This is a genomic window from Mesorhizobium monacense, assembly GCF_056781675.1.
Window position 1 is genome coordinate 6,306,639 of the sequence record NZ_CM165567.1, and the last position, 225,468, is coordinate 6,532,106.

At 62.1% G+C, this 225,468-nt stretch carries 207 protein-coding genes, 1 other RNA gene, 3 pseudogenes and 1 riboswitch (2 of these 212 running past the window's edge); of the genes and pseudogenes, 129 read left to right on the plus strand and 82 right to left on the minus strand.

The window, feature by feature from the left end; all coding sequences use genetic code 11:
• The 28 genes from AC1RUK_RS30230 to AC1RUK_RS30365 form a co-directional block, all read left to right on the plus strand.
• Positions 1-159, plus strand: partial view of a response regulator transcription factor gene (locus AC1RUK_RS30230; protein WP_481837698.1) — the final stretch only. 480 nt of this gene lie to the left of the window's left edge; the window shows 159 of its 639 coding nt (coding positions 481-639); the start codon falls outside the window, past its left edge; its stop codon occupies positions 157-159.
• 143 nt (positions 160-302) lie between these two features.
• Entirely contained in the window at positions 303-1,928 is a 1,626-nt protein-coding gene (locus tag AC1RUK_RS30235) for a glucoamylase family protein (RefSeq protein ID WP_481840157.1), read from the plus strand.
• A 688-nt stretch (positions 1,929-2,616) separates the two neighbouring features.
• A complete protein-coding gene (locus AC1RUK_RS30240) occupies positions 2,617-3,171 on the plus strand; it encodes a helix-turn-helix domain-containing protein (RefSeq protein WP_481837696.1) in 555 nt (184 codons plus the stop codon).
• Positions 3,172-3,339: 168 nt separating this feature from the next.
• On the plus strand, positions 3,340-5,052 hold the full coding sequence (locus tag AC1RUK_RS30245; RefSeq protein ID WP_481837695.1) for a thiamine pyrophosphate-dependent enzyme: 1,713 nt from the start codon (positions 3,340-3,342) through the stop codon (positions 5,050-5,052).
• A complete protein-coding gene (locus AC1RUK_RS30250; protein ID WP_481837694.1) occupies positions 5,022-6,437 on the plus strand; it encodes a threonine/serine exporter family protein in 1,416 nt (471 codons plus the stop codon). Before AC1RUK_RS30245 ends, AC1RUK_RS30250 begins: the two co-directional genes overlap by 31 nt.
• A gap of 229 nt (positions 6,438-6,666) precedes the next feature.
• Positions 6,667-7,707: a heme o synthase gene (locus AC1RUK_RS30255; protein WP_481837693.1), complete on the plus strand. Its 1,041-nt coding sequence runs from the start codon at positions 6,667-6,669 to the stop codon at positions 7,705-7,707.
• A complete protein-coding gene (gene cyoA / locus AC1RUK_RS30260; protein ID WP_481837692.1) occupies positions 7,658-8,587 on the plus strand; it encodes a ubiquinol oxidase subunit II in 930 nt (309 codons plus the stop codon). Before AC1RUK_RS30255 ends, cyoA begins: the two co-directional genes overlap by 50 nt.
• Before the next feature lie 2 nt (positions 8,588-8,589).
• A complete protein-coding gene (gene cyoB / locus AC1RUK_RS30265; RefSeq protein WP_481839354.1) occupies positions 8,590-10,569 on the plus strand; it encodes a cytochrome o ubiquinol oxidase subunit I in 1,980 nt (659 codons plus the stop codon).
• On the plus strand, positions 10,566-11,192 hold the full coding sequence (gene cyoC, locus AC1RUK_RS30270; protein ID WP_481837691.1) for a cytochrome o ubiquinol oxidase subunit III: 627 nt from the start codon (positions 10,566-10,568) through the stop codon (positions 11,190-11,192). Before cyoB ends, cyoC begins: the two co-directional genes overlap by 4 nt.
• Positions 11,189-11,581 carry a cytochrome o ubiquinol oxidase subunit IV gene (cyoD, locus tag AC1RUK_RS30275; protein ID WP_481837690.1) on the plus strand — a complete coding sequence of 131 codons (393 nt, stop codon included), beginning with the start codon at positions 11,189-11,191 and terminating at the stop codon, positions 11,579-11,581. Before cyoC ends, cyoD begins: the two co-directional genes overlap by 4 nt.
• A gap of 83 nt (positions 11,582-11,664) precedes the next feature.
• Positions 11,665-11,991 carry a succinate dehydrogenase assembly factor 2 gene (locus AC1RUK_RS30280; RefSeq protein WP_481837689.1) on the plus strand — a complete coding sequence of 109 codons (327 nt, stop codon included), beginning with the start codon at positions 11,665-11,667 and terminating at the stop codon, positions 11,989-11,991.
• A 17-nt stretch (positions 11,992-12,008) separates the two neighbouring features.
• A complete protein-coding gene (gene sdhC / locus AC1RUK_RS30285) occupies positions 12,009-12,389 on the plus strand; it encodes a succinate dehydrogenase, cytochrome b556 subunit (RefSeq protein ID WP_481837688.1) in 381 nt (126 codons plus the stop codon).
• 9 nt (positions 12,390-12,398) lie between these two features.
• A complete protein-coding gene (gene sdhD / locus AC1RUK_RS30290) occupies positions 12,399-12,815 on the plus strand; it encodes a succinate dehydrogenase, hydrophobic membrane anchor protein (RefSeq protein ID WP_481837687.1) in 417 nt (138 codons plus the stop codon).
• 9 nt (positions 12,816-12,824) lie between these two features.
• Positions 12,825-14,618, plus strand: a complete 1,794-nt coding sequence (sdhA, locus tag AC1RUK_RS30295) for a succinate dehydrogenase flavoprotein subunit (protein WP_481837686.1) — start codon at positions 12,825-12,827, stop codon at positions 14,616-14,618.
• A 111-nt stretch (positions 14,619-14,729) separates the two neighbouring features.
• Positions 14,730-15,509: a succinate dehydrogenase iron-sulfur subunit gene (locus AC1RUK_RS30300; RefSeq protein WP_376706238.1), complete on the plus strand. Its 780-nt coding sequence runs from the start codon at positions 14,730-14,732 to the stop codon at positions 15,507-15,509.
• 34 nt (positions 15,510-15,543) lie between these two features.
• Positions 15,544-16,980: a class II fumarate hydratase gene (gene fumC, locus AC1RUK_RS30305; protein ID WP_481837685.1), complete on the plus strand. Its 1,437-nt coding sequence runs from the start codon at positions 15,544-15,546 to the stop codon at positions 16,978-16,980.
• Between the two features lie 26 nt (positions 16,981-17,006).
• The gene (locus AC1RUK_RS30310; protein ID WP_481837684.1) at positions 17,007-18,659 is read left to right on the plus strand and encodes an NAD-dependent malic enzyme; all 1,653 of its coding nucleotides are present in this window, start codon (positions 17,007-17,009) and stop codon (positions 18,657-18,659) included.
• Between the two features lie 150 nt (positions 18,660-18,809).
• Positions 18,810-19,514, plus strand: coding sequence for a DUF1275 family protein (locus tag AC1RUK_RS30315; protein WP_481837683.1), 705 nt, complete (start codon positions 18,810-18,812; stop codon positions 19,512-19,514).
• Between the two features lie 240 nt (positions 19,515-19,754).
• The gene (locus tag AC1RUK_RS30320; protein ID WP_481837682.1) at positions 19,755-20,132 is read left to right on the plus strand and encodes a hypothetical protein; all 378 of its coding nucleotides are present in this window, start codon (positions 19,755-19,757) and stop codon (positions 20,130-20,132) included.
• Positions 20,133-20,167: 35 nt separating this feature from the next.
• Positions 20,168-20,737 carry a MotA/TolQ/ExbB proton channel family protein gene (locus tag AC1RUK_RS30325; RefSeq protein WP_481837681.1) on the plus strand — a complete coding sequence of 190 codons (570 nt, stop codon included), beginning with the start codon at positions 20,168-20,170 and terminating at the stop codon, positions 20,735-20,737.
• A complete protein-coding gene (locus tag AC1RUK_RS30330; RefSeq protein WP_481837680.1) occupies positions 20,730-21,320 on the plus strand; it encodes a DUF2135 domain-containing protein in 591 nt (196 codons plus the stop codon). The genes AC1RUK_RS30325 and AC1RUK_RS30330 overlap by 8 nt, the downstream gene beginning before the upstream one ends.
• Positions 21,317-21,832 (plus strand): hypothetical protein, encoded by a 516-nt coding sequence (locus AC1RUK_RS30335; protein ID WP_481837679.1) that lies wholly within the window; start codon positions 21,317-21,319, stop codon positions 21,830-21,832. The genes AC1RUK_RS30330 and AC1RUK_RS30335 overlap by 4 nt, the downstream gene beginning before the upstream one ends.
• A gap of 134 nt (positions 21,833-21,966) precedes the next feature.
• A complete protein-coding gene (locus AC1RUK_RS30340) occupies positions 21,967-22,980 on the plus strand; it encodes a nicotinate-nucleotide--dimethylbenzimidazole phosphoribosyltransferase (protein WP_481837678.1) in 1,014 nt (337 codons plus the stop codon).
• A 492-nt stretch (positions 22,981-23,472) separates the two neighbouring features.
• The gene (locus tag AC1RUK_RS30345) at positions 23,473-25,512 is read left to right on the plus strand and encodes a DNA cytosine methyltransferase (RefSeq protein ID WP_481837677.1); all 2,040 of its coding nucleotides are present in this window, start codon (positions 23,473-23,475) and stop codon (positions 25,510-25,512) included.
• 206 nt (positions 25,513-25,718) lie between these two features.
• A complete protein-coding gene (locus tag AC1RUK_RS30350; RefSeq protein ID WP_481837676.1) occupies positions 25,719-26,183 on the plus strand; it encodes a hypothetical protein in 465 nt (154 codons plus the stop codon).
• A gap of 591 nt (positions 26,184-26,774) precedes the next feature.
• Complete coding sequence (locus AC1RUK_RS30355) at positions 26,775-28,238, plus strand: site-specific integrase (protein WP_481837675.1); 1,464 nt, start codon at positions 26,775-26,777, stop codon at positions 28,236-28,238.
• A complete protein-coding gene (locus AC1RUK_RS30360; RefSeq protein ID WP_481837674.1) occupies positions 28,235-31,666 on the plus strand; it encodes a VPA1269 family protein in 3,432 nt (1,143 codons plus the stop codon). Before AC1RUK_RS30355 ends, AC1RUK_RS30360 begins: the two co-directional genes overlap by 4 nt.
• Positions 31,663-32,457 carry a hypothetical protein gene (locus AC1RUK_RS30365; protein ID WP_481837673.1) on the plus strand — a complete coding sequence of 265 codons (795 nt, stop codon included), beginning with the start codon at positions 31,663-31,665 and terminating at the stop codon, positions 32,455-32,457. Before AC1RUK_RS30360 ends, AC1RUK_RS30365 begins: the two co-directional genes overlap by 4 nt.
• 260 nt (positions 32,458-32,717) lie before the next feature.
• On the opposite strand, the gene AC1RUK_RS30370 is transcribed toward AC1RUK_RS30365, so the two are convergent.
• Both AC1RUK_RS30370 and AC1RUK_RS30375 read right to left on the minus strand, forming a co-directional pair.
• Positions 32,718-36,191 (minus strand): ATP-binding protein, encoded by a 3,474-nt coding sequence (locus tag AC1RUK_RS30370; protein WP_481837672.1) that lies wholly within the window; start codon positions 36,189-36,191, stop codon positions 32,718-32,720.
• A complete protein-coding gene (locus tag AC1RUK_RS30375) occupies positions 36,188-37,447 on the minus strand; it encodes a metallophosphoesterase family protein (protein ID WP_481837671.1) in 1,260 nt (419 codons plus the stop codon). The genes AC1RUK_RS30370 and AC1RUK_RS30375 overlap by 4 nt, the downstream gene beginning before the upstream one ends.
• Positions 37,448-37,796: 349 nt before the next feature.
• On the opposite strand from AC1RUK_RS30375, the gene proA reads away from it, so the two are divergent.
• The 5 genes from proA to AC1RUK_RS30400 all read left to right on the plus strand — a co-directional run bounded on the left by proA (position 37,797) and on the right by AC1RUK_RS30400 (position 48,809).
• Positions 37,797-43,775: an anti-phage protein ProA gene (gene proA, locus AC1RUK_RS30380; RefSeq protein ID WP_481837670.1), complete on the plus strand. Its 5,979-nt coding sequence runs from the start codon at positions 37,797-37,799 to the stop codon at positions 43,773-43,775.
• Positions 43,776-43,809: 34 nt separating this feature from the next.
• Complete coding sequence (locus tag AC1RUK_RS30385; protein ID WP_481837669.1) at positions 43,810-46,452, plus strand: AAA family ATPase; 2,643 nt, start codon at positions 43,810-43,812, stop codon at positions 46,450-46,452.
• Between the two features lie 437 nt (positions 46,453-46,889).
• Positions 46,890-47,171, plus strand: a complete 282-nt coding sequence (locus AC1RUK_RS30390; RefSeq protein WP_481837668.1) for a hypothetical protein — start codon at positions 46,890-46,892, stop codon at positions 47,169-47,171.
• 14 nt (positions 47,172-47,185) lie between these two features.
• Positions 47,186-47,782, plus strand: coding sequence for a DUF6088 family protein (locus AC1RUK_RS30395; RefSeq protein WP_481837667.1), 597 nt, complete (start codon positions 47,186-47,188; stop codon positions 47,780-47,782).
• Positions 47,772-48,809 (plus strand): nucleotidyl transferase AbiEii/AbiGii toxin family protein, encoded by a 1,038-nt coding sequence (locus AC1RUK_RS30400; RefSeq protein WP_481837666.1) that lies wholly within the window; start codon positions 47,772-47,774, stop codon positions 48,807-48,809. The genes AC1RUK_RS30395 and AC1RUK_RS30400 overlap by 11 nt, the downstream gene beginning before the upstream one ends.
• 3 nt (positions 48,810-48,812) lie before the next feature.
• Here the strand turns inward: AC1RUK_RS30400 and AC1RUK_RS30405 are convergent, their stop codons facing one another.
• Positions 48,813-49,304, minus strand: a complete 492-nt coding sequence (locus tag AC1RUK_RS30405; RefSeq protein ID WP_481839353.1) for an ABC transporter permease — start codon at positions 49,302-49,304, stop codon at positions 48,813-48,815.
• Positions 49,305-49,327: 23 nt separating this feature from the next.
• Positions 49,328-50,035, minus strand: coding sequence for a FadR/GntR family transcriptional regulator (locus AC1RUK_RS30410; RefSeq protein ID WP_481837665.1), 708 nt, complete (start codon positions 50,033-50,035; stop codon positions 49,328-49,330).
• A 249-nt stretch (positions 50,036-50,284) separates the two neighbouring features.
• Here AC1RUK_RS30410 and AC1RUK_RS30415 point away from each other — a divergent pair, with 249 nt between their 5' ends.
• The 8 genes from AC1RUK_RS30415 (at position 50,285) to AC1RUK_RS30450 (ending at position 58,764) form a co-directional block, all read left to right on the plus strand.
• The gene (locus AC1RUK_RS30415; RefSeq protein WP_481837664.1) at positions 50,285-51,157 is read left to right on the plus strand and encodes a substrate-binding domain-containing protein; all 873 of its coding nucleotides are present in this window, start codon (positions 50,285-50,287) and stop codon (positions 51,155-51,157) included.
• Positions 51,158-51,165: 8 nt separating this feature from the next.
• Positions 51,166-52,281, plus strand: coding sequence for a mandelate racemase/muconate lactonizing enzyme family protein (locus AC1RUK_RS30420; RefSeq protein WP_481837663.1), 1,116 nt, complete (start codon positions 51,166-51,168; stop codon positions 52,279-52,281).
• Positions 52,282-52,298: 17 nt separating this feature from the next.
• Positions 52,299-53,099 carry an SDR family NAD(P)-dependent oxidoreductase gene (locus tag AC1RUK_RS30425; protein ID WP_481837662.1) on the plus strand — a complete coding sequence of 267 codons (801 nt, stop codon included), beginning with the start codon at positions 52,299-52,301 and terminating at the stop codon, positions 53,097-53,099.
• Positions 53,100-53,122: 23 nt separating this feature from the next.
• The gene (locus AC1RUK_RS30430) at positions 53,123-53,956 is read left to right on the plus strand and encodes an amidohydrolase family protein (protein WP_481837661.1); all 834 of its coding nucleotides are present in this window, start codon (positions 53,123-53,125) and stop codon (positions 53,954-53,956) included.
• A gap of 184 nt (positions 53,957-54,140) precedes the next feature.
• The gene (locus AC1RUK_RS30435; protein ID WP_481840158.1) at positions 54,141-55,184 is read left to right on the plus strand and encodes a sugar ABC transporter substrate-binding protein; all 1,044 of its coding nucleotides are present in this window, start codon (positions 54,141-54,143) and stop codon (positions 55,182-55,184) included.
• Between the two features lie 87 nt (positions 55,185-55,271).
• Entirely contained in the window at positions 55,272-56,282 is a 1,011-nt protein-coding gene (locus AC1RUK_RS30440; RefSeq protein WP_481837659.1) for an ABC transporter permease, read from the plus strand.
• Complete coding sequence (locus tag AC1RUK_RS30445) at positions 56,279-57,235, plus strand: ABC transporter permease (protein ID WP_481837658.1); 957 nt, start codon at positions 56,279-56,281, stop codon at positions 57,233-57,235. The genes AC1RUK_RS30440 and AC1RUK_RS30445 overlap by 4 nt, the downstream gene beginning before the upstream one ends.
• Positions 57,232-58,764 (plus strand): sugar ABC transporter ATP-binding protein, encoded by a 1,533-nt coding sequence (locus tag AC1RUK_RS30450; RefSeq protein ID WP_481837657.1) that lies wholly within the window; start codon positions 57,232-57,234, stop codon positions 58,762-58,764. The genes AC1RUK_RS30445 and AC1RUK_RS30450 overlap by 4 nt, the downstream gene beginning before the upstream one ends.
• 305 nt (positions 58,765-59,069) lie before the next feature.
• On the opposite strand, the gene AC1RUK_RS30455 is transcribed toward AC1RUK_RS30450, so the two are convergent.
• The 6 genes from AC1RUK_RS30455 to iolD form a co-directional block, all read right to left on the minus strand.
• Positions 59,070-59,912, minus strand: coding sequence for an alpha/beta fold hydrolase (locus tag AC1RUK_RS30455; protein WP_481837656.1), 843 nt, complete (start codon positions 59,910-59,912; stop codon positions 59,070-59,072).
• 379 nt (positions 59,913-60,291) lie between these two features.
• Complete coding sequence (locus AC1RUK_RS30460; protein WP_481837655.1) at positions 60,292-60,567, minus strand: hypothetical protein; 276 nt, start codon at positions 60,565-60,567, stop codon at positions 60,292-60,294.
• A gap of 823 nt (positions 60,568-61,390) precedes the next feature.
• Entirely contained in the window at positions 61,391-62,524 is a 1,134-nt protein-coding gene (locus tag AC1RUK_RS30465) for a Gfo/Idh/MocA family protein (protein WP_481839352.1), read from the minus strand.
• A 43-nt stretch (positions 62,525-62,567) separates the two neighbouring features.
• Positions 62,568-63,629, minus strand: coding sequence for a sugar phosphate isomerase/epimerase family protein (locus tag AC1RUK_RS30470; protein ID WP_481839351.1), 1,062 nt, complete (start codon positions 63,627-63,629; stop codon positions 62,568-62,570).
• A 10-nt stretch (positions 63,630-63,639) separates the two neighbouring features.
• Complete coding sequence (locus AC1RUK_RS30475) at positions 63,640-64,458, minus strand: SDR family oxidoreductase (protein WP_481840159.1); 819 nt, start codon at positions 64,456-64,458, stop codon at positions 63,640-63,642.
• 1 nt (position 64,459) lies between these two features.
• The gene (gene iolD, locus AC1RUK_RS30480; RefSeq protein ID WP_481837653.1) at positions 64,460-66,310 is read right to left on the minus strand and encodes a 3D-(3,5/4)-trihydroxycyclohexane-1,2-dione acylhydrolase (decyclizing); all 1,851 of its coding nucleotides are present in this window, start codon (positions 66,308-66,310) and stop codon (positions 64,460-64,462) included.
• A gap of 148 nt (positions 66,311-66,458) precedes the next feature.
• On the opposite strand from iolD, the gene iolG reads away from it, so the two are divergent.
• The 8 genes from iolG to AC1RUK_RS30520 all read left to right on the plus strand — a co-directional run bounded on the left by iolG (position 66,459) and on the right by AC1RUK_RS30520 (position 75,066).
• Positions 66,459-67,427 (plus strand): inositol 2-dehydrogenase, encoded by a 969-nt coding sequence (iolG, locus tag AC1RUK_RS30485; protein ID WP_481839350.1) that lies wholly within the window; start codon positions 66,459-66,461, stop codon positions 67,425-67,427.
• Between the two features lie 3 nt (positions 67,428-67,430).
• Positions 67,431-68,861: an NAD-dependent succinate-semialdehyde dehydrogenase gene (locus tag AC1RUK_RS30490; RefSeq protein WP_481837652.1), complete on the plus strand. Its 1,431-nt coding sequence runs from the start codon at positions 67,431-67,433 to the stop codon at positions 68,859-68,861.
• A gap of 9 nt (positions 68,862-68,870) precedes the next feature.
• The gene (locus AC1RUK_RS30495) at positions 68,871-69,680 is read left to right on the plus strand and encodes an HpcH/HpaI aldolase family protein (RefSeq protein WP_481837651.1); all 810 of its coding nucleotides are present in this window, start codon (positions 68,871-68,873) and stop codon (positions 69,678-69,680) included.
• Entirely contained in the window at positions 69,680-70,648 is a 969-nt protein-coding gene (locus AC1RUK_RS30500; protein WP_481837650.1) for a hydroxyacid dehydrogenase, read from the plus strand. Before AC1RUK_RS30495 ends, AC1RUK_RS30500 begins: the two co-directional genes overlap by 1 nt.
• A gap of 225 nt (positions 70,649-70,873) precedes the next feature.
• The gene (locus tag AC1RUK_RS30505; RefSeq protein ID WP_481837649.1) at positions 70,874-71,950 is read left to right on the plus strand and encodes an ABC transporter substrate-binding protein; all 1,077 of its coding nucleotides are present in this window, start codon (positions 70,874-70,876) and stop codon (positions 71,948-71,950) included.
• A gap of 58 nt (positions 71,951-72,008) precedes the next feature.
• A complete protein-coding gene (locus tag AC1RUK_RS30510) occupies positions 72,009-72,824 on the plus strand; it encodes an ATP-binding cassette domain-containing protein (RefSeq protein WP_481837648.1) in 816 nt (271 codons plus the stop codon).
• Positions 72,825-72,859: 35 nt separating this feature from the next.
• A complete protein-coding gene (locus AC1RUK_RS30515) occupies positions 72,860-74,059 on the plus strand; it encodes a sugar ABC transporter permease (protein ID WP_481840160.1) in 1,200 nt (399 codons plus the stop codon).
• 107 nt (positions 74,060-74,166) lie between these two features.
• Positions 74,167-75,066, plus strand: coding sequence for a MurR/RpiR family transcriptional regulator (locus AC1RUK_RS30520; RefSeq protein ID WP_481837646.1), 900 nt, complete (start codon positions 74,167-74,169; stop codon positions 75,064-75,066).
• Positions 75,067-75,222: 156 nt separating this feature from the next.
• Here AC1RUK_RS30520 and AC1RUK_RS30525 read toward each other — a convergent pair whose 3' ends face one another.
• Positions 75,223-76,767 carry a winged helix-turn-helix domain-containing protein gene (locus AC1RUK_RS30525; RefSeq protein ID WP_481837645.1) on the minus strand — a complete coding sequence of 515 codons (1,545 nt, stop codon included), beginning with the start codon at positions 76,765-76,767 and terminating at the stop codon, positions 75,223-75,225.
• A gap of 186 nt (positions 76,768-76,953) precedes the next feature.
• On the opposite strand from AC1RUK_RS30525, the gene AC1RUK_RS30530 reads away from it, so the two are divergent.
• Positions 76,954-77,655, plus strand: a complete 702-nt coding sequence (locus AC1RUK_RS30530) for an alpha/beta hydrolase (protein WP_481837644.1) — start codon at positions 76,954-76,956, stop codon at positions 77,653-77,655.
• A 6-nt stretch (positions 77,656-77,661) separates the two neighbouring features.
• Here AC1RUK_RS30530 and AC1RUK_RS30535 read toward each other — a convergent pair whose 3' ends face one another.
• Both AC1RUK_RS30535 and AC1RUK_RS30540 read right to left on the minus strand, forming a co-directional pair.
• Positions 77,662-78,489, minus strand: coding sequence for a type IV toxin-antitoxin system AbiEi family antitoxin domain-containing protein (locus tag AC1RUK_RS30535; RefSeq protein WP_481837643.1), 828 nt, complete (start codon positions 78,487-78,489; stop codon positions 77,662-77,664).
• A gap of 1,457 nt (positions 78,490-79,946) precedes the next feature.
• Entirely contained in the window at positions 79,947-80,666 is a 720-nt protein-coding gene (locus AC1RUK_RS30540; protein ID WP_481837642.1) for a hypothetical protein, read from the minus strand.
• A gap of 107 nt (positions 80,667-80,773) precedes the next feature.
• Between AC1RUK_RS30540 and AC1RUK_RS30545 the strand changes: the two genes are divergently transcribed.
• Positions 80,774-81,400, plus strand: a complete 627-nt coding sequence (locus tag AC1RUK_RS30545) for a hypothetical protein (protein ID WP_481839349.1) — start codon at positions 80,774-80,776, stop codon at positions 81,398-81,400.
• Between the two features lie 345 nt (positions 81,401-81,745).
• Here the strand turns inward: AC1RUK_RS30545 and AC1RUK_RS30550 are convergent, their stop codons facing one another.
• Positions 81,746-83,077, minus strand: a complete 1,332-nt coding sequence (locus tag AC1RUK_RS30550) for an IS1182 family transposase (protein WP_481837641.1) — start codon at positions 83,075-83,077, stop codon at positions 81,746-81,748.
• Between the two features lie 97 nt (positions 83,078-83,174).
• Here AC1RUK_RS30550 and AC1RUK_RS30555 point away from each other — a divergent pair, with 97 nt between their 5' ends.
• Positions 83,175-83,897, plus strand: coding sequence for a DUF899 family protein (locus AC1RUK_RS30555; RefSeq protein ID WP_481837640.1), 723 nt, complete (start codon positions 83,175-83,177; stop codon positions 83,895-83,897).
• A gap of 145 nt (positions 83,898-84,042) precedes the next feature.
• On the opposite strand, the gene AC1RUK_RS30560 is transcribed toward AC1RUK_RS30555, so the two are convergent.
• Both AC1RUK_RS30560 and AC1RUK_RS30565 read right to left on the minus strand, forming a co-directional pair.
• Positions 84,043-84,567 (minus strand): hypothetical protein, encoded by a 525-nt coding sequence (locus AC1RUK_RS30560; protein WP_481837639.1) that lies wholly within the window; start codon positions 84,565-84,567, stop codon positions 84,043-84,045.
• A gap of 96 nt (positions 84,568-84,663) precedes the next feature.
• Positions 84,664-85,464, minus strand: coding sequence for a TIGR02391 family protein (locus AC1RUK_RS30565; protein WP_481837638.1), 801 nt, complete (start codon positions 85,462-85,464; stop codon positions 84,664-84,666).
• 199 nt (positions 85,465-85,663) lie between these two features.
• On the opposite strand from AC1RUK_RS30565, the gene AC1RUK_RS30570 reads away from it, so the two are divergent.
• The 4 genes from AC1RUK_RS30570 to AC1RUK_RS30585 all read left to right on the plus strand — a co-directional run bounded on the left by AC1RUK_RS30570 (position 85,664) and on the right by AC1RUK_RS30585 (position 89,314).
• Entirely contained in the window at positions 85,664-86,608 is a 945-nt protein-coding gene (locus AC1RUK_RS30570; protein WP_481837637.1) for an ABC-three component system protein, read from the plus strand.
• Positions 86,605-86,856: an ABC-three component system middle component 6 gene (locus tag AC1RUK_RS30575; RefSeq protein ID WP_481837636.1), complete on the plus strand. Its 252-nt coding sequence runs from the start codon at positions 86,605-86,607 to the stop codon at positions 86,854-86,856. Before AC1RUK_RS30570 ends, AC1RUK_RS30575 begins: the two co-directional genes overlap by 4 nt.
• The gene (locus AC1RUK_RS30580; protein ID WP_481837635.1) at positions 86,853-88,616 is read left to right on the plus strand and encodes an ABC-three component system protein; all 1,764 of its coding nucleotides are present in this window, start codon (positions 86,853-86,855) and stop codon (positions 88,614-88,616) included. Before AC1RUK_RS30575 ends, AC1RUK_RS30580 begins: the two co-directional genes overlap by 4 nt.
• A gap of 344 nt (positions 88,617-88,960) precedes the next feature.
• Positions 88,961-89,314: a YncE family protein gene (locus tag AC1RUK_RS30585; RefSeq protein ID WP_481839628.1), complete on the plus strand. Its 354-nt coding sequence runs from the start codon at positions 88,961-88,963 to the stop codon at positions 89,312-89,314.
• Between the two features lie 303 nt (positions 89,315-89,617).
• On the opposite strand, the gene AC1RUK_RS30590 is transcribed toward AC1RUK_RS30585, so the two are convergent.
• From AC1RUK_RS30590 to AC1RUK_RS30605, 4 genes are all read right to left on the minus strand, one after another.
• On the minus strand, positions 89,618-90,661 hold the full coding sequence (locus AC1RUK_RS30590) for a hypothetical protein (RefSeq protein ID WP_481837634.1): 1,044 nt from the start codon (positions 90,659-90,661) through the stop codon (positions 89,618-89,620).
• A 475-nt stretch (positions 90,662-91,136) separates the two neighbouring features.
• A complete protein-coding gene (locus AC1RUK_RS30595; protein WP_481837633.1) occupies positions 91,137-92,246 on the minus strand; it encodes a nucleotidyltransferase family protein in 1,110 nt (369 codons plus the stop codon).
• A 496-nt stretch (positions 92,247-92,742) separates the two neighbouring features.
• Complete coding sequence (locus AC1RUK_RS30600; RefSeq protein ID WP_481837632.1) at positions 92,743-92,988, minus strand: antitoxin VbhA family protein; 246 nt, start codon at positions 92,986-92,988, stop codon at positions 92,743-92,745.
• 285 nt (positions 92,989-93,273) lie between these two features.
• On the minus strand, positions 93,274-93,543 hold the full coding sequence (locus AC1RUK_RS30605; RefSeq protein WP_481837631.1) for a hypothetical protein: 270 nt from the start codon (positions 93,541-93,543) through the stop codon (positions 93,274-93,276).
• 626 nt (positions 93,544-94,169) lie between these two features.
• Between AC1RUK_RS30605 and AC1RUK_RS30610 the strand changes: the two genes are divergently transcribed.
• From AC1RUK_RS30610 to AC1RUK_RS30640, 7 genes and pseudogenes are all read left to right on the plus strand, one after another.
• Positions 94,170-94,409, plus strand: a complete 240-nt coding sequence (locus AC1RUK_RS30610; RefSeq protein WP_481837630.1) for a multiubiquitin domain-containing protein — start codon at positions 94,170-94,172, stop codon at positions 94,407-94,409.
• Positions 94,410-94,411: 2 nt separating this feature from the next.
• A complete protein-coding gene (locus AC1RUK_RS30615; RefSeq protein WP_481837629.1) occupies positions 94,412-94,840 on the plus strand; it encodes an E2/UBC family protein in 429 nt (142 codons plus the stop codon).
• A complete protein-coding gene (locus AC1RUK_RS30620) occupies positions 94,837-96,291 on the plus strand; it encodes a HesA/MoeB/ThiF family protein (RefSeq protein WP_481837628.1) in 1,455 nt (484 codons plus the stop codon). Before AC1RUK_RS30615 ends, AC1RUK_RS30620 begins: the two co-directional genes overlap by 4 nt.
• A gap of 208 nt (positions 96,292-96,499) precedes the next feature.
• Positions 96,500-96,739, plus strand: a complete 240-nt coding sequence (locus AC1RUK_RS30625) for a ubiquitination-like system serine protease family protein (protein WP_481840323.1) — start codon at positions 96,500-96,502, stop codon at positions 96,737-96,739.
• Positions 96,740-97,169: 430 nt separating this feature from the next.
• Positions 97,170-97,286 (plus strand): annotated as a pseudogene (locus AC1RUK_RS30630) (DUF2312 domain-containing protein); the annotation flags it as partial.
• Positions 97,287-97,655: 369 nt separating this feature from the next.
• Positions 97,656-99,826: pseudogene (locus AC1RUK_RS30635) on the plus strand (TonB-dependent siderophore receptor).
• A 103-nt stretch (positions 99,827-99,929) separates the two neighbouring features.
• On the plus strand, positions 99,930-100,382 hold the full coding sequence (locus AC1RUK_RS30640) for a hypothetical protein (RefSeq protein ID WP_481837626.1): 453 nt from the start codon (positions 99,930-99,932) through the stop codon (positions 100,380-100,382).
• A 38-nt stretch (positions 100,383-100,420) separates the two neighbouring features.
• Here AC1RUK_RS30640 and AC1RUK_RS30645 read toward each other — a convergent pair whose 3' ends face one another.
• On the minus strand, positions 100,421-100,930 hold the full coding sequence (locus tag AC1RUK_RS30645) for an arsenate reductase ArsC (protein ID WP_481839348.1): 510 nt from the start codon (positions 100,928-100,930) through the stop codon (positions 100,421-100,423).
• Positions 100,931-101,139: 209 nt separating this feature from the next.
• Between AC1RUK_RS30645 and AC1RUK_RS30650 the strand changes: the two genes are divergently transcribed.
• Positions 101,140-101,484 carry a hypothetical protein gene (locus tag AC1RUK_RS30650; RefSeq protein WP_481839347.1) on the plus strand — a complete coding sequence of 115 codons (345 nt, stop codon included), beginning with the start codon at positions 101,140-101,142 and terminating at the stop codon, positions 101,482-101,484.
• Positions 101,485-101,617: 133 nt separating this feature from the next.
• Here AC1RUK_RS30650 and msrB read toward each other — a convergent pair whose 3' ends face one another.
• The 5 genes from msrB to AC1RUK_RS30675 form a co-directional block, all read right to left on the minus strand.
• Positions 101,618-102,022, minus strand: a complete 405-nt coding sequence (msrB, locus tag AC1RUK_RS30655; protein WP_120013583.1) for a peptide-methionine (R)-S-oxide reductase MsrB — start codon at positions 102,020-102,022, stop codon at positions 101,618-101,620.
• A 194-nt stretch (positions 102,023-102,216) separates the two neighbouring features.
• Entirely contained in the window at positions 102,217-103,014 is a 798-nt protein-coding gene (locus AC1RUK_RS30660; protein WP_481837625.1) for an MBL fold metallo-hydrolase, read from the minus strand.
• Positions 103,015-103,032: 18 nt separating this feature from the next.
• Positions 103,033-104,223 (minus strand): vWA domain-containing protein, encoded by a 1,191-nt coding sequence (locus AC1RUK_RS30665; protein WP_481837624.1) that lies wholly within the window; start codon positions 104,221-104,223, stop codon positions 103,033-103,035.
• Positions 104,224-104,231: 8 nt separating this feature from the next.
• Positions 104,232-104,678 (minus strand): GNAT family N-acetyltransferase, encoded by a 447-nt coding sequence (locus tag AC1RUK_RS30670; RefSeq protein ID WP_481837623.1) that lies wholly within the window; start codon positions 104,676-104,678, stop codon positions 104,232-104,234.
• 93 nt (positions 104,679-104,771) lie between these two features.
• Positions 104,772-105,611 (minus strand): AAA family ATPase, encoded by an 840-nt coding sequence (locus tag AC1RUK_RS30675; protein WP_481837622.1) that lies wholly within the window; start codon positions 105,609-105,611, stop codon positions 104,772-104,774.
• Between the two features lie 157 nt (positions 105,612-105,768).
• Here AC1RUK_RS30675 and ssrS point away from each other — a divergent pair.
• From ssrS to AC1RUK_RS30705, 6 genes and pseudogenes are all read left to right on the plus strand, one after another.
• A non-coding RNA gene (gene ssrS / locus AC1RUK_RS30680) (6S RNA) lies at positions 105,769-105,924 on the plus strand.
• A gap of 96 nt (positions 105,925-106,020) precedes the next feature.
• Positions 106,021-106,602, plus strand: a complete 582-nt coding sequence (locus AC1RUK_RS30685; protein ID WP_481837621.1) for a 5-formyltetrahydrofolate cyclo-ligase — start codon at positions 106,021-106,023, stop codon at positions 106,600-106,602.
• 287 nt (positions 106,603-106,889) lie between these two features.
• Complete coding sequence (locus AC1RUK_RS30690; RefSeq protein WP_481837620.1) at positions 106,890-107,078, plus strand: hypothetical protein; 189 nt, start codon at positions 106,890-106,892, stop codon at positions 107,076-107,078.
• 53 nt (positions 107,079-107,131) lie between these two features.
• Positions 107,132-107,218 (plus strand): annotated as a pseudogene (locus AC1RUK_RS30695) (5-formyltetrahydrofolate cyclo-ligase); the annotation flags it as partial.
• A 74-nt stretch (positions 107,219-107,292) separates the two neighbouring features.
• Positions 107,293-108,117, plus strand: coding sequence for a TIGR00282 family metallophosphoesterase (locus AC1RUK_RS30700; RefSeq protein WP_481837619.1), 825 nt, complete (start codon positions 107,293-107,295; stop codon positions 108,115-108,117).
• A gap of 79 nt (positions 108,118-108,196) precedes the next feature.
• Positions 108,197-108,964, plus strand: a complete 768-nt coding sequence (locus AC1RUK_RS30705; RefSeq protein WP_481837618.1) for a TerC family protein — start codon at positions 108,197-108,199, stop codon at positions 108,962-108,964.
• 76 nt (positions 108,965-109,040) lie between these two features.
• Here the strand turns inward: AC1RUK_RS30705 and AC1RUK_RS30710 are convergent, their stop codons facing one another.
• The 4 genes from AC1RUK_RS30710 to AC1RUK_RS30725 are packed head-to-tail and all read right to left on the minus strand — an operon-like array spanning position 109,041 to position 110,863.
• Positions 109,041-109,508 carry an SRPBCC family protein gene (locus AC1RUK_RS30710; RefSeq protein ID WP_481837617.1) on the minus strand — a complete coding sequence of 156 codons (468 nt, stop codon included), beginning with the start codon at positions 109,506-109,508 and terminating at the stop codon, positions 109,041-109,043.
• 28 nt (positions 109,509-109,536) lie between these two features.
• Complete coding sequence (locus AC1RUK_RS30715) at positions 109,537-109,899, minus strand: VOC family protein (protein ID WP_481837616.1); 363 nt, start codon at positions 109,897-109,899, stop codon at positions 109,537-109,539.
• A 60-nt stretch (positions 109,900-109,959) separates the two neighbouring features.
• The gene (locus AC1RUK_RS30720; protein ID WP_481837615.1) at positions 109,960-110,352 is read right to left on the minus strand and encodes a VOC family protein; all 393 of its coding nucleotides are present in this window, start codon (positions 110,350-110,352) and stop codon (positions 109,960-109,962) included.
• A 28-nt stretch (positions 110,353-110,380) separates the two neighbouring features.
• A complete protein-coding gene (locus AC1RUK_RS30725; RefSeq protein WP_481837614.1) occupies positions 110,381-110,863 on the minus strand; it encodes an SRPBCC domain-containing protein in 483 nt (160 codons plus the stop codon).
• Between the two features lie 49 nt (positions 110,864-110,912).
• On the opposite strand from AC1RUK_RS30725, the gene AC1RUK_RS30730 reads away from it, so the two are divergent.
• The 3 genes from AC1RUK_RS30730 to AC1RUK_RS30740 all read left to right on the plus strand — a co-directional run bounded on the left by AC1RUK_RS30730 (position 110,913) and on the right by AC1RUK_RS30740 (position 112,576).
• Positions 110,913-111,236: an ArsR/SmtB family transcription factor gene (locus tag AC1RUK_RS30730; RefSeq protein ID WP_481837613.1), complete on the plus strand. Its 324-nt coding sequence runs from the start codon at positions 110,913-110,915 to the stop codon at positions 111,234-111,236.
• Positions 111,237-111,459: 223 nt separating this feature from the next.
• The gene (locus AC1RUK_RS30735; protein WP_481837612.1) at positions 111,460-112,209 is read left to right on the plus strand and encodes a YebC/PmpR family DNA-binding transcriptional regulator; all 750 of its coding nucleotides are present in this window, start codon (positions 111,460-111,462) and stop codon (positions 112,207-112,209) included.
• Between the two features lie 55 nt (positions 112,210-112,264).
• Complete coding sequence (locus tag AC1RUK_RS30740) at positions 112,265-112,576, plus strand: Rdx family protein (protein WP_481837611.1); 312 nt, start codon at positions 112,265-112,267, stop codon at positions 112,574-112,576.
• Positions 112,577-112,610: 34 nt separating this feature from the next.
• Here the strand turns inward: AC1RUK_RS30740 and AC1RUK_RS30745 are convergent, their stop codons facing one another.
• Both AC1RUK_RS30745 and AC1RUK_RS30750 read right to left on the minus strand, forming a co-directional pair.
• Positions 112,611-113,087 carry an anthrone oxygenase family protein gene (locus AC1RUK_RS30745; protein ID WP_481837610.1) on the minus strand — a complete coding sequence of 159 codons (477 nt, stop codon included), beginning with the start codon at positions 113,085-113,087 and terminating at the stop codon, positions 112,611-112,613.
• 1 nt (position 113,088) lies between these two features.
• Positions 113,089-113,922, minus strand: coding sequence for an NAD(P)H-binding protein (locus AC1RUK_RS30750; RefSeq protein WP_481837609.1), 834 nt, complete (start codon positions 113,920-113,922; stop codon positions 113,089-113,091).
• 109 nt (positions 113,923-114,031) lie between these two features.
• Between AC1RUK_RS30750 and AC1RUK_RS30755 the strand changes: the two genes are divergently transcribed.
• Entirely contained in the window at positions 114,032-114,667 is a 636-nt protein-coding gene (locus AC1RUK_RS30755) for a TetR family transcriptional regulator (RefSeq protein WP_481837608.1), read from the plus strand.
• Positions 114,668-114,673: 6 nt separating this feature from the next.
• Here the strand turns inward: AC1RUK_RS30755 and AC1RUK_RS30760 are convergent, their stop codons facing one another.
• Positions 114,674-115,174 carry a hypothetical protein gene (locus tag AC1RUK_RS30760; protein ID WP_481837607.1) on the minus strand — a complete coding sequence of 167 codons (501 nt, stop codon included), beginning with the start codon at positions 115,172-115,174 and terminating at the stop codon, positions 114,674-114,676.
• Positions 115,175-115,276: 102 nt separating this feature from the next.
• Positions 115,277-115,498 (minus strand): 50S ribosomal protein L31, encoded by a 222-nt coding sequence (gene rpmE / locus AC1RUK_RS30765; RefSeq protein ID WP_006200144.1) that lies wholly within the window; start codon positions 115,496-115,498, stop codon positions 115,277-115,279.
• Positions 115,499-115,702: 204 nt separating this feature from the next.
• On the opposite strand from rpmE, the gene AC1RUK_RS30770 reads away from it, so the two are divergent.
• Positions 115,703-117,505: an ABC transporter transmembrane domain-containing protein gene (locus AC1RUK_RS30770; RefSeq protein ID WP_481837606.1), complete on the plus strand. Its 1,803-nt coding sequence runs from the start codon at positions 115,703-115,705 to the stop codon at positions 117,503-117,505.
• A gap of 698 nt (positions 117,506-118,203) precedes the next feature.
• Here the strand turns inward: AC1RUK_RS30770 and AC1RUK_RS30775 are convergent.
• Together AC1RUK_RS30775 and AC1RUK_RS30780 are read right to left on the minus strand one after the other, a co-directional pair.
• Entirely contained in the window at positions 118,204-119,637 is a 1,434-nt protein-coding gene (locus AC1RUK_RS30775; RefSeq protein WP_481837605.1) for a DUF3857 domain-containing protein, read from the minus strand.
• Positions 119,638-119,753: 116 nt separating this feature from the next.
• The gene (locus AC1RUK_RS30780) at positions 119,754-121,238 is read right to left on the minus strand and encodes a carboxypeptidase M32 (protein ID WP_481837604.1); all 1,485 of its coding nucleotides are present in this window, start codon (positions 121,236-121,238) and stop codon (positions 119,754-119,756) included.
• Positions 121,239-121,400: 162 nt separating this feature from the next.
• Here AC1RUK_RS30780 and AC1RUK_RS30785 point away from each other — a divergent pair, with 162 nt between their 5' ends.
• Positions 121,401-121,754, plus strand: coding sequence for a DUF1304 domain-containing protein (locus AC1RUK_RS30785; RefSeq protein WP_481837603.1), 354 nt, complete (start codon positions 121,401-121,403; stop codon positions 121,752-121,754).
• Positions 121,755-121,818: 64 nt separating this feature from the next.
• On the opposite strand, the gene AC1RUK_RS30790 is transcribed toward AC1RUK_RS30785, so the two are convergent.
• The 9 genes from AC1RUK_RS30790 to AC1RUK_RS30830 form a co-directional block, all read right to left on the minus strand.
• Positions 121,819-122,253 carry a hypothetical protein gene (locus tag AC1RUK_RS30790; protein WP_481837602.1) on the minus strand — a complete coding sequence of 145 codons (435 nt, stop codon included), beginning with the start codon at positions 122,251-122,253 and terminating at the stop codon, positions 121,819-121,821.
• 242 nt (positions 122,254-122,495) lie between these two features.
• Positions 122,496-123,527, minus strand: coding sequence for a peptidoglycan -binding protein (locus AC1RUK_RS30795; RefSeq protein WP_436169616.1), 1,032 nt, complete (start codon positions 123,525-123,527; stop codon positions 122,496-122,498).
• Between the two features lies 1 nt (position 123,528).
• A complete protein-coding gene (locus AC1RUK_RS30800) occupies positions 123,529-124,554 on the minus strand; it encodes a MotA/TolQ/ExbB proton channel family protein (RefSeq protein WP_120013626.1) in 1,026 nt (341 codons plus the stop codon).
• Between the two features lie 104 nt (positions 124,555-124,658).
• Entirely contained in the window at positions 124,659-125,351 is a 693-nt protein-coding gene (gene trhA / locus AC1RUK_RS30805) for a PAQR family membrane homeostasis protein TrhA (RefSeq protein ID WP_481837601.1), read from the minus strand.
• A gap of 81 nt (positions 125,352-125,432) precedes the next feature.
• Positions 125,433-126,233, minus strand: a complete 801-nt coding sequence (locus AC1RUK_RS30810) for an inositol monophosphatase family protein (protein ID WP_006200134.1) — start codon at positions 126,231-126,233, stop codon at positions 125,433-125,435.
• A 25-nt stretch (positions 126,234-126,258) separates the two neighbouring features.
• Positions 126,259-126,825, minus strand: coding sequence for an elongation factor P (gene efp, locus AC1RUK_RS30815; RefSeq protein ID WP_006200133.1), 567 nt, complete (start codon positions 126,823-126,825; stop codon positions 126,259-126,261).
• Positions 126,826-127,024: 199 nt separating this feature from the next.
• On the minus strand, positions 127,025-128,059 hold the full coding sequence (locus AC1RUK_RS30820) for a tetratricopeptide repeat protein (protein WP_481840161.1): 1,035 nt from the start codon (positions 128,057-128,059) through the stop codon (positions 127,025-127,027).
• A 1-nt stretch (position 128,060) separates the two neighbouring features.
• Entirely contained in the window at positions 128,061-128,708 is a 648-nt protein-coding gene (locus AC1RUK_RS30825; RefSeq protein ID WP_481837600.1) for a thiamine phosphate synthase, read from the minus strand.
• A gap of 143 nt (positions 128,709-128,851) precedes the next feature.
• A complete protein-coding gene (locus AC1RUK_RS30830; RefSeq protein ID WP_481837599.1) occupies positions 128,852-129,757 on the minus strand; it encodes a DMT family transporter in 906 nt (301 codons plus the stop codon).
• A gap of 133 nt (positions 129,758-129,890) precedes the next feature.
• Between AC1RUK_RS30830 and AC1RUK_RS30835 the strand changes: the two genes are divergently transcribed.
• A complete protein-coding gene (locus AC1RUK_RS30835) occupies positions 129,891-130,346 on the plus strand; it encodes an Lrp/AsnC family transcriptional regulator (RefSeq protein ID WP_481839346.1) in 456 nt (151 codons plus the stop codon).
• Positions 130,347-130,449: 103 nt separating this feature from the next.
• On the opposite strand, the gene AC1RUK_RS30840 is transcribed toward AC1RUK_RS30835, so the two are convergent.
• Positions 130,450-130,908, minus strand: coding sequence for a GNAT family N-acetyltransferase (locus tag AC1RUK_RS30840; RefSeq protein WP_481837598.1), 459 nt, complete (start codon positions 130,906-130,908; stop codon positions 130,450-130,452).
• 186 nt (positions 130,909-131,094) lie between these two features.
• Between AC1RUK_RS30840 and AC1RUK_RS30845 the strand changes: the two genes are divergently transcribed.
• Entirely contained in the window at positions 131,095-131,865 is a 771-nt protein-coding gene (locus tag AC1RUK_RS30845) for a sulfite exporter TauE/SafE family protein (RefSeq protein ID WP_481837597.1), read from the plus strand.
• A 72-nt stretch (positions 131,866-131,937) separates the two neighbouring features.
• On the opposite strand, the gene AC1RUK_RS30850 is transcribed toward AC1RUK_RS30845, so the two are convergent.
• Entirely contained in the window at positions 131,938-132,489 is a 552-nt protein-coding gene (locus AC1RUK_RS30850; RefSeq protein WP_481837596.1) for a DUF2269 family protein, read from the minus strand.
• A gap of 511 nt (positions 132,490-133,000) precedes the next feature.
• On the opposite strand from AC1RUK_RS30850, the gene rcdA reads away from it, so the two are divergent.
• From rcdA to AC1RUK_RS30875, 5 genes are all read left to right on the plus strand, one after another.
• Positions 133,001-133,531, plus strand: a complete 531-nt coding sequence (rcdA, locus tag AC1RUK_RS30855) for a protease adaptor protein RcdA (protein WP_481837595.1) — start codon at positions 133,001-133,003, stop codon at positions 133,529-133,531.
• Positions 133,532-133,654: 123 nt separating this feature from the next.
• A complete protein-coding gene (gene ruvC, locus AC1RUK_RS30860) occupies positions 133,655-134,164 on the plus strand; it encodes a crossover junction endodeoxyribonuclease RuvC (protein ID WP_481837594.1) in 510 nt (169 codons plus the stop codon).
• A 10-nt stretch (positions 134,165-134,174) separates the two neighbouring features.
• Entirely contained in the window at positions 134,175-134,795 is a 621-nt protein-coding gene (gene ruvA / locus AC1RUK_RS30865; RefSeq protein WP_404282964.1) for a Holliday junction branch migration protein RuvA, read from the plus strand.
• A gap of 43 nt (positions 134,796-134,838) precedes the next feature.
• Positions 134,839-135,876 carry a Holliday junction branch migration DNA helicase RuvB gene (ruvB, locus tag AC1RUK_RS30870; RefSeq protein ID WP_006200120.1) on the plus strand — a complete coding sequence of 346 codons (1,038 nt, stop codon included), beginning with the start codon at positions 134,839-134,841 and terminating at the stop codon, positions 135,874-135,876.
• Positions 135,877-136,001: 125 nt separating this feature from the next.
• Positions 136,002-136,910 carry a metallophosphoesterase gene (locus tag AC1RUK_RS30875; protein WP_481837593.1) on the plus strand — a complete coding sequence of 303 codons (909 nt, stop codon included), beginning with the start codon at positions 136,002-136,004 and terminating at the stop codon, positions 136,908-136,910.
• Between the two features lie 21 nt (positions 136,911-136,931).
• Here AC1RUK_RS30875 and AC1RUK_RS30880 read toward each other — a convergent pair whose 3' ends face one another.
• Positions 136,932-138,182: a glycoside hydrolase family 5 protein gene (locus AC1RUK_RS30880; RefSeq protein WP_481837592.1), complete on the minus strand. Its 1,251-nt coding sequence runs from the start codon at positions 138,180-138,182 to the stop codon at positions 136,932-136,934.
• 53 nt (positions 138,183-138,235) lie between these two features.
• On the opposite strand from AC1RUK_RS30880, the gene ybgC reads away from it, so the two are divergent.
• The 9 genes from ybgC to ftsH all read left to right on the plus strand — a co-directional run bounded on the left by ybgC (position 138,236) and on the right by ftsH (position 148,302).
• Complete coding sequence (gene ybgC, locus AC1RUK_RS30885) at positions 138,236-138,709, plus strand: tol-pal system-associated acyl-CoA thioesterase (protein WP_481837591.1); 474 nt, start codon at positions 138,236-138,238, stop codon at positions 138,707-138,709.
• Between the two features lie 418 nt (positions 138,710-139,127).
• A complete protein-coding gene (gene tolQ, locus AC1RUK_RS30890) occupies positions 139,128-139,838 on the plus strand; it encodes a protein TolQ (RefSeq protein WP_481837590.1) in 711 nt (236 codons plus the stop codon).
• 9 nt (positions 139,839-139,847) lie between these two features.
• The gene (gene tolR, locus AC1RUK_RS30895; protein WP_436169600.1) at positions 139,848-140,300 is read left to right on the plus strand and encodes a protein TolR; all 453 of its coding nucleotides are present in this window, start codon (positions 139,848-139,850) and stop codon (positions 140,298-140,300) included.
• A gap of 8 nt (positions 140,301-140,308) precedes the next feature.
• Positions 140,309-141,466, plus strand: a complete 1,158-nt coding sequence (locus AC1RUK_RS30900) for an energy transducer TonB family protein (protein WP_481837589.1) — start codon at positions 140,309-140,311, stop codon at positions 141,464-141,466.
• Positions 141,467-141,545: 79 nt separating this feature from the next.
• Positions 141,546-142,817, plus strand: a complete 1,272-nt coding sequence (gene tolB, locus AC1RUK_RS30905) for a Tol-Pal system beta propeller repeat protein TolB (RefSeq protein ID WP_244425862.1) — start codon at positions 141,546-141,548, stop codon at positions 142,815-142,817.
• Positions 142,818-143,087: 270 nt separating this feature from the next.
• Positions 143,088-143,594, plus strand: a complete 507-nt coding sequence (gene pal / locus AC1RUK_RS30910) for a peptidoglycan-associated lipoprotein Pal (protein ID WP_436169598.1) — start codon at positions 143,088-143,090, stop codon at positions 143,592-143,594.
• Between the two features lie 187 nt (positions 143,595-143,781).
• Positions 143,782-144,858 carry a tol-pal system protein YbgF gene (gene ybgF, locus AC1RUK_RS30915; protein ID WP_481837588.1) on the plus strand — a complete coding sequence of 359 codons (1,077 nt, stop codon included), beginning with the start codon at positions 143,782-143,784 and terminating at the stop codon, positions 144,856-144,858.
• Entirely contained in the window at positions 144,852-146,246 is a 1,395-nt protein-coding gene (gene tilS / locus AC1RUK_RS30920) for a tRNA lysidine(34) synthetase TilS (RefSeq protein ID WP_481837587.1), read from the plus strand. The genes ybgF and tilS overlap by 7 nt, the downstream gene beginning before the upstream one ends.
• A gap of 121 nt (positions 146,247-146,367) precedes the next feature.
• Positions 146,368-148,302 carry an ATP-dependent zinc metalloprotease FtsH gene (gene ftsH / locus AC1RUK_RS30925; RefSeq protein ID WP_006200109.1) on the plus strand — a complete coding sequence of 645 codons (1,935 nt, stop codon included), beginning with the start codon at positions 146,368-146,370 and terminating at the stop codon, positions 148,300-148,302.
• Between the two features lie 483 nt (positions 148,303-148,785).
• On the opposite strand, the gene AC1RUK_RS30930 is transcribed toward ftsH, so the two are convergent.
• Positions 148,786-149,442, minus strand: coding sequence for a hypothetical protein (locus tag AC1RUK_RS30930; protein ID WP_481839345.1), 657 nt, complete (start codon positions 149,440-149,442; stop codon positions 148,786-148,788).
• A gap of 882 nt (positions 149,443-150,324) precedes the next feature.
• Here AC1RUK_RS30930 and glmM point away from each other — a divergent pair.
• The 7 genes from glmM (at position 150,325) to AC1RUK_RS30965 (ending at position 160,263) form a co-directional block, all read left to right on the plus strand.
• Entirely contained in the window at positions 150,325-151,677 is a 1,353-nt protein-coding gene (gene glmM, locus AC1RUK_RS30935) for a phosphoglucosamine mutase (protein WP_436169594.1), read from the plus strand.
• 260 nt (positions 151,678-151,937) lie between these two features.
• Positions 151,938-152,750 carry an outer membrane protein gene (locus AC1RUK_RS30940; protein WP_481837586.1) on the plus strand — a complete coding sequence of 271 codons (813 nt, stop codon included), beginning with the start codon at positions 151,938-151,940 and terminating at the stop codon, positions 152,748-152,750.
• Between the two features lie 291 nt (positions 152,751-153,041).
• Positions 153,042-153,914, plus strand: coding sequence for an outer membrane protein (locus AC1RUK_RS30945; RefSeq protein WP_481837585.1), 873 nt, complete (start codon positions 153,042-153,044; stop codon positions 153,912-153,914).
• 196 nt (positions 153,915-154,110) lie between these two features.
• Positions 154,111-155,286 (plus strand): phosphoserine transaminase, encoded by a 1,176-nt coding sequence (locus AC1RUK_RS30950; RefSeq protein ID WP_481837584.1) that lies wholly within the window; start codon positions 154,111-154,113, stop codon positions 155,284-155,286.
• Between the two features lie 70 nt (positions 155,287-155,356).
• Positions 155,357-156,958, plus strand: a complete 1,602-nt coding sequence (gene serA / locus AC1RUK_RS30955) for a phosphoglycerate dehydrogenase (protein WP_481837583.1) — start codon at positions 155,357-155,359, stop codon at positions 156,956-156,958.
• 210 nt (positions 156,959-157,168) lie between these two features.
• Positions 157,169-158,467 carry an adenylosuccinate synthase gene (locus AC1RUK_RS30960; protein ID WP_436169589.1) on the plus strand — a complete coding sequence of 433 codons (1,299 nt, stop codon included), beginning with the start codon at positions 157,169-157,171 and terminating at the stop codon, positions 158,465-158,467.
• A 74-nt stretch (positions 158,468-158,541) separates the two neighbouring features.
• Positions 158,542-160,263, plus strand: coding sequence for a hypothetical protein (locus AC1RUK_RS30965; RefSeq protein WP_481837582.1), 1,722 nt, complete (start codon positions 158,542-158,544; stop codon positions 160,261-160,263).
• 20 nt (positions 160,264-160,283) lie between these two features.
• Here the strand turns inward: AC1RUK_RS30965 and AC1RUK_RS30970 are convergent, their stop codons facing one another.
• Together AC1RUK_RS30970 and AC1RUK_RS30975 are read right to left on the minus strand one after the other, a co-directional pair.
• Positions 160,284-160,583, minus strand: a complete 300-nt coding sequence (locus AC1RUK_RS30970; protein WP_481837581.1) for a CcdB family protein — start codon at positions 160,581-160,583, stop codon at positions 160,284-160,286.
• Positions 160,583-160,825 carry a type II toxin-antitoxin system CcdA family antitoxin gene (locus AC1RUK_RS30975; protein ID WP_436169586.1) on the minus strand — a complete coding sequence of 81 codons (243 nt, stop codon included), beginning with the start codon at positions 160,823-160,825 and terminating at the stop codon, positions 160,583-160,585. The genes AC1RUK_RS30970 and AC1RUK_RS30975 overlap by 1 nt, the downstream gene beginning before the upstream one ends.
• Before the next feature lie 166 nt (positions 160,826-160,991).
• On the opposite strand from AC1RUK_RS30975, the gene AC1RUK_RS30980 reads away from it, so the two are divergent.
• Positions 160,992-161,930, plus strand: a complete 939-nt coding sequence (locus AC1RUK_RS30980; protein ID WP_481837580.1) for a homocysteine S-methyltransferase family protein — start codon at positions 160,992-160,994, stop codon at positions 161,928-161,930.
• Positions 161,931-161,937: 7 nt separating this feature from the next.
• On the opposite strand, the gene AC1RUK_RS30985 is transcribed toward AC1RUK_RS30980, so the two are convergent.
• Positions 161,938-163,758, minus strand: coding sequence for an ABC-F family ATP-binding cassette domain-containing protein (locus tag AC1RUK_RS30985; protein WP_481837579.1), 1,821 nt, complete (start codon positions 163,756-163,758; stop codon positions 161,938-161,940).
• Between the two features lie 2 nt (positions 163,759-163,760).
• Entirely contained in the window at positions 163,761-164,405 is a 645-nt protein-coding gene (locus tag AC1RUK_RS30990; protein WP_481837578.1) for a thiamine diphosphokinase, read from the minus strand.
• Positions 164,406-164,539: 134 nt separating this feature from the next.
• A riboswitch (TPP riboswitch) is annotated at positions 164,540-164,654 on the plus strand.
• 42 nt (positions 164,655-164,696) lie between these two features.
• Between AC1RUK_RS30990 and thiB the strand changes: the two genes are divergently transcribed.
• The 4 genes from thiB to AC1RUK_RS31010 all read left to right on the plus strand — a co-directional run bounded on the left by thiB (position 164,697) and on the right by AC1RUK_RS31010 (position 169,735).
• On the plus strand, positions 164,697-165,710 hold the full coding sequence (gene thiB / locus AC1RUK_RS30995) for a thiamine ABC transporter substrate binding subunit (protein WP_481837577.1): 1,014 nt from the start codon (positions 164,697-164,699) through the stop codon (positions 165,708-165,710).
• A gap of 8 nt (positions 165,711-165,718) precedes the next feature.
• On the plus strand, positions 165,719-167,329 hold the full coding sequence (gene thiP / locus AC1RUK_RS31000; RefSeq protein WP_481837576.1) for a thiamine/thiamine pyrophosphate ABC transporter permease: 1,611 nt from the start codon (positions 165,719-165,721) through the stop codon (positions 167,327-167,329).
• On the plus strand, positions 167,326-168,111 hold the full coding sequence (gene thiQ / locus AC1RUK_RS31005; RefSeq protein ID WP_481837575.1) for a thiamine ABC transporter ATP-binding protein: 786 nt from the start codon (positions 167,326-167,328) through the stop codon (positions 168,109-168,111). Before thiP ends, thiQ begins: the two co-directional genes overlap by 4 nt.
• A 154-nt stretch (positions 168,112-168,265) precedes the next feature.
• Positions 168,266-169,735, plus strand: a complete 1,470-nt coding sequence (locus tag AC1RUK_RS31010) for a M48 family metalloprotease (RefSeq protein WP_481839344.1) — start codon at positions 168,266-168,268, stop codon at positions 169,733-169,735.
• Between the two features lie 18 nt (positions 169,736-169,753).
• Here the strand turns inward: AC1RUK_RS31010 and AC1RUK_RS31015 are convergent, their stop codons facing one another.
• Positions 169,754-170,617, minus strand: coding sequence for an RNA polymerase factor sigma-32 (locus AC1RUK_RS31015; RefSeq protein WP_006202434.1), 864 nt, complete (start codon positions 170,615-170,617; stop codon positions 169,754-169,756).
• A 327-nt stretch (positions 170,618-170,944) separates the two neighbouring features.
• Here AC1RUK_RS31015 and AC1RUK_RS31020 point away from each other — a divergent pair, with 327 nt between their 5' ends.
• From AC1RUK_RS31020 to AC1RUK_RS31030, 3 genes are all read left to right on the plus strand, one after another.
• Positions 170,945-171,718 carry an amino acid ABC transporter substrate-binding protein gene (locus AC1RUK_RS31020; protein WP_481837574.1) on the plus strand — a complete coding sequence of 258 codons (774 nt, stop codon included), beginning with the start codon at positions 170,945-170,947 and terminating at the stop codon, positions 171,716-171,718.
• 160 nt (positions 171,719-171,878) lie between these two features.
• Positions 171,879-172,559: an amino acid ABC transporter permease gene (locus AC1RUK_RS31025; protein ID WP_436169578.1), complete on the plus strand. Its 681-nt coding sequence runs from the start codon at positions 171,879-171,881 to the stop codon at positions 172,557-172,559.
• Positions 172,556-173,317 (plus strand): amino acid ABC transporter ATP-binding protein, encoded by a 762-nt coding sequence (locus tag AC1RUK_RS31030; protein WP_481837573.1) that lies wholly within the window; start codon positions 172,556-172,558, stop codon positions 173,315-173,317. Before AC1RUK_RS31025 ends, AC1RUK_RS31030 begins: the two co-directional genes overlap by 4 nt.
• A 50-nt stretch (positions 173,318-173,367) precedes the next feature.
• Here AC1RUK_RS31030 and AC1RUK_RS31035 read toward each other — a convergent pair whose 3' ends face one another.
• The 5 genes from AC1RUK_RS31035 to AC1RUK_RS31055 form a co-directional block, all read right to left on the minus strand.
• Positions 173,368-173,949: a CarD family transcriptional regulator gene (locus AC1RUK_RS31035; protein WP_296745540.1), complete on the minus strand. Its 582-nt coding sequence runs from the start codon at positions 173,947-173,949 to the stop codon at positions 173,368-173,370.
• Positions 173,950-174,322: 373 nt separating this feature from the next.
• Positions 174,323-174,661: a ferredoxin FdxA gene (fdxA, locus tag AC1RUK_RS31040; protein WP_006202440.1), complete on the minus strand. Its 339-nt coding sequence runs from the start codon at positions 174,659-174,661 to the stop codon at positions 174,323-174,325.
• A 150-nt stretch (positions 174,662-174,811) separates the two neighbouring features.
• A complete protein-coding gene (locus AC1RUK_RS31045) occupies positions 174,812-175,198 on the minus strand; it encodes an RNA-binding S4 domain-containing protein (RefSeq protein ID WP_481837572.1) in 387 nt (128 codons plus the stop codon).
• 12 nt (positions 175,199-175,210) lie between these two features.
• Positions 175,211-178,618 carry a helicase-related protein gene (locus AC1RUK_RS31050; protein ID WP_481837571.1) on the minus strand — a complete coding sequence of 1,136 codons (3,408 nt, stop codon included), beginning with the start codon at positions 178,616-178,618 and terminating at the stop codon, positions 175,211-175,213.
• 693 nt (positions 178,619-179,311) lie between these two features.
• Positions 179,312-179,896, minus strand: a complete 585-nt coding sequence (locus tag AC1RUK_RS31055; RefSeq protein ID WP_481837570.1) for a TetR/AcrR family transcriptional regulator — start codon at positions 179,894-179,896, stop codon at positions 179,312-179,314.
• Between the two features lie 83 nt (positions 179,897-179,979).
• Here AC1RUK_RS31055 and AC1RUK_RS31060 point away from each other — a divergent pair, with 83 nt between their 5' ends.
• Positions 179,980-181,215: an FAD-dependent oxidoreductase gene (locus AC1RUK_RS31060; RefSeq protein WP_481837569.1), complete on the plus strand. Its 1,236-nt coding sequence runs from the start codon at positions 179,980-179,982 to the stop codon at positions 181,213-181,215.
• Between the two features lie 99 nt (positions 181,216-181,314).
• On the opposite strand, the gene phbB is transcribed toward AC1RUK_RS31060, so the two are convergent.
• Both phbB and AC1RUK_RS31070 read right to left on the minus strand, forming a co-directional pair.
• Positions 181,315-182,040: an acetoacetyl-CoA reductase gene (gene phbB, locus AC1RUK_RS31065; RefSeq protein ID WP_120013521.1), complete on the minus strand. Its 726-nt coding sequence runs from the start codon at positions 182,038-182,040 to the stop codon at positions 181,315-181,317.
• Positions 182,041-182,125: 85 nt separating this feature from the next.
• Positions 182,126-183,304 (minus strand): acetyl-CoA C-acetyltransferase, encoded by a 1,179-nt coding sequence (locus tag AC1RUK_RS31070; RefSeq protein WP_481837568.1) that lies wholly within the window; start codon positions 183,302-183,304, stop codon positions 182,126-182,128.
• 302 nt (positions 183,305-183,606) lie between these two features.
• Here AC1RUK_RS31070 and phaR point away from each other — a divergent pair, with 302 nt between their 5' ends.
• Positions 183,607-184,218, plus strand: a complete 612-nt coding sequence (phaR, locus tag AC1RUK_RS31075) for a polyhydroxyalkanoate synthesis repressor PhaR (protein WP_481837567.1) — start codon at positions 183,607-183,609, stop codon at positions 184,216-184,218.
• A gap of 84 nt (positions 184,219-184,302) precedes the next feature.
• On the opposite strand, the gene AC1RUK_RS31080 is transcribed toward phaR, so the two are convergent.
• Positions 184,303-185,445, minus strand: coding sequence for a citrate synthase (locus AC1RUK_RS31080; RefSeq protein WP_481837566.1), 1,143 nt, complete (start codon positions 185,443-185,445; stop codon positions 184,303-184,305).
• 94 nt (positions 185,446-185,539) lie between these two features.
• Between AC1RUK_RS31080 and AC1RUK_RS31085 the strand changes: the two genes are divergently transcribed.
• The 6 genes from AC1RUK_RS31085 (at position 185,540) to AC1RUK_RS31110 (ending at position 194,556) form a co-directional block, all read left to right on the plus strand.
• Positions 185,540-186,628, plus strand: a complete 1,089-nt coding sequence (locus tag AC1RUK_RS31085; protein WP_481837565.1) for a citrate synthase/methylcitrate synthase — start codon at positions 185,540-185,542, stop codon at positions 186,626-186,628.
• A 214-nt stretch (positions 186,629-186,842) separates the two neighbouring features.
• Positions 186,843-187,973 (plus strand): patatin-like phospholipase family protein, encoded by a 1,131-nt coding sequence (locus AC1RUK_RS31090; protein ID WP_481837564.1) that lies wholly within the window; start codon positions 186,843-186,845, stop codon positions 187,971-187,973.
• 162 nt (positions 187,974-188,135) lie between these two features.
• A complete protein-coding gene (locus tag AC1RUK_RS31095; RefSeq protein ID WP_481837563.1) occupies positions 188,136-189,557 on the plus strand; it encodes a coniferyl aldehyde dehydrogenase in 1,422 nt (473 codons plus the stop codon).
• A gap of 310 nt (positions 189,558-189,867) precedes the next feature.
• Positions 189,868-191,049 (plus strand): efflux RND transporter periplasmic adaptor subunit, encoded by a 1,182-nt coding sequence (locus tag AC1RUK_RS31100; RefSeq protein ID WP_481837562.1) that lies wholly within the window; start codon positions 189,868-189,870, stop codon positions 191,047-191,049.
• Between the two features lie 74 nt (positions 191,050-191,123).
• A complete protein-coding gene (locus AC1RUK_RS31105; RefSeq protein ID WP_481837561.1) occupies positions 191,124-194,300 on the plus strand; it encodes an efflux RND transporter permease subunit in 3,177 nt (1,058 codons plus the stop codon).
• A gap of 97 nt (positions 194,301-194,397) precedes the next feature.
• Complete coding sequence (locus AC1RUK_RS31110) at positions 194,398-194,556, plus strand: DUF3309 family protein (protein ID WP_006203743.1); 159 nt, start codon at positions 194,398-194,400, stop codon at positions 194,554-194,556.
• A gap of 67 nt (positions 194,557-194,623) precedes the next feature.
• Here the strand turns inward: AC1RUK_RS31110 and AC1RUK_RS31115 are convergent, their stop codons facing one another.
• Entirely contained in the window at positions 194,624-195,589 is a 966-nt protein-coding gene (locus tag AC1RUK_RS31115; protein WP_481837560.1) for an SDR family oxidoreductase, read from the minus strand.
• Positions 195,590-195,684: 95 nt separating this feature from the next.
• Between AC1RUK_RS31115 and AC1RUK_RS31120 the strand changes: the two genes are divergently transcribed.
• The gene (locus AC1RUK_RS31120; RefSeq protein WP_481837559.1) at positions 195,685-196,599 is read left to right on the plus strand and encodes a LysR family transcriptional regulator; all 915 of its coding nucleotides are present in this window, start codon (positions 195,685-195,687) and stop codon (positions 196,597-196,599) included.
• Here the strand turns inward: AC1RUK_RS31120 and AC1RUK_RS31125 are convergent.
• A complete protein-coding gene (locus AC1RUK_RS31125; RefSeq protein ID WP_481837558.1) occupies positions 196,557-197,738 on the minus strand; it encodes an MFS transporter in 1,182 nt (393 codons plus the stop codon). The two genes, AC1RUK_RS31120 and AC1RUK_RS31125, sit on opposite strands and share 43 nt — an antisense overlap.
• A 276-nt stretch (positions 197,739-198,014) precedes the next feature.
• Between AC1RUK_RS31125 and AC1RUK_RS31130 the strand changes: the two genes are divergently transcribed.
• A complete protein-coding gene (locus AC1RUK_RS31130; protein WP_481837557.1) occupies positions 198,015-198,608 on the plus strand; it encodes a hypothetical protein in 594 nt (197 codons plus the stop codon).
• Between the two features lie 58 nt (positions 198,609-198,666).
• Here AC1RUK_RS31130 and AC1RUK_RS31135 read toward each other — a convergent pair.
• The 3 genes from AC1RUK_RS31135 to AC1RUK_RS31145 form a co-directional block, all read right to left on the minus strand.
• Positions 198,667-199,615, minus strand: a protein-coding gene (locus AC1RUK_RS31135; RefSeq protein WP_436173611.1) for an IS630 family transposase whose coding sequence is annotated in 2 segments (ribosomal slippage) — positions 198,667-199,278 and positions 199,280-199,615 — 948 coding nt in all. Because the reading frame shifts where the segments join, the coding sequence is not laid out codon by codon here.
• An 87-nt stretch (positions 199,616-199,702) separates the two neighbouring features.
• The gene (locus tag AC1RUK_RS31140; protein ID WP_481837556.1) at positions 199,703-200,011 is read right to left on the minus strand and encodes a DUF1244 domain-containing protein; all 309 of its coding nucleotides are present in this window, start codon (positions 200,009-200,011) and stop codon (positions 199,703-199,705) included.
• A 13-nt stretch (positions 200,012-200,024) separates the two neighbouring features.
• Entirely contained in the window at positions 200,025-200,822 is a 798-nt protein-coding gene (locus AC1RUK_RS31145; RefSeq protein WP_481837555.1) for an N-formylglutamate amidohydrolase, read from the minus strand.
• 323 nt (positions 200,823-201,145) lie between these two features.
• Between AC1RUK_RS31145 and AC1RUK_RS31150 the strand changes: the two genes are divergently transcribed.
• Together AC1RUK_RS31150 and pyk are read left to right on the plus strand one after the other, a co-directional pair.
• The gene (locus AC1RUK_RS31150; protein WP_436171803.1) at positions 201,146-201,562 is read left to right on the plus strand and encodes a DUF1036 domain-containing protein; all 417 of its coding nucleotides are present in this window, start codon (positions 201,146-201,148) and stop codon (positions 201,560-201,562) included.
• Positions 201,559-202,995, plus strand: a complete 1,437-nt coding sequence (gene pyk / locus AC1RUK_RS31155; protein WP_481837554.1) for a pyruvate kinase — start codon at positions 201,559-201,561, stop codon at positions 202,993-202,995. Before AC1RUK_RS31150 ends, pyk begins: the two co-directional genes overlap by 4 nt.
• A gap of 80 nt (positions 202,996-203,075) precedes the next feature.
• On the opposite strand, the gene AC1RUK_RS31160 is transcribed toward pyk, so the two are convergent.
• The 3 genes from AC1RUK_RS31160 to ykgO all read right to left on the minus strand — a co-directional run bounded on the left by AC1RUK_RS31160 (position 203,076) and on the right by ykgO (position 205,040).
• Complete coding sequence (locus AC1RUK_RS31160) at positions 203,076-204,134, minus strand: alpha/beta fold hydrolase (RefSeq protein ID WP_481837553.1); 1,059 nt, start codon at positions 204,132-204,134, stop codon at positions 203,076-203,078.
• Positions 204,135-204,204: 70 nt separating this feature from the next.
• Positions 204,205-204,801, minus strand: a complete 597-nt coding sequence (locus AC1RUK_RS31165; protein ID WP_481837552.1) for a tetratricopeptide repeat protein — start codon at positions 204,799-204,801, stop codon at positions 204,205-204,207.
• 113 nt (positions 204,802-204,914) lie between these two features.
• Complete coding sequence (gene ykgO / locus AC1RUK_RS31170) at positions 204,915-205,040, minus strand: type B 50S ribosomal protein L36 (RefSeq protein WP_006203764.1); 126 nt, start codon at positions 205,038-205,040, stop codon at positions 204,915-204,917.
• A 345-nt stretch (positions 205,041-205,385) separates the two neighbouring features.
• Here ykgO and AC1RUK_RS31175 point away from each other — a divergent pair, with 345 nt between their 5' ends.
• A complete protein-coding gene (locus AC1RUK_RS31175) occupies positions 205,386-205,811 on the plus strand; it encodes a lysozyme inhibitor LprI family protein (RefSeq protein ID WP_481837551.1) in 426 nt (141 codons plus the stop codon).
• A gap of 58 nt (positions 205,812-205,869) precedes the next feature.
• Here AC1RUK_RS31175 and AC1RUK_RS31180 read toward each other — a convergent pair whose 3' ends face one another.
• The 8 genes from AC1RUK_RS31180 to AC1RUK_RS31215 form a co-directional block, all read right to left on the minus strand.
• Positions 205,870-206,946: a 5-(carboxyamino)imidazole ribonucleotide synthase gene (locus AC1RUK_RS31180; protein ID WP_481837550.1), complete on the minus strand. Its 1,077-nt coding sequence runs from the start codon at positions 206,944-206,946 to the stop codon at positions 205,870-205,872.
• Positions 206,943-207,440, minus strand: a complete 498-nt coding sequence (gene purE, locus AC1RUK_RS31185; RefSeq protein WP_436169553.1) for a 5-(carboxyamino)imidazole ribonucleotide mutase — start codon at positions 207,438-207,440, stop codon at positions 206,943-206,945. The genes AC1RUK_RS31180 and purE overlap by 4 nt, the downstream gene beginning before the upstream one ends.
• Positions 207,441-207,515: 75 nt before the next feature.
• A complete protein-coding gene (locus tag AC1RUK_RS31190; RefSeq protein WP_481837549.1) occupies positions 207,516-208,721 on the minus strand; it encodes an aminotransferase class V-fold PLP-dependent enzyme in 1,206 nt (401 codons plus the stop codon).
• Positions 208,722-208,745: 24 nt separating this feature from the next.
• Positions 208,746-209,207 carry a RidA family protein gene (locus AC1RUK_RS31195; RefSeq protein ID WP_120013501.1) on the minus strand — a complete coding sequence of 154 codons (462 nt, stop codon included), beginning with the start codon at positions 209,205-209,207 and terminating at the stop codon, positions 208,746-208,748.
• Positions 209,208-209,242: 35 nt separating this feature from the next.
• Positions 209,243-210,031 (minus strand): amino acid ABC transporter ATP-binding protein, encoded by a 789-nt coding sequence (locus AC1RUK_RS31200; protein ID WP_436169551.1) that lies wholly within the window; start codon positions 210,029-210,031, stop codon positions 209,243-209,245.
• A gap of 5 nt (positions 210,032-210,036) precedes the next feature.
• Positions 210,037-210,687, minus strand: coding sequence for an amino acid ABC transporter permease (locus AC1RUK_RS31205; RefSeq protein WP_481837548.1), 651 nt, complete (start codon positions 210,685-210,687; stop codon positions 210,037-210,039).
• A gap of 1 nt (position 210,688) precedes the next feature.
• Positions 210,689-211,354 (minus strand): amino acid ABC transporter permease, encoded by a 666-nt coding sequence (locus AC1RUK_RS31210; protein WP_006203774.1) that lies wholly within the window; start codon positions 211,352-211,354, stop codon positions 210,689-210,691.
• A gap of 89 nt (positions 211,355-211,443) precedes the next feature.
• Entirely contained in the window at positions 211,444-212,325 is an 882-nt protein-coding gene (locus AC1RUK_RS31215; protein WP_481837547.1) for a transporter substrate-binding protein, read from the minus strand.
• A gap of 118 nt (positions 212,326-212,443) precedes the next feature.
• Between AC1RUK_RS31215 and AC1RUK_RS31220 the strand changes: the two genes are divergently transcribed.
• The gene (locus AC1RUK_RS31220) at positions 212,444-213,247 is read left to right on the plus strand and encodes an IclR family transcriptional regulator (RefSeq protein WP_436169548.1); all 804 of its coding nucleotides are present in this window, start codon (positions 212,444-212,446) and stop codon (positions 213,245-213,247) included.
• Between the two features lie 30 nt (positions 213,248-213,277).
• On the opposite strand, the gene AC1RUK_RS31225 is transcribed toward AC1RUK_RS31220, so the two are convergent.
• A complete protein-coding gene (locus tag AC1RUK_RS31225) occupies positions 213,278-213,481 on the minus strand; it encodes a YdcH family protein (protein ID WP_006203777.1) in 204 nt (67 codons plus the stop codon).
• A 241-nt stretch (positions 213,482-213,722) separates the two neighbouring features.
• Here AC1RUK_RS31225 and AC1RUK_RS31230 point away from each other — a divergent pair, with 241 nt between their 5' ends.
• The 5 genes from AC1RUK_RS31230 (at position 213,723) to AC1RUK_RS31250 (ending at position 217,824) form a co-directional block, all read left to right on the plus strand.
• Positions 213,723-213,902, plus strand: a complete 180-nt coding sequence (locus tag AC1RUK_RS31230; RefSeq protein ID WP_006203778.1) for a YdcH family protein — start codon at positions 213,723-213,725, stop codon at positions 213,900-213,902.
• Positions 213,903-214,164: 262 nt separating this feature from the next.
• On the plus strand, positions 214,165-215,418 hold the full coding sequence (gene ispG / locus AC1RUK_RS31235) for a flavodoxin-dependent (E)-4-hydroxy-3-methylbut-2-enyl-diphosphate synthase (protein ID WP_481837546.1): 1,254 nt from the start codon (positions 214,165-214,167) through the stop codon (positions 215,416-215,418).
• Positions 215,419-215,602: 184 nt separating this feature from the next.
• Positions 215,603-216,427, plus strand: a complete 825-nt coding sequence (locus AC1RUK_RS31240) for a lytic transglycosylase domain-containing protein (RefSeq protein WP_481837545.1) — start codon at positions 215,603-215,605, stop codon at positions 216,425-216,427.
• Between the two features lie 37 nt (positions 216,428-216,464).
• A complete protein-coding gene (locus AC1RUK_RS31245) occupies positions 216,465-217,016 on the plus strand; it encodes a chloramphenicol phosphotransferase CPT family protein (protein ID WP_481837544.1) in 552 nt (183 codons plus the stop codon).
• Positions 217,017-217,071: 55 nt separating this feature from the next.
• On the plus strand, positions 217,072-217,824 hold the full coding sequence (locus AC1RUK_RS31250) for a Stf0 family sulfotransferase (protein WP_481837543.1): 753 nt from the start codon (positions 217,072-217,074) through the stop codon (positions 217,822-217,824).
• Positions 217,825-217,842: 18 nt separating this feature from the next.
• Here AC1RUK_RS31250 and AC1RUK_RS31255 read toward each other — a convergent pair whose 3' ends face one another.
• The 3 genes from AC1RUK_RS31255 to AC1RUK_RS31265 all read right to left on the minus strand — a co-directional run bounded on the left by AC1RUK_RS31255 (position 217,843) and on the right by AC1RUK_RS31265 (position 223,727).
• Positions 217,843-220,185, minus strand: a complete 2,343-nt coding sequence (locus tag AC1RUK_RS31255) for a response regulator (protein ID WP_481837542.1) — start codon at positions 220,183-220,185, stop codon at positions 217,843-217,845.
• A 51-nt stretch (positions 220,186-220,236) separates the two neighbouring features.
• Entirely contained in the window at positions 220,237-222,273 is a 2,037-nt protein-coding gene (locus AC1RUK_RS31260; protein WP_481840162.1) for a phospholipase D-like domain-containing protein, read from the minus strand.
• 536 nt (positions 222,274-222,809) lie between these two features.
• Positions 222,810-223,727, minus strand: coding sequence for a polyprenyl synthetase family protein (locus tag AC1RUK_RS31265; protein ID WP_481837539.1), 918 nt, complete (start codon positions 223,725-223,727; stop codon positions 222,810-222,812).
• Between the two features lie 129 nt (positions 223,728-223,856).
• On the opposite strand from AC1RUK_RS31265, the gene AC1RUK_RS31270 reads away from it, so the two are divergent.
• From AC1RUK_RS31270 to AC1RUK_RS31280, 3 genes are all read left to right on the plus strand, one after another.
• Positions 223,857-224,564 (plus strand): transglycosylase domain-containing protein, encoded by a 708-nt coding sequence (locus AC1RUK_RS31270; protein WP_481839343.1) that lies wholly within the window; start codon positions 223,857-223,859, stop codon positions 224,562-224,564.
• A gap of 151 nt (positions 224,565-224,715) precedes the next feature.
• Positions 224,716-224,898 (plus strand): 50S ribosomal protein L32, encoded by a 183-nt coding sequence (gene rpmF / locus AC1RUK_RS31275; RefSeq protein ID WP_006203806.1) that lies wholly within the window; start codon positions 224,716-224,718, stop codon positions 224,896-224,898.
• Positions 224,899-225,049: 151 nt separating this feature from the next.
• On the plus strand, positions 225,050-225,468 hold the 5' portion of the coding sequence (locus AC1RUK_RS31280) for a phosphoribosylaminoimidazolesuccinocarboxamide synthase (RefSeq protein ID WP_481837538.1). It continues 523 nt past the right edge of the window; only the first 419 of its 942 coding nucleotides appear in the window; the start codon lies at positions 225,050-225,052; the stop codon falls past the right edge of the window.

A 225,468-nucleotide genomic window follows, 5' to 3' on the forward strand; every position in this document is an offset into this window, starting at 1 on the left:
AGCAAACAGATTGCCGGCGATATTGGCATCGCCGAAGCAACGGTGAAGGTGCACCGCAGCCGTCTGATGCGAAAGATGAAGGCCAATTCGCTTCTCGCGCTCAGCCGAATGGCCGAAAAACTGCAAGTTGTACCCGACGAAGAGCCGCGACACGGCTGAGCCGAGGCCGCACCAGCAACTGCGATCCTGCCGACATTCGATCTCCCGTCCATCATTTGTAAGCCAAAGTTCAGCGCGGCGAAACCATTACGCTACTCCGCGCCACCCCCGTGCAATAGATCGCGGCATGCCAAATCATCACAATGCAAGTCGCTGCGGCCGAGACCACGTTTCGTCTCTCCCTGAGAGCCAGCGCACGAAACTCGCCCCGGCTAGTGCGGAATGTTTGTCGAGGATTCGATATGGACAGGCTGTACAGCGAGGCTGCAGACGTTTCATCTCCGATCGGTCTCGAGAGCACGACGTCCCACGCGCTCAGAGTGGAGAGCGACTGGCAGTCTCCCGGCCACGCAGCGAAGTCGCATGGCCTTGGCGGCGCGCTCTTCGCCGCAGCCGCGCTCGAAGCGCCGCCCAGAATCTCCATCGGCCGCAAGCACGGTGCCCCTCGCTCTGACGCGTCTTTGGAAGAGATCCTCGACATCGTACAGCGACAGACGCTCCGATATTTCTGGGATTTTGGCCATCCGACGAGCGGTCTTGCGCGAGAGCGGAGCAACGCGACACCGCATGTCGTCGCGACCGGCGGTTCAGGCTTCGGCGTCATGGCCATCCTTGCTGGCGTGGAGCGTGGATGGATCGGCCGGCAAGCGGCTCTCGATCGCCTCATTACAATGGTGTGCTTTCTCGGCGAGGCGGAGCGCCACCACGGTGCCTTTCCTCACTGGATGGATGGCGACAGCGGCCGCACCATTCCCTTCAGTGACCGCGACGACGGCGGCGACATCGTCGAGACGGCATATTTGATGGTAGGGCTCCTTTCGGTGCGGCAGTATTTCCGAGGCACGGAAGCCAAGGAGCGCGTCTTGCGCAGCCTTATCGACACGCTGTGGCGGGACGTCGAATGGGACTGGTTCACCCGCGGCTCCGACTCGCTCTTTTGGCATTGGAGTCCGGTGCACGAGTGGGCGATGGACCACGCGATCCACGGCTGGAACGAGTGCCTGATCGCATTCGTCCTAGCCGCGTCGGCGCCATGGCATCCGATCGAGCCGAGCGTCTATCACCGCGGCTGGACGGCGGGCCATGCCTTCGCCAATGGCCGAAGCTTTGACGGCGTACTGCTCCCTCTCGGGCCCGATCATGGCGGCCCCCTTTTCTTCGCGCACTATTCCTTCCTGGGCCTCGACCCGAGGCTGCTCCGGGACCGCTACGCCGACTATTGGCAGCAGAACGTCGCCTATACGCGCATCAACCGGGCGCACTGCGTCCGCAACCCCGGGAAATTCGAAGGCTATAGCGCGGAGTGTTGGGGGCTAACTGCGAGTGACAGCATCGATGGCTACGTGGCACACGCTCCCGATCGGGACCACGGCGTGATTGCTCCCACCGGTGCGCTCGGCTCCTTCCCCTATGCCCCGGCGGAGTGCAAGCAGGCGCTGCGCCACTTCGCTTCGCGAGGGGACCGGCTCTGGGGCGAGTACGGATTCAGGGACGCGTTCAGCCCGGCGATGGATTGGTACGCGGACTCCTATCTCGCCATCGATCAGGGGCCGATCGTGCTCATGATCGAGAACTACCGGAGCGGGCTCCTGTGGCGGCTGTTCATGAGCTGTCCGGAGATCCAGCTCGGTCTCGCGAAGCTCGGTTTTCTCCACAGGCGGAAGCTGTCGCAGCGATGTCACGAAAAAAATGAGGAGCGAGTTGGGACAATGCATTCCTCGCCGAAGATCTGGCGAGCATCTACGCGCTCCAGCGCTTGTTCAGGCTGATCGCCGCGAGATGGCCTGGAGAAGCGGTATGCGCGTCGTCGATGGGAACGGGCCGTCGGACCTTTCAGCCGATCGGGCATTACGCGCTGCCTCTTTGAGGCTGCCAAAAGCGAGCTTGAGCATGATTAGGAGGCGGCAAAGACGTCGCTGGCTGCCGCGTCATCCATGCTCCAGTCGGAGATCAAGCGCAGTTCGGGCGCTAAAGGCTCCAGAATGGGTGGCGGGTTGGCAGATAGCGCGTGTTCCATCCTTCATCGCCGGACCTATACCGGACATTCACGCAGAGTGGCCTCAGTGCCGTCGCACGGCGAAGCAGGGCGCACTTCCCACGCTTGTTCAAACAAACGTTCGGAGAACAGCGCATGTTTATTTTGTGAGGCGACGGCTTGAGGAAGCCTGTCGTAGCGGAAAGCTGCAACTGGTGGTCGAAGCGTCGCAACACTGCTGAGCTGAAGCCGAACCGGCAATGGTGGCCCTACCGGCATTCGAGCGCCCTTTTATTCCCGTGTAAGCCAAAGTTCAGCGCACCGAAACCATGACGCTACTCCGCGCCACCCGCGTGCAATAGATCGCGGCATTCCAAACCATCACACTGCAAGTCGCGCGGCGAGACCGTGTTTGTCTCTCTTTGAGAGCCAGCACACGAAATTCGTCCCGGCTGGTGCGGAATGTTTGTCGAGGGTTCGATATGGACAGGCTGTACAACGCGACTGCAGACGTTTCGTCTCCGATCGATCTCGAGTTTGGTTGCCTGGCAAACAGTCTCGTGCTGCTTCTTGAAGCAGCCAAAAGCGAGATCGAGCACAACCATGAGGCGGCAAAGACATCGCTGTCCGCTGCGGCATCCATGCTCCAGTCGGAGATCGAGCGCCGTTCAGGTGCAAAAAGTTCCGGCACGGGTGGATTGGCGGGTTGGCAGATAGCGCGTGTCCGATCCTTTATCGAGCGGAACCTGCACCGAACCATTCACGCGAGTGATCTCAGCGCCGTTGCGCGGCGGAGCACGGCGCACTTTTCCCGCTCATTCAAACAGGCGTTCGGAGAGCCGCCGCACGCCTACATTGTCAGGCGACGGCTCGAGGAAGCCTGTCACCTGATGCTGACCAGCCCAGCTTCGCTGAGCGAAATCGCTCTGACCGTAGGCTTCTCCGACCAAGCACATTTGTCCAAGCTTTTCCGGCATGCGTTTGGCCAAAGCCCGGCCAACTGGCGGCGCGAGCGCGAGACCCTTTGGCGCCGCTGACCTGCATGCGCGCGCAAATAATCGCGTCTCATAGCCGTGCGCGGAGTTAGGCGTCTTCGCCGAACTATCGTAGCAATCCGAGACAAGTCCTCGCAGCCCGAACCAAGATCGGGCGGGAGGGACGCCACATGTTGAGACCTTGAAACGATCTCACAGGTGTTAGGCGGCATGAGCAAACAGGTAGCAGACATCATTGTTGAAACGCTGCAGAGCGCCGGCGTTGAACATTGTTACGGCGTCGTGGGCGACACGCTCAATTTGATCGCGCGTTCACTCGAGCGAAGCAAGATCGAGTGGGTGTCGGTGAGGCACGAGGAGGCCGGTGCCTTCGCGGCGCAGGCCGAAGCACAGCTGACGGGTCACTTGACGGCTGTCGCCGGAAGTTGCGGCCCCGGCAGCCTGCATTTCATCAACGGGATTTTTGAAGCCAACCGAAACCGTGCGCCCGTCATTCTCATTGCAAGCCAGATCATTCGCGACGAGCTGGGCTTCGATTTCATCCAGGAAGTCGATTTCAAGCAGATCTACCAAAGCTGCAGCGTCTTCTGCGACATGATCTATACGGCGGAGCAGGCGCGGCGCAAAACCGTCATTGCCTGTCAGACCGCCTTGTCGAAGCGGGGCGTTGCCGTTCTCATCGTGCCGGCGGACGTTTCTGCGTCAACGGTGGCCGATGATATCCCGTACGCAGTTCATGTTTCCGACCCCGTTGTTCGTCCGAGCGATGGTGATCTCGACGAAATCGCGGGGATACTCAACAAAAGCGGGAACCTTGCCATCTATGGCGGTTCCGGCTGCCAGGGAGCGCGCCAGGAAATTTTGGCCGTTGCCGAGAAGCTGAAAGCCCCGATCGCTCATACTTCGCGCGGGAAAGACTTCCTCGAGTTCGACAATCCCTTCAACATCGGCATGACCGGAATGCTCGGCAACGAGGCCGGCTATCACGCCTTGCTCGACTGCGACACGCTGCTGCTCCTGGGGGCGGATTTTGCCTGGCGGCAGTTCTATCCCGACAAGGCGAAGATTGTTCAAATAGATATCGACCCGACACATCTCGGGCGACGGCATCCGATCACAAAGGGTGTTGTTGGCGACGTGAGAGCAACCCTGGAAGCGTTGCTGCCGAAGTTGGTCGAGCGCTCTGACCCCTCCTTCCGCGACCAGTACGTGCGGCGCTACGCCAAAGCCAGGCAATCGGAAAAGACGAAGGCTGTCGCGGGTCACGGCGGCTGTATCCCCGGAACCTATCTTACCGAGGCGATCAACCGCCATGCGGCGAAGGACGCAGTATTTTCTGCCGACGATGGCACGCCCGCCGCCTGGCTTGTACGCTACATCGAAACCAATGGTCAGCGCCGCACGTTTGCCAGTCTGCTACATGGAACCATGGCGGGCGGCTTGCCGTCGGCCCTTGGATTACAAAAGTCCCAGCCAGGCCGCCAGGTAATCTGTCTGGCCGGCGATGGCGGGCTCTCAATGCTTTTCGGTGACCTGATGACCGTGATCCAGGAACAATTGCCGATCAAGATTGCGGTCTATGATAACGGCAAGCTCGGCTTCGTGGAGATCGAGCAGAAGGCCGAGGGAATGCTGGATACGTTCACACGGCTGAAAAACCCGAACTTTGGCGAAGTCGCGCGAGCTCTGGGCTTCTGGGGCCAGACGGTTTCCAAGGCGGACGAACTTGAAGCGAGCGTCAAAGACTGGCTTGCGCAACCGGGGCCCGCACTGCTGCACGTGCACGTCAGTCCCTTGCAGCTCGTGATCCCACCATTCATGGCTGCGGCACCAACTGTTGGCATGGCGCTCTATTCGGCTCGCGCCGTTTTGCACGGTCGGGGAGGGGATGTTTGGGAAATGGTGAAGGAAAACTTCCTCTGACCGGCAGTGACCTGTCGGACGTCCGCCGCACAGGCGGACTGCCTCTGGGCACCAAATCCAGTACATCGCGGCAAACCGACGTGACAAGCCCTATCGCACCACTGCCACCGGATGGCGCGTCTACAACCCGCGAAGTTGCACTTGACACAATTGCGCTGGCGGCGGCGCTTCTGTTCGAGCACGGGCAGACGTCCGAACAGACGGTTGTTGCCGCTGAACGGCTCGGGCACGCCCTGTATGTGGAGGTCAGGGTGTTGCCGGAGTGGGGCGAGATTGCCGTCGAGATCGCCGGCGCGCCGCTGTCGCAGATTGCCCCGGCCACGCCTCTCGGCGTCGACCTCGGCAAGGTGCTTGCCGTCATGACGCTAGTGGACCAGGTCTGCGATCGCCGCTTGCCTCTCGAGGCGGTGCGTGCCGCCCTCTCGGCGGTGAGAACTTTGCCTTCGGTTTCGACGTTGCGCTTCGTTCTCTTCGCGGCCATCGGCGCTGCGTCGATGGGTGTCATCTTCGGCGCGCTGGACGTTGTGAGCCTGCTGCTGATTGCGGCGAGCGCGGGAGCAGGTGCGCTCGCCCGCCGCAAACTGGCAGCGCTTTCACGCAATCCCTTCATCCAACCGCTTTGCGCAGCTGCTATTGCCGGCATCGTGGCGGCCGCCGCTGACCGCTTGCAGCTGTCCGACGCGCAATCCCTCGTCGCGCTCTGCCCGTGCATGATACTGGTTCCCGGCCCACACCTCCTCAATGGCGCGATCGACTTGGCACGGACGCGCATCGCGCTGGGCAGCGCCCGCTTGGTCTACGCGGGAGTCGTCGTCCTCACAATCTGCACTGGCCTGTTTGCCGGTCTGGCCGCCGGCGGCGCAACTCTTCAGGGCTCCGGATCATCCCTGCCAGTGCCCCTCGCTGCCGATGTAATCTCCGCGGGTTGCGCGGTCGCCGCATTCGCCACGTTCTTTTCCATGCCATGGCGCCTGCTGCCATTCCCGATGGTCGTCGGCATGCTCGCGCATGGCGCGCGCTGGGCGATGATCTCGCTCGCAGGATTTCATGTCGCAACCGCAGCGCTGGTTGCGTCTTTCCTCGCCGGACTTATGGTCACACCGGTCGCGAACCGTCTACGCCTGCCCTTTGCGGCCCTTGGCTTTTCGGCGGTTGTCTCAATGATGCCAGGCTTCTACCTGTTTCATGCAGCGGAAGACTTGGTCCAGCTGGTCTCGAGTGGGTCGCAGGCCTCGGCAACTCTGCTCACGAGCTGCGTCGTGAATGGAGCAACGGCCTTCCTGATCATTCTGGCGATGACCGTCGGGCTCATCGTACCGCGCATGCTGCTCGGGCACTTCCTGCTGCCCACAACATCGGGAACCAGCGGACAATATCCGCGATAATATAGTCCCTCGACGCCTGAATATAACGCCCGCCGTCAATGTCGGCGAGACGCTCTACTTCGAGCGCCGAATAACGCGTCCCCTTGCGAATTCTTTGAGCACGATCACCCTAGCTCCAGCAGCACCATACAAGCGCGGCGCGCCCCGAAAAGGCAACTTAGCAAGACGACGGCATCAAGAAGATTGCGATGCCAAAACGACAGATCTTTCGCGCAGAGGACTATCGGAAATGGCGATCACAGCCGCTCTCCGCTCCCGCCTAACCTTGTCTTCGAAGGTCGGTCCCATAGCATCGTCACATCGCGCCTCCTCTCTGATCGAGCGCTGGCGCTTGCCCGATTTCCTCAGGCTCATGAAGCCGCGCGTGATGGTGCTCGCTGTCTTCACTGCGGTGGTTGGGATGATCATCGCGCCGGGCGACCTGGATCCGCTCCGCGCCTTTGCAGGGGTTATCGCGATCGCTACGGGCGCTGGTGCGGCCGGCATGCTCAACATGTGGTACGACGCCGATATCGACGCCGTCATGGCGCGCACGGCAATGCGGCCGATTCCCCGCGGCAAGATCTCGCGGCGCGTGGCGCTCGTAGTCGGGGTTGTGCTCGCCGGCGGCTCCGTCGGGCTGCTTGGCTGGGTGGCCAATGTCATGGCGGCGGCGCTGCTCGCCGGTGCAATCCTCTTCTACATCGTTGTGTACACAGCATGGCTGAAGCGGCTCACTTCCCAGAACATCGTCATCGGCGGCGCCGCTGGGGCACTTCCGCCGGTCATCGGATGGGCTGCAGCGACGGGCCAAATCGGGCTCGAGCCGCTGGTCCTGTTCCTCATCATCTTCCTCTGGACGCCGCCGCATTTCTGGGCCCTGGCCCTCAATCGCTCTGATGAATATGCGCGTGCTGGCGTACCGATGCTGCCGGTCGTCGCAGGGCGGGCCGCGACGACGCGGCAGATACTGATCTACTGCGCGCTCTTGGTTGCGGCTTCCGTGCTGCCGTGGGCGCTTGGGTTCGCAGGCCCGATCTATGGTGTGGCGGCCATGGCATGCGGAGCAATTCTTGTCGTGCTCGCAATCCAGTTGCGCAGAAGCGACGCGGCCGACCGCCGCACTCCTCGCCGCCTGTTCGTGTTCTCCATCTTCTACTTGTTCGTGTTGTTTGCGGCACTCCTGGCCGATCACGCCAATCAAGCACTGCACTCTACGCCGGCGTCCAGTTCCCGGACTGATGCCGGAACTGCAGGCACTTCCATCACCACCGGCACAGATGAGGTTTGATATGAGGCTCTGGTTGCTCGCTGCTGGCTTGATCGGCGCCGTGACACTCGGGGGCTGTTCGGAAGGCGTGCTCAATCCACAAGGACCTATTGCCTCTGCCGAGCGGCAGATCCTGTTCAACTCGCTCGGCATCATGCTGGCGATCGTGATCCCGACGATCCTCGCCACGCTCGGAGTCGCCTTCTGGTTTCGTTCGTCGAACTGGCGCGCTCACTACACGCCCGATTTCGAGTATTCGGGCCGTCTCGAGTTGCTCGTCTGGTCTATCCCCATCATGACGGTGATCTTGGTCGGTGGCGTCGCCTGGATCGGCTCATACGACCTCGATCCGCGAAAGCCGATTGCCTCTGACGTGAGGCCAGTCAGGGTTCAGGTGGTCTCACTCGACTGGAAATGGCTGTTCATCTATCCCGACCAGGGCCTCGCAAGCGTCAATCAATTGACCATCCCGGTTGGCGCGCCGGTCAGCTTCGAGCTCACCTCCTCGGGCGTGATGAACAGCTTCTTCGTGCCGCAGCTCGGTGGCCAGATCTACACCATGGCGGGGATGGTGACGCGCCTTCACCTACAGGCCGACCACGCTGGAACGTACCGGGGGCTGTCGGCCAATTTCAGTGGCGACGGCTTTGCGGACATGCGGTTTTCCGTCGATGCGGTGTCCCCCACAGCCTTTTCGCAGTGGGTGAAAGCAACTCGCGACGCCGGTCCAATGCTCGACGCGCAAGCCTATGCCGACTTGGCCAGGCCAAGTGAAGCGGTTGCGCCTTTCACGTACCGCGACGTCGCTCCCGATCTGTTCAACCACATCCAGAGCTTCGCTGCGCAGCCGAATGATCCCTCGCGGCTCGCAGACCAGACATCACAGAGGACAGTCAAATGAACCTGCTTGGCAAGCTCGACTGGAGCGCCATTCCCTTCGACCAGCCGATCATCATGGGCACAGGGGCTGTCGTGGTCCTGGCCATAGTCGCCATCCTGGCGTGGATCACGCTGAAAGGATATGTCCCGTATCTCTGGCGCGAATGGATCACGTCCGTGGACCACAAGCGCATCGGCGTCATGTACTTCCTGCTGGCGCTGGTCATGCTGCTGCGCGGATTCGCCGATGGGATCATGATGCGGGGGCAACAGGCGGTCGCCGCCGGCGGCGCCCCGGGGTACCTGCCTCCGGAGCATTTCGATCAGATATTCTCGGCACACGGCACGATCATGATCTTTTTCGTGGCGATGCCGTTTGTGATCGGGCTGATGAACTTCATTGTGCCGCTGCAGCTTGGCGTCCGCGATGTCGCCTTCCCGACGCTGAACTCGGTGAGCTTCTGGCTGACGGCGTCTGGCGTCCTGCTGATCAACGTCTCCCTCGTTGTCGGCGAGTTCGCCAAGACGGGGTGGGTCGCCTATCCGCCGCTCAGCGAGCTGCAATTCTCGCCTGGCGTCGGCGTCGACTACTATCTTTGGTCACTGCAGATCTCCGGCGTCGGCACTCTGCTGACGGGAATCAATTTCGTCACCACGATCCTGAAATTGCGGGCACCCGGAATGGGCTACATGCGCATGCCCGTCTTCTGCTGGACCGCGCTCGCCAGCAACCTGCTGATTGTCGCGGCTTTTCCTGCGTTGACCGCGACTTTGGCGATGCTGCTGCTCGACCGCTACCTCGGCTTTCACTTTTTCACAGTCGACGCCGGCGGCAACGCGATGATGTACGTGAACCTGTTCTGGGTGTGGGGTCATCCCGAGGTCTATATCCTGATCCTGCCGGCGTTCGGCATCTTTTCGGAGGTGAGCGCGACCTTCTCCGGCAAGCCGCTGTTCGGCTACCGCTCGATGGTCGCTGCGACGATGGTGATCACCATTCTGGCCTACACTGTCTGGCTGCACCACTTTTTCACCATGGGCGCCAGCGCCAACGTCAACGCCTTCTTTGGCGTCATGAGTATGGTCATCGGGGTGCCGACGGGCGTGAAGATCTTCAACTGGCTGTTCACCATGTACGGCGGGCGCGTGCGATTCACGGTACCAGTCCTATGGACCATCGGCTTCATGGTGTCGTTTGTCCTCGGCGGCTTGACCGGCGTGCTGCTGGCCGTGCCCCCAGTTGATTTCCAAATGCACAACAGCTTGTTCCTGGTCGCTCATTTCCATCACGTCATCATTCCCGGCGTCCTGTTCGGCGTGATGGCCGGCTACAATTACTGGTTCCCCAAGGCCTTCGGCTTCAAGCTCGAGGAACGCTGGGGTAGGCGCTCGTTCTGGTGCTGGTTCATCGGCTTTCATCTCGCCTTCATGCCGCTCTATGTGGTGGGTCTGATGGGAATGACCCGCCGCATGCAGCACTACGACAACGTGGCCTGGCAGCCATGGCTGGTCGTGGCGGCCATTGGCGCCGTCATTATCCTGGCCGGGATTGTTTGCCAGATCATTCAGCTTGTTGTCTCGATCCGCAATCGCGACATGCTTCGTGTGACCGGGGATCCCTGGAATGGCCGCACGCTGGAATGGTCCACAACGTCGCCGCCGCCGGCCTGGAACTTTGCGGTCCTGCCACATGTGGCCGAGCGCGACACCTACTGGGTCGCGAAGCAACGCGCAAACGCACAGCAAGCTCAACCAGCGCCACCGCGCCAGTACGAGCCGATCGAAGTGCCAAAGAACAGCGCTGTCGGGTTCGTCAACGCCTTCTTTGCCGTCGTCATAGGTTTCGCATTGATTTGGCACATCTGGTGGATGGCAGGGCTGGGCCTGATCGGCACGTTCCTGACGATCCTGATCTTCGCCTTCCGCGATGAGGACGAGACCGAGGTGTCGGCAGCGCAGGTTGCGCAATTCGATCGGGTTCACCAGGCGGAGGTCGCGATATGAATGTCACCGTTGCCGTTGAGGCTGGCGAAGCGCTGCCGAGCGCAAGCGAAGCCGGTCCGGCCCCCAAGCGCGTTGTCGTTGCTTACGGCTTCTGGATCTTCCTGCTGAGCGACATCGTGATGTTCTCGGTGCTCTTTGCCGGCTACGCCGTCTTGCGGCATGCCACCGCGGGCGGACCGACCGGCGCCGAACTGTTCAATCAGGGCAGGGTCGCCATCGAAACTGCTTGCCTTCTGGCGTCGAGCTATACGTGCGGATTGATGGCATTGGCGGTCGGTTCGCGAAACCGCTTTGGCACGTATGTCGGCGCTTTGCTGACATTCGCGCTCGGCGCCGCGTTCCTCGCTCTCGAGTTCCACGAATTCGCCGACATGATCGCACATGGCGCGGGCCCGCAACGCAGCGCATTTCTCTCGTCGTTCTTCGCTCTCGTCGGCTGTCACGGAGTGCACGTCGCCGCTGGACTGATCTGGCTGGCGGTGATGATGGCGCAGGTCGCGTTGAAAGGGTTTCGCCCCCCCGTACTGCGTCGGCTTCAGTGCTTTTCGCTCTTCTGGCACGCGCTCGACATCGTTTGGGTCGGGCTGTTCACGGTCGTCTATCTGATGGGAGCTACCCCATGACAACAAGTTTCAATCGCGCGCCTGGCGACCAGTCGATAGCGACCGACCAGGAAGAGCCAGTCTCCTCGGGCGTGCTCGTCTACACGATCGGGCTGCTTCTCGCGGTGATCCTGACAGCCCTGTCGTTCTGGGTGGCCAACACATCACTGCTCTGGGCTGCCGGAATTCCCCTCGGCCTGGCTGTGCTCGCGATCGCCCAGATGGGTATTCACCTGGTGTTCTTCCTGCACATCACGACCGGCCCGGACAACACCAACAACGTGCTGGCGCTCGCGTTTGGCGTGCTCATCGTCCTGCTGGTGATGGCGGGTTCGTTGGTGATCATGGCCGATCTCAATGACGGGATGATGCCGTCAGCCGACCTGATGGATCTGCATATGCAGCACTGAGCAGCGTGGCATGCAGCCTCGGTCTCGGCGGCTATAGGCGGGCCTGTAAGACTAGTCCTCAATTCAGCAAAGGGCGTTCAGATATGAATAGTCACGTCTCATATGCATCACAGCGTGGAGATCTGGACGTCCGAAGCAAGCGAGTGTTGTTCCGCTGCTGGCACCGGGGAACGCAAGAAAGCGATCTCATCCTCGGTTCGTTTGCAGAGCAGTCCATCGATAAATTAGACGAAGCTCAACTCTGTCGGCTCGAAGCACTGCTCGATTGCACCGACGCTGATCTGTTCGACTGGATCTTGGGCAACACACCGGCGCCGGCCGAACATGATCATGACGTGATGCGCATGCTGCGCGGCTTCTGCGGAGCACGCCATCAAAGGCCCCTGCAGAACCGACAGCATCCAATCTGACAATCAAGGAGTACATCATGGAACGGCCGCTATCGCCCTTTATGTTCCCGACCTGGTACCGTTTCCAGATCACTTCGGCGCTGTCGATCCTGCACAGGCTTACGGGGATCGCTCTGGCAGTGGGATCAATCCTGCTCGCCTGGTGGCTGGTCAGCGTGGCGGCCGGGGGCGAATCCTTCGCCCGGACCCATGCCTTCATCGCCTCTCCAATCGGATTGTTGTTGTTGTTTGGCTGGTCGATCGCCTTCTTCTACCATTTGTGCAACGGCGTTCGTCACCTAGCCTGGGATGCCGGCTACGGCTTTGAACTCCGCAGCGCTTACCGCAGCGGCTACGGGGTCTTGGCAGCGACGGTTGTGCTGACCCTGATCACCTGGCTCTACGTGGTTCTGGCCTAGGAGGACTCGATGACAAAGTCTTCGTCTTCAGCCGATTCAACCGCACTGCGCGATGCGACAGTGCTCCGGCGCGTGAACCAGCTTGGCAGCGCGCGTGACGGGCTGCAGGAATGGCGCATGCAGCGTTTGACGGCGCTAGCGCTAATTCCACTCGGTCTGTACTTCGCCGCGTCAGTTCTTTGGCTCGCCACGTCCGACCGAACGACTGCAGCCGCCTGGCTTGCGTCACCCGTGCCGGCATTGCTCGTCATCCTTTTCGTATTTGCCGGAATCACCCACGCGCTGATCGGTATCCGTTCGGTGCTTCTTGACTATGTGCACACGCGGGCCCGCCGGCTTGCAGCAGAGCTGCTCATCCGGGCGGCAGCGGTAATTCTCGCAGCTGCGAGTGTTCTCGCCGTCCTCAAGCTTTTTCTCGGTCACTAGGAGCTCAGTATGCCCAATGCTTACGACATCATAGATCACTCCTTCGACGTGATCGTTCTTGGCGCCGGCGGGGCCGGACTGCGAGCGACATTGGGGATGGTCGCGGCCGGATTGAACACTGCCTGCATTACCAAGGTCTTTCCTACGCGTAGCCACACGGTGGCGGCGCAAGGCGGGATCAGCGCTGCTCTCGGGAATATCGAGAACGACGATTGGCGTTGGCATATGTTCGACACCGTTCGAGGCTCTGATTGGCTCGGTGACCAGGACGCGATCGCATATATGTGCCGAGAGGCGATCGACGCGGTTGTCGAGCTCGAGCATTTAGGCGTGCCGTTCAGCCGGACCGACGCGGGCAAGATCTATCAACGGCGGTTCGGCGGACATACAACCGAGTACACAAAGGGCGACATGGCCTATCGGGCCTGCGCCGCAGCGGATCGGACCGGCCACGCCATCCTGCACACTCTCTACCAGCAGTGTCTGAAGCACAAAGCGCGGTTCTTCATCGAATACTTCGCCCTCGACCTGATCATGGACGAGGATGGTGTATGTCGTGGCCTGCTTGCCTGGTGCCTGGAGGATGGCTCGATCCACCGCTTCCGCGCCAACATGACGGTCATCGCCACGGGCGGATGTGGACGGGTGTATCAGTCCTGCACCTCGGCGCACACCTGCACGGGCGACGGCAGCGCCATGGCGCTGCGAGCCGGGCTGCCGTTGCAGGACATGGAGTTCATCCAGTTCCATCCAACCGGTGTCTATGGCGCGGGCGTTCTGATCACGGAGGGCGCGCGCGGCGAAGGCGGGTATCTGACCAACAGCGACGGCGAGCGATTCATGCCCAAATATGCGCCGCGCGAGAAGGATCTGTCTTCGCGAGATGTGGTCAGCCGGGCAGAAGCCGTCGAGATCCGCGAGGGCCGCGGCGTCGGCGAGAAGAAGGATCACATCCACCTGCATCTCGAGCACCTGCCCGCGGACGTTCTCGATCAGCGCCTGCCGGGAATCGTCCAGTCGGCGCGCACCTTCGCCGGAGTCGACGCGCACAAGGAACCGATCCCGGTTATTCCAACCGTGCATTATGTCATGGGCGGCATTCCCACGAACATCAGAGCCGAGGTCGTTAGTCCGACCAAGGACAATTCCGAGGAAGTCGTCCCGGGTTTGATGGCGATTGGCGAGGCCGCTTGCGTCTCGGTGCATGGCGGCAACCGCCTTGGCACCAACAGCCTGCTCGATTTGATCGTCTTTGGTCGGGCCGCGGCGCAGCGCGCTGCGGAGTTGATCAAGCCCGGATCGCGTGTGCGCGAAGCAGACGGCCCTTCGCAGGAAGCGGCATTGGCGCGCTTCGACCGAACGCGAAATAGCAGGGGCGGGAACAAGCCGGGTGAGGTCCGACCGCTCATGCAGGAGGTGATGCAAACGGGTTTCGGCGTATTCAGACGCGGCGACACTTTGAAGGAAGGGCTTACCAAGCTGATCGCCCTGCGCGATCCGCTAGACCGCGTGACCGTCGACGATCCTTCCCTGACGTGGAACGTCGGCTTGGTTTCGGCACTGGAATTGGCCAACCTGGCAGATCAAGCCGTGGTGATCGCTCACTCCGCGAACGCGCGCACCGAATCTCGAGGTGCTCATGCGCGCGAGGACTATCAAAAACGAGACGACGTAAACTGGCTTAAGCATACCGTGGCCTGGAAGAACGAGGACTGGAACGTCAACTTCGCCTACCGGCCGGTGCGGCTGGATACGCTCTCCAGCGAAGTGGAAAGTTTTCCGCCGGCAGAGCGCACCCACTAGGCGTCGGTCACCAAATTTTCTCCAGGGCTGCGGGTCCCCCAATCGGGATGGGGTCCCGGTCCCCGGTCCGCGTCGGTAGCATCGCGCGCTCAAACAAGGAGCATTCTGAAAATGTCCGAATTTACGCTTCCCGCGAATTCAAAAGTCGGCAAAGGAAAACACTGGCCGTCGCCGACAAAGAGCGCCCAGGTCAAGAGCTTTCATATCTATCGTTGGGCTCAGGAAAATAACGCCAATCCGACCATAGATACGTACGACATTGACCTCGAACATTGCGGACCGATGGTTCTCGACGCGCTCTTCAAGATCAATGATCAGATCGATCCGTCATTGTCCTTTCGGCGTTCTTGCCGCGAAGGCGTGTGCGGCTCCTGTGCTATGAACATCGACGGACACAACACGCTGGCCTGTCTCACCTCGATCGATAGCCTGAAGAAGGGGACGAGCCGGATCACGCCACTGCCGCATCTGCCGGTCTTGAAGGATCTCGTTGCAGACTTGACCGGACTCTATGCGCAGTACGAGTTGATCGAGCCGTGGCTGCAATCCGACCAACCGGCGCCGGATCGCGAACGACCGCAATCCCCGGAAGATCGTGCCAAGCTCGATGGACTGTGGGAGTGCATCCTCTGCTTCTGCTGCTCCACTTCCTGCCCGAGCTACTGGTGGAACCAGGACAAGTATCTCGGCCCCTCGATCCTGTTGCAGTCCTATCGCTGGCTTGCCGACAGTCGTGATCAGCACACCGGAGAGCGACTTGATCGGCTTGAAGATCCCTTCCGTCTCTATCGCTGCCACACGATCATGAATTGCACCAGGACGTGCCCGAAGGGGCTGAACCCGGCGCGGGCGATCGGCAACACCAAGCGGATGATGACCGAGCGCGCGTAAGCATCCTCGAGGCTCAGCAATAGGCGAGACCAACATGACACGAGTTCGTACGGAAGCCGACAGCTTCGGCCACATCGACGTGCCGGCTGACAAGCTCTGGGGCGCTCAGACCCAGCGCTCATTGATGCACTTCAGCATCGGGCAGGACCTGATCCCGCGAGAGATGATTTCCGCCTACGCAATCATCAAGCGGGCTGCGGCCGTTACAAACCACGCTGGCCAACGGTTGAGCGATCAGGTTTGCGAGTTGATCACCCGCGTCTGCGACGAAATCCTTGCGGGCGAACACGACGAGATGTTTCCGCTGCATGTGTGGATGACCGGTAGCGGCACTCAGTTCAATATGAACGTCAACGAAGTCGTCTCGAACCGCTGCTGCCAGCTGGCCGGCACGGAGCTCGGAAGCAAGCAACCGGTTCATCCCAACGACCACGTCAACATGTCGCAATCGTCGAACGACACGTTTCCCTCGGCCATGCACATAGCCGCCGCCGTCAATGTCAAGGAGCGGCTGGTTCCCGCCATCGCCGCGCTACGCGACGCAATTGCCGCCAAAGCAGCTGAATGGGACGACATCGTGAAGATCGGGCGCACCCACATGCAGGATGCGACGCCGCTCACCCTGGGCCAGGAATGGTCGGGTTATGCCGCGATGCTGGCGGATGACCTAGAGCGGATCGAGGCAGCGCTGCCAGGCATTTACAGGCTCGCTCTCGGCGGTACGGCGGTTGGCACCGGCATCAACGCCGCACCCGGCTTCGCCGAAGCGGCGGCTACGGAGATCGCCAGGCTGACGAAGCTGCCCTTCGTAACCGCACCGAACAAGTTCGCGGTTCAAGGCGCACATGACGCGCTGGTCCAACTGTCGGGAACACTGCGAACCCTGGCGGTGTCGCTCTACAAGATCGGCAACGACATCCGGCTGCTTTCGTGCGGCCCACGGGCTGGCTTCGCCGAGTTGCTGATCCCGCAGAACGAGCCCGGTTCATCGATCATGCCGGGCAAAGTCAATCCGACGCAGGCCGAGGCTCTGACAATGATCGCCGTGCAGGTCATGGCAAACGACGTAGCGGTCGGTTTCGGCGGCGCTGGCGGCTATCTCGAGATGAATGTCTACAAGCCGTTGATAATAGCCGACATCGCTCAGTCGATTACGTTGCTCAGTGACGGGTGCACGAACTTCCGAAAGTTCCTCGTCGAGGGCACGCAGCCCAACCGCAAGCAGATTGCCGAATATGTACGCCGCTCGCTGATGTTGGTGACCGCGCTCGCGCCGGTGATCGGCTACGACAAGGCATCGGCGATCGCGCACTACGCATTGGAGCACGATCTGACGCTGAAGGAGGCTGCGCTGCAGCTCGGCCATGTCGACGAGGCGACGTTTGAGCGCGTGATCGATCCGGCAAAGATGGTCAGGCCTTACGTGGCCAACGAAGCCGATCGGAGCATTTCGACAATCAACAGCATCTGACAACCGCTAGTACATGGAGCAAAACGATGAATGCACCATCCAGGACGACTGCGTCAGCGCCGGAGCACCCCACAGGTTACGATCTGCTGCGCAATCCGCGTCTGAACAAAGGCACCTCGTTCACGGAGACAGAACGCCGCGCCTTGGGCCTCGAAGGTCTGCTGCCGCCCGCCGTGCTATCGACTGAGTTGCAGGTGGCGCGCCGCCACGACGAGATCTCCAGCCTCGATGACGATCTGCAGAAATATCTTGTGCTCTCGGACCTGCAGGCGCGTAACGAGACGCTCTATTACGCCGTCCTGATGTCGGATCCGGCGGCCTATATGCCGATCGTGTATACTCCCACGGTCGGCGAGGCGTGCCAGAAATTCGGCCATATTTTTCGCCAGCCGCGCGGCATCTATCTGCCGATCAGCGCGCGCGGCCGCGTGAAGGAGCTGCTTTCCAACTGGCCCGACAAGGACGTGCGCTTCCTTGTCGTGACCGACGGCGAGCGCATCCTCGGGCTCGGGGATCTCGGCGCCGGCGGCATGGGCATTCCAATTGGGAAACTCTCTCTGTGCACGGCCTGCGCCGGCGTGCCGCCGCAAAACTGCCTGCCCGTCGTCCTCGACGTCGGCACGAACAACCAGGCTCTACTCGACGACCCACTCTACTTGGGACTGCGGCAGGGCCGCGTTCGCGGTGACGAATACATGGCGTTCGTCGAGGAATTTGTCGCAGCAGTACAGCAGCTCTACCCGAAATGCTGCATTCAGTGGGAAGACTTTGGGAACATCAATGCCGTGCCCATCCTCGAGCGTTACCGGAACGAGATCTGCACGTTCAATGACGACATTCAGGGCACTGCGGGGGTCGCGCTCGCTGGAATCCTGGCCTCCTTGCGCATCACAAAACAGAAGATCACCGATCAGCGGTTCCTGTTTCTCGGTGCAGGCTCCGCGGCGACCGGGATTGCGGAGCTGATCAGTCAGGCCATGGCTGGAGCCGGGATGGACATAGACGAAGCAAGGCGTCGCAACGCTCTTTTTGATCTCAATGGTTTGCTCGTCACCTCGCGCAACGATGTTGCTGACTTTCAGCGCCCATTCGTGCAGGACCGGTCGCCGATCTCGACATTCCTCGAGGCGGTCAGAACCCTGAAGCCCACGGGCATCATCGGGGTCAGCGGGGTGCCAAAGCTGTTCACCCGAGAGGTGATCGAAAGCATGGCGGAGTTCAATCCACGGCCGATCATCTTTCCCTACTCCAATCCGACCTCGCGCTCCGAAGCCACGGCGGAAGAAGTCTATCGCTGGTCCGACGGTCGCGCCATCTTTGCCAGCGGCAGCCCGTTTCCCCCAGTCGAGCTCGACGGCCGGAAACTCGTCCCGAACCAGGGCAACAACGTCTACATTTTCCCTGCGATGGCTATGGCGATCTTCGCCACCGAGGCCAAGCGCGTCACCGAGGACATGTTCCTCACCGCCGCGCAGGCCATCGCCGAGCAGGTCAGCGAGGAGAACCTCGCGGCAGGGCTGATCTACCCTCCGCGCGAGCGGATTTTCAGCTCCTCGCTGCATGTGGCCGAGCGGGTTGCAGCTCGCATCTTCGAACAGGGGCTGGCGCGGGTACCGCAGCCGGACGATGTCGGCGCGCTGATCCGCTCGAGCGTCTACCGCCCGGTCTACCCCGCGTGAGGCGAAGGTCTGTCCATTGGCGTAGCAAGCATCGGACCGAAAGTGCGAAGCGGTTCTCGAATGAGTCAGATGCCCAAACAAAAGCTAGAGCGGCGAAGCCGATTCCGTTTGAGCGCTCGCCGCTCTAGGCTCTAGCTCCCAAGGCGGGGAATGACCTTAGGCAACCATCAGTCGGAGCGCGGTCGAACCCTGGCTTTGCTGCTGCTGAGCGCCACTGCGGGCTCGACGGATGCGATAGGCTTTCTTGGCCTCAACGGCTTGTTCACGGCGCACATCACCGGCAACATGGTCATCCTGGCCGGCCATCTGGTGGCGCACGGCAGGGCGGCCCTCGCTGAGATAATCTCTGTACCCGTATTCATTGTGGTGCTCGGCCTGGCACGGCTGCTTTGCCTCGTGCTCGACCGATACGGAAAGGGGGCGGCCGACCGTGCGCTCCTGATACTCCAGTTCGCTCTTCTTCTCGGCTTCTTCCTTCTCTGTCTCCCGCTTGGCCACTGCTTTGACATCGATGCGCCGTGGGTCACATTGGCTGGCATGTGCGGCGTAGCGGCCATGGCGGTCCAGAACGTCCTGGTCCAGATTTCGATACCCGGTGCTCCCTCGACAGCGGTCCTGACTACCAACATCACGCGATTCACGGCGGCGGCCGTGGAGAGTGTCGCAGGTCCGGCGACGACCCGCAGGGCTGCGCACGAAAAAGTCGCAGCAACCTTCCCGCCGATCGTCGGCTTTCTCATCGGTTGCGCGGCGGGCTGTCTTCTCGAATGGCAAATCGGCCTGCCTGCTCTGCTCCTCCCGGCCTTGCTCAGCCTCGCCGCGCTACTGGTCAACGTCGCGCAACCGACTCTTTGAGCATGATCGGCCCCGGCTTAGCAGCACCGTACAAGCATAATTCCCTTGGAGTATTGTAACTTTGGGAAATGGACGCCGACCCTGACGACCATACTATATTGGCCTCTATTAGCAGCAAGATGGCGTCAGGACCATTGCTGGAACAGCTTAGCCAAGCTCAGGAAACGGTCGGCGTATTGCACTGAATTCAACCGCAGCGACGGCTGAGAGCTCAGCCTTCGCCAGAATTCGGAGATCCCGATGTCCAACGAAGCTCTCTTACTGATCAAGACGCCTTTTGCGTTGACGCGTATCAAAGCGATGGGCGCAGCACTCTCGCTGGTCGCCATCTCCACCATGCCCGTGGCGGCGGCATCGCCAGCGGCCACGGCGAGCAGGTTGCCCCCGTGTGGCTCGCGGCCGGAAATCCTGAAGCAACTTTCCAGCCGATTCAAGGAAGCGCCCGTGGCCCTCGGCCTGGCCAAGGACGGCTCGGTTATTGAAGTGCTGACCAGCGACGATGGCGAGACCTGGACGATCCTGGTCAGCCAGCCAAACGGCTCGAGCTGCCTCGTCGCCATCGGCGAAGGCTGGGAAGAATTGAAGCGTGTCGGCGCCAAGGGCGAGCGCGGCGCCTGATCGATCGAATGGATCGCAAAAGAAGGAGCGGCAAGATGGTTGATATCTATTCCCGCGAAAGCGCACCGCAGCAAAAGCCGTGGCCCAATCCGATTGCTCAGAAGCTATGGCCTGGACAGGCAGCTGACCTGGGATCGCACGCTGTTGCCCGTCGCCTGTCGGAAACTTACTCCGACCATGGCGCTCCAAAGGCGTTCCTGTCGCGGTTCATCGTTCTTCAGGCGATCGGTGCCGCCGGAATCGTCGGGCTGTGGGCCGTCGGCGTTGCCGGCAAACCTTTCGCCGGCAACAACGCGTATCTGTGTTGGCTGATCGCAGCCATCGGCGCCTTGGGCATTCTGTGCGTTTTCTTCCAGCGTTGGCGCGATGTCGATTGGTTGGCGACGCATGTGGTGCGCATCGGGCTGCTCGGAACCGTGGTTGGGCTCATCGTCGCCTTCTCCGCAGCGCACGCCGGCGGCTCAGCCGACCCCAACGCAATCCGGCCGATGATCGCGTCGGTCATCGACGGCATGTATGTCGCGCTCTATGCGACGCTGCTCGGCATAGCCACGAATCTGTGGCTCAAGATCAATCTTCGCCTGCTGGGTGACTTCGATGGATGAGGAAACTCTCACCGTCTGGCTCGACACCGCTCTCTTGATGCTCGGTGGCTTCGTCCTCATGACCATGCTCATGATGACGGTGATGAACCCGCCTGCCAAAGCGAGCGAAACCGAAGGCGTCGCAGCGCCCGGCAACGTCACCGTCGAGACGCAGTGGCCCGACAAGCTCGACGCCGATGTCGATCTGTGGGTCCAGGCGCCTGGCGATGTGCCGGTCGGCTATTCCAACAAGAGCGGCAAGGTGTTCGATCTGCTGCGCGACGACCTGGGCATGGCACAGGACATGACCGACTCCAACCATGAGGTCGCCTATTCGCGGGGAGCTCCCGCGGGCGAATACGTGGTCAATGTTCACATGTATCGCGGCGTGAATGTCACATATCCCGTCCCGGCGAAGATAAGCGTCAATGTGAAGGCCGATTCCACGAAGTCGTCAGCGCCAGTGGCCACCACGACGGTCCAGCTGCGCAGGCCCAACCAGGAGCTTACCGCCTTGAGATTCCGGCTCGATTCGACTGGCCAAGTGGTGTCAGGCAGCATCAACAGCATCTTCAAACCCCTGCGCGTGGCGGCAACCCAATGATGATCGCTCCTGTAATCTTCGCCCTGCTGCTGGGTGCGTTTATCTTCGTCATCCTGCCGCATGCGGGCTTTGCCCGCCGCACCCTCTCGGTCGGTATCTTCCTGGCGCTGATCACCGTCGTCTATGTCGGCGCCAGCGAGCTTCTTGGCCGTCCCAAGCCGTTGACGCTCGAGTGGCGCGAGACAGCAAAAGCCCAGGTGGTGGGCGCGGTGCCGGTTGAGAACGAAGCCATCTACGTATGGCTCACCACCCCCGCCTCGACTGAGCCGCGCTTTTATGTGCTGCCATGGAGCCAGCAGGCGGCGCAACAACTGCAAGATGCGATGGGCAAGGCGGAAGCCGACGGCACTGGGGTAGAGATGAAGATGCAGACCACCGACGCCGGTCTCGATACCCGCGAGCCGATGTTCTATGCACGGCCGCAGCCGGCCCTGCCGGTAAAGGACTATCAGGCCGGCGAGCGCCCGCTCGTGTATACGCAGCCCAGCCCCACGGCTGATGGGACACTGTAGCTGAGCATGCCCACGCCAACACATCCGCCTCGCAACGCTCGCCCCTCTCAGCGTGTGAACACCGTTGCTGCAACGTTGCGAAACGCGATGACGAAAGGCGAGCGCTAACTGCATTTCTCACCGAGAACCCGGACATGGCAACTCTTTCGTCAATTGATTCCGGCCTGCCCTTCGACGATTATCGTGCGCTCATAGAGCGGCTGCCGCCTCTGGATGAGCACGCGTTTGCACGCGTTCGCCACGATTTTGCCCGCATGGACAAGCCCGAAAATTCGCTTGGCCGCATCGAAAAGGTTGCCGCTTGGCTCGCCGCTTCGACGGGTCGGCTGCCGACTGTTCAGCGCCCGGTCGTGGCGATCTTCGCCGGTAATCACGGGATCTCGCGACATGGCGTCTCACCGCGTCCGATGGGCGCCACGCGGCGTTTCGTCGAGCTTGCGGCGGCCGGCGGCGCGGGAGTTAACCAGGTCTGTGCATCCCACGACCTCGGGCTGAAGCTATACGACCTCGCGCTCGACCTGCCGACCGCCGATTTCACCACAGACGCCGCGCTGGACGAGGGAAGCTGCGCTGCGACCATGGCATATGGCATAGAGGCCGTCAGCGACGGCGCTGATCTCATGGCACTGGCAAGTGTCGGCGTCGGCGGCTCCACTGCCGCTGCGGCGGTATCGGCCGCGCTCTTCGGGGGCAGTGGAGCCGACTGGGTTGGCGCCGGCTCAGGGGCCGATGCTGCAATGATCGGCCGGAAGGCGGAGATCGTCGATCTTGGGCTCGCCTTGCACTCAGGCTATCTCGGGGATCCGCTCGAAGTTCTGCGCCGCTTGGGCGGACGCGAATTCGCGGCAATTGCCGGCACAATCATCGCGGCGCGGACACAGGTGGCCATTGTCCTCGAGGGCTTTGCAGCGACAGCGGCCGCAGCTGTGCTCCATCGCGCCAATCCCGCGGCACTCGACCACTGCCTGTTGGCCTATGTCTCCACGAGCGAGCCCGGCCATCATCAACTCGCGGAGAAAATCGGCCTGACACCACTCTTCGATCTCGAGATGGGCGGGGGGGAGGGCACCGGCGCCGCACTCGCCGCCGGCATGGTCAAGGCGGCTGGGCTCATCCATTCAGGCATGCTCGCAGCGCTGCCAGCATGACGCCGCCAGGGGCGACCGCTGACAGTGGATTTCCCGCAGAGAACCGGACATGGCAACTCCTTCGTCAATTGATTCTGGACTGCCCTTCGATGATTTTGCGCGCTCATAGAGCGGTTGCCGCCGCGGGATGAGCACGCGGCTGTTCGCATTCGCGACGATTTTGGCCACATGGGCAAGCCCGAAAAGGCGGGCCTATGGAAACAACGGACGCTGTGGGTAAGGCCGCGTTTGAAGCTGCTGCTGAGATTCGGATCCCGCGATCGATTGAGAGAACATCGGTTCCGTTCTCATACGGGACGCCAAAGGAGGTCGCTATCACGGCAAGACAGTAAACGGGTTCAATGTGGCCAGTGAAGAACCCAGCCAAGAACGATGTCCGATAATTTTACTGCTGTCCTTAAAATCGATAGGTGCTTCAAATTTTATCGACGTTTTTGATACCGCCGAAGGGGGTTGGCATCCACAAGTCCGCTCGCAACCGGGGAGAGCAAAGTGGACTTCAACGAAACTCAGTCATACGAAAACGTGGCCGACCGGCCGGAAGGCGCCAAGGTGGTGCCAGCTGATACCCAGAGCGACAGGCTGCACGGAATCAAAGAGCGTGTACGCGCCCGCCAGAAGGCGATGACTAAAGCGTTTCTCGATATCGCGTCGGAGCTCGACGCCGCTCGCAACGAACTGCCGGAATCCAAGCTAAAGGCGTTTCTCGTTTCCGAGTGCGGCCTGAATAGAAGCGATCTCCGAACCTATCTGAAATTCTCCGAAGTTCTTGGAACTCACCGAGAGACGATCATGAAAGCGGCCATTTCCTTCGCGACCGTCAAAGCCCTTGTCGCGGCTCCGACAGCCGTCACGGAGGAAGCCGTCGAGAGGATTTCGCTAGGAAGTTTCGTGCATTCAAGCGACGTCGCGGCAATCAAGCGCCGCCATGCTAACGACGCAAAGGATCCTCATGTCGAGCAGGAACGCCGACGCCTGAAGGCGTTGCGTTCAGCGGCAGAGTTGAAAGCGCTGTCGAAAGTGGAATCCTTCGGCGAGCAGTTTCTGCCGTTCGCGCAGTCGCTCGTCAATTTCTACAACGACGGTTTCGACGATGCCTGCACACGCGAATCTTTGGTCGCCAAGCGCTCTTCCTTAATGCAGGAAGCTGGCGATTGCCTTGCGCGCTTCGAGGAGCTTTTCGATATCACAGCGCTGCCGACTCCGTGGGAATACAATTACCAGGGCAATTCCGACGAGGCCGTTTGGCTTGCACGGGCGCACGACAGCCTGAAGAGCTTGGCCCTCGGAGAATTCCAGTCGGTCGATCCCGACAGCGGCAATCCGTACGACACCACACATGATTTCCTCGACCGGGCAGCGGTGGAAAGCGTGATCTGGCTTTTCAACGACAGCGGTATTTCGAAAGAGCAACTGAAGCATAGGAAATTGCCTGCCGCAGCCGCAAAAACGGTGATCGACCCTCCCTATCGGCTCAACTCGATTGAGATCTGCGCCGGTGCGGGAGGCCAAGCGCTCGGCCTCCACGCCGCGGGTTTCGATGCCGTCTGCATCTACGAGCAAAACAAGAACGCGGTTGCGACCCTGAAAGCCAACCGAGCGCTCGGTCCGGTCCGTCAAGCCGACATTGCGAATGTGGATTTTACTGCATATCGCGGAAAAATCGATCTCGTCGCAGGCGGGGTCCCTTGCCAGCCTCACTCGAGCATGGGCTTGCAGAAGGGCCACGCGGATGACCGCGATCTCTTTATGGAAGCTGTGCGGATTGTCGGCGAGGTCGCTCCAAAAGCCTTTTTCTTCGAAAACGTCGAGGGGTTCGGCTTCAGGGCAAACTCAGCTTATCGTGCGGAACTTCATCGGAAGTTCAAGGAGCTTGGCTACGACACGCAGGTATTCAGCTTCTTTGGCAGCGACTACGGATTGGCTCAAAATCGGCCACGGGTAGCGTTCGTGGGATTTCGGGATGTTCCCATCGGCCGCTTCCGTATGCCGCCGAGATTCCCCGAATGGAGAACGACCGTCGGCGAAACTCTATTCGATCTCGTAGCCGCAAACGGATGGGAAGGCGCGGAGGAGTGGGCCAGGAGCACGGCGAACAAGATCGGCCCGACAATCCTCGGTGGGTCCGAGCAATCCGGAAGGCTGGCGTTCAGTGCCAAACTGGGCCTGGAGAAATGGCTGGCTCTCGGGATCGATCCGTTGGGGATCGCAAAGAGCGCCCCGTCCGCAGATCATTCGAAGGAAAAGCCGTTCAAATTCACGATGAAAATGGGCGCCCGGCTTCAGGGCTTTCCTGACGACTGGGAATTCTGCGGCACGCAACACCCGCAAAAGCGTCAAATCGGCAACGCCCTGCCGCCAGTAATGGCGCGGGCGGTCGGCCTCGCCATCTACAGTGCGCTTACCGGAGTGGATTTTGACTACGCGCAGGCTCTGCAGTCGCCGCTACCTGCCCAGCATCACGGCAGGCTGAAGCTCAACATGCTTGCGCGTGTAAGCGATCAACTCGATACCGTTCCAGATTATTGCTGAGGACGTCACTCGTACTCGGGACTTGAAGCTGAAGCATTGGGATGGCAGCCCTTTATGGCCATCCCAATGTCGACATGGCCGGCGAACGATTGTTCCAGCCTTCCTGGCTCGCGCGTGGTCCGGGCCGCACTGGCTCGAATAGTTTTGCGACGCAAAGTCGATAACCTACGCGTCTCGATCTGGCCTTTGATAGAAGGGGTGATTAAATGCAGTCAATTCCTACGGTACTCAGTTTGACAGGTGTTCTAGTCGTCGATAGCGGTATGGCTTTGGCTATCTTTCGCTTCCTGTTCCGCAATCACGAGGAGGCGATACTAGCTATCCCGAAGGAACGCATCGCTGGCATGATCAAAATCTTGAATAGACATACAGATACAGCTCCTGGGACGACTCTGAAGGGGGCCGCACTTGATGAACGAATGAATGAATTTGTGTCGGTTCAAACTCGAATGCGAGGGCCAGGCGTATCTGACGTCGAGGAGAACATGGCCCTCAACATCGAAATGCGGTCTGCGGACAGTGGCATGCTGATCCGTTATGAAACTCTTTTAGGCCGTGAGGAAAGTTTATGGCTTGATCAGATTGCGGTTCAGGGGCTTGCCGCCGGTCTGGAGGATCTTGATCTCGCCCTCCTCGCCCATTCTTCTGATGTGAGCACAATAAGTCATTAGCCCCCGGCGGCCGAGTTCGGCAGCTCGCCGAATTCTTTTACTGTCGGCTTCGCTTAGATATATGACGGTTGGCTCGCGTCTCAATGATTTCCGTATTGATTTCCAGTCTTGTCGCATTTGTTGCCCTCCGCTCTGCATCGAAATCCCGCAGACCTCGATCCCCACTAAAGATAATCGATCAGCGATTGGGAGAGAGCCCCAAAAAATTATTGAATCTTCGCGCTTGGTCTTAACCGTCGTTTCCAGTTTCGATCGGAGCTAGACGCACAATATCCAATTCCAGACGCTTGGCGTGAGCGTCTTGATGGGGGCTGGGAGTATCGTACGCATTCTGCCCGAACTCGAAGAGGACCCCACGATGCTGGGTGCCGACGACGGCGTTTAGGCTCTCGTAGATAAGAAGTTTGCGACGATTTGGCCTCAATCACTTGTGCAAGCTCGGAGCGCGTTACCGCCCTGATCGAATCGTCGGCAGACACAGCCTCGTAGGATTCACCGCGACATCAAGGGCTCGTTTACGATGTGTGCCGGTGCTTCCTTAAGTCCTGCTGTCCTAACACGCTGTCGCAAGCAATCGGAAGCGCAGGGACTATGGACGGCTTTGACCTCAGCGACGGAAATCCGGGGTTCTTCGTGTTTGATGTCCCTGTATCGATCTACAGGGGTGTCTACCAGGACAGGGCACGCAAGAAACCCGACAGGGCGCTTCAACCCGTCCTCGCGATCCGGCCTGGGGAAGGCGATGTCGTCATACCGGACGAGAGCCTCAGCTGGTCCAGGACAATGATCGAGCAACTGGTGCCGGTTGCGGACATCAGGCGGAAGCTCAATACGGTCGGAAGGCTCTTTGAGTACGGCAGCGTCGTGGTCGGCGACGGGATCTCGGAGCCCGGTGTCATCGATCAGGTCGTCTGGGAATATCTTACGGCTCGGGCCGAAAACCCGTTCGACCCGTCCAGGCGTCGGTTCCCGCACTGGCAGCCAATCCGTTACGAGCGTATCCACATCGAGTTTCGCGATCTCGTCGACTTTGCGCGGTTCTGCGCCGACTACACAGGCGCGGCCTCGGTCATCGGCGGAGCCTTCAAGAAGCAGTCGAAAATCTGGACATCGGTAAAACGCAACTCGTCGCCCGAGGATTTCCTTATGCATCTCGAGGCGCAGCGCGACCGCTGGAACATCCTCCAGGGCGACGATGAAGTGGTCGCTCCGCCATCCATTTTGAAGCGCATCGCGGTTCAGGCATCGGTCGAGAAGAACGGCAACACAACATCGCTGTCCACCGAGCAGATCGACGCGCTAATCGATCTCGAAAACAACTTCATGTTCAAGGCGCTCTGGATCCTCCTGGCTTACGCGGGCCCCCGGATCTCGGAGGCTCTGAACATGTTCATCTGCGATGTTATCGATCCAACTTTCGCGAGGGAGCTCTTCCTAGCCGATTTCGACGGTCCGGTCACAGTCTTCGCCGACCCGAGAAAGTCCAAGTTCCTCGGTTCGTCCGACCCGAGGAGAGCCATCCAGACGCGTTCCGAGTATCTCGATGCCACGTACGGCCTAAAGCCGCGGCCCGATTACGGCGGAAAGAGCATGCGGGCAGGCTGGAAAGGCATGACCACTTTCAATGCCCGCTACCTCATCACACATGGGACCTGGACCTGTCAGAAGCGCGCGAAGCAGTTCGCGGATCTGCTCGACGAGATCCGCGCCTTGCACGCCGACATCGGCACGGATCGCACTCATCCATATCTGTTCGTCAACGCCATGAACGAGGAATACCGCGGCGAGCCGCTGAAGATGTCGAACGTCAAGAAGGCGTACGTTCGCGCATGCCTGCGAGCGGGGATCATACCTCATTCCCTTGGCGCGTCGTTGCACGGGTTTCGACACTACTACGCCTGGCACGCCAAGCACGTCCTGGGCCTGGACGAGGAAACCATCCAGCGGATGCTGCGCCAGAAGAGTCCGGTAAGCCAACGCACTTACGGAAAACGCGCGTCGGATACCCACGACGCAATGAAAAAATTCACCGAAGACAGGGCGCCTGAAGCATGAAGCTGCAAATCCGGAATGACGACAACCTCATGACATCCGACAAGGAGGGTGGGAGTTACTTCAACGCCACTGACCGGATGGTGCTGCTTCGCGTTCCTGACTTGGACGAACTGAGGCAGCTATGGACCGAATTCGATCGCGAGCTGCGCGCTGAACTCAAGGATCTTCTGGTGCAGCCATATGGCGACATCGTTGAAAAGCTGGGGTACCTAGGCTTCACGAGGAGCAGTGCCGAAGAGCGCAAGACTGAACTCTTCGGCATGCTCACCCAGAGCGAGGTGAAGTCCTCGCATTTTTCAAAGCCAGCTCTTTTTCGAGCGGCCATCGCGCTTGATCTGGTTCCGGACAAAAAACCCAATGGGCAGGCTAGAAAGCGTATGGCCCAGGGCGAAGGGTCTATCCTCGACCAGCTAATGGCAATGCCTCGCGCCAGCCAGAAGGCGATCATCGAAACTATCGTCGACGATCATGAGAATTTGGACGAGTGGATGCTGGTGTCGCAGGGCAGTGCGGTCGGCTGGGCGGCGCTCCGCAACGTGATCAAGGCGACGACCGACGTGGTCGCGTTCTTGGATCACCTTGCAGACGAGACCGAACTACTCATGGGCGACGACGAGCAGCGAACCGTCAGGCACGCGAACCCGGACGTGAAAATTGAATTCGCATCCACGTGGTTTGCGCAGTTTCTTGCAAAGCGGAAGGTGTGGGTCTGGCCTGCGAAATACGCCGCCCGGATGGTCTTCATGTATCCAGCGCGATTTATACCGCTGGTCACGAGAATGTCCGTTCCGGCGGATCGCCGGGAATTTGCTGACTTGGTTTTTCGCTACCATCAAGACCAGAGGCACACCGGGGCAGCAGTGAGCTTGCAGGCCTTCGCGACGGCGGCGCTCTGCGGGAATGCCTGGGACACGGATCGAGGTTCGTTCCGCTGGTATCCGTTGGCTGCGTTCAAGGAACGCGCGGCGAGCTTGGCAAGTGCCAACCACATCTTGGGTTCGATAAATGCATGTTACAGGTTGGCGGTCGAATACAGCGGAGGCACCACCAAACGGCGACCGGAGGCCCCTCTCTTTGTCAACGCTGCCCGTCTGGCCAAGATCGGGGTCGATGCTTTCAACTGGACGCTTAACCCCACTCCTTTCAACACTCAGGTTGCATCCAGATTGCTCGGGCAGCCCGTCAAGGTTGTCCCTGTCCATGTGAAATCCTGGGCCGCGCAGTTGCGGGATCTTCTGCGGTTGTTCGGGGTTAAGCACGTCAAGACGGTCGAGAACGCCGCTAACCTCTGGTTGATCTATCTCATGACGCTGGATCCCAACGGCGCTCCGAAGGATTTCCAGACTATCGACCGTAATGCGCATGTCCACGACCTCGGCGGATACCATACTGGCGCGTTCTGGAATTTCCTGGATATGCACTGCGCGAAAGATGCGCCCGACCTGGGCAATCGGGCGATCTCCACGATGCGCAAGGCGTTCCATCTCGCGGCCATGCGGGACAAGTTCAAGGGGGCGAACCCTTTCGACACCAAGCTCGACAAGGTAGGTGCCGGATACTCGAAGCGCGCCGATGTTACGCATCGCAGCCCCCTCGCCTTGGAAGCATGGGAGCTCATAGTCAGGAAAAACCGAGAAAACGACTACGGCTTCGCGCGCAGCCTCGGGCCGAAGCGATGTCACTATACGCTCAGAAACCCTGACACCGGAGAATACGAGAACGTATTTTGGCCCGCAGAAGCCATAGCGGTGGACATAATACTGAACAGTGGCATGCGCCACATAAGTTCGCGATGGGTGGATAGCGGCGAGGGCGACGCGAAGCGTCTCGATCGCGAAAAGATGGAAATGGTAACCAACGACCACCCTGCGGCGACCGTGCGCAGGCAGGACTGTTTCCTACAGCTGGTGAACTTGCCCGGCCGGGAGGGGCGGAAAATCATCGGCCAGAAGGTCGGCATCAATAAGACGGGCGAACCATTCATCATCCCCTGGGTAGACCCCGCGGTGGTGGACGGGTTCTATCGAATGTTGGCTTTGCAGACGAAATACAACCCGATCGATGCTAGCGTGAAGCCTATCCAAGCGCGCACGCGCGAGATGACCCGAGCCAACCCCGAGCTTTTTCCGGACATCTTCCCTCTGTTCCGCGACCCCGGCTCGACGGCAGACAAGGCTATCAGCGACGCAAAGGTGCTCGCTTTTTGGAAAGATCTGCTTCGCCACTGCCAAGACGATGTCAACACGCTCTTCGGGTACGAATACCCGCTCATCACTGACGACGGCCTTGTATTCGACCTTCACGCGTTGCGCGTGACGATGGTGACGAACCTTCTTGAAGCCGGGGTCAGCATCGACATCGTCCGGGATCTGGTCGGTCACGCCACGTGGATGATGACATGGCACTACAACGCCATGCGCAGCGCGAAGCTGAACGCCGGCGTCCAGGAGGCGATGAACAGGCGTACCGAGGCGCATGACAGGCTCGCAGCTCGAGATAAAGACGCGATCGAACAATACGCCGCCGAGTCGGTGGTGCCTGACTTCGTCGAGCACCATGTAGGCGTGGGTATGCTCCGAAACTATGCCCAACGCAGGGACTTGCCGCCCTTCGAAATCTTCCTGCACGGCATATGCCCAGGCGGATCGTGCGCGACGGGCGGGGAAAAGGGCGGCGGCGAGCGGTTTCAACCCGTGTGGCGCGAGCGGGCTTGTTCCGGATGTCGCTATCGAGTCACGGGCCCCCGTTTCAAGCATGGCATCCAGAACAAGATCAACAACCTGATCGCGGAACTCAGGCTCGCGGAGCAACGCTCTCGGGAACTCGGCCTTAAAATCGAGGAGGTGGAGCTCCAGTCGGGCAGGGAAGACTACGCCCTGCGCGGTATCCGACGCGCCGAAAATCGGTTCAAGGACCGATTGTCCGACGAACTCGGAAAGGAACTCAAGATTCAGAAGATGGTCCACGAGGTCGAGGCGACCGCAATGGAGCAGGGTACGTCGGCCGACAATCTGCTCCTTCCGGCTGTCCCTGGTTTCGACCCCGCAGCCCTGGGCTATGGTTTCACCGAAGTGCATGAATTCGAGCTTTTCCATACCCTGGTCAAGGAAACCCGCATCCTTCCGGCTTCCATCATGGAGATCCCCCACGGCGTAGAAGCGAAGATGAAGCAGCTGCTGAAAGCGGTGCTGCGCGTGAACAATGTGGCTGAGCTAATGGCCCCGCTTACCGACCGGCAGGAGACCGACGCATGCCTGCAGATAGGCGACAAGCTCCTTGAACGGTACCCGGAAGCTTCTCAGTTCCAGCGGCTCGTGGACGGGGCTATCAAGCTCGACCACGACGCTCTCGAGGAAGTTCGAGCGGACCTGCGTGCGGCTATTGCCAACACTCCTACGCCGAAGCCGCTGATCGGGTACGCCGCATGACACAGATGGATGAATCTGAAACGGTGACGGCCGACTCGCTGATGAGTCGGCTACAGGCCGAAGCGAAGAGGGCATCCGATCTCCGACGCGTCGGGACCTTGGCCCGGCTCGTCGAAGCCTGCGATGAAATTCTTTCGGGAGACGCTTACAAGCGCGCCAAGTCGGCCAGGCAAGATCCCGAGTTCTTCAATCCCAACTTCGTCAAGTTGAACTCTCGCGTCATCGAAGCGTACGTCCGCTTCCGCGCCCGTCTCGAAAAGGGCGAGACGGAATGGACGGGGCCAGTGGCCTCGACCATCCGCAGCGAGAAGGACTTAATGACGTATCTCAAGCTTCGCGATGCCGAGTCGAAGCGTCCCGGAAAGCCAAAGAGGCCAACACCGCAATCACGACGAGCTGACGAAATCATCGACCGCATCGATAGCATCCACGACCAAGCCCTTCTGCGGGAGATCCTCGCCAAAGCGCGCGAAGCGAAGAGACAGCTCGATATCATGGTCGATGCGCTGCGGAAGCATCCTGAGATCAATGTCGATGCACTCCGAGAGGGGAGGTACTCGCCGCGGAACGTCGATGGTCCACAGGCGCAATCCGCCATTGGTGCAGATGACACCAAACTCATACGCAAGATCGTAACTCGGCTTCAGGATAGCGATCAGCTTGAAGAGTTCGACCTAATCTACCGCAGCGGCCGAGTGAAAATGAGCCTTGGGGCAGGCCTCGACCTGATCTTCCCGGAAGAGATGAGGCTCTTGGAGCGGCTCGCCGGCTTGGATGGGTCGGGGCCGTGAAATTGAAGGGATAAGGGGAGCGATCAGCGTAGCTGCGATGTACGAGATTGTGCTCGTAAGCGCGATGAAACCCTCGACCCCACGAGCATTAAGAATACACGGCGTGACTGACTTCCTTCGCTTCCAGAGGTGGCCATTCGAGGGGGTCACGAGCCTGACGACGGTAGGACTCGTCATCATTGTTTATTAGGACAGGGCATGTGGCCGAAATCCTTGACTGACCCAAGGCGATCATTTGCATCAAAGGAAAGCGTGCACAATTAATTACCCAAGTCGTGGATCGCCACGCCGGGAATAACGGCCTTGGCGATGTCGCACAGGTGCTGGTGATGGGTGAGATAGATCACCTGACCCGCACATGCCATCTCACCAAACAGCTTGAAAACCTCCTCGGATCGGACATGGTCGAACGTCTCCATGATATCGTCGGCGATAAAGGGCACGGCCGGTCTGAGCCGTGCAAATTCGTAGTAACCCGCGAGCCGCAGGGCCAAGTACAGCTGAAACCGGGCGCCTTTCGACAGCGCATCGGCGACCTTGGATTGACCATCGCGTTGTAAGGCGATGAGGACTTCGCCGCCTTTCGCCGGTTGGGTTGCCAACCCTGTGTATTGACCGCGTGTGATAAGGGCGAAGGCATCCGAAGCCCGCACCATCATTCCGGAGCGATGTTGCTCGCGATAGACTCTCAGAGCGTTTGCGGCGGACATGGCTCCCAGTTTCAGCTCGATATACCGAACCGCCCTCTCCTCGATTTCTAGAAGCACGGTGCGACGCTCTGCGTCTATTCGGGCAACCGCGCTGTCGCCGCCGATCGCGTCCAGCTTGTCGGCCGCACGGGTCCGCCGGATGAGCTGTCGCTGAATCAGTTCGTCGAGATCGCCAAGCCGCCGCTCGCTTTCGGCCTTCTCGATGGCAAGTCCATGCAGATCAAGGCCATCCAGGATCAAATGGGCTTGTTTGGCCCCATCCGCAGTGAGCTCAGCCGACAGCTGTTCCTCAAGGTCGGTCAAGGCGGAACGCAAGCGATCCCTTTCCTTGAGCAGTTCGTCGCGCTCAACGACTGCGGACAAAGTGGCCACGCCAAAGGCCGCCAACACATCCTGCTTGCGTCGCTCGTGCACCGCGACTTCCAAATCGAGCGCGTCACGAACATCCTGCAGGCGCTGCTGGTCAACGAGCAGGGTCGCCTTCGCCTCGCGGGCGCGCTCGGCGCGCTCCAGCCGCTCGGCGAGCCTGATGGCCAACTGTTCCGGATCATCCTTGTCAACCGGCTCACCGATTTGGGTCGCGGCAGCGGCAACCTCCTCGATGAGCGTGCCTCTGTCCGCCTCCATTTTGGCAATACGCAGCCGCATCGCGTCGCGATCCTGGATGGCCTTTGACAGCTCCGCCAACTGATCGAGCACGCTGCCGACGCCAGGCGCGGAAATCCCCCTTTCCAACCAGGTGCCCTTGAGGGCTTCGGTGACGTCGGCCGCCCAATCCTCCTCACGGGTTTCCGCCACCTCAAGGGCACGGCGTCTGGTTACCAAATCTTCCTCCTTCGCGCCCACCGTTTTGACCGCCTCGGCGCGTTCGGCGTCGACCTTGGCTTGTCTGTCGAGGAACTGTTCAGCAACGGCCATCATGGTTTCCAGGCTCTCGTTCGCTTCCGGTTTTATCCCCACGCTTTCCAGGGCCGTGCTCACCTCAAGGCGTATCAGGCCGCCGTCGTCAGTTGCCCGCTCAAGCTTCTTGCGCGCGACCAGGATCTCGTCCCAAGCCGCGAGCGCATCGGCGCGGGCGGAGCTACGCTCCTCGATCAGCCCAATCAAAAGCTCAGGCGAGGTTTCCTGGCATGCCGCAAGCAAGTCTGTCGCCGCGGCGTTGATTTCCGAGCGTGCGGCCTCCACGATCGAGGCGAGTTGCGCCAGCTGATCAGCCGTACGTGCGATGATTGCGACGCCCTCGGCAAGGCTTCGTTGCGTTGTTCTGATTTCAGCGAGTTCGCGCGCATGGACCAGACGGGCTGCTGCAACATCGTCGTCACGAGCCAGCGCTACCTCGAAGATGTCCGCCGTCTCGGCGAGCAGCCTGACGCGGTGCCCTTTCCAGGCCTCGTCCCGCTTGCGTCGTATGGCTGTTGCGGTTTCGTCATCCGCCACATCGACCGAGGAGCGGATGGTCTCCAAATGCGCCAGCTGCGAAGCGTGCGTTTGCTCCTGCTCCGCCAGACGTTGGGAAAGGACGGCTTTGTTCTTCTGGTTCTCTGCCGAAATTGTCTTCCAGGCCGCGATCTGGCTGGCGCTCGGCACTGACATCGTGGAGAGCGCCTGAGCGTCTCCCTTCCACGGCTGCAGGCGCCGCATTGCCGCCTGCCAACGGATTTGACTTGCGTCTTCCACCTCACGAGCCGCCTTCATCTCGCTCAGATGCCCGCTTCCTCTCGCCTTGGACAACGCCGCCGTCAGCCTTGCCCTGGCAGGCTCAGGCACAGCCCGTTCTTCGCCAACCCGTTGCCTTGCCGTTTGAAGCGCATCCAAGGCTGCCGCGGCTTCATCGCGGGCAACGCGCACGCTGGTGGTTATTCCGGATCGCTGTTCGACCATAGTGCGAACGGTCCCGACAATGGCGGCGGGCAGGAGAAGCGAAGCTGGCTCCGGTTCTGTGGATTTTCCCAGGGCGGCAAGGCAATTCGCGACGGCATTGTCGAGGATTTGAAGCTCCGTCCTGCGCGTGGGCAGATCCAGGCCCGCAGAAACATATCGTGCCTTGCGATCGGCCAATCCGCGAACCTGTTCAGAGATTGCTAGGATCGCCTCGTCCACGGCGATCGCCGCGATCTTCGCCCTTAGCCTATCCATTTCGTCGCCGTTTGCCAGTTGGCGCGTTCGCAGGCTGGCGTCCTGATCGATCATTTCGGCGACACTCCCCGTCCAGGTCCGGGGCGGCGAAGCGAGGTCAGGCAATTCGGCAAGCCGAGCGGCCTTCCGCTGGATATCGGCCGCAAGGGGAGCCGCGCGCAGATACTTCGCGATTGTCTCCAGGCGAGCCGACAGCACCGATCGTTCGGTCATACTGCGGTCGTACTTTTCCGCGGCCTCAACACGTTCCGCCTCCAATGTCTCGAAGGTGGAGGCCAGCGTGTCGATTTCATCCTTGCGCGACTTCAGTTCGGTAAACCGCTTTTTGAGCAGCGCAAGTTCGGTTCCGTGTGCCTGTTTGCGGTAGAGAGAATCTGCCTCCGCCTCAAGCGCGCTCAGGATGTCACTGGCTTGCCCTAGACCTGCACTGGCCGCGAAAAGCAGCTTGCCGAGGTCTCCGCGTGATTCCAGGATCGATTTTCCGCCTGCTTCCAGCGTCTCGTCGTCCAGTGAGAACATGGTGCTGTAGGCTTCGCGCGACAGGCCTGCCAGATGTGCCGATATCGCGACTTCACTAGCCGGTTGGCCGGATGCATCGTGGAGCGAGTTGCTACGTTGTTTCGTGCGCGAAAAGGCCTGTTCCTCGCCGGCGAGTTCGAGCACTCCGCCGATGCGCATGGCGCTATACTCATGCAGGAAGTTGTAGCGGCTGCGTTCTTCAATGCCGAACAGCAGGTCCAGATAGCCGGAAAGCGCGGTTGATTTTCCGGCCTCGTTCAAGCCGAATACGATGTGCAGATCCGGTCCGGACTCCGGCTTTGGCCCGAAGTCGATCGCTTTGTCGGTAAACTTCCCGTAGCGAATGAGGTCGAGGCGCCGCAGTCTCATTGCTGCCCGCCTGCCTTGAGGCGGGCAGTGACCAGGTCGGCACCGCGAGCGAGCGCTCCGTCGAGGAACACGTCCAGTGCGGCTTCGTCCTTTCCGGCAAAGTCGCGCGCGTCCGGCGGAAGATCCGCGATGGTTTTCAAAACCAGGGCTTTGGCTTCCCCTCGGAAAGCTTCCGACCTGGCAATGGTGTGCATGGATTGCGCGAGTTCCAGGACCGGATCGGCAACGCCGTCGGATGTCGCGCTGTTGGGCGGCGACAGGTCCAGCTCGAGCTTTTCGATCCACGCATCACCCACGTGTTCGGCTGCCTGTTCAGCCTCTCCGAGCAGCAGATCCCTGTCGCGGATTATTTTCCAGGACAGGGGCGACGTACCGGTCAGGCCGAGGCGGACCACAGCATGGCGGGATCGAACGGAGGCCCGGATTTGCTCGAGTGCGGACCGGATCCGTCTGACGGCCTCGGGCCACTCCTGCGTCCCGGTCAGATCAACATTCATCCGCTCGAACTGCGCGACGCTGGTCAGCCTCTCCTCGATCGCGACGGTCCGGTCATCGCTTATCGTTACCAGGGTGACGGATTTCTCTCCGGCCTCATTGATGTCCCTGCCTTGTGGCATTCCCGGCATCACCACCGTGCTCGCGCCGGGATGGACTTTCCGAACATGAATGTGCCCCAGCGCCCAATAGTCGAAACCGTGGCCGTGCAAGTCGGCAACGCTGCAGGGGGCATAGACGTCATGTCCGGGCGATCCCGCCAGACTGGTGTGCAAGATGCCGACATTGACCGCCCCTTCGCGGGGAGCCGCGTATTTGGGCAGCAGGCTCTCCGGCGCCTTTGGGCTTGCAAAACTCAAGCCATGGACCATGACATCCAGGCCTCCGGCTGACTGCAGCACTGGTTGGGCACGGCCACCGAAGATCGTCACAGTATCCGGAAACACGAGCTGCTTCGTAATCCGCGACATCGCGTCGTGGTTTCCGCGGATCATGAAGACCGTGACACCGGCCTGGTGGAGACGGGTGATCTGCAACGCTAGGAAGCGCGCCGTTTTCATCGACGTCTGATCGCCGTCATAAAGATCGCCGGCAATGACGAGGGCATCGACACGCTCCGCAAGGCAAAGGTCGACGATGGAAACAAATGCCTGACGACTGGCGTCTCCCACCAGTTCGGCAAGATCGGGGTTTCGCATCGCCAGCGAGCGCAGCGGCGAGTCGAGATGAATGTCGGCCGTATGGATAAAGCGAAATGCCATTGGGCTATCTCCGGCCCCGAACGAAGGGACGTGGTTCGACGCGAATTCTAGGCACTCGGTCCTAGCTCAGGGGACCTTTCACTCAGGCGCTTGCTAGGTCGGCTCTGCCGCCTCTCGCACCCGGTTAGCAAAGCGCAACCGCCTTCGGCAACTCTCTTTCGTGGGTTTGGAATGTGGCGACAGGGGCCTCGATGGGTTTCGCCGGGAAATGCTGCGACCCGCTCTCCCAGAAAATCATCTGTACATCCAAACTATCAAGCTGACAAAAGAGCTTCTTGTTCTGATCTGACATCCAAAACACGACAAGAGGGAAAAAAGCCGGTAGTCTCTAAAGGGGGGTACTTCATCAATGGAATCAGCCGATTCTCAGTACGCAACAATTGACAGTTCCGCACCCGATATCTCTGCCGCGCCATGCATCGTTGCCGATGTCGCTTTCAGCTTCACTTATGCATCCTATCAGAATGCGATACCGGTCATTCGTTCGATACGAATTGAGAACAACTCGGCCTCTCATTTTGAAAACTGCGTTCTTGAGTTGACGTCTTCACCGTCGTTCCTGCGGCCGAAGACGTGGACAGTCGATCGACTCATCCCAGGAGACAAGCTTGCGCTGAGCGACCGCAAAGTCGAGCTCGATGCTGGCTATCTCGCCGGCCTGAACGAGGCCGAACGCGGCGAGATCACGCTCCGCCTCACTTCAGCGGGCAACGTTCTCGACGAAAGACGCCTGACAGTCAGATTGCTTGCGCGCGACGAATGGGGTGGCGTTGCGGACATGGCTCAATTGCTGCCAGCATTCGCCATGCCGAATGATCCGGGGGTGGCGCAGATCCTGCGGGCCGCGGCGGAACGACTTGTAGCGCATGGTCACCCGAGTGGCCTGGACGGATATCAATCCCAGAGTCCCCAACGGGCATACATGCTGACTGCGGCCATCTATTCCGCGATTGCCGGGATGGGATTGCACTATGCGGAGCCGCCGGCCAGCTTCGAGAGCCGAGGCCAGAAGATCAGGCGCCCAACGACGATCGCGCAGGAGCGTCTTGCGACCTGCCTCGACACAACGCTTCTGTTTGCCGCGGCCTTGGAGGCTGCCGGCTTGCATCCGGGCATCTTGATGTTCGATGGGCATGCGGCGGCCGGCGTCTGGCTGACCAAGAGAACCTTTGCCAATGCCATTGAGACGGATCAGATGGAGGTCCGCAAGGCATTGGCGTCCCGCGAATTCATTGCTTTCGAGACAACTGGCGTCACCCATCGACCTGCGCTCACACTTGACGGCGCGCAAAGTGCGTTGAGCAACCGTCTGGCGGAAGACCAGGCGCACGCCTTCGTCGCGGCTATAGACGTACGCCGCTCTCGCAGCGGCGGCATAACGCCGCTCGCCTCACACGAGCCGATCCGCGGCAACGCCGTCGAGGATGATGAGGATGTAGTCGCCGCTCTGCCACTTCCGCCAGCGCCAGCGATTGGCGAATTGCCGGCCGAGGCTATCGAGGTAAAGCCGACCAATGCCGCCGGCCGTATCGACCGCTGGCAGAAGAAGCTCCTCGACCTGACGCTTCGCAACCGGCTCCTCAATCTCCCGGATTCGAAGAAGACGATCCCGTTTCTGTGCACCGACGTGGCCTATCTGGAAGATCGGCTCGCAAATAGCGTCGCTATCCGTCTCATATCGCTCCCCGACCAGAACCCTTTGGGTGAGCGCGACGAGGTGCTTTATCGCGACGTCCACGGGCGCGACCTTCAGCGCGGGTTTGCGGCGGAGGCTCTGCTCAGGGACGAGCTTCCATCGACGTTGGACGTCCGTCAGCTGGACGCCAGGCTGATCGATCTGCATCGACAGGTCCGCAACGATTTTGCCGAGGGAGGGGCCAATACCCTGTTCCTCGCGGTGGGCTTTCTGCGCTGGAAAAAGAAGCCGGACGACGACCGCAGCTATCGGGCACCACTTCTTCTCGTTCCGGTACGGCTCGAGCGCCGCAGTGCGACGTCGCGCTTCACGATCCGCTTCCATGAAGACGAACCCCGGTTCAACGCAACGCTTCTTCAGTTCCTGGAGCGGGACTTTGATCTGCGCCTTCCGCAGTTTGGCGGCGATCTGCCGCTGGACGACAATGGCATTGATGTGCCGCGGGTCCTCACCATGATGCGGCAGGCAGTGCGTGACGTTCCCGGGATGGAGGTCGTCGACGAAACCGCGCTATCAACCTTTTCCTTCGCGAAGTTTCTGATGTGGAAGGATCTGGTCGAGCGGACCGAGGCGCTCCGCCAAAACAGGGTCGTGCGCCACCTCATCGACACACCGGAGCAGGCCTTTCAGGCCGCAGATGGACAGTCGCCGTTTCGCGAGGAGCGTGACCTGGACCGCGCCTATGCGCCCTCGAGCATCATAAGCCTTCTGCCGTTGGATTCATCGCAGACGGCCGCCAGTCTCGCGGCTGCCGCGGGCCATGACTTCGTCATTGTGGGTCCCCCGGGTACGGGCAAGAGCCAGACCATCGCCAACATGATCGCCAACTGCCTGGGTGTGGGGAAGACGGTCCTTTTCGTGGCGGAGAAGACGGCGGCTCTCGACGTCGTCTATCGCCGGCTGCGGGAACACGGCCTGGGAAATCACTGTATCGAGCTGCATTCGAACAAGGCCGACCGCAAGCATTTTCTCGGGCAGTTGAAATCGTCCTGGGAACATGGCGGCCGCACCGACGCGTCCGAATGGATCGCCATCAACGAGCGGCTTCGCCTGAGGCGCGATGAATTGAATGCCTACGTCGAGGCGCTTCACAAACGCTACTCAAATGGCTGGACGCCCTATCTGGCATTGGGGATCGCACTTAGATCGGCAGATGAGCCTGCGCCTGTGCTCACATGGCAGGCGCGCGATACGCACGACGCGCAAACACTCTTCGATCTAGAAGAGCTTGCCGCAGAAGTGGGCCTTGTTTTTGCATCCGTTGACCGTGAGCCGGCACTCGACCTGATCGATGTTGGAGAGTGGAGCATCGGTTGGCAAGAAAACCTGCTTTCCGCAGCGAAATCGCTTCAGACAGCAATCGAACTATTGACGAGCTCGATCGGGGACTACCTCACCAGTCTGGGCCTCGGCGCCAAAGAGCCGATGCCGCGCGCGGTACCTGAGAGCCTTGCAAGCCTGGCGGAGGTCCTGAGCCAAAGCCGAGGTCGCGACATCTCGATTGCGTTCGACCGGGACTTCGCACAGTGCAGGATCGCGCTCGTTGATTTGGGACGTTCGATCGAAACCTATCGCGAAGCTGAGCGAGGCCTTGCCGCCACCTATGGCGTTGCCCAGATCCGCGACCTGGATCCCGACGGTCTGGACCGTCAATGGCGCGAAGCGAAGGCTTCGTTCTGGCCGAACTCCATGCTTGGCAGGCGCAAGGTCCAGAAGCTTCTGCAGGGCTATGCTGAACTCGGCACAGCCGACCCCGGCCGGGACCTGCCGCTGCTGCAGCGAATGAAGCAAGCTCTCTCCGCCATAGACCAGAGCCTGCTGGCTAGGAAGCCGCTGCGGGTCGATGGCCTTGCCACGGATGTCAAGGCGGTGACGGATATCCTCGATCTCGCCCAACGACTTCGCGGTGCCCTGCGCATTCCAGGGTGCACTCAAGAGGAAATACGATCCGTCCTACGTTCGGTCGCGCCGAGCCTCCGGGGCACGCTGGAAAATGACAGGATACGCCAGGCGGGAGATCGGCTTCTCGCGGCTACAAAAAGCCTTGAAGTCGCGCGTCGGGTGTTCGGTGAGATTGCCGGGCGGGACGTTCCCGACAGCGCCGATGGCACAGGTTTCGCCGCGCTCAACATGAAGCTCGGTGCTCTGATAGGCGCGCGAAATCTGCTGCGCGACTGGTCGGCCTGGTGTCGGGCCAGGAGCAGGGCAATCAGCAGCAACTTGGCCCCTCTGGTCGAGCAGATCGAGACGGGAGCCGTCCGGCCCGAACACGCACGTTCAACGTTTCGCGTTGGCTATGCCCGATGGTGGCTCCCGAAGGTCCTTGATGAGGATATTGTCTTGCGAAACTTCCGCAGGTTTCAGCATGAGAACGCCATCAAGGAGTTCCGCGAGATCGATGATCTGGCGCGGTCGCATGCCGCGCAGCGCGTCATCAGTTCGATCGCGCATGGCCTGCCGGCGGTTCAAGGTGTTCCGCGTAACTCGGAACTAGGCCTGCTGCGCCACCAGATGGAGCTTCAGCGGCCGAACCAGTCGATCCGAGACATGATCGGCAAGATGCCGGAATGCTTTTCCAAGCTTGCGCCCTGCATGTTGATGTCGCCGCTCTCCATTGCCCAGTATCTTCCCCCCAACCAGGCTCTGTTCGACGTGGTAATCTTCGACGAGGCTTCGCAGATCACCACCTGGGACGCGGTCGGCGCCATTGCCAGGGCGCGCCAGACCATCATCGTGGGTGATCCCAAGCAGCTGCCGCCGACCAACTTCTTCGGACGCAGCGAGGATGAGGAAGAGGTCGCCGACTACGAGAAGGACCTTGAAAGCATTCTGGACGAGGCAAGGGCGTCTGGCATTCCGGTGCGCGATCTGAGGTGGCATTACCGCAGCCGAAGCGAATCCCTGATCGCCTTCTCGAACCATCACTACTATCAGAACCGACTGGTGACATTTCCTTCGCCTGCGGTCGAGGACCGCGCGGTGCGCCTGCATAAGGTGCCAAATGGCATCTATGACCGTGGCAAGAGCCGCACCAACCGGATCGAGGCGGATGCTGTCGCAGCTGAGGCCGTAGCGCGGATGAATAGCTGGCTAAAACTCCCCGAGATTGGCCGGCCGACGCTTGGCGTGATCACCTTCAATGCCCAGCAACAGTCCCTGATCCTGGACCTGCTCGACGCCGCGCGCCGCGATTATCCTGAACTCGAATGGTTCTTCGCGGAAGATCGCATCGAGCCAACGATCGTCAAGAATCTCGAGAACGTCCAGGGCGACGAAAGGGATGTCATCCTGTTCTCGATCACATTCTGGAAGGATGCCTCAGGAAAACCGCCGCCGATGGATTTCGGGGCACTGAATCGCGACGGAGGCGAGCGGCGTCTCAACGTCGCCGTGACGCGCGCTCGTCAGGAACTCATCGTCTTTTCCGGGTTCACGGCGGACCAGATCGACCCGGCGAGAAGCAAGGCGCTCGGCGTTCAGCATCTGAAGACATTCCTCGACTATGCCGAAAGAGGCGCTATCGCGCTGCCGGCTCAGGACATCGGATCTGTCGGTGGTTTTGATTCTCCCTTCGAGGAAGCCGTGGCCGCTCAATTGGAGCGGCGGGGATGGATTGTCGTCCCGCAAGTCGGGATCTCCGGCTTCCGGATCGATCTCGCGATCCGTCACCCGGATTTGGCTGGCGCCTACCTCGCGGGGGTGGAATGCGATGGTGCGACCTATCACCGGTCGTCGACGGCGAGAGATCGCGACAAGGTTCGCGAACAAGTACTGACGGGACTGGGTTGGAACATCCTGCGCGTGTGGTCAACGGATTGGTGGTTCGACGCCAACGGATGTGCCGAACGGTTGCACACCAGCCTGGAAACCCTACTGGAGGAGGGCCGGGCGAAACGCGCGACCGAAGAACCGGAGACCGAGTCTCACTGGGACATGGGGCGCCAGGTCAACCCGATCGACGAGAGTGCACAAGACCACGCGGGGCCGATCGAAGAGCCTCCATTGCCGTCGACGGTGGCCGAGACTGAACTCGTATCGGTGAACACTCCCGAGGCATCCAGCCACTCTGAGGCAACCCCACCATCAACGATGACGGGCCAGCACACCATCGGCGCCGCGGAAGGGCGGTATCGAGTGGCCGATCTCAGCGACTTCCGGGCAGACCCCGATCAGTTCTTCGAATTTGGCTATCGCACGACGTTGCTTGGCATGATTGAAACCGTCATCGAAACCGAAAGTCCATTGCGAACAGATGTCCTCGCCCAGCGGATTGCTCGGGTCCATGGTTGGCTCCGCACCGGTGGGCGCATCCGCGAGAGGATCGACCTTCATTTGCGGGATTTGGACAGGACGCAGGAGTCGAGCGGCGAGTTCATCTGGAAAACGGGCAAGGTCTCGGATCTCCTGCCGTATCGTCAACCGGTCAATGAGGAAGCGCGACGTTCGATTGCTGATATACCGCTGGCTGAACTTGCCTCGATGGTGATCGGCAACCCTGATCTTCTGGACATGCATGATCCCGCACGCGATCTAGCTCGGCTCCTTGGGGTAGAGCGCCTTGCAGCGATCTCACGTGCACGCTTGGACGAGGCAATCGCCAGGGCGAAGCTGCAGATCGGCCAGAGCGAATAGGAATGAGCAACCGGTGTTCTCGGGGGGAAGTATAATGGCGGGGGCGCCGATTGATGACGTTGTGGAATGGTCAGAGACGCTCTCATCCTGGAAGCGGGACGCCCTTCGGCGTCTGGCGATCAGCAATGAGCTTACAGAGGCTGACATCGACGCCCTGCTGGCTATGGTCAAGTCCTCAGCCGGCTTGAAACTTGCTGCTGGGCCGCCATCTGCCATACCGTTCACGAAAGCTCATTTTGGAAACGGCGAGTATCAGCCGGTCGTCTTGACGCGCATCGCCAATGTCGAAAACGTGAATCGGCTGGTGCCCAAGGCATCTCTCACCTTTTGCCCCAAGGCCCTGACGATCGTCTATGGTCGCAACGGAAGCGGCAAGAGCGGTTTCGTAAGGATTCTACGCACAGCTTGTCGTACGCGCGTTGAGAATCCGCTCAAGCTCAAGGTCCTTGCGGACGTCTATGGCAGCACGCCCGGTCCGCCGACAGCCGACATCGTGGTCAATGCCGGCGATGGTGAGGTGGCAATTCCTTGGTCGCCCGGTAAAGCGGCATCGCCGCTGCTCATGCAAGTTGCGGTCTTCGATACGGCGTCCGCACAACTTTACGTCGATGGCGGAAATCAAATCCGCTTTCTTCCCTTCGGACTAGCTCTCCCGCATCGGCTGAACGCCATCTGCATCATCTTGAAGGAGAAACTGGACGCAGAACGGGCGGTAGCAATCGGCAACAAGGTAGGCCTGACTTCGATCGTTTTCGCCGCTCAGCGCAATAGTAAGGCTCAGCTCTTTGACAAGCAGCTGAACAGGTCGACAACTGACGCCCAGATTGAGTCAGCGACGTCATTCAGCAATGCCGATGAGCAGCGTATCGAAGAACTGACTGCCGCGCTTTCCGCAGGTGCCGCCGCCGCCGCTGACGTCAATGCGCTTTCGAAATGGACAGACGCCCTCCTGCTTGAGTCCGAGGCCGTAGGATCGGCATTCACGGATGGCGCGCTGGAAAAATTTCGAGAGCTCCGGGCAACAGCGGCCGCGGCACGCCAGGCGGTCACGGTGGCCGCCGGGGCGTTGTTCACCGACGAGCCGCTGTCAGGTGTCGGCGGCGCTGCCTGGCGGTCGCTTTGGGCTGCGGCGCGCGACTACTCGGTGTCGGATGCCTACAAAGAGAAGGCGTTCCCGGTTTTGATGGCGGATGGTGGGGCCGCGGCATGCGTGTTGTGCCAGCAGCCGCTTCTGCCAGATGGTGCTGCTCGCATGCAGCGATTTCAGAAGTACATGGATGACACCCTTGATGCAGCGGCCAGGAAGGCGGAGCAAGCGGTCCAAGACGCGCTGAGAGGTGTTCACGAGCTGATTTGTCTTCGCGCCTCTGACTTTGCTGACCGCCTCGAGCAGGTCCGAAAGCGTGATGAGGCGCTGGCCGATGTGCTCGCGAACCTCCAGACATCAGCGGTCGTAAGGCGGGAAGAGGCGCTCACGAGACTGAGAGGCGAAGAAGGCGGGATGGTTTCTCCCCTCGTCGTGCCGACCGACGAGTTGAAAGCTTTTGCGCTCAGACTGAAAGGCGAGACGGGTGGGCTGATGCGGGCTGGCAACAGCGAGGAGCGGGCCACGCTAGTGGTCGAGAAAGTGGAGCTCGAGGATCGGAAGCTCTTGATGGCCAACAAGTTGAAGCTCACCACCCGGCGGGACTTGCTCGTCGTTGATGATTGCTACACGAAGGCTCTCGCCGACGTTCAGACCCGGGGGATTACTCAGCGCGCGAATGAGCTTGTAGACGCTCATCTGACCACTGCCGTTGTCACACGTTTTGATGCCGAACGGGCACGCTTCGATATCATGCATCTCAACGTCGGCTTGGCACGCAAGAGCGGACAGACCAAGGCGGAATTCGAAGTTGATCCCAAGACCAAGCTGACCAAGGTGACGTCGGAGATCCTGAGCGAGGGCGAGCAGCGTGCATTGGCCCTTGCTGGGTTCCTCACCGAAGTCGCCTTGACCGACGGTTCGGGACCGATTGTGATTGACGATCCCGTGTCGTCCCTCGATCGCGATAGAAGCGCCAAGGTGGCCGAGCGGATCGCGGAGGAGGCATCTAGTCGACAAGTAGTGGTGTTTACCCACGATATTGTCTTCTTTAACGAGCTGTCCCGCGCCGCTGACGAAGTGGGCATCGAGCCTGTGACGGTGGCACTGTTCAGCGACAAGTCTGCCGCTGGCAAAGTGGACACGGCAGGGATGCCGTGGAAGGGGCAAAACGTCGCCAAACGCATCAGCCGATTGAAAAATGACGCGGCGCCTCTGCCCAAGCTACGTGCTGCGAGTCCAGCGGACTACGAATATCAGGTGAAGAATCTCTATGGCCGACTGCGCGACACTTATGAGCGCGTGGTGGAGGAAGTGATCTTCCGGGATATCGTCCGACGTGGAACGGATGTCATTCAGACCCAGTTGTTGCGCTACGTTCGCTTTCCTGACGCACTGGCAATCCGATTCCATGAGGGCATGACCCGCGCAAACACTCACAGCCATGACAATCCGGCCGCCGACACGGTAGCCGTTCCGCTTCCCGACGAATTCACCGAGCATATTTCTGAGCTCGAAGCCCTGATTGCCGATCTCAACGCTGAGAGCGAGGCTGCAGAAGCAGCTCGTCCGCAGATGAAACGGAAGATGTAGTGCGAGCGCTGACGTGTTCGAACTTGGAATGCAGAGGCGTTCAGTCAAATTTTGAACCTTCGACTCTGACGAGCGGTTTCGCTGATTGAACGCAAACCGACCTTTACCTTCTGCGACCGCGACCCCCAGTAGGGGACTCACGATGCCTGCTTTCGGGCAACCGAAAAATTGAATCCTACGACCGAGATAGACGTAGAGCTGCCGTTCGAGTGACCGATTTTCGCTGGCTGCGGGGATTCGAGCACCGGACGTCGCAACGTCATTCACAGACGGGGTTGCGCCCGATCTGGATGCTATGTGCCGTCGGCCAGGCATTCTTGAAGAGTCGGACGAGGCCGAAAGCCGATGATCAGAGGGGCTCCCGACGTAGTAGCCGTCGTGCAGGAACTCCAAATGCTGCTCCTATTGCCGGATGGCCTTGTCGAAGCGGGATCGTCGTGCGGCTTGAAGTTCCGGGCGAAGGCGGCAATGACTCGGCCATCTTCCGCAGTCGCCTAGCCCGGGATGCCTCATTCGTCCATGCAGAAAGGCTCGAAGACCCGCGGCAGCTTGATCCCATTCCAAAGCTCAACGCCAGACTTCCGGTGCAGACAGGCAGGCCCGGTCATAATTTGGATAGGATACAGCATCTAAATTTGGCTGCGGTCGATCTTGAACTGTTTCTTTCCAATCAATATGATAAGGGACAATTCAGTCAGAAACTCGAATCTTCTCTCTGACAGGAGCTAATGCCATGGAAGAGGTTACGCGAGCGGTCCAAATGCGTACGAAAAGAGCCAAGGAGGGTGCTTTGCTCACTTCGAAGGAATTCGTCGGCTCTGGAAACCGTGCGGCAGCCGATCAAGCTCTGAGCAGACTTGCGAAAAAGGGCGAACTGGCGCGCGTCTACAGAGGAATCTACACGCCCTCCAGGAAGACGCCTTATGGATATGTGCTGCCGGAAGCGGAAGCCATCGTGAGGTCGTATGCTTCGTTGTCGGGTGAAAAGGTCGTCAATTCCGGTGCCACGGCGGCAAATCGGCTCGGCCTGACGACACAAGTTCCGGTTCAAGAAGTCTTTCTCACGAACGGAAAGTCGAAGAACCTGAAGCTTGGCCGCCGCACAATACGCCTCAAGCACGCGCCGGCCTGGATCACGAGCCTGCCAAAGAATAGGTCTGGCGAAGCCATCCGGGCAATCGCGCATCTTGGTCGAACTAACGGTGTTCACTACGCGAAATTGCTCAAGAACAGACTGACCCCTGAGGAATGGACTCGCGTAGTTGCTCTCAAGGCGAAAGTGCCCGCTTGGGTCCACGCGGCGATCTCGAAAGCAGAAAATGGGTGGTGAATCCTTCTTCGATTTGAAACGTGGCCAGCAAAGAGATGCTCTTCTGGCCGCTTCGGGAACATTGGGACGCGAGCCGCATATCCTTGAAAAGGATGTCATGGTCGTCGCGACGTTTGACGCTATCTACACCTCCGAATTCAAGGACATCCTATATTTCAAAGGGGGAACTTCGCTTTCCAAAGTCTATGGGCTGATCAATAGATTTTCTGAAGACTTGGATCTGACCTACGACATGACAAAATTCCTTGATGGCGGGAACTTTGATGAGGACGGCATTCCTCCGAGCGGATCACAGGCAAGCAAACTAACTGAGATGGTCAGAAAGCGCCTGCCGGAGTGGATCAAAGGCGAATTCGCTCCGATGATGGAGAAATCCATGGCTGACAAGGGGATCAAGGTGGTCCTGGCCTATAATTCCTCGGAAACGCTCAATGTCGACTTTGAGAGTCGTTTCGACGGTCACTCTTACGTTCGCTCATCCGTTCTCTTGGAGTTCGGCGCTCGGTCCACAGGTCGGCCCGCCGAAGAACACGCGATAGCGTGCGACGCGGCTCAGGCGAACACGGGGCTAGTATTTCCGACCGCGTCGGTCCACGCGATGGCGGTGGAGCGCACCTTCTGGGAGAAGGCGACAGCGGCTCACGTTTACTGCCTTCAGCAGAACCTCAAGAAGGACCGCTTCTCGAGGCACTGGCATGATCTCCACTATATCTACAATTCGAAACATTGGGCGTCCGCGCTCGAAGACGCGGATCTCGCGAGGAAAGTCGCGCGCCACAAGTCATTTTTCTTCAAGGAGAAGGACAAGGACGGTCAGATCGTGGACTACGATAAGGCGGTCTCCGGCGAAATAGTTATGGTGCCTTCTGGCACCGCCTTGAAAGAACTGGAGAAGGACTACCGCATCATGCAGGAAAGCGGCGTCACAGCCGCAGACGCGCCGGATTTCGGGGCGATCCTGCAGAGCTGCAAGGAGATGGAAGTCGCCATCAACAGCGCCTTGAGTCTGGCGAGGAAGAAGGCATGAGCGTTAGCGGTGTAGGGCTGCCTGCTGCCCTTTTTGTATGACCGCGTCAAGAACCAGCGCCAGTGCCCTGTAGATGCCGAGTGTCGCCAGCGTGATGACGACGATCGGGACTTTGATGATCTCGGCGACGATGCCATTGATGAGGCCGCAGACAATGCCAACCGCCAAGACCGCGGCAATAGCGGCAACCACCGGATACTCTGCCTTCAACAGCAGCGCGGTGACGATCGAAGAAAGCCCGAACACCGAGCCAATCGAGATGTCGATCTCGCCCGCCATTGGCGTCAGCCCTATTCCGATGCTGAGAAAGCCAAGGAAATTGACGTTCTGCAGAATGCCGGTCAAATTGCCGAGCGTGAGAAAATAAGGACTGCTGAAAGCACCAACGACGAAGAACAACAACACTGCAAGCGCGATGCCGAGTTCATCGAAGGCGAGGTTAGCGATGCCGCGCCGCTTGAGGCCGTGAGTAACAAGATCCTGCCAACGTGCCATCGTCAAACTCGATTTCCTTACGGCTACTTCGCAGTCGAACCCTTGATGAAGGCGCTCAGCACGCCGTCGAGATGCCGCTTCATCGTCTTTCCTGCGGCCGTTGCATCGCCGGCGGCGATAGCCTCGAAGATATTCTGATGCTCGGCGGCTGTTCGCCCCGGACGCTCGGGTCCCAGAAGCATTTGTTCGAAGCGTTCGAAGAGTGGCTTTGTCCGGTATTCCCATAATTTGGAGACGACCACCTCGTATGCCGGGTTTCCACTCGCTCGGGCGATCTCGACGTGAAACAGGCGATCCCCCTCTCTGTAATTTTCCGGGGTAGCAGACGTTGCCGACGCTTGCAGGTCCATCGCAGCGCGCATGCCGTCCAGGTTCTCTTGCCTGTGATGGGCGGCTGCCAGTTCCGCGACCCGAGGCTCGATCACGCGTCTCGCCTCCATGATCTGTATGGGGCCGATATCCGTCTCAGACGCATTCTGTGCCGCCGGACGTTGAGCGCCCAACAGGACCTGGACCCCTTGGCCCGGCAGGATCGCGACGCGACCGGTGACCTCAAGGGCAATAAGAGCCTCGCGTACCGACGTCCGGCTTACCGCCAGCTGTTCGGCAAGTTCCCGCTCCGACGGCAAGAAGGTGCCGGCGGGGAACAGCCCCTGATCGATACGCGTCTCCAGGAGTTCGGCGATCCGCCGATAGAGACGGGTCGACTCCAATTGTGGCAGGCGTGCCATGGCCCTCTCCTCGGAAGAGGGTGCCGGATCGGCAAAGTCATTGCTGCGCAAATTGATCCCTCTCTCGTCGGTCTGGAAGGTCAGCGGCTTACCCACCGATAGTCTAGCGCATCGCCCAGTCACCCGACCCCGGCTTTATGGAAGTTTCTCGTTGACGGCGTAAGCGAAGTCGGACTATTGGTCAAGTGGTTGGACCACTGGACGACTGGACAAGGTCGACGCGTGAACCGGGAACCAGGGAGGGTTCGCATGATCGATAACAGACTGCGGTTCCGCCTGGTGACGATCGCAAGCGACGAGGAACTGTTCCATGTCGTCGAGCGCGGAATGCGCGACGCGGCTGCGGCGTTGGACGTGGACGCCGATCTGGTCGGCACCCCCGGCTTCGACATCGAAGACGTTATCCGTCTTGTTCGATCCGCCATCCATGACGGCGTTGACGGCATCGGGCTGAATGTTTTTCACCCAACCGCCCTGGCAGGCGTTATCGCCGAAGCAGGTGCCGCCGGCGTGCCGGTAGTCGCCTTCAACATCGACGCGGCGAAAACCGGCAGCGGCAATCTCAGCTACATCATGCAGGATTTCGTTGCCGCCGGCACGGTGCTGGGGCATCGCGCCGCGGCTTCTGTTGGCGATGGCGACCGCATCATCGTCGCCATGCATGACGACGGGGTAGGGGCATTGGAAGAGCGGGCGGCAGGGATCGTGGCGGGCCTCGCATCGCGAAAAGTCGTCGTTACGCATGTCATCACCGGGCGCGAGCCTGTAAGGGGCGCCAGGATTCTCGACGAGGCACTGGTCCGTTTGGGCGCCCGCGCAATCATCGGCACCGGACAGCCCGACACCGAGGCGGCTGGGCTGGTGGCCAAGGCGGATCAGAGGCGTGGGCTCTATGCGGCCGGCTTCGATCTGTCGCCTGGGATCGTCGACCTCATCGCCGAGGGACACCTCGACTGCGTCATAGATCAACAGCCCTACGCCCAGGGTTTCTATCCAATCGTGCAACTGACGCTCTACCGGCGGTTCGGCCTCATCCCGTCATCTCTGGACGCCGGTGCAGCAATCGTCGATCGCCAAAATGTCGAACTGGTCCGCCAACTCAGCAAGCAATCCATCCGCTAGGTCACCACATGAAAATCACGTCCGTCGAGCCCTTCATCCTGCACGCCCCGATAAACGTCCCATCGATCTCTGACTCAACGCATACGATCACCCACTGGGGGATAGTCGGGGTCAAGATCGGCACCGACGACGGTCTCTTCGGCTACGGTTATACCGGCACCCACGCTCACCTCGAGTCTGATCGGCTCGTGACCTCCTGCATCGCCAAATCTTACGGGCCCATGCTGATCGGCGAGGACGCACTCGATGGAGACCGGCTGTGGCTGAAGCTGGCGCGCTTCCCTGCAGTCCAATGGGTAGGCAGGGCGGGCGTCACCCATATCGCGTTGGCGGCGATCGACATTGCCTTGTGGGATCTCCGCAGCAAGGCGGCCGGATTGCCGCTGTGGAAGCTTCTGGGCGGTGCCACGACCGAGCGGCTCGAAGCCTACAACACCGACATCGGCTGGCTCTCCATTCCCAAGGACAGACTGGTTGATGGCTGCAAGCGAGCGATCGAGCACGATGGCTTTCGCCGTCTGAAGATCAAAGTCGGCCACGCCGATCCCATGATCGACATCGACCGCTTCGCGGCTGTGCGCGAGGCCGTCGGTGCCAACGTCACGATTGCAATCGACGCAAACGGCAAATGGGATCTGCCTACCTGTCAGCGGTTCTGCGCCCAGGCCGAACCACTCGACGTGTTCTGGTTCGAGGAACCCATGTGGTACGATGATGTGGGGTCCCACGCAGCACTTGCGCGATCGACATCGATCCCCGTGGCGCTTGGCGAGCAGCTTTATACCGCCGACGCGTTCAACACCTTCATCGACGCCGGCGCGGTGCAATATGTGCAGCCTGACGTCACCCGTGTCGCCGGCATCACCGAATACATCCAGGTCGCGCACAACGCGCACTCGCACCGCCTGCCGGTCGTCGCTCACGTCGGCGACATGGGGCAGGTGCATGTCCACCTTTCATACTGGCATCCGGCGACCTCGATGCTGGAATACATCCCCTGGATCAAGGACTGCTTTGTCGAGCCCATCAAGGTCGAGGACGGACACTATGTCCGGCCGCAGATGCCTGGGGCAGGGTGCACGCTGACCGACCAGGCGGTGGCGGCATTCAGTCAGTCCTGTTAGTGGCGGAGGGGAGGATCATGCAGCTTCTGCCAGTGGAGCGCGAGTTCAAGGGTCGGACGGCCTTTGTACTCGGGGGAAGTTCCGGCATTGGCTTGGCCACCGCCCGGTTGCTTGCCGAACGAGGGGCCAACGTCGCCATAGTCGGCCATGCCGACGATGCACTCGTCGTCGCCAAGCAATTCGCCGACGACGGGCTCAAAGCTGTCGGCCTTTTCGGCGATGCCAGCCAATCTGCCTTTGTCAGGCAGGCGATCGATCGGACCGTCGAATCCTTCGGAGGTCTTGATATACTCGTTTGCTCGGCCGCCATTCATCCGGTTGGCGATGTACTCGAGACCGATGAGGCCACCTGGGACCGGACCTTCGCGGTCAACGTGAAGTCGATGTATCTCACCTGCCATTATGGTGTGCCGCATTTGATCGCCAGCAAGGGTGGGTCGATCATCACCGTGGCTTCCGTGCAGGCCACATCGAACACGCCCGGCGTCTGTGCCTACGCGACGACAAAAGGCGCCATCGTGACCTTCACTCACACTCTGGCCGTGGACCTAGCCAAGCACAACATCCGCGCAAACACGATCTGCCCGGGATCGGTCATCACGCCGATGCAGGAACACTTCGCCAGAGCCAATGGAAATGGCCGCAGCGTCGAGGAGATGTACCGCGAGTTCGCAAAGCCGGTGCCGCTTGGACGCCTCGGCCACGCCTGGGAGATCGCAGAACTGGCAGCCTTTCTCGCAAGCGCCAGGTCCGGGTTCTGCACGGGCGCCCAATTCACAGCGGATGGCGGCCTGCTGGCGGGCCTCAGGATTTTCTAGGGCGGTAAGGACGGAGGATCGGCATGCGTCGCATCGATACCCACATGCATTTCTGGACCCTGGCGATGGAGCGATCCTACGCGCTCTGGATGACGCCCGAACTGAAGGTTCTTTACAGAGACTACGGTCCCCGCGATGCCAGACCGCTGATGGAGGCGAACGGCGTCGAAGGCTGCGTGCTGGTCTCGGCCGCGTCCACCATCGAGGAAATGGGCTACCTCCTGGGTCTTGCCGACGGGCACGACTTCATCCGCGGCGTCGTCGGGTGGGTGGATATGTTGGCTCCCGATGCGGTCAGAGACCTCGAGCAATGGGCTCGCTCGCCGGTGCTGAAGGGTATCAGGCCCTACCTGCAGGACTTGCCCGAAGATGATTGGATCCTGCGTCCCGAACTCGATGCGGTGATAAGGAAGCTTCCCGGGTTCGGCCTGCGTTTCGACGCGCTGATCAAGCCGCGGCACATACTCAACACGGTTCGTTTCGTGGAGCGATATCCTGACCTCCCGGTCATCGTCGATCATATGGCGAAGCCCACGATCAACCAGGGTGAACTCAAGTCCTGGGCCCGTGACATGGAGCAGTTCCGTCAACTCGATCACGTCCATTGCAAGCTCTCCGGTATCCTGACCGAAGACGGCCCAGAATGGACGCCGGAGCGGGTGCAGCCCTACCTGGAAACGGTCATCGATATCTTCGGGCCAGACCGCCTTGTCTTCGGAAGCGACTGGCCCGTGGTCAATCTGGTCGCCGACTACGGCAGGTGGGTCGATGTCGTCGATGCTGCCCTCAAGCACATGACACGCGCCGACCAACAGAAGGTTTGGGCCTCGAACGCCGAAAGGTTTTACGGCCTATAGGCCGAAAGTGAGCGACTTCGCGGTCCGATCGCGGGGTGGCCTAGCAGGTTACCGATCCTCCGATTGGGCCACTGGGAAACCAGTCCAGCGATGGTCGGGGCATGGGCGCAAAGCTGGGCGCCAAGAAAACCGGCGAGCAACTTAGGAGGATAAATTGAGGATTGGACAAATGGAGACGAGATACGTGACCGCCGGTGTGAAGCGCGTCAGTCGGGGCGTGCTTGCTGCGTGCCTCGCCGGCCCGCTCGCGCTGGCCCCACTCACAGCGAACGCTTCCGATCACCGGATTGCGCTCGTGCCGGGTGGTCCCCACCCGTACTTTGCCGGCTGGGAACCCGGGCTGGCAGACGCCGCAAAGGATTTCGGCATTGCAAAGGTCGAATATCAGGTGCCCGCCGAATGGAAGCTGGAAGCTCAGACACAGTTGCTTGAAAGCCTCGCGGCGCAGGGCACGAACGCGTTCGGTTTCTTCCCGGGCGACGCTGTTGGCATCAACTCTACCTTGGGAGAACTGAAGGCAGGTGGAATTCCTTCGATCGCGATTGCCGGCTGCGCCAAGGATCCGACCGACGCGGCGTTCTGCTTCTCCACGGACGTGTTTCAGGCCGCCTATGTCGGCACCAAGGCGCTGATCACGGCGATGGGTGGCAAGGGTGCGATCGTCCATGTGGCCGGCCTGCTGGTCGACCCCAACACTACGCTGCGCGTGCAGGCAGTACAGAAGGCAGTCGACGAGACCAAGGGGGCGGTCACGCTTTTGCAGACCGTCGGCGACACCGACAACCAGGAGCAGGGCGACCAGAAGATCAATGCCCTGCTCGCCGCTCAGAAGGACAAGATCGGCGGCATCATCGCCACCGCGTACATCTCCTCCGTCGTCACCGCCACCGCGCTCCGCAATCTGGGCGACAAGCGGATCAAGATGGTCGGCATCGACGACGACAAGATCGTGCTCAACGGCATTCGTGACGGCTTTGTCGCTGGTACGATTGCCCAGAACCCGTATGGGCAAGCCTATATCGGCGCCTATGCGCTCGATCTGCTGGCGGGTGGTTGCACTGTAAAGGCAGACGCGCCGTGGATCACCACGCCGCAGACTGCTCATTTCGTTGATTCAGGCACGGTCGTGGTCTCGGCCGCCAACGTTGGCACCTATGCCGAAGACCTGAAGGCCCTGACCAAGAAGATGCAGGTGAGCTTCAAGGACACCTACCTCACCTGCAAATGATCGTGCGGGCGGCGCCGAGCCACGGTGCCGCCCTTTTTACCTGGCGCCAACCATCGTGCCGGATCGAACACAATCGCGAGAAGGTCAATGACAGCACAAGTTCCGGCAAGCTCGGGTGAATCCATTTCGATCACAGGTCTGCTGACACGGGGCTCCACCCAATTGGGCCTTTTGATCATCCTGTCTATCCTCTGGGCGGTGTTCGCGAGCCTGTCGCCAGGCTTTCTTTCAACCTTCAATCTCAATTCGCTTGGCCGCTCGGTTGCGATTGACGTCGTGGTGGGCTTCGCCCAAATGGTCGTCCTCGCCACGGGTGGCATGAACCTTTCGGTCGGCGCGATCGGCGTCTGTTCGGTCATGATCGCCGGCTATTTTCTTCAGGTGCTGGGGTTGCCCATACCGCTCGCGATCGTCGCCACGTTGGCCTTCGGCGGCCTGCTCGGGTGGCTCAACGGGATTGCCATCACCAGGACTGGCGTAAACAGCTTTGTGGTGACGCTGGCCACGGCCAGCCTGTTTTCGGGCGGCATGCTAATCCTCAGCCACGGTGTGCCGCTCAACGGCCTGCCGCCCGAAATCGGTGCCTTCGGCAAGACAATGGTCGGCCGCGTTCCAGCGCTTGCCATTGTGGCTCTGGCAATCGGCGGGCTGCTTTACATCCTGTTCGCGCATAGCGTTCTGGGGCGTCAGATTCTTGCGGTAGGTGCCAATGCCAGAGCCGCCGAGATGTCGGGCATACCGGTGTCCCGCGTGATCGTCTTCGTGCATGTGCTGTCGGGGATCCTGGCGGCAGCCGCGGCCTTGATGCTGATGGCGCGGCTCGGGGCGGCCATGCCAGCGGTGGCCGGTGACGACTGGCTTCTGCCGTCATTCTTGGCGCCTGTAATCGGCGGCACGTCACTCGCCGGCGGTGCCGTGTCGGTGATCGGCACGATCCTGGGTGCGCTGCTGGTTTCCACCATTCGAAGCGGACTTTTGATCCTGCAATTCGCAAGCTTCTGGCTGCAGTTCTTCCTGGGCGTCTTCCTCCTAGCAGCCATCCTGGTCGAACGATATCGATCGGTGCTGTCGGCGCGCGAACAGACGAGGCAAGCATGAAGCCGTTGACGTTCCTGCTTCGTCAGCAATGGTCGGGAATCCTCCTCGCCGTGGTGCTGGGTATCGCGGCGCTGAGCATCGCGACACCGACCTTCAACACGCAATTCAACTGGTTCGTGCTGCTGCGTAGCGTCTGCGTGGTCGCGTTGGCGGCTTTCAGCCAGATGATCATGCTGGGCGTCGGTCAGATGAACCTCTCCGTTGGCGCCTTGGGGGGATTGGTTGCCATCCTCGTCGGCGGCCTGATGGATGCGTGGGGGCTGCCGGCCATCCCGGCTGCGTGCATTGCGGTGTTGGTCGGTGGCGCAGCAGGCTTGCTGAACGGCTGGCTGACGGTCCGAACCGGTATCAACGGCTTCGTGGTTACGCTCGCCACGGCTTCGGCTTTCACGGGGATCAATCTCGGCCTCACCAAGGCTGTGCCGTTCTATGATTTGCCCACGGACTTTGTCGCATTCGGCAACGGTCGCATTGGAGCGTTTCCGCTCCTGATGATCGTTCCGATCATCGTTACCGCGTTCCTCGCGGTCTTCCTCAATCGCACCGTTAGGGGCCGTCACCTGCTCGCAGTCGGCGGCAACAGCAATGCAGCCGAGCTTTCCGGCATCTCGGTGTCGCGCACAGTCATGCTGGCGCATGGTCTCTCTGGTCTCATCGCCGCCATCGCCGGTGTGCTCGCGGTCGCACAACTCGGATCGGCTCAGCCCACGATCGGATCGGACTGGCTGATCATCTCCTTCGCCGCGCCGATCATCGGCGGTGCGAGCCTGTCCGGCGGATCCGTGTCGATAACAGGGACCGTGATCGCCGTGGTTCTCATCGGCCTGATCCAGAACGCGATGGTTCTGCTTGCAGTCGATCCCTATTGGGTAACCTTCCTGCTCGGCGCATTGATCCTTGCCGCCGTCTGGATCAACCGTATCCGCACCGTACGCATGGAGAGGGCACGATGAGTCTCGCCCTGCAGAACATAACGAAGTCGTTTCCGGGCGTTCGTGCTCTCAACGACGCTTCTCTCACGCTGCTGGGCGGCGAAATCCATGCGTTGATGGGCGAGAATGGCGCGGGCAAGTCCACGCTGATCAAAATCATCACCGGGGTCTACCGCGCCGATAGCGGCAGCCTCAAGCTTGACGATCGAGATCTCGTTTTCAACTCGCCCAGGGATGCGATCGCCGCGGGCATTGCCGTCGTTCACCAGGAACGCAACCTCATTCCGCACTTTTCGGTGGCCGAGAACATCCTCCTGGAGCGGCTGCCGACGCGCAATGGGATGGTAGACTTCGCCCGGGCGCATGTGGAGACGCGCCAGCACCTGGCAAAGGTGGGACTCGACATCGATCCAGCCACCGAGGTGCGTCGGTTAAGCGTCGCCCAGATGCAGATGGTCGAGATCGCAAAGGCCCTCAGCCACAAGGCGGATGTGCTGTTGCTCGACGAGCCAACCGCCTCACTTACCGAGGCAGAGGCGGAGACACTCTTCCGGCTTGTCCGCCAATTGCGGGACGCGGGGACTGCGATCCTCTTCGTCAGTCACAAGCTCGAGGAAGTGCTGTCGCTCTGTGACCGTGTCACCGTTCTGCGCGACGGCGAGACGACGTTGATGGCCGCGCCGGTGGCGGGGATGACGCGCGGGACCCTGATCCAAGCGATGATCGGCAGATCAGAACGGCCCGTTTTGCCTCGAAAGCAACGACCCCGACTCGATCAGCCACGGCTGCAGGTCCAGGCGCTGACCACTTCGTATGGGCACAATGCTATCGATTTTACCCTTCACAGAGGGGAAGTTCTTGGCCTGTACGGCTTGGTCGGAGCGGGTCGGACCGAACTTGCCCTTGCCCTTCTGGGGCAAGGCAAGGTTCGTTCCGGAAAGGTCCTTGTCGATGGCGCGGCGGTACACGTGCGCTCCGTGCGCGATGCCATTAAGCGGCTTCGTATCGGCTATGTGAGTGAGGATCGCAAGTATGAGGGGGTGATCCTCGATCATCCCATTCGCAGCAACATCGCGATCACCGTGTGGGACGCGATCGCCCGCACGTTCGGTCTGCTTGTTCGCAACGATGAGATTGCTCTGGCGGCGCCGTTGGCAGCACGGCTCGAGATACGCGCCCCGAACCTCGAACAACGCGTTGGCAATCTGTCGGGTGGCAACCAACAAAAAGTATCGCTGGCGAAGTGGCTGGCGGCGGACGTGGACATTCTCATCATCGACGAGCCAACCGTCGGTATCGACATCAAGGCCAAGTCCTACATTCACGAGCTTATTAACGAGCTCGCGGACCGAGGGATGGCAATCCTGCTCATCTCAAGCGATATGCCCGAAATGGTGGCGATGGCCGATCGCATCCTGGTGATGCACGACTTCGCGCTCATCGACGAATTCGTCAATGACCGACGCTACGAAACGGCCAGTACCAGGATTATGGACGCAATCCATGCCGTTACCACGGGAAGTGCCGGATATGCGCTGGGTGAGCACTAGGAACCCACCGGACCTGACGTCGCGTCGGCCGGGGGTAGAGATGTCAGTTTTCGGGCAACCGCAAAACTGAACTCTAAGATCAACATGAGGCGCATTGCGGTCCGGCAGCCTTTGGGGCCGGAAGCTGACCGACAGATTTTGGGCCGAATGCGGACTTGCGGCTTCGAGGCTCGGAAGGCCAGAGGCGGACCTTCAAGCACACTGCGTGCATCGACGTGAACTGACCCGAAGCTGACTTAAGCAGGGCGCGACGTGAACGACCGGTTCGCGCCTCATGTCCGGGCGTCCCCACGCAGGGTGTCGGCTTAGCTCTTTATAAAGGCAAGCAGATCCGGATTTATTACGTCGGCGTTGGTCGACAGCATGCCGTGCGGATAGCCCGGATAGATTTTGATAGTGCCATTTTTCAGGAGCTTGACCGATAGTTTGCCAGCATCGTCGATCGGCACGATCTGGTCGTCGTCGCCGTGCATCACGAGCGTCGGGACCTTGATCCTTTTAAGGTCCTCGGTCTGGTCCGTTTCCGAAAATGCCTTGATCCCTTCATAATGGGCCTTCGCACTGCCCATCATGCCCTGCCGCCACCAGTTCTGGATCAGCCCCTGCGACGTCTTCGCATTCGGACGGTTGAAGCCGTAGAATGGCCCGGTCGGCAGGTCGATGAAGAACTGGCTGCGGTTGTCTGCAAGGGCCTTGCGTAGGCCATCGAAGACTTCGATCGGCAGACCACCTGGATTGGCGTCTGTCTTCAGCATCAGCGGTGGGACAGCACTCACCAAGATGGCCTTGGCCACGCGGCCCTGTGGCTCGCCGAATTTTGCGACATAACGGGCCACTTCGCCTCCGCCTGTCGAATGTCCGACGTGGACGGCGTTCTTGAGGTTGAGATGCTCGAACACTGCAGCCGCGTCGGCTGCGTAGTGATCCATGTCGTGACCCTCGCTGACCTGCGAGGAGCGGCCGTGACCGCGGCGGTCGTGGGCGATGACGCGATAGCCGTTTGCCAAGAAGAACAGCATCTGGGTGTCCCAGTCGTCTGAAGACAGTGGCCAGCCATGATGAAACACGATTGGCTGCGCGTGTTTCGGACCCCAATCTTTGTAGAATATGTCGACGCCGTCTTTTGTCTTTACGTACTCTTCGGTCATGGGAACTGCTCCATTGGGCGTGTTTGGGTGCTTTTCGGTTGCGGCGAGGGACGGCGCGGCTATGACGAGAGATGCGGTCGCCCCAGCCACGAGGGCCTGACGCCGGGAGAGGGGGAGGGAAAATTCGCTTGTCACTGATGGCTCCATCTTGACAGTGTGCTGCGCTGTCCGGCACCGCATCTGATTAAGGGCGTCCTTCCCATCTTTATTGTAGGTTCTTGCGGCTTCTTGGATATTTGAGGCTTTCCAGCGCGCGAGGCAGCCAAGAAGGCAGAAGACCGGCTTCGCCGTAGCCAAGCCCATCTGGCCGAAGCACAGAGGCTGAGGGGCGATGGCGGGCCGATCGGCCGCGCCATTTTGTTCGGTTATGAACGCAGTCTTAGTTGTGGCCTCCGAGTGTATTCACGTTCGCGCAGAAGGCGGTGAACGGCTGCTCTACCTCGCCTGCGCATTCACCCTTCATCTGTGCCTGCTTTTCGGCCGGCATGCCAAAGAAGACGGCCTTAAATTCCTCGAGCGGCTTCATGGTTTTCATGCTGGGATCGGTATAGAACGGCTTCATGGTGTTCGGCTCCTTCAGTGCGCCGGCCAACGCCTGACCACCAAAAATGGAAAGGGCAAGTGTTGCGCCGAGACAGACAGCTTTGATGTGCATAGATGTGTTCCTTCTCAGATAAGCGGTTTCCCCAACGACAGCCAACGTTGGTCCCGATGAAATAGACATCATTCCGGCAGTCGTATTTCCTGCAGGCGCGCGTTTTGTCTGTTTCTGCCTGAAAGGCGGCTACAAGCGCGCCGTTTCGTTCTGGGGAAACTCCGCCGACCGCGCACGAGGCCGGGGGCGGAACTATGCAGGGTTAGTTGCCTGCTGCCATTTTTGAATTCACGCTTCACACAGCTCTCTGAATGAGGGCTGTCACTGCCTTTTGGCTGCGTTTCATAGATCGCGTGGCAACGCTTGACTTCAGCATCAAGTTGCGCCGGTCCGCCGTGACATCCGGCGCTGAACGGAAGGTGGGATCATCTTGTCCTCCGTCCCAACCCGATAGCAGCTCGGCTTGGTCCTCCGGGCCGGGTCACTGACTATATCGGATAAGCAGCCACGCCCACGGCAGCGGCTGCGCCCTAGACAGCGCCGGACATCGCGCCATTGGATCATCGCGGCGGACAATCTGAAGTCAGAAGGCGCGGATTCTGCTTGGCCTAGCGTTGGCACGAACGTCAGAACGGCATTCAAATTCAGAGAGTATTTGTGATGTGCTAAACGTCTCAAACCGGATTCGGAACCGGCCGATTGAGGACTGTGAACGTCCGAGATGTCAGGTACGAAGATGCTCGCGCCGGCCGTAGTGTCCGCTCCTGAATATCTGCAGCCGGAAGCTGCCGGTCCGCTAACGGCCCAAGATCGGCCGGTCAGCAATGCGCCTCATATCGGCCATTGAGATCAACTTTGTCGGTGCCCGATAGCAGACACAGTGTCAAACGGCGACGGGCGTCATCCAAGCGGGGTTAGTAGCGGTCGCGCTGTCAACGACGGCGTCGACGAAGGCGACGCCCTTCAGGCCATCGTAGGCAGTTGGGATATCGCGACCTATGGCAATGGGCTCGCGCTTTTCGCGCTTGGCGTGGATCGCCTCTGCAAACCCGGCGTAGAGGTTGGAGAAGGCTTCCAAGTATCCCTCAGGATGGCCCGGCGGTGTTCGGGTTCGCGCCTTCGCTGCTGCGCTGAGATCGTCGGCGCCACGCTTGATGATTTCAGTTCGCCCGCCAAGAGATGCATGGATCAGCTCATTCGGCTGTTCTTGAAACCAGGCGAGCGAGGCCTTCTCCCCGAACACGCGCAGCCGGACCCCATTTGACGATCCCAGCGCCACCTGGGAAGACCACAGAAGACCACGGGCGCCACCCTGATAGCGAAGCATCACGTGCGCGTTGTCATCGAGCGCGCGCCCTTGCACGAACGTGGCGAGATCCGCAGTCAGAGACTCGAGCTTAAGGCCAGAGACAAAACCAGCAAGGTGATAAGCATGGGTGCCGATGTCGCCGATCGAACCGCCTCGGCCGTTCTTCTTGGGATCGGTACGCCAGGCCGCCTGGGCGTTACCTTCTGTTTCGATGGCAGTCGCCATCCACTCCAGCGGATATTCAACCTGGACGGTGCGGATCTTTCCGAGCTGGCCGCTAGCGACCATCTGCCGTGCTTCGTGCACCATCGGATAGCCCGAGTATGTGTAGGTCACGCCCATGAACCTGCCGCTGTCACGCACCAGCTTCTCCAGCGAAATGGCGTCTTCCAGGGTGGCCGTCAGCGGCTTCTCGCAAATGACGTCAAAGCCGGCTTCCAGGAACGCCTTGCTGATGGGGAAGTGGGTGAAGTTCGGCGTACAGATGGCGACCGCGTCGATTCGGTCATCCCGTGACAACTCTGCGCTGATCATCGTCTTGTAGTCGTCATAGGAACGGGCGGAATCGAGGCCTTCGCGAGCCGCAAAGGCGTGGCCACGGGCCGCGTCGACATCGAACGCGCCGGCGACGAGTTGCCACGCGCCGTCCTGCCTCGCGGCGATGCGGTGAATGTTGCCGATATAGGCTCCCTGGCCACCGCCCACCATACCAAGTCGCAGGGGCTTCTTCGTCATCGTATCGGACATTCGTCTATGCCTCAGTCAAGCCAAGCATCGCGCGGTTGGCGGCTTTGTTGGCGCCAGATTTCACAAAATCGTCAAATGCCCGGTCGGCGACGCGGATGATGTGTTCGCGAATGAATTTGGCGCCTTCCGCCGCACCGTCTTCAGGGTTTTTGATGAAACATTCCCACTCGAGAGTGGCCCAGCCGTCGAAGCCGTAGGTGGCGAGCTTCGTAAAGATCGTCCCGAAATCCACCTGGCCATCGCCGAGCGACCGGAACCGTCCGGCCCGCTTGGACCATGGCTGGAAACCACCGTATGCCCCGGTCTTGCCGTCGGGCCGGAACTCCGCGTCCTTGACGTGGAACATCTTGATACGCTCGTGGTAGTGATCGATGAAGGCGAGGTAATCCAGGGCCTGCAGCACAAAGTGGCTGGGATCGTAGAGGATGTTGCAGCGCGGATGGTTTCCGACCCGCTCTAGGAACATCTCGAAGGTCAGCCCGTCATGAACATCCTCACAGGGATGGATTTCGAAGCAGAGATCCACACCCTGCTCGTCGAAGTCGTTGAGGATCGGCAGCCAGCGACGGGCAAGTTCGTCGAAGGCGTCGTCCACCAGACCCTCTGGCCATTGCGGATAGGGATACAGATAAGGCCACAGAAGCGTGCCCGTGAAACTCACATGGCGGTCGATGCCGAGGTTGCGCGAAGCCCGTGCGGCGAACGCCATCTGTTCCTCCGCCCAGGCGCGCCGGGCTGCCGGGTTGTTGTGGACGGCCGCCGGAGCAAAACTATCCATGATGCGGTCATGCGCGGGATGCACCGCCACCAGCTGACCGGTGATGTGTGATCCGAGCTCGGGCAGTTCGAGGCCCTTTTCGGCGACAACGCCCTTCAGCTCATCGCAATACGTCTTGCTTTCGGCCGCGAGCTTCATATCGATAAGGCGAGTGTCCCAGGTCGGTATCTGGACGCCGGCAAAGCCCTTGTCCGCGACCCAGCCGGCGAGGCTGGGAAGCGTGTTGAACGGCGCCTCGTCGGTTGCGAACTGCGCCAGATAAATGCCGGGTCCTTTTATGGTTTTCATCATCGCGTCCTCATGCGGATAAGGCCAGTGCGGGTGCCGGGGGCCCACCATCGTAGGCGCCCCAGACCGATTGATCGAAATGCACAACCGCGCCCGTCATCATGCCGGCATCGTCCGATGCCAGGAAGAGAACCGCGCGGGCAACCTCCTCGGGCGCGAGCAGCCGGCCAAAGGGTTGAGCGGCCGCCGCTTTGGCCAGCCAGTCGGCTTCTGCGTGATGGTATTCTCGCTGCACGCGGTCCTCGCCGTCAGACGCCATCCAACCGATATCGAGCTGGTTCACCCGGATCTGGTTGCGCATGAGCGCGTAGCCGGAATTTCGGGTCAGCGTGGCTAGCGCCCCTTTCGATGCCGAATAGGAGGCCAGGAAGGGTTGCCCGGCCCTCTCCGACGTCGAGCCGATGTTGACGATGCTTCCCTTCACCCCTTGGCCGATCATCAACCTGGCGGCTTCCTGCATCAGGAAGAACGGCGCCCTGACATTGATCGCGAACATGCGGTCGAACAATTCAGGGCTCGTGTTGAGCAGGTTTCCGCGATCGGTGAGGCCGGCCGCATTCACGAGGATGTCGACGCGCCCGTATGTGGCTTCGGCCTGCGCCAAGACGGCTCGGCAATGATCGACGTTCTGAAGATCGGCGGCAACGAAAGTGACCGGGACATCAGTATCCGAGGTTATCGCTTTGGCGACAGCCTCGCCTTTATTTCGGTCACGACCACAGGTGATGATGCCTGCCGCGCCCGCCTGGGCGAAAAGCCTGGCAATGGCCGCGCCGAGGCCCTGCGTGCCGCCGGTGACGACTGCTATTTTCCCATCAATCCGGTTCACGTCAAACTCCGACGCGCTGCTTGCTGCGGATTTCAAGTTGCTGGACGCGCGCCTTCTGCACGGACTCACGCTCGGAGACCTCTGGCACGCCAACGTCCCAGTCGGCGTCTCCGGGCACCCATGCAAAGGCATCGGTGACGATGGTGAGCACGGTGGTGCGGTCAGTCTCTTGCGCCCATTCCATGGCGGCCTTGAGATCGGCGAGGCTTTCGCAACGGCGGGCCAATGCTCCCATGGATTCCGCATGTTTCACGAAGTCGACGGCAAACGGCTCCTTGACGCGGCAATCCTTGAGGAGATTGTTGAAGCCGGGGACACCCTTGAATTGCTGCAGCCGGTTGATGACCGCGAAACCGCCATTGTCGCAAACCACCACGATCATCTTGTGGCCGGCGAGCACGGTCGAGTAGATATCGGAATTCATCATCATGTAGGTGCCGTCGCCGATCATCACGATTGGCGTGCCGTCACCGTTCTTGGCCATGGCGTGACCCCAGCCGGCGGCGATCTCATAGCCCATGCAACTGAACCCGAATTCGCAATCGAAGGTGTTGCTCTGCTTCACCCGCCAGCCCTTGGTGACTTCGCCTGGCGTGCCGCCGGCGGCGGCAATCAGCGTGTCATTCGGTTTGGCGGCTTCATTCACCACCGCGACGACTTGGGCATAGGTGGGAACAGGCCCGTTGGTAGGTGCCTGATATTCGTCGAGGAGCTTGTTCCACTCCGCGAACAGCGCTTTCGCGCGCTTCATGTGGTCGGGACTGATCTTCCAGTCGCCGAGCGCCGCGTCCAGTTCGGTAACCGTTTCGAGCGCATCGCCGACGACCGCGACCGCACGATGCTTGTGCGCGTCATAGCGTGCAGCGTTGATCGATATGAATCTGGCGTCTCGCCGGAATGCAGTCCAGGATCCAGTCGTGAAATCCTGCAGCCGTGTTCCGATCGCCAGGATGACATCTGCGTCCTGCGCCAGCGCATTCGCGGAGGTCGAACCGATGATGCCAATAGGTCCGGCGTGCGCGGGATGGTCATGTGTAAGAGCGCTTTTGCCGGCTATGGTCTCCACGATCGGGATGCCGCGCCGAACCGCGAAATCAGCGACCAGCTCCTCGGCCATCGAGTATCGGACGCCACCGCCCGAGATAATGAGCGGCTTCTTTGCCTTCTTCAGCAGCTCCACGGCCTCTGACAGTTTGTTGCGGTCCGGCCTTGGACGCGGCACAGCCCAGGTCGTCGGTTCAAAGAAGGCAAGCGGATAGTCATATGCCACCTCTTGCGCGTCCTGTGCGAGGCCGAGGAAGGCAGGCCCGCAATCGGCCGGGTCGAGCATCGCGGCGACGGCCTGGGGCAGCGACGAAATGATCTGCTCGGGCAGCAGGATGCGATCCCAATACCGCGTGACTGCCTTGAAGGCGTCATTGACGGATATGGTCGGATCGTTGAAATGCTCGACCTGCTGCATGACCGGATCCGGCACGCGATTTGCAAAGATATCGCCCGCAAGAAGAAGCACCGGCAGGCGATTGGCGTGTGCCGTTCCGGCAGCGGTTATCATGTTCGTCGCACCCGGCCCGATCGATGTCGCGGCGACCATGAGCCGGCGACGTCGATATGCCTTTGCAAAGGCAACCGCGGCGAGTGCCATCGACTGCTCATTCTGACCGCGCCAGGTCGGCAATTTGTCCTGTACCGCTTCAAGCGCTTCGGAAAGGCAGGTGACATTGCCATGGCCGAAGATACCGAATACGCCGGCGAACAGAGACACCTTCTGTCCGTCTATCTCAGTGAATTGATTGCACAAATAGCGCACTAACGCCTGCGCCATCGTCAGGCGCACGGTCTCGCGGGACATCGCATCTCCTCCCATGCATCAGGTTTCGAGATACCTACGAAATATTTATTGACAATGCAAGAGTTTCGCAACAAGCATTGCAAAAATCTGGCGTAGGGAGGAGCCCTTGTTGAAAATCGCTGTGCTTGGCTGCGGCAGAATCGGCCGCATGCATGCGGCCAACATCGCCGCGCATCCCCGTGCATCGCTGGCCGGCGTGCTCGATGTGCATCGTCCCGCCGCTGAAGAAGTGGGCGCCAAACTGAGTGTGCCGGTTTTCGATTCTGTCGATGCCGTGATCGAGAACGAGCACGTCGACGCGGTGCTGATCGCCACATCCACGCCAACTCACGCTAGTTTGCTCGAGAAGGCGGTCGCCGCCGGCAAGCCGGTTCTTTGCGAGAAGCCGATCGATCTCGATCTGGGCTGCGTGCAGAGATGCGCAGAGGCCATCCGGCCCAATAGCAATATCCCCATCATGCTTGGCTTTGTCAGGCGCTTCGATCCTGGTCATCGGGCCCTGCGCGACGCGGTCCGCGCGGGGGACATCGGCGATCTGCATCAGGTGGTCATCACATCACGCGATCCTGGAATGCCGCCAGTGGCCTATGCCGAGGCTTCCGGCGGTATTTTCCGCGACATGACCATTCACGACTTCGATATGGCGCGGTTTGTTCTGGGCGAAGAGGTCACCGAAGTGTTCGCTGCAGGAAGCCGGCTGGTCGACAAGGCGTTGATGGATCGCCTGGATGATTACGACACCGTTTCGGTCGCTCTCAAAACAGCGTCGGGCAAGCAATGCATCATCAACAATTCGAGGCAGGCAACTTACGGCTATGACCAGCGTGTGGAGGCCTTGGGTTCCGGGGGCATGCTGGTGTCAGAAAATCGCCGGCCGCACATGACCAGCCTCCATCGGGCAGACTTCACAGGCAAGGCGGCGCCGTTGCTCAACTTTTTCATCGATCGATACGCCGAGGCTTTCATGGCCGAAATCGGCGCCTTCGTGGATGCCATAGAAACGGGAACAAGGCCGGAAGTCGGTTTCGAGGACGGCCATGCGGCCCTCGTGCTGGCCGAGGCGGCGATCAGGTCGGCCGCCGAGCGCCGCACCGTCAGCATCAGTGAGATTGGGTGATTCATGTACGAGAACTATGGTCTGTTCATCGATGGCCAATGGATGGCCGCATCGGACAAGACGCAAGCCGAAGTCATGAGCCCCGTCAGCGACCAAACAATGGGCGCTGTGCCTGTTGCGACCGTGGCCGATACCGAGGCCGCGCTCGCAGCGGCCGCCAGAGGGTTGCGGGAATGGCGGTCCACGGGCGGGTTCGCCCGTGCGGATGCCCTTCACAAGATCGCCGATGAGATGACCCGGCGTGCCGACGACGCCAAACGCATGATCGCGCTCGAGACGGGCAAGCCTGTCGCGCAAGCGGAGCGAGAGTGGACATTGGCGATTGACCAATTCAGGTGGTTCGCCGAGGAGGCGCGGCGGATTTACGGCAGGATCATCGAATCGCGTGTTCCCGGCGGCCGCTTCGAAGTATCCCGGGAACCGGTTGGCATTGTCGGTGCCTTCACCGCCTGGAACTTTCCCGCAGCGCTTGTCGCGCGCAAAGTCGCACCGGCGCTGGCCGCCGGCTGCTCCGTCGTCTTGCGTCCGTCAAGCCAAACTCCGGGCGTCGCCATGGTGATGGTCGACTGCATGCGTCTCCTTCCCAAGGGCACCGTCAACCTGGTGGTGGGGCCGACGACCACAACCTATGCCCCGATCATGGCCGACAAGGCCGTGCGAAAAGTGTCCTTGACCGGCTCGACCCGCGTCGGCCAGCAGATGATCCGGGACGCGGCCGACACCGTCAAGAAAGTGTCGATGGAACTTGGCGGCAACGCCCCCCTGATCGTCTACGACGATGCGGATCTCGAGCTCGCGCTCAACGTGTCGGTGCCTACGAAATTTGCAAATGCCGGCCAGGTGTGCGTGACGCCCGATCGGTTCTTCATCCATGACAGCCTTCATGACCAGTTCGTCGATGGGTTCGTCAAGAGGGCCAAGGCCCTCAAGCTGGGCGACGGGCTTGATCCGTCGACCCAGATGGGCCCACTGATAAACGCAGCGCGATTCAGAGAGATCGACGCCATCGTCGCCGATGCGGTGAAGGCAGGCGCGACATTGGTCGCGGGCGGCGGTCGCGCTCCGGATCTCAATTCGGGCCACTTCTTCGAGCCGACGGTCCTTATCGATGTCACCGACGACATGAAGGTCTTCGACCAGGAGAACTTCGGTCCCATCGCGGCAATCACGCGCTTCACTGAGGAAGAGGAGGCGCTCTCCCGGGCAAATGCCTCGGACATGGGCCTGTCCGCCTATGCATTCACCCGTTCGCCTGGGCGAGCGCGTCGTACCGTTTCCGCGCTGAAGGCCGGGATGGTCGGCATAAACAGCTTCGCGCTGGCGGCATCCGAGGCTCCGTTCGGCGGCACAAACCACTCCGGCATGGGACGTGAAGGCGGGACCGAAGGCATCAACGACTACCTCGATACCAAGCTCGCGCAAATCGTCTTCTAGGAGGCTCGGATGATAAAGAATAAGCTGAAGCAGATTTGGGCCGAGGGTCGACCGACAATCAACGGTTGGCTTTCGATCGGCAATGCCTTCACAGCCGAGATCATGGCGGCGCAAGGCTATGACTCTGTTTCGATCGATATCCAGCACGGCGCTTTGGACTATTCCACGGTGCTGCCGATGTTTCAGGCAATGCGGGCTTCCGGGGTCGTACCCATGGCTCGTGTTCCCTGGCTCGAACCCGGTATCATCATGAAAGCGCTGGATGCGGGCGCATATGGCATTATCTGCCCGATGGTAAACACTGGCTCGCAAGCTGCGGAGTTCGTCAGCTACTTGCGTTATCCGCCGTCAGGGCAGCGCAGCTTCGGGCCAACCAGGGTCAGCTTTGCAGCCGGCTCCAATTACGCCGGTGAAGCCAATGACGAAATCCTGGCTTTTGCAATGGTCGAAACCAAGCAGGCGATGGACAACCTCGACGAGATCGCCGCTACACCCGGTCTGGACGGGATCTATGTCGGGCCCGCGGATCTGACGCTCAGCCTGACGCAGGGTAGGCTGTCACCCGGCTTCGATCGCGAAGAGCCTGAGATGATCGACGCCCTGCACCAGATCGTGGCGGCCTGCAAAGCCAACGCCATCAAAGCAGCCCTGCACTGCGGCACAGCCGACTACGCAGCCCGCGCCATCGAATGGGGGTTCAACATGACCACCGTCGCGGGGGACTCTCGCCTCCTGGCCGCAGCCGCGGCGGCAAGCGTTGGTCGGTTTCGGGAATTGACGGGTCGGGTCGCAACCGCCGGAGAGAAGGGGGCCTACTGATGCCGCACATCCTCGTTGCCGGGAAACTGCATCCCTCCGGCGTAGCTCTCCTGAACAGCCTGCCCGATGTCACGTTCGACTATGTCGAAGAAGTGTCCGAGCAGTCATATGCACCTCTGATTGGCAAGGCCGACGCACTTGTCCTTCGGACTCAACCTCTGTCTGCCGAGACTGTTGCGAAAGCCGATCGCCTGAGGGTCGTCTCCCGGCATGGGGTTGGATATGACGCCGTGCATTTGCCGTCGTTGAACGAACGCGGCATCGCGCTCACGATTGTTGGAGATGTGAATTCAGTCTCTGTCGCTGAACACGCCATGATGCTGATCCTTGCCGCATCCAAACGTGCGCTTCGTGCCGATCGCTCGGTACGGCAACCCAATGAGTGGGGATGGCGCAACAATTTGGAGGCGGAGGAGATCTCGGGCAAGCATCTCCTCATTGTCGGGTTTGGCCGAATTGGGCGCCATCTGGCGCGCATGGCTTCCGGCTTTGGCATTGAGGTCAGGGCCTTCGACCCATACTTGCAAGAGCAAGGTTGGCCCGAAGGTCCGGTCCGCGCGGCAGACACGCTGCGTGATGGTTTGTCGTGGGCCGATGTCATTTCGATCAACATACCGAAGGCCGATCAACCTCTGATAGGCCGTGCAGAATTTGCTGTCATGAAGCGCGGTGCCATCCTCGTGAATACGGCCAGGGGTGGCATTGTCGAAGAGCAAGCTCTCGTTGATGCTTTGCGGTCTGGCCAGGTCGGCGCCGCAGGCCTTGACGTCTTCGACCGTGAGCCACCGGCCGAAGGCGACTCATTGGTCAATCTGGATCAGGTCATCCTCTCACCTCACATCGCCGGACTTACAAAAGAATGCGGGGAGCGCATGGCCGTGGCTTCCGTCCGAAACGTGATCGATTTCTTTTCGGGGAAGATCGATCCGGCTCTGGTCGTGAACCGCTCCGCAGGCAAGGCCGCTTGACGAGGTGGTTACGGTCCAACTTGGGCACCTCTATGCAATGCTTTTTGCGGTTTCATAGATCGGTCACGTATCGTTGCATTTTTCCTTTGACTCATCGTGTTTTGCAGAATACATAATTGTGCAATGAGCATTGCAAGCGTCATTGTTCAGGCCGGGGAGGAGAAGGCGAGGGGAGAGATCTCCAGCCCGCAGCTCCGGGTAACCATTGTTCCACGGGAGGTAAGAATGGAACGACTGATTTCTACCCTTTTCGCGTCAACCCTCATTTCCGCGGCCCTGATTGGCGGCGCCGCTGCTGCGGACAAGGCGAAAGTTTTCTTTCTCCTGCCCAACGAAACGACGATCCGCTTCGAGAGCCGTGATGCCCCGTTTTTCGTTGCGGCCATGAAGGAGAAAGCTCCGGACGTTGAAGTCGTCGTCGCGAACGCCCAGGGTGACCCGTCCAAGCAGCAGTCTCAGGTCGAGGACGCCATTGCCCAGGGGGCGAAGGTCATCCTCCTCACTTCCGCTGACGCCAATCTTGCCGCCGGCGAACTCGCGGCGGCGGCCAAGGCGAATGTGCCGGTCGTGCTCTACGATCACGATGCCGTCGGCGGGAAGGCCGAGGCTCACGTGGTGTTTGACTCGCTTGCCGTTGGCCGGGAGCAGGGCAAGCGCGCCGCCGAACTGATCAAGGCTATGTCGAAAACCCCGGTAAAAGTCGCCCGAGTGAAGGGCAACCAGGGGGAATATGGCACCAAGCAGTATGAAGCGGGCCAGGATGAATTCCTGAAGCCGCTGATCGATTCCGGCAAGGTACAGGTCGTCTGTGAGCAGTACACGCAGAACTGGGATCCGACGATCGCTCAAAGCTTCGCCGAAGACTGCCTCACCAAGAATGGCGGCGACGTCGATGTGTTCATCGGCATGAACGACGGCACGACCGGCGGCTCGGTTGCGGCCCTGATTTCCCAGGGCTTCAAGCCAGGCGACAAGCTGGTGACCGGCGGTCAGGATGCAACCGTCGAAGCACTGCGCTACGTCGCGCAGGGCTGGCAGGACAACTCAGTCCTCAAGGACCTCAAGGTTCAGGCGAACTATGCGGCTGATGTGGTGGCATCGATTGTGGCAGGCAAAGGCGTTCCGAAGGACCTGATCAACGGCAAGGTCAACAACACCTTCATGGACGTGCCCGCCGTATTCCTTCCGGTCTCCAACATCACCAAGGACAACCTCGGCGACGTGGTGAAGGCCGGCGTTTGGACCTGGGCGGAAATCTGCAAGGGCATTGAAACGACGGATACCTGCAAGAAGAACATGTAGAGCCACCAAGGGGGGCCACCGAGGATGGCCCCCCACCAAGCCTGGGGAGGAGAAAACAATGACCGCACCAGCAGATGCGCCTTCCATGCGTAACGCGACGGCCACGAACTCGTCCGTGCCGCTCATTTCCCTCCGCAACATCCAGAAGTCGTTTGGGTCAGTGCACGCGCTACGCGGCGCATCCGTGGACGTTCACGCCGGCGAGATTGTTGCCCTTGTCGGTGACAATGGAGCCGGCAAGTCGACGCTCGTCAAAGTCATGGCAGGCGTTCACGCCGCTGACTCCGGCGAATACGAGATCGAAGGCAGGCCGGCGCTCGTTCGCACCCCGTCGGATGCCACCAAGAATGGCATTGCCACCGTCTACCAGGATCTCGCTTTGTGCAACAATCTGGACGCGGTGCAGAACCTGTTTTTGGGACGGGAGCTTACCGGCTCGCGCCTGTTTGGTAGCCGCATAAGACGAGCGGAGTGCGAAGTGCGGGCACGCGAGGTTATGTCCCGGATGCGGCTCAGCAATCTCTCGCTAACCCGCCCCGTCGGAGCGATGTCGGGAGGACAGCGCCAGAACATCGCAATCGCCCGATCCGTCCTGTGGAAGCCCAAGGTGGTGATTTTGGACGAGCCCACGGCGGCTCTGAGCCACTCGGCCGCGCAGCAGGTCGCGGACCTTATACGCAGCCTGGCTGATGACGGGCTTGGTGTCGTCGTTGTCAGCCATGACATCCATCACTTCGTAGTCAACTCGACAGACAGAATCGAGGTTATGCGCCTTGGCGCGAACGCGGCCAGTTTCCGGTCCAAGGACGTGACCGGAGAGACGGTCGTGAATGCGATGGTGGGCGGCAACGAAGGTGTGAATCTGGCCGGCTGATCCGCCGCCGAAAATTCACCTCAGGGAGGAAAGTCATGGTCTCGATCCCGGCAAGCGCGGCTCCGAAACGCCGCACCTTTGGCGAGTTGCTTGGAAGCGACCTTCGGGCGTTGCCAGTGATAATTGGACTTGTGGCGCTTTGGGTCTTCTTCGCTTTTCAAAGCGACGTGTTTCTCACGCCTCGCAATCTTTCGAACTTGCTGCTGCAGTCGACCGTCGTCGGCATCATGGCGCTCGGTCTGATGTTTGTGCTTCTGGTTCGCGAGATCGACCTCTCGATTGCGGCTATCCATGGCGTCACGGCAGTGATGAGCGCCAAAATGATTGTCGACTACGGTATCTCCCCGTGGCTTGCCCTTCCGCTGTCGGTCTTGCTTGGTGCTGTAATCGGCTCGGGCTCAGCCCGCTGGGTGAACTGGATCGGTGTGCCTTCATTCGTGGTTACGCTAGGGCTCGGCCTCGCCTTGAACGGGATCCAGCTGCTTTTATTGCCTGCCACCGCACGGTTCGGGCTCATGGGTACGGGTGTCGAATTGATCGCACAGACGACGATCGAAGGAATTTACGCCTGGCTCGCCTGGGCGGTCGGCCTCGTGGTGCTGGCGCTTCTCATTCTTTCCAGCGTCCGGCGCAGGCGTAGAGTCGGCCTCGAAGTCTCCGTCTTCCATTCAGTCGCTATACCGTTGACTGTATCGGCACTCATTGGCGCGGCGGTGGTCGTCGTCCTCAATGCCAATCAGGGAATTCCGCTACCGGTGCTCATATTTGCCGTTCTGCTTGGGCTGGGAGGGTACATTCTCAACGAAACGCAGTTCGGCCTCTACCTCTACGCGATCGGCAACAATGCCGAGGCCGCTAGGCGCTCCGGCATCAAGGTCCCGCGCATCCGGGCCGCGGCGTTTGCCATCGCAGGCGGCGTCGCGGCTATTGCGGGCATCATTGCGTCCTCAAGAACCCTGGGTGTGGGTGTGTTTTCCGGCGGCGGAGTCGGCGGCGGCACGCTTCTACTGGAATCCATAGCTGCGGCGGTTATTGGCGGCGTCAGCCTGTTCGGCGGGCGCGGCGCCATCCATGCGGCCCTGCTTGGGGCATTGGTTATCGGAACCGTTCAAAACGGCCTCAATCTCATGGGCGTCAAGAACGAGGTCAGGCTCATCGTTACCGGGTTGCTCCTCGTCCTGGCTGTGTCGATCGACAAGATCATCGAGAAGCTGACCGGTCAGCAGGCCTATTGAACCATGGGAAATGGTCCGCACTGAAAGATGCGGATCATTTCGCCAACCCATTGGCAATTCCAACGAGTTCAGAGCACACTGCAACGAATTTTGCAGGAATCTTGATCATGAATGTTGCCGAACCGCCGAAGACCTACGAGGAACTCATTCGTCTCGTGCACGACCGTTACGAGGCCATGAGCAAGTCGTACCAGGCTATCTCGGTCTATCTCACGCAGAATCCGAACGATGTCGCGGTTCTCTCGGTCAGTGCGATAGCTGAACGCTGTGGAATCCACGCGTCGAGTTTTGTCCGGTTCGCGCAGTCACTCGGCTATGAGGGCTTCAAAGAGCTTCAGGGCTTGTTTCAAAAGCGCCTTTCCACTGCCGCGCCCGGCTTCGAGGCGAGAATGCGGGCTCTCGAAACGGAGCTGGGTACTCGTGAAGATCGAAGCGAACTTGGATTTCTGCGAGATCTGGTCGTGCGGGACATCGCATCGCTGCAGGATTTGCTGGCGGACGTTTCGGCTGACAAAATCGTCGAGGCCGTCGATCTGTTGCAGAAGAGTGAGACGGTCTACCTGATAGGACAGCTGCGCTCGGCCCCGGTTGTCGATCTGCTCCGCTACGTCCTGACGATGCTTGGCAAACGTTGCGTTTTGCTGGATCCCAGCGGCGGCCTCGCAACCTACATGGCGCGCACGATTACTCAGCGCGATCTGCTGTTTGCGGTATCCTTCCGGTTCTACGCAACGGAAGTCGTCAATGTGGTTGAACAGGTAGCTGCCGCGAAGGTGCCGATCATCGCCATCTCCGACAGCACCTTGTCGCCACTCGCGAAGTCAGCCTCGGTGCTTTTTGCCGTTCCGGAACACGAATACACCTTCTCACGCTCGCTGGCGGCGCCGATGTGCCTCGCACAAGCTCTCACGGTGGCATTGGCGAGCCGGCTCCAGCAGAGTCCGAACGGTCCCCGAATACCTACGGTCACCAGTCCCCAAGGGCGGCAGCAGCAGCCTGCCTCTTGAGTTTGGCTTCGACGCGAGACCGATCCCACCGCTGTTCGCATTTTGCGAACCGACATGTGCATAGCTTGCGCAAGGAGGTCGCGCCGCATTGGGGACATCCGTCCGCTCTCTAGCCCGGGCATCGAAAACGGATAGTCCGTTTACGGCCAATCGCGGCTATGCGGGCAGACCTGCCGTCTGCATGGCGTCGGTGACGTCATCAATGATATCGGGCGCAATGCCCACCGCGGCAGACCAGCGGCCGATGCTGAAATGCGGGTCGAGCGACAACAACCGCGCCGCAGCTGCCTTTGCTTCGTCGAACCGGCCGAGCCTGGCAAGCGGTGCCGCCAGCCATCCGTGTAGCATGCTGAAGCCCGGGTTCATCTCGACCGCCCTTCGGCCCGCTGTGACGGCCTGCTCGTGTCGGCCGGTGAGAAAATTGCCGAATCCGATGATGCCTTGCGGCACACAGCTCATGACGTCGAGGGGGTTCAGCCGTAACGCCTGCTCGCTCCAGTCGATCGCCCGGGCAGCATCGCCGCCATAGGCCACCGGCACGCAACCGAAGGCATAGACGAAGGCACAGGAGGCGCTGAGCGTCAAAGCTTGTGCAAACGCCTCGTCGGCGAGCCTGCGGTCATGCTCAACGATGCCGATAGTGAACCCGGCCAGAGCGAGCGCCATCGCATCGCCCGCGCCGTGCTCGATCGCCGCATGGGCGTGGCGGATCGATCTTTCCTGATTCTCCGGCTGCATGCCGCCACGCACGAACAGCGACTGATGCGCCCAGGCGGCAAAGCCATGGGCAAGGGCATAGGTCGGCTCGATGGCCAAAGCCTGGTCGAGCAGCGGCAACCCCTTGGCAGCACCTTGCGGCATGAAGGTGTAGACATCGGGCAGTGCACGAAGCAGGAGATCGTAGGCGTCGAGACTGTCAGGGCGCTGGCGCTTGACGCGTTCGATCTCGGCCCGGCGCAGATTGGGCTCTATTGCCGCGACCACGCTGATGGTGATCTCGTCCTGTAGCGCAAACACGTCGGTCAGCTCGCGGTCGTAGCGCTCGGCCCACAGATGGCTGCCGTCCTCCGCGTCGATGAGCTGCCCGGTGATGCGCACGCGGCTTCCCACTTTGCGCACGCTGCCTTCCAGCACATAGCGCACGCCGAGTTCGTGCCCGACCTGCTTCACGTCCACCGCGCGGCCCTTGTAGGTGAACGAGGAATTTCGCGCGATGACGAACAGCCACCTTATGCGCGACAGGCCGGTGATGATGTCCTCGACCATGCCGTCAGCGAAATAATCCTGCTCGGGATCGCCGCTCAGGTTCAAGAAGGCCAGCACGGCGATGGAGGGACGGGCGGGAATACCCAGGCCAGACTTCGGTTTTTCCACCGGTGCCGTCGCCTCGGCCTCCTCGCGCACAGTGCCGACGAAGCGAAGGCCCCGGCGCAGGATGGTGCGGATGAGGCGCTGCTCCTCACCGCTGTCGTGGAGCGCATTGCGGGCGGCGTTGATGCGGCTGGCAAGCGTGGCATCGGAAACGATGCGGCCCTGCCAGACCGCGTCGACCAGATCGTCCTTGCTGACCACCCGTTCGCGATTGCGGATCAGATATTGCAAGAGGTCGAACACCTGCGGCTCGACGGAGATCAGGTCGTTACCGCGGCGCAGTTCGCGCCGATCGCCGTCCAGTGCAAAATCCTCAAAAAAATACGGCAAAATCATTCGCTCCAGACTCCGCGGCAATAGGCCGACACTGTAGCCGCGTCGTGGACCCAAAATCAAAGCGGTCTCAAGGCAAAATCAAGAGGTCCTGAAGGCCGCCTCAAAGCGCGCCTCTCAGGCCTGCCGCATAGTCCTCCTGCGACAAACGCTTCAATCAACGCTTTGAAAAGGAGAACTCAAATGTCGAACACTGCAGCAAAGTCCGTCGTCCTCGTGCATGGCGGCTTCGTCGATGGCTCCGGCTGGGATGGGGTCTACCAAATCCTCAAGAAGGACGGCTATGACGTCACCATCGTCCAGAACCCGACGGCCTCGCTCGCCGATGACGTCGCCGTCACCAAGCGCGCCATCGCCGCCGCTCCGAGCAATGTCATCCTGGTCGGCCACTCCTATGGCGGCGTCGTGGTCTCGGAAGCCGGCACCGATCCGAAGGTGGCAGCCGTTGTCTATATTGCGGCCTTCGCGCCGGACGCCGGAGAGTCGGTTTCGAGCCTGATCGCCAACCCGCCGCCCGGAGCGTCGGTGCCGCCGATCCTGCCGCCCGTCGACGGCTTCCTGATGCTCGACAAGGCGAAGTTCGCCGCCTCGTTCGCCGCCGATGTCCGTCCCTCGCTCGCCGCCTTCATGGCGGACTCGCAGGTGCCGTGGGGTGTGGCGGCGCTCGAAGGCAAGGTCACCGCTCCAGCCTGGAAGGCGAAGCCCAGCTGGTATCTTGTCGCCACCGATGACCGGATGATCCCACCACCAGCGCAGCGCATGATGGCCGGCCGCGCCCAAGCGACGGTCGTTGAAGTGCCCGGCAGCCACGCAGTTTACGTCTCCGATCCCAAGGCAGTTGCCAACCTGATTGAGCAGGCCGCCGCCGGCGTCGGTAACAACTGACCGGCGTTACCCTCGATGGACTGCCTGGGCACCTGGCGGCGCCCAGGCTACCGTGTGTGCCAGTCGCAGAGGCCCCGAAACCAGACGGTTCGCTTCGGCGAACAGATCAGTCTCATCAACATTCACAAATAACCCCCAATCTGAGACATATCCGATGTCATGTTCGCTCCGTTCGGGGCGGCCGAAGATCGACTTGGCCGAAAGAGGGATGAAGCCGCGCAGCCTGCCCCGAGCTTCAGGTGTCAGGTAGTCCGGTGCGATCAGGTCAACCAAGAAGCCAAGGCGCTGGGACGTCGAAACAGATCCGTTCTTGATAGCGGTCTCGACGGCCTCGAAGGGCGAAACGCTTTCAACTGCGCGGGTGACGATCTGGGCGAGCTCCGTTGGCCCGCCACACAAGTCCGGGCGATCGATGCAGTCGACGAGAGTTTTTTTCGGGGTTGAAATCCGAAAGGTGCGCCCGAAAGAGGGCATGTCTTCCCAGCCGAAGAATTTGCGAGGGGCAAGCTTGACGTACCGGACCGGGTTGTCCTGAATCAGCCGCGGCGGGACCTGGCGGTCGGTCGCCACATGAGTGACGTTGGGTACTTGGGTAGTGAATCCATGACGGCTCGCAGCGGCCCACCATCCAACATAACCCTTCTCGACCGAGGCAGAGGCAAGGACATAGATGTCGAAGTCCTCGATTTTCTCAGCCCCCCATTCCGCAGGAAGCACGACGTAGTGACCGTTTGAAGCCCGCTGAAGCCAGCCTTTCTGAAGGAGCCGGCGAACAGCATTTCTGGCCTTCTTTTCATCACCGAGCAGTTGGGCCGCTTGACGGGTTGTGACCACGGAAGCCCGCCGTGCCGCAAGCGCCAAAACAAGCCTCGCTTCCTCGGGACCCAAGGAGCGCAGGTTAGTTTGTATGGTTTTATCGACGTGAGACATCGAGAATGATATACGTTTTAACCCGCTTGCGGTCAAGGTCTTGGGTTAAAACGTATACGAGTTTAAGCGTTCTACGTCAAAAACTCATTACATTCTAACCTCACTCGACCCGAGCTATCTCCACGCATTCTTGGATTTTAGTCGTCCCTAACTTAACGGCGTCAGATCTGCCGCGTTCTTCGGTAGGGCCAGACTGTCGCCGACATGGAGAGGCGTGGTGATATCATGACGATCACCCCTGAGGGCAGCAAGCGTTGCCTCTGGCCGAGTTCTTCGTTCGACCATCGCAAGGTTCTCGATCTTCCATCGGAGGATGCTCTACCGCCATTCAGTCTCCTAACCGATCTTCCGGTTATCGGACGAGCCGAACTGCGATCATCTTCCTAACGCTCAGGAATATCGAACTCATCAAGAACCTTTTGGGGAAAATCGCAGGATTCGTGAGAGCGTTCCAATGGTCCTGCGCGGCGATCACTCTGAGTGCGATAATGTTCCCAAAGTCGTTTTGAGATCGCCTCAGATTTCCGCAAATCACCGCGCATGCCCTCACCTTTTAACCCGCTGTCCTCCTCCTCAAGCCATCAGGGCATGTCAGGTGTCGAAGCTGCCGACGGCAGTCAGACACTCGGCTTGCCTGGCAGGTACATCGGCACAGCGTCGGGTTCGAGCTATCCGAAGGCATCCCAGGTAAAGGTCATTGACACATGCAGGCGGAACACGCGCGATCAGGAGATGACCAAGGGGGCTGATCGTGGCTGGAAAAATCGAATGGCTAACTGTATTTGCAAGGCTTATGTGGAATCGTGAAACTTTGTGGAGATCAAGGATGGATCCTGATTTCTCGAGGGCGGTACTGCCCCCATGTCCGCCCGAGGTCGCGGAAATCCTCAAAGGCCGAACTGAAGGTGTGAGAAACGGCAGGCACCTGTCGATTTCGGAACACAGAGAGCTGCTGAACGCCTTGAGGGAGGAGAACCCAGAACTTTTCCCGAATTCCCGCGAGTCCCACTTAGACCATGACGAATCGCCTTCACGACGGTGTCGTCGATGATTTAGCTCGCATTTACCTACATAAGTGGCAGCGAGCGCTGCAAAACAAGACCTCGCGTGAACATGACGGCAGACGACAAACCTTCGTCGCTCTGCAGGCTCTTCGCGCGGTTGCTGCACCGTTGGCTTGATCTCGGCAAAGCCAGACCGTGTGGTGCACGCCCTCGGCCGACGCGGGGACCGGCCCTGTCGCGTCAGCAACTCAAACCGGGATAGACGACGATAGCGAACGTGGCGCGTTGCAGACACCGGGGGAGGTTGTCATGTCTTGCAAGAAACCTTCGAAAAGCGGCGCGGGTTCCTGGTCAAGGTCACAGGCTGTTTGCGGCCTGCCGCAACACCTGTCGGGGATTGTCGGCAATGACATCGCCATGGCTGACGACGATCCGTTTGAGATTGGAGTCGTCGGCCCAGTTTCGAAACGCCATAGCCAAAGCCGCCTTGTCCTTGACGAACATCCATCTGGCCACATGCGGAATTTGCGGCCTCGCAACGCCGAACCCCAGCAACCGCGCCATGATCCGGGCACCGATGCCGTGAGGATGATGCACGTTTGCAAGCAGGTCGTTCAGAACGAGCGTTGTGCCGCCTTCCCGACGAACGAACAGCGCGCCTTCCTTGCCGGCGATGCCAGGCACCGTGCGCAACCCCACTGACGGGTCGTCCCAGACGTCTGTGGTGGCATCGACCTTGACTGCTTTCTCGACAGCTTCCTTTGCGCCGGGCGGACAGATCACTTTCGCTGTGGGATAGCGGGCCTTCCAGGATTTGATGTCGAGCCGATGTCCCGGCCCGGGAACGATCAGGAAGCTCGGCACACCAAGCGCTTCGATCTCCCGCATTTGCGGCTCGGCCAGCGCAATGACGCTCCAGATGGCAGTTCGCTGGCCGGATAGGCCAACGACGGTCATGCGCCGCGGAAAGTTGCCGAGCGGCATCTGGATCTCGCCCTCGACCGTCAGCAGCGCTTGATCCAACTGTTGCAGCGGGCCATGTGGCCCCACTTTCCACTCGCTGTTGAATCTCGGCATGCGGTATCCTCAGCCGGTTGGAGTTGTTAATTAGCGGATGTGCATATTGTTCCAACTATGGGAGCCAGTGCATGGCACCCTTGGCGTTGAAGAACTATCTAACAGCTATGCCCGCGCACCCGAAAATAGATGAGACTGCGAAGCTAATAGGCGAGTGGCCGCTCTCCCCGGCGGCAACTCTTGGATCGTCGGTCAGGGCCAGGGGCATCTTTCTGGAAGTGCGAGCCCGTCTTCCGGTGACCTCCAAGAAGCTGCTCCATATCGAGTCTAGGGTACTGACCTTGCGCCTGCCGGAGGGTGTCGAAGCGGACGTGCGGAAGGCAGCTGCCATCGTATCGCAGGCAATGCACGATATCGAAAATCTGCCTGTTATCCCCCGTGAGGTCGAGGACATTCTGACGATCAAGTCATCCGAACGTCACCGCTGGCTGAAGGACGGCCGCTTGCAGAGCGCCGGGACAAGGACGGTGAAACTTCGCGGTCGTGCGCGGAAGATCACGTTTCACGTATTCAACCCGCGTCATATCGAGGATCTGCTAGACCGTGACCTAGTTACAGTCTGGCGTGAGGAAGACGCTGCGACGGCTGCCGCGAATAGGCGACGAGCGGCCGGGAAGGCGGCTATGAAGCGCGCTCAAAGGAGTGGTCAAGGCAACGAGCGCCCCGCCGCTGAGGTTTCAGGGCGGAAACCAGTTGGCTGGGACGAGTTTGAAAGCGAAGGGTTGCTGCGGTGATTGAAGAATAGCGAGTTGCTGCTTGCGGCAGCAGTTTGGAAGTCGCCTTCGGAGTCATCAGTGGCCGGATGCCTTCATTCAGGAAGGGCAGCTGCCTTGTCGAAATCACCGAAAAAACGAGCCATCTCCTTTCTGCCCCCGTCGAGCGCAGAGCGCACCGGACAAGATGAAAACTGCGCACCGCTATGTCATTGTCAACTCACTATAATTTTTGTGGCGGCAGTCGTCTTTGGTGGGAATGCGATTTCCGCCTATCGCGCGCTGCAGCGATCCAGGCGGAACCCGAAAGCTAGGAGCCCGTCCAGTTACCTGCGGCGGCGGGCTGTGTCATGAACGATAGCCTGCTCATGCAGCTCTTGCGAGCTTGAGAATGTTGTGGGCGGTGCAGATCATCGCCCATTCGGCGCTCACTTTGGCGATGCCACGCAACAGGAACTGCCTGAACCCTCTTGCCTGCTTGATCTGTCCGAACACCGGCTCCACGATTTGCTTCCTGAGCCTGTACCTGCTTCGCCATCCTGCCCGCTTCAGCTTGTCCCGCATTGCTTTTGTGAGCGGCCCTGCGGTCTGTCGTTTGATGTCGGCGGGGTGTTTGGCTCGCCCGGTTGCGAGGTAGGCCCTGATATCGCGAGCGGCCAAGGCCTCGAGGTTTGCCTCGCTGCAGTAACCGGCATCGGCTGAGGCCTCCTTCGGCTTGCAGCCGAGATTGTCTTCGATCCCATCCACCAGCGGCACCAGTTGATCCTGGTCGCTCATGCCGTGCGTCAGGCCATGGGCCACGATGACCTGCGCCGTGCCATCGACCGCCGCCTGTGCGTTGTAACCCTGGATGTAACCATCCTTGGTCTTCAAGATGCGACTTTGCGGATCGGTGAAGTTGCGTTGCATCTTGCCGTCGGGCTCCTCACGCGGCGGCGCCGGCGTCTTGCCGTTCTTCTTGCGACCTTCCGCCTTGCGCTCCTCTTCCGCCTTTTCCCGGCGCCGCATCTCCTCTTCGGCGGCGGCTTTCGCTTCCGCCTCCAGCTCGGCCTTGGCCGCGCGGATCTTCTGAAGCCGCTTCTGCTTGTCCGCCACCCAATCGGGCATCTCATCGCCACGCTTGCTGCCGTAGAGCTTGTCCTCCTCGGCATCGGCCGCCTCGGCGGCTTTGAGCCAGCGCTCGACCTCGGCCGCAAGCTCTGCTTCCCGCTTCTTCATGCGCGCGTAGCTCATCGCTTTGTGTTTGGACGCGTTCGCCTTGATCTTGGTGCCGTCGAGCGCAACGTGCCCGAGCTTCACCAGGCCGGCCTTCTCGGCCAGCTGCAACACCTGCACGAACAGAGCGGCCAGCGCTTGCAGGTGCCGCCTGCGGAACTCCGAGATCGTGCGGAAATCCGGCACGTCGCCCGCCACGATCATCATGAAATCCGCACGCTCCACCGCCGCCTTGGCGATCCGGCGCGACGAATAGAGGCCGCTCGCATAGCCATGCAGAAGCAGCGCCGTCATCATGCGTGGGTCGAACGGCGGCTGGCCGAGCCCGCTCGTGTAGCTGCCGGTGATCTCGCAAAGATCGAGGCTCTCCCTGACCAGCGCTACGATCAGCCGCGACACGTGGTCCTTGGCCACGTAGTCCTGCACGCTCGGCGGCAGAAGCTGTGGTTCATCGATCTTCCAGGGGCGAAAGTGCTTGCTCATGGCCAAAAACAGAATCAAACTCGCACCCAAAACGCCAGCCACTAATCAGACAGGCTCCTAGTGGCCAGTTGAAAGGGTTTGAACTGGGAGACAAGCAATGGCCGACAGCTCTACCCTGCGACCCGCCACTGAGATCGCTCACAAGAACCGCGCCCGCCAGCCGAACGAGAGCGCCGAGTACCGCAGCGCGCGCGAGGCCCTTCTGGTCGAGGAGATTGAGCTCAACCGCCAGATCGCGCGCGTCGCCGCCCAGCGCCGCGCCTTGCCGCCGGGTGGCGAGGTGAAGGGCGACTATCAGTTCATCGGAGAAGCCAGTAGCGTGACCGGCGCCAATCCAATCGGGTTCGAGGCACTCTTTGGCGATAAGGACACCCTGTTCGTCTACAACTGGATGTACGGTCCCAAGCGCCAGCGCCCTTGCCCCATGTGCACCGCGCTCCTGAGTTGCATGGACGGCAACGCCGATCATCTCCGCCAGCGGATCGCTCTCGCCGTCGTAGGCCTTTCGACCATCGAGCGGCAGATCGCCTTCAAGGTGGAGCGCGGCTGGAAGAACCTGCCGCTCTATGCCGATCTCAACGGGAATTTCAGCCGGGACTACCACGCCATCATGGACGATGGGACCGACACCGCCGCCGAGAACGTCTTCACCCGGCGCGACGGCACCATCCGGCACTTCTGGGGCGCGGAGCTGGGTTTCGAGTCAGCCGATCCGGGCAAGGACCCGACAACCGAGCCGGACCTGATGATGCTATGGAACGTCCTGGACTGGACGCCGGAAGGCCGGGGGACCAACTGGTACCCGAAGATTACTTACTAGCGGTCGTCACGCCCCGGAGACCAGCGCAGGAATGGCCAAAGCCTCTTTTCGTCGTTGAGGATAGAGAAGCTGTATCGGCCATATGCGGTTCGCGTCCCAATGTTCATCGGCTGTGCAGGTAGGGGTCGAGATGGATCCGCCACTATCAGGTCGGGTTCAGAGTATGCCGCAGGTTTCCTAATTCTGAGCGGAGTCGCTGCCCAGCGGCCTGGAGCGTTTTTACCAATCCTTCGGCTTCGTTCTCTTCAATAACAAGAACCGTGCGTTGCGGCTGCTTTGATCGAAACGCAAGTGTCCGCAACACGAGCAACCAACCCCCTTGTTGGTCGAGTACAATTTTGCCGACACCGTGACACAGCGACGCGCGAAGGCTCTCATGGGCACGGAAGGTCGACAATGCTGCTGCGGATGCCTTGCCTTCCAACGCGAAAGCTCCGGCTGGTCCGGTCAAGTTTGCCAACTCCTCGAATCGCTGGCCGACCAGATGGGGCAGTTTCACGACGATGCCCCGCTCCGATACGTTCGCCAGAACCAAAAGCGTATCGCTAACGGCTGCTTCGCTTCGAGCAAATATATCGAGACAGCGTCCACGCCATGCATTTGCTGCCGCCAGAGCACGGGGCCAGTCTGCGTTGTCGACAGCAGGGATAGGGGGCATTTTGATACTCATGTGCGGACGAATGATAGCGGCAGAAGCTTACCCGCACGTTGGCTGTGAACCTAGCGGAAGGCCTCTTTGCGTCAACCGCCGCAATTGCGTGAAGCCTCATGCTCGCGGGGGCATGCTGGCAGCGTCCAGACGACGGTGAATCAACGAAACAAGCGACAGCAAGTCTTCGGCATCCTCCTTCGACATCGTCCAGTTTATCCGCGCCTCGTGTGCCGTGGGATTGCGGAACATCCCGAACGTCCCTTTCAGCAGATTGCCGAAGCCCTTCTGCTCGTCCTGCTCGCTCTTGGTCGCGAGGGCGTTGATTGCCAGCATCGGAGGCATCCCCGAAAACGCCCTGTCGACAAGCACGGCGCCATCGTCATCAAGCCCGGTGCGGGACCGCACCTTGGCGGCGATGCTCTTCACCGCTTCGAGCACGGCGTGGAAATAGTTGTCCTGCAGCAGCTCTTGCCGACAGAACTTCATCACGTCCGGATGCACGCCTCGTGACGCGAGGTCTTCGCGCAGCTCCCGCGCCCGCCGCTCTGCCTGCCCGAGCGTCTCGACCTTTTCTGCCTTCGATAGTTCGCCAGAGGCGGCGACCGAAAGCCCCGTGAACGCGAGCGCCCGATTAAGGTTCGCACGCATTGGTTCGAAGCGCTCAGGCTCGTGGGCAAACCGCGCCGGCTTCATGGCCTTCCGGATGAACCCCATAATGCGAGTGCGATCGCGGCGTGTATTCTGTTCATGGGCGAAGGCGTTGTAGAGGCGGTGACGCTTCGTGATGCCCGGGTCGGTGTCCTTGATGTGGCAGCTCGCCAGAAGGTGACCAATCTCAGGGCCTCTCAATCCCTCCGAAGTATCCGCGAGCGCATCCGCTATGGCCTGCAGCTGTTCCTGGGAAAACGACGCCATGAATCCTCCTCTGATCAACCACACGACGCTAGAGCCGCCCTTCTCCGCGGGAGCGTCCGTTTCAAGTCGTCATACCGCACGCAAAAGGGCATGTAAGAAATCCTGCTTTTTAGGCAAAGCCTCCTATAGCCGTTCCGTTTCCATTTGCGAGTGCTAGACGATACCTGCATCATAACCGCAGGGGTTGGGGGAATCAGACGTGCTGCACTGGAGTTACTGGCTAGTCGCGCTCGAGGCGCGGCTTCGGAAAGCCAACGGAGACGCGTTCCAGACGTTCTTCTCCGCCCTGATGGGGCGTGTCCATGGTGACGCGTTCGTCCCAGTCAGGCCGCATGGAAATCTGGGCGACGGCGGCGTCGACGGCTACTTCTGTTCGGATGACACCGTCTATCAATGTTACGGCGCGCTAGGTGGGTTGGTGCACGACCTCAGCTACGTCCGCGAGAAAATGAAAACCGATTACCAGAAGGCCTTGAACTCAACGAAGGGGATGAAGAGGTGGAGGTTTACTCATAATTTGACTGAAGGCTTGCCGAAGCCCCTTCTCGACACGTTCGAGGAGATCAGGCAAGCCGGCAAAAGCGACGGCATCGAAGTGACGCTTTTCGGCTTTGAAAGCTTTCAGGAACTTCTCGCAAAACTGGACAACGACAACCGCGAAGCGCTCCTCGGGGTTAGGGCGATGCAAGAGGTCGATCGGGTCGCCCTGCCCCGTGAAATCAACAAGCTGATTGGCGATATCATGGGCCAATACGACGGGGACGCAAGCGCGGCCCTTGCCGCGGGTCCTGTTCCCCAGGACAAGCTCGACCTGAACGAAATCCCTCAACACTGGCGAGCGGTCCTGACAGGGTTCTTCGTCCACGCACCTATAGCGGAATACTGTCTGGCGACGTTCGGCGAACATCGGGCTTCGGAGACGGTCCCCGCATTCCTGCGAGCCAGCTACCTGAACCTGAGGAATCAGGGCCTCTCCCCTGCGAGCATACTTCAGGAGCTGAAGACCGAGCTCCTTGGAAGTCTGCCCGGCGGTCCAGATAGCAGCAGGGAAGCAGCAGTGCTGACGCTGCTGGCGAGCATGTTTGAATCCTGCGTGGTTTTCGAGGACAAGAAGTATATTCCTCTCGAGGAACCAGCCCAATGATATTGCCAGGCAAATTTCTCCCGGCCGAACGGTCGCTGATTGTTATTGGCGGCGAGATTCTTGCGCTCGTCCAAGATTCACCGAGGTCGGCCAGCGAAATCTGGGATCATGTCCGAGCGGGTCGTTCGCGCACGACCCCAGTGCTGACTTTCGATTGGTTCGCACTGGCGATTTCCCTGCTCTTCGCGATCGGATCGATCGAAACCAAGGACGGCGTAGTGGCGCTGCGCGCGGAGCGCCGGGCGTGATCAGGGAAATCGGCAGTACCCTTGCTACATTCAAAGGCCTCCGATTCCACCCTGGCCTGAACATCCTGCTTGCCGACCGTCATGAAATGTCTTCGGAGACGCAGACGCGAAACGGCTCCGGCAAGTCGAGCCTGGTCGAGATAGTCCACTTCCTGCTCGGCGGGTCCGTAGGTAGGGAATCTCTCTTCAGGGCGTCGCCCGTCGATGCTGAATCCTTCTGGGGCGTGTTTCAGTTCAATGGCATCGAGGTCCGCGTCGAGCGAAGCGCTTCCGACCCGAAACGAGTATTCGTTGAATTCGAGCACCCTTCGCGCAACGCGCTAGAATTCGAGCCAGATGCCGCCTCTGGACGCGAATACATTTCTCTCGACGACTGGCGCCGTTGGCTAGGACATGTCGTCTTCAAGCTCCCGCTCTTTCCCGTCCCGCCATTCGACAAGGCTTTCGCGCCATCGTTTCGTTCGCTGTTCGGCTATTTTGCGCGCCGGCGCCAAGACGGCGGGTTTTCGGCACCTGACAAATACGCGACAGCGTTGGGTACAGGCACTTCGCAGATCGCCCTCTCCTATCTGTTCAGCCTCGATTGGCAGCTCGCGCGCGACTTCGAGCTGGAGCGCGGGAAAAAGAAGGAACATCAGGCGCTGAGCAAGCGCGTGAAGGCGAAGCAGGAGGACGGGCTGGATACCGTCGCACGAATCCGTCACGAGGTGGCGGTCGCCAAGGACAAGGCACAGAAGCTCAAGAAAGACGTAGAGACTTTCCAAGTCGAAGAACACTACGACGAGCTCGCGCGGGAGGCTTCGGCCGCCGCGAACGCTCTTGAGAAGCTCAGTCGCGAGGCCGCCGCCGTGACAAGCACCATCGAACACCTGGAAGCCAGCGTTGCCGATGAGACAGGCACCGATGGCCGGGATCTCGCCAAACTGTATTCCGAAGCTGGCATCCAGTTGCCAAGCAGTGTTGTCCGGACCTTTGACGAAGTACGTGCTTTCCACGCTTCCGTAGTAGCAAACCGACGCTACCATCTCAGCGGCGAGATGGAGCGGAGCCGTTTGCGAGCTGCCAATGTAAAAGCTGAAATGGAAGCGCAGGCAGCTCGCCGTTCCGAAATTCTCGCGACGCTTTCCGGCAAGGGTGCGTTCAAGGACCTCGCGGCAATGCAGAAGCTGCTCGCACAACAGGAGGAAACCGTAGCCCGGCTCGAAAGCCAGTATAAGGAGGCTCAGTCAATCGAGAGCGCGAGCTCAGAGCGCAAAATCGAGAGAGAAAACCTGTTCGCTCGACTCCAAGCCGATTTCAGGGAGAGGGAGCCAATCCTCAACGAGGCACTGTTGGCGGTCGCTGAAGCGAAAGAAGCGCTTTATGCCGACCGATCAGGCGCATTCGAGATTGTCGCGTCGACCAACGGACCTGAGTTCAAGGTCAATATCGAAGGAGACAGGAGCGGTGGCATCTCCAACATGGAGGTATTCTGCTTTGACTACGCGCTCTATCGGCAGGTCACAGAGCGGCTCGGAGGCCCCGGATTCCTGATCCACGACAGCCATCTGTTCGACGGCGTGGACGAACGGCAGGTAACCACTGCGCTCGTCATCGGCTCCGAACAGGCCGACAAGCTCGGCGGCCAGTACATAGTCCTCATGAACTCGGATGAATTCGAGCATTTGTCGTTCCCAAAGGAGTTCGGACTCGAAGGCAAGATACTTCCAGTCCGGCTGCAGGACACGGACAGCGGGGGCCTGTTCGGGATAAGGTTCTGAGGAGTTACCGGAAGAGCGGCGGGTCATATTGCCAATCGGCAATACGTCGGTCGTTAGACCGCCCCACCAGCGTTCCCGCCAATCACAAACGGGACACGGCTGTCGCGCCTTCTCAGCAGCGCGATGGCAAGGAAAGCGATGACCCCGCTCGCGGCAGCGATGACCAAGACCCAGAGAGAATTGGCCACGGATGTCCGTGCCATCTCGCCCTCCCCAAGCTCTTACGGCCGAACGCGGATCACCGTCTTTCCCGCGCGTCGCTCGGTCGAGTTGAAGGTGGCAACGGCATCGTCGAGCCTCGAGGCCTTGCCGCCTGGAAGACACCTTTGGCGGCGAATTTTCCGATGGCGCTCGACAGCACCGATGGACAGCTTGCAATTGTGTTCCGCAGTCCGGCAAAGCTTGCCCCGCTGGATGCCGCGACTGGTGCGGTGACAGCGAGCCTCGATACCTGCGGCGATGCTGACGATGTTTTCTTCGACGGCAAGCGCGATCGAATTTACGTGAGCTGCGGAGACGGCGCGATCGACGTTGTGCTGCGCAGCCCAAAAGGGCTCGCACTGGCCCAACGTGTGGCAACCTCCAGCGGAGCGCGGACTTCGCTCTTCGTACCGGGACTCGATCGCCTCTTTGTTGCCGTGCGTGCTGGATGGCTTGGATCCGAGGCTGCTATCTTCGTATTTCGCCCTTCGCCATGATGGCGATCAGTCCGCGAGCGGTACTGACACGCATGGAAGTGGCTGTCGATCTGACCCACTGTGTTCGGTTGCATCTCGCCCGACCCGTGAGGTCAGATCACGTTCAGCGTCACGGCGGCGAGAAGAAGATAGCGATGGCGACCTGTTTCCTAGCCTCACCAACGAGGTCCCAGGCTCCAACGAAGGCCTCGAAGACGCTCGCGACATTGATGCCATGTGGCGCTCGGCTTGCGGCACCGTCCCGTCGGTTATTCGAGTAAATCCGAACCGGGATCGCGTCTCGGGAGAACAAGCGGCCAGGTACTATTGTCGAAGTCTTGTCTCGATTACCCCGACCTTTTTGATAGCCTCCTCGATGTCCGTCGTGGCAAGGCCAGCTGCCCTTGTTTGGATCTGGATGCCCTTCAGCTTCAATCGGTCATCGGCCGCAACGGCATCAATCGCCCTTTGAATTGCCTCGAACTGTGTCCGCCCATCGATGGTCGATCTCGATTTTTGATCCTCGAAATGCAATTCGGTGTCGTAAGTCAGCGATTGCACCAGGCCGAAGTTGTGACGCTCATGCCATTGAATTCCTGTTGTCATCGGTTTGACTGCCGATGTCCGCGCATTGATGGAAGCGGTATCGAGATGGATATCGATAAGATCCAGCATGTTCTCAATGCTTCTGAGTAACCCGGGTCGGTCAGAAACTTCACGGTGATGGAAGCAGGAGTTGCGAGAGTCTCTAATGCGCTTGAAAGCAGAGATGAAACTAGGTAGCGCAGTAAGCGAAGGGTTATGAACGCGTAGAGATGCCTTGAATGAAACCCAATGTTCCTTAATGAGTTCCTCCAGATCTGAGAGCTTGCTATAGCACAAAAGACTGTGACCATGGGCCTGCTTTACCACAGTTGCGCCCTTTAGGTCGTAGCCGTCGATCCCCTTGAGAAGCTTGTCGATCGCATTCGCCACTGCGGGCGTGAGTTCAACACCGCTGATGTTCGTGACTTGGGCGCATCCTCCGCCACCAATCAGCGTGGTATATACTGGGTCCCACCACTTCTTGACGCCGTAATGTTGCTCCATCCAGGTCGCGAGATGAACGCGATACGCCGCTTCGAATATGCTCAGTGCTGTAAATAGGCGCGCCTGTTCCTCGACTTTCCGGAAATATATGCGGGTCAATTTCGGAAGAAATGGAGGCGCATCCTTACCTGCGGCTTTCAGCCTCTTGGCTGACTTGGCAAAACCTTTCAGCTCTTTGAGGGAGTGGCGTATCAAATCGCTGTTGGCCTGGCGGCAGAATGCATAGTAAGCAGCGGCTTCGGGCGTTGAGATCTCGTGATCCAGATACTCCTTCAGCATGCCCTCTGCGTAGGATTTTATAACGTCTTGCATCGCCTGCTTTTGTGCCTTTTTCTAGTATGAGACCTATGATGGGTATTCGGGGAATGTGCTACTGAAAAGTTGTGCAATGTGGGTTGACGGTCTCGAGCCCCTTATCTATGCTCTTGGTACTCTGTTGCGGTGCCCTCATGAGAGCTGTACGTCGGTGACGACGCGAACGAGTCTAAACAAACCCAAAAGGGCCTCTTCGGAGGCCTTTTTACTTTTCTGGGCTTCGCGGCGATTTGAGGCTCACCGGCCTCGCCGGAGACTGCCTTCCCGTAGTCCACGATCTGGCCGTCCTTGTCCTTCTCCAAGCACTTGAACCCGAGCGTCTTGCCCGTTCATAAGCACGATAGCAGCCCGCACCAGGGAGGGCGGCGCCGAGGCGACGGAACGCATTCGTCGACGACGTGGTTTCCGGTCCCCGTCACATCGTCGACAGGCTGTCCATCTATGGCTTTGGCAGGCCGCCTGTCAGTCCGAAGTCCTCTGGAGATTCGCCAATCTCGATCAAGCCTTGCCGAAGTCCATCTTCCATAAGGCTGCGCTTGTTCTCCCCGACGTAAGAGAGGCCGGCGGTTATTGCTTCGCGCCAGGAAGGGCCGCGACTCCATGCTTCCGCGAAAACCATTCCGAGGTCTCCGTGGCGTCGGGTTTGAAACAAGGCTTCGAAGAGAGATACAGCCTGCGCCGTATCTTTATCTCGCTTGGTGTAGCCGGAAGCATCGTTCCGTCGCCGTGAACTAACGATCAGCTTGTGCACCGCATACCTCTCCGGTGCAGGGACCACAACGGGGACACCGCTTTTGTGGAGCATAACAGTGCGCACCGGATCCCGAATGAGGAAGTCGAGGAACCTGAGGGGCTGGGCTGCGGCCACGCCGAGCGCTGGCATTTTTGTGGCGCGACCTGAATATTCGTCGCTTCCTGTGTTTGGAGTCAAAAACTCGACCTTGAACTTTTTCGCATTTTCGAACTGGGTGCTGGACCTGCCATCCGATTGGTGCGGGATGTCGCGAAACGTCGGATCGATCTTCTTGAGCACTTCCAATATAGGGGGGAGGCTGTCTTCGACGGCGGCGGAAATAGAATGGAACTGGGCGAAATCGGCATCGCCGGTCTGCATGGCCGTCGAAGGGAGACGGACTCCGAGGAGGCCTGAATAGCACTGATAGGCGACGGTCTCGACTAAAACGGCCCTGAGCCTGAACAGCCCAACATTCGAAAGCGCTTCCACAACGTCGCCTGTAAACCGCTCCGGGGAAGGCAAGTAGGCGTTTCTGACCAAAGTCGAAACCAGCTTGCGCCGGCTCTTAAGGTCATTCTTTAGCTCGTTGAACTTCGCAACCCGGCTATTTATCTCTTCGTTGGAACACGGGCCAACGTATTTCCTGAAGGGCTTTCCGTTGACTTCAGTCTGGAAATACCAGAACTCCAGGTTTTTTGCCTTCTGCTTCACGAAAAGCCCGTCAGGCGAAACCTCGGAGGTAAAGGCAGCGTCGAAGGTCCGCTGATCGAGCTCGGCGAACATGGTTCTGTAAACGAGATCGATCTCCTTCATGCAAGAATCTCCGGTTGTACATTTTTCGCAATTTATGTACAACCGTACCGTTACAAGTCAGCAAGATTCAAAGCGGTTGTAAAGTTTTTGCAGAAAGTTTACAGCCGCGCTTCGTTAGGGTCTGAGCGGGAGGCAGGCCGATCTCGCCGGAGGGGGCCTGCTTCAAAACACGCTGACAGTCGCCCCAAACGGACTGGTCTAGATTCGGACGCGGCCGTCCCGCCTCGTCCGCCAATGCAGTGTAGATTGCGCTAGTAGGAAGGCAGCCGATGAGGAAGACCGTGCGATACTCGCCGGCCCAGTCATAGACATCCCGGAAGAGAACCTTGTGGACGGTTCGCCATCCGCGCATGGAAATTTGGATGTTTCGCTGCGAAGCGAATAGTTCCGCTGCCCCACTTCGGCATAATGGTACTCAGCTTCCCGAAGTTCCTCGATCGTCGTCAGGTTGAGCTTGTTTCGAAGGAGCCCTCCAGGGCCTGGAACGAGATATGGGTCAGCCATTCCGTTTCCAGCGGGAATCGATCTCCTTCCGGAACTCCTTGATCGAAATCTCGCCGGAAATGTAACGCTCGCGAAGCGCCTTGAGCGCCGGAGACGGGGTCAGCCCCTCAAACCCTGATATCGCCGCGATCTGCCTCATGTCTTCATGGCGACTATGCTCGCCGAAGCTCCCTGGGTTCAGAGATCCGGAGAGGCGACTATCGTCCATCGATCGATTTTTGATGGCAAGCTTTCCCACCGTTATTTCCTGTTTCGTGTCCAAGCCTCTAACATAAGCGATTGAACCGCAGGAAACAAATGGAGCTTCCTTCAAATCGGGCCTTGGGCAATGCTGTCGCAATAGCCCATCTGTTAAAGCAGTTGATGGTCAACGCATCTTCGCTGGGGCAGGCAAAGTCGCGCAACTTTAGCGTTTAGCACTAACTGTGAAGCCGACAGCCAAGCGTAAGCCGTTTCCGGTTTGGGCCATCAGGATTCTGCAACAGCCACCGGATAGCTCGCCGAGCGCGTATGTCACGCGAATTTAACGTTCCTGAATTCGTAGTTTGGCGATCTCGGTCATCTTCTGTAAAACTGCGGCCCTCTCGTCCTCGGAACCATACATCAGATCATCCAGCAACTCCGACACAGTTCTGCCGCTCTCAACTGCTGCCCTTTCCGTTGCCCGAAAGATATCCAATTTGAAGTGTGGAAAGGGGAGAAGCTTGTCGATCTGCTCTTGCCTAAAGCGCGCAATGACTTCTTCCTCAGATTCACAGAGTCCGAGTTCTTCGAAATCGATTTCATCAGTCACGCCAACGTCCCCGCTTCTAGCCGCATTGCTTCGTTCTGCGGTGTGGTACCTACCCCGTTGCGGCATCTTCAAGAAAGGCTGACACCGACCATCGACGCGCGCAATGCCGAACGCGGAGATCGCGCCGAAAGAATTCAGCCATGGTTGCTAGGAGGTGACTGCGGCTCGAACGCCGGATAACCGCAAAAGCGGTTAAGACATGGACGACTGTCGAGCGCCACCAGCAATTCCCCACACGTGACCGATTTCACCGACCACGAGCGTTCGAAACCGAAATCCTAACGTCATTCATCGAGTGGGTTGTGATCTATCTGGATTCAGTTGAGCATCGGTATCGAACATGCGTAAAGGCAGAGATCGGCTCCGACTTGAGGCGCGTTGCCGCCCGGTAGCATTTGGGGCCGGACTCCACCGGTCCGCTTTGCAGTTCGAGGAAAGTGGAAAGCGGCCGTCAGATCCGAGCCTTGGTGGGCAGTTGGTCCAACGATGGCCCCGCACTCGTTCACGATCTGTTCAAGTGCGCCATTTGAACCTATACTTGGCACTTGATTCGCCAGTGTGGGGGCAATCACGCGCTTCGTTGTAACTGCAACTAATGCTCTCTAGATGGGAGCAGGAGAATAATCATGGCTAAGCAATATCAATTCAAGATCGAAGACGAGACCTATCACTGGGAAGAGCAGTTCATCACTGGCGCACAGGTGAGGCAGGTCGGACCAGGCATCCCCGAGGGCATGGACCTGTACGTTAAAATCCGCAATCTCCCCGGCCGTCCAGTTGCTGACGACGAGAAGATCGACCTCGCAGAGCCGGGTATCGAGAAGTTCTATGCTCAGGATGCCAGCTCCGAGGCAGGCAACTCCTAGCCATGGCGCTCCTCTTCGATGAAGACTACCAGATACTCAAAGATACAGGTCTGACGTTCACCGAGAACGAGGCATCACGCTTTTTTATATTCCGCGATTTTCCACTGCCCGAACACGTCTACACCGCGAACGGGCAGGTGCGCGCGACCGTTGATGTGCTCTACGCCATTCCGCCCGACTACAACACGTCGGGCGGTGATATGTTCTGGGTTCACCCGCAGCTCGCGCGTGCCGACAGCAAGCCAATTCCAAACATCGGCACGGCAGGTCCGAACCAGGATTCGCGTACTTATGCCGGCGTCGAATACACACGTTGGTCACGTCACTGGCACCAGCCCGGTGTCAGATGGAAGCCAAAGGCCGACAATATTCGAACCATCATTGACCGCATCATGTGGGCGTTCACCTATCCGGATGCGAAGCGCCCATGAGCGGACATCGGATCACATTGCTTGGCACGCAGCACGAACGTCTGCGTACATGGTTCAACGGTCATCCAGAAGGCCATGAGCGCGGGGCGGTCATCCTGTTCCGCCGCTTCGAGCGCAATCATGCGGGCCTTCGGCCGTCAATCAGATTCGTCTGTGTCGACATCATTGAGATGCAAGGCGACTGGATACTCGACAGCTCGCCCGTGCACCTGCGCGTCAACCTTCGCAAGATGCAGGACATCTACTTTCGCTGCGAGCACGAAGGCCTCGAACTCGGGTTCGCGCACAATCACCCCGGCGGGTTCCTCGAGTTCTCGGAAAAGGATGAGGATAACGAGCAGCGCATCTTGAAGGGTTATGCCGGCTGCAACGGCAAGTCTGTTGCACTTGTTGCGCTACTTTGGGTTGAGGATCGATGGCGCGCTCGCATACGACGGGGCGACGCACCGCTGCAGACAGAAGCTGTGCGGCACGTGGCGGTGCTCGGCACCAACCTGGACATGCATATCAACGGCGAGGAGAGCACACCTTCCGAGGCCCTCAAGCGTCAAGCGGCGGCTTTCGGCGCACCGTTCAATCGCAAGCTCCAGTCGCTTCGTGTGGCCGTTGTTGGTGTAGGCGGCACCGGCTCCTCGGTTGCGACGCTATTGGCCCGCGCAGGCGTAGGCGAGCTCGTCTTGATTGACGGCGACGTGCTTGAGAGTACCAATCTCAACCGCGTCCGCGGCTATCGCACCCAGGATGTGAAGCGCAACAAGGCCGAGGTACTGACCGCCTACATTCGGTCCCTAGGGTTGCCTGGCGTTACCGTGGCGGCTATTGGTGAGTATCTGGAGAAGTCGCCGGATGCCATTGACGCGATTTCCGGTGCCGACGTGATCTTCGGATGCACGGACGACGTTGCAGGGCGCGATCTCCTCAATCAGAGCACCTACTACTATGCCCTGGCATTCATCGACGTCGGTCTCACCGGCAAGATCGACACCCGCGCCGACGGAGAACCGTATCTCCGGGACCATCGCGGGCGCATCAGCCGCATCCTCCCGGAAGACGGCAAATGTCTCCGCTGCCAGAAGGTAGTGACCCAACAGAAACTCGACTATGAGCGCGAACTGAGAGCGCGCCCCGAGCTTGCGGAACTCGACAAGGAAACGCTCAAACAGGAATACTATCTGGTCGGCGGCGGGGAGCAGGCGCCAGGGGTGGGACCGTTTACGAGCGCGTCAGCGGACACCGCAGTTGCTACACTGATGGACCTCATACGGCCGTTTCGTAAGATGCCAAGCGACCTATTGAGGGACAATGTCTGGTACGACTTCGTTCACATGGTCATCCATAGCAACGCGCACCCGGATGATCCCGACTGTTTCTGCTGCGGTCCTGAAGGAATCAAACTCAAGCGTGAGCGTGGCTACCGGCTCGATATGCCGGCGCTCGGGAAGATCACCTAACACCATGTTCAAGTGGCTCGCAGATAGATTTCGTGCGTTTCTAGATAGTCTGTCGCAGCAGGAAGGTTCCGTTGGGCCTAGGGCTGAACCACCGCCACCAGCTGTCTATTTCGAAAGCTGTGAGGTCGTTACCAAGACGCCTGCGAATGCATCCATCGGCCCCCGGCAACTCATCAATGTCGTCTATCATAACAAGCCCCTCTGGACCATGTTCCGTTGCCCGTGCGGTTGTGGCGATGTGATTTCTTTGCCCATGCAGCCGCCACACAACCCACGATGGCGCCTATCATTGAGTGCAGCTGGCCGTGCGACACTTTCACCCTCGGTGTGGCGCAACAGGGGTTGCATGAGCCACTTCTGGATCAGGGACGGCCGCGTGTACTGGACACGAGATACAGGAACGGAACCTTGGGTGGCTCAACCTGATAGGTACTCCAAGCGCGCTTAACTTGGACGGCCATTGCGGAATTTACATGCCATGCATATCCGTGGGTCCGGTATTAGCGCACCTAAGCGCTGCCGGCGCGCCCGTTATGATGGGGGCCGCTTTCAGAAACGCTGAAGGTGGTCTTCAACGACCGAATTAAGGCGCAAAGCTGACGTTCACTTGAACAATTTTCGCTGACCGCAGGCATTCCAGAACTTCGCGTCGATTCCAGATGTTTCGCGATCGCGGACCCAGTCGTCTACCGGAAGCTCTTAGGCGTTCTGCATGCGGGGGGCGGCTACAGCGTTGTTTGGTTACGCGCCGCCCCCCGCAGACTTGCGTCGGTGTCGCCTTGACGTGAAGAGTGCACAGACGGATTCGGCTGCGTTGCTCGGCTTTGGAGGGGCGGGATGCATGAGGATTAGGCGACAGATTCACGTAGGGGCGAAAAGGTTTCGACACCAAGGCGATGCGCTCGATCATCCGGCTGCGCAAGAAGGACCAGGCTGAGCGGCAGGAAGAGGAAAGCATCCTCGATCTGTACAAAGCCGCTCTCGGCATGGTGTAAGAACCGGCCCGGCCCTTTCCTTTTAACACAGGCGCGGCGCTGCCAGCCTCGCCTCGCGTCTTCCCGGGAATTGCCTTAAGCCCGGAAGACGCATCTGTCGCGACATGATGAGCAGCGGCGGGCACCGTCGCTGACATCGCCGCAGACATCGTCAAGGCGTGCCTCGCCGGCGCGAGGCCCTTTCGTTCCCAAGCTTCGTTAGCGCCTCCACCCTGCGGATGCGATTTGTCTTCACGCATGCCTGAAAACCGGTTGACTATAAAACATGAGTCTCATAGTCAATATTGAACTTGACACAAATAGTCAACAATTCGAACGCAGGCGCCTCTGGTGGCCCTGCGCCGGTCAGAGGCAGTGGGGCAAATTCAAATGGCGTTTCATCGTGACAGCGACGGTGCTTTCCATCGGAAGTGGCTGATTGCCTGCCTGTCGACGCTGCTTTGCGCAGGTCATGCGGCGGCACAGGAAAGCGGCGCTCCCGCATCGGGCGGCACGACGGTGCTGGAGCCGATCACGGTGAGCGACAAGGCCGCCCAAAGCGCGTCCGAGGAGGACCGCAAGACGGTCGTCGCCCAAGCGCAGCTCCGGCGCAACCAAGACCGACACGCCGCTGATCGAGACGCCGCGCTCCGTCTCGGTGGTGACGCGCAAGGAGATGGAACAGCGCGGCGCGCAGGACATCATCGAAGCGGTCCGCTACTCGGCGGGCGTGACGACCGGCGGCTATGGCTTCGATCCGCGTTTTGACCAGATCTACATCCGCGGCTACAGCACGACGACGATCGGCGACTACAAGGACGGCACTGCGCCAGCCATATATGAACTACGGCACCTTCCGCACCGACCCCTATTCGCTCGAGCGCGTCGAGGTCATCAAGGGGCCGGTATCGGTCCTCTACGGCGCCGGCACGCCGGCCGGCATTATCAACAAGGTGTCGAAACTTCCTACCGAAGAGAAGATCCGCGAGGTGGAACTGCTCTACGGGACACAGGACAGGGCGCAGGCGGCATTCGATTTCAGCGGCCCGGTTCAGGAGGGCAGCAACGATTTCCTGTACCGGGTCGTCGGCCTGGCGCGGAACGGCGAAACCAATTTCGATATCGCCGACGACCGTTATTTCCTACAGCCTTCGCTTACCTGGGCTCCGGATGCCGCGACGTCCTTCACGATCTATGGGCTCGTGCAGGCCGACGAGACCGACACCAACGTCGGCGCGGTGACCGACCCATCGGGAAAGATTCTCCAGCTGCGCTCCAGCGATCCGGACTATGACTATCAGAAGGTGCGGCAGCAGCAGATCGGCTACAAGTTCGAGCACGAGTTCGACGGCGGCATCACGTTACGCCAGAACCTCCGTTATTCGCATCTGGACCTGCAGTCGCGCTACCTCAGCATCTTCAGTTGGACCGGCACGGTCGCCCATCGCGGCGCAAGTTCGATCCGCGACGAGATGAACGTCTTCCAGGTCGACAATCAGCTCGAAGCCAAGTTCGACACCGGGCCGCTGGCGCACACAGTGCTCTTCGGCCTCGACTATACGGACCTGACGTCGTCCTTCGGCTACGGAGCGGATCCCGTCAATCCAGCCTTCGATTTCGACATCGCAAATCCGACCTATGGCGTTTCCGGCCCGACCCCGGATTACACTCTTGCGCAGTCCGACGCGGACCTGCGACAGACCGGCATCTATGCGCTGGACCAGATCGAAATGGACAGATGGCGTTTCACGCTTGGCGGCCGCCAGACCTGGGTCGAGCAGACGCGCGTTCAGCTTTTGGGCGGCGCCCCCGAGGATGTGAAGAAGGATGCCTTCAGTGTCCAGGCCGGCGCTCTCTATCTGTTCGACAATGGCATCGCCCCTTTCGCCAGCTACGCGACCTCGTTCGAGCCGATTACCAACCAGTCGGTTTCGGGCACCATTCTCGAGTCGTTGAAGGGCGAACAGTTCGAACTGGGGGTCAAATACCAGCCGCCAGGGACCGATATCCTGCTGTCGGCGGTCGCCTATCATCTTGTCGAGAAGAACAAGCCGGTTCTGGTCGATCCCGTCGCGCTGACCTATCGCTCGCTGGGTGAGGTGACCAGCAAGGGTCTGGAACTGGAGGTGCGTGCCGCCGTCACGGACAGGCTGGATGTGATTGCTGCCTATACCTTCAACCATGCCGAGATCACCGCCGCGCTCGATCCTACAGAGATCGGCAAGGTCCCTTCGGTAACGCCCGAACATGTGGCGACGCTTTGGGCAAACTATACATTCGATCAGAGCTCGGCCGTTTCGGGCCTGTCGGTGGGGGCGGGCCTGCGGTTCCTCAGTGAGACCTATACGGACACCGCCAACACCAGCAAGAATGATGCGGCCATCTATCTCGATGCCTCCGCGTCCTACGATTTCGGCGCCATCGACAAGAAGTATGACGGCGTCACCGCGGCCTTTGCCGTCCGCAACATCGCCGACGACCGCGCGACGGTGTGCAACGAAGGCTATTGCTATCTCGGCCAGGGCCGCAACATGACCGCGTCGCTGAAGTACCGCTGGTAGGTCCGTGCGCCCAGGCGATAGGCGTGATCGTTGCATGTCAGCATGATGGTGTGATGTAAGGCAGCCTCGGCTATCCAAGGCTGCAACGAGCATCGAACCAACCATGAGCGAATTCGATTTTGGCGCCCGCCGCGGCTCGGAATTCCGCCAACGCGGCTTCTGGGCCCTGTTCGCGGAACGGCATCCGGAAGAAAAGGTCCGGCTGGCGCGGCGCGGACCCTGGTTCTGGCAGCGCGGGCTACCAGACTTCGCACTGGTCCTTTCCATGTATGTCGCGCCGGCGCAGAACCATGTCGGCGTTTTCTTCGGTCGCAACGAGAAGTTCGGTGCCACCGAGGTCTGGTCGCGGTTGAGGCCGTTCCAGCCGGCGATCGAAGACAGGCTGAAGCTCAGGCCGGAACAGAGTTGCGAGGGCCTCGGCATCAATTCGCTGTGGCGCGTGAACTGCTTTGCCGAGGACAACTGGCCGGCGATGGCCGACTGGCTGGTGACGGAATGCTCGCGATTCGAGCGCGCCGTGATCGAAGTGCTCGGAGAGGGCGGCGACGGTCCGTGATCGCCTGCCGCCATCCCGATGGGATCGCAATGGCCCGGTCAGTTCGGCTTTGGCGTGTCGCGGCCGATCTCGTCCAGATGGTTTTGCAGCGTCAGATGGTCGAGCGCGTCCACAGGCAGGTTGATGAACAGCGAGATGCGGTTGTTCAGCATGCGATAGGCCTCGGCGAAGGCGAGGTGCATCTCGGCGTCGGTGCCGTCCGCCTTGGCCGGGTCTGGTATCGCCCAGAGCGCCGTCATAGGGTGGCCGGGCCAGATAGGACACGTCTCGTTGGCGGTGTTGTCGCAGACCGTGAAGACAAAGTTCATTTCCGGCGCGTCGGGCGCCGCAAACTCGTCCCAGCCTTTCGAGCGGGCAAAGCCCGTATCGTAGTTGAGGCTTTCCAGCAGTTGCAGCGCATAAGGATTGACCGTGCCTTTCGGCTGCGAACCGGCGGAAAAGGCCTTGAACTTGCCGGCGCCGATCCGGTTGAGGATGGCTTCGCCCATGATGGATCGCGCCGAATTGGCGTTGCAAAGAAACAGGACGTTGTAGAAATTGTCGCTCATCTCAAGACCTCCCTGGCAGGCGACTGGATGATTGGCCGGCAGTTCCGACAGATTGCCGAAGATGCCGACAGGGGCGACGTAGGAAGGTTTCACGACGGTTTGATGACAATCGTTCAAATAATAGGCTCGCGCATACTCGACTATAGCATCGCGTCGACAGGCTTGCGGCGTTCGGCATGTCGGCCGCCGTCAAAAAGAAGGCCGCGGCAATGAGTGCTCCGGAGCCCTTCGCGGGCGAAGACGGCAAGGCAAGCCGCACGGCGGGCTTCTTCCGCTCGCGCTGGCAAGGCCTGGTGCCGCTCGATCGGCTGTTCTGGCGCGACCTGGTGTTTGTCGGCACGGCGATCAACATCGCTTTGTCGGTGGTGGCGCTGGTCCTGCTCGGGATGAAGCTGCCGCTCGCCGTAGTCCTGGCGGTGCATTTCCTGCCTGTGCCCTACAATATCTTCCTGACCTTTGCCGTCTGGCGCAGCGCGGAGAAATCCGGCGGCGCCAAGGCCTCGCTGATGATGCTGGGCTCCGCGCTTTGGCTGATCCTGGTCGTCGTGGTCTGACAGGCTCGAGTGCCTGTTGACTGTAAAGAGAAAGGCGGCCGAAGCCGCCTTCCATTCTGGCGACTTGCGCTCCATCTCTTTGCTTGGACGCAATTCCGGACGGAAAACCGTTCACACTTTTCCTGGAATTGCTCTAGGCGGCCGGCTCGAATTTCAGCGCCACGCCGTTGATGCAGTAGCGCAGGCCGGTCGGCGGCGGGCCGTCCTCGAAGACATGGCCGAGATGGCTGCCGCAGCGGGCGCAATGGCATTCGGTGCGGACCATGCCATAGCTGCGGTCGATGGTGTTCTCGACCGAGCCCGGCACCGGGTCGTTGAAGCTCGGCCAGCCGGTGCCGCTCTCGAACTTCAGCTTGGATTCGAACAGCGGCTGGTCGCAACCGACGCAGGAAAAGGTACCGGCGCGCTTCTCGTAGAGCAGGGCGCAGCTTCCGGGACGTTCGGTGCCATGGTTGCGCATGACGGCATATTGCTCCGGCGTCAGCCGCGCGCGCCATTCGGCATCGGTGCGGGTAACGGGGTAGGCGTGGGTGTCCATTTGATCTCCTCAGCCTTGGCGGCTTGTTACTACAGCGCCGCGCGTCCGTCGGACGCGCAAAGGACGCTGTAGCACTTTGGTTTGCGCATGATCCTTTCCGAACCGGAGGTTCGGGGTCATGCGCGAGTTGCAACCCATGTTCGCTCCAACATAGGCATTTGTTACGGGTTTTGCCCGCATTTTCGATCTTGTTCTCAGGCAATGGCTGCGAGATAGCGTGTGACCGAAGCGGCGAATGCCGCTTTCGCACCGCCGATGATATTCTGCTGCCACCAGGCGCCGTAGATATGGTCGAACTCGTATGGCTCCAGCGCCACCGCGATGCGGCGCACCGCCGCCGCGTTGAGCGGAATCTGGTTCGGGTAGCTGTACATGAAACTGACGTGGCGGCGGGTCGGCGAGACTTGCAGGATGTCGCCGGACAGCAGGACGTTGCCGCCGTCGCGCTTCCAGTGCATCACCTGGCCACCAGCAAAGTGGCCGCCGCAGCGGATGAGTGTCAGCGAGGGGTTTATGGCTCGCGTTTCGCCGTCCCAGCTGACGATCGCTTCGTGCGGTCGCATGATCCACTGACGGTCGTCGGCATGGAGATAGATCGGCACGCCGCCAAACGCCTCGCTCCACTCGACCATCACCGCATAATAGTGACAGTGCGAGATGGCGATCGCCGCCAGGCCGCCACGGCGGTTGATCTCGGCCACCGCCTCGTCGCTCACCATCGAGACGCAGTCCCACAACACATTGCCGTACGGCGTTTGCACCAGCAGCGCCCGCTGGCCGATGGCGAAGCGCGGCTCGACGCCGAAGGCGAGCACGCCGCCGTCGTCCTTCACCGCGAGCCGATGCGTGGCGGCGAGCTCTTCCGGCGTGATCCAGGCCTGACCCTCCCAGCGCACGAATTGCCGCTCGTCCTCGCAGATCGGGCAGTGTCGCGGCGGTGCTTCGCTCGCTGCGAACTGGACACCGCATTGCAGGCAAAGGAAGCAGGTCATGGTGACTCCGGGAATTGCTCAGTGCTTGCGCGAAAGCTGCTTCGTCGCGGCCTCGAGCCCGGCCAGCGTCAGCGGGAACATGCGGCCGCCGAAGATGTCGCGGATCATGGCGATCGAATGGGTAAAGCCCCAGTTCTTCTGGTTTTCCGGGTTGAGCCAGACGGCATTCGGCCATTGCTGCAGCAGGCGAGCCAGCCAGGCGGCGCCTGCCTCCGGGTTCCAGTGCTCGACTGAGCCGCCGGGGTGCGCGATTTCGTAGGGGCTCATCGAGGCGTCGCCGACGACGATCACCTTGTAGTCCGGCCCGTATTTGTGGAGCAGGTCGAAGGTCGGGATCGTCTCGGCGAGACGGCGGCGATTGTCTTTCCAAACGCCTTCGTAGAGGCAGTTGTGGAAATAAAAGTATTCGAGCTGGCGGAATTCGGCGCGGGCGGCCGAAAACAGTTCCTCGACGCTCCTGATGTGGTCGTCCATCGAGCCACCGACATCGAAGAACATCAAGAGCTTCACCGCATTGCGCCGTTCGGGCCGCGTCTTGACGTCGAGATAGCCGTGCTCGGCGGTGGCGTGGATGGTGCCGGGCAGGTCGAACTCCTCCTCCGCACCTTCGCGCACCCAGCGCCGCAGCCGCTTCAGCGCGATCTTGATGTTGCGGGTGCCGAGCTCGACGGCGTCGTCGAAATTCCTGAACTCGCGCTTGTCCCACACCTTCACCGCGCGGCGGTGGCGGCTTTCGTGCTGACCAATGCGCACGCCCTCGGGATTGTAGCCATAGGCGCCGAAGGGCGAGGTGCCGCCGGTGCCGATCCATTTCGAGCCGCCCTGATGGCGGCCCTTCTGCTCCTCCAGCCGCTGCTTCAGCGTTTCCATGAGCTTGTCGAAACCGCCGAGCGACTCGACCAGTTTTTTCTCTTCGTCGGACAGATGCTTTTCGGCGAGCCGCCGCAGCCACTCCTCGGGGATGTCTCTGACGTCGACAGCGGCGTTTCCGTCTAGCGCCTCGACGCCCTTGAAGACATGCGCAAACACCTGGTCGAAACGATCGATGTGGCGCTCGTCCTTCACCAGGGCAGTGCGGGCGAGGTAGTAAAAACCCTCGACGTCATAGTCGACCAGCCCGGCCTCCAACCCCTCCAGCAGCGACAGATATTCCCGAAGCGAGACGGGAACGCGTGCTGCTTTCAGCTCAAGGAAGAAGGGGATGAACATGACGCTATCTACAGCAGATCATATTCGATGAAGCCGGTGCACCGCGCGACATGGTCGTAGAGCTTGCGTGCGGTGGCATTGGTTTCGTGGGTCATCCAGTAGACGTTCTTGACGCCGATCTTGCCGGCCTCCTGCTTGACCGCTTCGATGAGGGCCGCACCGACGCCCTTGCCACGCACCGCCGGGTCGGCGAACAGGTCCTGCAGATAGCAGTTGTTCATCTGCGACCAGCAGGAGCGATGGTAGAGATAGTGGGTGAGGCCGACAGCCTTGCCGTCGAGCGTGGCGATAAAACCCTTCGGCTCGAATTCGCCGACCGTGAACAGCCGCTTCCAGGTGACGGCATAGACCTCTTCCGGCAACTTGGTTTCGTAGAAGGTGAGATAGGCGGTCCACAGGCGCTGCCAGTCGGCACGGTCGGACTGCGCCAAGGGGCGGATGGTGATCTCGGTCATTTCGTTCTCCTCCGAAGCTTGTGGCTTGAAGCTGCCTCGGCGCCCGGTTGGCGGCAACGGTCCAGCGAGGGGATAGACGCTGTCCGGTCTTTCCTATCCCTGCCGTCTCGCCATGAAGGCCAGGCGCTCGAACAGGTGCACGTCCTGCTCGTTCTTCAGCAGCGCGCCATGCAGTTTGGGCAGCGCGTTCTTCGGGTCGGCGCGCAAATCCTCCGGCGCGATATCGTCGGCGACCAGCAGCCGGATCCAGTCGAGCGCCTCGGAGGTCGACGGCTTCTTCTTCAGTCCGGGCACGTCGCGGATCTCGTAGAACTGGGTGAGTGCGGCGCGCACCAGATTCTGCTTGATGCCGGGATAGTGGACGTCGACGATTCTATGCAGCGTCTCGACATCGGGAAAGCGGATGTAGTGGAAGAAGCAACGGCGCAAAAAGGCGTCCGGCAGTTCCTTCTCGTTGTTGGAGGTGATGATGACGATTGGCCTGACCGCGGCTTGGATCGTCTCGCCGGTCTCGTAGACGAAGAACTCCATCCTATCGAGCTCCTGCAGCAGGTCGTTGGGGAACTCGATGTCGGCCTTGTCGATCTCGTCGATCAACAGCACGACCTTTCTGCCGGCAGTGAAGGCCTCCCAGAGCTTGCCGCGCTTGATGTAGTTCCTGATGTCGTTGAAGCGGTCGTCGCCGAGCTGGCTGTCGCGCAGCCGCGAGACGGCGTCATATTCGTAGAGGCCTTGCTGCGCCCTTGTGGTCGACTTGACGTGCCATTCGATCAGCTCGAGGCCGAGCGCGGCCGCCACCTGGCGGGCAAGTTCCGTCTTGCCGGTGCCGAGCTCGCCCTTCACCAGCAACGGCCGCTCCAGCGCGATCGCCGCGTTGACGGCCACCATCAGATCCTTGTCGGCGACATAGGCCGCCGTGCCTTCGAAACGCATTTTTGCTCCTCGGTTCGATCGAGCCGACCGTAAGGATGCGGCCACGCCGGCGCAAGCACGAGCTCGGGCGCTGCGTTTGGCGGAAATTCTGAATGATAAAGCAGCCAACCATGCCGTGTCTCTGGCGCTCGGCTAACCATCGGCCTATATTGGGGTCGGCGGTCTGCGCTTCCCGGCAGGAGACACTTTTCCCCGGGGCCTTAACGATCCTTAGGGAGCTGTCCCTGGGAAGACCCGTGGGTTTTCTCACACGGCGCCCACCTACCTTGTAGGCACCCGGGATCGACTTCTCCACCGGTTGTGTGGATCGTCATTTTTCGCAAGGCATCCACGCATTCCGGTGGATCATAAGGTGGAAAACGTCGCTCCCAAAACCTCATCCCCAATCTGACCTTTTCTACCTTGGCGCATGACATCTACGAGAGACCTGAAAAAACATCTTCGCAAGGAAGCGCTCGGGCGACGTGATGCGCTCGACGAATTCTGGCGCGTGGAAATCGCACTCGAAATGGCCGAGACCGCTCGCGACCAGATCGCGGTCGAACCGGGCCAGATCATCTCCGGCTTCTGGCCGATGCGTTCGGAGGTCGATGTCCGGCCGCTGATGTTCGCCTTGCGCGAAAAGGGCGCGCGGCTCTGCCTGCCGGCCATTCTCGACAAGACCACCATCGTCTTTCGCGAACTGGTGCGTGGCACGCCACTGGTGGAGATGGGCTTCGGCACAATCGGCCCGCATGAAGAGGCCGCGGTGCTCGACCCGGCGGTGATGCTGGTGCCGCTCGCCGCTTTCGACGCGCGTGGCCACCGTATCGGCTACGGCGCCGGCTATTACGACCGCGCCATAGCCAAGCTCGTTGACAAGGGGCAGCCACCGCGGCTGATCGGCATCGCCTTCGACTGCCAGGAGGTGGCACAGGTGCCGGACGAAAACCATGACGTGATCATTCAGGAAATACTCACTGAGAGCGGGTTGCGCCGGTTCGATATGTGATGATCTGCTTAACGCGTTTCTAAGACATATCGGATAGTACTTCTGCAATACAATCCGATTCGATGGCAGCAATAGCTATGGTCTTAATGCGTTTCCTCTTGATGCCGCGCGGTAGTGCTGCTTGCAATGGGATTGCACATCACCGGAACCTCCCTGTATCACAAAGCCGCTTGGTATCAGACGGTCGCCACCGTGACGGATGTCGATCCCTACACTGAAACGAAAAAAACGGGCTAACGATAGATGGCATCAATGTCGCCGTCACCTATGTGGTTGACGACGCGCCGATGACTTGGTCCGGAAAGGGAAAGGTCATCGGTCTTTATGCGGCGACCATAGGCGACAAGGTAGAGTTGTACTACGACCCTGCCGATCCGTCGAACCTCGATACCGCCGCAGCCAAAGGTTGGCGCGGCGCGCTGTTGCTCCTTGCCGCTACCGGCGGTTTCACCGCCTTCTACGTCTGGTTCTTCTAGCTACGCCGACGGAACGCGCCGTAGACGTCGCCTAGCCCGATCGCGTTGCGGGCGCGCAGGTGCCGGATGAGAATCACGACGTGATCATTCCGGAAATACTCACCGAGAGCGGGTTGCGTCGCTTCGCTCCGCAATTGTAGATAGTCTTGGGGTGCATGGTCTTTTGCGGAAAGTCATGCAGCTGGTGCTTCATGGACTTTCGGCTCGGGATCTTATGAGACTTCTCTTCCTCGGCGACATGGTTGGCAAGACTGGACGCACGGCGGTGTGGGAGCAACTGCCCGGCCTGATCGCTGACTTCAAGCTCGACTTCGTCGTCGTCAACGGCGAGAACGCCGCCGGCGGCTTCGGCATCACCGAAGAGATCTTTCGCGACACGATCGCAGCGGGAGCTGACGTCGTCACCACCGGCAACCATGTCTGGGACCAGCGCGACGCTTTGGCGTTCGCGCCGCGCGAGGAGCGTTTCCTGCGCCCGTCCAATTTCCCCAAGTTTACGCCGGGGCGCGGCTCTGGCGTCTACATCGCCAGGAACGGTGCGCGGGTGCTGGTCGCCAACATCATGGGCCGTGTTTTCATGCACCCCGAGCTCGACGATCCGTTCCAGGCCGGCGAGCGCGAGCTGGCGGCATGCCCGCTCGGCGAACAGGCCGATGCGGCCGTCATCGACTTCCACGCCGAAGCGACCTCGGAAAAGATGTGCTTTGCGCATTTCGTCGACGGCCGCGCCAGTCTCGTCGTCGGCACCCATACCCACCAGCCGACCGCCGACCACCAGATCCTCAATGGCGGCACTGGGTACATGTCCGACGCCGGCATGTGCGGCGACTATGATTCCTCGCTCGGCATGGACAAGGAGGAGCCGCTCAACCGCTTCCTGTCGAAAGTGCCGAAAGGGCGGTTCGAGGCGGCAAACGGTCCGGCTACCCTGTGCGGTGTCGGCGTCGATATTTCCGATCGCACCGGGCTGGCCGAGAAGATCGCGCCGTTTCGTCGCGGGCCACGGCTCGAGGAAACCGCGCCGTCCTTTTGGTCGTGACATTGATATGAGCGTTGGCAGTCCCTAACTGCCGACGAACTCCGCCAAACTGCTCTAGATCGTAGAGGGGACGACCTCCATGCAGCTCATCGAATTCCTGGCGCCGCATTTTGCCTTTGTCTCGGACCCGACCGCCTGGGTCGCGCTGCTGACGCTGGTGGTGCTGGAGGTCGTGCTCGGCATCGACAATCTGATCTTCATCTCGATCCTCACCAACAAGCTGCCGGAAACGCAACGCGCCCGCGCCCGGCGGCTCGGCATCTCGGCGGCGCTGATCATGCGGCTGGTGCTGCTTGCCACCATTTCGATCATCGTCCAGCTGACGACGCCGGTGTTCACCGCGCTTGGCCACGGCTTTTCCTGGCGCGACCTGATCCTGATTGCCGGCGGCCTGTTCCTGGTCTGGAAGGCGACCAAGGAAATCCACCACACGGTCGATCCCGACGACCATAAGGACACGATGCTCGGCGAGACGCTGCAGATTTCGCTCGCCGGCGCCATCTTCCAGATCCTGCTGCTCGATCTGGTCTTCTCGATCGATTCGATCATCACCGCCGTCGGCATGACCGACGAGATCGCCATCATGTACATCGCCGTGATCGTGGCGGTCACCGTGATGATGCTGGCGGCCGGGCCGCTCGCCGACTTCATCGCCAAGAACCCGAGCATCGTCATGCTGGCGCTGGGCTTCCTTTTGATGATCGGCATGACGCTGATCGCCGACGGCATGGGCTACCATATGCCGAAGGGCTACATCTACGCCGCTATGGGGTTCTCGGCGCTGGTCGAAGGCCTCAACATGCTGGCGCGGCGGCGGAGGAAGGCAAGGTCCGGCGGCGGGCACTGAGGCTGGCCGGCTCTAACCTTTTGTTTTTGCGCAATTCCGGACGGAAAACCGCTACACACTTTTCCTGGAATTGCTCTTAGCTCGCCGGCACGCCCTTCGGATGGCGATCGCCGATCAGGCCAAGCGTCAGGCCCTGCTCCAGCCACGCCTTGGCGCCGGCCAGCACGAGCGAGAAGCCGCCGGTCGAATCGATCGCCTGCTTGACCTGCTCGTCACCGCTACCGGCAAAGCCGAAATTGCGAACTTCGAGAAAGGTCGTGTTGCCCGGCATCTCGGTGAAGGTCCAGACCACAATGGTTGGCGGGTCGCTCCACTGCATGACGATCTTCTTGTCCTTGACGATCTCGCTGACATCGACCGCCGTCGAGACGTCGTACATGCGCCATTCCCACTGAACCGGCTTGCCTGCGTCCAGCCGGCCGCTGGAATGAGTGAACCAGAATTTCGTGGTGACAGCCGGATCGACGATCGCTTCAAACACCTCGGCAACAGGCCGCCTGATCAGCATGGCGGTTTCGGCGGTTGGCGCTTCGCGGATTTCCATGGCGGTCTCCTTTCCAGGCTTTGGCCCTTCACCAGGCATCCGGTTCGCGCACCATGTTGACGATGCTGGCCGGATTGGTGATCCAGAAGCCGCGAAAACCTTCGCCCAAGGGCTCGATGGCGTCACAGCGCACAACGCCAGCCTTGGCGAAACGATCCGCGGCGGCCGGAAAATCGTCCGCAAACAGTTCCAGCCAGATTTCGGCCTGGCTCATCATCGGCGCTTCATCGATCCACAGGCGGTTGGGGCCGAACTCGAAGCCGATTGCCGGCGCCTTGGTGGTGAACGGCTTCCGGCCGACGACATCGCGGTAGAATGCGATCGTCGCCTCATACTGGTGCGGCGGTACCTTCATGGCGACGTTGACGCCGCCGGTGATTTTCGCGGTCATTGCTGGCCCCACTTCCTGCGTTCAGATGGTGTCTTCATCAGCCGGTTCGGTCCGCGCTCGCTATGACAGGTTGACCTGCCAGGAAACTCCGAACCTGTCGTTCAGCCATGCGAAACGGCGGCTGAAGCCATAATTGTCGGGCGGCATCAGGAACGCGCCGTCCTTTGCCATTGTCTCGACAATGCGGTTCAGCTCCTGCTCGGAGGAACAATCCACATAGAGCGAGACCGACGGCGTGAAGGTGAAGGCATGGTGCACAGGGCTGTTGTAAAGCATTACCTCCAGGCCGCCGATCGACACCCGCGCCAGCTTGACCGTTCCTTCCGGGCCGTCTTCGCCGGAGCCGTAACGTGTGACGTCAAGGATGCTGCTGTCGGGAATGGTCTCGCAGTAGAGGGTCATCGCCTCCTCGGCCTTGCCCTCGAACATCAGAAATGGCGTTACTTGCTTCATCACAGGCCTCCGTCTTCATCACGGTCGCTCAGATATTGGTCTCGTTGGCGGGTTCGCCCTTCAGCTCGCTGCGATAGTAGCCGTCGCGCAAATTGATGCCGTATTCGACATAGGCTTTCATGCAGGCCAGCATCTGCGACCAGCCCTCGCAATTGAGGTAGGACTTCTTCAATCCGACCTCTCCTTCATGCCAGCCGGTCTCGGCGATGGTGACGAAGGTGCCACCGTCGTCCAGCGGCTCGAAATTCATTTCGATGCGCGTCTTGTAGGCCGGCTTGCCGTCGGCGTCGGTGGCGTCCCAACGCAGCACGATGCGGCTGTCTTTCGCGACCTCGTCGACCTCGACGGGCACCGTCTTCCACCATGTCACGGTGGTGCCCGCCACCAGTGGTGCGCTGGCGCCGCCAATGGTGGTGAAATATCCGCTGAGCTTGTTCGGATTGACGACCGCGTCGAAGACTTCGGCGACCGGTTTGCCGATGCGTCCGGATATCTTGAAACCAAGAGGCATATCCAGCTCCTTCCTTGCTTGGGCCAACGATATGTTATAGAAATATAACATGTCAAGCCAATCGCAAGACGACAATGTTTTCAAGGCGCTGGCGCATCCGCGCCGGCGCGAATTGCTGGATCGGCTGAAAGACCAGCCGCAGACCACAGGCACGCTGTGCGATGCCTTTCCCGATATGGATCGCTGTACCGTCATGCTGCACCTCAAGGTACTGGAGGAGGCCGAGCTGATCGTGGCGCGGCGCGAGGGGCGCGAGCGCTGGAACCATCTCAACGCGCTACCGATCAAGCAGATCCATGACCGCTGGATCAGCCAGTATGCCGGCCACGCAATCAGCATCATCGACCGGCTGAAGTCCGATCTCGAGGCGTGAACGGCTGCCGGCCGGTCCCTCGGGCTGATCCCGCACAGGTCGCCAACGGCGCGGCTGGACGAATTGAGCCGATTTATTTATAAGCCGGCCATTCCGACAGCGAGCGCCGTATGTCCATCCGGGCGTACCAGGGACGTTCTGAGATTTGAATTCGAGCATTTTCGCAAACGCCGGGTGAAACCGCCCGGCCGCAAATGCTCTAGCCGAAGACGACAGGGGTGCCATGGCTGGCCATTCACAGTTCAAGAACATCATGCACCGCAAGGGCCGCCAGGACGCGGTGCGGTCGAAAATGTTTTCCAAGCTGGCGCGCGAAATCACCGTCGCCGCCAAGACCGGGACGCCGGACCCGTCGATGAACCCGCGCCTGCGCCTTGCCGTGCAGAATGCCAAGGCGGTGTCGATGCCGAAGGACAACATCCAGCGCGCCATCAACAAGGCGTCGATGGGCGATGCCGAAAGCTACGAAGCGGTGCGCTACGAAGGCTACGGGCCGGGCGGCGTGGCGCTGATCGTCGAGGCGCTGACCGACAACCGCAACCGTTCGGCCTCGAACGTGCGCGCCGCCTTTACAAAGGCCGGCGGGGCGATGGGCGAAACCGGCTCGGTGTCGTTCATGTGGGACCGCGTCGGCGAGATCTATTATCCGGCGTCAGCCGGCAGCGCCGAAAAGGTCATGGACGCGGCGATCGAGGCCGGTGCCGACGACGTGCAGTCGGACGAGGAAGGCCACACCATCTATTGCGCCTTCGAAAATCTGGGCGAAGTCTCCAAGGCCCTGGAAGGTGCGCTCGGCGAAGCCGAATCGGTGAAGCCGATCTGGCGGCCGCAGAACAACATCCCGGTCGACGAGGAGCGGGCGCAGTCGCTGATGAAGCTGGTCGCCACGCTCGAGGATGACGACGACGTGCAGAGCGTCTACGCCAATTTCGAAGTCGACGACGAGACCATGGCGAAACTCAGCGCGGCATGAGCACAGCTCAGCCCGGCACGCGCCATCCCGAGATATGAGCGGAGCTCAATCTGACATGAGCGACAAGCCGCTGCCCACCATCCGCATCAGCTATTGCACGCAGTGCCAGTGGCTGCTGCGTGCCGGCTGGATGGCGCAGGAACTGCTCTCCACCTTTGGCACGGAGCTGGGCGAGGTGACCCTGGTGCCGGGCACCGGCGGCATCTTCACCATCAGTTGCGACGACACGCTGGTCTGGGACCGCAAGCGCGATGGCGGCTTTCCGGACGCGGCGAAGCTCAAGCAATTGGTCCGCGATGTGATCGATCCGGACCGCGATCTCGGCCATGCCGATCGCAAGGGGCATAAGTCAAAAGACCCCGCGTAAAGGGCGGGGTCTTTTTGCATTTACGCTCTGCATTTCACTGCCATGCGAAAATGAAGCAGGCCATCGCCACGATCGCGGTGATGGTGCGGACGTGGTTCCACATCACCCAATCCCTGAGATAGGTGGTCCACACCGCGGTGCCGTTGGCACTGGCCGGGTCGACCGCGGCCAACGCATCGTTGAGTGGCACGTTGAAGAGCATGGTCACGATCGGGTTGCCGACGAGATAGAGCAGCGCGCCGGCAAGCAGCCAGAACGAACCCGGCTGGCTCCAGCCGATGACGGCACTGGCGATAAGTACCAGACAGAGCAGCCCGGTACCGAACAGCGCCGTCATGAAGGTCGGGGTGATCACCGTGACGTTGATCGAATTCATCGCAGCGATGCCGCTTGGGACGGGCAGCCGGGCAAGCGCCGCCATGACGAAGTTGGAAAAGGCGAAGAACACGCCGCCGACGACGCCCGAGCCGATTGCGGCAATGATGGTGAGGGTGGGAAGAAGCTTGATCATCTCAGTTGCTCCACACGCCGGTAGCGGCGGTTTCGGTTGCGTAGGCGGAAAAGTCTTTTGGCGCACGGCCGAGCACACGCTGGACACCATCGGTCAGCGCCTCGTTGCGGCCGTCGAGCACCTCGGTAAACAGCTCGTTGAGCAGCCAGGCAAACTCGGCCGGCAGCTCGTGCGCGACGATAGCGGCGGCGAACTCGGCATGCGAAATCTGCTTGAAGCCTATGTCGCGCCCGGCGGCCTTGCCGATCTCGGCGACCGCGTCGGCGAAGCTCAGCAGGCGCGGGCCGGTCAGTTCGTAGAGCTGGCCGGCATGGCCTGGCTCGGTCAGCGCGACGAAGGCCGCGTCGGCAATGTCGTCAGCATCGACAAAGGGCTCACCGACATTGCCGACTGGCAAGGCCACTTCGCCCTCGAGCAAGGACTCGACGAGAAAGCCTTCACTGAAGTTCTGCGAAAACCAGGCACAGCGCAGGATCGTCCAGTCGGCGCCCGAGGCTTTGACCATCTCTTCGGCGCGCTGGGCCTCGGCCTCGCCGCGGCCGGACAGCAGCACCAGTCGGGTGACGCCATTGGCCACGGCTAGCCTAGCGAAGGCACCGATAGCTTCGGCAGCGCCCGGCACCGCGAGGTCGGGATAGTAGCTGATGTAGATGGCGCTGACGCCCTGCACGGCCGGGCCCCAGGTCGCGGGAACCTCCCAGTCGAAGCGCGGGCTGCCCGAACGCGAGCCGATGCGCACGGGAACGCCCTGTGCGGTCAGCCGCTCGGCGAGGCGACGGCCGGTCTTGCCGGTGCCGCCGAGGATCAGGATTGGTTTTGAAGTGGTGTCAGTCATTTCGGTTTCCTCTCTTTTCCAAACATGAGTAATCCTCACATTTGCAAAACGTGATAAACCCTCGTATTCTGCAAGTCAAGCGCGTTCGCTGAAAAATTCTGGAGGGGCCATGGAAGGCAGGACCGTTGAGCAGGAGGGGCAGGTCGGATCGCCGCGCCGGGCGCCCAGCCAGCAGCGCAGCCGCGAGCGGGTCGAGCGGATGCTGGCCGCTGCATCAAATCTGATCGCCGAGCAAGGCAGTGATGCCATGCGCATGGGCGAGGTGGCGGAAAGGGCTGGCGTGTCGATCGGCTCGCTCTACCAGTTCTTCCCAGACAAGCGGGCCATCGTCTGGGCGTTGGCCGAGCGCTACACGGCCGAAAGCCAGGCCTGCATTGCGGCCGCGCTGAAGGATGTCGGCGATGCCGAAGGCCTGCGGCAGGCGTTTTCGGAGCTGGTGGACATCTACTACCGGCTGTTCCTGGCCGAGCCGGTGATGCGCGACATCTGGTCGGGCACGCAAGCCGACAAGGCGTTGCGCGAACTGGAGCTGGCCGACAGCCGCGCCAATGCCGAACTCCTCATCGCGGTGCTGAGGCGGCTGCGTCCGGCAGCCGACCCGGTGGCGATGGAGACGACGGCGTTTCTCGTCTGGCAGATGGGCGAGGCCGCGATGCGGCTTGCGATCTCGGTCGAGCGGCAGGAAGGCGACAGGCTGGTCGCGGCCTACAAGCGCATGGCGCTGCGGGAATTGCTTGCCGAGTAGGGCGCGCTAGCGGCCGAAATGGTTCCTCAGCATTTCCGCGCGCTCATCCTCCGTGCACATCGCCATGCGGCCAAGGCTGAACCGGCCTCGATGAAGCGCGATGACAGCCAATGCGCAGTTTACCGTCTCGTCATCGGTGGAAGTGGCCAGATCCCGCAATGCCAGGTGCTGAAGCGTTCGCCACGCTGCCTTGTAATGCGGTTCGATCCAAGCAGGGACCGGCGGGTTCCGGTCGTCGAGCAGTCGCGCTTCTTCGATCGTTGCGGCCAGACCATAGGCACCCCAGTAAGCCGGAGTGTGATCTTCGGAGATGCGGACGATTTCAACGACCGCGGCGTAAGACGCGTCTCCAACATCTCCCTGATGATGCAATTCATTCCAGAGCTCATCCCAGGCCGATTTGTCGCCGTAGTGAACGGCCAGCGTTCGCAAGGCCGGTCGTGGGTCATAGACAACCTTGTACCCGCCCTTGAGGTCGGACCACCGCTCGTCGTCGAGATTAGACATAGTGTCCTCCCTGACCGCTTGCGTCCCATCACCGGCTGCTTGAGGTCAACAAAAAACCCGCCTCGAAGGCGGGTTTTTTGATCCGTGAAAGACTGTTGCGGCTTAGATGCCGAAGCCTTCGAAACGCTTCTTGAACTTCGACAGACGGCCGCCGCGGTCGAGCAGGGTCTGCTGGCCGCCGGTCCAGGCCGGATGGGTGGTCGGGTCGATATCGAGGTTCATCGTATCGCCTTCCTTGCCCCAGGTCGAACGGGTCATGTATTCGGTGCCGTCGGTCATGACGACCTTGATCGTGTGGTAGTCGGGATGGATGTCGGTCTTCATGGTTCTGTTCCTGGCTTGCCGGCGCTGCCGACGGGCCCATGGCCTGCGTCGATGCGCCCCTTTTTAAAATCCGAAGCCGCAGCTATTGAGGAGCCACGGCTTCTAAAACGGTCGGCGAGCCTATACATCAGCCGGAATTGAATCACAAGGCCGCGGCAGGCGCATATTGAAGCGCCCACCTGGAAGCGGCCAGAGGAAACGGTCATGGCGGATATCAGCGGCGAGGAAGACGAGCGCCGGCGCTCGCTCGGACCGCTGCGGCGTCTTTTTCCCTACATCACCCGCTACCGCAAGATGGTCATCGGCGCGGTCATCTCGCTGATCGTCGCCGCGGCGACGACGCTGGCCTTGCCGCTCGCCGTGCGGCGCATGATCGACCACGGATTTTCCGCCTCCGATTCCAGCTTCATCGCTGAATATTTCGCCATGCTGGTGGTGATGGCCGCCTTGCTGGCGGCTGCCTCGGCCAGCCGCTACTATTTCGTCATCACGCTTGGCGAGCGCGTCGTCGCCGACATCCGCAGCGATGTGTTTGCCCATGTCACGACGCTGTCGCCGGCCTTTTTCGACACCGCGCAATCCGGCGAGATCGTGTCGCGGCTCGCGGCCGACACCACGCAGGTGAAATCGGCGGTCGGCGCCACCGCCTCGGTGGCGCTGCGCAACGTCATCCTCGGCCTCGGCGCGGTGGCGATGATGGTCTTCACCAGCCCGAAATTGTCGGGCCTGGTCATCGCAGCGATTCCCATCATCGTGTTGCCGCTGGTCGCCTTTGGGCGCTCGGTGCGGCGCAAGTCGCGGCAGGCGCAGGACACGCTTGCCGACGCCACCGCCTATGCCAGCGAGCAGATCGGCGCGGTGCGCACGCTGCAGGCCTTTACCAACGAAAAACTGGTCACCGGCCGGTTCTCGACCGCCGTGGAAGCCGCTTTCGAGGCGGCTCGAGCCTCGATCTTCGCCCGCTCCTTCCTTACCTTCTTCGCCATCTTCATGATCTTTTCCTCAGTCGTGGCGGTGCTCTGGTTCGGCTCGCGCGACGTGCTTGCCGGCACGTTGTCTCCGGGCACGCTCGGCCAGTTCCTGCTCTATTCGGTGTTTGCCGCCGGCGCGCTTGGCGCGCTGTCGGAGGTGTGGGGCGAGCTTGCCCAGGCGGCGGGCGCGGCGGAGCGGCTGACCGAGATCCTGGCCGAGAAGCCCGCCATTCAGTCACCGGCCAATCCCGCGCCGCTGCCGGCCAAGGCGAAAGGTGCGATCAGCTTCGACGACGTCTCCTTCTCCTATCCGGCACGGCCCGACCGCGCCGCCGTCCACGGCCTGAGTTTTCAGATCAAGCCCGGTGAGACGGTGGCGATCGTCGGTCCCTCGGGCGCCGGCAAGAGCACGGTGTTTTCGCTGATCTTGCGCTTCTACGATCCCGAGACCGGCCGCATCGTCATCGACGGCGTCGACCTGCGCGAGGCCGATCCCGCGGCGATCAGGGGGCGCGTCGCCATCGTGCCGCAGGATGTCACCATCTTCGCGGCCAGCGCGCGCGACAATATCGGCTTCGGCCGGCCCGGCGCCAGCGAGGCCGAGATCGAGGCGGCGGCCAAGGCAGCCCTTGCCGACGAGTTCATCCTCAAGCTCGAGAAAGGCTATGACAGCCAGGTTGGCGAGCGTGGCGTGACACTGTCCGGCGGCCAACGCCAGCGCGTGGCGATTGCCCGCGCCATCCTGCGCGACGCGCCGATCCTGCTGCTCGACGAGGCGACTTCGGCGCTCGACGCCGAAAGCGAGACGCTGGTGCAGACGGCGCTGGAGCGGCTGATGCAGGGCCGCACCACTTTAGTCATTGCCCACCGGCTGGCGACGGTGCTGAAGGCCGACCGCATCCTGGTCATGGAGGCTGGCCGCATCGTCGAGGAAGGCACCCACCAGAGCCTCGTCGCCAAGGGCGGCATCTATGCGCGGCTGGCCAAGCTGCAGTTCGAGACAGGCGCCAGCGCATTCAAGGGCGCGGCCGAGTAGCCGGCGCCGGAGTCGCGGTGGCTTAGCGTCTGCTGCGACGATAGGCCATGAACAGGGGAACGCCGAGGAACACGGACAAGAGAAGCAGGCTGGCGAAAACACGTTCTTGTTCCAGACCCGGATCTCTGACCTCTACATTGGCGGGTGGGTCTTCCGGATCCTGGTAGGTGAAGTCGTACCGCCACTCGAGTTCCCTCGAAATATCGTCGACAGATTTCAGGTAGTCGGCAATCGCCTTGGCCGGCACTTCCGTTGCCAGCGTCTTAAAATTCCATTCCACCTCGAACTCGGTCGGCGTGTTGCTCCACGATGCCTTGAGCGACACGTAGGGCGTCGTGATGTTCTTCATCGGCCCACCGGAGAACCTGGCCTTGAGGTTGCGCACCGTAACCTTGTGACGCCGGTAAAGCGTAGAGCCGAGCGAGACAGGACCGGTACGGCCCACAATTGTCGGGGTCGGCAGAAAGTTGCCGAGATCGGACGCCCGAATCGGAAAGTCCTTGGCCAGATCGTTGGCCGCCAGTGCCTGCGCCGGCAATTTGTAACTCTCTTTCACGCTGACGATGTTGCCGTCGCGGCGATCGACTATCTCCAGCTTCGCCACGCTTTGAATGCCTGGGTACTGTTTGCTGTAGTATTTTAGATACGTGTCCGACAGATCGCTCAGCGATCGGCCCGCCAATCTGCTGCGCATTGAATCAGCGTCGGCGCCTTCGTAGGTCGAGAACACCGTCAGCGACAGCGGATCGCCCAGCTTGTCGGGAAAAACGAACTCCTCGGCAACCTGCACCGATGGGTTGGCAGGCACGGCGCTGGGCATCTTCTCCAACTTGCCGGTGCCGAAGAGAGGCAGTGCGAAGCCGTAATCGGCTTGCGGGAAATCGTGCGCCTTGCCGCCCTGAAGATAGTTGGTGGCGTCCAGCCAATATGTTTCCTTTCCGATCGTCGCCTTGACGATGGCATGGTCGAAGGCGCGCAAATGCCGGCAGATGCTGGTCCAGCGCGCGCCCCTCGTCGAGATCGGTCAGCGCAACTTGCGCGGAAATGCCAAGCCGCACGAGCGACGAGGCAAGCAGCAAGGCCTTGTCCTTGCAGTCCCCAAATCCGCTCAAAATGACCGTCGCGGGGTCGCGCGGAATATAGGATCCGGTACCGATCGACAGGCTGACATAACGTATCTGATCCTGCACCAGCCGCATCGCCTGTATCATGCGGTCTTCGGGCATGGGACGCTTGAGAGTGATGGCGTCGAGTTGCGCTGCAAATGCCGGCGGGAAAGTTGTGGCCGGCTTGTAGTATGGGGCAACCGCGTCGACCACACCTTGCCAGTCTGCTGTCGATGCCACATCGACCGAGCCTCGGGCCGGATACTCGGTCGGGAGGTTGTCCTCGACCTTGACCGGCTTCGGGCTTGGAATCTCCCACAAATAGACGGTATCGGAGCTCGACGAGGAGATTGTCGGTTTGACCTGCGTTCCCCTTGCCTTGACCTCGAGCGGCTGATCGGCAGGCCAGGTGACGCTGGAGCGTATGAGCGCTACCGGCTCTTCCCATTCGGTCGAAAAATTGAAGAAGAACAGATCCTTGCCGATAAGCGGCGTTGTCTCGTAGGTCGTTGCGTAGTCGATCGTGTCGCCAACACGCACGTCATCGATGTTGATATGAGCGGTTAACCAGCCGTCGAAGACGCCCCGTTCAGCATCCTTTTCCTGCCGGAAGATGTCGAACTTCGCGTCAGCCAGCCGGTCCAGAACGATGCCGTCGCGGATAATGCGCAAATGGTTCAGCGTAACCTTGTGCCGCGACGGGTCGAACTGCAGGTCGATGCCCGCACCTTGCTCAAGGCCAGGTCGGTCGACAATCTTGTAGACCGTGCGCGAAAAATCATCATGGCCGCCCGGCCGATGGACGATCTGCTCGTCCAACAGCAGCCAGGACAGTCCGTTCCTGACCTGATCCGCTCGTGCAGGGTCTGCCGTCGGAACGTCGATCAGCTTCGTCCAGCTTTCCGCCGGAGCCTTGAGAACCGTCTCATCGGACCTGGCAGGAGAACTAAGGCCGACCGGTAAGACCAAAAAAACGATGAGGCACCAGAAAGACCTGACCTCACGAAAACTGCCACGGGCCGGCATCCACGCTCGCTTACTTTGAAAGAGCTTCTTTCTTCAGAGGCTTTTCAGTCAAAGTAAAGTCTATTGCGCGGGTTTTTCAGCCTCCATGAGGGGGCGGTGGCAAAGGACGAATGCGTTCATCTGCCATAGCGTTTGCGCAAATGGTCGGTGAAATACACGGCATTCAGCTTTTCGCCGGTGGCGCGTTCGAGCAGGCCCGGCGTCGACCAGCGCGACCCTTGCGACCATATTTTTTCACGGCGCCAATCGTTGATGGCACTGAAGTCGCCTTTCGCGAGATCACTGTCGGCAGCCGGGTGGTCACGCGTCAGCGCGGCCCATTGCTGCGCCGCCATCATGGCGCCCAGCGTGTAGGACGGGAAATAGCCGAACGCGGCGCCCGGCCAGTGCACGTCCTGCATGGGGCCGTCAGCCGGGTTGTCGATGGTCGAGAGGCCGAGATAGTCGCGCATCTTGGCGTCCCATGCCTCCGGCAGGTCCGCCGCTTCCAGCCGCCCCGAAACGAGCTCCTGTTCAAGCTCGTAACGCAGGATGACATGCAGCGGGTAGGTGACCTCGTCGGCGTCGACGCGGATCAGGCCGCGTTCCACCCGGTGCACATGCGGCAGGATGTCGTCGATCGACCAGGCCTCGCCGAGATGCTTTTCGACCATCGGCAGCGCCCAGCGCCAGAAGGCCGGGTTGCGGCCGATCTGCTTTTCGACGAACAGGCTCTGGCTTTCATGCACCGCCATGCCGCGCGCCTTGCCGAGCGGCCAATGCGACCAGGCCTTGGGCAGGTTCTGCTCGTAAAGCGCATGGCCGGTCTCGTGCAGCACGCCCATCAGCGCCGACAGGAAATCCGAGGTCTTGTAGCGGGTGGTGATGCGCACGTCGCTCGGCACGCCGCCGCAGAAGGGATGGTGCGACACGGACAACGAGCCGTGGGTCAGGTCGAAACCGACGGCCGCCATCATGGCAAGGCCGAGTTCGCGCTGCCTGTCGATCGCAGAGCTGCCGGAAAGCGGCTTCAGCGGGTGCTTGGCTAGCCGCGCCTCCTGCACCGCCAGTGCTTCCGGCACAAAGCCTGTAAGGAAGGTCTTCAGTTCGGTGAACACCGGCGTGATGTCGGCGGCACGGTTGCCGGGATCGTACTGTTCCATCAGCGCGTCGTAGGGGGCGAGGCCGAGCACATCGGCGCGCAATGCCGCCTCCTCGCGCACCAGGGCGACTACGCCTTCCAGCGCCGGCAGGAAACCTGCCCAGTCGTTCTTGGCGCGCAGATCGCGCCAGAGCTGTTCGGAGCGCATGCGCGCCGTCGTCTGGCGCTCGACGAACTCGACCGGCAGGCAGGTCAGATTGGTGTATTGCCGGCGCAATTCCCCGACCGCCGCCTGCTGTTCCTCGTTCAGCACCTCCTGTTCGGCTGCGGCGATCCAGTCAGATATCTCGGGCGCCGTTGCGCGGGCATGGAGCATGCCGGCGAGCGCCGACATCGCCTCGGCGCGCTTCTCGCCGCCGCCGACCGCCATATGGGTCGCCTCGTCGGCGCCGAGGATGGCGAGCGCATGTTCCAGCGCTTCGAGCTTGTGGCCGAGGTCGTCAAGTTTCTGAAAGGACATTGTGGATTCCGTCAGCTTCGATTGGCTGGCGGGAAAAGATACCAACATGCCGGGGTTGGCAACCCTGAGCCTGGCGCGGGCTAAGCTCAAGGCATCTTGCGCCGCGAGGCCCGTGCGTGATCAATGCTGGCTGGCCGCAAAGACGGCAAACGGAGGGGAAAAATGATCGGCAACATTCTGGTCGGGCTGGTGGCGCTGATCCACTGCTACATCGTCTATCTGGAGATGGTGCTGTGGGATACGCCGCGCGGCCACAAGGCGTTCGGCCTGACACCTGACTTTGCCAAGGCGTCCAAGGTGCTCGCCGCCAACCAGGGGCTCTACAACGGCTTTCTTGCCGCCGGCCTGATCTGGGGCCTCGCTCTTGGCGCGGCCGGCTTCCAGATCAAGGTGTTCTTCCTGCTCTGTGTCGCGATAGCGGGCCTCTATGGCGCGGCGACCGTCAGCAGGAAGATCCTGTTCATCCAGACCGTGCCGGCCGTGCTCGCCCTGATCGTGCTCTGGCTGGGCTGGTGAAAAAAGACGCCCTTGGGATGAGGTCCCTTGGGCGCCAGGTCGTCCCTTCCTCTTGTTCCGATGATCAGCCGTTCGGATAGTGCCCACCATCGGCGCCGTCACCCATCAGGAAGCCGGTGCCGGTGTCGATCCGGAGCGCCTGGTCGACATCGTCGAGCCGGCGCAGCAAATCATGATACTGCGCGGCCGGTATCCTGCCATGATCCGCGGCAGCCGTTCTTGCGGCAGCCTGGCTGATATGGGCGGCGCGCATGTGCAGCTGCTGCGCTTCGGCCGGCGTGATCGTGTTCGCCTGCCTCGCGTCCGCGATGCCTTCGTCAACGCCCTTCGCCTGTTCGATCAGGCCGGTCACGCGCGGGCCGACCATATCGGTCGGGTCGGCTGCGTCGAGAGCGCCCTTGTGATGTCCGGCGGCATAGGCGCCGGACAAAGGAACCGCCACAAGAAAGGCGGCGATCGTTGCAGTCCTGATTGTTGCCTTGGAAGCATAAGAGCGCATGGCTGCGTCCTCCTCTTACTGCGGAAGGGGCGATTGCTGCGCCCCACTTCCGGTCACAGGCCGTCCGGTTCCGTCGTGCCGCGATGATGGGAGTCATCGCCGGCGGTTCTCGGCCTCCGCGGCGGAAACTAGAAGCGGCCGGCGGCGAAGTGTAATTAAAAAAAGATAATCTTTTCAGGCCTTGCCGGCCTGATGTCTGCGCCCTAGCGTTGAGCCGGCGAACAAATTCGCGTGATGCGCGATCACCGTTCGGTGAGCTTCAGTTCAATGCGGCGGTTCTTGTTGCGTGCCTCGTCGGTGTCTGCGGGGTCGAGCGGCTGGAACTCGCCGAAGCCGGCAGCGACCAGCCGGTTGGCCGGCACGCCGTTCTCGATCAGGAACTTCACCACCGAGGTGGAACGCGCCGTCGACAGCTCCCAATTGTCGCGGTAGCGGCCGGTGCCGGACAGCGGCTTGTTGTCGGTGTGGCCGTCGACGCGCAGCACCCAGTTGATCTCCGGCGGGATCTCCTTCTGCAGTTCGATGATGGCGTCGGCGAGCTTCTTCATCTCGACCTTGCCGGCATCGTTGATCACCTCGGAGCCGGTCGGAAACAGCACTTCCGACTGGAAGACGAAACGGTCGCCGACGATGCGGATGTTCTCGCGGTCGGCGAGGATTTCACGCAAGCGCCCGAAGAAGTCGGAGCGGTAGCGGTTCAGCTCCTGCACACGCTGCGCAAGTGCCACGTTGAGGCGGCGACCGAGATCGGCGATCTTGGTGTTGGAGTCGCGATCGCGCGTCTCGGACACGTTGAGCGCGTCTTCGAGCGCGCCGATCTGCTTGCGAAGTGCTGCGATCTGCTGGTTGAGGATCTCGACCTGGCTCAGCGCCTGCTGGCTGATCTGGCGCTGACTGTCGAGCTCGCCGGAAAGGGCCGTGGCACGCTGGTTGGCCGCGTCGCCGGCGCCGGCGCCTTGCGCCAGCAATTGCTGGAGCCGGCTCTTTTCCGCCTCCGACGCCGAGAGCGAAGCCTGCAGATTGGCAAGCGAATCCTCCTTGTCCTGCGTCGACGAGCGCTCAAGCGCCAGAAGCTGGGTCAGTTCGTTGATCTGCGAGTTGAGGCGGTTGAGCACCGTGTCCTTTCCGGAGATTTCGCGGCCGAGCAGGAATTGCGCCAGCACGAACACGGTGAGCAGGAACATGATCGCCAGGAGCAGCGTCGACAGCGCGTCGACGAAACCCGGCCAATAGTCGATGCGGCGATCGGCGCGCCGCGCCCTGGCGAGAGCCATGCTAGTGGACTCCCTGCTTCTTCAGGGCGTCGGCGATCTTTTCCAGCGTGTTGCGCATCGCCTTCTGCTCATCGGACTGGGCCTCGACCCAGTCGCGCATGATCTGCTGCTCGGAGCGCATGTTCTTGACCAGGCCGGAGATGCCGTCGGCGAGATTGGCCATGGCGGTGGCGACGCGCGGATTGGAGCCGCCGCCATTTTCCTGCAGGCTGCGCAGCCTTTCCGACAACAGGCGGATCTCGTCGGACGGCTCGTTCCTGGCCGGATCGGCAACGACGATGTCGGAGGAGAGATCGGTGACCGAGGACAGCCAGTTCTCCAGCTCGGTGTAGAATCGGGTCTGGGCACGGCCGGCCTGCAGGTCGAGGAAGCCGAGCACCAGCGAGCCGGACAGGCCGAACAGCGACGACGAGAAGGCGGTGCCCATGCCGGCAAGCGGCGCCGACAGGCCTTGCTTGAGCGAATCCAGCACGGCGGCGGCGTCACCTGTGCCGGGATCGAGCGATTCGATGGTTTCGCGGATCGACCCGATGGTATTGAGCAGGCCCCAGAAGGTGCCGAGCAGGCCGAGGAACACCAGGAGGCCGACGAGATAGCGCGAGGTGTCGCGGCTTTCGTCGAGGCGGGTGGCGATCGAATCGAGCATGGTGCGCATCGAGCTTGTCGAGAAGGCCACCGTCGACGAGCGGCCGATCATCGCCTTCATCGGTGCCAGCAGCACCGGTTCGGTGGTTTCCGAGCCGGCGCGGAAGGAGTTGACCCAGCGCACCTCGCGAAACAGGCGCCCGACCTGGGCGAAGGCAAGCAGGATGCCGACCACCAGCACGCCGATGATCAGCCCGTTAAGGCCCGGATTGGTGACGAATGCGCTCGAGACCTGGCGGGTCAGGATGGCGGCGATGAAGCCCACGATGACCAGGAAGATCAGCATGGTCAGCAGAAAAACCTGCGGGCTCGATAGTTTATGGGGGTCGTAGATCAGAACGTCGGAGCGTCTGCCGATGCCGAAGGATCTGAGAAAAGCCATTCGTGCCCCGTTTCCGATGCCGCTGCCGCCGATCAACTTGTTCGCGACTCTAAACGGAATTGTGACCAAATTGAATGGCGCTTGGCAATATTGCCCGCCAAAGCTCAGAAGCGGTTTATCACCAGACAGTCCACCATCGCGGCCAGATGCAGGCCGGCGCCGGTGACGACAAAGCCGTGCCAGACGGCGTTGTGGAAGCGCAGGCCCTTCCAGGCGAAGAAGATGACGCCGCAGGAGTAAACAATGCCGCCGGCAACGATCAGCGCGATTGACGTCGTCGGCAAGGTCTGCACCAGCGGGCCGGCCAGGACGACGCCGCTCCAGCCGATGGCGAGATAGAAGACGACCGCCAGCCGGTCGAAGCGGCCGGGAAGAAGCACTTTTATGGCGATGCCGATCGCCGCCGAGACCCAGACCAGGACGATCATCGAGACAGCCAGCGGCGAGCCGTCGAGCTGCGCGAGGAAGGGCGTATAGGTCGCGGCGATCAGGAGATAGATCGCGGCGTGGTCGAAGCGGCGCAGGATCCACTTCGCCGGCGAAGACATCGGCCAGAGATTGTAGGCCAGCGACACCGACAAGACGGTGAGCAGCGACACGACATAGAAGGCGGCGGCGATATACTCGCCCGGACCGGCATGGAAGGCAGCCAGCGCCAGGAATGCCGAGCCGGCCGAGATCGCCAGCACGATGCCCACCGCATGCACGATGCCGTCGGCGATCATTTCGGCCCGCGAATAGTGCCAGCGGCCCACGAACGGGATGTCGAGCTGGGAATGCGGTCCGGTGTCGCTCATGAATAGTCCTGCATCGCCCGTATCTGGGCGGTTGCGGGACAGTATTTCAAGCTTTGGTTGCGATTTTGCGACTGCGGCGCTTCAGCGCGGCGTAACCGGCTTCTTCACCGTTTTCAACAGCGCGCGCTGGATGATCTCGTTGCCGGCGACGACCGAGCCGTTGTCCAGCATGTCCTGGCCACCGTCGAAGTCGGAGACGAAGCCGCCTGCTTCGCGGATCAAGAGCAGGGCGGCGGCGATATCCCAGGCCGACAGGCCGACTTCCCAGAACCCGTCCATGCGGCCGGCGGCGACATAGGCGAGATCGAGCGAGGCGGAGCCGAGGCGGCGCACGCCCGAAACCTCGGCCATCACGTTGCGCAGTTCGACAAGGAAATTGCCGTGCTGGCCGCGGCCGAGATGCGGCATGCCGCAGCCGATCACGGCGTCGACCAGCTTGGTGCGGCCGGCGACGCGCAGCCGGCGGTCGTTCATGAAGGCGCCGCCGCCGCGCTCGGCGGTGTAGAGCTCGTCCATGGCCGGATTGTAGATGACGCCGGCGACGATCTGGCCCTGGCGCTCGAGCGCGATCGAAATGGCAAACAGCGGAATGCCATGCAGGAAGTTGGTGGTGCCGTCGAGCGGGTCGACGATCCAGCGGTGCTGGCCGTCATCGCCCTCGACGGCGCCGCGCTCTTCCATCAGGAAGGAGTAACCCGGCCGTGCCTTCGACAGTTCGGTGAACAGGATGTCCTCGGCCTTGCGGTCGGCCTGGCTGACATAGTCGCCCGGCCCCTTCATCGATACCTGCAGGTTCTGCACTTCGCCGAAGTCGCGCGACAGCGAGCGGCCTGCCTTCATCGCAGCCTGAACCATGACATTGAGGATCGCGGAACGCGCCATTTTTGTTCTTCCCGCTGCTCGCTGCCTACTCGGCGCGGCGAATGTAAGTGATTTCGTTGGTGTCGACGAGAATGCGCTCGCCGGCGCCGATGAACGGCGGCACGAGAACGCGGATGCCGTTTTCCAGGATCGCCGGCTTATAGGACGAGGCCGCCGTCTGGCCTTTCACCACCGGGTCGGCCTCGGTGATGGTCAGCGTCACCTGGTCGGGCAGCGAAATACCGATCGGCCGCTCTTCATAGAGCTGCACCGTCACCATCATGCCGTCCTGTAGAAAGGCGGCGCGGTCGCCGACGAAATCCTTCTGCAGTTCGAGCTGCTCGTAGCTCTCGGTATCCATGAACACCAGCGCGTCACCCTGCTCGTAGAGGAAGGAAAAGTCCTTCATCTCCAGCCTGATCTGCTCGACCGTCTCGGCCGAGCGGAAGCGCTCGTTGAGCTTGGTGCCGTTGATGAGGTTCTTCAGCTCGACCTGGTTGTAGGCGCCGCCCTTGCCGGGCTTGACGGTGTTGGTCTTGACCGCCACCCACAGGCCGCCATCGTGCTCGATGACGTAGCCCGGACGGATTTCGTTGCCATTGATCTTGGCCATGTTGAGTTGTTCCGGAATGAGATTGTCGCCCTGACGGCGATTTGGCGCCTCCAAGACCACAAATCGGCTGGAGAGGCAAGGGAGCGAGGCAAGCTGCAGAGGCAAGGGAGCGACGCAAGGCGGCCCCGAACCGTGGTGAGGCCGTTCCCTCGCAGGCCTGCCGTCCGCGTGCGGCCTGCGCATGACAATGCGTGGCCGGTCAAGGCAGGCGGTTGGCCTTCTGCAGCGACTGCCTGGTCTGGTCGTCGGTCAGGCCTTGCAGGAAATCGTCCATCTGCGGATCGATCAGCCCGGCGCGGCGGGCGACGATGTACCAGGCGCCGGCCAGGACCAGGTCGGGGTCAGTGCCGATGCCTTCCATGTAGAGCTTGGCGAGGCGGTTCTGGGCCGCGACGTTGCCGCCCTCGGCGGCCTGCTTCATCCAGCCGAAGCCGGATTTAAGGTCGCGCGTGCCGCCGCGCCCTTCGATCATCCAGGTGGCGAGGTCGATCTGCGCTGTGTCGTAATTCTGCCTGGCGGCCTGCGCCAAAAGGGTGCGTGCCCGGGCATCGTCGCGCGGCTTGCCGCCGATGCCGTTGGCATAAATCTGCGCCATCGCATATTGCGCGTCGGCGAGCCCGGTGGCTGCGGCGCGTTCGTAGTAGGACGCGGCCTTGGCCATGCCGACATCACCCGGGTCCTGCTGGACAAGCAATTGCGCGAAATTGAACTGCGCCAGACGATTGCCGGCCTCGGCGGCGGCTTGCATCAGCGCATAGGCCCCCTTCTCGTCCTTGTTGACGTAGCGGCCGTCGAGCAGCATCAGCGCGTACTGAAACTGCGATTCCGGCACGCCCTGCTCGGCGGCAAGCGCGTACCATTTCGCAGCTTCCGCCGCGTTCAGCGGCACGCCAAGCCCGCGCGACAGGATCTCGGCCACCAGCGTCTCGGCCGCCGGATCGCCGTTCTGCGCGCGCACCAAAGCGAGATTGTAGGCGGTCTTGTAGAGTCCGCGCTGAAAGGCGCCGTAGGCCGGATCCGCCGGCTTGGCGCCGAAACGATCGGGGTTGATGGTGTCGGCCGACGGCAGCGGGGCCGTGGTGGCGGGCTGGGGCAGCGGCGTCTCGATCGGCTTGTCCACATGCGTGCCTGCATCAAGCTTGGGCTGCGGCAGCGGAACGCTTTGCGCGGCAGAGGCGGACTGGGCCGCAACGGCCGCGACCAGAGCCAGGAGAGGAAACCGCGGCCAGCGCACGTCAGTCCTCGAAACGCGGCGCGGTTTCGTCAAGCATCGCATTGGCGGTGGCGATCGCCGCCTTCGGGTCGATGCCGTCGGCAAAGACGGCGCTGGACAGCGCCACGAATTCGGCACCCGTGGCGGCCACGGTTTCGACGGAAGCGATGTCGGAGCCGGCCATGACGATGCAGGGAATCTGGATCATATCCGCCCACCATTGCCCGAGCGACAGGTTGCGCGGATGCGGCTCAGGCTTGTTGTCGTAGCCGAAGCGGCCGAAGAAGATGTAGTCGGGCCTGGCTTCACCGAGTTCCAGCGCATCGTCGCGGGTCTTGGCGCCGCCGGCGCCGACCATCATTTTCCCCTGGAAATGTTGGATGGTCTCGGCGAGTTCGGCCTTGGAGACCTCGACATGGATGCCGTCGGCCTGGACACGTCCGGCGATGCGGCTGTCGCCTGCGATGACGACGGCGATGCCGGCCGCCTGTGCGAGCGGCACGATCTGTTCGGCGAAGGCCTGGAAGGAGGCCTCGTCCATGCCGTTTTCAGGCAGGATGAGCGAGGCGACGTCGCCGCCTTCGAAGGCCGCCGCAATGCGCTCGGCCGGCGCGTCTTTCGGCGCGATCAGCACGATGCGGCAGCGGTTGGGCGGTGTGGCGTCGTTCATTGGCTTTCGATCCCGGTTTTCGCCTATGCCGGGCGAAGATGGTTGCATTGCGGCATAGAGCAAAGCGCCCGTCTTGAACAGGCGGGCGGGGATCGTTGCGATGGCCTTGGTTTACGAACGTCGGCGGGCAGCCAGTCTGCGGATCATTTGACGGCTTGAGGGCTTTCGACTGGTGGCTTCGACTTCCACAGCGTCCAACCGAGATTCATGCCGGCGGCGGCGATCAGGATGGCGGCGGCGCCGATGATCTGGGCGGGATGCAGCCGATGGCCGAAGGCAACGACATCGACCAGGATTGCCACGATGGGATAGATGAAGGACAGCGATCCCTGCAGGTGCGTCGGCAGCTTCTGGATGGCGCCATACATCAGTATGTACATCAGGCCGGTGTGGACGACGCCGAGCGTCGCCAGCATGGCCCAGCTCCATGCGTCGGCGGGAAGCTGGGACAGATTGGCGAAGGGCACCAGCATGACGACGCCGACGCAGACCTGGATCAGCGCGATCAGGTGTGGCGGCGTGCCCTTGAGCTTCTTGGTGACGATGGCGGCGACGGCCCAGAAGAAGGCCGCCCCCAGCGCCATCGCGATGCCGGTGAAATAGTCGGTGCCGACATCGCCGGTGTCAGGCGTCGCCTGCACGATCAGCAGCATGCCTGCGAAGGCAATGCCAAGCCAGGTCAGCTTGGTCAGGGTCAGCCGCTCGGCGAAGAACAGCGCGCCGAAGCCGACCAGCATGAAGGGCTGGGTGTTGTAGACGGCGGTCGCGATCGAGATCGAGGCGCGCGAAAAGGCGCTGAACAGAAGCAGCCAGTTGATGACAATGGCCGCGCCGCCGAGAGCGGCGATGCCGACGATGCGAAGCGTCAGCCTGCCGCGCAGCAAGCCAAGTGCCGCGCAGATGACCAGCAGCGTGACGGCGCCGAAGGCACAACGCCAGAACACCACGTCCATGATCGGCTGACCCGACATGACGACGAACCAGCCGATCGTGCCGAGGATCGCCATGGCCGCCGTCATCTCGATCGTGCCGCGCACTGTATTGTCCATCGCTTGCTCCCTGGATCGTCGATGCCTGACAATCCCATGTTGCGCGAGCGCGTTCCATGAGATAGAAAAGGCGGTCGCGAGAGAGAGCCTTATTTTATTAGGCGTTCTTGGGCTTTTATTTCAGGAAGTAAAAATGCTGGATGAGCTGGACAGGAAGCTTCTCGAGATCCTGGTGAAGGATTCGCGAATGTCGTTGAAGGACCTGGCGCAGCAGGTCGGGCTGTCGTCGCCGAGCGTCTCGGAGCGGCTGCGGCGGCTCGAGGAGCGCGGCGTCATCCGGGCCTTCACCATCGAGATCGATCCGCAGGCGCTGGGCTTTTCGCTGCAGGCGATCGTGCGCATCCGCCCCTTGCCCGGCAAGCTGCATATCGTGCAGAAGCTGATCGAGGAGATCCCAGAGTTCGGCGAATGCGACAAGGTCACGGGCGACGACTGCTTTGTCGCGCGGCTGTTCGTGCGTTCGATCGGCGAACTGGACCACCTGCTCGACCGTATCGCCGACAAGGCGGAAACCAGCACGGCCATCATCAAGGCGCAGCCGATCAGGCGCCGCCCGCCGCCGCTGGAGGCCCTCGCCGGACGAAGCTGATCCAGAGCGCTTCATTGTTTCACAGAAACGCAGAACCGCTCTATCTGTTTGTTTTGACGCAATTCCGGACGGAAAACCGTTTCACACTTTTCCTGGAATTGCTCTAGAGTTCCAGCTTGTAGCCTATATGGCTGGCCTTGAAGCCAAGCCGCTCATAGAAGCGATGCGCGTCGAGGCGGCTCTTGTTGGTCGTCAGTTGGACAAGTTTGCAGCCGCGTCGGCGGCATTCTTCGACCGCCCACTCGAGCAGCCGTTGCCCCAGTCCTGTTCCGCGCCGGTCGTCGGCGATGCGGACGGCTTCGATCTGGCCGCGCAAGGCCCCCTGGAGCGACAGCCCGGCAAGGTAGGCGATCTGCAGCGTGCCGATGATGCGGCTGCCTTCGGTCATGACGGCGAGAAACTGGTTGGGATCCGCGTCTACGGCCGCAAAGGCATCGCGATAGGGTTTGGCAAGCGGCAGGCTGGTATCTTCGCGGCCACGTCCAAGCGGATCGTCCGCAAGCATGGCGACGATGGCCGGGAGGTCGGCTTCTTCCGCGCGGCGGATAATGATTTCGCTCATTCTCAAAACTGCGTGCACAGGCCGGCGACCTTATGCGTCGGCAGCAGCCTCGCCGCAAATCTGGAGCGGCGAGTTACGGACAGTTGATCGCCAGCAGCCGCTGCCTCCAATATTGGCTGTCGCGGCGCAAAGGTTTCTGGGTTATTGCAGGGCTCCCGCCATTCCTCCAGCCACCTCTCTCCTCTCATGTCAGGTCTGCTCGCCGATCCGTGGTTCTATGCCGCCGCCCTTCCGGCGGTTATTCTCGTCGGCCTATCGAAAGGCGGCTTTGGCGGGGCGGTCGGCTTTGTCGGCGTGCCCTTGATGGCGCTGACGATGCCGCCGGTCCAGGCCGCCGCCATCCTGCTGCCGATCCTGTGCCTGATGGATATCGTTTCGGTCTGGACATGGTGGGGCGTCTACGACCGCAAGATGCTGGTCGACATGATGCCAGGCGCGGTGATCGGCATTGGCCTCGGCTGGCTGACAGCAGCTTTGGTCACCGAAGAGATGGTGCGTCTAATCGTCGGCGCGGTCGCGCTGATCTTCGTGCTGCGCTGGCTCTATCTGCAGTTCCGCCACGGATCCGACCATGCCGCGGCGCCCAACCGCGTGGCGGCAGCCTTCTGGGGCACCGTCGCCGGCTTCACCAGCTTCGTTGCCCATGTCGGCGGCCCGCCCTTCCAGGTCTATGCGCTGCCGATCCGGCTCGATCCGAAGGTGCTGTCGGGGACATCGGCGATCTTCTTCGCCGCCACCAATGCGCTGAAGCTCATCCCCTACTTCGCGCTCGGCCAGTTCGACACCGCCAATTTGACCGCATCGGCGGTGCTGATGCCATTGGCGCCGCTCTCGACCATCGCCGGCGCCTGGCTGGTGCGACGCATGCGGCCGGAGGTTTTTTATCCGTTCACCTACGCGACCGTGGCGGTCGTCGCGGTCAAGCTTCTGTGGGACGGGATTGCCGGCCTCTTCTAGAGCCTGTTCCATTCCGATGAGATCGGGAGACGACGAGGGCGGCCATCCGGAAGCCCCCAACCATCATCGGCTTCAGGCAGCGCTCGGCATCAGCCGGCGGCTGCCGCCAAAGGCGAGCGTTGCGCCTGCCGCCACGACCAGCGCCATGCCGGCAAGGACGGCGAGGTCGTGCGCGGTCGGCTTGAGAACCATGTCGGCGACGATCACCAGCATCACCGCATAGTCGAAGCGCGCCACGCTCATCATGCGCTGGCCCACGGCAAGGGCGGCCGGCGTCACGCCGTCCTTGGCGATCATGCCGGCCATACGCTCGGCGGTCGGCTTGAAGATGAACATGCCGATCGAGAAGGTGGTGGCGTAGCCGGCAAGGCCGATCAGGATCCACAGGTCGGAGAAGCCGGTCCAGAAGCCGCACATGATGAGCCCGAAGATAAGCGTCAGCATCGACATCGGCGCGAAGAAACGGCCGCCCAGCTGCCCGCTGGCGCGCATCGCCTGCAGCTTGTCCTCGATGTTGCCGGCGCGCTCGGCAAGCACGCCAAGCAGGAACAGCACGAAACCGCCGCCGACCCATAGGGTGGCCGAGACGATGTGGAGGAATTTGACGATCGAGTACCAGTCCATGGGTCTCTCCCTGGATATCCCAAATGATTGCAGGCGACGCGGCCGCCCGGTTCAGAGGAGCGGGCGTTTAGCGTGGCGGCTGTTTCGGAACGATGTCGGGAGGGAGACCGGCTTGTATCGACGCCCGTTTGTCACGGGTGTGGGCGATGCCCGCCCTGTCCCGAAGCGGTACAGATCTGCGGCACGATGAGAATTTTTCCGGCCCCGTTAAGGGTTCATTAAGCTTTACGAGCGTTTACTATGCGCATCCAGTGATCTGGATTCTTACCGAGTGGTTGGAGCCACTTTGTTTGACGCCTCCCTGTTAAACTCCTGAGAGCCGCCTTATCCGCGGCTCTTTTTTTGTCCGCGGCCGGCACGACATCCACGCCGCCTCCGCCGTTAACCCTTCGTTAAACATGTGCTTGCCTTCACCGGCGGCGAAGCGCATTTTCAAGCTTCAGTCATTTAGGGTTCAGGGCGTGACGGCATACGATGCCGAATCGGCTTGCGGCAGTGCAGGGGCGTATCGATGAACGAGCCTTCCAAGGGGAGCGCGAAAACCATTAAATTGGCGGAGCGCCGGGTTTTCTCACAGTCCTTCAAGCCACTCTACCAGGAGGGCATGGGCCTGGTCGAGCAGGCTGCCGAATATCTCGACGGCAAGGGCCGCGCCGAGGCAAAGAAGCTGTCGCGGACGGCGGCAACCCTTTATGCGGCCGAGTCGATGCGGCTGACCACCAGGCTGATGCAGGTCGCTTCCTGGCTGCTTCTGCAGCGGGCAGCCAATTCCGGCGAGATGACCCGCGATCAGGTCGCGTCGGAAAAATCCAAGGTGCGTCTCGACACCGCTTCGGCGCATGACGAGGCGATCGGCTGGGCCGAATTGCCGGCGGATTTTCTCGACCTCGTCACCCGCTCGCTGCGCCTGCAGGCGCTGGTGCGCCGCATGGACGAGGAGATCTACGGCAACGCCTTCGCCGACACGCCGCCGGCGGTCCGTCGCGCCAATCCGGTTTCCGACCAGATCAGCTTGCTGAACACGGCCTTTGCCCGCGGCTGAAAAGCCGCGGCATTTCTCCCAACAGAGCGGAGTCTCAAGCAGCCAGTGAGCTGCTGAGCGGCATTGTTTCTGGTTTGTTCACATTTCGCTGGCATCACCGTTCGCCTGGGGTAGATTTGGCGGATGGGGGAAGCGATTCGCATCATCGGTATCGATCCGGGGCTCAGGCGCACCGGCTGGGGCATCGTCGAGAGCCTCGGCAATTTGCTGCGCTTCGTCGGCTCCGGCACCGTGCGTTCCGACGACAAGGCGGCGCTGGCGGTTCGACTCTGCCAGCTGCATGACGGGCTGGCCGAGGTGCTGCACGCCGCCATGCCGCACGAGGCTGCGGTCGAGCAGACCTTCGTCAACAAGGATGCGACGGCGACGCTGAAGCTCGGCCAAGCGCGCGGAGTTGCAATGCTGGTGCCGGCGCGCGCCGGGCTGGTCGTGGCCGAATATGCGCCCAACGCTGTCAAGAAGGCGGTGATCGGCGTCGGCCATGGCGACAAGAAGCAGATCCACATGATGGTCAAGGTGCTGATGCCTAAGGCGACCTTCGACAGCGACGACGCCGCCGATGCGCTGGCCATCGCCATCTGCCACGCGCATCACCGGCAGAGCGTCGCCTACCGGATGGCGGCTCTGGCATGAGGGATCACGTATGATCGGCAAGCTGAAGGGTACGCTGGACGAGATCGAGGAGGATTTCTGCCTCGTCGATGTGCATGGCGTCGGCTATGTCGCCTATTGCTCGGCGCGTACACTTGCCGCGTTGCCGGCGCCCGGCGAGGCGGTGGTGCTGTTCATCGAGACCTATGTGCGCGAGGACATGATCCGGCTTTACGGCTTCCAGTCGGTGCTGGAACGCGAATGGTTCCGGTTGCTGATGAACAATGTGCAGGGTGTCGGCGCCAAGGTGGCGCTGGCGATCTTGTCGACGCTGGCGCCGGCCGATCTCGCCAATGCGATCGCGTTGCGCGACATCGCCATGGTCTCTCGCGCGCCGGGCGTCGGCAAGAAGGTGGCCGAGCGCATCGTCACCGAATTGAAGAACAAGGCGCCGGCCTATGCCGGTGCTGCCTCCGGCACCATCGGCCTCAAGCAGGAGCTCGGCGAAGGCGTCGCACCTGCGCCGATCACCGATGCCGTCTCGGCGCTGGTCAATCTCGGCTATTCGCGCGACATCGCCGCCAATGCAGTCTCAGCGGCGCTGAAGACGGCCGGCGAGGGCGCCGATGCCTCGAAGCTCATTCGATTTGGGCTGAAGGAACTGGCGCGGTGAGGCGTCGCTTGTTCCGTTCCCTGCCCTGTGCAAGGAAGGCAGCATGAGCCTTTCGCCCCGCCTGATCGCCCCCGACAAACGCGGCGAGGATGCCGAGCAGACCTTGCGGCCGCAGACGCTTGACGACTTCGTCGGCCAGGCGGCGGTGCGGGCCAACCTCAAGGTCTTCGTCGACGCCGCCAAGGGGCGCGGCGAGGCGCTCGACCATGTGCTGTTCGTCGGCCCGCCCGGTCTCGGCAAGACGACGCTGGCGCAGATCATGGCGCGCGAGCTCGGCGTCAATTTCCGCTCGACCTCCGGTCCGGTCATCGCCAAGGCCGGCGATCTGGCGGCGCTGCTCACCAACCTTGAAGACCGTGATGTGCTGTTCATCGACGAGATCCACCGGCTCAATCCGGCGGTCGAGGAAATCCTCTATCCGGCGATGGAGGATTTCCAGCTCGACCTGATCATCGGCGAAGGGCCGGCGGCGCGTTCCGTCAAGATCGACCTTGCCCGCTTCACGCTCGTTGCCGCCACCACTCGCCTCGGCCTGTTGACCAATCCGCTGCGCGACCGTTTCGGCATTCCGGTCCGGCTCAATTTCTACACGGTCGAGGAACTGGAGCAGATCGTGCGCCGCGGCGCCCGGATTCTGTCGATGCCACTGGGCGACGACGGCGCGCTGGAGATCGCGCGGCGCGCGCGCGGCACGCCGCGTATCGCCGGCCGGCTGCTGCGCCGCGTGCGCGATTTTGCATCGGTCGCCGGTGACGGTCATGTCGACCGCCGGATCGCCGACGAGGCGCTGACCCGGCTGGAGGTCGATGCGCTCGGCCTCGATGCGCTCGACCGTCGCTATCTGTCGATGATCGCCCGCAATTTCGGCGGCGGGCCGGTCGGCATCGAGACCATCGCCGCGGGGCTCTCCGAGCCGCGCGACGCCATCGAGGACATCATCGAGCCCTACCTGATCCAGCAGGGTTTCATCCAGCGCACGCCGCGCGGGCGTGTGCTGACCGCCAACGCCTGGCGGCACCTCGGCCTCGATGCGCCGAAGGATTTGGCGCAGCAGCAGATCAGCCTGTTCCAGGAAGAGTAACGGAGATTTGTTCTTCGGTTGCCCGAGGAACGGCTCTTCTGCGCAAAATCTCCTCGCCTCCGCCAGCGTGAAGGCGCAATTGCCCGCTTCATGGCAAGTCTTGCTCAAGAGGCCGGGGCTCATTGATGATCACCAGACGTGGCTTCCTGCGCCTCATCGGCGGCTCGTTCCTGTCGATGGTGTCGCTTGGCGCCTATGCGGTCGGCATCGAGCCGATGCTGTTGACGCATGTGAAGCGCTATTCGCTGACACCGCCGCATTGGCCGGCGGGCCTCAAGCTGCGCACCGTCGTGCTGGCCGACATCCATGCGTGCCGTCCCTGGATGACGCCCGAGCGGATTGCTTCGCTCGCCGCCGAGGCAAATGCCTTGCAGCCGGACCTGATCGTACTGCTTGGCGACTATATTGCTGGCATGCGCCTGGTGACGGACCAGGTGACTGAACTGGAATGGGCCTCGGCTCTGTCAAGTCTCAAGGCACCGCTCGGCGTCTTGTCGATCCTCGGCAATCATGACTGGTGGCACGATCATGCCGCGCAGGCGGCGGGAGCCGGGCCAACGATTTCGCGCAAGGCGCTGGAGGCTGTCGGCATTCCGGTGCTGGAGAACGATGTCGTGCGCCTGGAAAAGGACGGACACGGCTTCTGGCTTGCCGGACTTGCGGATCAGCTGGCACTACGCCCTGGCCAGGCCTGGGGCCGGACCGGTTTCAAGGGCCTGGACGATCTCGACGGTACGCTGGCCAAGGTAAGCGACGGCGCGCCCGTCATCCTGCTGGCGCATGAGCCGGACATATTCCCGAAGGTGCCGTCGCGGGTTTCGCTGACCCTGTCCGGCCACACCCATGGCGGGCAGGTGCGGCTGTTCGGCTATTCGCCTGTCGTGCCATCACGGTATGGCAACCGCTACGCCTATGGCCATGTCGTGGAACAGGACCGCAACCTGATCGTATCCGGCGGGCTCGGCTTCAGCATCATGCCGGTGCGCTTCGGCATGCGCCCCGAAATCCTGCAGATCGATCTTGGTTCCGTCTGAAGCGCTTCAACCTCAGGCGTTTCAGTGAAGCGACCTGATCGCGTCCATCACTTCAGGCTCGGCCTTGTCGCCATCGAAGGCATCGACGATGCCGAAGGCGCCGCCAAAACTCCACACCGACCATGAAAAGCCGTGCGCTTCGGCGCGCGCAATCATGTCCCTGACATAGGCTGCGCGATAATCGCCGGGCATCACATAGGAATTGCCGTATTCCTGGCGAATCATGCCGAACTCACCCAGCGTGATGTTTTCCGGCTTGATGCCATTGGTCTTGGCCCAGCTTTCCACCGTCTTGAACGGCGCGTCCATCAGAGCAAGCAGCTTTTCGTCCGTGTCCATGCTGGCGACCTGCTCGTCGAGATAGGCAAGCATGCCGCTCTGTCGTGCCCATGGCGCTTCGGCCTTGATCCGGGCGCGGATCGTGTCCAGCGCCACATCGAGCTGAGCGTGCGGCACCGCGGTCAACGGAAAGGGCAGACCGGTGACATAGCGGATGAAATCGCCGGCCCAGGTTGCGCCCTGATGAGTGAGCAGGAACGGATCATAGGAATGGAAAGTCCAGATGATGTTGTCGTCGGCGATCATCTTCGGATCGATCTTCGCCAGCGAGGCGGCGCTGGAATAGCAGGCTCCGGTCAGGATCAGGGTGAGCTTCGTCGCCGAGGCGCGCGCCGCCGCGAACAGTTTCAGCTGCCGGTCAGGCCACAGGCTGGTGCCGTCGCCGTCGCAGTCGGCGATCGGCTCGTTCATCGGCTCGAAGGCAACCTGGCGCGGATCTTCGGCGGCAAGCGTGCGCGCCATCTTGCGCACCATCTCGACATAGGCTTCGAAGGCTTCGGGGTCGTCCATCACCTCGCCCATGCCGATCTTGCGGTTGCCGCCGGACGGGATCAAGTGCATGTCGACGATGACCTTCAGCCCGGCTCGGTTGATCATGCGCACCGAGTCCAGCACGCTGGCATAGAGGTCGTCGCGCAGCGCCACCGTCTCGTCGGAGAGGAACGGCGAGGGGTCGACCGGCATGCGCAGGAAATCGAAGCCGGCGTCCTTCAGCGCCTTGAGATCGTCATCTTTGAGGAACTTGCGCCACTCGGGATAAGGCAGGATGGCTTTCGGGGCGTTCCACTTCTCCTCGCCGACCCAGGTCGTCCACTGGTCGAGGTTGAGGCCGCGCTTCATGGAGAAGGTCGCCGCCTGGCCAGGCAGCGCCACGGAAGCCAGCACCAGCAGCGTTGCCAGCAAGGTCTTGATCATCGCTCTCAACAGTGCCATGCGGTTCCTGCACCACAAACACCTGCCCCGTCGGGTTCGAAAAGGAAAGCGCGATGGACGATCATGGTGAATCGGCAGCGCTTCTGGCTGGGCTTTCCGGCGCACTGACGGAATTCGGCCACCGGCTGATGGCGCGGGTCTACTATGCCGACACCGATTTCTCCGGCGTCGTCTACCATGCGCGCTATCTCGAATTCTTCGAGCGCGGCCGTTCCGATTATCTCAGGCTCGCCGGCGTCCACCATACCGAGCTGGCCGACGGCAAGCATGGCGAAAAGATCGTCTGGGTGGTCAGGCGCATGGAGATCGATTTCCGCTCGCCCGCCCGCATGGACGACATCCTGACCATCGACACGCGCACCGAGGACATTTCCGGCGCCCGCATCGTCATGGCGCAACAGCTGAAGCGCGGCAGCGAATTGCTGGTCAAAGCGCGGGTCGAGGCAGCGATCATCGGCGAGAACGGAAGGCCAAGGCGCTTTCCGAAGGATTGGGTGGCGGCTTTCTTACCCAAGACAAACGGCTGATATTTCTCGCATCGGCGACCTGGAGCGGTTCAGCTTTTGATAGAAAAGCCGACCCGCTCCAACTCTTTATTTTGCGCAATTCCGGACGGAAAACCGCTACGCACTTTTCCTGGAATTGCTCTTGGCGACCCATTCGAATAACAGACGCGACCGTCGCCAAGCGATCCGGAAGGCGCGGCAATGCGCCGCGCGTATGTCCTAACCCATCCTTAACCATAACGGTTCATGAAGAGATTGGTGAAGATTGGCGGAATCCGAACGCCTTCCTTTCACCAATATTTGCCCCGAAAAGGCCGAGAACGGCGCATTTCGGGGTTGCTCCGCAAGCTTCAAGCTTCAAGCTTCGCGCGAACGGACCACAAGGGATGCCCATGGGCCAGCCGCCAGCGATGCCCGGAAAATCTTTAAGGACGTAACCATGGAAAACATCGCACTCGCCGAACCGGGCGCGCATCTGTCGATTTGGGCGCTGTTCATGCAGGCCAACTGGGTGGTCAAGCTGGTCATGATCGGTTTGCTCGGCGCCTCGATCTGGACCTGGGCGATCATCATCGACAAGCTGGTCGCCTATGCCCGCATGCGGCTGGCGCTCAACCGCTTCGAACAGGTGTTCTGGTCGGGACAGTCGCTGGAGGAGCTTTACCGCACGCTCGCCGACCGCAAGACGACCGGCATGGGCGCGATCTTCGTCGCTGCCATGCGCGAATGGAAGAAGAGCTTCGAGAAGGGTGCGAAATCGCCGCTCGGCCTGCAGACCCGCATCGACAAGGCGATGGACCTGGCGCTGACGCGCGAGATGGAGCGGCTGGAGGGACGGCTCGGCTTCCTCGCCACCACCGGCTCGGCCGCGCCCTTCATCGGCCTGTTCGGCACCGTCATCGGCATCATGACCTCGTTCCAGGCCATTGCCGCGTCAAAGAACACCAGCCTGGCGGTGGTGGCGCCCGGCATCGCCGAAGCGCTGCTGGCCACCGCCATCGGCCTGCTCGCCGCCATTCCCGCCGTCATCGCCTACAACAAGCTGTCATCGGACGCGAACAAGATCGCGGTGCGCATGGAAGGGTTCTCGGACGAGTTCTCCGCCATACTCTCGCGCCAAATCGATGAAAAAGTCGCGCAGAAGGCCTGAGGTACAAACATGGGTATGTCCGTAGGCATGTCGGGACGCGGCGGGCGCGGCCACAGGCGGCGCGGCCGCCATCATGCGCTGATGTCGGAAATCAACGTCACGCCGATGGTCGACGTGATGCTGGTGCTTTTGATCATCTTCATGGTCGCGGCACCGCTACTGACGGTCGGCGTGCCGATCGACCTGCCGGATACGCAGGCCAAGGCGATGAATGTCGACACCCAGCCGATCACCGTCTCCATCAACGCCACCGGCCAGATCTATCTGCAGGAAACCGAGATCCCGATCGAGGAACTGGTGGCGAAGCTGCAGGCGATCTCGAAGACCGGCTATGACGAGCGCATCTTCATCCGTGGCGACAAACTGACGGACTACGGCACCGCCATGAAGGTCATGGCCCGCATTTCGGCCGCCGGCTACAAGAATATCGGCCTGGTTTCGCTGCAGGAACAGGATCAATAGACAAGAAGATGAGGACCGGGCTCACCACATCGGTAATCTTGCATGCGGTGGCGCTCGCTCTCGGGCTGTTCACGCTGACGTCGCCGGCTGCGCTGCCGGCGGCCGATGTGGAATCCGTGTCGGTCGACATAGTGCCGACGGAAGCTGTGGCGCAGGTGCTGCAGGGCGACAAGAAGGCGGTGATGCATGACAAGCCGGCGCCGGTGCCGACCCAGCGTCCCGACATCATTCCCGCTGCCCAGAAGATTGGCGAAAACAGCGTCGACACCGACAAGCCGATAACGCCGGAGGCCAAGCCGAAGCCTGTCGACATGACGTCGGCGCCGCCGCCGGCGCCAACGCCGGTCGAGAAGCCGAGGCCCGAGGACGTGCCGAAGCCGCAGGAAAAGCCGAAGCCGATTCCGGCGACTGAGGTGGCGCCGGTGCCGCAGCCGAAGGAAGAGGTCAAGCCCGAACCGGTGAAGCAGACGGAGCCCAAGCCGACGCCGGCCAAGGAACCTGCCCCCACGCCGCCGGAGGACAAGACTGCTGCGATCGAGCCGAAGCCGGAGGTCAAGCCCGACGCCGTGGCCGAGGCCATTGCCCAGGAGCCGCCGACCGAGACGACGCAACTGCCGGACTCCGCACCGGCACCGGAAGCCCGGCCGAAGCCGCAGCCGGCGCAGGCCGAAAGCGCCAAGGCGCCGGACCGCAAGGACGCCGACAAGCCGGTCAAGGAGGCTTCGTCCAAGCCGAAGTCCGAAGACAAGCAGTTCAACGCCGACGAGATTTCCGCCATGCTCGACAAACAGAAGCCGTCCGGCGGCGGCGCCAAGCGCTCGACCCAGCAATCGACGCTTGGCGGCGACAAAGATCAGGGCGCGAAGCTTTCCAAGTCGGAGCAGGGGGCACTGGAAAGTCAGCTCGGTGGTTGCTGGACCCTGCCGGTCGGGCTCGAGGGTTCCGAGAATTTCGTCGTCGTGGTCCGGTTCAACCTGGACACCTCCGGCAAGCTGGACGGCCGTCCATCAGTCGAGCAATCGAGCGGCAACCGCCAGTTCGACGAAAGCGCCGTGCGCGCGGTGCAGAAATGCGACATGGCCGGCCTGCAGGTTCCCGCCGGCAAGCAGGACATCTGGAACGACATCCGGGTCACCTTCGATCCAAGGGAGATGCTTGGCCTCTAGGCCTGGCATCCACACAATCAAAGAAGAGAAGCGAGAAGATATGAGATCTTTCCTCAAGCCGCTCCTGACGATTGCAGCGATGGCGCTGGGCATGACGGCCGCGGCTCCGCTGCCGGCGTGGGCGCTCGTCGAGCTCAACGTCAACAAGGGCAATGTCGAGCCGCTGCCGATCGCCATCACCGACTTCCAGGGCGGCGACGCGCTGGGGGCGGAGATTTCCGACATCGTCAGCGCCGATCTCAAGCGTTCGGGTCTGTTCGCGCCGATCGACAAGAGCGCCTTCATCGAGAAGATCTCCAATCCCGACGCCCAGCCCCGCTTCGACGACTGGAAGGTGATCAATGCGCAGGCGCTGGTGACGGGCAGCGTCGGCAAGGAGGCCGACGGCCGCATCCGCGCGCAGTACAGGCTGTGGGACACCTTTGCCGGTCAGCAGATGTCGGGTGAGCAGTTCTTCGCCAACGACGCCAACACCAGGCGTGTCGCCCACATCATCGCCGATGCCATCTATGAGCGGCTGACCGGCGAGAAGGGCTATTTCGATACCCGAGTCGTTTTCATCGACGAATCCGGCGCCAAGAACGCGCGCAAGAAGCGTCTCGCCATCATGGACCAGGACGGCGCAAATGTCCGCTACCTCTCGGACGGCCGGGCGATCGTGCTGACGCCGCGTTTCTCGCCGAACCGGCAGGAAATCACCTATATGTCTTATGAGAGCGGCCAGCCGAAAGTCTATCTGCTGCAGATCGAGACCGGGCAGCGCGAATTGGTCGGCAACTTTCCCGGCATGACCTTTGCACCGCGCTTTTCGCCTGACGGCCAGAAGGTGATCATGAGCCTGCTGCGCGACGACGGCAACTCCAACATCTTCGCCATGGACCTGAGAAGCCGTTCGACCACCCGACTGACCAATTCGACCGCCATCGACACTTCGCCATCCTATTCGCCGGACGGCAGCAAGGTGGTGTTCACCTCCGACCGCGGCGGCCGCGCGCAGATCTATGTTATGGGCGCCGACGGTTCGGGCCAGACCCGCATCTCCTTCGGCGACGGCGTCTATTCGACGCCGGTGTGGTCGCCGCGCGGCGACCTCATCGCCTTCACCAAGCAGACCGGCGGCGAGTTCCAGATCGGCGTCATGAAGACCGACGGTTCCGGCGAGCGCATCCTGTCCTCCGGCTTCCAGCAGGAGGGACCGACCTGGGCGCCGAACGGTCGCGTGCTGATGTTCTTCCGCGATGCCAATGGCGGGCCGAAGCTGGTTTCGGTCGATCTTACCGGCCGCAACGAACAGTCGATCCCGACGTCGAACTTTGCCTCGGATCCGGCCTGGTCGCCGCTGCTCGAGTAGTCCCGGCAACGGATGCTCGAGTCGAGCATCCGTGCTCAGTTGCAATTCGGTGCCGCTGCCGGAAAAGCCCCATTTTGGGGCTTTTTTCACGTCTTGGTCGCGTTTTGGCCGCATTTCCGCCTACGGTCCGCGCCCATTGTGGCCTCGGCCAAAAGGGCTGCGGACGGGCAGCCGAAACCAAATTTTAACCGTGTTTCTTGAATGCCGGTTAACCCAAACGTGGTTACTGGGTGATCAACGAAATCACTCGAAATGCGAAGGAGAGGCGGCATGGGCCGTATCGCAGCACTTACTCGAAACCCGGTGATGATCGCGCTGGTCGCGATGCTCGCCATCACCGGTTGCGCCTCGAAGAAGACCCCGAACAGCGCTGCCGATCTCGGCCTTAACGGCGCCGGCGCGGCCACGCCCGGCTCGGCGCAGGACTTCACCGTCAACATCGGCGACCGCATCTTCTTCGACACCGACTCGTCCTCGATCCGCGCCGACGCGCAAACGACGCTTGCCCGCCAGGCGCAGTGGCTGAACCAGTACAGGCAGTATGCCATCGTCATCGAAGGCCATGCCGACGAGCGCGGCACGCGCGAATACAATCTGGCGCTCGGCGCCCGCCGCGCCGCCGCCACCCGCGACTTCCTGGTCGCCAAGGGTGTCTCGGCGCAGCGCCTGAAGACGATCTCCTACGGCAAGGAACGTCCGGTCGCGGTCTGCGACGACATCTCCTGCTGGTCGCAGAATCGCCGCGCCGTCACCACGCTGGGCGGCGCCGGTTCCTGATCGGCAAAAATACAACACACCTGTGCGAAAGGCGGCCTCGGGGCCGCCTTTTTCATGTGCCGCTTCGATATCCTTCGGCCAAACAAAATTTGGCCGAAGTCTCAGGCCCTGCTATGAGCCGAGGGCGCTTGGTCCCACTCTGATCGGAAGGGCGCAACAGACAAACGATTTCACGGCGAGAGACATAATGCATTTCAGAACGGTCCTGAGCGGCACGCTCGCGCTGCTGCTCGTATCAAGCATCGCCGCCCCGGCAAGCGAAACCGGGCAAGCAGCAGACAGCGGGTTCTCCTTCCACCTGCCGACGCTGGGTATTTTCGGCCAGAAGAAAAAGCCGGACCAGCAGCAGGTGGCGCAGCAGGATCCTGCCGGCGCCACCGGTCTGGAAGACCAGCTGCGGCAGATGAACGGCAAGATCGAGGAACTCAATTTCCAGATCCTGCAGATGCAGGAGCAGATGCGCAAGCAGCAGGAAGACAACGAGTTCCGCTTCCAGCAGCTTGAAGGCGGCACCCAGGGAGCCCAGCAGCCGGCACAGAAGAAGTCGGATGCGGCGCCGGAGAATACCGATAACAGCGTCGCCGAGGCCCCGGCGACGCAGGCACCTGCCGATGCGGCCACGCCGCCGGCCGATGGCCAGAGCGTCGGCGAGGTCATCGTCGAATCGCAGACCGGCGATCCCGGCAAGGTGATCAACGGCGCGCCGCCGAAGACCTTCGGCACCATTACCGTCGACAAGAACGGCAACGTGGTCGAGGCCGGTGGCAACACGCAGGCGAGCGCGCCGGCGGAGACTGCCGCTCCGGCCACCGAGGCTCCGGCAACCGGGCCTAAGACCGGCAAGGCCGACGGCACGGTGGTCGCGGCGCTGCCGTCCACCAACAATCCCGACGAACTCTATCGCAACTCCTACCAGTTCATCCTGTCGGGCGACTACGGCACCGCCGAACAGGGTTTCCGCGACCACATCAGCCGCTTCCCCAAGGACGCCAAGGCGGCGGACGCGCATTACTGGCTGGGTGAATCGCTGCTCGGCCAGCAGAAATACCGCGACGCGGCCGAGATATTCCTCGCCGCCAGCAAGGACTATCCGAAGGCCAAGAAGGCTCCCGACATGCTTTTGAAGCTCGGCGTGTCGCTGGTCGGCCTGAAGCAGAACGACGTGGCGTGCGCCACTTTCGGCGAGATCGGCAAGCGCTATCCCGACCTTTCCAGCGCGCTCAAGGAACGTATCAAGCAGGAAAGGGCGCTCGCGGCGTGCTGACGCTCGATACCAGGCCTGACCTTACAGGGCCTGACCTTTCGGATTTTTCCAAGATCGACTTTACCAACGGCGCCATTGCAGCCGTGTCTGGCGGCAGCGACTCGACCGCCCTCCTCCTTCTCCTCAAAAACCATCTCGACCGCACCGCGCCGGCCACCAGGCTGCTGGCAGTGACGATCGATCATGATCTGCGGTCTGGCTCGGCGGCGGAAGCGCGAGCCGTAGCCAGCCTCTGCGCCGAGCGCGGCATCGCGCATCGCACCCTTCGCTGGTCCGGACCAAAGCCGTCGAGCGGCCTGCCCGCCGCCGCGCGCGAGGCGCGCTATCGATTGCTGGCGCAGGCCGCGCAAGAGGAAGGCATCGACCTGATCCTGACCGGCCATACCGCCGACGACCAGGCCGAGACCGTGCTGATGCGGCACGCGCGGGATGAGGGCCGAGGACTTGCCGAAATGGCAGGCCGCGGCCTAGCGGGGATGGCGCCGGCCACGCTCTACGATTGGCGGCACTGGATCGTCAGGCCGCTGCTCGGCATGCGGCGCGAAGCGCTGCGCGACATGCTGAGGCGCCGCAATGCCGGCTGGGCCGAGGATCCAACCAATCTCGACGAGTTGTTCGAACGGCCGCGCATCCGGGCCGCACTTGCCGGCGAGGACGGCGAGCGGCGTTTCGCGGAGCTGATCGCGCGGGCCGGGCAGGCTGGCGCCGAGCGCGAAGAACTCGGGCAGCGCGCAGCCATGCTGATCCGTGACTTTGCCTGTTGTCCAGTCCCGGGGCTCGTCCGTTTGGATCCTGCATTTGCGGCATCTGGTGATGCCCCGGCTGCTGTCTACGCCATGCGCATCCTGCTGGCGACTATTGGCGGCGTATCCTTCCTGCCCGACGAGGCGCGCAGCCAGGCGCTGTTTTCCCGGCTGCGGGCCGGACCGCTTTGCGCCACATTGTCGCGGACGGTGGTCGACGCGCGGCGCGCCGGCATCTTCCTGCGCCGTGAAGCGCGCGGCCTGCCCCTGGCCGTGCCGGCGACCGGCGATGTCCTTTGGGACGGCCGTCGGCGTGTCACATTGGGCGACAGCTCAGGCGCATTGTTGATCGCGCCGCTCGGACAGGCCGCGGCTGCAAAGCGGGATATTGCCGAAGACGGCATACCGTCCAGCCTTGCGAGCGCCGCGCTGGCCGCCGAGCCGGCGCTGTGGCGTGGAGCCGAATGCCTGGGTTTTGCGAGCGACAGCGGCGTGCCGACCACGGTCGGCTTGTCTCCCGTCGTGGCGCCCTTTGCCCGCTTCCTGCCGTCCTTCGATCTGGCACCCGCCGCAGCCGTTGCCGGGCTGATCGGCGCGGCGCCGCTACCGGCCCTGCCTTTCCGCGGCCATAGTGCCGGGCGATGATGGGGCGAAAGCTTAACCCAGACGTGCTGTTATGCTTGGCAAGGGGAGGCGCTCTCCCTATGTTAGGCTCAAGCTTCCTCTCATCATGTGTGTCCGCGTGCGGGCGCTAACGGGACATTAGATGAATCCGAATTATCGCAACCTCGCGCTCTGGGCGATCATAGCGGTCCTGCTCATCGCCCTGTTCAACCTGTTCCAGACGCCGCAGACGCGGGGCGCCTCGAGCGATGTGCCGTATTCGCAGTTCCTGCAGGATGTCGCGGCGGGCCGGGTCAAGACGGTGACGATCGCCGGCGCGCGCATCTCCGGCACCTACACCGACAGTTCGACCGGCTTCCAGACCTATTCGCCCGGCGACCCTTCGCTGGTCACGCGGCTGCAGGACAAGAACGTCACCATCAATGCCCGGCCTGAATCCGACGGTTCCAACTCGCTGTTCGGCTACCTGATCTCCTGGCTGCCGATGATCCTGATCCTTGGCGTCTGGATATTCTTCATGCGCCAGATGCAGTCGGGCTCCGGCCGCGCCATGGGCTTCGGCAAGTCGAAGGCCAAGCTTCTGACCGAAGCGCATGGCCGCGTCACCTTCCAAGACGTCGCCGGCGTCGACGAAGCCAAGGAAGACCTGGAAGAGATCGTCGAATTCCTGCGCGATCCGCAAAAGTTCCAGCGCCTCGGCGGCAAGATTCCGCGCGGCGTGCTTCTGGTCGGCCCTCCCGGCACCGGCAAGACGCTGCTCGCCCGTTCGGTCGCTGGCGAAGCCAACGTGCCGTTCTTCACCATTTCCGGTTCGGACTTCGTCGAGATGTTCGTCGGCGTCGGCGCGAGCCGTGTCCGTGACATGTTCGACCAGGCCAAGAAGAATGCGCCCTGCATCATCTTCATCGACGAAATCGACGCCGTTGGCCGCCATCGCGGTGCCGGCCTCGGCGGCGGCAATGACGAGCGCGAACAGACGCTGAACCAGCTGCTGGTCGAGATGGACGGTTTCGAATCCAACGAAAGCATCATCCTGATCGCCGCGACCAACCGGCCCGACGTGCTCGATCCGGCGCTGTTGCGTCCGGGTCGCTTCGACCGCCAGGTGGTGGTGCCGAACCCCGACATCGTCGGCCGCGAGAAGATCCTCAAGGTGCATGTGCGCAACGTGCCGCTGGCGCCGAACGTCGACCTCAAGGTCATCGCGCGCGGCACGCCGGGCTTTTCCGGTGCCGACCTGATGAACCTCGTCAACGAATCCGCGCTGATGGCGGCGCGGCGCAACAAGCGCCTCGTCACCATGGCCGAGTTCGAGGACGCCAAGGACAAGATCATGATGGGTGCCGAGCGCCGCTCGTCGGCGATGACGCAGGCCGAGAAGGAGCTGACCGCCTATCACGAAGCCGGCCACGCCATCCTGGCGCTGAACGTGCCGTCCGCCGATCCCCTGCACAAGGCGACCATCATTCCGCGCGGTCGTGCGCTTGGTATGGTCATGCAGTTGCCGGAAGGCGACCGCTATTCGATGAGCTACAAATACATGGTCTCGCGTCTTGCGATCATGATGGGCGGCCGCGTCGCCGAGGAGTTCAAGTTCGGCAAGGAGAACATCACCTCGGGCGCCTCCTCGGACATCGAGCAGGCAACCAAGCTGGCGCGCGCCATGGTCACGCGCTGGGGCTTCTCCGACAAGCTCGGCCATGTCGCCTATGGCGACAACCAGGAAGAGGTCTTCCTCGGCCACTCGGTGGCGCGCACGCAGAACATCTCGGAAGAGACGGCGCAGATCATCGATGCCGAAGTGCGCCGGCTGATCGACGACGCCTATTCGACGGCGAAGGCCGTGCTGACCAAGAAGAAGAAGGAATGGATCGCGCTGGCGCAGGGGCTGCTCGAATACGAGACGCTCACCGGCGAGGAGATCAAGCAGCTGATCGCCGGCCACAAGCCGGCCCGCGACCTCGGCGACGATACGCCGCCGAGCCGTGGCTCGGCCGTGCCGAAAGCCGGCACCGGCGGCCGCCGCAAGAAGGGCCCCGAGCCCGAAGGCGGCATGGAGCCCCAGCCTTCGAGCTGAGGTTCGGGCAAAAGGGTAATTTCGAGAACGCCGTGGCTGGTCCGCGGCGTTTTGTTTGGAGGACTGGTTGCCGATCAGTGGCGACCGTCGATTGCTCCGTTCAGAGGTATCGCAGACGTTGAAGATTGGCCGAGGCCTTTGCACCTCGTCATCCTGGGCGAAGCAGCCGCGAAGCGGCGTCGCGCAGACCCTGGGATCCATGCCGTGACATCTGAGCGTTGCGGCGGTGCGGGTTCTGCTCCGCGGCATTCTGCGGCAAGGGTCGGGGCATGGATCGTCGGGTCAAGCCCGAGGATGACGAAGGTGCGGTGGCACGCGGCCAAGCTCATGGATGTTGGAAGCTGGTGGCAGGGATCATCCGCAGCCTCCGTTAGCTCAATCAAAAAACAGTCAAATCCTCTGTTCGGAGGAACTGTCGCGCGAACAAAAACCCCGCGGCCTGGAAGGTCCGCGGGGTTCTTGATCATGCTCGAAGTTTCGCGATCAGCTCTTCAGCTTGGCGTTGCAGAGGCTGTAGAAGCCGCCGCCCTTCTGGATCCACTTCAGGCCGCCCAACGTGTTGGCGTCCTTGTTGGCATAGTACAGTTCGAGGCAGGTGTGCATGCGGCCCTTGGCCGGGGTCTCGCCGGCAAACTTCTTCGAAATCGCCGTCGGGAACTTGACGCCCCCGGGCGCGGCAACCGTCGGCTTCTCGGGGTCGCTGGTGTAGGTCGCCTCGTCGGCGGCCGGCACGGTGTCGTCGTCGGAGGCGGAAGCACCGCACTCGCTCTTGCGGAAGTCGTTCCACTTCTTGCCGCCCAGCGAGTTGCTTGCCTTGGCCGCCTGATACTTGGCGCTGCAATCGGCCATGCTCAGGCCCTTGCCGTCTTCGGCGGCTGCCTTGGTCGTTGCCTTGGCGGGTTCCGCCGCGGCCGTGGCGCCGGCGGCGCATTCGGTCTTGCGGAAGTCGTTCCATTTCATGCCGTTCAGGGTGCCGGCGGCCTTGGCGGCCTGGTACTTGGTGCTGCATTCCTTTGCCGTCAGACCCTTTGCCGCATCGTCGTCACTGGCCGCGGCGGCCTTGGTCGTCGCCTTGGCGGGCTCGGCTGCGGCCGTGGCGCCGGCGGCGCATTCGGTCTTGCGGAAGTCGTTCCATTTCATGCCGTTCAGGGTGCCGGCGACCTTGGCGGCCTGGTACTTGGTGCTGCATTCCTTCGCCGCCAGACCCTTGGCGGCATCGTCGTCACTGGCCGCGGCGGCCTTGGTCGTCGCCTTGGCGGGCTCGGCTGCGGCCGTAGCGCTGGCGGCGCATTCGGTCTTGCGGAAGTCGTTCCACTTCATGCCGTTCAGCGTGCCGGCGGCCTTGGCGGCCTGGTACTTGGTGCTGCATTCCTTCGCCGTCAGACCCTTGGCGACATCGTCGCCACTGGCAGCAGCAGCGTTGGTGTCGGCCTTGGTCGTCTTCTTGGCCGGCTTGGTGTCGGTCGTCGCCGCCGCGTCGGTGCCGCACTCGGCCTTGCGGAACTGGTTCCACGTCTGTCCGCCAAGTGTTCCCGCATCTTTGGCCGCGTTATACTTGGTGCTACACTCTGCCATGGTCAGCGCGTTGGCCGGCGCCGCCAGGAACAGGGTTGCGACGGCAAGGCCCGTCAGTGTTGCAAGTCTGTGGATGAGCATGGCGTTTCTCCGTTGCCGCCCAAGATGTCCCTTTGCGGAATCAATAGCTCTCAACGGGCGGTTGCGCCAGATGCTAACTGGCGCGCACGTCGCCGGAACCTGAGTTCTGCCGACAAGGTGATGAAATCGTTGCGGACCAAGGCCGCCGGGGTAAGAGTTGCCCGGCGAATCCGCGCCGTTCTGCCCGCCGCGACTGGTCTATTGTGGCGAGACAGTGTCATCGTGGTAGACTGTCGAATCGCTTGAACTACCCGCAACAATGATTTTCTAAGGAATCGTAATACATAATCACACAATGTGATGTTCGGACGCAGCCCAATTGTGGCAATACGGGCGGCTGAAAAATCGACGGGGACCAAGGCAGGTATGGCAGGGCAGTATTTCGGCACCGACGGCATTCGCGGACGCGCCAACAAATTTCCGATGACGGCGGAGATCGCCATGCGGGTCGGCATGGCCGCCGGCCTGTCGTTCCAGCGCGGCAGCCATCGCCACCGCGTGGTGCTCGGCAAGGACACCAGGCTTTCCGGCTACATGATCGAGAACGCGATGGTGTCGGGCCTGTGTGCCGCCGGCATGGACGTGTTCCTGCTCGGTCCCATTCCGACGCCCGCGGTTGCCATGCTGGTGCGTTCGCTGCGCGCCGATATCGGCGTGATGATCTCGGCCTCGCACAACCCCTATTACGACAACGGCATCAAGCTGTTCGGCCCCGACGGCTACAAGCTCTCTGACGAGATCGAGGAGCGCATCGAAGGGATGCTCGACAAGGATATAGAACTGGCGCTTGCCGATTCCGATGGGCTTGGCCGCGCCAAGCGCGTTGACGGCGTGCACGACCGCTATATCGAATTCGCCAAACGCACCTTGCCGCGCTCGATGTCGCTGTCGGGTCTCAGGATCGTCGTCGATTGTGCCAATGGCGCCGCCTACAAGGTGGCGCCCGAGGCGCTGTGGGAACTCGGCGCCGAGGTGGTGGCCATCAATGTCGAGCCCAACGGTTTCAACATCAACAAGGAATGCGGCTCGACCCATCCGGCCGGACTGCAGAAGAAGGTGCATGAGGTGCGCGCCGATATCGGCATCGCGCTCGACGGCGACGCCGACCGCGTCGTCATCGTCGACGAGAACGGCACGATCGTCGATGGCGACCAGATCATGGCGCTGATCGCCGAGTCCTGGCACCAGAGCGGGCGGCTGGCCGGCGGCGGCGTCGTCTCCACGGTGATGTCCAATCTCGGCCTTGAGCGCTTCCTCGGCGACATGAAGCTGCAACTGCACCGCACCAAGGTGGGCGACCGCTATGTCGTCGAGCATATGCGCGCGCATGGGTTGAATGTCGGCGGCGAGCAATCGGGCCACATCGTGCTCTCCGACTTCTCGACCACGGGCGACGGTCTGGTCTCGGCGCTGCAGGTGCTGGCCTGCATCAAGCGGCAGAACCGGCCGGTCAGCGAACTGTCGAAGAAATTCGAGGCGGTGCCGCAGCTTTTGAAGAATGTACGTATCGCCGGCGGCAAGCCGCTCGAGGAGGCGCCGGTCAAGGCGGCGATCGAGGATGCCCGCCACCGCCTCGGCAAGGCCGGGCGACTGGTCATCCGTCCTTCCGGCACCGAGCCGCTGATCCGCGTCATGGCCGAGGGCGACGATCCGCAACTGGTCGAGGCGGTCGTCAACGACATCGTTGGCATCATTTCCGAGACCCGCAGCGCCGCCTGATCCCTGGCGAGTCCGAGAGGGCGCGGCGGCGCAAAAACCGTTTGTTCCAGAGTTGCAAAGGCCCGCCTCCAGGCGGGCCTTTTTGTGCTTGCCGCAACACCCTGCTGCCCGGGGAAACATGCTGTACTTCTAAAATTCTATAGATTCGTGGTTAATCGATACGGTTAAACGCCTTTTAACCTTTGCAATTCATTATCCACGCCGAGGTCAATCACATTCGGGCGGATTCGTCGTTCCGAGGCTTCTTAGGGGTGACAAGCATGTTCAATGCAGCAAGAATGGCACTGTTTGCCGCGCTGTTGGCGGGCGTGGCCGGACCGGCCTTCGCCGCCGATTTCGTGGAACCGCCCGTGGTCGAGCAGGCGCCGCCGCAGGTGGCCTATCAAGAACCGGCCGATTTTGGCGGCTGGTATATTCGCGGCGACATCGACTATCACTGGTCGAATTTGGGTAGCATCGACTACATCACGTACGGCCCGCCGCCCGGCACCAACGATTTCGATTTCGGCGACCTAAAGGGCGGGTTCTCGCTCGGCGGCGGCATTGGTTACAAGGTCAACGACTACTTCCGTACTGATCTAACTGCCGACTACTGGTTCAAGTCAGACTTCAACGGCCAGACCTCGGATCTCGTCACGACATCGACCGAGGTTTCGAAAATGAGCGCCTTCCTGCTGCTGGCAAACGCGTATGCCGATCTCGGCACCTATCACGGGATCACGCCTTATATCGGCGCCGGCATCGGCGGCGCGCGCATCAAGTGGGACACGGTCCGCGATCCTAACACCACCGAGACCAACCCCGGGTCGACCAACTGGCGTTTTGCCTACGCGCTTATGGCGGGCGCTTCCTATTGCTTGACCGACAAGATCATCCTCGATGCAGGCTACCGCTTCAGCCACATCCAGGGCGGCCGCATGTTCGAGTTTGATACTACCAGCTCGGGTCCAGGCTTCGACGACGGTATCAGCACGAACGAGGTACGCGGCGGTCTGCGCTATCAGTTCGGCGGCAACAATGGGTGCGCAGCGCCTGTGGTTGCTTATCAACCGGAGCCGGTCTACACCAAGTAAGCGCTGAGAAATCCAGGAGTTCCTCAACCGCCCGGCTCTGCCGGGCGGTTTTCGTTTGAGCTGCTTCAGTCCTGTCCGGCTTCTTCAGAGCCGAAGATCAGCGAAGCAAAAACCGGATCGCTTTCTGCCGCCCGACCTTCAGCGGGTTTCATGCTCCAGTCAAAACCCTGCCGAAATCAATTCGCTAACGCTCTGTTATCCTTAACCGGCACTTAACCACTATGGTTAACAATGCTCCTTGAAACGGCGCGTGCGATTGCAATGCGCGCCAAGTTCGGGAGCCTGGGGACCATGGTACTCAAATCGCGTATAGCGCTTGCGCTTGCGGCAATCATGCTGATGCCGGTGACGCAGGCGTCGTCGGCCGACTACGATCCGCCCATCTATGTCGACCAGGCACCCGACTATGTGCCGGTCGAGGTCGGTTCGGGATGGTATCTGCGCGGCGATCTGGGTTACGCGTTCAGCCATCCGTTCGATCAACAGACATCGGCGAGCGGATCGACCACTTTCACGTCCGACAGCAGCCTTTTCACGGGCAGTATCGGCATGGGTTATCACATCAACGACTATCTTCGGGTCGAACTCAACGGCGGAATTCTGCCGACCAACGAATTCGGCGACCATGCACTGGTGCCAAGCGGGTGCGCCGGCACGACGAACAGCCTGTTTCCGGACGGGGCTGGCGGCTTCATCATTGTTCCCACGGCTACGACCCAGGATTGCGAGGCCTCAAACTACGGCACCAACAAGGGTTACAGCCTGATGGCCAATGGCTATGTGGACCTCGGCACCTATGTAGGCATCACACCCTATATCGGTGGCGGCGTCGGTATTGCCTACAACAAGTATTTCAAGACCCAGGGCGAGCGCGATTGCATTCCGATCGATCCCGATCCGACGTCGGGCGCGGGTGGCTTCCAGTGTAACGATCCGGCTGGATACAGCGGGTCGGAAGACTCAGAGGCCAAATACAATCTCGCTTATTCGATCGGCGCCGGCCTGTCCTATCAAGTGAGCAAGAACGTCTCGGTTGACCTGGGCTACGAGTATTTCTCGATCCCAAGCGCCAAATATGTCGCCTATGATGACGGCGCGTTCGGCATTCACAAAGGCATTAATTATCAGACGGTCAAACTCGGCCTGCGCTACGATCTCTGGTAGGCGCGCAATGAAGCCCAAGGAATCGACGGCGAGCCTCGGGCTCGCCGTTTGCTTTATGCGCCTAAGACTGCATGGCGCGCGAGTATCCTGCCAGCGACAAAATCTTTCCTCTTGACGCCGGAAGCCTGAACGCATATCGCCGTCCGTGGGCCACCCCTCCCCAACGAGGGGCCACTATCTGGAAGGATAGACCACGATGACGACGCTTACGAACCCCGGACTCCGTCCGGCAAACCCCAATTTCTCCTCAGGTCCCTGCGCAAAGCGCCCCGGCTGGTCGGTCGAGGCACTCCAGAATGCTGCGCTCGGACGTTCCCATCGCGCCAAGATCGGCAAGACCAAGCTCGAACAGGCGATCGAGCTGACGCGCGAGATCCTCCAGGTACCAGCGGATTACCGGATCGGCATCGTGCCGGCATCGGACACCGGCGCGGTCGAGATGGCGCTGTGGTCGCTGCTCGGCGAGCGCGGCGTCGACATGGTCGCCTGGGAGAGCTTCGGCTCCGGCTGGGTCACCGATGTCGTCAAGCAGCTGAAGCTCGCTGACGTGCGCAGGATCGAAGCCGGCTACGGCGAACTGCCTGATGTGGCGAAGATCGACTTCGACCGTGACGTGGTCTTCACCTGGAACGGCACGACATCGGGCGTGCGGGTGCCGAACGGCGATTTCATCCCGGCCGATCGCAAGGGCCTGACCATCTGCGACGCGACGTCGGCGGCCTTCGCACAAAGGCTCGACTTCCAAAAGCTCGATGTCGTCACCTTCTCCTGGCAGAAGGTGCTGGGCGGCGAGGGCGCGCACGGCATGCTGATCCTCAGCCCGCGCGCCGTCGAGCGGCTGGAGACCTACAAGCCGTCCTGGCCGCTGCCGAAAATCTTCCGCCTGACCTCGGGCGGCAAGCTGATCGAAGGCATCTTCAAGGGCGAGACCATCAACACGCCCTCGATGCTGTGCGTCGAGGATTATCTGGACGCACTGCAGTGGGCGAAGTCGATCGGCGGCCTCCAGGCCCTGATCGCCCGCGCCGACGCCAATGCCGCGGTGCTCGATCGCTTCGTCGCCAAGTCCTCGTGGCTCGGCCATCTCGCCGTCCAGCCGGCAACGCGGTCGAACACCTCCGTCTGCCTGTCCTTCACCGATCCGGATGTCGCGGCGCTCGACGCCGACGGCCAGGCGGCGTTCGCCAAGGGACTGGTCTCAGCGCTCGACAAGGAAGGTGTCGCCTACGACATCGGCGCCTATCGCGACGCACCGCCCGGCCTGCGCATCTGGTGTGGCGCGACGGTCGAGACCTCCGATCTCGAAGCATTGCTGCCCTGGCTCGACTGGGCCTTTGCTTTGCAGAAGGCGTCGCTGAAAGCGGCCGCCTGAGTTTCATTGCGCGGCGGCCTTCGGGCCGCCGATTCCCGTACGGATCAATCCCATTTTCAAGGAGGCCGCCATGGCGCCCCGCGTTCTCGTCTCAGACAAACTTTCCACCACCGCCGTGCAGATCTTCAAGGACCGTGGCGTCGAGGTCGACTATTTGCCGGATCTCGGCAAGGACAAGGAAAAGCTCGCTGAAGTGATCGGCCAGTATGATGGCCTCGCCATCCGTTCGGCGACCAAGGTCACCGAAAAGCTGATCAATGCCGCCACCAATCTGAAGGTAGTCGGCCGCGCCGGCATCGGCGTCGACAATGTCGACATCCCGGCGGCGAGCCGCAGGGGCATCATCGTGATGAATACGCCCTTCGGCAATTCAATCACCACGGCCGAGCACGCGGTTGCCATGATCTTCGCGCTGGCGCGCCAGATCCCGGAGGCCAATGCCTCCACCCATGCCGGCAAATGGGAAAAGAACCGTTTCATGGGCATCGAGATCACCGGCAAGACGCTGGGCGTGATCGGCTGCGGCAATATCGGTTCCATCGTCGCTACGCGCGGCGTCGGGCTGAAGATGCATGTCATCGCCTTCGACCCGTTCCTGTCGGACAGCCGTGCGGAAGAACTTGGCGTCGTGAAGGTCGAACTGGACGAACTGTTCGCCCGTGCCGATTTCATCACGCTGCACACACCGCTGACCGACAAGACGCGCAACATCATCGACGCGTCGGCGATCGGCAAGATGAAGGACGGGGTGCGCATCATCAATTGCGCGCGCGGCGGCCTGATCGTCGAGGCCGATCTGGTGGCGGCGCTGAAGAGCGGCAAAGTGGCCGGCGCCGGCATCGACGTGTTCGAGGTCGAACCGGCGGAGAGGAACGAGCTGTTCGGCATGGACAATGTCGTGGCGACGCCGCATCTCGGCGCCTCGACCACGGAGGCGCAGGAGAACGTCGCGCTACAGGTGGCCGAGCAGATGGCCGACTATTTGATCAAAGGCGCCGTTTCCAACGCCATCAACATGCCGTCGATCACCGCCGAGGAAGCGCCGCGGCTGAAGCCTTTCGTCAAGCTCGCCGAAGTGCTCGGCGCCTTTGTCGGCCAGGTCACCGAGGATCCGATCAAGGAGGTCGAGATCCTGTTCGACGGCTCGACCGCGACGATGAACACGCGCGCGCTGATCAGCGCCACCCTTGCCGGCCTGATCCGGCCGCAGGTCTCCGACGTCAACATGGTATCGGCGCCGATCATGGTGAAGGAGCGCGGCATCATCGTCGCCGAGGTCAAACGCGACAAATCGGGCGTGTTCGACGGCTACATCAAGCTGACCGTCAAGACCGAGCACAAGACGCGCTCGATCGCCGGCACCTGCTTCTCCGACGGCAAACCGCGCTTCATCCAGATCAAGGGCATCAATCTCGACGCCGAGGTCGGCCAGCACATGCTCTACACGACCAATGCCGACGCACCCGGCATCATCGGCCTGCTCGGCACGGTGTGCGGCGAGAACGGCGTCAACATCGCCAACTTCCAGCTTGGCCGCAACCGGCCCGGCGGCGATGCCATCGCGCTGCTCTATCTCGATGCGCCGTTCCCGGAAAAGGTGCTGGAACAGGTGCGGGCGCACAAGTCGATCGACTCGGCCAAGCGGCTGCGGTTCGACGTCGGCAGTGCCTGACCTGATTCCAGCAAAGCTTTATCGAAGGCGCGGTTCCGTCCGCGCCTTTCTGTTTTTGCAGCGGCTCCTCAAGTAAATGATGCGGAAGGCGAAAATTGTTGTGCCTCAGGCCGTTTCCAGCGGCAAAGAATGGTCGCATCGGCCTGCTCTTGACGCTATAGAGGCCTGTCGTTTCAAGGCCGCCGGTCGGCATCTCAAGGGAAAAGAAACATGGCCAATGTGGTGGTCGTCGGCTCGCAGTGGGGCGACGAAGGCAAGGGCAAGATCGTCGACTGGCTGTCGGAACGGGCGGACGTCGTCGTGCGCTTCCAGGGCGGCCACAATGCCGGCCACACGCTGGTCGTCGACGGCAAGGTCTACAAACTGTCGCTGCTGCCGTCCGGCGTGGTGCGGCAAGGCAAGCTGTCGATCATCGGCAATGGCGTGGTCTTCGACCCGCACGCCTTCGTCGCCGAGGTGGCGAAACTGAAGGCGCAAGGCGTGGAGGTGACGCCGGATCGCCTGAAAATAGCCGAAAACACCGCGCTTATCCTGTCGCTGCACCGGGAGCTGGACGGATTCCGCGAGGACGCCGCCTCCAATTCCGGAACGAAGATTGGCACGACCCGCCGCGGCATCGGCCCTGCCTACGAGGACAAGGTGGGCCGTCGCGCGGTCAGGGTGATGGATCTGGCGGATTTGGAAACACTTCCCTTGAAGGTCGACAGGCTGCTGACGCACCACAATGCGCTGCGCCGCGGGCTCGGCCATGCCGAGGTCACGCATGACGCGATCATGGGCGAGCTGACATCGGTCGCCGACGAAATCCTGCCCTATATGGACCGGGTCTGGAAGGTTCTCGACGACCGGCGCCGCGCCGGCGAACGCATCCTGTTCGAGGGCGCGCAAGGCACGCTGCTCGACATCGACCACGGCACCTATCCGTTCGTCACCTCGTCCAATACCGTGGCCGGCCAGGCGGCGGCTGGCGCCGGCGTCGGCCCCGGCGCCATCGGCTATGTGCTCGGCATCACCAAGGCCTATACGACGCGTGTCGGCGAAGGTCCGTTCCCGACCGAGCAGAAGAACGAGATCGGCGAATTCCTCGGCACGCGCGGCCATGAATTCGGCGTGGTCACCGGCCGCAAGCGCCGCTGCGGCTGGTTCGACGCCGTGCTGGTGCGCCAGGCGGTCGCCGTCAACGGCATCAAGGGCATCGCGCTGACCAAGCTCGACGTGCTCGATGGGCTGGACGAGATCAAGGTCTGCACCGGCTACCGTCTCGACGGCGAGACGATCGACTATCTGCCGGCCAGCCAGGGCGCGCAGGCCCGCGTCGAACCGGTCTACGAGACGCTGGAGGGGTGGAAAGGCACCACCGCCGGTGCGCGCAGCTGGAACGATCTACCGGCCCAGGCGGTCAAATATGTCCGTTACATCGAAGAGCTGATCGGCGCGCCGGTAGCACTCCTTTCCACCAGCCCGGAACGGGACGATACGATACTTGTGACCGATCCGTTTCAAGACTAGTTTCTGAGCCTTTCCGGGCATTGCGGCTGATTTGCGGGGGCCGGTCCGGGAACAAAATACAGGTCGACTGACGCATGGCAGATTTCGTTGCTGTTCTGAAAAAGACGATCGACGGTCTCGGTGAGAACACGCCGGAGATTCGCGCAAGGGTCTACGACAAGGCCCGGGCGACGATCGCGAAGAAGCTTGCGGATCACGTTCCGCCTTTGGCTCCGTCGGTCGCCGACCAGCAGAAGCGCACGCTTGAAGATGCCATTTCCAGCGTCGAGCGGAACTACGCCAAGAGCGTGCCTGCCGCCGACCCGCTGGCGGAGCTGGAGCACATCTTCTCGTCCATAGACCGCAACAAGAACCAGCCGAGCCACACTCGGCAACCGGCAAAGACGGAACCGACCTGGCCGCCGCCGCCTATGGCCCAGCCGGAACCCGCGAAGTCGGAGACCTTCAGGCCAGCGCCGCCCGCTGCTAAGGCAGAACCGAGCTGGCAGAAGGCGCCGCAGACGCCGCCATTCGACAATGCCGATACCCGCCTTCCGGGGATGGACGCGTCGGCGCCGAACGGCCAGGACGACGTCTTTGCCAATGACGAGCAACCGGCGGCGGAGGACACGTTCCAGCGCTTGCGCCCCGCCGTGCGCAAACGCAGCTATGGCGGGCTGATTGCGACCGCGGCCGTGCTGCTGGTGATTGCCGGCGGCGGGTACGGCATCTGGCTGAACAAGGACGCGTTCGGCTCGATGTTCGGCCCTGGCGGGTCGAAGACCGTCACCACCGAGCCGCTGGTGAAACCGGCGGCCCCGGCCAAGCCGGCGGCCGATGCCGCCGCACCGCCGGCGGCGGGCGCCACCGACACCGCCGAGACAACCAAGTTCACCCAGCGCCTGACGCCCGAGGGCAAGGAGACCGATCCCGGTCCGGCCGCCGGACAAAGCGGCATAGGCGAAGGCGAATCCGTCGCCGCGTTGACCACGCCGCCACCGGTCACGCCACCTTCGACCGCGCCATCTTCGGCCACTCCGGCGCCCGCGCCAGCTGGTCAACCGGCTGCAGCCACAGGCGCTCCCGCAGTGCCCGCGCCCGCAACAACGCCGCCAGCCGACGGTGCCGCGCCGCCCGCAGCACCGGCTGACGCGACTGCCGTCGCCCCGACTGCGCCGGCGGCTGGCACCACACCTGCCGCACCGGCGGCACCGGCGGCCGCACCTGCCGCACCGGCGGCCGCACCCGCCGAGACCGCGCTGCCGGTCGGCCAGAAAGCGATCTTCTACGAAGAGCGCACCAGCACCGCGCAAGGCTCGGCCGAGCCGGGCAACATCGTCTGGTCGCTGGTGCAGGAATCGCCCGGCGGTGACCTGCCGCCCGAGCCGGCGATCCGAGCTGAAGCGACCATTCCGGGCAAGGACATCCAGCTGCGCATGACGATCAGGCGCAACACCGACCAGACGCTGCCGGCCAGCCACATCATCGAGATGATCTTCCTGACGCCGGAAGGCTTTGACGGCGGCGGCGTCGACAACATCCTGCGCATCGCCATGAAGAGCTCGGAGCAGGATGCCGGCAGCCCGCTGATCGGCATCCCGGCCAAGATCGCCGACGGCTTCTTCCTCGTCGCGCTCAACGACACCAAGGCGGATGAGGACGCCAACCTGACCCTGCTACGCGGCCAGGACTGGATCGACGTGCCGGTTGTCTACAAGACCGGACGGCGGGCGCTGCTCACCATGGAGAAGGGCATCCCCGGCGAGAAGGTGTTCGATGAGGCGCTGAAGGCCTGGCAGGCCAAGACTTCGGGCTGAGCAAGGCTCGGCCCAACAATTCAAAAACCCTGGAACAGCATGTCGAGCGCGCCGACGATGTCGTCGTGATTCTTGGTGATGTTCAACCTGGTTTCACCCAGTTCGCCGGTCGGAACCGTGGCGATCAGATGGGTGGCCACAAGCAGCTTTCGGCCATTGATCTCGACGATGGGATGCAGTTTTCGAATCGCCGGCGGTGCGGTCCGGATCGGGAGGAGCGGGATCACCACTCGTGTCTTGAGGTGGTCGAGCAGATCGGATTGCACGTTCAGCAAATAGCTGCCTTCGACGCGACCCGCGAAGACATCATAGCGGGCCATCAGAATTGCCGGTGCTCTTCCAGCGGTATTCCTTGCTTTTCGGCGTATTCATTCCACGCCTCCATCGTGGCGCGGTTCTCCAGCTTCCACAGTCGCGTCTTTTCGGCAGCCACGGCCTCGGCGATGCCGGCTTCCGCGGCGCGCGAGACATTGACGTCCAGCCCCTTGGCTTCCTTCATGAGGTTGGAATCGATCGACAGGTTCGCCGGCTGGCGGATCGCGTTCGAGGCTAGCTTGCGCATGGTGACCTCCGCAACATGCGCATAATCTATGCGCATTTGCGCGCCACGGCAATGGCGATGCGGTGTCGGATCGCGTGCGCGCACGAGCTTGCTTCCTGGGGACATGGGCGAAATTGCCTTCAGATGCTATAGTCACACAAACGGCAGGCCGAAGCCGGGCACGGCGATGACCAATGCGAAGATCGATCTTCGTGAGCTGGGCGAAACCGTTCTCCTGACGGATGGCGGCCTCGAAACGTCGCTCGTCTTCATGGATGGGCTCGATCTGCCGTTCTTCGCCGCCTTTCCCCTGCTCGGCGAGGAAGAAGGCCAAGAGAGGCTCGCTCGCTATTTCCGCCAGTTTCTGGATATCGCCGAACAGCACGGCGTCGGCTTCGTGCTCGACACGCCGACATGGCGCGCCAATCCGGACTGGGGCGGGAAGCTCGGCTATTCGGACAAGGCGCTGTCGGCCGCCAACCGGCACGCTGTCTCGTGGGCACGGACGCTCGCTGCGCCTTACGCCGCGCGCGGGATGGTCGTCCTTGTGAATGGAGTGGTCGGACCGCGCGGCGATGGCTACCGGGTCGATGCGGTCATGACGACGGCCGAAGCTGAAAACTATCACATCGACCAGATCAAGGCGTTCCGCGACGCCGGCGCCGACATGGTCAGCGCCATCACCATGACCTATTCGCACGAGGCGGCCGGGATAGCCTGCGCCGCAATGGCATCGGGCCTTCCGTCGGTAATCTCCTTCACTGTCGAGATCGATGGGCGCCTGCCTTCCGGCGAGAGCCTGAAAGATGCCATCGAAACCGTTGACGACCAAACTGACGGCGCACCGGCCTATTTCATGATCAACTGTGCGCACCCCAGCCATTTCGACGCCGTTCTTGCCGGCGGCGGAGGCTGGGTGAGCCGCATTCGCGGCATGCGCGCCAACGCGTCCGCCAAGAGCCATGCCGAGCTTGACGCGGCGACCGAGCTCGATCCGGGCGATCCGGTCGACCTCGGCCGGCGCTATCGCGCGATGCGCGACCGTTTCGGCCACATCGGCGTGCTTGGCGGCTGCTGCGGTACGGACGCAAGGCACATTGTCGCGATCTGCGAGGCCTGCCTGTGACAGGCGGCTATCCTTCCATCTCCTCGCGCAGCATCTCCAGCTCCAGCCATTCCTCCTCGAGCGCGGCCAGCGTGGCGCGTTCCTTGTCGAGGGCGGCAATGGTCTTCTGAAACGAGGCCGGGTCACGCTCGTAGTAGGCGGGATCGGCGATGTTGTTCTCCAGCCTGGAAATCGAAGCGGCTATCGCCTCGATTTTCTTGGGCAAGGATTCCAGGGCGAATTTCTGCTTGAACGACAGTTTCTTCGCCGGGGCCTTCGGAGCAGAAGACTCGGGCCTGCTGGTCGCAACCGCATCTCCGGCCTCCGCCTTCGGCCTTGCCTTGCGGTCTTCCAGCCTGGTGCCGCCGCGCTGTGCCAGCATGTCGGAATAGCCGCCGGCATATTCGATCCAGCGGCCGCCGCCGTCAGGCGCAATCACGCTGGTCACGGTGCGGTCGAGGAAATCGCGATCGTGGCTGACCAGGATGACAGTGCCGGCAAACCCGGCGACCAGTTCCTGCAGCAGCTCCAGCGTCTCCATGTCGAGATCGTTGGTCGGCTCGTCGAGCACCAGAAGATTTGCCGGCCTGGCCAGCACGCGGGCCAGCAGCAGGCGCGCCCGTTCGCCGCCGGAAAGCTCGCGCACCGGCGTGCGCGCCTGCTCCGGCTTGAACAGGAAGTCCTTCATGTAGGAGACGACGTGGCGCTGCTCGCCATTGACGACGAGGTTCTCGCCGCGCCCGTCGGTGAGGTAATGCGCCAGCGTCTCGGCCGGGTCGACGGCCTCGCGCTTCTGGTCGAGAGTGGCGATCTCCAGATTGACGCCGAGCCGCACCGAGCCGGCATCCGGCGTCAGTTCGCCGGTCAGCATCTTCAGAAGCGTCGTCTTGCCGGCGCCGTTCGGTCCGACCAGGCCGACGCGATCGCCGCGCTGGATGCGGGTCGAAAAGCCCTTGACCACGGTGAGGTCGCCAAAACTCTTTTCGATGTTCCTGGCCTCGATCACCAGCTTGCCGGATTCGGCGGCGTCGCTGGCCACCAGTGTCGCCGTGCCTTCGGCGCCGCGATGGCCGCGAAAGCGCTGGCGCATCGTCTGCAGCTCGCCAAGCCGGCGCATGTTGCGCTTGCGCCGCGCCGTCACGCCGTAGCGCAGCCAGTGCTCCTCGCGCACGATCTGGCGGCCGAGCTTGTGCTGCTCGCGCTCTTCCTCTTCCAGAACCTGGTCGCGCCATTCCTCGAAATGGCCAAAGCCCTTGTCCAGCCGCCGGGTTTGGCCGCGGTCGAGCCAGACTGTGGCGCGCGAGACGCGCTCGAGAAAACGGCGGTCATGCGAGATGAGGATCAGTGCCGACGAGGTGCGGGCAAGCTCCTCCTCCAGCCATTCAATCACCGACAAATCGAGATGGTTGGTCGGCTCATCAAGCAGCAAGATGTCGGGCTCGGGCGCCATGACCCGGGCAAGGGCGGCGCGCCTCGCCTCGCCGCCGGAGAGATCGTTCGGCTTCTCCTCGCCGGTGAGGCCGAGGTGTTCCATCAGATAGGTGGCGCGGTAGGGATCGTCGGCAGGCCCCAGCCCGGCCTCGACATAGGCGCGAACACTGGCGAAATCGTCCATGTCAGGCATTTGCGGCAGATAGCGCACGGTCGCCGAGGGCTGGCGGAACACTTCGCCGTCCTGCGGCTCGATCAGCCCGGCGGCGATCTTCAGCAGCGTCGACTTGCCGGAGCCATTGCGGCCGACCAGAGCGATCTTGTCGCCGGCCGAGGCGCTGAGTTCGGCGCCGTCAAGCAGCGGCGTGCCGCCGAAGGTGAGCTTGACCCCGTCGAGATTGAGAAGCGGCGGGGTCATGATCAGCTTTCGGGCAAGGGGTATGGGTGGGCAAGCAGCAGCGCGCGGCCGCTGCCCAAGGCGATTTCGAGCCGGCCCTTGACCTCGTTGGAAATGGTCAACGACGAGCCGAACGCAACCTCGACATGGTCGAGCGGCCATTTGGCGCCGGTGACGCTGAGGCCGGCAAGATCGGAGAAACCAAGCACCGAAAACAGCGTGCCGTCGGCATAGTCGAAACCGGCTTTTCCCGGCAAAAGCGGAATGCCTTCCTGCGCGCCGCTGGTCAAAAGCACATCCATTCCGCCTTTGGCCAGGCGCACCGCGAGGGCCAGGTGCAGGAAGGCGTGGTCGGCACGCTTGCCGCCAAAGGCGCCGGCGAGAACCAGGCTGGTGGCGCCGCGTTCGAGTGCGGCTGATATCGCCAGTTCGCCGTCGGTCTGGTCTTTCTCGGGCGGAAACACGTGGCGCGGCACGGCGGCCAGATCGGCGGGCAAATCCGCGGGAACGGAATCGAAATCGCCGACCCAGAGTTCGGGCATCACCCCCAGCATCCGGGCATGGCCGATGCCGGCGTCGGCGGCGATGACGCGCGTGCCCTCGATCTGGCGGTCGAGCAGCGGCGTGCGGATGAGATCGCCGCCAAGCAGGATGGTGAATGTGCTCATATCTCGTGGCCCTTACCAGCCCTGCCTGCGAAACGGAAGGCCGCGCCTTAAGTGCGTCGCGTCTTTGGGCAACATGCATTGGATGCCCGGCAAAGTTCCGCTTGCGCGGCTGATCGGCCGGGCCTATGTGTCGAAACGCTCTAACGGGGTGCCGGACGCGATCTTCGCGGACCGGCTGAGAGGCAGTCTCGCCAACCCGCTGAACCTGATCCGGTTTGTACCGGCGGAGGGATTAGACGTTTCGGACAACCCGGCGCCTCAATTCCTTTCACACGAACGAAGGAGGCGCCGATGCGCACGCTTTTACACTCGCTTGTCTCAGCAACAGTCCTCGCGGCATCCGTTTTTGCCGTGTCCGGGCCGGCATCGGCCCAGGAAAAACTCACCGTCTACACCTATGAGAGTTTCACCGCCGAGTGGGGTCCGGGCCCGGTGGTGAAGAAGGAATTCGAAGCCGAATGCGGCTGCACCCTCGACTTCGTCTCGGTCGCCGACGGCGTGGCGCTGCTCAACCGCGTCAAGCTCGAAGGGGCCTCGACCAAGGCCGACATCGTGCTCGGCCTCGACACCAACCTGACGGCCGAAGCCAAGGCTACCGGCCTGTTCGCGTCGCATGGCGCGGTGTCCGACGTCAACGTGCCGGGCGGCTGGAGCGACGACACCTTCGTGCCGTTCGACTATGGCTATTTCGCCGTCGTCTACGACACCGAAAAGCTAAAATTGCCGCCGAAGAGCCTGAAGGAACTGGTCGAGGGCGATGCAACCGACAAGATCGTCATCCAGGATCCGCGCACCTCGACACCGGGCCTCGGCCTGCTGCTCTGGGTCAAGTCGGTCTATGGCGACAAGGCGCCGGAGGCCTGGGCCAAGCTCAAGTCGAAAGTTCTGACAGTGACGCCGGGCTGGAGCGAGGCGTACGGCCTGTTCACCAAGGGCGAAGCGCCGATGGTGCTGTCCTACACCACGTCGCCGGCCTACCACATGGTCGCCGAAAACATCGAGCGCTACCAGGCGGCCTCCTTCGAGGAAGGCGAGTATCTGCAGATCGAGGTTGCTGGCATCACCACGACCGGCGCCAAGAACCCGCTGGCGGAAAAGTTCATGGCCTTCATGACCGGGCCGAAGTTCCAGAATATTATTCCGGAAACCAACTGGATGTTCCCGGCCGGCAAGACCGACAAGCCGCTCAACCCGGCCTTCGACAAGCTGGTCAAGCCGACCAAGACCTTGCTGTTCAGCCCGGAAGAAGTCGCGGCCAACCGCAAGGCCTGGGTCGACGAATGGCTGGCGGTGATGAGCAAGTAGGGGTCGGGATGGCGCCGGCGCGTTCGACCGATTCCCGTGTCACCGCCGGCATCGTCGCGCTTGCCGCCATTGCACTGCTGATCGGCGGCGCGTTTGCCGGGCTCATCCTCGAAGGCGCACGCGACCTTTCCGGTGCTGCGTCGGCCTTCGACCCGTACCTCCTGCGTGTCGCCCGCTTCACACTCTGGCAGGCGCTTTTGTCGACGCTGCTTTCCGTCATGCCGGCGCTGTTCGTGTCGCGCGCCCTGTCGCGGCACCCGCGCTTTTTCGGCCGCGGCTTGATCCTGCAGCTTTTCGCCCTGCCGTTGGCGCTGCCGGCCATCGTCGCGGCGCTCGGCATCCTGGCGCTCTACGGCAATGCCGGCTATTTCGCCGGCTTGCTCGGCGACCAGGGCTGGCCGGGTATCTACGGGCTGTCAGGCATCCTCATCGCCCATGTCTTCTTCAACCTGCCTCTGGCCACAAGGCTGTTCCTCGAAGCGCTGGGGACGATCCCGGCCAACCAATGGCGCCTGGCGAGCCAGCTCGGCATGGGCGCAAAACCGGCCTTCCGCCTGATCGAATGGCCGGCGCTACGCGCGGCGTTGCCGGGCATTGCCGGGCTCGTCTTCATGCTCTGCATCACCTCCTTCACCATCGTGCTGACGTTGGGCGGCGGTCCGGCCGCCACGACGCTGGAGGTTGCCATCTACCAGGCACTGCGGTTCGATTTCGATCCCGCGCGGGCCGTAACGCTAACATTTCTGCAGATCGCTCTGACCTTCGTCGTCGTGCTGGCCTTGATGCGGCTCGGCGCCAACACGGTTGGCGATGCCAATTTGCCGGTGGCGCCGCGACGGTATCTTTCCGCCGGCACGGCCGAGACCGCTTTGAACGTCACGTTGATCGGCGTGGCCTTGCTGTTCGTCGTAGGGCCGATGGCAGCGACGCTGGCAGCCGGGCTTGACGCCGATCTCGGCCGGCTGGCGGGCGAGGCTGCCGTGCGACAGGCGACGCTGACCAGCGTCGCGCTTGCCTTGCTGTCGGCGCTGCTTGCGGTGACGCTGTCGCTGTCGCTCATCATGGCGCGGCGGGCACTCGCCTTGACGCGCGGCGCCGGCCCAAGGACGCTGCTCGAACATGCCACTGATACCGGCGCCGGCTTCGTGCTGGTCGTGCCGCCCATCGTCGTCGGTGCAGGCTGGTTCCTTTTGTTGCGTACGGTCAGCGACGTCTTTGCCGTCGCCCCTGTCATGGTCGTTGCCGTCAACGCGGTGATGGCGATGCCCTTCGCCATCCGTGCCGTGCGTCCCGCCTATGATGCGGCAAGCGAACGCCACGAACGGCTTTGCGCGCAACTTGGCATCTCGGGCTGGAGCCGGCTCATTCTGGTCGACTGGCCATCGCTCAGGCGGCCTTTGGCCACCGCTTTCGCCTTCGCCATGGCCTTGTCGCTCGGCGATCTCGGCGTGATCGCGCTGTTCGGCAGCGATTCGGTGCAGACCTTGCCTTATCTTTTGTTGGCGCGCATGGGCAGTTACCGGACGGCGGACGCCGCCGGCCTGGCCTTGCTGCTCGGCTTGGTTTGCCTGGCGCTCGTGCTTGTCGCGGACCGGCTGGGGCGGGGAGAACGAGCATGACGCCCACTCATGATGGCGCCGACGTGAAACGGGGGGCAGCAGTGCGGCTGGACAAGGTCTCGTTCAGCTATGGCGAGGCGTCGTTTCTCTTCGATGTCGAGTTTGCCGCTTCCAGGATCACCGCCATCATGGGGCCAAGCGGCTCTGGAAAATCGACGCTGCTCAATCTGGTGGCCGGTTTCGAGGCGCCAGGGTCGGGCCGCGTGCTGATCGGCGAGGCGGATGTCAGCGCCGCTCCGCCTTCGGCCCGGCCGGTGTCGATGGTGTTCCAGGAAAACAATCTGTTTGCCCATCTCTCGGTGGAGCGCAATGTCGGGCTCGGCCGTTCGCCGTCGCTCAGCCTGACCGGCGCCGACCGCGAGGCGATTGCCGAGGCGCTGCGGCGCGTCGGCCTAGCCGGCAAGGAAAGCCGTCTGCCGCGCGAGCTCTCCGGTGGCGAGCGGCAGCGCGTCGCACTTGCCCGCGTGCTGGTGCGCGACCGGCCGGTGCTTCTGCTCGACGAGCCATTCGCCTCGCTCGGACCGGCCTTGCGCGACGACATGCTGGATCTTTTGGCCAGTGTCCATGCCGAGCGGAAGATGACGGTTCTGTTCGTCACCCACCAGCCCGAAGATGCGCGCCGCATCGGCCAGAACATGGTGTTTCTGGACGATGGCACGGTCGCCGAGGCGGGGACGGCGGCCGATTTTTTCGACGGCTCTGGACCGGAAGCCTTCCGGCGCTATATCGGCTCGGGTCCGGTCAACGCCGGATCACAAGATATTGCCCGGAAGCGGACATAATTTACGGCCAAACCGGGTTTGGACGATGCGGCGTTTGCTTGCCTTGACCGGAGGAGTGTGGCTAGGTCCGGCCATACTGGTCCGGCATAGGCCGTGATTTGCCGCAAAGAACAGAAAGGACGCCGATCTGCCGACCGGCAAGGACAGACTGTTGATGAAGCCGCTGGCGCGATTCCTTGCGCTGGCCAGCTTGGCCGTGGCGCTGGCAAGCTGCCAGATGTTCACGCCGTCGGATGTGCAGGAATCCGGTTTCCAGCCGTCCGACAGGCCCGTCACCGTCGACAATGTCGTCGCCAACAGCAAGCTCGCCGAGATGGCGAAGGCGCAGCATCCGCGCATCCTTGCCACCTATGGCGGCGAATATTCCGATCCCAAGCTCGAGCGCATGGTGGCCAAGGTCGTCGGCAGCCTGACGGTAGTGTCGGCAAATCCGACCCAGACCTACCGCATCACCATCCTCAATTCGCCCAACGTCAACGCCTTCGCGCTGCCTGGTGGCTATCTCTACGTCACGCGCGGCCTGCTGGCGCTGGCCAATGATTCGGCCGAGCTTGCCGCCGTCATCGCGCATGAGATGGGCCATGTCACCGCCAACCACGGCCTGCAGCGGCAGCAGCTGGAGGCCGAGGAGGGGCTGGCGACCAAGGTCGTCTCCGATGTGCTCGGCGACAGCCCGACCGCCAAGGCCGCACTCATCCGCGGCAAGCTCAGGCTTGCGCAGTTCTCGCGCAACCAGGAGCTCGAAGCAGATGCCATCGGCATCAAGTCGGTCGGCGAGGCGGGTTATGATCCTTACGCCGCCGGCCGCTTCCTGCAGTCGATGTCGGCCTATACCGATTTCCGCTCGATCAGCGGCGCCACCGATGCCAGCCTCGACTTCCTGGCGACGCACCCCAACACGCCGCAGCGCATCGACCTGGCACAGCGGCATGCCCGTCAGTTCGGCCCGCCGGGCGTGGGCACGCGCGACCGCGATGCTTTCCTCGCCGGCATAGACGGCCTGCTCTACGGCGACACGCCGGAAGAAGGCTATGTGCGCGGCCAGACCTTCCTGCATCCTGGCCTCGGCGTGTCGTTCACCGTGCCCGACGGCTTCGTCATCGACAATTCGGCGGCTGCGGTGACGGCGACCGGCCCGGGCGACATGGCGATCCGCTTCGATGGCGTTGCGATCGACAAGAACCGGCCGCTGACCGACTATATCCGCAGCGGCTGGGTGGCCGGCCTCGACGATGCGAGCGTGAAGCAGGAAACCATCAACGGCAACGAGGCGGCGACAGCGCATGCCGGCGCCGACGGCTGGCAATTCGACATCGCGGTGATCCGCGCCGGCGGCCAGGTCTACCGGCTGCTGACGGCGGCACCCTCGGCCAGCACCACGCTGGAGCCGGTGGCGCGCTCGGTCAGCGGCTCGTTCCGCATCCTCAGCGCGGCCGAAAAGGCGGCGCTGAAGCCGCTGCATATCCGCGTCGTCACCGTGCAGGCGGGGCAGACCATGGGCTCGCTCGCCGCGCAGATGGTCGGCGTCGACCGCAAGCTCGACCTGTTTAGGGTGCTCAACGCGATGTCGCCGGGCGCCGCCGTTTCGACCGGCGACAAGGTCAAGATCGTCACAGATAGATAAGGTTCAGGACGGCGAGGTTCAGGCGGCTGTCGCCATGAATTCCGGGTTCTGTTCCACCAGCGCGACCTTGAGCTTTTCCATGGCGCGAGCCTCGATCTGGCGGACGCGTTCCTTGGAAATGCCGAGCGCTTCGCCGAGCGATTCGAGTGTCGCGCCCTCGTCGGTCAGGCGGCGCTGCTCGATGATCCTGAGTTCGCGGGCGTTGAGCGCGCCGAGCGCTGCCTTCAGCCACAGCGAGCGGCGTTCGATGTCGATCGTGTCGCCGACGATTTCGTCCGGCAAGGGATCGTCCGAGATCAGGAAATCCATGCGCTCGGCCGTGCCGGCATCGTCGGCAAGCGGCGCGTTGAGCGAAGAGTCGGGAGCCGAAAGGCGGGAATCCATCATCGCCACGTCGGCCTCGGAGACGCCGAGCGCGACGGAAACTTCGCGGTAGAGAGAGGCGTTGGAGATTGGCTCGGCACCGTTCGCCAGCCGGGCGCGCAGGCGCCGCAGGTTGAAGAACAGAGCCTTTTGCGCCGAGCTGGTGCCGCCGCGCACGATCGACCAGTTGCGCAGGATGTAGTCCTGCATCGAGGCGCGGATCCACCAGGTCGCATACGTCGAAAACCGCACCTCGCGATCCGGCTCGAAACGCGCCGCGGCTTCCAGCAGGCCGACATGGCCCTCCTGGATCAGGTCGCCGAGCGGCAGGCCGTAATGGCGAAACCGCGAGGCCATGGAAATGACCAGCCGCATATGCGCGACGGTGATCCGGTGCAGCGCCTGCTGGTCGTTGTCCTCTTTCCAGCGCAAGGCCAGAAGATGCTCCTCCTCGCGCTCGAGATAGGGAGCCTTCATCGCCGCGCGGACCATGGTTCGTCCTGCCGTATCTTCGATCATGCCGCGCTCCTGTTCCGGGTCTTGCCGGCGGGCTCGCCCCCGCGATCTTGTCGGCGCTTCGGTTGAAATGTCGGCGCTGCGCCCTACAACAGCAAAACTCGCCATGCCGAGGAATGTTCCCCGGCGCGATCGTCCTGCGGTTGAACGGAGCGGAGCGCTGCGGGACCGCCGAAGGTTGGCGCCGCGTTCGTCGGTGCGGATTTTGAGAATGGGATTTCGGAAATGACCTATCTTTGAAATCCAATTCCTTATTTTGCCGAGCTGCATCTGCCAGTTTCCGGCCCTTCACAAAGCGCCGACCACCGGCCAAGACGGGATCACAGAAAAATGAAATGGCTCACTTCGCTCATCGTTGCCGGAACGCTGCAGGTTCTGGCGGTTACGTCAGGCCACGCCGGCGCCAACCTCGACCAGATCAAGCAGGCTGGCGTCATCAAGGTCGGCACGGAAGGCACCTATGCGCCCTTCACCTATCATGACGCTCCAGGCGCGCTGGTCGGCTTCGACGTCGAGATCGCCAAGGCGATCGCCGACAAGCTCGGCGTGAAAGTCGAATTCCTCGAAGGCAAGTGGGACGGGCTGATCGCCGGCCTCGACGCCAACCGCTATGACGCCGTCATCAACGAGGTCGGCATCACCGATGCGCGCAAGGCGAAGTACGACTTCTCCGATCCCTATATCGCCTCCAAGGCGGTGCTGATCGTTCGCGGCGACAACACCGACATCAAGAGTTTCGCCGATCTCAAGGGCAAGAAGTCGGCACAGTCGCTGACGTCCAATTTCGGCAAGCTCGCCGAGACCAACGGCGCCGAGCTCGTCGGCACGGACGGCTTCGACCAGTCGATCCAGCTGCTGCTCACTGGTCGTGCCGACGCCACCATCAACGACAGCCTGTCCTTCCTCGACTTCAAGAAGCACAAGCCCGACGCCAAAGTGAAGATCGCTGCGCAGGAAGAGAACGCCGATTACTCCGGTGTCATCGTGCGCAAGGGAGATCCGGAACTGGTCGCCGCCATCAACAAGGCGCTGGCCGACATCAAGGCCGACGGCACCTACAAGAAGATCGCCGACACCTATTTCGGCCAGGACGTCTCGCAGTAAACGCATTTTTCTCGGGCGGGCCGATACCGGCCCGCTTTCCATATATTGCGGCGAGCCGTCTTTGACGGCTCGCCGGTTTTCGCGTGATATCCGGTCCTGTGTCCGCGCCTCGACGGATGCCGGCTGATGCACCGCGGATGATCTGGCAAGGAGGCCTTCTGTGCCGCACTGGCTGCAACTGATGCTGGACTCCTTGCCGACGCTGTTGTGGGCGGCGCTGATCTTCACCGTGCCGCTGACGCTGCTGTCGTTTGCCTTCGGCCTCGCGGCCGGACTGGCCACGGCGCTGATCAGGCTGTTTGGCCCGAAACCGTTGGTTGCCGTGGCCCGCTTCTATGTCTGGATTTTTCGCGGGACACCGCTGCTGGTGCAGTTGTTCCTGATCTTCTACGGCCTGCCGTCGGTCGGCATATTGCTCGACGCCTTTCCCGCCGCGTTGATCGGCTTCACGCTCAACATCGGCGCCTACACGTCGGAGATCATCCGCGCCGCCATCGGTTCGGTACCGAAGGGGCAGTGGGAGGCAGCCTATTCGATCGGCATGAGCTGGAGCCAGGCAATGCGCCGCACGATCCTTCCGCAAGCCGGACGCGTCGCGGTGCCGCCGCTGTCCAACACCTTCATCTCATTGGTCAAGGACACCTCGCTGGCCGCTGCCATCACGGTGCCGGAAATGTTTCAGGCGGCGCAGCGCATCGTCGCCACCAGCTATGAGCCGCTGATCCTCTATGTCGAGGCGGCGGCGCTCTATCTGGCGCTGAGCTCGGTGCTGTCGGCGCTGCAGACGCGGCTGGAGGCCAGGCTCAATCGCTATGGCGGCTTCCTGGAGGCGCGGGCATGATCGGCCTCACCAATATCGAGAAGCGCTTCGGCGACAATCTTGTGCTGAAGGGCGTCACCGTCGCCATCGAGGAAGGCAGCGTCACCGCCCTTGTCGGCCCCTCCGGCGGCGGCAAGAGCACGCTGCTGCGCTGCATCAACCTGCTGGAGATCCCGACCTCCGGCACGGTGCGCATCGGCGACGAGACGCTCGAATTCCGGCCTGGCATCAAGGTCGCCACAAGGGACATCCGGCGCCTGCGGCTGCAGACCGGCATGGTGTTCCAGAACTTCCAGCTGTTCCCACACCGCAGCGCGATCGAGAACGTCATGGAAGGGCTGGTGACGGTACTGAAATGGCCGGTCGAGAGGGCGCGCGAACGGGCGATGGCTCTGCTCGAGAAGGTCGGCATGGCGCACAAGGCCGATGCCTGGCCGGCGACGCTGTCGGGTGGCCAGCAGCAGCGCGTGGCGATCGCGCGGGCGCTCGCGCCGTCACCAAAGGTGCTGCTTTGCGACGAGCCGACATCGGCGCTCGACCCGGAACTGGCGCAGGAAGTGGTCGACGTGCTTGGCCAGCTCGCCAGTGAAGGCACGACTATGGTGATGGCGACGCATGATCTCAGGCTCGCCTCCAAGATCGCGCAGGAAGTGGTCTTTCTCGACGCCGGTATCGTCGTCGAGAAAGGCCCGGCTTCCGTGGTGTTCAGCACCCCGGAGCATCAGCGCACCAGGCGCTTCATCGCCACGCTGAAGCAGGAGGCGGGCGAGTCCCAATAAAAAAACCCGGCGCGAGGCCGGGTTTTCCTGAATTCAAAGAGTGAAAAAGCTCAGGCAGCTTCTTCCTGCTCGGCTTCTTCGTTGTCGGCCTTGGCGCCGCGCTTCGGACCCTTGTTGAGGTTGACCTCGATGAGGCGCACCGCTTCGGTCTCCGACATGCGGTTGACGGCGGCGATCTCGCGCGCCATGCGGTCGAGTGCCGCCTCGTAAAGCTGGCGCTCCGAATAGGACTGCTCCGGCTGGTTGTCGGCGCGGTAGAGGTCGCGCACCACTTCCGAGATGGAGATCAGGTCGCCCGAGTTGATCTTCGCATCATATTCCTGGGCGCGGCGCGACCACATGGTGCGCTTGATGCGGGCGCGGCCCTGCACCACCTTCAGCGCGCGGTCGACATAGTCCTCTTCCGACAGCTTGCGCATGCCGATCGAGGTCGCCTTGGCGACCGGCACCTTCAGGCGCATCTTGTCCTTCTGGAAGTCGATAACGAAGAGTTCCAGCTTGTGGCCTGCCACTTCCTGCTCGTCGATCGACACGATCTGGCCGACGCCATGCGCCGGATAGACGATGAACTCGCCGGTCTTGAAACCGTGACGCGCTGCGGTGGACTTCTTCTGCGGGGTGATCGTTGCCATACGCCCTGAACTCCTTGTTGTAGCGCCGGCATGGCGGCGCCGGCTGAAACTTCGCGCGATCGGGGTGGCCGACCGTTAGCCGCACAACAGACGAACCCATCCGGAAAAGCCGGGACCGGCAAACCGCAATATCGCGACCGCCTGCCCCAGATCGCTCTGGTCCAGATTGAGAAGTTCACCTTTCAGTGATTTGGGGCGTTTGCGCCATAAATCGATGTTGTGTCACCGGCATGTTTGGCTGATGTAGCACAAAAAGTCGGAAGAATCAAGGTTTTGCTGCATTAGCGAAGGCAACCGGCCATCGCCGCCTGTCAAGACGGTTCGTGTCTCATGCCCGTTACGCTGCGTCATGCCGGCCGAACCGGCACGACCGTCAGTCGCCTTCGCCGGGCTCGGCGGAGAAATATTTCTCGAACTTGCCGGCCTCACCATCGAAGGTCTTGGCGTCTGCCGGGGGCTCTTTCTTGGCGGTGATGTTGGGCCATTTCTCGGCGTATTCGGTGTTGACCTGCAGCCATTTCTCAAGGCCGGGTTCCGTATCGGGCTTGATCGCGTCAGCCGGGCACTCCGGTTCGCAGACGCCGCAGTCGATGCACTCGTCGGGGTGGATGACGAGCATGTTCTCGCCTTCGTAGAAACAGTCGACCGGACAGACCTCGATGCAGTCCATGTATTTGCATTTTATGCAATTGTCGGTCACGACGTAGGTCATCGGTCGGCTCCGGGACGTCCCGTTTTTGTTGGGCTTTTTTGGTGAGGTAACGCCTTTGCCTGCCGCTGGCAAGGGCGGCTATTCCCAAGGATGTCGGCGTCTCCGGAATGGAATTCCAGAGCGCGACACTGGCGAAAGTCGCTCGTGCCTTCAATCCTCGCCGATGAGCCGGTCGGTTTGGCGGCGTTCCTTCTTGGTCGGCCGGCCGCTGCCGGCGTCGCGCAGCGCCGGAATCGCATCCGGAACGGCCTCGCCCTTCGGTGCCGACGGTGGCGACATGTCCTCGTAAAGCAGGCGCGCTTCTTCAGCCGGGCCGCGCCGGACGCCCGTTTCGAGTACCTTCCAGACGAAGATGCGCCGCTCCAGCGTGATGGTCAGGACATCGCCAGGCTTGACCAGATCCGAGGCCTGCGCTGCTTTGTCGCGATTGATGCGCACGCGTCCGGCGACCACCAGCTTCGCCGCCAGCGAGCGCGATTTCACCGCGCGGGAAAAGAACAGCCATTTGTCTATTCTCTGGCGGCCTTCGGCAACCATCGGACCTTTGACTTACTTCTTCAACTGGTCGCGCAGAGCGGCGAGCTTGGCGAAGGGCGAGTCCGGATCGAAACGCACCGGACGTTCCTCTCGCGGTTTTGCCTGGAATGCAGGCTTGCCGCCTTGTGCACCGCCCTTGCCGTCCGGCCTGCCGCCCTTCCAGTCGGGTCGGCTGTCGCGGCGATCGGGACGCTCGCCCTGCGGTTTGGCTTCGCGGCCGCCTTCGCCCTGGGGCTTGGGTTTGAACTTTGAGCGATCGAAGCGCGGCTTGCCGGCGCCGTCGCGCTGGTCGCGTCGGCCTTGGTAGGCCGGCCGCTCGCCTGGTGCGGTCACCGGCTGTCCGCCGCCGGCATCCGCCGGGGCATCGCTTCGGCCCTGCGCGACCTGGCCGTTGCGCGGGCGATTGTCGCGGCGGTTGTCGTGATGGCGATGGCGTGGGCGCTGCTCGAAACGGCCCTGCCGCCACAAAAGGATGGGTTTTGGCTGCTCGGCTTCCGGAGCGGGCTCGCCGGCAGCGGCTTCCGCCACCGTGGCTGGCTCGGCCGGCAGCGCTTCCTGAGCGGGCGTTGCATCTTCGGTCGCCTCGACCGTCGCGGCTTCAACCTCGGCGACCTTGGGTTCGGATTCTGGTTCGGCGACCGACGCAGGTTCGGCCGGTATTTCCGCTGCGGCTTCCGCTACGGGCGCGGTCTCTTCCGCGACTTCAGCCGCAGCTACCGTCTGCTCTTCCGCGACAGGCTCCGCTACTGCCTCGGCGACGGGCTCGGCAAGTGCTTCGGCTGAGGCCTCAACTGCGGCATCAGGCTCAGAACCCTCCACCGGCGCCTCGGCTGCGACTTCAGTCGTGGCTTCCGTCGTCACGGCCTGCTCGGCGCGCGCAGCTTCTTCCGCCGCCAGCTTTGCGGCAGCTGCCTCGCGCGCGGCATTGTCCTGCGCTTCGAGCCGCGCCTTGACCTCGGCGGCAGGCTTCGGCTCGGCGCGGTAGCCGAGGCCTTTCAGGATCTCTTCCATGTCGTCAGCAGTGGCGCCGAGGATCGACATCATCGGCGGCGTCACCATGAAGGCGTGGCCGTCATAGGCGCCGTCGGGGCGCTGTCCGAGGCCCGGCTTCCAGTTGGTCGCGGGACGGATCAGATCGGCCAGCCGCTCGAGGATGTCGACGCGGACCGCGCGGCGGCCGAGATTGCGGTAGCCGGCGAGCTTGTAGAAGGACTTGTCGAAGGCGGGATCGATGACCACCGAGGTGCGGCCGGAGGCCAGGGCGTGAACCACGTCGCCGAAGCCCGGTTTGTCCTTGCCGTCATTCTTCAGCGCCCAAAGCAATGTCACCAGTCCGGCAGGCGCCGGCTTGACCAGCGCCGGCACGAAGACATGGTAGGCGCCGAAGCGCACGCCCAACCGGCGCAACGCGGCGCGGCCTTCCTGATCGAGCGACTTCATCTCTTCGGCGATGTCGCGGCGGTTGATGAGGCCGAAATTCTCGACCAGCTGGAAGGCGATGCCGCGGCCGATGCCGGTGATCTGGTCGGCATTCTTCAAGTCGACCAGTGGCTTCAGCAGGGATTCGACCTGGAAGTTGACGAAGCGCTCGGCGCGCGCCGCGACCTTGTCGCGGGCGGGACCGGTGAGCTGCTCGTCGGCCAGAAGCACAAGGCGCGGCTTCAGCGGTTCGTCGCCGGCGACCAGCGTGCCGACCGGCGCGCCGATCCAGCGCAGCGTGCCGTCGGAGCCGAGTGCGATGTCGCCATTGGCGCAGGCGCCGAAACGTTCGGCGCGCGCCTCGAATTCGGTGGCAAGCGCCTTTTGTGCCGCCGTGCGCACGGCCTTGGCATCTTCGCCGCCGGCGCTTTGGTCGGCGGTGAAGCGGAACCCTTGCAACTCGCCGACATGATGGCCTTCGACAAGGACGGTTCCGGTAGGGCTAATTTCGGCTTCAGGCATGGTATTTTCTCTAAGGCGCCGCATGAGGACGGAAGTCCTGCGGTCTACGAAGCGTTTCGTCAACCGCTCATGCAGCGCATCCGACAATCTGTCTTCGATTTCGCGCGTCTTTTCCTGCCAGTGTGCCTGATCGGCCAGCCAGCCGGGCCGGTTGGAAACGAAAGTCCAGGTGCGGATCTGGGCGATCCGGTGCGACAGCGTGTCGATGTCGCCGTCTGTCGTGTCGGCACGCCGCACCTGCTCGGCCATGTAGTTCTCGTCGACATGGCCATGCCGGGCGAGGTCCATATAGATCGAGGCGATGAGGTCGGAATGCTGGGCCGGCGCGATCTTCCTGTAGTCGGGGAGCGCACAGGCTTCCCACAGCAGCGCCACCCGCTTGGCGTCGGAGGCCAGAGCACGGATGTCCGCGTCGCGCGACAGATGCTCGAGCGCCTGCGCGTCGACCGCCGGCAGCGCCCGCGTCAGGCCCTCGACCGGTGCGTTGGTCTCGATCGAGCGCTTCAGCGCATCAAGGCTGGCGAAATCGAAATTGGCGGTGCGCCATTGCAGCACCTTCACCGGATCGAAATCGTGGCCTTCGATCTTCTTGACCAGCTCCTCATCGAGCGGATCGACCTGGCCGGTGACGCCGAACGTGCCGTCGCGCAAATGGCGGCCGGCGCGGCCGGCGATCTGGCCGAGCTCGGCGGACGTGAGGTCGCGAAATTGGTAGCCGTCGAATTTGCGGTTCTGGGCGAAGGCGACATGGTCGAGGTCGAGATTGAGGCCCATGCCGATGGCGTCGGTGGCAACGAGGTAATCGACATCTCCGGATTGGAACAGCGCCACCTGGGCGTTGCGGGTGCGCGGCGAGAGCGCGCCGAGCACGACGGCGGCACCGCCCTGCTGGCGGCGGATCAGTTCGGCGATGGCATAGACCTCGTCCGCCGAGAAAGCGACGATCGCCGTGCGCCGGGGCAGGCGGGTCAGCTTCTTTGAGCCGGCATAGGCCAGATGCGACAGCCGCGGCCGCGTCACCACCGAAACGCCCTTCAAGAGGCGCTGCAGGATGCCGTGCATGGTGGCTGCGCCCAAGAGCAGCGTTTCCTGGCGGCCGCGCAGATGCAGGATGCGGTCGGTGAAGATGTGGCCGCGCTCGAGATCGCCGGCGAGCTGGACCTCGTCGATGGCGACGAAGGCGGCGTCGGTCTCGCGCGGCATGGCCTCGACGGTGCAGACCGAATATTTGGCGCCCACCGGCTGGATCTTCTCCTCGCCGGTGATGAGCGCCACCTTGTGGGCGCCGACCTTTTCGCAGACGCGCGTGTAGACTTCGCGCGCCAGCAGCCTGAGCGGCAGGCCGATGACGCCGCTCTCATGCGCCACCATGCGTTCGATGGCGAGATGGGTCTTGCCGGTGTTGGTCGGGCCGAGCACGGCCGTCACGTCGCGGCCCGAAAGGATCAGCGGCTGGGAGTGTTTCGGCTGGATATTCATCGGCTCGGAAATAACGCTTCTGCCGCTCGTTGCCGGGGAGCACGCCAGTGGTGGCGCGTGTGACAGCCGACACATAAGGATTTCAGGCGCGAAGCGAAAGCGGAATGTTCCGCAAGCGGGGCAAAGAGCCGTCCGGCTCGTACAAAATCCGGTCTCGATTAAGAGTTGGAACGAGTCTGGAACGAATCGGCGACGAATCACTGACTCTCGCTGATTCAGGTTTTGTTCACGGCTATATGTGGATTTTTTGACGGCGAGTCTCACCACATGCTGAATCGCTAAACTGGCCCGATTTATGCAAGGAGAACAATGCTGTTAACCTTCGCCGGGGAACGATCGCCGCACCCCGATCGACCTCAGCCAACGTTATGAAATTATTGACTTTTCCTAACGCGGCCTTAATGATTTGATCGACGTTTTCGGGCCTCATCGTTAATGTTTCGGCCAAAGCCGGAACGAATCGGCGACGAATCAGCGATGCTCAGGTTTTCTTGGTTTGTTCACCCCAATATGTTGTGTTGTGAACAGGTTATCCACCGAGAAGTCACAGCTTGTGGCGTGGGTTTCGCACAGACTTGGCAGCTGCCGTTAACCTTTGCGTGCCGCTCCGGCACAGATCGGCGTTGGGTGCATCGGTCGGCCCGATCATAGCAACCACAACCAGGCTCGGCCAGCAATGTCAAAACGGCTGCTTCAGGCCAGGTCCTCTTCCGTCACATAGCGCTGCAAGACAGAGCCGACGTTCCGGATGATTTCATCGTGCGACAGGGCGACGACCGGAGGAAGCCGCAGCAGGTATCGGCACATTGCCAAACCCAGCAACTGGCTCGAGACGAGACCGGCCCGTCGACCCGCATCGGCGGGGTCACCGACCGCCGCAACCACTGGCCTCACCTGACTGGCAAACACCTCGCGCAGCTTTTCGGCAGCAAAGTCGTTGGACATCGCCGAACGCAACAGAATTGTCATGCCAGGGCCGCTGGCCGGACCTTCCCAGATTTCGAGAAAGCGCCTGATCAGTGTTTCGCCGATGGCGGCTCGGTCAATCACCCGCAGCTCCGGCAGATGCAGGTCGACGACCGCCGCCCTGGCGAACAGTTCGTCCTTGCTGCGGAAATAGCGGATCACCATGGCCGGATCGATCGAGGCATGCGCCGCGACATCGCGGATCGAAGCCCCGTCATAACCGTGTTCGGCGAACAGTAGCCGCGCCGCCTCGAGGATATGGGCCCGCGTGCGGTCCGATTTGCTGATTTTCTTCGCCTGATTCTGAGTCATGAAAATGCATATGCCAACACCTGTTGACAAATGCAATGGCGTCGATTAGAAAGTCAACACTTGTTGATAAATGGAGAGGGAAAATGTTGCCCGATACAACGGACGTCCTGATCATTGGCGCCGGCCCGACCGGCATGGCGCTGTCCATCATGCTGCACCAGGCCGGTGTCGATCACGTTCTGATCGACAGGCTGGCGCAGGGCCTGCAGACCTCGCGCGCCGGCGTCATCCATGCGCAGACGCTGGAAGCGCTGGAGCCTCTCGGTGTCACCGGGCGGCTGGGCGAACTTGCCCTGAAGCTGCAAAATTTCGTCATCCGCGACCGCAACCGGGCGCTGCTCGATGTCGATTTCGGCAAGCTTCCATCAAGGCATCCCTATCTGTTGATGCTGCCCCAGAACCTGACCGAGCAGGTGTTGGCCGAGCGGATCGCTGCCCTGGGCGGCGTCATTCATCGCGAAGTCGAGGCCAAGGCGGTTGTTCAGGATATTGACGGCGCCCGCGTGACGGTGGTCGAGAACGGCCGCGAGAAGCTCATATCGGCGCGCTACGTCGTCGGCGCCGATGGCATGAACAGCCTGGTGCGCGGCGCGGCCGGCATCGAGTTCGACGGCGCAGCCTATGACGGGTCGTTCGTGCTCGCCGACGTCCGCCTCGACTGGCCGGTTGGGCCGAAGGAAGTGTCGCTGTTTTTTGCGCCGGCCGGGCTGGTAGTGGTGGCGCCGCTTCCGGACGGATCGTACCGCATCGTTGCAACAATGGATGACGCGCCGGAAAAGCCTGCGGTTGCCGACATCCAGGCGCTGCTCGACAGCCGTGGGCCGACCAGACAACGAGCTCGCGTGCTCGGCCTGGCGTGGAGCTCGCGCTTTCGCGTGCGGTCGTATCGCAAGGAGCGGTTGTTCCTCATGGGCGATGCCGCGCATGTCCACAGCCCCGCGGGTGGGCAAGGCATGAACACCGGCATCATCGACGCGGTCGTGCTTGGCGAACTGCTTGGCGATGTGGTGAACGGCGTGCGGTCGGAAGCCGAGCTCGACCTCTACGAAACGTTGCGGTGTCCAGCGGCGCAGGAGGTGCTTGATTTGGCGGGCAAGATGACCGAGATGGCGCTTACCCGCAATCCGGTGAAGCGGTTCGTCCGCAATCTGCTGCTCTCCCTGACGAACCTCAATCCATTGCTGAAGCGTCGCATGGCCTTGAAACTGTCAGGCCTCAGCCGCGCGCCGCTGGCCCGGCTGCCGGCACCTTCGCGTGGGCCGGGTTCAATCTCCCCTGCCAAGCCTGCAGCCAAACCAGCGCTGAAGCTTGCCGCCTGACGGCTGCGATTGTTAGGGTAACGAGCTTCGATCGTGGGATCGTATGTCTGTACCGGCCGTTGGGCCGGTACATCAGTTGTCGCCGGGGGGCTCGAAACCTCAGGCGAAATACTGTCCGCCATTGGCGGATATTGTCGAGCCGGTGATGAAGCCGGCTTCATCGGACGCGAGGAAGACGACGCAGCGCGCGATCTCTTCAGGCTCGCCGAGGCGGCCGACCGGGATCTGCGGGATGATGCGTTCGTTGAGCACCTTCTCGTCGATCGCCTTGACCATCTCGGTGGCGATGTAGCCCGGGCAGATGATGTTGACGGTAATACCGGCGCGGGCGCCTTCCTGGGCAAGCGCCTTCGAGAAGCCGATGTCGCCGGCCTTGGCGGCGGAATAGTTGACCTGGCCGGCTTGGCCCTTCTGGCCGTTGATGGAGGAGATGGTGATGACGCGGCCGAACTTGCGGTCGCGCATGCCGCCCCACAGAGGGTGCGTCATGTTGAAGACACCGGAAAGGTTGGTGTCGATGACTTCCTTCCACTGCTCGCGCGTCATCTTGTGGAACATGCCGTCGCGAGTGATGCCGGCATTGTTGACCAGCACGGAAACCGGACCGAGATCGGCCTCGACCTGCTTGATGCCGGCGGCGCAGGCGTCATAGTCGGCGACCGACCATTTGTAGGTCTTGATGCCGGTTTCGGCGGTGAACTTCGTCGCCGCCTCGTCATTGCCGGCGTAGTTCGCGGCAACCGAATAGCCAGCGTTCTTCAACGCGACCGATACCGCCGCGCCGATGCCGCGCGACCCGCCCGTGACGATTGCAACCTTGCTCATGCGTTTCCCCTTTCGGTACCGCCCTGTTTTCGGGCTTTTCATGCAGAATGGAACGGGCGGCTCGCGCCGCCCGGATAGTCTGTCGCTACAGCGCTTCGATGCACATGGCGACGCCCATGCCGCCGCCGATGCAGAGCGTAGCGAGGCCCTTCTTCGCACCGCGGCGGCGCATTTCGAAAACCAGCGTGTTGAAGATGCGGGCACCGGAAGCGCCGATCGGATGGCCGATGGCGATGGCCCCGCCATTGACGTTGACGATCGAGGGATCCCAGCCCATGTCCTTGTTGACGGCGCAGGCCTGCGCGGCGAAGGCCTCATTGGCCTCGACCAGGTCGAGATCGCCGACCGACCAGCCGGCCTTGGCCAGCGCCTTGCGCGAAGCGGGAATGGGGCCGGTGCCCATGATCTGCGGATCGACGCCGGCGGTGGCCCAGGACACGATGCGCGCCAATGGCGTGATGCCGCGCCTGACAGCTTCGGCTTCACTCATCAACAGCGCGCCGGCAGCGCCGTCATTGATGCCAGAGGCGTTGGCGGCGGTCACGGTGCCGTCCTTGTCGAACGCCGGCTTCAGCTTGGTCATGGCGTCGATGGTGGCGCCGTGGCGGATGTACTCGTCCTGGTCGACGATGGTGTCGCCCTTCTTGCCTTTGATGGTGAAGGCGACGATCTCGTCCTTGAACTTGCCGGCCTTCTGCGCGGCCTCGGCCTTGTTCTGTGAGGCCAGCGCGAACTGGTCCTGGTCGTCGCGGGTGATCTGGAACTGGCGAGCGACGTTTTCGGCGGTGTTGCCCATGTGGTAGCCATTGAAAGCGTCCCACAGTCCGTCCTTGATCATGGTGTCGATCATCTTGTAGTCGCCCATCTTGACGCCGGCGCGCAGATGCTGGGCATGCGCCGAGAGCGACATCGATTCCTGTCCACCGGCGACGATCACCTTGGCGTCGCCTGCGGCGATCTGCTGCATGCCGAGCGCGATGGCGCGCAGGCCCGAGCCGCAAACCTGGTTGAGGCCCCAGGCGGTGGTCTCCTTGGGCAGGCCGGCGTTGATCGAGGCCTGACGGGCAGGGTTCTGGCCTTGCGCGGCTGTCAGCACCTGACCGAGGATGACCTCGTCGACCTCGCCCGGTTCGACACCGGTACGCGACAGCAACTCCCGGATGACCACGGCGCCGAGCTCGTGCGCCGGAGTGGCGGCGAAGGCGCCGTTGAAGGAGCCAACAGACGTGCGTGCCGCGCCGGCGACAACGATGGCATTGGACATTTTCTTCTCCAGACTTCGAGGTGACGTGTTTTTGGGTATCGTTAGGGACTTTTCTTGCCCGTTCCATGACCCAAGTCAAACCGGAAATAGGCATGCCAGCCATGCGCGGCAAGCAGGCTGCCGGCAGTCAGTGCAAAGGCTGCGGCTTTCGCTGTGCAGCATTTTTTGCCCGCCATGCAGCATTAAATGATGCCGCACTGCACAAACCACTTGGAATTGTGACGCTTTTGCGCATATCCTCGCAAGGGCGCAATCGTTACCGGCTGCTTACTCACATGCGCCGGTGTCCGGGGAGGATACTGATGGCCGCGAAAGACGATCCGATCATCATCAAGAAATATGCCAATCGCCGGCTCTACAACACCGGCACCAGCACCTATGTGACGCTCGAGGATCTGGCCGACATGGTCAAGAGAGGCGAGGAGTTCACCGTCCAGGACGCCAAGACCGGCGACGACATCACGCATCCGGTGCTGACACAGATCATTTTCGAGCTGGAGAACAAGGACGGGCAGAACATGCTGCCGATCCCGTTCCTGCGCCAGCTGATCGCCTTCTACGGCGACCAGATGCAGATGATCGTGCCGAGTTTCCTCGAACAATCGATGATCGCCTTCTCCAAGGAACAGGAACGGTTCCGCGAGCAGATGAAGGGCGCTTTCGGCAAGTCGCCGATCGACGTGATGAAGATGGCCACACCGATCAAGGCGCTGGAGGAGCAGACGCGCCGCAACATGGAGATGTTCCAGAACGCGATGCGCCTGTTCACGCCGTTCCCATCGGCCGGTTCGAACGGGCCTGCTCCTGCCCCGGCCGAGCCGGCCAAGAAGGAAGCGCCGGAGAAGCCGGACGACCTTCAGGAGCTGAAGGAACAGATCGCCGCCATGCAGCGCAAGCTCGACACCATGTCGTGAGCGCCGGACGGCGCCGGCCAGCGGGCGCCGCAAACTTCTGATGCAACGGCAGCCCACAGGGCTGCCGTCATTCGCCAAGCCGAGCTAGAGTTTCATGGGCCAGTCATAGCGGGCGCGGGGCCTGATCAATCCGTTGCTGGTCACTTGTTCGACGGCATGCGCGGTCCAGCCGATGCTGCGGCCGAGCGCGAACAGGCGAAACGGCGCGTCTGACGGCAGGCGCAAATTGCGGGTCAGCGCGGCCAGCGCAAAGTCGATGTTCGGGCGCGCGCCGGTCGCCGCGAGAACGGCATCCCGCAGATGCGCAAGGCCGCTGCCTACCTCGATATCGGCCAGCAGGGCGTCTGCCCTGGGATCGCCCTCGGGGTAAAGCGGGTGGCCAAAGCCGGGCAGCGGCCGGTCATGGCCAAGCCAGCGCATGACCGCGCTATCGGCTCCCAGCCGCTCCGCGTCCTCGACGAGATTAACGGCCGCCTCGCCGGCGCCGCCATGCCGGGGACCGGAAAGCGTGGCGAGACCGGCAATCAGGCAGGCGGCGACCGGCGCTCCGGTGGAGGCGGCAACACGCGCCGCAAAAGTCGATGCGTTCAGCTCATGATCGGCTAGCAGCACCAGCGCCCTGCGGATCAGGTCCGCGCCGGTGCCGCCCACGGACCAGCCGCGCGCCAGCCTTTCATGCACGGCGCCGCGTCCGGCAGCCGCGCCAAGTGCCGCGGCCAGAGCGCCGATGGCGCCGGCCGCATCCTGATACAGCATGGCCGGCAAGCGTCCGAGGGAAGGCCGGCCTTCCGCCGCCAGCCGGGCAAGGCTCGTGAAGGCCGCGGCGCGGCCGCCTTCGCCGCCATCGGCAGGCTCCTTCGAGCCAAACGACACGCCAGCATCCGCCGCCCAAAGCAGGCTCGCCGTCTGCTCCAGCGTGGCCGTGGCCGAGAGCGTCACTGCGTCCTCGCCGCGATAGACGAGGCGGCCGTGGACGATGGTCGAGATCGAAGTGGCAATGGCCGGCTCGCCCCAGGCGATGGCGCTTTCGGCGATCGCCTGCGGGCTTCGTCCACGCGCCCGGCGGGTCGCAAGTGCTGCGATATCGTCGGCACGGTACTGGCTGCGGCGCGGATCGGCCTGGTCCGGCCGCATGCCGATGCGGCCGCGGCTGACATAGGCATAGAGCGTCTGCGGTCGCACCTTGAGCCGCCCCAGCGCTTCCTCGCGTGTCAGCCATTCGGACATGTGGCTCCAAGCCTATATTGATTATCTTGATCAAGATTGATGAATTGATCATCCACCATTAATTCCAGTCGGTAAACCTCTCAAGGAGATAGATATGGCAAACGGGCTCGATGACGTGGTTGCGGCGGAAACCGTACTTTCCGATGTCGACGGCCTTGGCGGCCGCCTCACCATACGGGGCCATTCGCTGCCGGAGCTGGCTGGCCGCTGGCGCTATCCGCAAGTGGTTCGCCTGCTGCTGGACGGCTTTTTCGTCGACCTCCCCGATGATGCCGAGCTTGCGCAGGCCATCGGCCGATCGCGCGCGGAAGTGTTCGAGCGGCTGCAGCCGATGTTGCCGGCACTGGTGCCGCTTGATGTCTACAGCGGCATGCGCGCCGGCATCGCCTTGCTGCCGGACGGCGATACGTTGACGGACTCCTTGCTGTTGATCGCGGCGCCGGCGGTGCTGACGCCCGCCTTGCTGCGCGGCAAGCGCGGAAGTCCGGCGATCGCGCCGAACCCGCAGGCGGACCATGCCGCGGACATGCTGCGGATGCTGGGCGGCACCGACGCATCGTCTGCCCTGGCCAAGGCGCTCGACACCTATCTTGTCACCGTTTGCGATCATGGTCTTAACGCATCGACCTTCGCCGCCCGCGTCGTGGCCTCGACGCAGGCCGGCCTGACCTCGGCCATATTAGCCGGGCTCGGCGCGCTCAAGGGACCGCTGCATGGCGGCGCGCCCGGTCCGGTGATCGAGATGCTCGACGCGATCGAGCCAGGGGGCAATGCTGCCGCCTGGCTGCGCGCGGAGATCGCCCGCGGCGAGCGCATTATGGGCTTCGGCCATCGCATCTACCGGGTGCGCGACCCACGCGCCGACGTGCTGAAGGCGGTGGTGCGGCAACTCGGCGCCGAGAGCGCAACCGGCCGCCGGCTGGCCTTTGCAGAGGAGGTGGAGCAGACCGCGCTCGAGGTGCTGCGGCAAGCCAAGCCATCGCGCTCGATCCTGACCAATGTCGAGTTCTACACCGCGCTGCTGCTGGAAGCGGCTGGTTTTCCTGCCGAGGCATTCAGCAATGTCTTTGCTGCCGGGCGCGTCGCTGGCTGGGTCGCCCATGCGCGCGAGCAGCAGGCGACCGGCCGGCTGATCCGGCCGCAGTCGCGCTATGTCGGCCCGGTGCCGAACCTGGTGGCTTGAGTCTTCAAACCTGTTTCGATTGACGCTGCCTCTCCAAGTCAAGGCGGAGAGGCTGTTCTCCATGACCGAAATTTCATGTGATCACGCGACCGTGTTCGTGTTCTTGCCTTGGTCAGGACTTATATGCTGCACTGCAACATTAGTCCGTTGCGGCCGAACTGCTCCGATTCACGGGCAGGACAAGGCACGCAGCATCCAAACCGACAGGAACGCCATGACGACGAACGGCAAGGCGCAGGAAAAGAAGAAGATCAACATTGCGCTCCAGGGCGGCGGCTCGCACGGCGCCTTTTCCTGGGGCGTGCTCGACCGGCTGCTGGAGGATGGGCGGCTCGAGATCCAAGCAGTTTCCGGCACCAGCGCCGGCGCCATGAACGCGGTGGCGCTGGCTGATGGCTTCGTGCGCGGCGGTGTCGAAGGTGCGCGACAGAAGCTCGACGATTTCTGGCGCGCCGTGGCGGCGAAGGGCCGCTTCAGCCCGGTGCAGCGCATGCCGTGGGATGTCGCCTGGGGCAACTGGTCGATCGAGAACACGCCGGGCTATTTCTTCTTCGACACCATGTCGCGGGTGTTTTCGCCCTATGTCGCCAATCCGCTCGGGCTCAACCCGCTGCGCGACGTGGTCGAACAGGAGATCGATTTCAAGAACGTGCACGCCTGCAAGTCGATGGAGCTGTTCATATCGGCGACCAATGTCGAGACCGGGCAATTGCGCGTCTTCTCCGACGGCGAGATCCACCTCGATACGGTGATGGCCTCGGCCTGCCTGCCGCAATTGTTCCGCGCCGTCGAGATCAAGGGCGTGCGCTATTGGGACGGCGGCTATGGTGGCAATCCGGCCCTGTTCCCGTTCTTCAAGACGGCGGCGACCGAGGACGTGCTTCTGGTGCAGATCAATCCGGTGGTGCGCGAGGGGACGCCAAAGAGCGCCAACGAAATCCAGAACCGCATCGACGAGATCACCTTCAATGCCGGGCTGCTGAACGAATTCCGCTCGATTGCCTTCGTCAAGGAACTGATCGCCGCCGGCCGCCTGCCGCATGGCGAATACCGCGACATCCGCATGCACCGCATCGACGCCGACGAGGCGTTCAAGGACCTGTCGGCATCGTCCAAGGTCAATGCCGAATGGGCCTTTCTCGCCTATCTGCGCGATCTCGGCCGCACCGCGGCGAGCGACTGGCTGGAGGAGAACTACGACGCCGTCGGCAAGCGACCGACGCTCGATCTTTCCGGCGAGCTCGACGACGGCTTCAAGCCGGTGCGCGGGCCGGCGCCCGGCCGGCGGGTCAAGGAATTCTTGGCGGCGCGCAAGAGGCCGGAGCAGGCGGGCCGTCAGGCGTAGATCGTACGATCTTCGATTCGCCCCGCTGCCAGGTGGTTGCCTTGCGGCAAGACAGACATCGAGATGTCCGTCGGCGCGGTGCTTCCCCAAGGGAACTGGGGAAGTGCTGGATTCGACCTCTGGTGCGATGTAGCCTTACCTGCACGTAAACGGGAGGTTGCGATGCTGCAGACCAGACAGGATGCCCTCGGCGCACAGTTCACATTGCAGCGTGGTGCATTCGAGAAAGAGCCTTTCCCAAGTCTTGATGTCCGCAAGGATCGTCTCAAGCGTCTGCTGGCGCTCACCGAGCAGCATGAGGCTGAGATATGCTCCGCCATCGACGCCGATTTCAGCGCGCGGTCGGCCCACGAGACACGCCTTGCCGAGTTGTTCGTCGTCGGCGCGGGGATAAGGCATGCGGTTGCGCATTTGCGGGTATGGATGCGGGAGCGCCGCGTCGCCACCAGCCTGCCGTTCCTGCCGGGGCGCAACCGTCTTCTGCCCCAGCCGGTCGGTGTGGTTGGGATCGTGTCGCCCTGGAACTATCCTTTCCAGCTTGCCATCGCGCCGGCCACTGCTGCGCTGGCGGCCGGCAACCGCGTTCTGATCAAGCCCTCCGAACTGACACCGAAATTTTCCGCCCTGCTCGAACGTCTGGTCGGCGAGCATTTTGCGCCTGACGAGATGAGTGTCGTTGTCGGCGACGCCGAGGTCGGAAAAGCCTTTGTGTCAGTGCCCTTCGATCATTTGCTGTTCACTGGCTCGACCGCGATCGGCCGCCAGGTGGCGATGGCCGCGGCAGCGAACCTTACGCCAGTGACGCTCGAACTTGGTGGCAAGTCGCCAGCTATCTTCGATGCGTCATGCGACCTCGACGCAGCCGTGTCCAGCGTCGCCTACAGCAAGCTTTTGAACGCAGGCCAGACCTGCATCGCTCCGGACTATCTGCTGGTTCCGCAGGGGCAGTCGGAGATGATTGCCACGAAGTTTGCGGCCGCGATGGCGCGGCTCTATCCGAGCCTGCGCGACAATCCCGACTATACGGCAATCGTCAGCGAGCGGCACCATCGGCGCCTCAGCGACATGGTCGCCGAGGCGCGTGAGAGTGGTGCCGATGTCATGGAGGTCAATCCGGCAGGCGAAAAACTCGGCGTCACCGATCGCAAGATGCTGCCTACGCTGGTCAGGAACGCGGGCGAGGATCTGCGGCTGATGCGCGAAGAGATTTTCGGGCCGGTGCTGCCGATCATCGAATACGCCAAGGTCGATGACGCGATCGAGCACGTGAACCGGGCGGAACGTCCGCTGGCGCTCTACTGGTTCGGCCGCGACAGCGGCAATCGCCAACGGGTGATGCAGGAAACCATTGCCGGCGGCGTGACGGTCAACGACTGCATGCTGCACCTGGTGCAGGAACGCCAGCCATTCGGCGGCGTCGGCGCCAGCGGCATGGGTGCCTATCATGGCGAATGGGGTTTTCGGACCTTCAGCAAGGAAAAGCCGATTTTCCTCCAGTCCAAGCTGAGCGCGGGCGCCCTTCTGCGCCCACCCTACGGCAACACGTTCGAGCGGCTTTTCCGCCTGCTGAGGCTCATCACCTGATAGATTTGTCCTCTGTTTCCTCGAATGCATGAGAGGTTTCGCATCATCCTGACACCTGCTGCCACAGAACGTCCCGACCCAGTGAAGGCGGGCGGCCAGGCGGCCAAGGAGCTGGAGAATGGCGGGCATACACTGTCCGGTGGCGCAATGATCCATCAAACTTTCAGACTGTTTTGCGATGCAACTTTGAGGTAGAAGCGCGCTTCGCCGTTCACGGCAAATTGAACATGGCCTTGCGCGCACCCATATCGGCGACGCGCCCGTGTTTCGAAGACGCGGCCTGGCCCGACCCCGCAGTGGAAAAAACGACATGCCGAAAATCAGGTTTCATAAGCTTGCAGCAATTGTCGTGCTTATCGGATTCGCAGCCTGGATGGGAACAGGCGCGTTCTCGTCCGTCGGCAGCGCTGCCCCTGACAACAAGCCCAAGGCCGGCGAAGCCGATCAGCCCAAGGCGGCGGGCACCGACAAGCCGAAGGCCGCCGAGGCCGAGCAGCCCAAGGCCGCGCCGCGCACCGTCGCGGTGGTGACGCCGCCGCGCAAAACCTATGCCCGCGCGATCCGCATTTCCGGATTGACCGAGGCCGACAAGCGCGCGGTGCTGGCGACACGCGTCGCCGGCGTCATCGACAAATTGCCGGTCAAGCAGGGACAGCGCGTCAAGACCGGCGATCTGGTGCTGATGCTCGCCGCCGAAGAGAAGATCTCCAACGTCGACAATGCCAAGCAGCTTCTGGTGCAGCGTCAGGCCGAACTGGATGCGGCGCTGCGGCTGATGAAGACCGGCAACCTGCCCAAGCTGCTGCTCGACACGGCACGCTCGAACCTGACGGCGGCGCAGTCCTTGCTGGAAACGGCGCAGGCCGAACTCGACCGCAACGAGGTCAAGGCGCCGTTCGACGGCGTCATCGACCGGGTGCCGGTGGAGCTTGGCAGCTCGGTCATGCAGGGCGGCGAGGTGGCGACCATTCTCAAGCTCGATCCGGTCATCGCCCGAGGCGAGGTCAGCGAGCGCGACCTGCGCTACATCAAGATCGGCGACGAGGCCAATGTGCGCCTGGTCAATGACCAGAAGGTCACCGGAACGGTGCGCTACATCAGTCGCGATGCCTCATCGCAGACCCGTACCTTCCGCGTCGAGGTGGCGATCCCCAATGCGGACGGCAGCATCCCAGCCGGCATGACGGCGGAGATCGCGCTCAGCGCGCAGCCGACCGACGCGATCATGCTGCCGCGCTCGGTGGTAACGCTCGGCGACAAGGGCGATCTCGGGATCCGCGCCGTCGGTAAGGACAGCAAGGTCGCGTTCTTCCCGATCGACCTGGTCGACGACACGCCAAACGGCCTGGTTCTCGGCGGCATTCCCGATGATGCGCGCATCATCGTCGCCGGCCAGGAACTGGTGAAGGAAGGCGATTTGGTCAAACCGGTCGAGGCTGACCAGGCGACAATCAACAAGTTGATCGGCGAGGCGACAGCCGGCACGCAATAGTGTGACCGCCGGTGCTCCACCCCGGTGACGACACGCTGCCGCGCAGCTCCCGAAAGCAACAGCAGGCCTAAGTCATGGATATCGTAAGACTCGCAATCCACAACGCCCGCCTGACCATTTCGGTCCTGGTCTTCCTCCTGCTCGCCGGCTGGGTCGCCTATCAGTCGACGCCGAAGGAAGCGGAGCCCGACGTTCCGATTCCGATGATGTATGTCAGCCTGATCTATCAGGGCATCTCGCCGGAGGACTCGGAGCGCCTGCTGCTGCGGCCGATGGAGAGCAAGCTGAAGAGCCTGAAGGGGCTCAAGGAGATGCGCTCGGCCGCCTTCCAGGGCGGCGGCTACGTGCTGGTCGAGTTCCAGCCGCAGACGAACCTGGCGACGGCGCTGCAGGATACGCGCAGCAAGGTGCAGGACGGCAAGGCCGACCTGCCGCAGGCGGCCGAGGAGCCGACGGTCACCGAGGTCAACGTTTCCGAATTCCCGGTGCTGGTGGTGACGCTGTCGGGCGAAGTGCCGGAGCGCGTGCTGACGGCAGCGGCGCGCGAATTGCGCGACCGCATCGAGGAAGTGCCGGGCGTGCTCGAAGGCTCGCTGCAGGGCGCGCGCGACGATCTGGTCGAAGTGGTCATCGATCCAATGAAACTGTCCTCCTATGGGCTGCAGCTCGACCAGATGATGCAAGGCGTCATCGCCTCCAACAGCCTGGTTGCCGCCGGCAACATCGAAGGCTCGGAAGGCAAATATGCCGTCAAGGTGCCGTCGCTGATCGAGACGCCGGAAGACGTCGCCAATCTGCCGGTGGTCGCCACGGCCGATGCGGTCGTCCAGGCCAAGGACATCGCCACCATCCGCTCCACCTTCAAGGATGCCGAGACGGTGACCCGGCTCGACGGCAAGCCGGCGATCGCCATCGAGGTGAAGAAGCGCATCGGCGCCAACCTCATCGACACGCTCACCAATGTCCGGGCGGTGTCGGACTCCTTCATCAAGTCGATGCCGGAAGGCATGCACGTCACCTACACGCAGGACAAATCGGTCTTCGTCAACCAGCTGCTCGGCGACCTGCAGAACCACGTCATGATCGCCGTCATCCTCGTGTTCATCGTCATTCTCTACGCGCTGTCCGGCCGCGCCTCGCTGCTGATCGGATTGGCCATTCCATCGTCCTTCCTGATCGGCATCCTGCTGCTCGCCATGATGGGCTACACGATCAACATGATCGTGCTGTTCAGCCTCATCCTGGCGGTCGGCATGCTGGTCGACGACGCCATCATCGTCACCGAATTCGCCGAACGGCGGATGAGCGAAGGCATGCCGAAGGAAGAGGCGTTCGCGCTTGCCGCAAGGCGCATGGCCGGTCCGGTCATCGCGGCGACGATGACGCGCATTGCCGCCTTCTCGCCGCTGCTGTTCTGGCCAGGCATCATCGGCGATTTCATGAAATACATGCCGATCACGCTGATCGTCACGCTGTCGGCCTCGATGCTCTATGCGCTGGTCTTCGCACCAACACTCGGCGCGATCTTCGCCAAGGCGCCGAAACATCACGAGGACGACAACCGCGACGGCTGGTACATGGCCGTGGTCAAGCAGGCGGTGCGCTTCCCCATCACCGTGCTCGTGCTGACTGTCGCCCTGTTGTTCGGTGTCGGCTTCGCCTATTCGAAGTTCGGCGCCGGCGTCGAGTTCTTCCCCAATGTCGAGCCCGATTACGGCCTGCTTTACGTGCACGCGCGCGGCAATCTTTCGCTCGCCGAAATGGATGCCGCGACCAAGGAGGCGGAGAACCGGCTGCTCGGCTGGCCGGGCGTGAAGTCGGTCTACACCCGCGTCGGCAAGACGCAAGGCGGTGGCCAGGACATCCCGGAGGATGTGGTCGGCGTGATCCAGTACGAGTTCGTCGACTGGCGCGAGCGCAAATCGGCGAACGACATTCTGAACGATTTGCGCGGCGTCATGGCCGGCATCCCCGGCGTCGATGTCGAGGTGCGCGTCCCTGAAGCCGGCCCGCCGACCGGCAAGCCGATCCAGATCAGGCTTTCGGCCGCCGATCCGGCCGGTCTCGATGACAAGGCGCGCGCCGTGGCCGCGCGCATCGCCAAGGTGCCCAGCGTCATCGACATTTCCGATGGTCTGCCGCCGCCCGGCGTCGACTGGGCGCTCGAGGTCGACCGCGCCAAGGCGGCGCAGTACGGCATCAGCCCGACCTCGGTCGGCACCGTGGTGCAGCTGGTAACCAACGGGCTGAAGCTCTCGGAATACCGGCCCGCGGGCGCCGATGACGCCGTCGACATCCGGCTGCGCCTGCCGGAAGACCGGCGCACGCTGTCGACACTCGATGAGCTCAGGGTGCAGACCTCGCAAGGGGCGGTGCCGATCTCGAATTTCGTCGTCCGCAAGCCGGAGCCGACGGTCGGCGTGCTCAACCGCATCGACGGCGCGCGCACGGTGGTCGTCCAGGCCAACGTCGCCGCCGGCGCCCAGGTCGCGGCCGTCCAGCAAGAGGTCACCAAGGCCGTGTCCGACATGGATCTCGGCAGCGGCATACGCTGGAAGCTTGCCGGTTCGAACGAGGATAGCGCGGAGGCCAGCGCCTTCCTCAGCAAGGCCTTCGGTGCGGCGATCTTCCTGATCTTCCTCGTGCTGCTGGCGCAGTTCAACAAGTTCACCAGCGTCTGGCTGGTGCTGTCCTGCGTGGTCATGGCGACGATCGGCGTGTTCCTCGGGCTGCTCTTGACGGGAGAAGCCTTCGGCATCGTCATGTCGGGCATTGGCGTCATCGCGCTGGCCGGCGTGGTGGTGAACAACAACATCGTGCTGATCGATACCTATGACCGGTTGCGCGAAGAGGGCTGGGACAAGGTCGAGGCGGTGCTGCAGACCTGCCGCGAACGCGCCCGCCCGGTGGTGCTGACGGCGGTGTCGGCGATCCTCGGCGTGCTGCCGATCGCGTTCGGTCTTGGCCTCGAAATCTTCCATCACGAGACGACGATCAACGCGCCGTCGACGCAATGGTGGATTTCGCTGTCGTCGGCGATCGTCTTCGGCCTGTCCTTCGCCACCATCCTGACGCTGGTGGTGACGCCGTCGATGCTGATGGTGTTCACCCGCGCCAAGGTCAAACCCGGGGCGCGGCGCGGCTGGTTCAGCCGTCTGTTCCGGCGCGGCAAGGGCGAGATTTCGTCGGACGCGCCGGCGCCGGACCTTGGTGCCGAGCCAGCGATTGCCTTTCCGAAGGCCGCCGAATAGCTGCATTTGACTAGCCGAACAAAAAGGCCGTCTGGGAACAACCGGGCGGCCTTTTGCATTGTCCCATCATATCGGCATTCAAGGCGGGAGACTATTCATGACGATCAGCACCCTTCTCATCATCATTCTGATCCTCATTCTGATCGGCGCGGTGCCGGCATGGCCGCATTCGCGGGCCTGGGGCTATGGCCCGTCGGGTATCGTCGGCGTTCTTCTGGTGGTGCTGCTGATCCTGCTCTTGATGGGCAGGATCTGAGCCGAGACTCGAGCAGAGCAAGCAGCGGAGGCCCATGGGGCGCCCGCTGCGTTGTTCGTACTGTAGATCAGGCAGCCTTCTGACTGTCCGCTGCGGCAATCGTGGCAATGCCAATGTCGTTGAGGGCATCCGCAACGGCCGTCTCCAGCGGCGTATGCGGGATCGGCCCGATGATGCCTTCCAGCCTTGCCGAGGCCAGCCGATGCGGCTCGAAACGTAGATAGGACATCGAGACGATCTCGCGCCACATCGCCACGAACGGGCTGCCCGCGCGCAACACCCACCAGGGCATCGTCGTCAGCTTGAGCGTGCGTCCGAGTGCTTTCTCGGCAGCCGCCTTGATCTCCAGATCGGTGACGGCATGTCCCGGAAAGTTCAGCGCCTCGTAAGACCCGAGCTTGTCGAGGTTCTCCGCCAGGCCGACGAAGGCCTTGGCCATATCCGGCAAATAGGCCCATTCATGCACGAGATCGACCGGCCCGGGCGCGGTATAGACGCCCTTGTTCATCTTGGCGGCGACGATCAGGTCGAACCAGGAGCCGCTGCCGGTGCCGCCAAAGAAATCACCACCCCTGAGCAGGATGGTGCGGACACGTCCGGCGTCCGCCTCACGGCGAAAAAGCTCCTCCATGGCGATGCGGATGCGGCCCTTTTCGGTCGTCGGGTGGAACGGTGTGTCTTCCGTGATCACCGCCGGGATGGGCGAACCGAAATTGTAGACATTGCCCGGAGCAAGGTGCAGGGCGCCATTCGCCCGGCAGGCGGCCATGACGTTTTCGGCCATCGGCAGGCACTTGCCCCAGTCGGTGTAGATCGGGTTGAGGCCATTGAAGATGATGTCGACGCCTTGCGTGGCGCGGATCAGCGCCTCGCGGTCGAGGGCATCGCCGGCGATGGCCGTGGCGCCTTTAAGCTCCGCCGGAACCTTGCCGCTGCGGGTGACGGTGCGGACGTCGTAGCCGGCGTCGATGAAGGCCTTGGCGACCAAGCGGCCGAGCCGGCCATTGGCGCCGAGGATTGCGATCTTGGTCATTTCTCGTCTCCGTGTTTGCGTTGAGGCCTCCAATGTGGAGCCTTTGCAAACGAATAGAAATTGACTGAGATTGGCGATCTGATATTCAATGTTGAATGACAGACATCGACTGGAACCTGATCAAGAGTTTCGTCACCGTGGCGGAAACCGGCAGCCTGTCCGCTGCCGCGCGAAAGCTGGCGGCGAGTCAGCCGACGCTTGGCCGCCACATCGCGGAACTGGAGCAGGCACTCGGGGTGACGCTGTTCCGGCGCGGGCGACGCGGCTACGCACTGACCGAGGCCGGCAGCACGCTCTACGAGCGCGGCCGGGCGGTGAGCGAGCAGGCGAGCGCCTTTTCGCTGCTGGCGCTGGGATCGGTCGAGGCGATCGAGGGCACCGTGCGCATCGCCGCCAGCGAAGTGGTGGCGGCCTGTGTGCTGCCGGAGATGACGGCGCGGCTCGGTATCGAGGAGCCCGGCATCGAAGTCGAGATCGTCGCCTCGAACCAGGTCGAGAACCTGTTGCGCCGCGATGCCGACATTGCCATCCGCATGGTGAAGCCGGCGCAGAACGAGCTGGTGGCGCGCAAGGTCACCGATATTCCGCTCTGCCTCTGCGCGGCATCATCCTATCTCGAGCGGCGGGGCCGGCCGCTCGAGCCCGGCGATCTTGTCTGGCATGACCTGATCGGCTTCGACCGCAGCGACGAGATCATTCGCGGTTTTACCCAGTTCGGCATCTCGTTGACGCGCAATGCCTTTCGCCTCAGGACCGACAACCAGATCGTGCTGTGGGAGGCCGTGCGGGCGGGAAACGGCATTGGCTTCGGCCAGGGGCCGCTGATCGACCGCGATCCGTTGGTGGAGACGGTACTGCCGGAGCTGACACTGCCGGTGCTGCCGGTGTGGTTGGCCATGCACCGCGATGTCCGCAGCAGCGTGCGCATCCGCCGCGTCGCGGATTTCCTCTACGAGGAACTGAAGCGCTATTCGGCCGGCGCCGGCTCGGGCGCGAATTCGGCGCGGTGAGCAAGTCCCGCCATCAAGAGCACAATGACGAGCAGTCCTGACAGCGCGACGAAGATCGGACCAAAGCTCGAGTGCTCGGCAACGAAGCCGATCGCCGACGGCGCCACCAGAATGCCTGAGTAACCCATCGTGGTGACGACGCTCATGCCGGTGCCGGACGACATGCCTTCCTGGTTGCCGCCGGCCGAGAAGATGATCGGCACCATGTTGGCGATGCCGAAGCCGCAAAAGGCAAAGGCGGCGATGGCGAGCCAGGGCGAGGGCGACAGGCCGGCGACCAGCATGCCGGCGGCGGCGACAAGCGCCGAGCCGCGCAGCGTCGCCACCGCGCCGAAGCGATTGCGCACGCCGTCGCCAAGGAAGCGCATGACGGCCATGACGCAGGAAAAGGCGGCGTAGGCGAGGCCGGCTATGGCAAGGTCGGCGCCGAGCTCCTGTTGCAGGTAGAGCGCCGCCCAGTCGAGCACTGCGCCCTCGGAGATCATGGTCAGCAGCGCCATCAGCCCGACCAGATAGACCAGCGGATTTGCGGGCAACGAGAACTTCTGGTGCTCGGCCACCTGCGGCTTGTCCTCGACGATGAGGTAGCCGACGGCCACAGCGACCATAGCGAAGGCCAGCACCGTCACCACTGTCGCGTGGGGAAGATGGCCGTAGTTTTGTATGGCGAAGCCGCCGAGCGCGCCGCCGGCGAAACCGCCGAGGCTCCAGAAACCGTGCGACGATGACATGATCGCGCGGGAAAGCCTTCTTTCCACCGCCACCGCATTGGCGTTCATGGCGACGTCCATGCCGCCGATCGAACCGCCGAAGATGAACATGGCGATGGCCGCCAGCGGAACGTTTGGGGCCAGCGCCACGACCAGCAGGCCGAGACTGCCGCACAGGCCGAACCAGCGCAGCACGCTGCGCGAACCGTGCCTGGAGATGAGATGGCCGCACCAGGTCATGGCAGTCACCGCGCCGGCGCCAAACAGCAGGATCAGCAGGCCGAGCGTGAACTTCGAGATGTCGAGGCGGGTGAGGAACACCGGAATCTGCGGCGCCCAGCTGCCGGTCAGGAAGCCGTTGGCGAGGAAGATGCCGGCCACGGCCCACCGCCCGCGAATGGCAGCCTGCATGAGGCTTTGCGCGTCCATAGACTAGAATCCGGTACAAAATGGCTTTGCGCGGCAAATTAGATCGATTCAATTCCCAGTCAAGCGCTGCCGGCCGAAAGTGTTTGGGCCAAACGGGACATGAGGCGCCGTCATGCGCCTTATGTCGCCTGGTGTCGGCGAACCATCTCGGCGATCCGGACCGGCGCATGGGATGCGGAAGCCGATCGGCTCGAAATGACCCGTTTGGCCCTTTCCGTGCGTGCCGGAACGCTGCACAGTCGCTGTATCCCTTGCCAGACGCCACAGGACCCCCGCATGACCGCTCTGCTTCCCGCCGAACTCGCCTGGTACGCCACCGGCCGCTTCTACCGCGCCAAGAGCGGCGAGCTGGCCGACTACGGATATTTCTTGCATCTGCCGTTCCTCGACGTGCCGCTGTTCGACGGCAAGCGCGCCGAGACGACCGCGCACTTCACCTTCGCCGCCAGGCCGTTCAAGGCCGAGGGGGTCGACAATGGTGCGCTGTCGCTGGGGCTTGATCCGGTGGGCGAGTTTTCGCTTTACCTGCAACGCCGGCCGGCGGGCACCTTCGACGACCCGACTTCGTTCGGGCAAGGCGAATGCATCGCCACCTTCCGCCGCACCAGCCTGGTGGTGGGCACGACAGTCGCCGTTTCCGCCAGTACGACGATGGAGTCGCTGATCGGCACCAACGTGTTCTCGGCGCGCCTGGTCGCCAGCAATGCGTTCGAATTCGGCGGTGGGCGCCACGATCTCGCATACCATCTTGGCGAGGGCGTGACCCAGTTCGGCACCTCCGCGGCCACGCCGATCATGCCGCCACCGACAGGCTTTGATCTGGTGCTGCCGTTCACGGGCTCGGCCATAGCGCTGGGCCGAGCCGGGTAGTGCGGCTCCGAACCCGGCCGCCGAGCGTGATTGGGTTTGACCTTAGATCTAGACTCCTTCATGTTTTGACGGAAGCGTATCCAGCGTTGTTGAAGTAGTTTGCGCATTCGTCTGGCTTGATTGTTCCGACGAGGGTGCCGAGATGGCGCCAGGTGTCTTCGATAGTTCGCTTCTGGGCGTGGCGCATCCAATGTTTGATCTTGGCGAAGGTCTGCTCGATCGGGTTGAGATCGGGTGAATAGGGCGGCAGGAACCAGAGCCTTGCGCCGGCGGCCTTGATGGCGTGACGGATGGCTGCAGATTTATGGCTGCCCAGATTGTCCATGATCACGATGTCGCCTGGCCGCAGGGTCGGGAGCAGTTGCTGACGGACATAAGCGCGGAAGCATTCACCGTTGATCGGGCCGTCGAAGACGCATGGCGCGGTGAGTTCGTCGCAGCGCAATGCGCCCAGGAAGGTCAGGGTTCGCCAATGGCCATGTGGGGCAAAGCCGCGCAGGCGCTGTCCCCTTGGCCCCCAGCCGCGAAGTGGGGCCATGTTGGTCTTGATCCACGTCTCGTCGATGAAGACCAGACGCGCCGGATCGAGGCGACCCTGCCACGACCTCCAGCGCTGGCGGCGACGAGCGATGTCGGCTCGGGCCTGCTCAAGAGCGAACAGCGTTTTTTTTGAAGCTCAGGCCCTCGCGCCTCAAGAACACCCAGACCGCGTTGTGCGAGACCATCACCCCGCGTGCGGCCAACTCATCCTTCAGCCGATGCAGCGTCAGATCAGAGGTCTGGTTGATCCGCTCCACGATGAAGGCCCGATGCGGCTCCAGAATACGCTTGCGGTGTCCACCCATCTTGCCCGGCGCAACCGAGCCGGTGGCACGGTAACGCTGCGACCACTTCACCACCGAGGACACTGCGACGCCAAAACGCGACGCCACCACACGGCAGCTCTCGCCGGTGCCGACGGCTTCAACAACACGCTCACGAAGATCGTTCGAAAGGGCTCGTGTCATCAGACGCTGGCCTCCGTCCAGCCAGCATCTTGAATCACAAACCAGCTGCTTTGGGAATCCTACGATTCTCTCAAGAAATGAAACGCTCTAGTGGTCCCTTGGACGTCTCGCCTCGAATTCCGCCTTCTTGGCGTCGGAGGCCTCGGTCTGGTTGAGCGCCTGCCATTCGGCATAGGGCATGCCATAGATAATCTCCCGCGACTGGTCCTTCGACAGGGCAACGCCCTCGGTCTCGGCGGCTTCGCGGTACCAGTTGGATAGGCAGTTGCGGCAGAAGCCGGCGAGGTTCATCAGGTCGATGTTCTGCACGTCGCCGCGTTCGCGCAGATGCGCCACCAGCCGGCGGAAGGCGGCGGCTTCGAAATCGCGTCGCTGCTCGTCGCTGAGTTCGGTCATTGTCGGCTCTCCGTCACAGCGGCCCGGTACGCGAGCCGAACATTTTCACCTGATGTATATCGGGACGGCGGTCGATCGCGTCAACGATCGGGGCCAGCCGTTCGGCCCATTGCATTGCGCCCTTGCCGTCGGCGACCAGGTCCTGGCGGATCTCGATCAGCGCATGGGCAAAGCCGTTGACGATGGCGTGCCGGAACATGGTGTCGCCGCGAAGCGCGCCGTCATAGGGTTCGTTGTCGCCGACCACGAGGCTCCTGTCGGCCGCCAGCATGTCGATCAGCGGCCGCGCCACCCGGTCGTCCCGGTCCCACAGGATGCCGACATGCCATGGGCGCTCCATGCCTTGCATGGCCGGCGTGAAGGAGTGCACGGAGAAGATGAAGGGCGCCTTCGCCGACGCCTGCGCCACCGAAGCGATCATGGCGCCGACGGCATCGTGATAGGGCCGGTAAAAACTGTCGAGCCGTCTCTCCCGCTCTTCCGCCGCCATGGGGTAATTTCCCGGCACGATGGTGCCGTCATAGAGCTGGCGGACCAGCGTCGGGTCGTCCTCGCCGCGATTGGGGTCGATCAGGAGCCGCGAAAAACTGGCCAGTACCGCCGGCACGCCGAGCATTGCCGCCAGCTCGCGCGTCACCGTCTCGACGCCGATATCGTAGGCGATGTGGCGGTCGAACTCCTTAGCCGGCAGGCCGAGGCTGCCATACTCTTCCGGCAGTTCGCGGCGGGCGTGATCGCCAAGAAGCACGATGCCTCGCCTGCGATCGCCTTCGACGATATCGAACGGCGCGAAAACTGTGGATCGGGTCATTGTCTGAAAATGGTCTGGTCGCTGGCTTCCGGGGAGGGTGGTATCGTCATTCCACGAAGAGGGCGCAGGCGCAATGCCGTTGTTTGGCCACGGTTTCTGCGAAAAATCCGACAAACGGTGACAGATCGCCCGCGGGGCCTTTCTAAATCGATTGGAATTGGACAGAACGGCGCGTTGACATGCGCCCGGAGTTTTCCGAAAAGGGGCGTCGAGAGATGCAGATGTGGTTCTTGAGGGGTTTCAGGATGGGTTTCGCCGGCAGGCCGCGTATGCGCCGTGCCTTCGCCTTGCCGGTCCTGATCGTCACCGCGGGCCTGTCGGCCATGGTCGCGGCCTCGCCCGCCCGCGCCGACTTCCGCGTCTGCAACGCCACGCAGAACCTGGTCGGCGTCGGCATCGGCTATCGCGCCAAGGCCGGCTGGATCACCGAGGGCTGGTGGCACATAGAAGGGTCGAGCTGCAAGACGCTGATCGAAGGTCCGCTGTCATCAAGGTTTTACTATCTTTATGCAGAAGACGCCGAGCGCGGCGGGCGCTGGGATGGCCCGATCAACATGTGCGTCGCCGAAAAAGAGTTCAAGATCGCCGGCGTAACCGATTGCGTCGCCCGGGGCTTCCAGCGCGCCGGATTTCAGGAATATGACACGGGCGAGCAGGCAAGCTGGATGGTCCAGCTGACTGACGAGCCCGCAACGGGAGGCGCTCCAGCGACCCCCGCCCCGGGAACAAACAGTCAATGAGACGTAACCGCAAGGTCAAGATCCTCGCCACCATCGGTCCGGCCTCCTCGTCCGAGGAGATGCTGAAGAAGCTGTTCGAAGCCGGCGCCGATGTCTTCCGCATCAATATGAGCCACACCGACCACGATTTGATGCGCACGCTGGTCGGGCGCATCCGCACTGTCGAGGAAACCGTCGGCCGCCCTATCGGCATCCTCGCCGATCTGCAGGGGCCGAAGCTGCGCGTTGGCAAGTTCGCCAATGGCAAGGAGGTGCTCTCCCCAGGCCAGACCTTCACGCTCGACGACAATCCGGAACCCGGCACATCGACCAGGGTCTATCTGCCGCATCCGGAAATCCTGAGCTCGGTCGAGGCCGGTGACCGTTTGTTGATCGATGACGGCAAGCTCGAACTGAGGGCGGTGAAGAGCGACGGCAAGTCGATCGTCTGCACGGTCGTTGCCGGCACCACCATTTCCGACAAGAAGGGCGTCAGCCTGCCCGACACCGACCTGCCGGTCGGCGCACTGACCGAAAAGGACCGCAAGGACCTCGACGCGGTGCTGGCGGCAGGCGTCGACTGGGTGGCGCTGTCCTTCGTGCAGCGGCCGGAGGATCTCGCCGAAGCGCGCAAGATCGCGCGCGGCCGGGCGCTGATCATGGCCAAGATCGAAAAGCCGCAGGCCGTCGCCCGGCTGCCCGAGATCATCGAACTGTCGGACGCGCTGATGGTCGCCCGCGGCGATCTCGGCGTCGAGATGCCGCTCGAAGCCGTGCCCGGCATCCAGAAGCAGATCACGCGCGCCGCGCGCCGCGCCGGGAAGCCGGTGGTGATTGCCACGCAGATGCTGGAATCGATGATCACCGCACCGGTGCCGACCCGCGCCGAGGTGTCGGACGTGTCGATCGCCGTCTTCGAAGGCGCGGACGCCATCATGCTGTCGGCCGAATCAGCGGCCGGCGCCTATCCGGTCGAAGCGGTGGCGATGATGGACAGGATCGCCACCAAGGTCGAAACCGACCCGACCTATGCCGGCATCATCAATGCGCAGCGCTCGGAACCGGAAGCGACCGGCGCCGACGCTATTTCGCTCGCCGCCCGCGAGATCGCCGAGACGCTGAAACTGTCGACGATCGTCACCTATACGGCCTCCGGTACCACCGGCCTGCGTGCCGCGCGCGAGCGCCCGCAGGTGCCAATCATCGCACTCTCGCCGATCCTCAACACCGCCAGGCGTCTGTCGCTTCTGTGGGGCACGCATTGCGTCGTCTCGCCCGATGCGGTCGACCTCGACGACATGGTTGATCGCGCCTGCCGCATCGCCATCGACGAAGGGTTCGCCAAGCCGGGCGACCGCGTCATCATCACCGCCGGCGTGCCGCTCAGAACACCCGGCTCGACCAACATGCTGCGCATCGCCTATGTCGGATCGGAGACGCAGCCCAGCCGCTGAGGCCGGTTCGCCCGATTGCGGAATTCTTGTTTGAGTATGATCTTTTCCGAAAACCGTATTCCACTTTTCGGGATCATGCTTTAGGTCGGCGCGAGTTCGGCTTCCGGCACCTTTAGATCGGGACATTTGGCGCCCTGCGTGTCGGCAGCGATGCGTGCTTCCACGCTCCTGGCCATTGCCTGCAGGTCCAGATCCTTGCCGGCGACCTTGCCGATCGCGCCGACGACGAGATCGGGGGCGATCCAATCGGGCTTGTGGCCGAGATTGCGCACCCAGACCAGTTCGGCGCCTGGAATGTCGCGCGCGAGGCCAACCGAATGGATCGTCGCATAGACGATTTTGTCGCGATCGCCCGAGATGATCACGGTCGGTGCCTTGATGTCGTGGTAGCGCGGCGCGGCGGCGAGCACAAAGTCATAGAGCCCCGCCACGTCGATGGCATTGGCGCGGAAGGCGGCGGGCCGCAGCACCAGAGGGATCGAAGCCGCGGCCACATAGCCGTCCGGCACCTTGTTAGGAGAAAAGACGCACGTGGTGGCGGCGTCCATCTGCAACGTTCCCGCCGGATAGGCCAGCGTTTCGGAAAACAGCCTGCCGACGACCGGAACCGTCGTCAGTCTGTAATACCAGGCGGTCGCGCCGCCCGGCCAGGGATGGCTGACGGGCGAAATGAAGACGAGGCCAAGCGTCCTGTCGGCTTGCTCGCGGCCGAAGGCGGCGGTGACTACGCCGCCGAAGGAGTGGCCGACGACGATCGCCTTTTTGATGCCGAGGCGATCCATCAGCGCCGCAATCGTGTTGGCCTGCGCCGACGGGGTCTCGTTGTTGCCGCGTCCGGACCAGCCGAAGCCGGGACGGTCGAGGAACAGCATCTCGGCGCGGCCTTCGAGCAGGGGCCTCAGCGGCAGCATTTGATCCGCAAGATTGGCGCTGGCGCCATGAATGAAGACGATCGGCGGCAGGTCGGCATTGGCCGGCGCCGGCACGTGGACAAAATGGATGCGGGCGCCGCCGATATCGGCAAAGTCGCCGGCCGGCGGATTGCGGCGCTCGATCAGCCACGCACCGGCGCGGGTGGCGCCGGCAAAGGCGAAGACCAGCGCCAGGAGGAAAGCAAACGCGGCGTAGATGAGGTTCATGAGCAGGAGGTACGGAGCGAAGCGGAATTAGTTCAGGGGCGCAGCGGCTTTTGTGCTGCAAGCCTGCGCATCAAATGCCTTCGCCGGCAAGCTCTTCCGACAGCGCACCGACCTGATCCTGGGCGCTGCGCATCATCGGATAGATGGCAAGGACCTTCTGCCAGGCTTCAAGTGCCGATTGCTTGTGGCCGGTCTCGGCCATGATCTGCGCCAGCCCCGAAAGCGCGCCGAAATGGCGGGGCTCGAGTTGCAGCGTACGGTCGATGTCGGACATCGACTTGCCGTAGTTCTTCATCATGAAATGCACCGTCGCACGCCGGTTCCAGCCTTCGGCATAGGCCGGCTGCAAGGTCACCACCTGGTCGAGGAAATCGAGCGCGACGTCGTATTTCTGGTTTTCCATGGCCTTCTGCGACCATTGCATCATCAGGTCGATCGAGGCGCTGCCGGACTGGAACCATTCGCTCCAGATGCGCCCGGCAATGCGCTCGGCGGCCTTTTCATTGCGTTCGCGCTTCAGGTCGACGAACAGCTGGTCGAGGCGGGCTTGTTTGGTCGTGGCAACCGGAGGCGCGACAGGGTCGTCCGCCCAAGCCGGTGAGCTAGCGGCCGGCAAGACGATGCCGGAAAGCAGAAGGACCGGGATCAATGTAAAAAGAATCCGCATCGCCGGAATCTAGCCCCGGACGGCGGATCGTCAAAGTGATTTTAGCGTGAAAGGGCCGGCAGGCCGGCAAATAGCATCATGCGGGCGCGGCAATCCAGCTGCGCGTGCAAAACTCAGCCCTGGCGCGCCTTGTAGCGCGGGGCGGTCTTGTTGATGATGTAGATGCGTCCCTTGCGACGAACCAGCTGGTTGTCGCGATGACGCGCCTTCAGCGCCTTAAGCGAATTCTTGATCTTCATGGTCTTGCCTATTCGGTCAGGGCCCGTTGCCGGGCCGAATTTTAAAGGCGCGCTCGGAAAGCGCGCCTTTGAACTTGCGTGGCTCATAAACGAGGAGCCTTGCCCGTGTCAACCGCAAGCGTGCTGCATAGGCCAAGCGAATGGTCCGCGCCATCAAATATTCGCCATCGACGCCTCGCGCCATTGCGAAGCGCATGTCCGGCTGGAATGGTGCCGGCGCCGCTACAGCGCCGCGTTCCTCCTGGACGCGCAAAGACCGCTGTAGCCACTTTGATTTGGCGCATGATCCTTTCTGAAAATCATGCCGATTTTCGGGGTCATGCGCGAAGTGATTTGGAGACCCTTATGCGCCGAATTTCCCTGTCCGTCTGCCTTGCCATGCTGGCAGTCTCGGCCGCGCAGGCACAAGAATGCGACCGCAGCGACGACAGCCAATCGATGATGACCATCTGCGCTGGCGCCGACTACCAGGCCGCCGACGCCAAGCTCAACGTGGCCTACAAGGATCTTGTCGGCCGCAATGACGACAAGTCCAACAAGCTGCTGCAGATCGCCCAGCGCGCCTGGATTACCTTCCGCGACGCGGAATGCAATTATACGACCGCGGACAGCGAGGGCGGCTCCATCCATCCTATGGAGGTTTCGCAATGCCTGACGGAACTGACCGATCAGCGCATCAAACAGCTCACCTCCGGCGCCAACTGCCAGGAAGGCGACGTGAACTGCGACAGTCCGAACGAGGACGAGGACCCGAACAGCGACCTGCAATAGGGTTATTTGTTTTACGCAATTCCTGACGGAATACCGCTGCGCACTTCCTGGAATTGCTCTAGCCGCGGCGGCTGATGCGCGTGAAATGGCCCATCTTGCGGCCAGGCCGCGCCTCGGCCTTGCCGTAGAGATGCAGCATCAAGTCGGGCTCGGCGAGCAAAGCCGGAACGCGCAGGATATCGTCGCTGATCAGGTTTTCCATGACGCAGTCGGAGTGCCGGGCAGGCGATCCCAGCGGCAGGCCGGCGACGGCGCGGATATGCTGCTCGAATTGCGAGACCACGCAGGCAGCTTCCGTCCAATGGCCGGAATTGTGGACGCGGGGCGCCATCTCGTTGGCCAGCAGCGAACCGTCGGCAAGGACGAAGAACTCGATGCCGATGGTGCCGACATAGTCGAGTGCCGTGAGAATTTTTGCTGCCGCCGCCTGCGCCGCCGCGGCGGTTTCAGGACTTATCACGCCCGGCAAGGTCGAGGTGTGAAGGATGCCGTTGCGGTGGACATTCTCGGCCGGATCGTAGGCGGCGAGCGTGCCGTCGATGCCACGTGCGGCGATCACGGAAATCTCGCGCTCGAAGGCGACGAAGGATTCGAGGATCAGCGGCACGTTGCCCATCGCCTCGCAGGTGCCGGCAAAGCCGCCGGTCTCCATGTTGCGGAAGACGCGCTGGCCCTTGCCGTCATAGCCCATGCGCCGGGTTTTCAGGATGCCGCTGCCGTTGAATTTCTTCAGCGCCGCCGTCAGTTCCTCGTCATTGTCGACGGGACAATAGTCCGCCGTGGGAATGCCGATGCCGTTGAGGAAATTCTTTTCCGCCAAGCGGTCCTGCGACACTTCCAGCGCCTGTGCCGGCGGATAGACGGGCACCTTGGCGGAAAGTGCTGTGGCGGCAACGACGGGGACGTTTTCGAATTCATAGGTGACGACGGCGCTGGTTGCCGCCAGTTCGGCAAGTGCGGCGGCATCGTCATAGGCGGCTGTGATCTGCCGGTTGGCGACCTGCGCGGCCGGGCAGTCGGCTTGCGGCTCCAGCACCACCGTGCGGTAGCCAAGACGGGCCGCGGCCATCGCCAGCATGCGGCCGAGCTGGCCGCCGCCGATGATGCCGATGGTCGATCCCGCCGGCAGGCTCACGGCGCGTCCGTGGGTTCGGCGGCGACCTTGGCGGTCTGGGCAGCGCGCCAGGCATCCAGCCGGTCGGCGAGTTCTTCGTCGTGCAGCGCCAGCACGGCGGCGGCAAGAAGTGCGGCATTGGCGGCGCCGGCCTTGCCGATGGCCAGAGTGCCGACGGGGATGCCGGCCGGCATCTGCACGATGGACAGCAGCGAGTCCTGGCCGGACAGCGCCTTCGATTCCACCGGTACACCGAAAACGGGCAGCGGCGTCATTGCCGCCGTCATGCCGGGCAGGTGCGCGGCACCGCCGGCGCCGGCGATGATCACCTTGTAGCCGGCTGCCTTGGCGCCCTTGGCGAACTCATAGAGCCGGTCCGGCGTGCGGTGGGCCGAGATGATCAGGCGCTTGTGCGCAACGCCCAGCGCCTCCAGCGTTTCGGCGGCATGGCGCATCGTCGCCCAGTCGGATTGGCTGCCCATGATGATGGCGACGTCGGCGCGGTGATCGTTCAAGCGCATGCTCCCGGCGGCAAAGGCGCGCCTTAGCGGAATTCGCGGGGAGCCGCAAGGACATGGGCTGCCACCAGCCTAATCCGGCCAGCGCAAGGCACCGGACGAGTCCTTGCGGGCCTGCTTCATGGCATCCGCCGGACGCTCGGCCGCACTCAACACTGCCCGCAGGCGCTCGGCGACGATCTCGGCCTCGCCGGGATGGAGATTGCAGGGATCGAGGAAGAAATGGCCACGTTCGACTTCGTGATTGCGCACGATGATCGGCGGCGACCCGGCGGCCAGCGCCGAGGCGAGGCCGGCTGCGGTGAACCTGCTTTCGGGCGCAACAAAAATCTGCAGTCGGTCGAGCGGGTTGGCGGTCGGATCGGGGATGATGCGCGCGGCGATGCCGGGCAGTCCCTGCAGCGCGTCCTTCCACAGGTTGAGCGCTGCCTCCTCGCGCCGGCGAATGCCGGCATGGTCGCGCCGCTCCCAGGCCTCGAGTGCCGCCATGGTGCCGGCGATGCTTTCCTTGCCTACCTTCATCGCCCTGGCGACGCCCCGGTTCTGCAGATAGGCGGTGCGCACCAGGTCCTTGCGCCCCGTCACGATGCCGCTGGTCGGTCCTGAGAGGAATTTGTGGCCGCTGTAGACGACGATATCGGCGCCTCGCGCGAGGAAGCTGCGCAGATCATATTCCGACGCGGCGTCGACGATCACCGGAACGCCCTTGGCGTGGCAGATCTCGCAGAACTCCTCCAGCGACAGCATGCCGTACTGCACGGTGTGATGGGCAACCACATAGAGGCCGGCCGCCGTGCGCTCGTTGATCGCCTCGCGCACATGATAGTCCTGCGTGACGCTGACCGTACCGGCAGGTATCACCCTGGCGCCGGCCACCCGGACCGACTGGTCGATCGGCGCGCCGTAATTGACGATGTGGCCGAGCTGGATGACGACCTCAGACTTCAGGCCTTCCGTGTCGTCCGGCAGGCGTTCGATCGCCAGCAGGTTGGTTCCGGTCATCGCGCCTGCGATCGCCATGGTGATGCCGCTGGCGCAACAGGCGGTGATGAAGCCGGCCTCGCCGCCGGTGAGACGCGCGATCACCGTGCTGGCGGCCCGCTGCAGATCGTCCATCTCCACCCATTGCGAGGCGATCTCCGCCATTGCCGCGATCGCTTCCGGAACGATGATCGAAGCGCCGAGCGTCGTCATCGTGCCGGAGACATTGATGATCGGGCGCAGGCCGAGCCGGTCGCGGATTGGCAGGTTGGAGCGGTCGGCGGAATAGGTGTTCATCTCGGCAGATCCATTTCTAACAAATCAGGTGGCGATCTCGACGACAGCCTCGATTTCGACGGTGATATTGCCCGGCAACGAGCCAACGCCGATCGCCGAACGGGCATGTCCGCCGATCCTATCAAAGACGTCGGCGAAAAGATCGGAACAGCCGTTGACCACCTGCGGGTGGTCGCTGAAGGTCGGGATGGCATTGACGAAGCCGAGCAGCTTGACGACGCGCACGATGCGGCCGAGGTCGCCCGCTGCCGCATGCATGACGGCAAGCAGGTTGAGGCCGGTGAGGCGGGCATGTTGATAGGCTTCCTCGACAGTCACGTCTTCGCCCACCTTGCCGGTGCAAAGCGTGCCGTCGGCGCGCAGCGGCCCTTGTCCCGAGAGAAAGATCAAGCGTCCGCTCTCGGCATGGGTGACGAAGTTGGCGATCGGTGTCGGCGGCTCGGGCAGCGTCAGGCCGAGTTCGGCGAGCCGGATGTAAGGCGTCATAAAATGCTCCTTGCGACAGCTTTCGCTGTCCGGTGTCAGAAATGCGAGGCGCGGAACCGCGCCAGAAAGCTGCGCAGGCGTTCGTTTGACGCTTCCGCCGCCAGGATTTCGGCCGGCGGCCCGACAGCGCTGACGCCGCCATCGGCCATGAAGACGATGCGGCTCGAGGCATCGCGCGCAAAGGCCATTTCATGGGTGACCATCAGCATCGTCATGCCGTCCTCGGCCAGGCTGCGCACGACCGCCAGCACTTCGCCGACGAGTTCGGGATCGAGCGCGGAGGTTATCTCGTCGAGAAGCAGGATCTTCGGCTCCATCGCCACGGCGCGGGCAATGCCGACGCGCTGCTGCTGGCCGCCGGAAAGCTCGGCCGGCAGGCTGTCGGCCTTGTGGGCGAGGCCGACCCGGCCGAGCCAGTGCTCGGCGATCGAGCGCGCTTCGGCTTCGCTTTTCCCACGCACCTTGCGCAGGCCGAGCATGATGTTGCCGGCCGCGGTCAGATGCGGGAACAGGTTGAAGCTCTGGAACACCATGCCGGTCTCTGCACGCATCGCCGCCAGGTCGCGTTCGCTGCGCCGCTGGCGCGTCCCGGCGTCGCGATAGCCGACCTCCTTGCCGTCGATGCGGATCGAACCGCTGTCGTAGCTTTCGAGGAAGTTGACGCAGCGCAGCAGCGTGGTCTTGCCGCTGCCGGACGGGCCGATGATGGTCACCACCTCGCCGCGCTTCACCTCGAGGCTGACGGCACGCAGCACCTCGACGGTGCTGAAGGCCTTGGAAACATCGCGCACATCGAGCAGCGCGGCATTGGAGGCATCGGACATTCTTGCTATTCCCGAATGAAGGAGAAGCGCTGTTCCAGCCGCCGGCTGGCAAGCGAAAGCGCGTAGTTGACCGCGAAGTAGACCAGCGCGCCGAGGATATAGAGCGGCATGGCCTCATAGGTGCGGCCGATGACCTGGTTGATGGCCTGCATCAGGTCGGTGATGCCGAGCAGCGACACCAGCGCGCTGCCCTTGACCGCATCGGTGACGCCGTTGATCCAGGGCGGCAGGAAGCGCCTGAAGGCCTGCGGGAAGATGACGTAGGCAAGCCGCTGGCGGAAGGTCAGCCCGATCGCCATCGCCGCTTCGGACTGGCCCTGGGGAATGGAGCCGACGGCGCCGCGCAGATATTCCACGACCTGCGCGGTCTTGAACAAGGTCAGCGCCAGCACGGCCGCCCAGAAGGACTGCAGGTGAACCCCGACAGCCGGCAGGCCGTAATAGACGAAGAAGATGAGCACCAGGATCGGGATGCCGCGGATGGTGTCGCTGAAGATGCGCACTGCCCAGCGCAATGGCGCCGGACCGTAGACAAGGCCGACACCCAGCACGACACCGGCCACGAGCGACAGGACGACGACCAGCAGCGACACCCACAGCGTCACGGCGAAGCCTTCGGCGAGGAACGGCAAGGCGTAGATGATCTGGCTCAGCATGTCAGCGCGCCGCCCTGAACCGGCGCTCGACGAGCCTGAGCGCGAACAGCAGCACATAGCCGGTCAGGAGATACATCGCCGTCGTCACCAGATAGACCTCGACGATGCGGAAGGTGTTGAAATTGATCCATTGAGCGCCGTAGGTGAGCTCGGGCACCGAGATGACCGAGGCGACGGAGGTGTCCTTGAACAGCGACAGGAAGGTGTTCGAAAGCGCCGGCAGCGTGATCCGCAGCATCGTCGGCAGGCGCACATGGATGAGCCGTTGCCAGGGTGTCAGGCCGATCGCCTTGCCGGCATCCAGCTGTCCGCGCGGCACGGCTTCGAGGCCGGAGCGAAACACCTCGACCAGATAGGCGCCGCTGTAGAGCGACAGTGTGGCGACGAACGATGTCGGTGCGCTGTAGGCGATGTCGACCACGGTTGGCAGGCCGTAGAAGACAAGGTAGACGAGCAGGATCAGCGGCACGTTGCGGATGAACTCGACATAGGCGGCGATGATCGACCGCACGACGCGCCCGGCCGAAACGTACCAGACCGCCAAAACCAGGCCGATGACGATGCCGATGGCGATCGAGATGACGGCGAGCTCAAGGCTGAGCAGCAGCCCGCCCCACAGCTTGTCGAAATGCCGCCAGATCAGGTTGAAGTTGAGCGTATAGCCCATGCGTCCGCCTCAATAGCCAGCGTGGTAGCACGCTGTCGAGGAGATAAGGAGGCGGAAGGGCGTTTGCTTGCCCCTCCGCCGGCTTGTTGTCAGATGACCGGGAAACCGGGATGGCGCGCCGGCGGCTCCAGCCCGAAATAGTCTTTGAATGCCGCGTCGTAGAGCGCCGTTTCATGACCGAACATCGCAGTCGCGAAGGCTGTGTTGACGAATGCCAGCCAGTCGGGATCGCCCTGCCGCAGTGCGGCCCCGTAAAGCATCGAGAACCAGCTCTTGCCGGCATCGAAGTATTTGTCGGGATTGCGCGAGGCGAGCCAGCGGACCGTCGAGAGATCGACGGCGGCCGCGTCGACGCGCTTCGATTCCAGCGCCTGCAGGACGTTGGCCTGGGTGTCGATCTGCATCACCTGCGACTCCGGCAGGACGAGATGGACGTTCTGCTCGGCATCGACGTTCTGCAGGATGGAAATCCGTGTTGCCGAACCGCCGGCGAGCAGCTTGTCGAATGTCTTGTTCTCGGCCGTCGGAAGCGTCAGCAGCGCGACTCCTTCGACGTAGTACGGCCTGGAGAAGTTGATCAGCTGCGAACGCTGGGCGGTCATGGTCATGAACTGGATGGTGATGTCGACCTTGTTGGTGGTGACATTCGGAATGCGCTGCGCCGGGTCCTGCATGACGAACTCGACCTTGGTCGGGTCGTCGAAAAGACCCTTGGCCAGGATGCGGCCCATGGTGATGTCCATGCCGACGAGTTCGCCGGCATCGTTCTCGAAATGCCAGGGCGCGTTGGTACTGCCGGTGCCGACGATCAGCTTGCCGCGCTCGAGAACAGTGCGCAGCAGGCTGTCGGGTGCGGCTTGTGCCGCCGCCTTCTGAACATCGACCGAGGCGGCTGCGCCGATCACGCCGGCCGTGGCGAGCCCGGCCATTCCCAGTTTCAGAAAATCACGTCTCTTGGATGTATCGTTCATGGCGACCTCCTTTTCGTGTTGTGTTCCCCTTTCAGATACATGCGTCTTTTGACAAATTGTCTCTTACAAAAGACACATGTACCTTGTACAAGACAGATACTAACATGAGGAATCAGCAATGCAAGACGGCATTGGCGTTACAGTTCGGCCGGACATCAGCCCGGCCGACGACAAGGCTCCCGGCTCTCGTGAGAAAGGCCTCAACCGGGTGCTCGAGATATTTGACTTCCTGCACACGACGCAACGTGCGATCGGCATCGGCGACCTCGCCAAGGGCGTCAACGCGCCGCGCTCGACGACCTATACGCTGGTGCGTTCGCTGGTGGATGCGGGCCTGCTGGAAATGGCCGGCGACGGCAACCGGGTCTATTTCGGCAAGAAGCTTTATCTCTACGGAATGGACTATGTGCGGGGCAACGACCTGCTCCGGCGCGGGCGCCAGGAGGTCGATGACCTGTCGCGCGAGACCGGCGAGACCTCCGAATTGTGCATGCTGCAGAGCGGCCGCTACACCATCGTCCATTCGAGCCCTGGGACCAGGCCGTTCCGGATCAGCTCGGCCACCGGTCTGCAGATCCCGTTGCCCTGGACGGCTTCCGGACGGCTGCTGCTCGCCGGTCTCGAAAGGGCCGATATCGAGGACATGGTCTCCGAAGACGATCTTGTGCTGCCGGACGGACGCAGGCTCAAGATCGACGATTTCATCGGCGATATCGCAACGGCCAGGTCGACCGGCTACTGCGTGACATCGGGCCTTGTCGACGCCTACACGAAATGCCTGGCCGCCCCCGTGTTCTCGGCTCCGGGTAAGGTCGAGGCGACGATGTGCCTGGTGGTTCCGATCGACACGTCGAGGGAAAAAACCGACGAATTGCTTGTCCTGCTGCGCCAGCGCGCGGCGCGGCTGTCGATAGCGGCGTGAGGCGTTTGAGCCGCGAGGCTCGGACGCTGTTCAGGCGATAATGTCGGGAATGATGCGGTCTTCCAGCGCCATCAGCCGATCCTTGAGGAAGAGCTTCTTCTTCTTCATGCGCTGGATCTGCAGCGGGTCGCAGCCCATGGCGATCATCGCATTTATGGCGGCGTCGAAATCGGCGTGTTCCTGCTTCAGGCGGGAATATTCGAGGCGGATCTCAGCCTGTTCCTGTTCGGACATTATCTACCGTCTGCACGTAAGCGGCGCCCAAAGGATGGGCCTGATTGGGCGGGGCCGGCGGGGTTTTGCCACCGGTGCGCAGCCCTTATCACATTTCACATTGTCGTGGAATGCTACCACAGGGCATTCGACATCGATGCCGGATGGTGGCAAAGTGTCATCGCGCTGTCACAGATGCGAACTGGCGGTGGACGCATTTTGGCGGCTGCAATCGAGGAAACCATGAAAGGGAGAACCAATCATGTCTCTTGCATCCCATCTTGATGAGTTGCAGCGGAAACACGGCGACATCGAGCGCGAAATCACCGACGCGATGAACCATCCTTCGGTCGACGACCTCGAGATCGTGAATCTCAAGCGGCGCAAGCTGGCAATCAAGGACGAGATTGAAAAGCTGAAGGCAAAACCGACGACGCACTGACGCTCCACTAGCAAACAGCGCGCGCCCCTTCGGTGCGCAATCAACTTTCCGGTGGCAGTCATGCCGCCGGTGTTGGTGGTTTGTTCTGAAATCCAACATCCCACTGTTGTCGTCACCGGCGAAGCCGGAATGCGACTCTCGCGAACGCCAGGCTTTCCTGGCCTTCCGGCGATTTGCCGCGACTGCTTGCCGCTTGCCATTGACAAGCCATATTTGCTCCTCCACCTCATGCCCGGACCTTCTAGATAAGAGGTGGCCGGCCATGACCGGGTATTTTTCCTCTCCTTTCCCGCGCCGCACGTCGGTCGGCGTCGACGTTGGCGGCGTGATCGTCGGCGGCGGTGCGCCGGTCGTCGTGCAGTCGATGACCAATACCGACACGGCCGATATCGACCAGACGGTCGCGCAAGTCGCGGCGCTGCATCGGGCCGGCTCCGAGATCGTGCGCATCACCGTCGACCGCGACGAGAGCGCCGCCGCCGTGCCAGCCATCCGTGACCGGCTCCAGCGGCTCGGTATCAATGTACCGCTGGTCGGCGATTTCCACTATATCGGCCACAAGCTCTTGGCCGATCATCCGGCTTGCGCCGAGGCGCTCGCCAAATACCGCATCAATCCCGGCAATGTCGGCTTCAAGGACAAGAAAGACCGCCAGTTCGCGGCGATCGTCGAGATGGCGATCAAATATGACAAGCCGGTGCGCATCGGCGTCAACTGGGGCTCGCTCGACCAGGAGCTGCTGACCCGGCTGATGGACGAAAACCAGGCCCAAGGCTTTCCGCTCACCGCCCAGGAGGTCACCCGCGAGGCGATCGTGCAGTCGGCGATCCTGTCGGCCGAGATGGCGGAGGAGATCGGCCTTGGCCGCGACAAGATCATCCTGTCGGCCAAGGTCAGCGGCGTGCAGGACCTGATCGCCGTCTACACCGAACTCGCCACCCGCTCCAACCACGCGCTGCATCTCGGCCTCACAGAGGCCGGCATGGGTTCGAAAGGTATTGTCGCCTCGTCCGCCGCGATGGGCATCCTGCTGCAGCAAGGTATCGGCGACACGATCCGCATCTCGCTGACGCCGGAGCCGAACGGCGACCGCACGCGCGAGGTGCAGGTGTCGCAGGAATTGCTGCAGACCATGGGTTTTCGGCAGTTCGTGCCGATCGTTGCCGCGTGCCCCGGCTGCGGCCGCACGACGTCCACCGTGTTCCAGGAACTGGCGCAGAACATCCAGGCCGATTTGCGCAAGAACATGCCTGTCTGGCGCGAAAAGTATCCCGGTGTCGAGAATCTCAAGGTCGCGGTGATGGGCTGCATCGTCAACGGCCCCGGCGAATCCAAGCATGCCGATATCGGCATATCGCTGCCCGGCACCGGCGAGACGCCGACGGCGCCGGTGTTCGTCGACGGCAAGAAGGCGGCGACGCTGCGCGGCCCGTCGATCGCCGCCGACTTCGAGAAGATGGTCGCCGACTATATCGAGCAGCGGTTTGGACGCCACGGCAAGGCCGCAGCGGAATGAGCCCATGCCGAAAATCTACTCCGGCGGCCACCTGAAGGCGTCTTCTGCGCTTCCGGTGCTCACGGACCGGATGTCCGCTCCGCTCGTCGCCAGGGCGACCCCGAAGCCACCATCATGTGGCTTACCGGAGCGATTTTCAACACGGGCTCAGCGTTTGGCGCATGTCATTGCGCTTACTATTTCCTTGGGCTCCATCTGGCTTCTGTGTAGCAACGCCGCTTACGCCGACCCGCCGCAATCGGCCAAGAGACTGATCGGCCGGGTCTGCGACCTGATCGAAGCGCATGCCGACCAGAATGGCCTGCCCAAGGATTTCTTCGCTCGCCTGATCTGGAAGGAAAGCCGTTTCGACCCGAACGCCGTGAGCCCGGTCGGGGCAGAGGGCATCGCCCAGTTCATGCCGGGGACCGCCAAGATGCGCGGGCTGGCCAATTCCTTCGACATCGAGCAGGCGATCCCGGCTTCGGCGAAATATCTCGCCGAAATGAAGGCCGGCTTTGGCAATCTCGGCCTGGCGGCGGCGGCCTACAATGCCGGCGAGAACCGTGTGTCGCGCTGGCTGAGTTCCGGCGGCTTCCTGCCGATGGAGACCGAGAGCTACGTCTTCGACATCATGGGCGAACCGGCCGACAAGTTCACCGAAACCACCTATGCCGGTACCGTCCAGCCGCTCGACAAGAAAATGAGTTTTGCCGTCGCTTGCCGCAAGTTGCCGGTGATCATGTCGAGAACCGTGGCGATGGCCTCGATCAACGTCAAGCCGTGGGGCGTCCAGGTGGCCGGCAATTTCCGCCGGGGTGCTGCGATCAATCAGTGGCTGCGGGTGAGGGGCCGGTTTCCGGCCTTGCTCGGCGGCCATGATCCGGTCGTCAGCCGGGTGCGCACGCCGATCGGACGACGCGGCATCTATGCGGTCAGGATTGGCACCGACTCCAGGGGCGCCGCCGATGTCATCTGCCAGAAACTGCAAAGCATCGGCGGCGCCTGTATTGTGGTGCGCAACCGGTAGGGCGCGCATCGCAAGTCCTGGCTTGAAGGGGTTTGACGTGACAGCCAAAATCGTCCTGCTCAACGGCGTCGGCAGCGCCGGCAAGAGTTCGATCGCCAGGGCGCTGCAGACGATCACCGCCGAGCCTTTCCTGCATGTGCAGATGGACGCGTTCCTGGAGATGCTGCCTGAGGCGCTGCAGAACCATACGCAAGGCTTCGCCTTCGAAACAATATTGCAGGACGGCAAGCCATCCGTCGTTATCAAGGCAGGTCCGGTCGGCCGGCGAACCATGCAGGGCATGCGGCACGCCGTTGCCGCCATGGCCGGGCAGGGCAACAACCTCATCGTCGATGACGTGCTGTGTGACGGCGAGATATCGGAGTATCGGGCGCTGCTGTCCAACTTCGATCTTCATCTTGTCGGCGTGTTCGCGCCGCTGGAGGTCCTGGAGGCTCGCGAAAGCCGCCGGGGCGACAGATTGCCGGGTTTGGCGCGCTGGCAATACGAACGCGTGCACGAGAACATAAGCTACGACCTTGAAGTCGATACCAGTCAGCTTACGCCGCTCGAATGCGCCCGTCGCATCCAGGAGGAATTTCGGTTATAGGCGGCCATGAATTGGCCGGGGCTGCCCTGCCTCTGACGGCGACAAGGGCCGCAGGATGTCTGACGGATACATTATCTGCGGCACGCCGAGAACCGGCAGCACTCTGTTGTGCAATCTTCTTGCGTCAACGAAGACGGCCGGTAATCCTCACTCATTCTATCGGCGGCAGGACGTCTCGGAGTGGGCTGAAGACTGGAATCTGGTCAGTCGCGACACGATGAGCGAGCTCGAGTTCAAGATCGCCTATCTCGACGCGGCAATCACCGCAGGAAAGGGTGGGACAGGCGTCTTCGGTCTTCGTCTGATGCGAGAAAATCTGGATGAGCTCTCGGCGATCCTCGACCAGATTTTTCCACGCCTTCCATCGGACAAAGCGCGTTTCGAAAGAGCATTTGGCCATATTCTCTACGTACACCTCTCGCGCGAGAACAAGCTTGCGCAGGCTGTCTCCCTGGTGAAAGCGGAGCAGACCGGTCTTTGGCATATCGCTCCTGACGGAACCGAGATCGAAAGGATCGCGCCTCCGAAAGAACCCCGATACGATTTCGAGCGGATCAAACATGAGGTCGCTGAGCTCGAGGCCTATGATGCGGCCTGGAACATGTGGTTCGCGGAGCAAGGGATAACCCCGCTGCGGGTTGGCCATGAGCGCCTTTCAAGCAATCCGGCTGCGACGTTGGCGTCCATCTGCGAAGCCCTCGGCATTCAACCGCCGAATGCCGAGGATGTGAGGCCAGGCGTTGCAAAGCTCTCGGATGAGACCAGCCTCGATTGGATGCGCCGCTACCATTTGGATGCTGCCATCTGAGGCATTGATGGCGGCAGGTCAGGCCGTCTTCGCCACCACCGTCTCGCTCAGCCAGGTGCCGATCTTGGTGCCGAGGCGGTCGGGGGAGACCGGCTTCGGCAGATAGTCGTCCATTCCGGCTTCGATGCATTTTTCGCGATCGCCCTTCAGCGCGTGCGCGGTGACGCCGATGATCGGCGTATGGCTGCCGCTCTGCTGTTCGATCGCGCGGATGGCGCCGGTCGCCTCGTAGCCGTTCATCTCCGGCATGGAGACGTCCATCAGGATCAGCTTCGGCCGCAGCGCCCGGTACATCTCGACCGCGGTACGGCTGTTGCCGGCAATGCGATAGCTTAGCCCCAACCCATTGAGGATCTGGCCGAACACCAGCTGGTTGACGTCATTGTCCTCGGCGATGAGGATGTCGATCGGACCGTTGGCTGCCGTGGCCGACTCCGGCGCGGCTGGCGCCGGGATTGCCGGACCGCGAATGACGGTGAAGGCTGGCGCCGCCGGAGAGGCCACCTGCGGGGCGGCCGGCTCGCGAACGAAACGCGCCTTGCCGACCTGGGCGCGGGCCTTCTGGATCACCGAGATGACGGTGCCGAGCAGGATGGCCGAGCGCGCCGGCTTGGTCAGATACGCGGCGATGCCGAAATCGATGACCATCTTGCCAAAATCAACCTGGTCGACCGAGGTCAGCAGCACGACCGGAATGGCGGCAAGGCGGCTGTCGGCGGCAATGGCCCTGGCGACGTCGGCGCCGTTCATGCCTGGCATCTGGTAGTCGAGGATGATGCAATCCACCGACGCGCCGAGCTGGCTGGCGCGGTCGAGGAAGGCCAGGCCAACGGCGCCGCTTTCGGCGGCGGCGCAGTCGAAGCTCCAGCTCTTCAGCTGTTCCAGCAGGATCTCGCGGTTGACCGGATTGTCGTCGATGACCAGCACACGGGCACCGGTGACGTCCACCGGCACGATCTCGTCGCGCGCGACCTGCTGATGCGCCGGCAGCGGCACGGCGAACCAGAAGACGGAGCCGCGGCCGATCTCGCTTTCGACGCCGATCTTGCCGCCCATCAGGTCGACGAGGCGGGCGGCAATCGCCAGGCCGAGGCCGGTGCCTTCGTGACGGCGCGTCGAGGAACCGTCGACCTGCGCGAATTTCTCGAACACGTTCTGCAGCTTCTCGGCCGGAATGCCGATGCCGGTGTCCTCGACGCGGACCTTGAGCTGGATGACACCGTCGACTACGTCGCCGCCGACATCGACCAGCACATGGCCCTTCTCGGTGAACTTCACAGCATTGCCGAGCAGGTTGGTTATGATCTGCCGGAAACGGCCGGCGTCGCCGACGACGAACGAGGGCAGGCGCGGGTCGACGCGCACGATCAGCTCGAGGTTCTTTTCGGCGACGCGTGCAGACACCAGCGTCGCCACGTCCTCAACCGCCTCGGACAGGCGGAAGGGGGCGGGGTCGAGTGTCAGCTGGCCGGCGTTGATCTTGGAGAAATCGAGGATGTCGTTGATGATGGTGAGCAGCGCATTGCCGGATTTGACGATGACATCGGTAAACGTCTTCTGGCGCGAGGTCAGGTCGGTCTTGGCCAGTAGCTCGGCCATGCCCAGCACGCCATTCATCGGCGTGCGGATCTCATGACTCATGTTGGCCAGGAATTCGGATTTGGCGCGATCGGCGGCCTCGGCCTTGAACAGCGACTCTGCGGATTCGGCGAAGGCACGGCGGATCGCCTTTTCCATCGGCCGGAAGACCCAGATGGCGACAATGGCGAGAACGGCGAATAACAGGCCGCTCGCCCACAACAGCAGCCTGTCACTCGAAGCGTCCGCCAGATGGCGCTCGGCATCCATGGCGGTGCGGACGCGGACCAGCACCGGCTGGGCAAACAGGTCGTTCTGGTTGCGGATTTCACGATAGCTCCATTCATCGACCTTCTGCGCCACCGACATCAGGTTGAAGTTGCGCACCATGTCGCGCGCCGACCAGAACAGGTCGCCGTTCACGGACGCGGAATCGAACTCGTTGAGGGTGTCTTTCGAAAGCCGTGATCTGATCGCGGCCAGCTGGGCCGTCAGGGTCGCGATCTCGCCGGCTAGGCGCTCGGAGTGGCCTCGGGCCGACGCCACCAGCCCATCGCGGGTTTCGCTGCGCCACGCGGTGCCGGTCGTCTCGGCGAAATTGGTGGCGTTGCGCAAGTCGCGGCCGAAGATGACGAAATTGCTGCTGAGGGCATCGACGTCGTGACGGAAGGAATTGACGCGGTTGAGCGCGAACATGACAGCGGCGGAGGCCAGCGCGAATATCAGCAATCCCGAGAGATAACGGACTCGGATCGACCGGATGAAGGAAGAGTATTCCGGCATGCGCAACCCCAACACATACGCATCATTTTAATGGTCGGGATTACGCTCGATTTACATTAAAATTTCGTTCGTGCGGGGCGGGGTGCCGGGGCGAACCCGGACTTTCAACTCGGATGACGACATGAGCCCAGAGTCTGCTCCATCCCCGATGGAATGGAACTCCGTGCTTGAGCATGATCTCCAGCGAAACCGGATTCTACGCTTCAGGATCATGCCTGGCGCTCGCCTGCAGCCTGGGGCGTGTCCGATTGCTAGATGGTCGCCGCTCCTGCCATTGCTGTGAATATCTTCACCCGTTTCGTCTTCAGACTCCCCGGTGAATACTTTCTGACCCAACCCCCCCGTCTCGTCAAGAAACAGACTTGCCTTTTCGGCCGCACTGGTGGCAGCCACGCCCAGTGTGTCTGTTCGCTTGCGGTCACTGATCAACTCGTGAACCGAGCGAAAATAATAATGGAAAAACAGCCGGTTGAATTCGGTGAAATAGATATCGGCGACCCTGGTCTCGCCGCGAATCAACAGCATGTTCTCATCGTTACCGTTGGTCGAGGCGGTCGAGAAATTCGCCGATCCGGTCACCACGATCGGATCCGCCCCAAGCGGATCGTGCAGGAGGAACTTTGAATGGATGTAACTCGCATGTTGGTTGAGTTTGAGCGCCCCGGCATTTGTCTCGCGCGTCCAGCGGTACAGCGGATCTTCGATAAACGATCCCCACGCCGAATAGACGTTCTGTCTCCAGCTGAGGGCTACGAAGGGTTTCGGGGCGGCTCCCGGCTTTGGTTTTGGCGGTGTGTCCGCCTTCTCGAGCATGAGAAAGGTCAAAGGCGAGGTCGGATCATGCTTCACCAGGCGGCCTTTGAAGACCGCGGAGGTGCCGAAGGCGAGTGTGACGCAGCCCAATGCGTCCGACTCATCGAGCGCAATCGAATACATGTCGAGCACACTGCCGCCGGCCCGCGGGCTGAAAACCGGCGTGACACCTTGCGGAATCGTTCGCCAATCGGTCGGAGTCGGAAGCAAGGCGGCGACACTGGACCTTAGCCCATTCATCGCCGCCTTCTCGGCAGCCGGCGTGCCCGTTCCGGGTTTTCCCGGATCGCCCGAAAGCAGTGTCCAATAGTCTCTGAAGTGGCCTGCGACAGTCGCGTCCCGGACCCAATGGCCGACATTGGTCTGGCCATGAATGCCGCCGACCGAAAGATTTGTCGAGCCGGTCCAAACCTGTGTCGGCGCCTTCGCGGCTCCCTTCAGCAGGACTATGAACTTGTTATGCGCGATCTCGTTGGTGTTCTTCTCCCGCCAGCATGCGATCGCGGTCGCCGGTAGACTGGCATCGGCTACTGTCTGCATGTTGTCATCACGCGGGAAGTTGGGGACAGGCTTGCCCTTCTTGTCGACTCCACCACCATTTTTCTTCGCATCGATGACAAGCTTGACGTCGACACCCCGATCAAGGGCCGTCTTGAACCACTGTGCGGCGGGCGCATACCTGAATTCGTAAAATGCACCGAGCAAAGTGTCGCCCGGCTGGGCCTGCTCGATGAACTTTTGCAAAGCTTCGTCGAGATCGCGGCTGAGCCATTGCAGAGCTTCCGTGCGCTTGGGCTCGGGAAGTTTGTACGGCTGCTTGTTGTCGAATTTTCGAGCATAGGCTTGGCTGCTGGCAACACCCCGATTGAAGAAGATGTCATGGGCGCCGGTGCTGAAGGCCTTCTCGGTTTGAATTCGGATCGGGATTGCGGGGGCAGAACGATCGAGGTTCTTCGGTGTGCCTTTCAGTGGGTGGAAATAATAAACGTACTCTCGACCGTCCTTGGCGGTGAAATCATCCCAGACAAAGCTTTGGATCGGCTGGTCGAAGGTCGACACCTGCAGCGTCGGGTCAGGGTTCGGATAGATGCTCTCGAATACCTTGAACCCATACATATAGTAGCGCTCATTCTCCTTGATGTCGTGGCGCTCGACTGCAAAGCCCATCAGCCCCGCGATTTGTGCGGGATCGAAATCGATGCCGAAGGAAACTGTGTTTGTTCCCGATACCGCGAAGACTTGAAAGCCTCCGATCTTATCTGATTTGAATCGCATGCCCGACTCTCCTCATGATCGCTAGCTTCAGATGGCGTGAATCACACACCGCTGCCGACTTTGGCGGCTTCGCCCAAGATAGAGATTGTTGGCAGAAAAGCGGGCTGTCGTCGCCAAAAAGAAAACAGAAGCTCGGCCGCCGTCCGAAGCCGTCACCCGCCACTCTCGTTCGACTAAATATTGTCCGAATTTCAAGTGCGCGCAATAGAATTTTTCAATACTCAGAATTTCCACAAAATGTTCCAATGGAATGAAGCAAGCTCTATTGGCGACAGTCTCATTTTTCGTAGGTCAGGTGCTACGCGAAACCATTTAGCCGGTGAATGACCGGGTGAAGTAAAATGTGGGTGTGGAGGCGGCAAATATAGATCGCTGCCGGATAGATTCTTCGCCCGATCCCGAACTCGAAACGCCTGTTGCCACTACAAAACTTTGGCCGATTTTGACACGGCGCCGGGGCAAGACGACCGGGCAAGTCGTCCGAGCCGACATCGTCCAGATCGGCGTACCCGACAGGAGATCGCTATTGGCTGACGTCATTTGTTGCGAATGGCTACGAATTCTGCAGCTTGCCTGAGAAGAACGGCCCGCTCGCCATAGGGTGCCAGCAGCGCATGCGCCTGATCGACGAGGCCGTTGAGCTGCTTGCGCGCCCAGTCGGCGCCGTGCAGCGCCACCAGCGTCGCTTTGCCGGCGGCCGCATCCTTGCCGGTCGCCTTGCCCATCTGGTGCGCGTCCGCCGTCAGATCGAGCAGGTCGTCGGCGAGCTGGAAGGCGAGCCCGATCGCCGAGCCGAATTCGGCCAGTCTTTCGCGATCCTCTTGTGCCGCGCCGGCGATGATCGCGCCCGCCTCGCAGGCGAAGCGGATCAGTGCGCCGGTCTTCATCGCCTGCAGCCGGATGATGCCGGCCTCGTCCGGCCTGATGCGCTCGGCTTCGAGGTCGAGCGTCTGGCCGCCGACCATGCCGCCTGCGCCGGCGGCGCGGGCAAGCGCCAGCACCAGGGCTGCCCTGCGCTCCACCGGCAGCACTGTTGCCTCGTCGGCCAGGATGTCGAAGGCGAGCGTCAAAAGCGCGTCGCCGGCAAGGATCGCGGTGGCGTCATCGAAGGCCTTGTGCACGGTCGGCTGGCCGCGGCGCAGATCGTCATCGTCCATGGCCGGCAAATCATCATGGATCAGCGAATAGCAATGCACGCATTCGAGCGCCGCCGCGACACGCAATGCCGCCTCGCCGTCGGCGGAAAACAGGGTGGCACTCTCCATGACCAGGAAAGGGCGGAGGCGCTTGCCGCCATTCAGCACGCCGTGACGCATCGCCGCCATCAGCCGCTCCGGCCGGGCGATCTCACCCGTAAGCGTGCGGGCGTCGAGGAGCCGCCTCAACATCGCCTCAAGCGGGGCCGCCCGCGCGGAAAGCACGATTTCGAAGCCCATTTGGTCGTCTTTCGTCATGGCCGGGAGCGGTAGCCGACACTCAGACATTGCGCAAGAAGCCTCTCGCCATTATGCCGGAGCAGCTGATAGCGCAGGTGGGGCGGCTTGACGGAACCGATCGTCGATCATGAAATCGAAGGGCTGGACATGGCGCGACCGAGGCGCTTGAACCGCGCCGGTCTCAAGCGCCTGGGTCGGCGTGGCATCGTCGTGGCCGCCGTGCTGGCCCTGATACCCGTGGTGCTGACCTTCCTCTATCTGCCGTCCTTCGTGCATCCGGTGTCGACGCTGATGCTGAAGGATCTGGCGACGTTTTCCGGCTACGACCGGCGCTGGGTCTCGATCGACGACGTGTCGCCGGTGCTGGCGAATTCGGTGATCATGTCGGAAGACGGGCAGTTCTGCTTCCATCGCGGCGTCGACCTCGGCGAATTGCGTGGCGTCGTCGACGATGCGCTGGCCGGCGAAGCGACACGCGGCGCCTCGACCATCACCATGCAGACGGTGAAGAACCTCTATCTGTGGTCGAAGCCGCTGGGCACCGTGCGCAAGGTGGTGGAGCTGCCTTTGGCCGTCTATTTCGACGCGGTGATGTCGAAGCGGCGGATCATGGAGATCTATCTCAACATCGCCGAATGGGGGCCGGGCATCTACGGCATCGAGGCTGCCGCCCAGCACCATTTCGGCGTTTCGGCAAAACGGCTGTCGCGCCGGCAGGCGGCGTTGCTTGCCGTCAGCCTGCCCAACCCGATCGCCCGCAACCCGGCAAAGCCGGGGCCGGGGCTAAGACGGCTGGCCGCTTTAATCGAGCGGCGCGCGGGTAGGTCGGGCGCCTATGTCGGCTGTCTGGACTAGCCTTTAGTTTCGGCCTAAAAAAATTCACGGCAGTGCTGGCCAAAACGGCGCAGGGCGTGTATAGGCACCCGACTTTCTCAGATTCCGGCCCCTGACGCGGCCCTTTCACGAGGGCAGCCGGGGCATTTTGACCATCTAGTGGAGCATATCCATGGCCGTTCCGAAACGAAAAACCTCTCCGTCCAAGCGCGGCATGCGCCGCTCGGCCGACGCCCTCAAGGCCCCGACCTATGTCGAGGACAAGAATTCCGGCGAAATGCGCCGTCCGCACCATATCGACCTGAAGACCGGCATGTATCGCGGCCGCCAGGTTCTGGAGCCGAAGGAAAGCTGAGAAGCTTTTCTCGGTTTTGCGCCTACCCAAAAGACCGGCCAATGGCCGGTCTTTTTGCATTGTCGGGCAAGCCCTTCCTTCCTGCTTGATATGCTGAGGGTCGAGGGCCTATGCGTTGGCATCCACCAATTTTCGGAAGGCAGGAGATCCGATGCGCATTCTGTCCGATGCCTTCATTCCCGAATTGCCGGGCCACTACAGGGGCAAGGTCCGCGAGAACTACGACCTGCCGGACGGCAGGCGCATCATCATCGCCACCGACCGGCTCAGCGCCTTCGACATCATCCTGACCTCGATCCCATTCAAGGGCGAGATCCTGACCCAGACGGCCCGGTACTGGTTCGAGGAAACCGCCGATATCTGCCCGAACCATGTTCTGGAATACCCCGACCCAAACGTCGTCGTTGGCACCCGGCTCGATATCCTGCCGGTCGAGATCGTCGTGCGCGGCTATCTGGCGGGAACCACCAGCACCTCGATATTGACCAAGTACCGGAAGGGCGAGCGGGACCTTTATGGGATCAGCCTGCCGGATGGCTTGCGCGATAATGAAAAACTGGCTGAGGCGAT

Excerpts from the sequence above, each read along its gene's own strand:
- AC1RUK_RS30235 (WP_481840157.1), top strand. The coding sequence starts at position 303 with ATGCAAGTCGCTGCGGCCGAGACCACGTTTCGTCTCTCCCTGAGAGCC.
- AC1RUK_RS30240 (WP_481837696.1), top strand. The coding sequence starts at position 2,617 with ATGGACAGGCTGTACAACGCGACTGCAGACGTTTCGTCTCCGATCGAT.
- AC1RUK_RS30245 (WP_481837695.1), top strand. The coding sequence starts at position 3,340 with ATGAGCAAACAGGTAGCAGACATCATTGTTGAAACGCTGCAGAGCGCC.
- AC1RUK_RS30255 (WP_481837693.1), top strand. The coding sequence starts at position 6,667 with ATGGCGATCACAGCCGCTCTCCGCTCCCGCCTAACCTTGTCTTCGAAG.
- cyoA (WP_481837692.1), top strand. The coding sequence starts at position 7,658 with ATGCCGGAACTGCAGGCACTTCCATCACCACCGGCACAGATGAGGTTT.
- cyoC (WP_481837691.1), top strand. The coding sequence starts at position 10,566 with ATGAATGTCACCGTTGCCGTTGAGGCTGGCGAAGCGCTGCCGAGCGCA.
- cyoD (WP_481837690.1), top strand. The coding sequence starts at position 11,189 with ATGACAACAAGTTTCAATCGCGCGCCTGGCGACCAGTCGATAGCGACC.
- AC1RUK_RS30280 (WP_481837689.1), top strand. The coding sequence starts at position 11,665 with ATGAATAGTCACGTCTCATATGCATCACAGCGTGGAGATCTGGACGTC.
- sdhC (WP_481837688.1), top strand. The coding sequence starts at position 12,009 with ATGGAACGGCCGCTATCGCCCTTTATGTTCCCGACCTGGTACCGTTTC.
- sdhD (WP_481837687.1), top strand. The coding sequence starts at position 12,399 with ATGACAAAGTCTTCGTCTTCAGCCGATTCAACCGCACTGCGCGATGCG.
- sdhA (WP_481837686.1), top strand. The coding sequence starts at position 12,825 with ATGCCCAATGCTTACGACATCATAGATCACTCCTTCGACGTGATCGTT.
- AC1RUK_RS30300 (WP_376706238.1), top strand. The coding sequence starts at position 14,730 with ATGTCCGAATTTACGCTTCCCGCGAATTCAAAAGTCGGCAAAGGAAAA.
- fumC (WP_481837685.1), top strand. The coding sequence starts at position 15,544 with ATGACACGAGTTCGTACGGAAGCCGACAGCTTCGGCCACATCGACGTG.
- AC1RUK_RS30310 (WP_481837684.1), top strand. The coding sequence starts at position 17,007 with ATGAATGCACCATCCAGGACGACTGCGTCAGCGCCGGAGCACCCCACA.
- AC1RUK_RS30315 (WP_481837683.1), top strand. The coding sequence starts at position 18,810 with ATGACCTTAGGCAACCATCAGTCGGAGCGCGGTCGAACCCTGGCTTTG.
- AC1RUK_RS30320 (WP_481837682.1), top strand. The coding sequence starts at position 19,755 with ATGTCCAACGAAGCTCTCTTACTGATCAAGACGCCTTTTGCGTTGACG.
- AC1RUK_RS30325 (WP_481837681.1), top strand. The coding sequence starts at position 20,168 with ATGGTTGATATCTATTCCCGCGAAAGCGCACCGCAGCAAAAGCCGTGG.
- AC1RUK_RS30330 (WP_481837680.1), top strand. The coding sequence starts at position 20,730 with ATGGATGAGGAAACTCTCACCGTCTGGCTCGACACCGCTCTCTTGATG.
- AC1RUK_RS30335 (WP_481837679.1), top strand. The coding sequence starts at position 21,317 with ATGATGATCGCTCCTGTAATCTTCGCCCTGCTGCTGGGTGCGTTTATC.
- AC1RUK_RS30340 (WP_481837678.1), top strand. The coding sequence starts at position 21,967 with ATGGCAACTCTTTCGTCAATTGATTCCGGCCTGCCCTTCGACGATTAT.
- AC1RUK_RS30350 (WP_481837676.1), top strand. The coding sequence starts at position 25,719 with ATGCAGTCAATTCCTACGGTACTCAGTTTGACAGGTGTTCTAGTCGTC.
- AC1RUK_RS30355 (WP_481837675.1), top strand. The coding sequence starts at position 26,775 with ATGGACGGCTTTGACCTCAGCGACGGAAATCCGGGGTTCTTCGTGTTT.
- AC1RUK_RS30360 (WP_481837674.1), top strand. The coding sequence starts at position 28,235 with ATGAAGCTGCAAATCCGGAATGACGACAACCTCATGACATCCGACAAG.
- AC1RUK_RS30365 (WP_481837673.1), top strand. The coding sequence starts at position 31,663 with ATGACACAGATGGATGAATCTGAAACGGTGACGGCCGACTCGCTGATG.
- AC1RUK_RS30370 (WP_481837672.1), bottom strand. The coding sequence starts at position 36,191 with ATGAGACTGCGGCGCCTCGACCTCATTCGCTACGGGAAGTTTACCGAC.
- AC1RUK_RS30375 (WP_481837671.1), bottom strand. The coding sequence starts at position 37,447 with ATGGCATTTCGCTTTATCCATACGGCCGACATTCATCTCGACTCGCCG.
- proA (WP_481837670.1), top strand. The coding sequence starts at position 37,797 with ATGGAATCAGCCGATTCTCAGTACGCAACAATTGACAGTTCCGCACCC.
- AC1RUK_RS30385 (WP_481837669.1), top strand. The coding sequence starts at position 43,810 with ATGGCGGGGGCGCCGATTGATGACGTTGTGGAATGGTCAGAGACGCTC.
- AC1RUK_RS30395 (WP_481837667.1), top strand. The coding sequence starts at position 47,186 with ATGGAAGAGGTTACGCGAGCGGTCCAAATGCGTACGAAAAGAGCCAAG.
- AC1RUK_RS30400 (WP_481837666.1), top strand. The coding sequence starts at position 47,772 with ATGGGTGGTGAATCCTTCTTCGATTTGAAACGTGGCCAGCAAAGAGAT.
- AC1RUK_RS30405 (WP_481839353.1), bottom strand. The coding sequence starts at position 49,304 with ATGGCACGTTGGCAGGATCTTGTTACTCACGGCCTCAAGCGGCGCGGC.
- AC1RUK_RS30410 (WP_481837665.1), bottom strand. The coding sequence starts at position 50,035 with ATGGCACGCCTGCCACAATTGGAGTCGACCCGTCTCTATCGGCGGATC.
- AC1RUK_RS30415 (WP_481837664.1), top strand. The coding sequence starts at position 50,285 with ATGATCGATAACAGACTGCGGTTCCGCCTGGTGACGATCGCAAGCGAC.
- AC1RUK_RS30420 (WP_481837663.1), top strand. The coding sequence starts at position 51,166 with ATGAAAATCACGTCCGTCGAGCCCTTCATCCTGCACGCCCCGATAAAC.
- AC1RUK_RS30425 (WP_481837662.1), top strand. The coding sequence starts at position 52,299 with ATGCAGCTTCTGCCAGTGGAGCGCGAGTTCAAGGGTCGGACGGCCTTT.
- AC1RUK_RS30430 (WP_481837661.1), top strand. The coding sequence starts at position 53,123 with ATGCGTCGCATCGATACCCACATGCATTTCTGGACCCTGGCGATGGAG.
- AC1RUK_RS30440 (WP_481837659.1), top strand. The coding sequence starts at position 55,272 with ATGACAGCACAAGTTCCGGCAAGCTCGGGTGAATCCATTTCGATCACA.
- AC1RUK_RS30445 (WP_481837658.1), top strand. The coding sequence starts at position 56,279 with ATGAAGCCGTTGACGTTCCTGCTTCGTCAGCAATGGTCGGGAATCCTC.
- AC1RUK_RS30450 (WP_481837657.1), top strand. The coding sequence starts at position 57,232 with ATGAGTCTCGCCCTGCAGAACATAACGAAGTCGTTTCCGGGCGTTCGT.
- AC1RUK_RS30455 (WP_481837656.1), bottom strand. The coding sequence starts at position 59,912 with ATGACCGAAGAGTACGTAAAGACAAAAGACGGCGTCGACATATTCTAC.
- AC1RUK_RS30460 (WP_481837655.1), bottom strand. The coding sequence starts at position 60,567 with ATGCACATCAAAGCTGTCTGTCTCGGCGCAACACTTGCCCTTTCCATT.
- AC1RUK_RS30465 (WP_481839352.1), bottom strand. The coding sequence starts at position 62,524 with ATGGTGGGCGGTGGCCAGGGAGCCTATATCGGCAACATTCACCGCATC.
- AC1RUK_RS30470 (WP_481839351.1), bottom strand. The coding sequence starts at position 63,629 with ATGAAAACCATAAAAGGACCCGGCATTTATCTGGCGCAGTTCGCAACC.
- iolD (WP_481837653.1), bottom strand. The coding sequence starts at position 66,310 with ATGTCCCGCGAGACCGTGCGCCTGACGATGGCGCAGGCGTTAGTGCGC.
- iolG (WP_481839350.1), top strand. The coding sequence starts at position 66,459 with ATGCATGCGGCCAACATCGCCGCGCATCCCCGTGCATCGCTGGCCGGC.
- AC1RUK_RS30490 (WP_481837652.1), top strand. The coding sequence starts at position 67,431 with ATGTACGAGAACTATGGTCTGTTCATCGATGGCCAATGGATGGCCGCA.
- AC1RUK_RS30495 (WP_481837651.1), top strand. The coding sequence starts at position 68,871 with ATGATAAAGAATAAGCTGAAGCAGATTTGGGCCGAGGGTCGACCGACA.
- AC1RUK_RS30500 (WP_481837650.1), top strand. The coding sequence starts at position 69,680 with ATGCCGCACATCCTCGTTGCCGGGAAACTGCATCCCTCCGGCGTAGCT.
- AC1RUK_RS30505 (WP_481837649.1), top strand. The coding sequence starts at position 70,874 with ATGGAACGACTGATTTCTACCCTTTTCGCGTCAACCCTCATTTCCGCG.
- AC1RUK_RS30510 (WP_481837648.1), top strand. The coding sequence starts at position 72,009 with ATGACCGCACCAGCAGATGCGCCTTCCATGCGTAACGCGACGGCCACG.
- AC1RUK_RS30515 (WP_481840160.1), top strand. The coding sequence starts at position 72,860 with ATGGTCTCGATCCCGGCAAGCGCGGCTCCGAAACGCCGCACCTTTGGC.
- AC1RUK_RS30520 (WP_481837646.1), top strand. The coding sequence starts at position 74,167 with ATGAATGTTGCCGAACCGCCGAAGACCTACGAGGAACTCATTCGTCTC.
- AC1RUK_RS30530 (WP_481837644.1), top strand. The coding sequence starts at position 76,954 with ATGTCGAACACTGCAGCAAAGTCCGTCGTCCTCGTGCATGGCGGCTTC.
- AC1RUK_RS30540 (WP_481837642.1), bottom strand. The coding sequence starts at position 80,666 with ATGCCGAGATTCAACAGCGAGTGGAAAGTGGGGCCACATGGCCCGCTG.
- AC1RUK_RS30545 (WP_481839349.1), top strand. The coding sequence starts at position 80,774 with ATGCCCGCGCACCCGAAAATAGATGAGACTGCGAAGCTAATAGGCGAG.
- AC1RUK_RS30550 (WP_481837641.1), bottom strand. The coding sequence starts at position 83,077 with ATGAGCAAGCACTTTCGCCCCTGGAAGATCGATGAACCACAGCTTCTG.
- AC1RUK_RS30555 (WP_481837640.1), top strand. The coding sequence starts at position 83,175 with ATGGCCGACAGCTCTACCCTGCGACCCGCCACTGAGATCGCTCACAAG.
- AC1RUK_RS30560 (WP_481837639.1), bottom strand. The coding sequence starts at position 84,567 with ATGAGTATCAAAATGCCCCCTATCCCTGCTGTCGACAACGCAGACTGG.
- AC1RUK_RS30565 (WP_481837638.1), bottom strand. The coding sequence starts at position 85,464 with ATGGCGTCGTTTTCCCAGGAACAGCTGCAGGCCATAGCGGATGCGCTC.
- AC1RUK_RS30575 (WP_481837636.1), top strand. The coding sequence starts at position 86,605 with ATGATATTGCCAGGCAAATTTCTCCCGGCCGAACGGTCGCTGATTGTT.
- AC1RUK_RS30585 (WP_481839628.1), top strand. The coding sequence starts at position 88,961 with ATGGCGCTCGACAGCACCGATGGACAGCTTGCAATTGTGTTCCGCAGT.
- AC1RUK_RS30590 (WP_481837634.1), bottom strand. The coding sequence starts at position 90,661 with ATGCTGAAGGAGTATCTGGATCACGAGATCTCAACGCCCGAAGCCGCT.
- AC1RUK_RS30595 (WP_481837633.1), bottom strand. The coding sequence starts at position 92,246 with ATGAAGGAGATCGATCTCGTTTACAGAACCATGTTCGCCGAGCTCGAT.
- AC1RUK_RS30610 (WP_481837630.1), top strand. The coding sequence starts at position 94,170 with ATGGCTAAGCAATATCAATTCAAGATCGAAGACGAGACCTATCACTGG.
- AC1RUK_RS30615 (WP_481837629.1), top strand. The coding sequence starts at position 94,412 with ATGGCGCTCCTCTTCGATGAAGACTACCAGATACTCAAAGATACAGGT.
- AC1RUK_RS30620 (WP_481837628.1), top strand. The coding sequence starts at position 94,837 with ATGAGCGGACATCGGATCACATTGCTTGGCACGCAGCACGAACGTCTG.
- AC1RUK_RS30625 (WP_481840323.1), top strand. The coding sequence starts at position 96,500 with ATGTTCCGTTGCCCGTGCGGTTGTGGCGATGTGATTTCTTTGCCCATG.
- AC1RUK_RS30640 (WP_481837626.1), top strand. The coding sequence starts at position 99,930 with ATGAGCGAATTCGATTTTGGCGCCCGCCGCGGCTCGGAATTCCGCCAA.
- AC1RUK_RS30645 (WP_481839348.1), bottom strand. The coding sequence starts at position 100,930 with ATGAGCGACAATTTCTACAACGTCCTGTTTCTTTGCAACGCCAATTCG.
- AC1RUK_RS30650 (WP_481839347.1), top strand. The coding sequence starts at position 101,140 with ATGAGTGCTCCGGAGCCCTTCGCGGGCGAAGACGGCAAGGCAAGCCGC.
- msrB (WP_120013583.1), bottom strand. The coding sequence starts at position 102,022 with ATGGACACCCACGCCTACCCCGTTACCCGCACCGATGCCGAATGGCGC.
- AC1RUK_RS30660 (WP_481837625.1), bottom strand. The coding sequence starts at position 103,014 with ATGACCTGCTTCCTTTGCCTGCAATGCGGTGTCCAGTTCGCAGCGAGC.
- AC1RUK_RS30665 (WP_481837624.1), bottom strand. The coding sequence starts at position 104,223 with ATGTTCATCCCCTTCTTCCTTGAGCTGAAAGCAGCACGCGTTCCCGTC.
- AC1RUK_RS30670 (WP_481837623.1), bottom strand. The coding sequence starts at position 104,678 with ATGACCGAGATCACCATCCGCCCCTTGGCGCAGTCCGACCGTGCCGAC.
- AC1RUK_RS30675 (WP_481837622.1), bottom strand. The coding sequence starts at position 105,611 with ATGCGTTTCGAAGGCACGGCGGCCTATGTCGCCGACAAGGATCTGATG.
- AC1RUK_RS30685 (WP_481837621.1), top strand. The coding sequence starts at position 106,021 with ATGACATCTACGAGAGACCTGAAAAAACATCTTCGCAAGGAAGCGCTC.
- AC1RUK_RS30690 (WP_481837620.1), top strand. The coding sequence starts at position 106,890 with ATGACTTGGTCCGGAAAGGGAAAGGTCATCGGTCTTTATGCGGCGACC.
- AC1RUK_RS30700 (WP_481837619.1), top strand. The coding sequence starts at position 107,293 with ATGAGACTTCTCTTCCTCGGCGACATGGTTGGCAAGACTGGACGCACG.
- AC1RUK_RS30705 (WP_481837618.1), top strand. The coding sequence starts at position 108,197 with ATGCAGCTCATCGAATTCCTGGCGCCGCATTTTGCCTTTGTCTCGGAC.
- AC1RUK_RS30710 (WP_481837617.1), bottom strand. The coding sequence starts at position 109,508 with ATGGAAATCCGCGAAGCGCCAACCGCCGAAACCGCCATGCTGATCAGG.
- AC1RUK_RS30715 (WP_481837616.1), bottom strand. The coding sequence starts at position 109,899 with ATGACCGCGAAAATCACCGGCGGCGTCAACGTCGCCATGAAGGTACCG.
- AC1RUK_RS30720 (WP_481837615.1), bottom strand. The coding sequence starts at position 110,352 with ATGAAGCAAGTAACGCCATTTCTGATGTTCGAGGGCAAGGCCGAGGAG.
- AC1RUK_RS30725 (WP_481837614.1), bottom strand. The coding sequence starts at position 110,863 with ATGCCTCTTGGTTTCAAGATATCCGGACGCATCGGCAAACCGGTCGCC.
- AC1RUK_RS30730 (WP_481837613.1), top strand. The coding sequence starts at position 110,913 with ATGTCAAGCCAATCGCAAGACGACAATGTTTTCAAGGCGCTGGCGCAT.
- AC1RUK_RS30735 (WP_481837612.1), top strand. The coding sequence starts at position 111,460 with ATGGCTGGCCATTCACAGTTCAAGAACATCATGCACCGCAAGGGCCGC.
- AC1RUK_RS30740 (WP_481837611.1), top strand. The coding sequence starts at position 112,265 with ATGAGCGACAAGCCGCTGCCCACCATCCGCATCAGCTATTGCACGCAG.
- AC1RUK_RS30745 (WP_481837610.1), bottom strand. The coding sequence starts at position 113,087 with ATGATCAAGCTTCTTCCCACCCTCACCATCATTGCCGCAATCGGCTCG.
- AC1RUK_RS30750 (WP_481837609.1), bottom strand. The coding sequence starts at position 113,922 with ATGACTGACACCACTTCAAAACCAATCCTGATCCTCGGCGGCACCGGC.
- AC1RUK_RS30755 (WP_481837608.1), top strand. The coding sequence starts at position 114,032 with ATGGAAGGCAGGACCGTTGAGCAGGAGGGGCAGGTCGGATCGCCGCGC.
- AC1RUK_RS30760 (WP_481837607.1), bottom strand. The coding sequence starts at position 115,174 with ATGTCTAATCTCGACGACGAGCGGTGGTCCGACCTCAAGGGCGGGTAC.
- rpmE (WP_006200144.1), bottom strand. The coding sequence starts at position 115,498 with ATGAAGACCGACATCCATCCCGACTACCACACGATCAAGGTCGTCATG.
- AC1RUK_RS30770 (WP_481837606.1), top strand. The coding sequence starts at position 115,703 with ATGGCGGATATCAGCGGCGAGGAAGACGAGCGCCGGCGCTCGCTCGGA.
- AC1RUK_RS30775 (WP_481837605.1), bottom strand. The coding sequence starts at position 119,637 with ATGCCGGCCCGTGGCAGTTTTCGTGAGGTCAGGTCTTTCTGGTGCCTC.
- AC1RUK_RS30780 (WP_481837604.1), bottom strand. The coding sequence starts at position 121,238 with ATGTCCTTTCAGAAACTTGACGACCTCGGCCACAAGCTCGAAGCGCTG.
- AC1RUK_RS30785 (WP_481837603.1), top strand. The coding sequence starts at position 121,401 with ATGATCGGCAACATTCTGGTCGGGCTGGTGGCGCTGATCCACTGCTAC.
- AC1RUK_RS30790 (WP_481837602.1), bottom strand. The coding sequence starts at position 122,253 with ATGCGCTCTTATGCTTCCAAGGCAACAATCAGGACTGCAACGATCGCC.
- AC1RUK_RS30795 (WP_436169616.1), bottom strand. The coding sequence starts at position 123,527 with ATGGCTCTCGCCAGGGCGCGGCGCGCCGATCGCCGCATCGACTATTGG.
- AC1RUK_RS30800 (WP_120013626.1), bottom strand. The coding sequence starts at position 124,554 with ATGGCTTTTCTCAGATCCTTCGGCATCGGCAGACGCTCCGACGTTCTG.
- trhA (WP_481837601.1), bottom strand. The coding sequence starts at position 125,351 with ATGAGCGACACCGGACCGCATTCCCAGCTCGACATCCCGTTCGTGGGC.
- AC1RUK_RS30810 (WP_006200134.1), bottom strand. The coding sequence starts at position 126,233 with ATGGCGCGTTCCGCGATCCTCAATGTCATGGTTCAGGCTGCGATGAAG.
- efp (WP_006200133.1), bottom strand. The coding sequence starts at position 126,825 with ATGGCCAAGATCAATGGCAACGAAATCCGTCCGGGCTACGTCATCGAG.
- AC1RUK_RS30825 (WP_481837600.1), bottom strand. The coding sequence starts at position 128,708 with ATGAACGACGCCACACCGCCCAACCGCTGCCGCATCGTGCTGATCGCG.
- AC1RUK_RS30830 (WP_481837599.1), bottom strand. The coding sequence starts at position 129,757 with ATGGACAATACAGTGCGCGGCACGATCGAGATGACGGCGGCCATGGCG.
- AC1RUK_RS30835 (WP_481839346.1), top strand. The coding sequence starts at position 129,891 with ATGCTGGATGAGCTGGACAGGAAGCTTCTCGAGATCCTGGTGAAGGAT.
- AC1RUK_RS30840 (WP_481837598.1), bottom strand. The coding sequence starts at position 130,908 with ATGAGCGAAATCATTATCCGCCGCGCGGAAGAAGCCGACCTCCCGGCC.
- AC1RUK_RS30845 (WP_481837597.1), top strand. The coding sequence starts at position 131,095 with ATGTCAGGTCTGCTCGCCGATCCGTGGTTCTATGCCGCCGCCCTTCCG.
- AC1RUK_RS30850 (WP_481837596.1), bottom strand. The coding sequence starts at position 132,489 with ATGGACTGGTACTCGATCGTCAAATTCCTCCACATCGTCTCGGCCACC.
- rcdA (WP_481837595.1), top strand. The coding sequence starts at position 133,001 with ATGAACGAGCCTTCCAAGGGGAGCGCGAAAACCATTAAATTGGCGGAG.
- ruvC (WP_481837594.1), top strand. The coding sequence starts at position 133,655 with ATGGGGGAAGCGATTCGCATCATCGGTATCGATCCGGGGCTCAGGCGC.
- ruvA (WP_404282964.1), top strand. The coding sequence starts at position 134,175 with ATGATCGGCAAGCTGAAGGGTACGCTGGACGAGATCGAGGAGGATTTC.
- ruvB (WP_006200120.1), top strand. The coding sequence starts at position 134,839 with ATGAGCCTTTCGCCCCGCCTGATCGCCCCCGACAAACGCGGCGAGGAT.
- AC1RUK_RS30875 (WP_481837593.1), top strand. The coding sequence starts at position 136,002 with ATGATCACCAGACGTGGCTTCCTGCGCCTCATCGGCGGCTCGTTCCTG.
- AC1RUK_RS30880 (WP_481837592.1), bottom strand. The coding sequence starts at position 138,182 with ATGGCACTGTTGAGAGCGATGATCAAGACCTTGCTGGCAACGCTGCTG.
- ybgC (WP_481837591.1), top strand. The coding sequence starts at position 138,236 with ATGGACGATCATGGTGAATCGGCAGCGCTTCTGGCTGGGCTTTCCGGC.
- tolQ (WP_481837590.1), top strand. The coding sequence starts at position 139,128 with ATGGAAAACATCGCACTCGCCGAACCGGGCGCGCATCTGTCGATTTGG.
- tolR (WP_436169600.1), top strand. The coding sequence starts at position 139,848 with ATGGGTATGTCCGTAGGCATGTCGGGACGCGGCGGGCGCGGCCACAGG.
- AC1RUK_RS30900 (WP_481837589.1), top strand. The coding sequence starts at position 140,309 with ATGAGGACCGGGCTCACCACATCGGTAATCTTGCATGCGGTGGCGCTC.
- tolB (WP_244425862.1), top strand. The coding sequence starts at position 141,546 with ATGGCGCTGGGCATGACGGCCGCGGCTCCGCTGCCGGCGTGGGCGCTC.
- pal (WP_436169598.1), top strand. The coding sequence starts at position 143,088 with ATGGGCCGTATCGCAGCACTTACTCGAAACCCGGTGATGATCGCGCTG.
- ybgF (WP_481837588.1), top strand. The coding sequence starts at position 143,782 with ATGCATTTCAGAACGGTCCTGAGCGGCACGCTCGCGCTGCTGCTCGTA.
- ftsH (WP_006200109.1), top strand. The coding sequence starts at position 146,368 with ATGAATCCGAATTATCGCAACCTCGCGCTCTGGGCGATCATAGCGGTC.
- AC1RUK_RS30930 (WP_481839345.1), bottom strand. The coding sequence starts at position 149,442 with ATGAAATGGAACGACTTCCGCAAGACCGAATGCGCCGCCGGCGCCACG.
- glmM (WP_436169594.1), top strand. The coding sequence starts at position 150,325 with ATGGCAGGGCAGTATTTCGGCACCGACGGCATTCGCGGACGCGCCAAC.
- AC1RUK_RS30940 (WP_481837586.1), top strand. The coding sequence starts at position 151,938 with ATGTTCAATGCAGCAAGAATGGCACTGTTTGCCGCGCTGTTGGCGGGC.
- AC1RUK_RS30945 (WP_481837585.1), top strand. The coding sequence starts at position 153,042 with ATGGTACTCAAATCGCGTATAGCGCTTGCGCTTGCGGCAATCATGCTG.
- AC1RUK_RS30950 (WP_481837584.1), top strand. The coding sequence starts at position 154,111 with ATGACGACGCTTACGAACCCCGGACTCCGTCCGGCAAACCCCAATTTC.
- serA (WP_481837583.1), top strand. The coding sequence starts at position 155,357 with ATGGCGCCCCGCGTTCTCGTCTCAGACAAACTTTCCACCACCGCCGTG.
- AC1RUK_RS30960 (WP_436169589.1), top strand. The coding sequence starts at position 157,169 with ATGGCCAATGTGGTGGTCGTCGGCTCGCAGTGGGGCGACGAAGGCAAG.
- AC1RUK_RS30965 (WP_481837582.1), top strand. The coding sequence starts at position 158,542 with ATGGCAGATTTCGTTGCTGTTCTGAAAAAGACGATCGACGGTCTCGGT.
- AC1RUK_RS30970 (WP_481837581.1), bottom strand. The coding sequence starts at position 160,583 with ATGGCCCGCTATGATGTCTTCGCGGGTCGCGTCGAAGGCAGCTATTTG.
- AC1RUK_RS30975 (WP_436169586.1), bottom strand. The coding sequence starts at position 160,825 with ATGCGCAAGCTAGCCTCGAACGCGATCCGCCAGCCGGCGAACCTGTCG.
- AC1RUK_RS30980 (WP_481837580.1), top strand. The coding sequence starts at position 160,992 with ATGACCAATGCGAAGATCGATCTTCGTGAGCTGGGCGAAACCGTTCTC.
- AC1RUK_RS30985 (WP_481837579.1), bottom strand. The coding sequence starts at position 163,758 with ATGACCCCGCCGCTTCTCAATCTCGACGGGGTCAAGCTCACCTTCGGC.
- AC1RUK_RS30990 (WP_481837578.1), bottom strand. The coding sequence starts at position 164,405 with ATGAGCACATTCACCATCCTGCTTGGCGGCGATCTCATCCGCACGCCG.
- thiB (WP_481837577.1), top strand. The coding sequence starts at position 164,697 with ATGCGCACGCTTTTACACTCGCTTGTCTCAGCAACAGTCCTCGCGGCA.
- thiP (WP_481837576.1), top strand. The coding sequence starts at position 165,719 with ATGGCGCCGGCGCGTTCGACCGATTCCCGTGTCACCGCCGGCATCGTC.
- thiQ (WP_481837575.1), top strand. The coding sequence starts at position 167,326 with ATGACGCCCACTCATGATGGCGCCGACGTGAAACGGGGGGCAGCAGTG.
- AC1RUK_RS31010 (WP_481839344.1), top strand. The coding sequence starts at position 168,266 with ATGAAGCCGCTGGCGCGATTCCTTGCGCTGGCCAGCTTGGCCGTGGCG.
- AC1RUK_RS31015 (WP_006202434.1), bottom strand. The coding sequence starts at position 170,617 with ATGATCGAAGATACGGCAGGACGAACCATGGTCCGCGCGGCGATGAAG.
- AC1RUK_RS31020 (WP_481837574.1), top strand. The coding sequence starts at position 170,945 with ATGAAATGGCTCACTTCGCTCATCGTTGCCGGAACGCTGCAGGTTCTG.
- AC1RUK_RS31030 (WP_481837573.1), top strand. The coding sequence starts at position 172,556 with ATGATCGGCCTCACCAATATCGAGAAGCGCTTCGGCGACAATCTTGTG.
- AC1RUK_RS31035 (WP_296745540.1), bottom strand. The coding sequence starts at position 173,949 with ATGGCAACGATCACCCCGCAGAAGAAGTCCACCGCAGCGCGTCACGGT.
- fdxA (WP_006202440.1), bottom strand. The coding sequence starts at position 174,661 with ATGACCTACGTCGTGACCGACAATTGCATAAAATGCAAATACATGGAC.
- AC1RUK_RS31045 (WP_481837572.1), bottom strand. The coding sequence starts at position 175,198 with ATGGTTGCCGAAGGCCGCCAGAGAATAGACAAATGGCTGTTCTTTTCC.
- AC1RUK_RS31050 (WP_481837571.1), bottom strand. The coding sequence starts at position 178,618 with ATGAATATCCAGCCGAAACACTCCCAGCCGCTGATCCTTTCGGGCCGC.
- AC1RUK_RS31055 (WP_481837570.1), bottom strand. The coding sequence starts at position 179,896 with ATGACTCAGAATCAGGCGAAGAAAATCAGCAAATCGGACCGCACGCGG.
- AC1RUK_RS31060 (WP_481837569.1), top strand. The coding sequence starts at position 179,980 with ATGTTGCCCGATACAACGGACGTCCTGATCATTGGCGCCGGCCCGACC.
- phbB (WP_120013521.1), bottom strand. The coding sequence starts at position 182,040 with ATGAGCAAGGTTGCAATCGTCACGGGCGGGTCGCGCGGCATCGGCGCG.
- AC1RUK_RS31070 (WP_481837568.1), bottom strand. The coding sequence starts at position 183,304 with ATGTCCAATGCCATCGTTGTCGCCGGCGCGGCACGCACGTCTGTTGGC.
- phaR (WP_481837567.1), top strand. The coding sequence starts at position 183,607 with ATGGCCGCGAAAGACGATCCGATCATCATCAAGAAATATGCCAATCGC.
- AC1RUK_RS31080 (WP_481837566.1), bottom strand. The coding sequence starts at position 185,445 with ATGTCCGAATGGCTGACACGCGAGGAAGCGCTGGGGCGGCTCAAGGTG.
- AC1RUK_RS31085 (WP_481837565.1), top strand. The coding sequence starts at position 185,540 with ATGGCAAACGGGCTCGATGACGTGGTTGCGGCGGAAACCGTACTTTCC.
- AC1RUK_RS31090 (WP_481837564.1), top strand. The coding sequence starts at position 186,843 with ATGACGACGAACGGCAAGGCGCAGGAAAAGAAGAAGATCAACATTGCG.
- AC1RUK_RS31095 (WP_481837563.1), top strand. The coding sequence starts at position 188,136 with ATGCTGCAGACCAGACAGGATGCCCTCGGCGCACAGTTCACATTGCAG.
- AC1RUK_RS31100 (WP_481837562.1), top strand. The coding sequence starts at position 189,868 with ATGCCGAAAATCAGGTTTCATAAGCTTGCAGCAATTGTCGTGCTTATC.
- AC1RUK_RS31105 (WP_481837561.1), top strand. The coding sequence starts at position 191,124 with ATGGATATCGTAAGACTCGCAATCCACAACGCCCGCCTGACCATTTCG.
- AC1RUK_RS31110 (WP_006203743.1), top strand. The coding sequence starts at position 194,398 with ATGACGATCAGCACCCTTCTCATCATCATTCTGATCCTCATTCTGATC.
- AC1RUK_RS31115 (WP_481837560.1), bottom strand. The coding sequence starts at position 195,589 with ATGACCAAGATCGCAATCCTCGGCGCCAATGGCCGGCTCGGCCGCTTG.
- AC1RUK_RS31120 (WP_481837559.1), top strand. The coding sequence starts at position 195,685 with ATGACAGACATCGACTGGAACCTGATCAAGAGTTTCGTCACCGTGGCG.
- AC1RUK_RS31125 (WP_481837558.1), bottom strand. The coding sequence starts at position 197,738 with ATGGACGCGCAAAGCCTCATGCAGGCTGCCATTCGCGGGCGGTGGGCC.
- AC1RUK_RS31130 (WP_481837557.1), top strand. The coding sequence starts at position 198,015 with ATGACCGCTCTGCTTCCCGCCGAACTCGCCTGGTACGCCACCGGCCGC.
- AC1RUK_RS31140 (WP_481837556.1), bottom strand. The coding sequence starts at position 200,011 with ATGACCGAACTCAGCGACGAGCAGCGACGCGATTTCGAAGCCGCCGCC.
- AC1RUK_RS31145 (WP_481837555.1), bottom strand. The coding sequence starts at position 200,822 with ATGACCCGATCCACAGTTTTCGCGCCGTTCGATATCGTCGAAGGCGAT.
- AC1RUK_RS31150 (WP_436171803.1), top strand. The coding sequence starts at position 201,146 with ATGGTCGCGGCCTCGCCCGCCCGCGCCGACTTCCGCGTCTGCAACGCC.
- pyk (WP_481837554.1), top strand. The coding sequence starts at position 201,559 with ATGAGACGTAACCGCAAGGTCAAGATCCTCGCCACCATCGGTCCGGCC.
- AC1RUK_RS31160 (WP_481837553.1), bottom strand. The coding sequence starts at position 204,134 with ATGAACCTCATCTACGCCGCGTTTGCTTTCCTCCTGGCGCTGGTCTTC.
- AC1RUK_RS31165 (WP_481837552.1), bottom strand. The coding sequence starts at position 204,801 with ATGCGGATTCTTTTTACATTGATCCCGGTCCTTCTGCTTTCCGGCATC.
- ykgO (WP_006203764.1), bottom strand. The coding sequence starts at position 205,040 with ATGAAGATCAAGAATTCGCTTAAGGCGCTGAAGGCGCGTCATCGCGAC.
- AC1RUK_RS31175 (WP_481837551.1), top strand. The coding sequence starts at position 205,386 with ATGCGCCGAATTTCCCTGTCCGTCTGCCTTGCCATGCTGGCAGTCTCG.
- AC1RUK_RS31190 (WP_481837549.1), bottom strand. The coding sequence starts at position 208,721 with ATGAACACCTATTCCGCCGACCGCTCCAACCTGCCAATCCGCGACCGG.
- AC1RUK_RS31195 (WP_120013501.1), bottom strand. The coding sequence starts at position 209,207 with ATGACGCCTTACATCCGGCTCGCCGAACTCGGCCTGACGCTGCCCGAG.
- AC1RUK_RS31200 (WP_436169551.1), bottom strand. The coding sequence starts at position 210,031 with ATGTCCGATGCCTCCAATGCCGCGCTGCTCGATGTGCGCGATGTTTCC.
- AC1RUK_RS31205 (WP_481837548.1), bottom strand. The coding sequence starts at position 210,687 with ATGCTGAGCCAGATCATCTACGCCTTGCCGTTCCTCGCCGAAGGCTTC.
- AC1RUK_RS31210 (WP_006203774.1), bottom strand. The coding sequence starts at position 211,354 with ATGGGCTATACGCTCAACTTCAACCTGATCTGGCGGCATTTCGACAAG.
- AC1RUK_RS31215 (WP_481837547.1), bottom strand. The coding sequence starts at position 212,325 with ATGAACGATACATCCAAGAGACGTGATTTTCTGAAACTGGGAATGGCC.
- AC1RUK_RS31220 (WP_436169548.1), top strand. The coding sequence starts at position 212,444 with ATGCAAGACGGCATTGGCGTTACAGTTCGGCCGGACATCAGCCCGGCC.
- AC1RUK_RS31225 (WP_006203777.1), bottom strand. The coding sequence starts at position 213,481 with ATGTCCGAACAGGAACAGGCTGAGATCCGCCTCGAATATTCCCGCCTG.
- AC1RUK_RS31230 (WP_006203778.1), top strand. The coding sequence starts at position 213,723 with ATGTCTCTTGCATCCCATCTTGATGAGTTGCAGCGGAAACACGGCGAC.
- ispG (WP_481837546.1), top strand. The coding sequence starts at position 214,165 with ATGACCGGGTATTTTTCCTCTCCTTTCCCGCGCCGCACGTCGGTCGGC.
- AC1RUK_RS31250 (WP_481837543.1), top strand. The coding sequence starts at position 217,072 with ATGTCTGACGGATACATTATCTGCGGCACGCCGAGAACCGGCAGCACT.
- AC1RUK_RS31255 (WP_481837542.1), bottom strand. The coding sequence starts at position 220,185 with ATGCCGGAATACTCTTCCTTCATCCGGTCGATCCGAGTCCGTTATCTC.
- AC1RUK_RS31260 (WP_481840162.1), bottom strand. The coding sequence starts at position 222,273 with ATGCGATTCAAATCAGATAAGATCGGAGGCTTTCAAGTCTTCGCGGTA.
- AC1RUK_RS31265 (WP_481837539.1), bottom strand. The coding sequence starts at position 223,727 with ATGACGAAAGACGACCAAATGGGCTTCGAAATCGTGCTTTCCGCGCGG.
- AC1RUK_RS31270 (WP_481839343.1), top strand. The coding sequence starts at position 223,857 with ATGGCGCGACCGAGGCGCTTGAACCGCGCCGGTCTCAAGCGCCTGGGT.
- rpmF (WP_006203806.1), top strand. The coding sequence starts at position 224,716 with ATGGCCGTTCCGAAACGAAAAACCTCTCCGTCCAAGCGCGGCATGCGC.